Source organism: Streptomyces niveiscabiei (assembly GCF_033794345.1).
Lineage (GTDB): Bacteria > Actinomycetota > Actinomycetes > Streptomycetales > Streptomycetaceae > Streptomyces > Streptomyces niveiscabiei.
Genome location: NZ_JARAYJ010000001.1, coordinates 189153 through 419838, shown reverse-complemented (window position 1 = coordinate 419838; position 230686 = coordinate 189153). Strand labels below are relative to the sequence as shown.

Here is a 230686-nt window from a genome sequence, read left to right as displayed (position 1 = left end):
CTTTGAACAGGGAGAGTTTCGCCTTCACCGTCGAGCGTGCATCGGCCCAGGGCAGGCCGGACGGTGACACCGGCACCACAGCAGGATCCTGAACGGCGGACGGCACCTGCTGCGGGGGTGACGGCTCGTCCCAGCAGGGGACCGCCTGCGCGGCCGGTCCCAGCAGGTCGCGTAGGTGCCGGTTCTCCTCGCGCAGCGCCGCGTTCTCCTCCACCGCCACGTCCAGCCGGATGCGCAGCTCGGAGGGGTCTTCCCAGACATCCACGTCCGCCATGATGTCCGATTCCCGCCCTGAGTATGCGTGTGCCGCGGCCAGCGCCAGTGTGTGCACGGCGACCGGCCCTTGCTCATGGACGTCGCGCCATGGGAAGTTGCGTCGTGGAACAGGCATGAACGTCGTTGGCACGCAGATCGTGCACTTCGTCGCAGCCGTCAACTGGGCTCCATCAGCGGCTGGATGACCGTAGCCGCCGTCCGTGTCCCGCTCAAGGGCGTTCGGCTCAACGAGCAGCAGCACCGGGACACCGAGATCAGACTGGCCCGGCTGGTCACCGTCCTTGCCCTCGGTGAAGTCCGCCACCGGACCTTCAGCGGCCGGCTGGCGCCAGGCCCACGCGACGTATTCCGCCCCAGGGGCTCTCCCGCAGCGGCGGTCATGTCCGCCATCCTGCGAGCAATCGGGATGTCAAGGGCCTTCCGCCATCCGGGTGCGGGAACCTTCCGTAACGCTAGGGTTTTCGGAAGATCCGGGACGGCACGCCGCCGAGTAGAGGGACGAACGCGTCATGGGGCAAGGGGCACGGGAGCGACTGGCGGAGCTGTTGGACAGCTCGGAGCGGCGCGGGGACTTCAGTACCCGTATCGAGATGCCCGCCCGCGCGCTGCGTATCACGGTCGACGGCGTCGGTGACCTATTGCTCCCCGTACGCGCCCCAGTCACCAGGAAGCTGATCGCCCAGGCCCGGCAGGCCCGCTTTGGGCGCGGGGAGCAGACCCTGTCCGACACCGGCGTCCGCGACACCTGGGAGATCACTCCGGACCGGTTCACCCTGGGTGGCCCCGACTGGCAGCCCACGCTGAGCGGTGTCCTCGACGGGGTCCGCACCGCGCTGGGCCTTCCGCCCACCACCATCCTGCGGGCCGAACCGCACGCGCTCCTCGTCTACGGCAAAGGCCAGTTCTTCCTGCCGCACCAGGACTCCGAGAAAGAGGACTCCATGGTGGGCAGCCTCGTCGTCTCGCTGCCCTCGCACCACACCGGCGGCGAACTCGTCGTCGAACACGCCGGCCGCTCCGTCACGTACAAGGCGTCGAGGGAACGGCTGACCTTTACCGCCTTCTACGCGGACTGCCGCCACGAGGTCAAGCCCGTCACCTCCGGTTACCGCATCACCCTCACCATGAACCTGCTCGCCGAGCCCGTTCGTCCGGTCGGCGAACCTGGCGGCAGCCCGGTGGCGGACCTGGCCCAGTGCCTGACCGAGCATTTCACCCAGCCCGCCGAGGACCGCTACGGCTACGGCCGCACCAAGCCCGAGCCGCCGGGCCGGCTCGTCTACCTCCTCGACCACGAGTACACCCAGCGAGGCCTGGACTGGGACCGTCTCAAGGGCGTCGACGCCACCCGCGCCGACCTGCTCCGCCAGGCCGCCGGACAGGCCGACTGCGAAGCGGTCCTCGCCCTCGCGGAGGTGAAGGAGACCTGGGACGCCCAACCCCCCTACGACCGTTACGACTACTACGGCGAGGTCGAGCACTTCGACGACTGCGAGGACGATGAGTGTGAAGGCGAGTGCCTTCTCGACCCCGACGGCGAGCCCGGCGCCGAGCGCCGCCGCAGCGGCGACTTCTCCGACTACGAGCTCACCGACCTGATCGACGACGAGATCACCCTGGGCTGGTGGACCCGCCCCGAGCACGCCGGCGGTGAGCAGATCTCGCTGCCCGTTCCGTACGCCGAGGTGTGCGCCACCACCGCGACCAAGGACCTCACGCCCTACCAGTCCGAGTACGAGGGCTACATGGGCAACTACGGCAACACCCTGGACCGCTGGTACCGGCGGGCCGCGGTGGTGCTCTGGCCCCGGCAGCGCTCGTTCGTGGCACGTGCCGAAGCAGGCTCCGCGCAAGCCGTGCGGGAACTCCAGGGCCGCCTGGACGCCGGGGAGCTGGAGTTGGCGCGTACGCTCGCCCGGTCGCTCGCGCCGATCTGGAACCACCACGGTTCGGGCCCGGCGGCAGCCCCGCTCTTCGCCGCGGCTCTGGGCGTCGCGGTGGGAGTGGAGGAAGCGGACACCGCCGCGATGCTCCTCGCGCCTTTCGGGGTGGAGACCCTGGACGAGCGGCACGCCCCCGATCTCGCGAAAGCGGCCGCACGGTACGGACGGACGTGGGCACGCGGAGTCGTCGACAGCTGGTTCGACCCGGCCGGTGCCTACACCGGGGCCGACCGGGGCGCCTGGCTCGAAACCCTGCCTGGCCTCGGCGCCGCGCTGCGGAGTGTGGACGGTGACGGAGACGGGGTGGCCACACCACTGGCCGAGGGGGTCTGGCGCGCGTTCGAGCAGCAGCTCACCGGCTGGCTCGGCATCGGTCGGGAGAAGGAGCGCCAGGCGGCCCTGGAGCGGCTCGGCACCCCGCTCGCCCACATCCTGCGGGTGGCCGGTCCCGAGACCGCCGAAATGATCACCACCGCTCTACGCAGCCGCCCGGACACCGTACTGGAATGCCTGCTCCCGTCCCTGCGTACCGCGGCCCGCCGACGGGCCGGCGTCCGCGACGGCACCCCGGCGGCCCGCGCTTTCCAGTCCCTCGCCGACCACTGCGAGACCCGGCTGACCGCAGCCCTGGCCCGCCCCGTCCGGGCGGCGGACGACTGGTCCCTCACCCCGGATCGCGGCTGCCCATCCGACTGCGACCTCTGCCCCGGCCTGGACAACTTCCTCACCTCCCGTACCCGCAGGACCATGGAGTGGCCGCTCGCCAAGGACAAGCGCCGCCACATCCACAGCCGCATCGACCTCGCCGGCCTGCCCGTCTCCCACACCACCCGGCGCCAGGGACGCCCCTACACCCTGGTCCTGGCCAAGACGGACGCGGTGTTCACCCGCGAGCGGGCGGCCCGTTCCCGCGCCGAGACCGACCTGACCTGGCTCCAGGAGAAGTGGCCCAGGCCACGCGGCTGAGGGCTGACCGGCGCCCGTGGGACGAACCCGATCTCCTCATCGTGCCGATAAGGCACGGCGGCGGTGCATTTCGCTCCTGGGCGTGGTCTCGCTCTGGCCGCCCAGGCAAGCCCATATGGTGGTGGTGTCGAAGAGCCCGGTGGCGTCCGGTGCGGTGTCGTTGTGCCTGTCGCCCTCGCTCACCGCGGCGCGGGTGAGTTGTCCGAGAAGGCTCCGTTGCGCGTCGCCGCGTCGAGCATGGCCAGCAGCTGTCGGGTCTCATCGAGGAGGACTTGGCCGCGCTGGGGCGCGGTGACCGGACGCTCGCGGTGATCGAACAGAGCGAAGCCGGCGGCATCCTCCAGCATCCGGAGGTGCCCGGTGAGCGAGGTTCGGGGGAGGCCCAGGGCGAGGGCCGCCGCGCGAAGTGAGGGGTGTCCCGCCACCAACAGGGCCCTTCAGGCTTGCGGTCGCCGGCCAGACGACGCTCGGCGATGGCCATCTCCTCGCCGTCGATGACCTGCCGCCAGGCCCGCTCGACCTCGTCTTCAGGCACGACTCGGGGATGCCGGTACCCGGCTAGGAACCGATGTTCTCCAGGAGCGTCCGCTCCGCCCCGGACCAGATCTCGTACTCCCAGCCGTGCCGCTCGATCAGCTGCCCCCGGCCAGGCCAGCGCCTGCACGACCTTGGGGTCATCCGGCCGCGAGGCCGGTTTGACGTCGACGACTCGCACCGTTCCCGAACGCATCTCCAGGAGGAAGTCCGGGACGTGACTGCGCACCCTGCCGTCGACCCGCGCCACCATGCGGCAGGGTTGGGCATAGATCCCGCACACCGCCGGATCGAAGTCGGCGAGCAGCGGACGGGCCAGCTCCAGACGGCTCTCGTAGACGACCTGACCACCCGTCGTCGCACAGGCGTAGTCGCCCGAGTAGTGCGCCATGCCATGGACCGAACGCACCCGACGCCACGGCTCGGACTCGGTGAAATGCTTCAGCCGGAGTTGAGAGACGGGGACCTCACGTGTCGTTCCGTCCACGTACCGGATTGATGCCATCGGGATCGCGTGCTTGCTGCGGGCCCTGCGCGGGCGTTTCGTCGCCATGCTTGAACGGTGCGAAGCGCTCACTCCACGCAAACCGCAAGATCGTAAGTGATCGACACCGAGAACCACTGAACGTGATCAGTGCTCATGATCACGCGGAATTGCTCACGAAACCGCGGATCCTAGAGCCTGCCATGACCGGCGAAGGGAGTGTTTATCGTCAGGGAGACGACTAAGATCGCCGCATGCCCTACGACCCGTCAGCCTTCCCGCCCTTCGCCGTCACCGTGGACCTGGTCGTGCTGACCGTGCGGCGCCACGCCCTGTGCGCGCTGGCGGTCCGCCGGGGTGAACCGCCGTTCCAGGGGAGATGGGCGCTCCCCGGCGGCTTCGTACGGGCCGACGAGGACCTGTCGCAGGCCGCGGCGCGCGAACTCGCCGAGGAGACCGGGCTGCACGCCCACGAACCCGCCGTCCCCGCCCAGGACAACGGCGCCCACCTCGAACAGCTCGCCACCTACGGCGACCCCAAGCGCGACCCGCGCATGCGCGTCGTCAGCGTCGCCCACCTCGCGCTCGCCCCCGACCTGCCCGCCCCGCGCGCGGGAGGCGACGCCAGCAACGCCCGCTGGGCGCCGGTCGAGGAACTCCTCCAGCAGGGCGGCTACGGCCGGGACGGCGACCCCGTCGCGCCGCTCGCCTTCGACCACGCGCAGATCCTCGCCGACGGCGTCGAGCGCGCCCGCTCCAAGATCGAGTACTCCTCCCTGGCCACCGCGTTCTGCCCCACCGAGTTCACCGTCGGCGAGCTGCGCCGGGTCTACGAGGCGGTGTGGGGCGTCGCCCTCGACCCGCGCAACTTCCACCGCAAGGTGACCGGGACACCGGGCTTCCTCGTCCCCACGGGCGGCACCACCACCCGCCAGGGCGGCCGGCCCGCCCAGCTCTTCCGCGCGGGCGGCGCGACGCTGCTCAACCCGCCGATGCTGCGCCCCGAGGTGTGAGGAGTACCCCGAAGAGCGCCGCCTCGCCGTCAACCGGCCTGCCCTGAGCCCCACTGTGCCCCCGGGCTCGGTGCGCCCGGCCGTGCGCTGCCTGAAAAACCCCAAATAGGGCGCTATCTTGCTGCGGGTGATCCAGGCCTTCGGACTGACCAGTATCCCCCGCAAGGATCTCCCTCCCGCCGTCGACGACGTCTCCTTCGAGGCGCGCGTCGGGCATGTCACGGTGCTCCTCGGGGCCCCGGAGGCGGGCAAGAGTACGGTGCTCAGACTCATGCTCGAACTCCAGCAGGGCCGTGGCGTCACGTACTTCAGAGGCCGCCCCCTGCACCGCATCGCCCACCCCGCGCGCGAGGTCGGCGTGCTCCTCGGCGACGTACCGGGGCACCCGGGCCGCACGGTCCGAGGCCACCTGCGGATGCTGTGCGCGGCGACCGGCGTCCCGGCCGGGCGGGCCGACGAGGTCCTCGAAGCGGTCGGCCTCGTGAGCCTGCGCGAGGAGCGCCTGGCCGCCCTCTCCCGGGGCATGGACCGCCGCCTCGGCCTCGCCTGCGCCCTCCTCGCCGACCCCCACACCCTCGTCCTCGACGACCCCGCCGACGGCCTCTGCGCGCGCGAGAGCCGCTGGCTGTACGACATGCTCACGGCCCACGCCCGCCACGGCGGAACCGTTCTGCTGGCCATGACCGACCCCAAGGAGGCCGCCCGCACCGCCGACCGCGTCGTCACCCTGGACCGGGGCCGCGTCGCCGCCGACCAGGACGCGCCCGCCTTCGCGCGCACCCGCCTGCGCCCCCGCGTCGCCGTCCGCACCCCGCACGCCGCCCGCCTCGCCGCCGAACTCACCAAGGACGCCCGCACCACCCGCCGCTCCGTCGAGGTCGTCCAGGAGGACGGCAACCATCTCTCCGTGTACGGCAGTTCGTGCGCCGACATCGGGGACGTCGCCTTCCGTACCGGCATCCTCGTCCACCAACTCGCCGACGAGGTGGGGGACATGGGGCCCGGGGTGCGCGAGGACGCCGACGCGGAGCCGGCTGACGGCGCCGTCGGAAGCGCCGAGCCCGAACCGCGCGCGCACGACGCCTCCCCCCTCCCGCCCCCCATCTCCGTCCGCTCCGCGCCGACGCCCCTGCGCCCCCTGCGCTACGAACTGCGGCGGGCCTGCGGGATCAGCACGGGGTTCCTCGTCGGCGCGGGGACGCTGGTCGTCTCCGTGGTCACCGCGCTGCTGCTGGCCCGGCTCGGACACACCCCGCAGGCGCGGCTGTTCGCGGCGTGGCCCGCGCAGTCGCCGCTGCCTCCGGCGGCCCTCGGGGCGGGGCTGCTGGGGGCGCTGGCCTTCGGGGACGAGTTCCGGCACCCCGCGCTGGCCGCGGACCGCGGCACCGTGCCCCGGCGGCTGGGGCTGCTGGCCGCGAAGCTCCTCGTCGCCGCCCTCACCGCGCTGCTGCTGGCCTTCCTCACCGTGGGCTGCGACGCCGAGGCGCTCTACCTGGTCTACGGACGGGAGGTCGCGGAAGTTCCCGCGGACTGGCCGGCTCTCGGCGCGAGTTGGGCCGGCCTCGTGGTCGGGTGCGCCTGGGCCGGGGTGCTGGCGGCCGGCGTGTTCCGGTCCACGACCGCCGGACTCGCGGCCGTGCTCGCCGTACCCGTCGCCGTCGTACCGCTGCTGCACCGGCTGTCGGCCGGCACGTCCGTGCGTACGGCGGCCGGGATGCTCGCGCGGGCGCGCGAGCTGTTCCTGCTGCGCTGGCCCTTCGGCGGCGAGCGCTACCTCGACGCCGTCGCGCGCGTGGTGGCCCAACCCGTGGGCGGCGCACTGGCGTTGTCGCTCACCACCCTGCTGTGCGCGTACCTGCTCACCACCCTGCGCGGCCGGGTCCGATGACGGCCCTCCGCGCGTGCGGTGCGCACAACTCCCCCCAGAAAGCCCATTTCTTTCCGATAAGGCGTCAATTCCGACGGGGTGAGCGATCACCCTTTCGTGTGCTTTTCACCAAAGCCCTCAAGGGAGTTGGGGCCGACGCCGACAAAAGATCCGTGAGTACCCTTGCGCACACCATGATGACCGCCGCCCGCTCCGCCGACTCCGGTCTGGCCGCCCCGGGCGAACTCGACCGTTACCCCTACGCCGAGCCCCCCGCCGACCGCTCTCCCGTCTGGGACGGCGTCGATTCCGACCTCGGCCGCGTGGGCCGTCGCGCCACCGGCAGCCGCGGGCGCGGGCTGCACGGCCAACTCGTCCAGCAGCTCGGGCAGATGATCGTCTCCGGCGACCTCGGCGCCGACCGCCCCCTGGTGCCCGAGGAGATCGGACAGCGCTTCGAGGTCTCCCGCACCGTCGTCCGCGAGTCGCTGCGTGTCCTGGAGGCCAAGGGCCTGGTGAGCGCCCGGCCGAACGTCGGCACGCGCGTGCGCCCCGTCAGCGACTGGAACCTGCTCGACCCCGACATCATCGAGTGGCGCGCCTTCGGCCCGCAGCGCGACGACCAGCGCCGTGAGCTGACCGAACTGCGCTGGACCATCGAGCCGCTCGCCGCCCGCCTGGCCGCCGGGCACGGCCGGGAGGACGTCCAGCAGCGGCTGTCCGACATGGTCGAGATCATGGGGCACGCCATGGCGCAGGGCGACGCGCTGACGTACTCGCGCGCGGACGCCGAGTTCCACACCCTGCTCATCCAGGTCGCCGGCAACCGCATGCTGGAGCACCTCTCCGGGATCGTCTCCTCCGCCCTCCAGGTCTCCGGCGGCCCGGCCACCGGCTGCGACCGGCCGAACGAGGCGTCCCTCGCGCACCACGCGCGCATGGTCGACGCGCTCGCCGCGGGCGACGCCGCGGGCGCGGAGGCGGCGATGCGGCAGCTGCTCACCGTCCACCCCGAGGTGGAGCGCGTGGTCCCGGCGCCGCGCGAGCACTGACCGCGCCCTCGCGGGCGGTGCGGCCCGGGACGCTCTTCCCCCCTCCGGCGTCCCTCCGGGCCGGTGCCCCGCCCTCCGGTCGGACTCCGCAGGACCCCTCGCGGGCCCTGCGGAGTCCGACGGTGCGGCATGGTGGGAGAGCGCTTCGATCATGAAGCGATCACGGATGCGGCCTCCTCTGACCATGTCTGACCGTTTTTGAGCGCTTACGGGGTGTGACTCGGGCCACGTAGATTGGGCGTAACGCTCGTGGGAACAGCGCGATGACCTAAGAGGTGACAGCCGAGGAGGGAATACGGACGCCGTTCACGGCGCTGTGCATTCTCCCGGCCCCCCGCCCGCCCGTCGGCCCATCCCCAAGGCCGGTGGTCGGCTCCTGTCCGCAGTGGACGGGGCCGGAAGCCGTTTTCCAACGTTCCGAGAGGTTGTTCGTGTCGGCCAGCACATCCCGTACGCTCCCGCCGGAGATCGCCGAGTCCGTCTCTGTCATGGCGCTCATTGAGCGGGGAAAGGCTGAGGGGCAGATCGCCGGCGACGATGTGCGTCGGGCCTTCGAAGCTGACCAGATTCCGGCCACTCAGTGGAAGAACGTACTGCGCAGCCTCAACCAGATCCTTGAGGAAGAGGGTGTGACGCTGATGGTCAGTGCCGCAGAGCCCAAGCGCACCCGAAAGAGCGTCGCAGCGAAGAGTCCGGCCAAGCGCACCGCCACCAAGACGGTCGCGGCGAAGACCGTGACCACCAGGAAGGCCACCGCCACCACGGCCGCTCCGGCCGCCGCGGTGGCCGGCGACGCCGAGGACTCGCCCGCGAAGAAGGCCGCAGCCAAGAAGGCCGCGCCCGCCGCGAAGAAGGCGGTCGCGAAGAAGGCGGCCCCCGCCAAGAAGACCGCGGCGAAGAAGACCGCGGCCAAGAAGGACGACGTCGAGCTCCTCGAGGACGAGGTCCTCGAAGAGGCGCCCGGCGCCGGCAAGACCGGTGACGAGCCCGAGGGCACCGAGAGCGCCGGCTTCGTCCTCTCCGACGAGGACGAGGACGACGCGCCGGCCCAGCAGGTCGCCGCCGCCGGTGCCACCGCCGACCCGGTCAAGGACTACCTCAAGCAGATCGGCAAGGTCCCCCTCCTCAACGCCGAGCAGGAGGTCGAGCTCGCCAAGCGCATCGAGGCGGGCCTGTTCGCCGAGGACAAGCTGTCCAACGCCGACAAGCTGGCCCCCAAGCTCAAGCGCGAGCTGGAGATCATCGCCGAGGACGGCCGCCGCGCCAAGAACCACCTGCTGGAGGCCAACCTCCGCCTCGTGGTCTCGCTGGCCAAGCGCTACACCGGCCGCGGCATGCTCTTCCTGGACCTCATCCAGGAGGGCAACCTCGGTCTGATCCGCGCGGTCGAGAAGTTCGACTACACCAAGGGCTACAAGTTCTCCACGTACGCCACCTGGTGGATCCGTCAGGCGATCACCCGCGCGATGGCCGACCAGGCCCGCACCATCCGTATCCCGGTGCACATGGTCGAGGTCATCAACAAGCTCGCGCGCGTGCAGCGCCAGATGCTCCAGGACCTGGGCCGCGAGCCCACCCCGGAGGAACTGGCCAAGGAACTCGACATGACCCCCGAGAAGGTCATCGAGGTCCAGAAGTACGGCCGCGAGCCCATCTCCCTGCACACCCCTCTGGGTGAGGACGGCGACAGCGAGTTCGGTGACCTCATCGAGGACTCCGAGGCCGTCGTCCCGGCCGACGCGGTCAGCTTCACGCTCCTCCAGGAGCAGCTGCACTCGGTCCTCGACACCCTGTCCGAGCGCGAGGCGGGCGTCGTCTCCATGCGCTTCGGTCTCACCGACGGTCAGCCGAAGACCCTCGACGAGATCGGCAAGGTCTACGGCGTGACCCGCGAGCGCATCCGCCAGATCGAGTCCAAGACCATGTCCAAGCTGCGCCACCCGTCCCGCTCCCAGGTGCTGCGCGACTACCTCGACTAGACAGGTCCGTACGACGACGGAGGCCCGGTTCCCCTGGAAGGAACCGGGCCTCCGTCGTCGTACGCGCGCGTGCGCGCTCCCGCGCGGTCGCTCACTCTGGGTTTCCGGTACCCATCCCAGAGTAAGGATCCTGCATGCGTCTTCCCCTGGTCCGGGCGCTCGCCCGGCCGCTGGTCCTGGCTACCGCGGCCGTCGCCATACCGCTGGTGAACGCCGCCCCGGCGGCCTCCGACGGCATCGTCGTGGGCGGGTTCCCGGTCGACGTCTCCCAGAGCCCCTGGACGGTCGCGCTGTCCAGCCGTGACCGGTTCGGCCGTACCCGGTCGGGGCAGTTCTGCGGCGGCGCCGCGGTCGCGCCGACCCTGGTCCTGACGGCGGCCCACTGCGTCGGCGAGGACGTGCTCGGCGCGCCCCCGGACCGGGTGCGGGACTTCAAGGTCGTCACCGGCCGCACCGACCTGTACACGGACGCGGGCCGGGAGATCGCCGTCCAGAGCACCTGGGTGAACCCGGAGTACGACCGCTCCAGCAACTCCGGCGACTTCGCCGTGCTCACCCTCGCCGAGCCGCTGCCCGAGACGTCGCTCATCGGGGCGGCCCCGGCGGGGGACCCGGCGTACGAGGCGGGGACGGAGGCCACGGTCTACGGCTGGGGCGACGTCTCCGGGTACGGCGAGTACGCGCACAGCCTGCGGGCCGCGCGGGTGCACGTCATGGCCGACGCGCGCTGCGAGCGGGCCTACCCCGGCGGGTCCGAGGGTGCCTACATCGCGCGGACGATGCTGTGCGCCGGGGAGGTCAGGGGCGGCCGGGACGCCTGCCAGGGAGACAGCGGCGGGCCGCTGGTGGCGCGGGGCAGACTGGTCGGCCTGGTGTCCTGGGGGAGCGGCTGCGGACGCCCGGGCAGTCCGGGGGTCTACACGCGCGTCTCCGACGTCCTGAGAGTCCTCAACGGTCCAGCGGGGTCGGGAGGGCCCGCCGGGCCGTCAGGCGGGCGCTGAGCGGCTTCGGCGGGTACGCGTACGGGCGGCGGTCCCTGTCTCCAGGGGCCGCCGCCCGTACGCCGGCCTATGCCGGTTCTGGCTCGTCGTGAACGCCGAAGGTCAGCGCTCGTCCTCGGAGGCGGTCGCGGGAACGGCCGTCAGCCGCTCCGTCTCATCCTGTATCTCGGCGGCGATCTTCTTGAGCTCCGGCTCGAACTTGCGGCCGTGGTGGGCGCAGAAGAGCAGTTCTCCGCCGCTCGCCAGGACAACGCGAAGGTAGGCCTGGGCGCCGCAGCGGTCGCAGCGATCGCCGGCCGTCAGCGGGCTCGCGGGGGTCAGAACAGTAGTCACGTCGCCTCTTCTCTAGCTCGACGAGCTGTCGTACCAGGGTCAACATCCAACCAGCCTCAAACGTTCCCGCTTGCGGCTTTCCCTCGAAAAAATCTTTCGAGGCGGCTGTCTGCTGCCGGTTTGGCGGCGAATGTGCCGTATTGCGCTTCTTGTGTGCTTACGGTTTCGCGCTGTCGATCATGTGGTCGGTCCTCCCGGCGGGATTGCCGGTTCGTTCTTGAGGACGTGCCCGGAGCCTAAATGGTTCATGCCTCGAAGGGAACGTGATATGTACTTCACTCCATCGGGCGATCGAACACGCATGCGACTCTGGACTAGTCTGACTCCAGACGAGGGTGGCGTGACAACGGCTCTACCTGGCCTCGGTACCCTCTTGACGGCGACCGAAGCCGTGCCCTTACCCAGAAGGGCCCCACCTGAAATTCAGCGAGGAGCGAACCGCGTGACCGCCGATACGTCCGTGCCGTCCACTGCGCTGCTGGCAGGAGCAGACCGGGACGGCTCCAACTACACCGCGCGGCACCTGCTCGTCCTCGAAGGACTTGAAGCCGTACGCAAGCGCCCGGGCATGTACATCGGATCGACCGACAGCCGCGGTCTGATGCACTGCCTGTGGGAGATCATCGACAACTCCGTCGACGAGGCGCTGGGCGGTTTCTGCGACCACATCGACGTGGTGCTGCACGACGACGGCTCCGTGGAGGTCCGCGACAACGGCCGCGGCATCCCGGTCGACGTCGAGCCCAAGACCGGCCTGTCCGGCGTCGAGGTCGTGATGACCAAGCTCCATGCGGGCGGCAAGTTCGGCGGTGGCTCCTACGCCGCCTCCGGCGGTCTGCACGGCGTGGGCGCCTCCGTCGTCAACGCCCTCTCCGCCCGGCTCGACGTCGAGGTCGACCGCAGCGGCAGCACCCACGCGATCAGCTTCCGCCGAGGCGTCCCCGGCGCCTTCGCGGCGGCCGGACCCGACGCCGGGTTCGAGGCGCAGAGCGGACTGCGCAGGACCAAGAAGGTCGCCAAGGCCCGCACCGGCACGCGCGTGCGCTACTGGGCCGACCGCCAGATCTTCCTCAAGGACGCCAAGCTCTCCCTGGAGCACCTCCACCAGCGCGCGCGCCAGACCGCGTTCCTGGTGCCCGGCCTGACCATCGTCGTCCGCGACGAACTCGGGCTCGGCGAGGGCGGCAGCAAGGGCGAGGAATCCTTCCGCTTCGACGGCGGGATCAGCGAGTTCTGCGAGTACCTGGCCACCGACAAGCCGGTCTGCGACATCCTCCGCTTCACCGGCCAGGGCACCTTCCGCGAGACCGTCCCCGTCCTCGACGAGCACGGCCAGATGACCCCCACCCAGGTCACTCGCGAACTCGGGGTGGACGTCGCGATGCGCTGGGGGACCGGCTACGACACGACCCTCAAGTCGTTCGTGAACATCATCGCCACGCCCAAGGGCGGCACCCACGTCGCCGGCTTCGAGCAGGCTGTCACGACCACGATGAACGAGGTGCTGCGCGCCAAGAAGCTCCTGCGCGTCGCCGAGGACGGCGTCCTCAAGGACGACGCTCTGGAGGGCCTCACCGCCGTCGTCACCGTCCGGCTCGCCGAACCGCAGTTCGAGGGCCAGACCAAGGAGGTTCTCGGCACCTCTGCGGCCCGCCGGATCGTCACCCAGGTCATCTCCAAGGAGCTCAAGGCGTTCCTGACCTCCACCAAGCGGGACGCCGCCGCGCAGGCGCGGGTCGTCATGGAGAAGGTCGTCGCCGCCGCGCGCACACGCGTGGCCGCCCGCCAGCACAAGGACGCCCAGCGCAGGAAGACCGCCCTGGAGTCGTCCTCCCTGCCGGCCAAGCTGGCCGACTGCCGCAGCGACGACGTCGACCGCAGCGAACTGTTCATCGTCGAGGGCGACTCCGCGCTCGGCACCGCCAAGCTCGCCCGCAACTCCGAGTTCCAGGCGCTGCTGCCGATCCGCGGCAAGATCCTCAACGTCCAGAAGTCGTCCGTCACGGACATGCTGAAGAACGCCGAGTGCGGCGCGATCATCCAGGTCATAGGAGCGGGGTCCGGCCGGACCTTCGACCTCGAAACCGCCCGCTACGGCAAGATCATCATGATGACCGACGCCGATGTGGACGGCTCCCACATCCGCTGCCTGCTGTTGACCCTGTTCCAGCGGTACATGCGGCCCATGGTCGAGGCCGGGCGCGTCTTCGCCGCGGTGCCGCCGCTGCACCGCATCGAACTCGTCCAGCCCAAGAAGGGCCAGGACAAGTACGTCTACACGTACTCGGACCGCGAACTGCGCGACAAGCTCATGGAGTTCCAGACCAAGGGCGTGCGGTACAAGGACTCCATCCAGCGGTACAAGGGCCTCGGCGAGATGGACGCGGACCAGCTGGCGGAGACGACGATGGACCCGCGGCACAGGACGCTGCGGCGGATCAACCTGTCCGACCTGGAGGCGGCGGAGCAGGTCTTCGACCTCCTGATGGGCAACGACGTGGCGCCGCGCAAGGAGTTCATCTCCAGCTCGGCGGCTACGTTGGACCGGTCGCGGATCGACGCGTAGCCGCTGCGCTCGGCTGGGGCCGGCGCGGTTCGTTCGTGCCGGGTTCGGATGTCGTCGGGGTGCAGGTCGGCGGGGGTGGCTCTCCACCCAGGGGTGGAGAGGGCGGGGGTGGATAAGTCCACCCTTGATCCACCCTGGCTCCGATCTCCTGGGCCTTCCGTTTCCGTAGCTTCGATGGTGTCGGCGGCAGTCGTCGCCGGCGTCCTCGTTCCGCTCACGGAGGCAGTGATGGCCGGGCTCGTCAACGCGTTGGTGATCGTGGTGGTGGTCGCCCTGGTGCTGGCGCGGCAGTTCCGCGCGGCGCCGGTCGACGGGGAGCGGCGCTGGTGGCTGGTGCCCGGGATCCTCGCCGTCGTGGCGCTGCGCGACCCGGGGTTGCTGGACGCCGGTCACCGCGTCTCCTCGGGTGTGCTGCTCGCCGTGGAGGTGCTGATCGGGCTCGTGTCGGGCGCCGGCTGGGCCTGGACGACCCGGATGTGGGTCGAGGAGGACGGCGTCGTCTGGAGCAGGAGCACCAGGGCGAGCCTGGGTGTGTGGGTCGGCGGTGTCGTCCTCAGGGTGGGCCTGTTCGGACTCGGCGCGGCCCTCGGCGTCCACCTGCACAGCGCGGCCCTGCTGCTGTCCCTCGCGGCGATGCTGCTGGTGCGCGCCGGGTTCGTCACCCACCGCGCGCGGACGCTCGCCCGTATCCACGTCCCCTCGCCGTCGTACGGTGACCAGGGGTCCTGGAAGACGAGGGAGCGGGTGTGACGGAGAACCCATGGATGCGCTGGCCGTCCCCGGAGGCGCTCGCCCGCAAGGGGAACTCCCCGGTCAGGAACTCGCTGGGCTGGGCCCTGCGGCTGCTGTTGATCGGCGTCATGCTGTGGAGCGCCTTCGACGGCGACTCCCGTGCCCACGGCTGGAACCTGGCCGCGGGCGTGGGGATGGCTCTCGTCGCCGCCGGCGCCGCGAGGGCCTTCTTCGCGACGACGCTCGCGCACCGTCTGTGGCCGTCGATGCTGCTCCTGGCGCTGCTGCTGGCCATCGCGGTCGCGGCTGAGGCGATGGGGTTCGGATCCCCGGCGCTCGTCCTGTGGTGCGGCTGCGCCGTCGTCGGGCTCCAGCGGCTTCCCCTGGGTGCCGCGCTTCCGTTCGCCTCCGTCTCCCTGAGCGCGTTCGCCGTGGTCAACGAGGACATGTGGCTGACCACGGCCGCCACGCTCGGCGCGCTGGCCCTGGTCGGCTACACCCTGCGGCTGGACGCCGAGGCGCGCGGCAACGCCGCGCGGCTGCTGGCCCAGGAGCGGGCCGCGCGGGCGGCCGAGGCGGAGTCTGCCGCGCTGACGGAGCGGGCCCGGATCGCCCGGGAGATCCACGACGTGCTGGCGCACAGCCTCTCGGCTCAGCTCGTGCACCTGGAGGCGGCCCGCCTGCTGATCGAGCGCGGCGCCGACCGGCAGCAGATCCTGGAGCGGGTGGTGGCGGCGCGGGGGATGGCCAGGGACGGCCTGGACGAGACCCGCCAGGCCCTGTCCGCGCTGCGCGGCGACCTGACCCCGCTGGAGGACTTCCTGACCGGCCTGGTGCGCGCGACGGACGGTGCGAGGGTCACCGTGGAGGGTGAACGCAGACCGCTGTCGGTCGAGGCGTCCCAGACCGTGCGCAGGGTCGCGCAGGAGGCCCTGACGAACGTCCGCAAGCACGCCCCGGGCGCCAAAGTCAGCCTCCGGCTCGCGTACGGCCCGGGCGAAGTGGCCCTGGACGTGCGGGACTCGGGCGGCTCGCCGGGCGAACTGGCGGGCGCGGGGGGCGGATACGGTCTCCTCGGCATGCGGGAGCGTGCCGAACTGCTGGGCGGCTCGCTGGAGGCGGGGCCGGACGAGGAAGGGTTCGCGGTGAGGCTGAGGGTGCCGGTATGACGGATACGACGGACATGATGGAAGGGGAGCGGGTCAGGCCCGCGCGGGTGCTGGTGGCGGACGATCAGACGGTCGTCCGGGAGGGCATCGTGACGCTGCTCGGGCTGCTGCCCGAGGTGGAGGTGGTGGGCGCGGCGGTCGACGGCGAGGACGCGGTGCGGCTGGTCGCCGAACTCGCCCCGGACGTCGTGCTGATGGACCTGCGCATGCCTCGCTGCGACGGGGTCGAGGCGACCCGCAGGATCAGGGACGAGCACCCCGGGACGCAGGTCGTGGTGCTCACGACGTTCGCGGACGACGAGTCGCTGTTCCCGGCGCTCAAGGCGGGCGCCCGGGGCTACCTGACGAAGGACGCGGGCGGCGACGAGATCGTCCGGGCCGTGCACAGCGTCCTGTCCGGGGACGCGGGACTGTCGCCGAGCATCCAACGGCGGCTGCTGGAGCGGCTGTCGGAGCCCGAACCGGAGCCGGTGGAGCCGGCCGGGCCGCCCGACGGGTTGACGCTCAGAGAGACCGAGGTCTTGATCCTCATCGCCGACGGCCTCAGCAACCAGGAGATCTCCCGCAGGCTGCACGTCTCGACGACGACGGTGAAGACCCACATCAACAACCTGTTCGCCAAGACGGGCCTCAAGGACCGCGCGCAGGCGGTGAGTTACGCATACAGAAAGGGGTTGGTAAAACCACCAAAATCGGAAATGGGATAAGTCGGCCCATTGTCGCTTGATGGGGTGAAGAAAGCGGGAAAGAGAGTAGGGGATCTTCCCGTTCTGTCCATCATTGGGTATGCAGTTGAGCAACGACCGAGCCCGCAGTGGCGGGGGCGGTCCCGAGAGAGCACGCGAGCACCGCGAGGTGCGGCCCCCGGTCCCCGAAGAGCCGGCAGGCGTGCGGTACGACGATCCCTGGTACGACGCCCTGGCCCCCGACTGGCCGGGAGCGCAGCCGGCGAGCGACCCCGTGCCGGCGGTCCCGGCCCCCCGTGACGAGGAGGCCGGCCGCGACGCGATGGCGGAGGTCTACCTCGCCGTCCAGCGCAGCGCCGCCTTCCAGGAAGTACGCAGCCGCTACCGGCGGTTCGTGGTTCCGGCGGGCATTGGCTTCTTCCTCTGGTACGTGGCGTACGTCATCGCGGCGACGACCGCGCCCGGATTCATGGCCCGGCCCGTCGTGGGCGCCGTCAACGTGGCACTGGTCGCCGGTCTCGGCCAGTTCCTCACCACCTTCCTGCTGGCCTGGGCCTACGCCAGGCACGCCCGGCTGCGCAGGGACCGAGCCGCCCTCGACCTGCGCTGGGACACCCAGGAACTGACCCGCGGTGTGAAGGGAGGCAAGCCGTGAGCGGTACTCATCAGACCCTGGCCCTCGTGCTGTTCAGCGTGTTCATCGCGGTCACGCTGGGCATCACGACCTGGGTCAGCCGCAACCGCCACGGTTCGGCCGAGGAGTTCTACGCCGGCGGGCGGCTCTTCTCCCCGATGGAGAACGGCTTCGCCATCGCGGGCGACTACATGTCGGCCGCCTCCTTCCTCGGCATCTCCGGCCTGATCGCGCTGTTCGGCTACGACGGCCTGCTCTACTCGGTCGGCTTCCTCGTCGCCTGGCTGGTCGTCCTGCTCCTCGTCGCCGAACTCGTGCGCAACTGCGGGCGGTTCACGCTCGCGGACGTCGTCGCGGCGCGGATGAGCGAACGGCCGGTACGGATCGCGGCGGGCGCCTCCTCTGTCATCGTGTCCATCTTCTACCTGGTGGCTCAGATGGTCGGCGCGGGCAGCCTCGTCGCCCTGCTGCTGGGGAGCAGCGGCGCCGCGACCCAGGTGTGGACCGTCATCGGGGTCGGCGCGCTCATGATCATCTACGTGTCGCTGGGCGGCATGCGGGCCACCACCTGGATCCAGATCGTCAAGGCGGTCCTGCTGCTGGGCGGCACGATCGCGCTGACCGTGCTCGTCCTGGTCCGCTTCCACGGCGACTTCGACCGGCTGCTGCTCACCGCGGCCGAGCGCAGCGGACACGGCATCGACTTCCTGGCCCCCGGCCTGAAGTACGGCGCGGACTGGACGTCGCGCTTCGACTTCATCAGCCTCGGCCTTGCGCTCGTGCTGGGCACGGCCGGCCTGCCGCACATCCTGTCCCGCTTCTACACCGTGCCGACCGCGCGTGCGGCACGCCGCTCGGTGGTCTGGTCGATCGGCCTGATCGGCAGCTTCTACCTGATGACGATCGTGCTGGGCTTCGGCGCGGCGGCGATCGTCGGACCGGACACCGTGCGCCAGTCCAACGCGGCCGGCAACACGGCCGTCCCGCTGCTCGCCCTCGATCTCGGCGGCGGGGACCAGTCCATGGGCGGCGCGGTGCTGTTCGCGGTCGTCGGCGCGGTCGCCTTCGCGACGATCCTCGCGGTGGTCGCCGGCATCACCCTCGCCTCCTCGGCGTCCGTGGCCCACGACCTGTACGCCTCGCTGCGCCGCAAGCACGCCAAGCAGCGCAGTGAGGTCGCGGTCGCCCGGGTCGCGGCGGTCGGCATCGGCATCGTGGCGATCGCGCTCGGCATCCTGGCACGTGAGCTCAACGTCGCGTTCCTGGTCGGCCTCGCCTTCGCCGTCGCCGCGTCCGCGAACCTGCCGGTGCTGCTCTACTCGCTGTTCTGGCGCAACTTCACCACGCGCGGCGCGGTGTGGGCCGTCTACGGCGGGCTGGTCCCGGCGCTCGTCCTCGTCGTGCTGTCGCCGGTCGTCTCGGGCAGCCCCGAATCGCTCGTCCCCGGCGTCGACTTCCAGTTCTTCCCGCTCCAGAACCCCGGCATCGTCTCGATCCCGATGGGCTTCCTCGCGGGCTGGCTGGGCACGGTCACCTCGTCCGAGGAGCCCGACGAGGCGCGGCACGCGGAGACGGAGGTGCGTTCGCTGACCGGAGCGGGAGCCGTCTAGCCACGGCGCCTTCACCGTCGTACGGCGCGGGACCGGTCGTACGGCGGGCCGCGGGGCTTGGGTCATGGCGCGGCCCAGGCACGCGGTCCCGGTGGGCGAGTCGTCTGTACAGATGGACGATGTTGATGACCCGTCGGGAAGTTGGTCCATGCATCCATCAAGGGTGCACGGTACTCATCACGACATGCGGTACTCGTCAAGACGCTCAACGAAACCGTGCTCTCAGGCGCGGGTCGCCCACACGTAACGGTGTTCCGGGCGGCCCGCGTCGCCGTATTTGAGGGTCAGGCGCGCGCGGCCGGTGCGCTCCAGGAGCTTCAGGTAGCGCTGGGCGGTCTGACGGCTCACGCCCGTGCGGTCGGCGATCTCCTGCGCGGACAGCGGGCCGTCGGCGTGCATCAGGGACTGGCGCACCAGTTCGGCGGTGGTGGGGGAGTGCCCTTTGGGCAGGCCGGGCTCCGAAGGCGCCGACAGCGCGCCGAACATGCGGTCCACGTCGGCCTGTTCGGCCTCGCCGCCGACGTCCAGGGTGCGGCGCAGCTCGCCGTACGCCTCCAGCTTCGCGCGCAGGCCCGCGAAGGCGAACGGCTTGACCAGGTACTGGAGCGCACCGTGCCGCATCGCCGAGCGGACCGTCGATACGTCCCGCGCGGCCGTCACCATGATGACGTCCGCCTGGTGGCCGCGGCGGCGCATCTCCTGGACGGTGCCGATGCCGGTCCCGTCGGGCAGGTAGTGGTCCATCAGGACGAGGTCCACGCGGGGCAGCAGCTCCAGCAGGCGCAGCGCCTCGGCCGCGCTGTGCGCCTGTCCGGCGACCCGGAAGCCCGGCACCTTCTCGACGTAGGCGGCGTTGACCCGGGCGACCCGGGTGTCGTCGTCCACGACCAGGACCTCGATCATCGCGAACCCTCCTCGGCCTCGGCGCGACGCGTGGCGGCGGCCGGCACGGCCTTCGGGGCGCCCTCGGAGAGCGCGTCGGGCAGGACCACGGTGAACTCCGCGCCACCGCCCTGCGCCTCGCCCACAGAAGCCCTGCCGCCCTGCCGCTCGGCGAGCCTGCGCACCAGCGAGAGCCCGATGCCGCGGCGTCCGTGCGCGGGGGGCTGCTTGGTGGACCAGCCCTCCGTGAACACCACCTCGCGCTTGTCCGCCGGGATCCCCGGACCGGTGTCCCGCACGCGCAGCACCGCTGTACGCCCCTCCGCACGCAACTCGACCTCCACGCGCGCGTGCATGGTGCCCGCGACGGCGTCCAGCGCGTTGTCGACCAGGTTGCCCACGATCGTCACCAGCCCTCTGGGATCGACCAGCAGGTCCGGGAGCCGGGTCGCGTCGGACACCTTCAGGGCGACGCCGCGCTCCGCCGCGACCGTCGCCTTGCCGACCAGCAGCGCCGCCAGCAAGGGGTCGTGGATCCGTTCGGCGACCTCCTCGGCGGTGGCCCGGTGGTCGCCGACCACCTCGCCGACGAACTCCACCGCCTCCTCGTACATCTCCAGCTCCAGCAGTCCCAGCAGGGTGTGCATCCGGTTGGCGTGCTCGTGGTCCAGCGCGCGCAGGGCGTCGATCAGCCCGCGCGTGGAGTCGAGCTCCCGGCCGAGCTGCTCCAGCTCGGTGCGGTCGCGCAGGGTGGCGACGGCGCCGCCGTCGTCCGTCGGCATCCGGTTGGCGACCAGCACGCGCGGGCCGCGCACGGTGAGCAGGTCCGTGCCGGTCACCCGGCCGGCCAGGACGTCCGCCGTACGGCCCGCGCCGAGCGCGTCGTCCGGGGAGCGGCCCACGGCCTCCTCGCCGATGCCCAGCAGGCGCTGCGCCTCGTCGTTGAGGAGCCGCACCCGGCCCGCGCGGTCCAGCGCCACGACACCCTCCCGGATGCCGTGCAGCATCGCCTCACGCTCCGACAGCAGCGCCGAGATGTCCGAGAAGGCCAGGTCACGAGTCTGCCGGTGGACCCGGCGCGAGATCAGCCAGGCCGCCAGCGCGCCCACCGCGAGGGCGCCGCCCGCGTACGCGAACAGGCCCGGGATCGCGTGGATCAGGCGCGCGCGGACACTGTCGTACTCGATGCCGACCGACACCGCCCCGACGATGTGCCCCTCCGCGTCCCTCAAGGGCACCTTCCCGCGCGCGGAGCGGCCCAGCGTGCCCTCGTCGATCTCCATCACCGCCCGGCCCGCCAGCGCCTTGTGCGGGTCCGTGGAGACGACGCCGCCGATCTGGTCCGGGTCCCGGTGCGACCAGCGGACGCCGGCCCTGTTCATCACGACGACGTACTCGGCTCCGCTCGCCCTGCGGATCCGCTCCGCCTCCCGCTGCACCGGGCCGTCCACCGACGGCCTGCTGCTCCTCAGGTCCTCCGCGAACTGCGGCATCGCCGCCGTCGTCTGCGCGATCGCCAGCGCGCGGCGCATCGCCTGGTCGTCGAGCTGGTCGCTGAGCGGCGCGAGGAACAGGCCCGTCGCGAGCACCACCACGCCTGCCGCGATCGACAGCTGCATCAGCAGGATCTGCGAGAAGGCGCGCCGGGGGAGGCCGAGGCGCAGGCGGCGGGCGGGGGGAGCGGGGCTCATGCATTGACGGTACGTGGACGGGGTGGGGGTGCCGTAGGGGTGTGGCGGGGATCTCTTGATCGGGGATGGGCGGGGTTGATCGAGGGGGGAGGGGAGGGGAGATGGGTGGACTGAATGTATCGGATGTATCAACGGGTCAAGTGTTGACGGAAACCTTGATCATCTCGGTGACCTTGATCAGGTTGATCGATACCTTGCCCGACCTTGCTCGCTGCGTCAGCTGGCCAGCGCCGCCCCGGCTGTCGCCAGCTCGCGTACCTCCACGACGTCCATCCGCGCCGGAGTGCCCAGAACGGACGCCCCGCAGCTCTCCGGCCGGGGCGGCAGCGGGTTGCTCTGCGCGACGACGACCTGCCAGCGCCGGCCGTCGGTGTGGGCGACGGTGACCTCCCAGTACGGCGCCTCGCCCGCCGTACGGACGACGCCCAGCGCCTCGGCGGCGTACTCGCCGACGGCCGTACGGACGGCGAGCTCGGCCGCCTGGCCGGGCCGCTCCCAGGCCGAGCAGCCGCGGCACCCGTCGACCACGATCCGGCCCTCCCGCGCGGCGTGGAGGACGTTCTTGACGGTGTGGGCCTCCGCGCGCCCGTACGCGTAGCCGTAGGGCAGGACGAGCACCGTGGGGGAGAAGCGATGTCCACCCAGATGGGTGACCTCCCAGACGCCCGGTACGTCGGAGGCGGTCAGTTCGGCGGCGAGAGGACGGCCGAGGAGGGCGCAGCAGCGGTCGCGCTTGCCGTTCGTGCACACCAGGGCGAGCGGGTCGCCCGTGTGGGGGCGGCTGTCGAGGGCGGTGTCGAACGTGCGGTGGTCGCCCCGGCCGAGGGCGGCGAGGTCGAGGCCCAGGAGCTGCCGCGGGTCCTGGATCGTGGCGGTGCGCAGCCACACCCCGCCGGGCACGGTGTGGGCCGCGAAGACCCGGCGCGGGGGCGGGGTGCCGACGTCGGCGTGGCGCCCGGGGCGGCGGATGAGCGCGACGCGGACGCCGGTGCCCTTGGCGGCCCTCTCCAGGGCGCGGCCGAGTTGCCGGTCCAGGTGGCTCTCGGTGAGCGCCTTGGCGCCCCAGGGGCCCGGCTGTTCCAGCAGGAGCCAGGTCGTCGCCGTGACCGCGGTCCCGGAGAAGGGCTCGTCGAGATCCCGCGCGACAGTCGTGCACGTACTCACAGAGGTGAGCCTAACCTGACTTGGCGCAGGGTGACTTGTCGACGGCGGTGTGTCCTGATCCGTGCGGGTTCTCGGGGACGCCCGGATGCGCTATTTCACGAAGAGTGATCGCCTGGTGCGTGTCCGTGGTCCACGGGGAGCGGCTGGGGCGGCCTCGGGCCCACGTAGAGGCCGCTCGGGCGCATCCGGAGAGGGCGTTCGCCGTACTCCTCCAGTGCGTGCGCGATCCAGCCCGCCGTACGGGCCACGGCGAAGATCGCCTCGCCGGCGGTCGCGGGCATGCCGAAGGAGTGCGTCAGGACGGCCAGGGCGAGATCGACGTTGGCATGCAGAGGGGCGTGGCGCGCGGTGGTGGCCACGATGTCCCGGGCCGCCGCGAGGGCGGGGTACGCGTCCGGGATGTCCGCCAGGAGTGCGAACAGAGCACTCGCGCGCGGGTCCTCGCCGAGATAGAGGCGGTGGCCCAGGCCCGGGATGCGTCGGCCCGCGCGCAGTTCCTCGGCGATCGCCGGTCCCGCGTCGCCCTGTTCGATGACCTCGTCCAGCAGCCGGTGGGCGAGACCGCTGGCCGCCCCGTGCAACGGGCCCTCGACGACGCCCAGGCCCGCCGAGACGGCCGCGTACGCGTGCGCGCGGGCCGACGCGGCGACCCGGACGGCGAGGGTCGAAGCGGCCAGGTCGTGGTCGGCGAGGAGGCCGAGTGCCGTGTCCAGGGCGTTCAGTGACGCCTCGTCGGGTGTCTGCACGGTCAGCCGCGCCCACAGGCGCCGCGCCAGAGATCCCTCGTCCCGGTGGCCCGGGTGACGTGGGGGCAGGGCCGCGACCAGGGTCGGGATCAGGGTCCGGCCGGTGCCGACGACCGCCTGCGCGGACAGGTCGAAGCGCAAGGGGTCCACGACGGCCGCCGCGACGGCCGCGGCCCGCAACCGGTCGGCGGGGCCGGTGTGTTCGGGCAGCGCACGGGCCGCCCGGCGGGCCGCCTTCAGGGACTCCTCCGGCGCTGTGAACGTCGCTCCCGCGCGCAGTTCCCCGGTCCACAGCCACTCCGCGACCTCCTCGTAGGAGTGCGCGCGCGCCAGTTCGACCGCGTCCACGCCCCGGAAGAAGTACCGGTCGCCGTCGATGTACGTGAGCCGCGTGCGGACGGCCGGTTCGCTCCCCGCGCCCGGGCTTGCGGCGCTCTCGCGTCTGTTGCGGCGCGCCAGAGCCTCCACCTCGACGGGGTCGAAGGTGCTGCTCCGGCTGCCGGGGACGCGTCGGCTGCTGAGCTGGCCGCGGCTGACGTACGCGTACACCGTCTCGGGCTTCACGCCCAGCAGTTCGGATGCCTCCTTCGTGCTCAGACGGCGTTCGGGGTGGCCGGGGGTGGGTTCCTGGTCGCGCATGGGGGTCACCGTATCCGGATGAAGGATATGTTGATTCAATCAATATTGACAGTTATTTAGTCAATGATGGACAGTCCAATCAAGTTCATCAAGTTCAAGGAGGGAAATCATGTCGGTCAACAGGTCCACCGCGTCCTTCGTCGACGTCCCGCGCGGACTCGCCGGCGTCGTGGTCACCGACACCCGGGTCGGCGACGTGCGCGGCATCGAGGGCTTCTATCACTACCGCCAGTACTCCGCCGTCGACCTCGCGCAGACCCGTTCCTTCGAGGACGTCTGGCACCTCCTGGTCCACGGCGAACTCCCCGATCCCGCGCGGGCGTCCGCGTTCGCCGCCGAGACGGCCGCGCTGCGGGTGCTGCCGGCTGAGGTGAGCGCGGTCCTGCCCGCCGTCGCCGCGTCGGGCGCAGGCGGTGCAGGGCCGCTCGCCGGGATGCGGACGGCGCTGTCGCTGCTGGGCGCGGTCAAGGGGTTCCGGCCGGTGTACGACATCGATGCCGGGCAGCGGCGCAGGGACACGCTCGTGGCAGCCGCCGCCGTGCCCACGCTGCTCACCGCGCTGTACCGGCTGGGGAAGGGGCTCGAACCGGTCGAGCCGCGGCAGGACCTGTCGTACGCGGCGAACTACCTGTACATGTTGACCGGCGTCGAGCCCGATCAACATAAAGCGCGGGCCGTCGAGCAATACTTGATCTCCACCATTGATCACGGCTTCAACGCGTCAACGTTCACGGCACGCGTCATCGCATCAACAGGTGCGGACGTCGCCGCCTGTCTCGTCGGAGCCGTCGGCGCGCTCTCCGGCCCCCTGCACGGCGGAGCGCCCAGCCGGGCCCTCGACACCCTGGACGCGATCGGCACCCCCGATCGCATTGATCCCTGGATCCGGGAACATGTACTGGCCGGCGACCGGATCATGGGATTCGGTCACGCCGTCTACCGCACCGAGGACCCCCGCTCCCGGATGCTCCGCGAGATCGCCCAGCGCTTCGGCGGCCCGCGCGTGGCCTTCGCGGTCGAGGTCGAACGCCAGGTCGAGGCGATCCTGGCCGAACTGAAGCCCGGCCGCGAACTCCACACCAACGTCGAGTTCTACGCGGGCGTCGTCATGGAACTCTGCGGTCTCCCCCGAGAGATGTTCACCCCGACCTTCGCCGCGGCCCGCGCCATCGGCTGGAGCGCCAACATCCTGGAACAGTCCCAGGACTCGAAGATCATCCGTCCGGCGGCACGGTATGTTGGCCCCGAGGCGCCGGTCGCGGTGCCCCTCGCGAGCTGATAGAGGATCAAGTCCCCTTCGTCGCAAGGAACTTCGAGTTTCCGGTGTCGGCCGGACGGATCCGGTGAATTTCCCGGGCCCTGCGGAGTAGCCTGCGCGGCGGGGGCGAGCGGAGTGGGTATCTTGTCCTGGCCCAACCGCTTCGGCGCTCACGCCTGCGCTCGGAGGGGCCATTCCAACCGCTACCGCGGCCGTTTCGGAGGGCACAGTCATCCCTCCAACAGGTCATGAGAAGGCGGTACGTTTTCGTGAAGATCGTGCGACGTGTCGGGGCGTCCCCCAGGGAACGCGGCAGCACCACAGGGCAGACCTGCCCCGACATCTTCGAGCTCAGCAACGGCGACTTCGCCGTGATCGGGCGCGAAGCGACCGAGGAACTCGACCGTGAGCTGCCCTCGGACGCCGCACGAGCCGACTACGAGCGGATCGTCGTCATCACGCGCGAGACGCTCGTCCGCGCCAAGCACGACATCCCCGACGCCTGAAGGGCGCCGCTTCGCCGAGTCCGAGTGCCCGGGGCCCGGAGCCGATGCGGCCGGGCCCTGAGGCGCCTCTCAGGCGGCCTCACGCCGCGTCCTCCGGAGGCGGCTCGCCGACGACCCACCACTCGTCCGTGTCGGCGTCGTCGAGATCGTGGATGAGGTCGTCCATCATCCGCCCGAGGATGTACTCCTCGGACGAGTCCGGGAGGCTCTTGCGGTGGTGGCGGGTGGCCTCCCAGTACTCGCGGAAGACCTTGTTGCGGCACATCACCCGGAGGTGTCCGTACAGCTCCGCACGGGTGAGTGCGCCGATCCGGTAGAAGTACAGATTGTTGACGTACAGGGCGTTGGCGAAGAGGAACTGCCGCTGTTTGTCGAGCGGGACGTCGGATTCGTAGGTGTCCAGGACGGCCGCGAGGGCGGGGTCGTCCATGGCTTTGCAGAGCAGGTCGAAGGAGAGTCGGTGCTGTTCGGTGAGGGCGGCTCGCCTGCGATGGCCGGCACCCGGCACACCGAGGGAGTCGAGGGTGACCGAGAATTTCTGCTTCGCGGCCGAAACGATCCTGTGTATCCCTGCACTCTGTGTGGCCATGTCAACCCCCGGTCCAGGCGGCCGTGCGCCGGTCGTCGGGGTGCGGGTGTGGTGACGGGGACCGGCGAGCGGTGGGCGGCGCTTGCCGTCTCCCAGGGTGCCGAGCGGCTCTGATCGGCGGGGAGGCGGAGAGGAGGCGCACGGAAGGAAGCGAGGGTCGCACACCCCGGCGCCTTGCCTCACGTCTGCCCCGGACAGGGAGCTAACAATCGTTCACTTCGCGGTGATTCTTCCGGCTCGTATCCTGAGGCAGCAGTGATTCCCCGGCCGTGCTCCGGAGTGTGAACCGGCGCACGCACAGGCGCGAAAGAGGTCGTACGTGGCGCAGGGCGGCACCCCGCAGCAGATCCCGGTCGTCGTGCTCGCCGGATTCCTCGGCTCCGGCAAGACGACGCTGCTCAACCACCTGCTGCACCGCAGCAAGGGCAGCCGGATCGGCGCGATCGTCAACGACTTCGGGGCGATCGAGATCGACGCCATGGCCGTCGCGGGCGCCCTCGGCGACTCCACCGTCTCCCTCGGCAACGGCTGCCTGTGCTGCGCGGTCGACGCGAGCGAACTGGACTCCTACCTGGAGCGCCTGGCCGCGCCCGCCGTCGGTGTCGACGTCATCGTCATCGAGGCGAGCGGCCTCGCCGAACCGGGTGAACTCGTCCGGATGGTCCTCGCGAGCGAGCACCCCGCGATCGAGTACGGCGGACTCGTCGAGGTCGTCGACGCCGCCGAGTTCGACGACACGCGCGTGAAGCACCCCGAGATCGACCGGCACATCGGCCTCGCCGACCTCGTCGTCGTCAACAAGCTGGACCGCGCGGACGACGGGGAACGTGTGCTCGGCCTCGTTCGTTCACTGGCCGGGAGCGCGGCCGTCGTACCCGCGCGCTACGGCCGTGTCGACCCGGAGTTCCTCTTCGACTGCCGGCCCAGCGAGGAGCGGATCGGCCAGCTCTCCTTCGACGACCTGCACCGGCACGAGGACCACGAGAGCGGCGACGGCGCCGACCACGCGGAGCACCTGCACGCGGCGTACGACAGCCTCTCCTTCACCGCGGACGCGCCGCTGGACCCGCGGCGCCTGATGGCGTTCCTGGACGGCCGCTCCGAGGGCCTGTACCGGATCAAGGGGTACGTCGACTTCGGGCCGAGCGACCCCCTCAACCGGTATGCCGTGCACGCGGTCGGACGGTTCCTCAGGTTCGTCCCGGAGCCCTGGGGCGAGCGCGAGGAGCGCCGTACGCGGCTCGTCCTGATCGGTGCGGGCATCGACCGGGAGGGGCTCGGGAAAGAGCTGCACGCGTGCGTGCAGGACGCCCCACAGGCCGACGAGCGCGGCATGTGGGGCGTCCTGAGGTACGTACGGGACCCGGAGGCCGAGCGGGAGGCCCCCGAGGACGTCGTCGAGGACGCTCCCGAGGACCTGCCCGACGAGGGCTAGAACGGCCCCGCGACCACCGCCACCGTCTTCGGCAGCGACACGCCCGAACCGTCCCGGCGCGGATCGATCTCCGGCAGATCCGCGGGCATGCCGTTCTTCTGCGCGGCCCGCGCGGGGACGGCGCCCGCCCAGGCGACCGAGAGGCAGTCCTCGCCCTTCAGGAACCGCTGGCAGCGCACGCCGCCGGTCGCGCGCCCCTTGCGCGGGTACTGGTCGAACGGGGTCAGCTTGGCCGTCGTCTGGACGGAGTCGTCCAGCGTGCCGCGCGAGCCCGCGACGGTGAACACCATGGCGTCCGCCGCGGGGTCGACCGCGGTGAACGAGATGACCTTCGCGCCGTCCGTCAGCTTGATGCCCGCCATGCCGCCGGCCGGCCGGCCCTGCGGGCGCACCTGGGACGCCTGGTAGCGCAGCAACTGGGCGTCGTCCGTGATGAAGACGAGGTCCTCCTCGCCCGTGCGCAGTTCGACCGCGCCGACGATCCGGTCGCCCTCCTTGAGGGTGATGACCTCCAGCTCCTCCTTGTTGGACGGGTAGTCCGGCACCACGCGCTTGACGACGCCCTGTTCGGTGCCGAGCGCGAGGCCCGGCGACGACTCGTCCAGCGTGATCAGGCACACGAGCGTCTCGCTGTCCGTCAGCGACACGAACTCCGACACCGGCGCGCCGCCCGACAGGCTGGGCGCGGCGGCCGTGTCCGGGAGCTGCGGCAGGTCGACGACGTTGATCCGCAGCAGCCGGCCCCCGGAGGTCACCGCGCCGATCTCGCCGCGGGCCGTCGCGGGCACCGCCGAGACGATCACGTCGTGCTTCACGCGCGCGGCGCCCTCCTCGGCCACGAACGGCTCGCCGTTCGCCGTACGCGCGAGCAGCCCCGTCGACGACAGCAGCACCCGGCACGGGTCGTCGGCCACCTGGAGCGGCACGGCGGACGCGGTCGCGCCGGACGACTCCAGCAGGACCGTACGCCGCTCCGTGCCGAACTTCTTGGCGACCGCGGCCAGTTCGCCCGAGACCAGCTTGCGCAGCTCGGCGTCCGACTCCAGGATCCGGGTCAGTTCGGCGATCTCCGCGTTGAGCCGGTCCTTCTCGGACTCCAGCTCGATCCGGTCGAACCGGGTGAGCCGGCGCAGCGGCGTGTCGAGGATGTACTGCGTCTGGATCTCCGACAGCGAGAAGCGCTCCATGAGGCGCTCCTTCGCCTGCGCGCTGTTGTCGCTGGAGCGGATCAGCCGGATGACCTCGTCGATGTCGACGAGCGCCGTCAGCAGGCCCTCCACCAGGTGCAGGCGGTCGCGGCGCTTGCCGCGCCGGAACTCGCTGCGGCGCCGTACGACGGTGAACCGGTGGTCCAGGTAGACCTCGAGGAGCTCCTTGAGGCCCAGCGTCAGCGGCTGGCCGTCGACCAGGGCGACATTGTTGATACCGAATGATTCTTCCATCGGAGTCAGCTTGTAGAGCTGCTCCAGGACGGCCTCCGGGACGAAGCCGTTCTTGATCTCGATGACCAGCCGCAGCCCGTGCGCACGGTCGGTGAGGTCCTTGACGTCGGCGATGCCCTGGATCTTCTTCGAGCCGACCAGGTCCTTGATCTTGGCGATGACCTTCTCGGGGCCGACGGTGAAGGGCAGTTCGGTGATGACCAGGCCCTTGCGGCGCGCCGTCACGGTCTCCACGGCGACCGTCGCCCGGATCTTGAACGTGCCCCGGCCCGATTCGTACGCGTCCCGGATGCCGTCCAGGCCGACGATCCGCCCGCCCGTCGGCAGGTCGGGGCCCGGGACGTACTTCATCAGCGCGTCCAGGTCCGCGTTCGGGTAGCGGATCAGGTGGCGGGCGGCGGCCACGACCTCGCCCAGGTTGTGCGGCGGCATGTTCGTCGCCATGCCGACCGCGATCCCGGACGAGCCGTTGACCAGGAGGTTCGGGAAGGCGGCGGGCAGCGCCACCGGCTCCTGCTCCTGGCCGTCGTAGTTGGGCGCGAAGTCGACCGTGTCCTCGTCGATCGACTCGGTCATCAGGCTCGTCGCCTCGGCCTGCCGGCACTCCGTGTACCGCATCGCGGCCGGCGGGTCGTCGTTGCCCAGGGAGCCGAAGTTGCCGTGCCCGTCCACCAGGGGCACGCGCATGGAGAACGGCTGCGCCATGCGCACCAGCGCGTCGTAGATCGACGCGTCGCCGTGCGGGTGCAGCTTGCCCATCACCTCGCCGACCACGCGCGCGCACTTGACGTAGCCGCGGTCGGGGCGCAGGCCCATCTCGTTCATCTGGTAGACGATGCGCCGGTGGACCGGCTTCAGGCCGTCGCGGGCGTCGGGCAGGGCGCGGGAGTAGATGACCGAGTAGGCGTATTCGAGGAAGGAGCCCTGCATCTCGTCGACGACGTCGATGTCGAGGATCCGCTCCTCGAACGAGTCGTCGGGCGGTGGGGTCTTCGTGCTGCGGCGGGCCATCGCTGCCGGCTCCTCATTTCTGGTCGCTTGCCGTGGCGTTCAGGACGCCGACAAAACTGCGGTCTGACGGCCCATTGTGGACTGTGGCACTGACAACCCGGCCCAGGACCCGGTGTCGTGGGCCCGGCCGGGCGAGCGCGGGCCGTTCCCCCGCAGCCGCCCGCAGGCTAACCGATCCGCTCTCGGCGTACGTCCGCCGGGAACTTCGCCGACCGTCCGCACGCTTGCATACAGTGACAGGACCGGCAGGAAAGTCCGCGGTCCCACGACCGCGTCCGCCATCGAAGGGACGTACATGCCCATGGGTCACACGGCCACAGCCCAGGCAGGCTCCGGGGGCCTGACAGCGACCGAGCACCGCCTGGCCAACGGCCTGCGCGTGGTGCTCTCCGAGGACCATCTGACCCCCGTCGCGGCGGTGTGTCTCTGGTACGACGTCGGCTCGCGCCACGAGGTCAAGGGCCGCACCGGCCTCGCCCACCTCTTCGAGCACCTGATGTTCCAGGGCTCCGCCCAGGTGAAGGGCAACGGCCACTTCGAACTGGTGCAGGGCGCCGGCGGCTCCCTCAACGGCACCACCAGTTTCGAGCGCACCAACTACTTCGAGACCATGCCCGCGCACCAGCTGGAGCTCGCGCTCTGGCTGGAGGCCGACCGCATGGGCTCCCTGCTGGCCGCCCTGGACGACGAGTCGATGGAGAACCAGCGCGACGTCGTCAAGAACGAGCGCCGCCAGCGCTACGACAACGTCCCCTACGGGACGGCGTTCGAGAAGCTGACCGCCCTCGTCTACCCGGACGGCCACCCCTACCACCACACGCCCATCGGGTCGATGGCCGACCTGGACGCGGCGACCCTGGAGGACGCGCGCGCGTTCTTCCGGACGTACTACGCGCCGAACAACGCGGTCCTGTCGGTGGTCGGCGACATCGACCCGGAGCAGACGCTCGCCTGGGTCGAGAAGTACTTCGGCTCCATCGCCTCCCACGACGGCAAGCCCGAGCCGCGTGACGGCTCCCTGCCGGACGTCATCGGCGAGCAGCTGCGCGAGGTCGTCGTCGAGGAGGTCCCTGCGCGCGCGCTGATGGCCGCCTACCGCCTCCCCGAGGACGGCACGCGCGCGGGGGACGCCGCCGACCTGGCGCTCACCGTCCTGGGCGGCGGCGAGTCCTCCCGCCTGTACAACCGGCTCGTACGGCGCGACCGCAGCGCCGTCTCGGCCGGCTTCGGCCTGCTGCGGCTGGCCGGGGCGCCCTCCCTGGGCTGGCTGGACGTCAAGACGTCCGGGGACGTCGAGGTGCCCGTCATCGAGGCCGCCATCGACGAGGAGCTCGCCCGGTTCGCCGAGGAGGGCCCGACGGCCGAGGAGATGGAGCGCGCGCAGGCGCAGCTGGAGCGCGAGTGGCTGGACCGGCTCGGCACGGTCGCCGGGCGCGCGGACGAACTGTGCCGGTTCGCCGTCCTGTTCGGCGACGCGCAGCTCGCCCTCACCGCCGTACAGCGCGTGCTGGAGATCACGCCGGAGGAGGTCCGGGAGGTCGCCAAGGCGCGGCTGCGGCCCGACAACCGCGCGGTGCTCGTCTACGAGCCCAAGCACCCGGACAGCGCCGAGGACGCGGATGTTCCCGAGGACCCCGAGCGTGAAGCGACCGTAGAGGCCGACGACAACGAGGAGACGGCCAAGTGACCGAGCTCGCCACGATGGACTTCCACCCGCAGCCCCAGGCGGGCGAGGCCAGGCCCTGGGCGTTCCCCGCGCCCGAGCGCGCCGCCCTCGGCAACGGCCTGACCGTCCTGCGCTGCCACCGCCCCGGCCAGCAGGTCGTCGCCGTCGAGGTCCTCCTCGACGCGCCCCTGGAGGCCGAGCCGACCGGCCTGGACGGCGTCGCCACGATCATGGCGCGCGCCTTCTCCGAGGGCACCGACCGGCACTCCGCCGAGGAGTTCGCCGCCGAACTGGAGCGCGCGGGCGCCACGCTCGACGCGCACGCCGACCACCCCGGCGTCCGGCTCAGCCTGGAGGTCCCCGCCTCCCGGCTCGCCAAGGGGCTCGGGCTGCTCGCCGACGCCCTGCGCGCGCCCGCGTTCGACGAGGGCGAGATCGACCGGCTGGTGCGCAACCGGCTCGACGAGATCCCGCACGAGCTGGCCAACCCGTCCCGGCGGGCCGCCAAGGAGCTGTCCAAGGAGTTGTTCCCGGCGACCGCGCGCATGTCGCGCCCGCGCCAGGGCACCGAGGACACCGTCGAGAAGATCGACGCCGCCGCCGTGCGCGCCTTCTACGAGCGGCACGTGCGCCCCGCGACGGCCACCGCGGTCGTCGTCGGCGACCTGAACGGCATCGACCTCGACGCGCTGCTCGGCGAGACGCTGGGCGCCTGGACGGGGTCCACCGCGCAGCCCTGGCCCATCCCGCCGGTCACCGCCGATGACACCGGGCGCGTCGTCATCGTCGACCGGCCCGGTGCCGTGCAGACGCAGCTGCTGCTCGGGCGCGTGGGCCCCGACCGGCACGACCGCGTGTGGGCCGCGCAGGTGCTCGGCACGTACTGCCTGGGCGGCACCCTGACGTCCCGTCTGGACGCCGTCCTGCGCGAGGAGAAGGGCTACACCTACGGCGTGCGCGCCTTCGGGCAGGTCCTGCGCTCCGCACCCGACGGCTCGGGCGCCTCGATGCTCGCCATCAGCGGCTCCGTCGACACGCCCAACACCGGGCCCGCCCTCGCGGACCTGTGGACCGTCCTGCGCACCCTCGCCGCCGAAGGGCTCACGGACGCCGAGCGCGACTTCGCCGTGCAGAACCTCGTCGGCGTGGCGCCCCTCAAGTACGAGACCGCCGCAGCGGTCGCCGGGACCCTCGCCGACCAGGTCGAGCAGCACCTCCCCGACGACTTCCAGGCGACCCTCTACCGGCGGCTGGCGGCCACCGGCACCGTCGAGGCCACCGCCGCGGTCGTCAACGCCTTCCCCGTCGACCGCCTCGTCACCGTCCTCGTCGGCGACGCGAAGGAGATCCGCGAGCCGGTCGAGGCCCTCGGGATCGGCCCCGTACGGGTCGTGACGGCGGAGTAGGAGAGCAGGAGCACAGGCACGCGCGCGTGGGGTGGATGGCGAGCCGCACGCGCGCGTGCGCGCCACCGCGAACGACACCCCCCGCGCGCGTTCGCTGTTCGCAGCGTTGCGCCCTGCCCGAAACACACCCCTCAGTGGTGACCGTTTTGGCCCGGAGGGTTCACCTCTGCCCTGTGGTGTGCGCTACAAAAACCGCTGTGCGTTTGGGAATCGACGGCACGCCCTCTAGCGTCGTCCGGGCTGTTCGTCGGGCAGTGCGCCGCACACCGCGGCACCGGACAGCGATCGCCGAGTCCCCGTACGGCGCGAGCCAGGGGAGCCGGGGACCCACAGTCCCTGGGGTGAATCGGGCGCCCGCGCCCGTAGGAGACCTTCCTGCTCCGAACCCGTCAGCTAACCCGGTAGGCGAGAGGGAAGGAAAGGACGAACTCGACCTCATGGCGTTCACCTGCGCCACCGGCAGGCGCCGCAAGGCGACCCGGATGCAGCGTACGACCGCCCGCGCGGCGGGCATAGCGGCGCTCACGACCTCGGCGCTGGCCGCCGGATCACCCCCCGAACCGACCGCGGCGAACGCGATGACCCTCGCGGACGACACGGTCACCATGCGCCTCGACGTCACCGAGCACGTCGACGACCGCGCGCACGCGCAGGAGCACGCCGTCCAGCAGGCGGCCGTCCGCGCGCGTACGGAGGCCCTGCGCGTCCAGGCCGCCGAGGAGGCGAAGGCCGCGCGCGCCGCGGAGGCCCGCGCAGCGCGGGAGGCCGAACGCGCCCGCCTGAACGCCTTCGTCGCGCCGATCACCGGCTCGTACGTGTCCACGGGCTACCGCAGCGGCGGCTCCCTGTGGTCCTCCGGCAGCCACACGGGCATCGACTTCCACGCCGCCACCGGCACCCCCGTGCACGCCGTCGGCCTCGGCACGGTCGTGGAGGCCGGCTGGGGCGGCGCCTACGGCAACCAGATCGTCGTCCGGATGAACGACGGCACGTACACCCAGTACGGCCACCTGTCGTCGATCTCCGTCGCGGTGGGCCAGACGGTCACCCCGGGGGAGCGGATCGGCTACTCGGGCGCGACGGGCAACGTGACCGGCCCGCATCTGCACTTCGAGGCGCGCACGACACCGGAGTACGGCTCCGACATCGACCCCGTCGCCTACCTGCGCGCGCACGGCGTCGACGTCTGACCCGCGCGAGATCGTCCAGCCCCGGCCCCCTCGGCCGGGGCTTTCGACGTTTCGGACGGCCCCTTGTCCAAAAAATATCCCTGGATTCCGGCCTGCCATCGGAAATTCCCGCTCATTGCAATAGAGTCACGGAACACACGTCAATCGTCGACGTTTCACGGGGATTAAGGCGGAGGTCCGTCATGCGTATTCCGGCGCACTCGGTGTGCACGGCCGTCCGGGACGACATCGTCGCGGGTGTCTACGAGCGCGGCAGCCGCCTCACCGAGGAACTCCTCGCGCGCCGGTACGGCGTCAGCCGCGTCCCCGTCCGTGAGGCGCTGCGCACGCTGGAGGCCGAGGGCTTCGTCGTGACCCGCCGCCACGCGGGCGCGTGCGTGGCCGAGCCGACCGAGCAGGAGGCCGCCGACCTGCTGGAGATGCGCCTGCTCCTGGAGCCGCTCGGCGCCGCCCGGGCCGCCCAGCGGCGCACCGACGCCCACCTGAAGGTGCTGCGCGGACTCGTCAGGCTGGGCCAGGAGCGCGCCAGGCGGGGCAGCAGCGACGATCTGCGCTCCTTGGGCGGCTGGTTCCACGAGACGCTCGCCCAGGCCTGCGGAAGCCAGGCTCTGACCTCGACGCTGACCCAGCTGCGCCACAAGATCGCCTGGATGTACGCGGTGGAGCCGTCGGCCAGCCCTGTCGACTCCTGGACCGAGCACGGCGCGATCGTCGACGCTGTCGCGCGCGGGGACGCCGAGCGCGCGCGGGCGCTGACCACCCTGCACACCGAGCGCTCCACCGCCGCCCACCGGCTGCGCTTCGCCGGCGCCGACCGTGTGAGGACTTCGCAACACGCCGTAAACATGACCGGCCTGCGGCATTAACACGGGCGCCGTATACAAAGAAGAGATATTCGGCGGAGGTGTATTTCCGCTGCCCATTTCACGAGCGCGTCGTGAATTTCTCGGCGCGCTCCTTCCGTATGCCTTCGAGTGTCTCGCGATCCTGCGCGGGGAAAAGCATTCCGGTATGCCCGGACAACGACGGAGCCGCGCCGCCCGGGAAAGGGCGGCGCGGCTCCGTACGCGCGCGTGGGTGGCGTCAGACGGTCTCGGGGAGCTCGTCGAGCCCCTCGGAGACCAGCTTCGCCAGCCGGTCGAGGGCCGCGTCCGCGCCCTCGGCGTCGGAGGCCAGGACGACCTCCTCGCCGCCCTGGGCGCCGAGGCCGAGGACGGCCAGCATGGAGGCCGCGTTGACGGGGTTGCCGTCCGCCTTGGCGATCGTGACCGGGACGCCGGTGGCCGTGGCGGCTCGGACGAAGAGGGAGGCGGGGCGGGCGTGAAGGCCCTCCGCCCAGCCGATGGTGACGCGGCGCTCAGCCATGTTGTTGCTGCCCTTCGGTGTTCAGGGTTGTCTAGACCAGTTTTCCACACGTGAAGCGTCCCGGGAGAAGGCACGGCGGCCTCTCCCCGGCGGCTGTCCGGACCGCGGCCTCGGTCCGGTTCGTGCCGTCTTCCGTCCCCCAGACTGCCTCGCGCCGTTGTCGGACGCGAGCCGTACGCTGGGCCCCATGCAGAGCGCGCAGGAGCGGCACGAGTACCCCGCCCACTGGGAAGCCGACGTGGTGCTGCGCGACGGCGGCACCGCGCGCGTGCGGCCCATCACCGCCGACGACGCCGAGCGCCTGGTCAGCTTCTACGAGCAGGTGTCGGACGAGTCGAAGTACTACCGCTTCTTCGCGCCCTACCCGCGCCTGTCCGCGAAGGACGTCCACCGCTTCACGCACCACGACTTCGTGGACCGGGTGGGACTCGCCGCCACTGTCGGAGGCGAGTTCATCGCCACCGTACGCTATGACCGCATCGGCCCCGACGGCCTGCCCGCCACCGTGCCCGCCGACGAGGCGGAGGTCGCCTTCCTCGTCCAGGACGCGCACCAGGGCCGCGGCGTCGCCTCCGCCCTCCTGGAGCACATCGGTGCCGTCGCGCGCGAGCGCGGGATCCGCCGCTTCGCCGCCGAGGTGCTCCCCGCCAACTCCAAGATGATCAAGGTCTTCACCGACGCCGGCTACACGCAGAAGCGCAGCTTCGAGGACGGCGTCGTCCGCCTGGAGTTCGGCCTCGAACCCACCGAACGCTCCCTCGCCGTCCAGCGCGCCCGCGAACAGCGCGCCGAGGCCCGCTCCGTCCGGCGGCTGCTGGCGCCCGGCTCCGTCGCCGTCGTCGGCGCCGGGCGCGCGCCCGGGGGCGTCGGCCGCGCGGTCCTCGCCAACCTCCGCGCAGCGGGCTTCACAGGCACCCTGCACGCCGTCAACAAGGCCCTCCCGGACGGCGTCGAGGAGCTGGACGGCGTCCCGGCCCACCGCTCCGTGCGCGACATCGAGGGCCCCGTCGACCTCGCGGTCGTCGCCGTCCCCGCCGGCGCCGTCCCCGAAGTCGTCGCCGAGTGCGGGGAACACGGCGTCCAGGGGCTGGTCGTCGTCTCCGCCGGGTACGCCGAGAGCGGCCCCGACGGGCGCGAGCGCCAGCGCGAACTCGTACGCCTCGCGCGCGCGTACGGGATGCGCATCGTCGGCCCCAACGCGTTCGGCGTCATCAACACCGCGCCGGACGTACGGCTCAACGCCTCCCTCGCGCCCGAGACGCCCCGCCCCGGCCGCATCGGGCTGTTCGCGCAGTCCGGCGCGATCGGCGTCGCCCTGCTGTCCCGGCTGCACCGCCGGGGAGGAGGGGTGACCGGCGTGACGGGCGTCTCCACGTTCGTCTCCTCCGGCAACCGCGCGGACGTCTCCGGCAACGACGTCCTCCAGTACTGGTACGACGACCCCGACACCGACGTCGTGCTCATGTACCTGGAGTCCATAGGCAACCCCCGCAAGTTCACGCGCCTCGCGCGGCGCACGGCCGCCGCCAAGCCCCTCGTCGTCGTCCAGGGCGCCGGATCGGCGCCCCAGGGGCACGCGGTCCGCGCGACACGGCTGCCCCACGCGACGGTCTCCGCGCTCCTGCGCCAGGCCGGTGTGATCCGCGTCGCCACCATCACCGAACTCGTCGACGCGGGCCTCCTGCTCGCCCGCCAGCCCCTCCCTGCAGGCCCGCGCGTGGCGATCCTCGGCAACTCCGAGTCCCTCGGACTGCTCACCTACGACGCCTGCCTCTCCGAGGGACTGCGCCCCCTCCCGCCCCTCGACCTCACGACCGGCGCCTCCGCCGAGGACTTCCGCCACGCCCTCACGCGCGCGCTGGCCGACGACACGTGCGACGCCGTCGTCGTCACCGCCATCCCCGCCATCGGCGAGAGCTCCCCCGACGACGCCGACCTCGCGGAGGCCCTGCGCACGGCCGCCGCCGAGGTGCCGGCCAAGCCGGTCCTCGTCGTCCACGTCGAACTCGGCGGACTGGCCGAGGCGTTGTCGGCGGCGATGAGCACGGCGCCCCAGGCGGGTACGGCGGCCGGAGCGCCCGCAGCGGGCGGCACCCGGACCGGCACGGCCACAGGGGGAGCGGGAGGTGCGGCCGGAGGTGCCGCGTCGCCGGGCAACGGCGGGAGCGCGCGGCCGGGAGAGACGTCCGGGGCGTCCCCCGCGCCGTCCTCCGCCCCCGGTCCCTCCCCGGCGTACGCGCGCGCAGGTGCCCCCGTACCCCCGCCCGCCGCCCCTCCCGCACAAGCCCCCGCGACGCGCCCGGGCAACGCCTTCGCCGCCGCCACGACCCCGCACCCCGCCCTCGCCGCATCCCCCGGCAAAGCCGCACAGGACCCCCTCGCGTCCCCGAGCGGTCCCCGCCTCATCCCGGCCTACCCGGCTGCCGAACGGGCCGTGCGGGCCCTCGCGGAGGCCGTGAAGTACGCGCAGTGGCGGCGCGAGGCGGCCGATCCCGGCAAGGTGCCCGAGTACGAGGACATCGACGAGAAGGGCGCCGCGCGGCTGATCGACGGCCTCCTCGCGCGCGGGCAGGGACTCACCCTCGGCACCGAGGAGACGTGCGAACTCCTCGGCCGGTACGGCATCGGCGTACGGCGGGCCATCCCCGCGCCCACGCCCGAGGACGCCGTCCGGGCCGCGCGCGCTCTGGGCTACCCCGTCGCCCTGAAGGCGACCGCCCCGCACCTGCGCCACCGCGCGGACCTCGGCGGCGTCCGCCTCGACCTCGCGGACGAGGAGCAACTGAGGCGGTCGTACGGCGAGTTGACGGAGCTGTTCGGAACGCCCCGGGAACTGCGGCCCGTCGTCCAGGCGATGGCCCCGCGCGGGGTCGACACGGTCGTCCGCGCGGTGATCGACCCGGCCGCCGGCGCGGTGCTGTCGTTCGGACTCGCGGGCGCCGCCTCGCAGTTGCTCGGCGACATGGCGCACCGCCTGGTGCCGGTCACCGACCGGGACGCGACCTCCCTGGTGCGCTCGATCCGCACGGCACCCCTGCTGTTCGGCTGGCGCGGCTCCACCCCCGTCGACACCCCGGCCCTGGAGGAACTCCTCCTGCGCGTCTCGCGCCTGGTCGACGACCACCCCGAGGTCGTCGCCGTCACCCTGGAACCCGTCGTCGTCGCCCCGCACGGCGTGAGCGTCCTCGGCGCGTCCGTACGCCTCGCCCCGCCACCCGCCCGCGACGACCTCGGCCCGCGCACCCTGCCCGCGTACTGAGCCCCCCGACGCCCTGTGCGGGGTCCCTCGCAGTCAGTGGGTCCCCGTAGGATGGAGGACATGGCCAAGACCAGTACGACGACCCAGGGGCTGCGCGCGGCGATCGAGCGCAGCGGCTACTACCCGGCCCTCGTGGCCGAGGCGGTGGAGGCCGCCGTGGGCGGCGAGCCGATCCGGTCGTACCTGGTGCACCAGGAGACCACGTTCGACCAGAACGAGGTCCGCAGGCATGTGACCGTGCTCGTCCTCACCGGCAACCGCTTCATCGTCAGCCACACCGACGAGCAGGCCGCCGACACGACGTCGCCGACGCCGTACGCGACCACCTCCACGGAGTCCGTGAAGCTCGGCCGGATCTCCTCCGTCGTAGTCAGCCGGGTCGTCGCCAACCCCGAGTCGTACGCGCCGGGCACGCTCCCGCGCGAGGTGATGCTCACGATCGGCTGGGGCGCCGTCTCCCGCATCGACCTGGAGCCCGCCGCCTGCGGCGACCCCAACTGCGACGCGGACCACGGCTACACGGGCAACTCGACGGCGGACGACCTCAGCCTGCGCGTCAGCGAGGCGGGCGACGGCCCGGAGACGGTGCGCCAGGCACTCGCCTTCGCGCAGGCGCTCTCCGAGGCGACCGCGGCCCTCTGATGTCCCAGCTCGCCCCCTGGGACCACCCCGAACCCCTCCGCGTCGACTCCGCGCCCGTCCCGCGCTACGGCACCGGCTCCCTCGCCGACCTGCTGCCCACCGTGGCCGCCGGGCTCGGCGTTCCCGGCCTCACCGCCGCGATCCCCTCGCTGGAGCCCGCCGACCGCGTGTGCGTCTTCCTCGTCGACGGTCTCGGCCTGGAGCAGATCACGGCCCACCCGGACGAGGCGCCGTACCTCAGCAGCCTCCTGAGGCCCTCCGGAGGGCATCTCACGGCCGGCTTCCCGGCCACCACCGCGACCTCCCTCGCCTCCGTCGGCACCGGCCTCCCGCCGGGCGCGCACGGACTGCCCGGCTACACCGTCCGCGACCCCGCGACCGGCGCGCTGATGAACCAGCTCCGCTGGCACCCCTGGACCCCGCCGGAGGTCTGGCAGCCGTACCCGACGGTCTTCCAGCTCGCCGACGCCGCGGGCGTGCACACCGCGCAGGTCTCCTCGCCCGCCTTCCAGAACACCCCGCTGACCAAGATCGCGCTCAGTGGAGGAACGTTCCATGGGCGGCTCACCGGCGAGGAACGCATGGACCTCGCCGCCGCCCAGCTCGCCGCCGGCGACCGGGCCCTGGTCTACACGTACTACGCCGAACTCGACGGCGCCGGGCACCGCTACGGCATCGCCTCCGACACCTGGCGCGGCCAGCTCATGTACGTCGACCGGCTCGTCCAGCGGCTCGCCGAGCAACTCCCCCCGCGCAGCGCGCTGTACGTCACCGCCGACCACGGCATGGTCGACATCCCCTTCGACGAGGAGCACCGCATCGACTTCGACGCGGACTGGGAACTGCGCGCGGGCGTCGCCCTCCTCGGCGGCGAGGGGCGCGCCCGGCACGTGTACGCCGTCCCCGGTGCCGCCGCCGACGTCCTGACCTGCTGGCGCGAGGTCCTCGGCGAACAGTTCTGGGTCGCCTCGCGCGAGGAGGCCATCGCCGCCGGGTGGTTCGGGCCGCACGTCGACGAGCGGGTGTACGACCGGCTCGGTGACGTCATCGCCGCCGCGCGGGACGACGTTCTGATCATCGCGTCCGAGCGGGAGCCGAAGGAGTCCGCGATGGTCGGCAACCACGGGTCGATGACTCCTGCTGAGCAGTTCGTGCCCCTCCTCGAAGTACGCTCCTGATCGATTCCGACCGTTTCTCCGGCCCCCAGGGGTTGGCGTTCCTGCCGAAAGGTGCTCACCTCGCCATGCCCGAGTTGGTGTTCTTCTCCGGAACCATGGACTGCGGGAAGTCGACCCTGGCGCTCCAGATAGAGCACAACCGATCGGCTCGCGGACTCAAAGGGATGATCTTCAGCCGGGACGACCGGGCCGGGCGCGGAAAGCTTTCCTCCCGCCTCGGACTCGTCACCGACGCCGTCGAGATCCACGACGGGCAGGATCTGTACGCCTACCTCGTCGACCACCTCTCCCACGGGGGCCGCGCGGACTACGTCATCGCCGACGAGGCGCAGTTCCTCGCGGAGGAACAGATCGACCAGCTCGCGCGCGTGGTCGACGATCTCGGGCTCGACGTCTACGCGTTCGGCATCACGACCGACTTCCGCTCCAAGCTCTTCCCCGGCTCCCAGCGCCTCGTCGAACTCGCCGACCGCGTCGAGGTCCTCCAGGTCGAGGCCCTCTGCTGGTGCGGCGCCCGCGCGACCCACAACGCCCGCACGGTCGGCGGCGTCATGGTCGTCGAGGGCGCGCAGGTCGTCGTCGGCGACGTCAACCAGGCGGACACGATCGGGTACGAGGTGCTGTGCCGGCGCCACCATCGCCGGCGGATGACAGCGGCATCGGCGAAGGCGGCGACACTGTCGCCGGACGTGCTGCCGGTTCAGGCGGTGTAGGACACCGCCCACTCGCCGACGTCGTCGGAGAAACCGCTGTTCATCGAGTACTGGACAGTGACCACGCGGGAGTTGTCGGGCACCTCGAAGCAGAGGTAGCCGAGCGCCGTTGCTCCAGGGCGAAGGGTGATGCTGCCGGGGAGCTCCACACCCGCCGTGGTGGGAGTGAGCATTGACGTGTTGAACCGTTGATTGCTTGCGTCTACCACCGATGCGCCGATCCAGGGGGCGTCGTCATAGACGCCTGTCCCAGTGTTCTTCAGGCGGAGCTGGACCGCGACGAGATGGTTCTCGGGACGGATCTTGAAGAACGACGGCTCCACACCGGCCGGTTCCACGACCTTGATCACCGTCACGTCGAGTTGCGTGTCGTTCAACCCTGTGAGACTCAGCGTGTCCCCGACCTTCCCGTCGGACGACAGAGGTGCCAGCGCCAGCGTGAACACCGCCGGCAGACAGATCAGCAAGGGCGCGGTACGACGTCGCATCGCTCCTCCCGGTGCAGCGGAGCGGCAGATGACACCATCGTCCGCCCGTGTCGCGAAGTCGGCGAGCCGAGGGTCAGGTGGGGCGTTGGAGGAGGGCGAAGCGGGCGCCTTCGGGGTCGGAGACGGTGGTGGTGCGGCCCAGGGGGGTGTTCGCGGGGGGAGTGATGATGTGGCCGCCCAGGGAGGTGACGCGGGAGAGGGCGGTGTCCGTGTCGGTGACCTCGAAGTAGGTGAGCCAGTGGGGGCCCCGGTCGCGGGGGAGGGACGGGCCCAGGGCGTGGAGGGCGGCTGCCGGGTGGCCGTCGAGGAGGAGGGTCACCGTGTCGGGGGTGCGGTCGGAGTCGTAGCCGAAGAGGGTCTCGTAGAACTTGGTGACGGTCTCCGTGTCGTACGTGAGGAGTTCGTTCCAGGCGGGGGTGCCGTGGACGCCGGTCACGCCCGTGCCGAGGTGCGCCGCCGCCTGCCAGAGCCCGAAGACCGCGCCCGCGGGGTCGGAGCAGATGGCGAGGCGGCCGGCGTCGCCCGCGTCGAGGGGGCCCACGCCGACGGTCCCGCCGCACAGACGGACCCGCTCGGCGTCCCGGTCGATGTCGTCGGTGGCGAGGTAGGGCGTCCAGGCGACCGGCAGATGGCGGTCCGCGGGGAGCTGGCCGATGCCGGCGACGTGGCGTCCGTCGAGCAGTGCGCGCGCGTAGGAGCCCAGTTGGCGCGGCCCGGGCTGGAACTCCCAGCCGAACAGCTCGCCGTAGAACTCCTTCGTCGCCGTCAGCCCGTGCACCATCAGGCTGACCCAGCAAGGCGTACCGGGGGTGTACCGGCCGTGTGCCTCGCCGTGCCGGTCCGGATCCCGTGCCTCGGTCATCGTCACTCTCTCCTCGGCCCCTCGCGGTGGCCGTGTCGCTGCGCCCTGGAACCCCCGTGCCGATGCTCGCACCCCCCGCGCGGCCCCGCGTCCCGGAGCACGCCGCCACGCGCGGGCGGTGATGACGCGCCCGTTTCACATTGATTGCCGTCAATTGTTGATCGGCTGTACTCGGTGTGCCCGATCCCGTACACCTGGTGATCGAGGCTGTCCGGCGGGCAGAGTAACCGGACACGGGCGGCGGGGCCACCCCGTGCGCGAGGATGGGCGCCATGAACGCCATCATTTCCGCATCCGAGCTGGCGGCCGAACTGGCCGGAAACCACCCGCCCGTGGTCCTCGACGTCCGCTGGCAGCTCAGCGTGCCGACGGCGGGTCAGCCCCCCTTCGACGGCCACGCCGCGTACGCCACGGGACACGTCCCCGGCGCCGTCTTCGTCGACCTGGACCGCGAACTCGCGGGCACCGCGGGCGCTTCGGGCCGCCATCCGCTGCCCGACCTCGACGCCTTCGGCGCCGCGATGCGTCGCGCGGGTGTCTCGGCGTCGACGCCGGTGGTCGTGTACGACGGAGGGCAGGGCTGGGCCGCCGCGCGCGCGTGGTGGCTGCTGAGCTGGACGGGTCACCCGGACGTGCGGGTCCTCGACGGCGGGTTGCCGGCCTGGGAGGGGGAGATCTCGGCCGACCTGCCCGCGCCTGCGGAAGGCGACTTCACGCCGGTCCCCGGCGCGACGGGGCTCCTGGACGCGGACGGCGCCGCCGCGCTGGCCCGCTCCGGGGTCCTGTTCGACGCGCGCGCGGGGGAACGGTACCGGGGCGAGGTCGAGCCCATCGACCGGGTCGGCGGCCACATCCCGGGCGCGGTCTCGGCGCCCACCACCGAGACGGTCGGCCCCGACGGCCGCTTCCTGCCCGCGCAGCAGCTGAAGGACCGCTTCCAGGGCCTGGGAGCCGCCGACGGCACCGAGGTCGGCGTGTACTGCGGCTCGGGCGTCTCGGGGGCGCACGAGGTCCTCGCGCTGGCGGTCGCGGGCATCCCGGCGGCCCTGTACGTCGGTTCCTGGTCCGAGTGGTCCTCCGACCCGTCCCGCCCGGTCGCGGTGGGTCCGGACCCGCAGTAGGACACCGGCAGGGGCCGCGTCAGGCAGGGCGCGGCCCCGAAGAGCCGGTGAGCACAGCAGTCGGCCGCGGGGTGGCCCCGTACGCGGGCGGAGGCGACGGCAGCGGCAGACCGACCCCGCTCGCGGCACCTTGGACGGCGGCTCCTGGACGCCCGCGCGCGGGAGCCCTGGTCGCCGTCGATGCCGTAGCCCCCTGCGCGCATCCGCCCGAGACGGACGCGGACCCCGGCAACCCGCCGGCGAGTGCTCCGAGCTGTGGACCGACCCCTTGGACCGCCGACAACCCGTGCGCGCGAGCGGGACCCCCGGCCCGCCGGAACAAGCGCTTCGGCGCCGACCTCCCTGCGCAGGCACTGCCGCCCGCGCGAGCGTGAGCAGTCCGAAGAAGCCCGGCACATGCACCCCCGCGCGCGGGCGCTACTCCTGCTTCTTGCGCCGTGTCCCGAAGACGATCTCGTCCCAGCTCGGGACGGCCGCGCGGCGGCCGGGGCGGACGCCGTCGGCCTCGGCCTGGCGGTCGGTGGCGCCGATGAGGCGGTCGCGGTGGCTGCCGACGGAGCGCGGCATGAGGACGTCCGCGTAGGCGGAGCCGGCGGACGCGGCGGGTGCCGGGGGCTCCTCGACCTCGGCCTCCTGCTCGCTCTCCTCGGCGTCCTCCGAGGGGCGCTCGGGTACGACCATGTCGCCACGGAAGCTCGGCACGGCCTCCAGGAGGCTGGTCAGCGAGTCCCGCTCGGCCACCGCCTCGTCGGCCGGTTCGGGCGCCGGCGCGGGCAGCGCGGGGCGCTCCCGGTCCAGCGGGCGGTCCCGGGGCAGCCGGGCGATACGCGGCACGAACGGAAAGCTGGGCTCCGGCGCGGCAAGGTCGTCGGACTCGCCGATCAGGGACCGAGCCTCGTTGTCGACGGCCTGGACGAGCCTGCGGGGCGGGTCGTACGTCCAGCTCGCGGAGTGGTGCTCACCGGCGACCCGGTAGACCAGCATGACCTCCCAGGTGCCGTCGTCGCGGCGCCAGGAGTCCCACTGGACGGTGTCCTTCTCGGCGCCGCGCAGCAGCAGCCGCTCCTGGACGGCCTCGCCGAGCTGGGGACCGGCGTTCTCGCCGGGGCGGCGTACGGGCGTCTTGCGGGCGCGTTCGGCCATGAAGGCGCGCTCGGCGAGGACGGGGCCCTCGAAGCGGCGTACGCGGTCGACGGGGATGCCGGCGAGCTGCGCGACCTCTTCCGCGGTGGCGCCCGCGCGTATGCGCGCCTGGATGTCGCGGGGGCGGAGGTGGCTCTCCACCTCGATCTCGATCTGACCGAGCCGGGGCCGGTCGCCGCGCACGGCAGCACGCAGGCGCTCGTCGATGGGGAGTGTGTACTCCGTCGCGTCGGCAGCTTTGAGCACCAGCCGTGTTCCGTCATTCGAGACGGCCACGACCCGCAGTTCGGGCATGGGGACCTCCCGGGTGGTGCCTGCCGACGTCACGTGCGTCGCTGCTTCCGCTAGTCGAGTGTGGCCTGCCCGGGTGCAGCCTGCCACAACCTTGCCGAGTTGCCCGGCGTGTCGGGCACGGGCCCTGGATCGCCGTTATGGCACGGTTACCGATTCGCCACGCTAAGTGACTGACGCCGTCACCCTGTGCAACTGGTTCCCCTCCTGGCGGTCCAGCAAGGCCCCGGACACCCTGTAGGGAGGCCGGGCCCAGGGCTCGCAACAGTACTCCATTTGGGCCACGTGCGTGGATTGCCGCGCCCCTCAACTTCTCGCAAGAGGTGCGACTTGGCCGCGGATTCCCCTGTTCTCGGGATCTTGAACGTGGCGTAGTTCACGGATCATCCGGAATCGGAACTTTCGGTTACGTCATGACGTCACCTTCTTGCGTGGATAGTCGATCAACTGTTGATCAAGTAGGGGAAAGGAGGGTTCGGTCCCGGCATGCGCGAAAGGCCCGATCTCAGTGTTCCGCAGGTCGCCGGAAGCGCGTTGGCCGCGGTGCTCGCCGCGAAACTCGCCTCGTCCTTCGGCGTGTACGGCACGATCCTCGGGGCCGGTGTCGTCAGCGTGATCGCCACCTGCGGCGGCTCGCTCTTCCAGCACTTCTTCAAGCGCACCGGCGAGCAACTGCGCGAGGCGACCACGACGGCCGGCTCCCCCGAACCGGCCCCGGCCTCCGCACCGGGCGAGTACTCGGCGGGAACGGTGCACCGAGCGCGGGGGCGAGGTCTGCGGCGCCCCGTTCTCGCGGCCGTCCTCGTCTTCGGCGTCACCATGACCGGGATCACCGCCTACGAGCTGGCGTCCGGCAGCAGTTTCAGCGGCGGCGGGGGAACGACCGTCAGCGACGCGGTCTCGGGCCACGGTTCGTCGGCCGGGAACTCCGGTGCCCCCACGGACTCCACGAGCCCTTCGCGCTCTGCGGACCCCTCGCCGGACCCCGGGAACACGCCGTCACCCGGCCCCTCCGGCGCAGCCGACGGCGGCGCGCAGGCCCCTTCGCCGTCCCCGGGGGAGCCCTCGGGCGAGCCCCGGGACCCGGCCCCGAGCGCGACCCCCTCGCCGGCCACCGGCGCCGCCGGGGCGACCCCCGCGCCGAGCCTGTCCGCTACTGCCCCAGCACCCGCCGCAGATAGTCGTTCTGGAACAGCCGATCAGGATCCAGCCGATCCCGCAGCGCGGTGAACTCGCCGAACCGCGGGTACACGCGCGAGAAGTACTCCGCGTCCCGGGTGTGCACCTTCCCCCAGTGCGGGCGCCCCTCGTGCGCCGTGAAGATGCGCTCGGCGATCGTGAAGTACGCCTGGTAGGCCGTCCCCCGGACCATGTGGACGGCGACGTACGCGCTGTCGCGGCCGGACGCCGTGGACAGCGCGATGTCGTCGGCCGGCGCGGTGCGCACCTCGACGGGGAAGCTGACCCGCAGCCCCGAGCGCTCCACGGCCGTCCGCAGCTCGCGCAGCACCTCGGTGACCGCCTCGCGCGGGACGGCGTACTCCATCTCCACGAACCGCACCCGGCGCGGCGAGGTGAACACCTTGAACGGGATGTCGGTGTACGTGCGCGCGGAGAGCGCCTTGCTGGAGACCTGGGCGATCGTGGGGACCGTCGCGGGCACCGCCCTGCCGACCCACTGGGCGACCTGGAAGACGCCGTTGGACAGCAGTTCGTCCTCGACCCAGCCCTTGACCCGGCTCACCGGCCGGCGCGGGCCCGCGCTGCGGTTGTTGCGCTTGGTGTTGGTGCTGCCGGTGTGCGGGAACCAGTAGAACTCGAAGTGCTCGTTCTCGGCCCACAGGTCGTCGAACTCGGCGAGGACCCGCTCGAACGGCATCGGCTCCTCGCGCGCGGTGAGCAGGAAGAGCGGCTCCACGCCGAACGTGATCGCGGTGACGATCCCCAGCGCGCCCAGGCCGATCCGGGCGGCGGCGAAGACCTCGGGATTCTCTTTCTCGGAGCAGGTGAGGACGGAGCCGTCCGCCGTCACCAGCTCAAGTCCCTTGATCTGCGCGGCGATCGAGGCGGACTCCCGGCCCGTGCCGTGCGTGCCGGTGGAGGCGGCGCCGGAGACGGTCTGCTCCATGATGTCGCCCATGTTGGTGAGTGACAGGCCCTCGCGCGCGAGAGCCATGTTGAGTCTCTTGAGCGGGGTACCCGCCTCCACCGTGACAGTCATGGTGTCGCGATCAATGTTGCGGATACCGGTCAACAGTTGAGGGCGGATCAACACACCGTCGGTCGCGGCGATCGACGTGAAGGAGTGACCCGTACCGACGGCCTTCACCTTCAGGCCGTCCTCGGCGGCCTGCCGCACGGCGGCGGCCAGCTCCTCCACGGAGGCGGGTTCCACCTCCCGCGCGGGACGGGCGACGACATTCCCTCCCCAGTTATGCCACGTGCCGCTCTTCCCGCTCGCTGTGCTGCTCAACGGTGCCTCCCCGACCCGTAGCCGGCCTGCTGAGCCGGCGGTACCCCAGGAAACCGACCACGACCGCGACGGCCCCGGACACCGCCGGAACCCCGTACCCCGCGCGCGCACCGGCCGCGTCGATCACCCAGCCGGCCACCGAGGAGCCGAGCGCGACTCCGACCGCGAGCCCGGTGCTGATCCAGGTCATGCCCTCGGTGAGCTGCGCGCGTGGTACGTGCTCTTCGATGAGGGACATCGTCGTGATCATCGTGGGAGCGATGGACAGGCCCGCGACGAAGAGCGCCACGGCCAGAAACGGCAAGTTTCCGACCAGTAGGAGGGGGATCATACTCACGGCCATCGCCAGCACGCCCAGCAGCCAGCGCCGCTGCGGGGCCCCCGAGAAGCGCAGCAGACCGAAGACGATCCCCGCCACGCAGGATCCGGCCGCGTAGACCGCGAGGACCAGGCTCGCGGCGGCCTTGTGGCCCCGCTCGTCCGCGAACGCGACGGTCACCACGTCGACCGCCCCGAAGATCGCCCCCGTCGCCACGAACGTGGCCACCAGCACCTGGAGCCCCCGGGAGCGCAGCGCGGAACCGCCGCCCGTACGCGCGCGGGGGTGCGGCTTCGGCTCGGTGGACCGCTGGGCGGTCAGCCAGAAGACGCCCACCGCGAGGAAGCACGCCGCCAGCAGCGGCCCCGCCTCCGGGAACCAGGCGGTGGACAGCCCGATGGAGATGATCGGCCCGAAGATGAAGCACACCTCGTCGACCACCGACTCGAACGAGTACGCCGTGTGCAGCTGCGGCGTCCCCCGGTACAGGGCGGCCCACCGCGCGCGGACCATCGCCCCGAGACTCGGCACGGACCCGATGCCCGCCGCGAACACGAACAGCGACCAGTCCGGCCACGACCAGTGCGCCGCCACCAGCATCCCCGCCGCCGCGGCCAGCGCGACCAGCGTCGCCGGGCGCAGCACCCGGCGCTGGCCGTGCTGGTCCACCAGCCGGGAGATCTGCGGCCCGACCAGTGCGGCGGCCAGCGCGATCGTCGCCGACAGCGCGCCCGCGAGGCCGTAGCGGCCGGTGAGCTGGGAGATCATCGTGACCACGCCGATGCCCATCATCGACAGCGGCATCCGCCCGACGAACCCCGCGGCGGCGAAGCCCTTCGTGCCGGGTGCGGCGAACAGGGCGCGATAAGGGCTGGCCAAGGCGGTCTCCGGTCGTACGGGGTGGCCGCACCCGGCCGGCGGCTCGGCGTGGTGCGGGTGGTGGGGCTCTGCGGCACGGAGCGTCGTAAGGTGCCAACGCGGCCCGTACAGCTTACGGGGCGGGTCACCCGTACGCATCACCCTTACCGGCCGTGAACGCGCCGGCCGGACACCCCGCCGTTTCCCGGTTGTCAGTGCCGGGTGGCAGGATCGACCCATGTCAGACGCGCTCGATGCCACCCCCTACGACGCCCTGCTCCTGCTGTCCTTCGGCGGCCCCGAAGGTCCGGACGACGTGGTCCCGTTCCTGGAGAACGTGACGCGTGGGCGCGGCATCCCCACCGAACGTCTCAAGGAAGTCGGGCAGCACTACTTCCTCTTCGGCGGGGTCAGCCCGATCAACGACCAGAACCGCGCCCTGCTGGACGCCCTGCGCAAGGACTTCGCCGAGCACGGCCTGGACCTGCCGGTCTACTGGGGCAACCGCAACTGGGCCCCGTACCTGACGGACACCCTGCGCGAGATGGTCGCCGACGGGCACCGCCGCATCCTCGTCCTCGCCACCAGCGCGTACGCCTCGTACTCGGGCTGCCGCCAGTACCGCGAGAACCTCGCCGACTCCCTCGCCGCCCTCCAGGCCGAGGGCCTCGACCTGCCGAAGGTCGACAAACTGCGCCACTACTTCAACCACCCGGGCTTCCTGGAGCCCATGGTCGACGGCATCGTGGAGTCCCTCGCCGCCCTCCCCGAGGACGTCAGGAGCGGCGCCCGCATCGCCTTCTCGACGCACTCCATCCCCACCGCCTCCGCCGACACCTCCGGCCCCGTCGAGTCCCACGGCGACGGCGGCGCGTACGTCGCACAGCACCTGGAGACGGCCCGGCTGATCGCCGACGCCGTGCGCGAGCGCACCGGCGTCGACCACCCCTGGCAGCTCGTCTACCAGTCCCGCTCCGGCGCCCCGCACATCCCGTGGCTGGAGCCCGACATCTGCGACCACCTCGAAGAGCTGCACGAGGCGGGCGCCCCCTCGGTGGTCATCGCCCCCATCGGGTTCGTCTCCGACCACATGGAGGTCCTCTACGACCTCGACACCGAGGCCAAGGCCAAGGCGGAGGAGCTGGGCCTGCCCATGCGCCGCTCGGCCACGGTCGGCGCGGACCCGCGCTTCGCCGCCGCCGTCCGCGACCTCGTCCTGGAGCGCGCGGCCACGGAGTCCGGCCGCGAGGTCACCCCCTGCGTGCTGGGCGCCCTAGGCGCGACCGCGGACCTCTGCCCGGTCGGCTGCTGCCCCGCCCGCGCCCCCAAGCCCGCCGCCGCGGGCGCCGACAGCCCCTACGCGTGAGGAGCCCCATGCCCGACGAGACGCTGTACGACGAACTCCTCCGCCTCGCCCAGGAGGCGGCCGACCAGGCGGGCACCCTCCTGCGCGACGGCCGGCCCACCGACCTCGCGGTCGCGCACACCAAGTCGAGCCCCATCGACGTCGTCACCGAGATGGACATCGCGGCCGAGAAGCTCATCACCGGCCTGATAGGCGGGCACCGCCCCGACGACGGCTTCCTCGGTGAGGAGGGCGCCTCCGAGGAGGGCACCTCGGGCGTCCGCTGGATCATCGACCCCCTCGACGGCACGGTCAACTACCTCTACGGCCTGCCCAGTTGGGCCGTCTCCATCGCCGCCCAACACAACGGCGAGACGGTCGTGGGCGTCGTCCACGCACCCCTGCGGGGCGAGACCTACCAGGCCGTACGCGGCAAGGGCGCCTGGGTCACCGGCGACCCGCAGGGCCCGCGCCCCCTGACGGTCCGCGAGGCGCCGCCCCTGGAACGGGCCCTGATCTCCACCGGCTTCGGCTACACCACCGAACGCCGCACCTCCCAGGCCGCGGTGGCCGCCGCGCTCATCCCGCAGGTCCGCGACATCCGCCGGGGCGGCTCGGCCGCCATCGACCTCTGCGACGTCGCCGCGGGCCGCCTCGACGGCTACTACGAACGCGGCCTGAACCCCTGGGACTACGCGGCGGGCGACCTCATCGCCCGGGAGGCCGGCGCGCTGACCGGAGGCCGCCCGGGAGACCCCCTCTCGACGGCTCTGACGATCGCGGCCCCGCCCGGGGTCTTCGAGCCCCTCCAGGCGCTCCTGGAGGACCTGGGAGCCTGGCAGGGCTAGAACCCGGCGGGCCCCCGAGAACACCCCGCGAGAACGCGAAGAACCCCCGGCGCTGGATTCACCGGGGGTTCTTCACGTCAGGCCGACGACATCAGCCCTTGGGTACCGCTCAGGCACCGACCTCGACGCCGTGCTCCGCGGCCAGCCGCCGCAGATCGTCGAGTTCCGCCTGTTCCACCTCCACGAGGAAGTCGTCCCCCTCGTCGAGAGCCCGGCTCAGGTCCGTTTCGGTCGCCCTTATGCGCTGGAGGAGTCCTGCGGTGAATGCGTCCATGCTGCGCCCCCTCGTCCTGGGTCGTGGGTCGATGGCACGGGGGTGTGCCAGTCGGAAGGGGCGATCACGTCTGCGGCAGATGCCCAGCACACCGGACGCGCTGGGCGGCGACGGTGCCGAGCACCCACGTCCGCTCTGCGAGACGAAACGAAAGCGGCCGTACCGCACGGGGGTGCGGCACAAGCAGAGTGTGATCGCGGGGTGTAACGCTTCCTCCCCCCGCTCCCTTCCACGGAAACCTCAACCCGGCGAGAAAATCTGGCATTCCCGGGCTTCACACCTTCATTTCATCCGGCGCTCACCGGACCTCCCCCTGCCGCCCGCTCCCGCCTTACAGCCGACTTATGGCCGAAAAGGGCAGGATGGGGTCCACACACCATGCGGACCCCTGCCCGCGCGCTCCAGGGCGACACCGGAGCGCTACGCGGGTGGACACAGGAAGGACAAGCGACGTGCGCGTACTCGTCGTCGAGGACGAGCAGCTGCTCGCCGATGCGGTGGCCACCGGACTGCGCCGGGAGGCCATGGCCGTCGACGTCGTGTACGACGGCGCGGCGGCCCTTGAGCGCATCGGCGTCAACGACTACGACGTGGTCGTCCTGGACCGCGACCTCCCGCTCGTCCACGGCGACGACGTCTGCCGCAAGATCGTCGAACTCGGCATGCCCACGCGCGTGCTGATGCTCACGGCGTCCGGCGACGTCAGCGACCGCGTCGAGGGCCTGGAGATCGGCGCCGACGACTACCTGCCGAAGCCCTTCGCGTTCAGCGAGCTCATCGCGCGCGTACGCGCGCTGGGACGGCGTACGAGCGTGCCGCTGCCGCCGGTCCTGGAGCGCGCGGGCATCAAGCTCGACCCGAACCGCCGGGAGGTGTTCCGGGACGGCCGCGAGGTGCAGCTGGCGCCGAAGGAGTTCGCGGTGCTGGAGGTGCTGATGCGCTCCGAGGGCGCCGTGGTCTCGGCGGAGCAGCTGCTGGAGAAGGCCTGGGACGAGAACACGGACCCGTTCACCAACGTCGTACGCGTCACCGTGATGACGCTGCGCCGCAAGCTCGGTGAGCCGCCCGTCATCGTCACCGTGCCCGGTTCCGGCTACCGGATCTGATCCACCGTGGCCGCGACACCCGCGCCCCCGAAGGCGCCCCCGAAGCCCACCTGGGACCCCCGCCGTCCCGAGATGCCGTTCCCGTGGCTGCGTCCGACGATCCGGATACGGCTCACGCTGCTGTACGGCGGCATGTTCCTGATCGCCGGCATCCTGCTGCTGTCGATCATCTACCTGCTGGCCGCGCAGGCGATCAACACGGGCAACGAACTGCCGTTCAAGATCGTCACCGGCAACGCGGTGAAGGTGACGAGTTCGTCCTGCCCGGCCGTCAACGCCGCGACCAACGCGGACGGCGAGGTGTACCTGTCGACGTTCAACGCGGCGATCAACGCCTGCGTCGACCAGCGCCGCCAGGACTCCCTGGACAACCTCCTCAGCCGCTCCCTGCTGGCCCTCCTGGGGCTCGCGGTGATCGCGTTCGCCTTCGGGTACGCGATGGCGGGCCGGGTGCTCACGCCGCTCGGCCGCATCACGCGCACCGCGCGCGCGGTCGCCGGTTCGGACCTGTCCCGCCGTATCGAGCTGGACGGCCCGGACGACGAGCTGAAGGAACTGGCGGACACGCTGGACGACATGCTGGCGCGCCTGCAACGGGCGTTCACGGCGCAGCAGCGGTTCGTCGGGAACGCGTCGCACGAGCTGCGCACGCCGCTCGCGATCAACCGGACGCTCCTGGAGGTGCACCTCTCCGACCCGAACGCGCCGGTGGAGCTCCAGCAGCTCGGCAAGACGCTGCTGGCGACCAACGAGCGCAGCGAGCAGCTCGTGGAGGGCCTGCTCCTGCTCGCGCGCAGCGACAACCAGATCGTCGAGCGCAAGCCGGTGGACCTCGCGGAGGTGGCCGGGCAGGCGATCGACCAGGTGCACGGCGAGGCCGAGGCCAAGGGTGTCGCGATCCGGGGCGAGCGGCAGAAGGCCGTCGTCCAGGGCAACGGCGTGCTGCTGGAGCGGATCGCGCTGAACCTGGTGCAGAACGCGGTGCGCTACAACGTGCCCGAGGACGGCTGGGTGGAGGTCACCACCGAGGTGCAGCACGGGCAGGCGCTGCTGGTGGTGTCGAACACCGGTCCCGTGGTCCCGGCGTACGAGATCGACAACCTTTTCGAGCCGTTCCGGCGGCTGCGTACGGAGCGCACGGGCAGCGACAAGGGGGTGGGGCTCGGGCTGTCGATCGTGAGGTCGGTGGCGCGGGCGCACGGCGGGCACATCACGGCCCAGCCGAGGGAGGGAGGGGGACTGGTGATGCGTGTCACCCTGCCTCTCTGAGATCATGGGGCCGACACACGCGGGGGCGTTCGCTTTGCGCGGAATTTTCGGGGCTTCTCCCCCGTGCTCATGTGTGTGATCGATCACAAGGGCGAATTTCCGGCCATCTACTCACCGTGATCATGGAGGCTGCCGTAAGGCCCGGAAAATCCGGGTTTTCGGGGGTCCTGATGACGGGAAGTACACGGTGGGACGCCTTTGAAGTGCGACATTCGGACCGTGTACGGTCCCGATCGCCATCCAAGCCGATCGCCCGTGAGGGGGCCGGTTGGGTGTCGATTGAGTAACAGACCTTGATGTGAGGCAAAATCTCCCGCTCAAGGCGGGCACAAGTCCGGCCTCTCACGCGTTACGTGCGCTGAAGACACCGCATTCACCCAGAGGGGGAGAGCGACCATGGCAACCGATTACGACACCCCACGCAAGACCGACGACGACGTCGATTCCGACAGCCTGGAAGAGCTGAAGGCCCGGCGGAACGACAAGTCGGCATCCGCTGTAGACGTCGACGAGTTCGAGGCCGCCGAGGGCCTGGAACTGCCCGGCGCCGACCTCTCCAACGAGGAGTTGGCCGTCCGGGTGCTGCCCAAGCAGCAGGACGAGTTCACCTGCATGAGCTGCTTCCTGGTGCACCACCGCAGCCAGCTGGCCCGCGAGAAGAACGGTCAGCCGATCTGCCGCGACTGCGACTGAGGGCGGGTCGGCCGTGACTGGCTCGACCCCTCCTCGGAAGCGCCGCTTCCCCCTGAGGAGAGCGGACCAAGGGTCGTACGACCCTCTCGGCGTGCGTGACGACGAGCGAGGTTCATCCGACGCAGGATCGGCCTCGCTCGAACCGGCGGCAGGAGGAACCGACCTCCCGGCGCCGGACAACAGCACCGCGGCCGTCGCCAGGCGGTCGGCCGCGGTGATCAGGGACAGGGCCCGCGATCTGGCCCGGGACAGCGTCCACAAGGGCCGCGGCCGGGCCAAGGCGGGCCTGGCGTACCTCGCGGACCGGGTCATCGAGAACGCCCCCAGAATCCCCGTACGCGACCTCAGGACGCTCCGCGGCCAGTTCCCCGGCCTCGGGCCCGAGGAGCTCGCGGACAAGCTCGTGGCGGGCGCCGCGAACGCGTCCGCGACCGTCGGCGCGGGCGTCGGCGCCGCGGCCATGCTCCCCGTCCCGCCGGCGATGCCCGCGGAACTCGCGGCGGAGATCACCGGCGTCGCCGCGATCGAGCTGAAACTCATCGCCGAACTGCACGAGGTGTACGGCCTGCGCCCGCCCGGCGGCCTCAAGGACCGCAGCACCGCCTACCTGCGCTCCTGGTCCGGCGAACGCGGCATCGAGGTCCTCAAGCCGTCCTCCGTGAACTCCGCGCTCGGCAGCCAGATGAAGCGCGAACTGCGCCAGCAGATCATGAAGCGCATGGTGCGCAACCTGCCGAACCTGGTCCCCTTCATGGTCGGCGCCGCCGTCGGGGCCGTCATGAACCGCAGGGACACCAGGAAACTCGCCGCGAAACTCCGCGCGGACCTCAGACGGCACCAGATCCCGTGGGACGACCTCCCCGCGCTCCCGCCCCTGGAGAAGCCGGACGACCCGCTCGTGATCGACGAACGGGCCGGACGCACAGACCGCGGCGAACTCGGGCGCTGACGCCCTAGACGGTGGCCTCCCGGGCCTCCTTGAGGGCCTGCGCCAGGCGCTCCGGCTCCCGGGTCGACAGATACAGGTACGGCGTCGGGTCCTCGGGGTCCGTCACGAGGACGCGCAGCGCGCCCGGGATGTACGCCCGCAGCAGCAGGTACGCGCGCGTGTCCGCCTTGTACGTCCGCCAGGCGCGCGCCTCCTCCTGGTCCAGGACCTCCGCCTCGCCGAGCGCCGTGACCGGGATCTTCGCGTCCCCCGCGATCAGGAAACCGCCCACCACACGGATCCGCGGCGAACCGTACGCACTGGCCACGACGGCCGCCGCAGCCGTACCCCCGACCAGGCCCCCGAGCAGCGGCAGAGTGCCGAACGGCAGCAGGATCAGGGCCATCGAGACACCCACGAGGAACGACAGGAACCACCACGAGCGGGGGGCGGTCAGGCGTTCTTCGTACGGGGGGGTGGAGAGCTGCATGGGCCAAGCTTGGCACGGGGATACGACAGGGCCGGGTCCGGGGCGGGGCGCGCGGAGGTGACCGGTGGGTAAGAGCGGTGAGCACAGGGTGGCCGAGGGTGAGGGGCGGGCGGGTAAGGTCTGCGGCTGTGAGTGGTACTTCCGCAGCTCTTCAGCCTCCGGTCGGCGCCCTGGGACCGGTGCGGCACCCCTACGCTCCCGCGCGCGGCGAGCTTCCGGGTCCCCACTACGAACAGTGTTTCGGATGCGGCGAGGGCCATTCCCGTGAACCGCTCAGCTCGCCGAACCGGCCGCTGCGCACCGTCGCCGTCCGCGCGTACGCGCCTTCGAGGTGAACCCGTGAGCCGTGAACCCCTCAACGTCCGGATCCGGCGCGTCGACCCCGACGTACCGCTTCCGGCGTACGAACAGCCCGGCGACGCGGGAGCCGACCTGCGGACCACCGAGGACTGCGAGCTGAAGCCCGGCGAGCGGGCCGTCCTGCCCACCGGGGTCGCCATCGCCCTCCCCGAGGGGTACGCGGCCTTCGTGCACCCCCGGTCCGGGCTGGCCGCCCGGTGCGGAGTGGCTCTCGTGAATGCCCCGGGGACGGTTGATGCCGGGTACCGTGGGGAGATCAAGGTGATCGTGGTGAATCTCGATCCGCGCGAGGCGGTGCGGTTCGAGCGCTTCGACCGGATTGCCCAACTGGTCGTCCAGCAGGTCGAGAGGGTCCGCTTCCAGGAGGTCGCGGAACTTCCCGGCTCGGCTCGGGGCGAGGGGGGCTTCGGGTCCACCGGCGGCCACGCCGCGGTGGGGACGGACAGCACGGGCGCAGACGCCGCCGCAGGCGGCACAACGGGTGGGAATCGATACGCTTCGGTCGTATCCGACCGGGAAGGACAGTGACGTGTTCGGACGTCGCAAGAAGAAGGATGCCGCCGAGGGCGCGGCCGGCGAGGCCGAGCAGGTCGTCGACAGCGTCGACACTGAGGCGGACGAGACGGACGGCCCGCGCGAGCGCGTACGGCTCGAACCCGAGCCCCGGCCCGACGGGCCCTGGGACGACACCGAGGTGAGCGACCCCGCCGAGGGCCGCGTCGACCTCGGCGGGCTCTTCGTGCCCGGTGTCGACGGGATGGAGCTGCGGGTCGAGGTCGCGGGCGACGCGATCGTCGCGGCGACCGTCGTGCTGCGCGACAGCGCCGTCCAGCTCCAGGCCTTCGCCGCACCCAAGCGCGAGGGCATCTGGGGCGAGGTGCGCGAGGAGATCGCCTCCGGCATCACCCAGCAGGGCGGCATCATCGACGAGGTCGAGGGTCCGCTGGGCTGGGAGCTGCGCGCGCAGGTGCCGGTGCAGCTGCCGGACGGGCAGAGCGGATTCCACGTCGTGCGGTTCGTCGGCGTGGACGGGCCGCGGTGGTTCCTGCGCGGGGTGATCTCCGGGCAGGGTGCCGTGCAGCCGCAGGCCGCCGGTCTCCTGGAGCAGATCTTCCGGGACACGGTCGTCGTGCGCGGCGAGGGGCCGATGGCTCCCCGCGACCCGATCGTCCTCAAGCTGCCGAACGACGCCCAGATGGTGCCCGAAGGGGTCCAGCAGCAGGACGAGGGCTCCCGGTTCTCCGGGGGCATGGGGCAGTTGCAGCGCGGACCGGAGATCACCGAGGTGCGCTGAGGCTTTTCCGCGAGATCGCAAAAGGGCCGGGTCCCCTGGAACCCGGCCCTTTTCGTATCCGGTTCTCGTGGGGCCGGAAAAAAATCTCGCGGAGCGTGAACCGATCGGCCCGGAACTTTCGATGAAGGGGCAAGAAGGGCCTGACCGACCCGGCCGGACCGGCGGGAGAGGCGGTGGGGTGTCAGGGTTTTGTCAAAGGTGGGGTGGTGGCGGAGGGAGTGTCTGATTTGTCTGATGAAAGGGTCGTAGCGTCTTCGCTGCACACGTGGCGGTCGGCGGAAGACAATGAGGGTATGGCGCGCGGAAAGCTTCGGATCTATCTCGGTGCGGCGCCGGGCGTCGGGAAGACGTACGCGATGCTGTCGGAGGCGCACCGCAGGGTCGAGCGCGGTACGGACTGCGTCGTGGCGTTCGTGGAGCACCACGGCCGGCCGCGCACCGAGGTGATGCTGCACGGCCTGGAGGAGATCGCGCGCCGGGAGATCGACTACCGGGGCGGCGTCTTCACCGAGATGGACGTGGACGCGGTACTGCGCAGGGCCCCCGCGGTCGCCCTGGTGGACGAACTGGCGCACACGAACGTGCCGGGCTCGCGCAACGCCAAGCGGTGGCAGGACGTCGAGGAACTCCTCGCCGCCGGGATCGACGTCGTGTCGACGGTGAACATCCAGCACCTGGAGTCGCTCGGCGACGTCGTCGAGTCGATCACCGGGGTCCGGCAGCGCGAGACCGTGCCGGACGAGGTGGTGCGGCGGGCCGACCAGGTCGAACTGGTCGACATGTCGCCGCAGGCCCTGCGCCGCCGCATGGCCCACGGCAACATCTACAAACCGGACAAGGTCGACGCGGCGCTGTCCAACTACTTCCGGCCAGGGAACCTCACCGCGCTGCGCGAACTGGCGCTGCTGTGGGTGGCCGACCGGGTCGACGAGTACCTGAACCAGTACCGCAGCGAACACCGGGTCTCGGCGATCTGGGGCTCCCGCGAGCGGATCGTCGTCGGGCTGACCGGCGGCCCCGAGGGGCGCACGCTGATCAGGCGGGCCGCGCGGCTTGCGGAGAAGGGCGCGGGCGGCGAGGTCCTCGCCGTGTACATCTCCCGCAGCGACGGGCTCACCTCGGCCTCGCCGAAGGAACTCGCCGTGCAGCGGACGCTCGTCGAGGACCTCGGCGGCACCTTCCACCACGTCGTCGGGGACGACATCCCCGCCGCCCTCCTCGACTTCGCGCGGGGCGCGAACGCGACGCAGATCGTGCTCGGATCCTCGCGGCGCAAGGCGTGGCAGTACATGTTCGGGCCCGGCGTCGGGGCGACGGTCGCCCGGGAGTCGGGGCCCGACCTGGACGTCCACATCGTCACCCACGAGGAGGCCGCCAAGGGGCGCGGACTGCCCGTCGCCCGGGGCGCCCGGCTCGGGCGGGCCCGCATCCTGTGGGGCTGGCTGGTCGGCGTCGGCGGGCCGGTGGGGCTCGCGCTGCTGCTGAACACCGTCCACCTCGGGCTCGCCAACGACATGCTGCTGTTCCTGGCGCTGACCGTCGCCGCCGCACTGCTCGGCGGGCTGCTGCCGGCACTGGCCTCGGCGGCGCTGGGCTCGCTGCTGCTGAACTACTTCTACACACCCCCGCTGCACCGGTTCACGATCGCCGACCCCAAGAACATCGTCGCCATCGTGATCTTCGTCGGGGTGGCGATATCGGTCGCCTCCGTCGTCGACCTCGCCGCGCGGCGCACGCACCAGGCGGCCCGGCTGCGGGCCGAGTCGGAGATCCTGTCGTTCCTCGCGGGGAACGTGCTGCGCGGGGAGACCAGCCTGGAGGCGCTCCTGGAGCGGGTGCGGGAGACCTTCGGGATGGAGTCGGCGGCACTGCTCGAACGGGAGGCCGACGTCGCGCCGTGGACCTGCGCCGGGCGCTCCGGGCCCGGGCGGGCGGTGGAGCGGCCCGAGGACGCCGACGTGGACGTGCCCGTCGGGGACCACATGGCGCTCGCGCTGACCGGGCGGGTGCTGCCGGCCGAGGACCGGCGGGTGCTCGCCGCGTTCGGGGCGCAGGCCGCCGTCGTGCTCGACCGGCGCCGGCTCCAGGAGGAGGCCGACCAGGCGCGGGCCCTCGCCGAGGGCAACCGGATCCGGACGGCGCTGCTCGCCGCCGTCAGCCATGACCTGCGCACCCCGCTCGCCGGGATCAAGGCGGCGGTGTCGAGTCTGCGGTCGGACGACGTCGCCTGGTCCGAGGAGGATCAGGCGGAGCTGCTGGCGGGGATCGAGGAGGGCGCGGACCGGCTCGACCACCTCGTCGGGAACCTGCTGGACATGTCGCGGCTCCAGACCGGGACGGTCACGCCGATCGTGCGGGAGATCGACCTCGACGAGGTCGTGCCGATGGCGCTCGGCGGGGTGCCCGAGGACAGCGTCGAGCTGGACATCCCCGAGACGCTGCCCATGGTGTCCGTCGACGCCGGGCTGCTGGAGCGGGCCGTCGCCAACCTCGTGGAGAACGGGGTCAAGTACAGCCCGCCGGGGCAGACCGTGCTGGTCGCCGCGAGCGCGCTGTCCGAGCGGGTCGAGGTGCGCGTCGTCGACCGGGGGCCCGGGGTGCCCGACGAGGCGAAGGAGCGGATCTTCGCACCGTTCCAGCGTTACGGAGACGCCCCGCGAGGCGCCGGGGTGGGGCTCGGGCTCGCCGTGGCGCGGGGGTTCGTGGAGGCCATGGGCGGGACGCTGGCCGCGGAGGACACACCGGGGGGCGGCCTCACGATGGTGCTGACGCTGCGGGCGGCGGGCGGGGTGGGCGATACGAGGATGCAGGCGGCGAGCGGGGTGGGCGATGTGGGGGCGGCGGCGCTGGGTGGGGCTTCGAGCGTGGGTGAGGTGGCGAGGGCTGGGCTGTCCGGCGCGGGCGGCTCGGCGGAGGGGGCGTCCGACGGGGGTGGGGCGTCGGTGTCCGGGGCCGGTGGGGTGTCGGGGGAATCCCGCGCGGGCGCAGCGGTGCCGGGCCGTGCGGCCGGAGCGGGGGGCGTGTCCGCCGAGAGCGCGGCGTCGTCCGGGGCGTCTGTCCTCGGGCGGACGGTGCCGGGCGGGGCCGCTGGTGAGGTGGCGGGCCGGGGGCCCGGTGGAGGCGGGGCGGTGGCCCGAAGGGCCGGTGAGGGGGAGGTGGCGGCCGGTGTGGGTGAGGTGGCTTCCGGTGTTCGCCGGGGCGCACCGGCAGAATCGTCCCGTGTCGACGGGGCCGTGGAAGCAGAGCCGTTGGGAACGTCCGAGAGGCAGGACACATGGTGAGCGCCGCCGGGGGGAATCCCCAGGGACCCACGAGGGTGCTCGTGGTCGACGACGAGCCGCAGATCGTGCGGGCGCTGGTGATCAACCTCAAGGCGCGCAAGTACGAGGTGGACGCGGCGCACGACGGGGCGAGCGCGTTGCAGCTGGCGGCGGCGCGGCATCCCGACGTCGTCGTGCTCGACCTGGGGCTGCCGGACATGGACGGCGTCGAGGTGATCAAGGGGCTGCGGGGGTGGACGCGCGTGCCGATCCTCGTGCTGTCCGCGCGGCACTCCTCCGACGAGAAGGTGCAGGCGCTGGACGCGGGCGCGGACGACTACGTCACCAAGCCGTTCGGGATGGACGAGCTGCTGGCGCGGCTGCGGGCGGCCGTGCGCAGGGCCGAGCCGGTGGGGCCGGGGGAGGGGGAGGTGCTGGTCGAGACCGAGGGGTTCACCGTGGACCTCGCGGCGAAGAAGGTCAACCGGGGCGGGAAGGACGTCCGGCTCACGCCCACCGAGTGGCATCTGCTGGAGGTGCTCGTGCGCAACACCGGGCGGCTGGTCAGCCAGCGGCAGCTGTTGCAGGAGGTGTGGGGGCCGTCGTACGGGACGGAGACGAACTATCTGCGGGTGTACATGGCGCAGCTGCGCCGGAAGCTGGAGGCGGATCCGGCGCATCCTCGGCACTTCATCACCGAGCCGGGGATGGGGTACCGGTTCGAGAAGTGAGGCGGAGAGGTGGGCCGGGGGTCCGGGGGGCGCCCCTCCGGGGGACGCAGTCGAGGAGTGAGGTGCGGGGTGGGGGCTTCTGTGAGGCCGGTACGCTTCTTGTATGAGTGCTGTGCCGCATTCCGAGAAGCCCGTGGGCCGGTTCCGGCGTATGCTCGGCCGGCTCTCCTCCTCGCAGGAGGACCTCGAGTCCGAGGAGCTGCGGGAGGACGCCGAGACCGCCGGGTGTACGCGGATCGAGGACTGCCGGGATCGGCAGATAGTGACCGTTACTGGTACGTTGCGCACGGTCACTCTGCGACCGCGGGCCGGGGTTCCGGCGCTGGAGGCGGAACTGTTCGACGGGTCCGCCGCGTTGGACGTGGTGTGGCTGGGGCGGCGCTCCATCGTCGGCATAGAGCCGGGGCGGCGGCTGATCGCCTCCGGCCGGATCTCGATGAGCAGAGGTCGGCGTGTGCTGTTCAATCCTAAGTACGAACTGAGACCTCTCGGTAGGGAGTAGCCGGTGACGTCGCTCGACAAGCCGACCGGAGAAGAGCAGGCGCGGGATGCTCGGGCGGTGACCGAGGCCGCGTTGTTCGAGGCGTTCGGTGGTGTGCGGGGCATGGTCGAGACGGTCGTGCCCGGGCTGCTGTTCGTCTCGATCTACACGGTCAATCAGGACCTGCACATGTCGGCGATCGCCGCGCTTGCCGTGTCCATCGTGCTGGTCGTGGTGCGGCTGGTGCGGAAGGGGACCGTCAAGCACGCGTTCAGCGGGGTGTTCGGGGTCGCCTTCGGGGTCGTCTTCGCGATGATGACCGGCAACGCCAAGGACTTCTATCTGCCGGGGATGCTGTACACGCTGGGGCTGGCCCTCGCGTACATCGTCACCACGCTGTGCGGGGTTCCGCTCATCGGGCTCATGCTCGGGCCCGTCTTCAAGGAGAACCTGTCCTGGCGGACCCGGAATCCTGGGCGCAAGAAGGCGTACTCCAAGGCCAGTTGGGCCTGGGGGCTCATTCTTCTCGCCAAGTGCGCGATTCTGTTTCCGCTGTACTGGTGGGCCGATACCACTCAGCTCGGGTGGGTGCTCATCGCGTTGAAGATTCCGCCGTTCCTGTTGGCCGTGTGGCTGACGTGGGTGTTTCTTGCCAAGGCTCCGGCTCCTATCGACGTGTTCGCCGAGATGGAGGCGGAGGAGGAGCGGAAGGCTGCGGCTGCTCGGGGCGCCGAATAGTTTTTCGCCCCCGCCGCCCCTACCCTTCCCATCCCGAAGGGGCTTTGCCCCTTCGACCCCGGGTTCGTTTTCGGGTGCGGCGCCGTTGGGGCTTGTCGCGCAGTTCCCCGCGCCCCTGAAAGGGGAGGGTCCCGCCGCGAAGCGGCGGGACCCTCCCCTTTCATCCCTTTACGCTTCCGTCTCTTCCCTCCGCACCGACAGCAGGTCCTCCAGCTGTTCCTCCCTCGCCTGGGCCGCCACGAACAGGAGTTCGTCGCCCGGTTCCAGGGAGTCCTCCGCTGTGGGGGTGAGGACTCGGGTGCCTCGGATGATGGTGACCAGGGACGTGTCCTCGGGCCATTCGACGTCGCCCACCTGGGTGCCGGCCAGGGCCGATTCCTCGGGGAGGGTCAGTTCGACGAGGTTCGCGTCGCCGTGGCTGAAGCGGAGCAGGCGGACCAGGTCGCCGACCGAGACCGCCTCCTCCACCAGCGCCGACATCAGGCGAGGCGTCGAGACCGCCACGTCGACGCCCCAGGACTCGTTGAAGAGCCACTCGTTCTTGGGGTTGTTGACGCGGGCGACGACCCGGGGGACGCCGTACTCCGTCTTCGCCAGGAGGGAGACGACGAGGTTGACCTTGTCGTCGCCGGTCGCGGCGATGACGACGTTGCAGCGCTGGAGGGCCGCCTCGTCCAGGGACGTGATCTCGCAGGCGTCGGCGAGGAGCCACTCCGCCTGGGGGACACGTTCGACGGAGATGGCCGTGGGGGCCTTGTCGACGAGGAGGACCTCGTGGCCGTTCTCCAGGAGCTCGCCCGCGATCGAGCGGCCGACGGCGCCGGCTCCGGCGATGGCGACCCTCATCGGTGACCGCCTTCCTGGGGGCCCTCGGCGAAGACCGCCTCGACCTTCTCGACCTCGTCGGTCCGCATCATCACGTGCACGAGGTCGCCTTCCTGGAGGACCGTCTGCGAGGTCGGGAGGATCGCCTCGCCCAGCCGGGTGAGGAACGCCACACGGACCCCGGTCTCCTCCTGGAGCGTGCTGATCTTGTGGCCGATCCACGACGGCGACGTGTGCACCTCGGCGAGCTGGACGCCCCCGGTGGGATCGCGCCACAGCGGCTCGGCGCCGGACGGCAGGAGCCGGCGCAGCATCTGGTCGGCGGTCCAGCGGACCGTGGCGACCGTCGGGATGCCCAGGCGCTGGTAGACCTCGGCGCGCCGCGGGTCGTAGATCCTGGCCGCGACGTTCTCCACGCCGAACATCTCGCGCGCCACCCGGGCCGCGATGATGTTGGAGTTGTCGCCGCTGGAGACGGCCGCGAAGGCGCCCGCCTCCTCGATGCCGGCCTCGCGCAGGGTGTCCTGGTCGAAGCCGATGCCGGTGACCCGGCGACCGCCGAAGGAGGAACCCAGGCGCCGGAAGGCGGTCGGGTCCTGGTCGATCACCGCGACCGTGTGCCCCTGCCGCTCCAGGGTCTGCGCGAGGGCTGAGCCCACTCGGCCGCAGCCCATGATGACGATGTGCATGGTCTTACACCACGCTCCCCACAGGTCCGCTGACCTGCTTCGCTGTCGTTCTCATGTTCCTCTCTCGGCTCTTCGGGCAAATCTCGGCTCTTCGGCCACAGCATCGCGGCCGGATGGCGACCGCCAGGCAGACATCATGCCCGGGGGAGTGCCGGTCCGGGGACCCGGGGACCGCCGTCGACAGCCCACCTCCAACGTAACGGTTCTCCCCGACAACCTCGCGGGCGGACGACGGAGCGGCTCCTTCCGTGTGGCCGGGCGGTGAAGGTCGTCTCCGGGTGTGGGCGGCCGGGTGTTCGAAGGCTTACGATTCTCTGTTGTGTCCAAACTGACCGACGTGCCCAAACGGATCCTGATCGGGCGCGCTCTGCGCAGTGATCGGCTTGGGGAAACGCTCCTGCCGAAGCGCATCGCCCTCCCTGTCTTCGCCTCCGACCCGCTGTCCTCCGTGGCCTACGCGCCCGGGGAGGTGCTGCTGGTCCTGTCCATCGCGGGCGTGTCGGCGTACCACTTCTCTCCCTGGATCGCCGTCGCGGTGGTCGTCCTGATGTTCACGGTGGTCGCCTCCTACCGGCAGAACGTCCACGCGTACCCGAGCGGCGGCGGCGACTACGAGGTGGCGACCACCAACCTCGGCCCCAAGGCGGGTCTGACCGTCGCGAGCGCGCTGCTCGTCGACTACGTCCTGACCGTCGCCGTGTCCATCGCCTCCGGCATCGAGAACCTCGGCTCCGCGATCCCCTTCGTCGTCGAGCACAAGACGGCGTGCGCGGTCGCGGTGATCGTCCTGCTGACGCTGATGAACCTGCGCGGCGTGAAGGAGTCCGGGAAGCTCTTCGCGATCCCGACGTACGTGTTCGTCGCGGGCGTCTTCATCATGATCGCGTGGGGCGCCTGGCGGGGCCTCGTCCTGGACGACTCGATGCGGGCGCCGACCGCGCAGTACGAGATCAAGGCCGAGCACCAGGGGCTCGCCGGGTTCGCGCTGGTCTTCCTGCTGCTGCGGGCCTTCTCCTCCGGCTGCGCCGCGCTCACCGGCGTCGAGGCGATCTCCAACGGCGTCCCCGCCTTCCGCAAGCCCAAGTCGAGGAACGCGGCCACCACGCTCGCCGCGATGGGGCTGCTGGCGGTGACGATGTTCTGCGGGATCATCGTCCTCGCGCTCGTCACGGACGTACGGATGGCGGAGAACCCGGCGACGGACCTGCTGAAGAACGGGGTCGAGGTCGGGTCCGGGTATGTCCAGAACCCGGTGATCACGCAGGTCGCCGAGGCCGTGTTCGGCAAGGGCAGCTTCCTGTTCGTGGTGCTCGCCGCGGCGACCGCGCTCGTGCTGTTCCTCGCCGCGAACACCGCCTACAACGGGTTCCCGGTGCTCGGGTCGATCCTCGCGCAGGACCGCTACCTGCCGCGCCAGCTGCACACCCGCGGCGACCGGCTCGCCTTCTCCAACGGCATCGTGCTGCTCGCCGGCGCCGCGATCCTCCTCGTGTGGATCTACGGCGCCGACTCGACGCGGCTCATCCAGCTGTACATCGTCGGCGTGTTCGTCTCCTTCACGCTGAGCCAGACCGGCATGGTCCGGCACTGGAACCGGCACCTCGCCACCGAGACCGACCCCGCCAAGCGGCGGCACATGGTCCGCTCGCGGGCCATCAACGCGTTCGGCGCGTTCTTCACCGGGCTCGTCCTCGTCGTCGTCCTCGTCACGAAGTTCACGCACGGCGCGTGGGTCGCGCTGCTCGGGATGGTCATCTTCTTCGCGACGATGACCGCGATCCGCAAGCACTACGACGGGGTCGCGGCGGAGCTCGCGGCGACCGAGGGGCCCAGCGACGACAGCGTCCGGCCCTCCCGCGTCCACTCCGTACTGCTCATCTCCAAGATCCACCGGCCGACGCTGCGCGCGCTGGCCTTCGCCAAGCTGATGCGGTCCGACTCGCTGGAGGCGCTCACCGTCAACGTCGACCCCGTCGAGACGAAGGCGCTGCGCGAGGAGTGGGAACGGCGCGGGATCGACGTACCCCTCAAGGTCCTCGACTCGCCCTACCGGGAGGTCACGCGGCCGGTCATCGAGTACGTCAAGAGCCTGCGGCGGGAGTCGCCGCGCGACGCGGTGTCGGTGATCATCCCCGAGTACGTCGTCGGGCACTGGTACGAGCATCTGCTGCACAACCAGAGCGCCCTGCGGCTCAAGGGACGCCTCCTGTTCACGCCGGGGATCATGGTGACGTCCGTCCCCTACCAGCTCCAGTCCTCCGAGGCGGCCAAGCAGCGCGCCCGGCGCCGCCAGGAGTGGAACGCGCCGGGGGCTGTGCGGCGGGGCCCGGCGGGGGCACCCGAGCGCGAACGGGCCCGGGAGAGCGAGTAGGAGCGCGGTACGGGGGTTCGGCGGCGGGCGTCGCTCTGCGGGGGCCGTGCGGGGGTTCGGCGGCCGGTGTCAGGGCGGGCCCGCGCGGGGTTTTGGCGGCGGTCGTCGGGGGCGTGCGCAGGGCCTAGACTGGACGGCTGTCGTCGTACGGCGGTCCTGAGGCTGCCGCCTCCGCCGCGCACCCCCCGTCGCCTTTCCGATCTGGAGTCACCCCGCCATGCAGGCAGAACCGAAGAAACAGCAGGCGGGGAAGGCTCGCGAGGGGCGAGGCGGGGAGGAGTCCCGCGCCGGGTCCCGCGCCGGGTCTCTCGTCGGACGGGAGTACGAGGTCGAGGTCGGGGCCGTCGCCCACGGCGGGCACTGCATCGCGCGGACCGACGAGGGGCAGGTGCTGTTCGTGCGGCACGCCCTGCCCGGGGAGCGGGTGCTCGCGCGGGTCACCGAGGGCGAGGAGGGGGCGCGGTTCCTGCGGGCCGACGCCGTCGAGGTGCTCACCGCGTCCAAGGACCGCGTCGAGGCGCCGTGCCCCTTCGCCGGGCCCGGCAGGTGCGGCGGCTGCGACTGGCAGCACGCCAAGCCCGGGGCCCAGCGGCGGATGAAGGGCGAGGTCCTCGCCGAGCAGCTCCTGCGGCTCGCCGGGCTCACCCCCGAGGAGGCCGGCTGGGACGGCACCGTCATGCCCGCCGAGGGCGACAAGCTGCCCGCCGGTGAGGTGCCGCAGTGGCGTACGCGGGTGCAGTACGCCGTCGACGCGGACGGCAACGCGGGGCTTCGCCGGCACCGCTCGCACGAGGTCGAGGTCATCGACCACTGCATGATCGCGGCGCCGGGTGTCTCCGAACTCGGCATCGAGAAGCGGGACTGGATCGGGATGGACTCCGTCGAGGCGATCGCCGCGACCGGGTCCCAGGACCGGCAGGTCATCCTCACGCCCCGGCCCGGCGCCCGCCTTCCCCTCGTCGAGCTCGACAAACCCGTCTCCGTCATGCGCGTCGAGGAGAAGGACGGCGGCGTCCACCGCGTCCACGGCCGGCCCTTCGTCCGCGAGCGCGCCGACGGGCGTACGCACCGGGTCGGCAGCGGCGGTTTCTGGCAGGTCCACCCCAAGGCGGCCGACACCCTGGTCCTCGCCGTCATGCAGGGCCTCCTGCCCCGCAAGGGCGAGATGGCCCTCGACCTCTACTGCGGCGTCGGCCTCTTCGCCGGCGCCCTCGCCGACCGCCTCGGCGAGAAGGGCGCCGTCCTCGGCATCGAGTCCGGCAAGCGCGCCGTCGAGGACGCGCGGCACAACCTCGCCGAGTTCCCGCGCGTCCGCATCGAGCAGGGCAAGGTGGACGCCGTCCTGCCCCGCACCGGCATCACCGAGGTCGACCTGATCGTCCTCGACCCGCCTCGCGCGGGGGCCGGCCGGTCCACCGTCCAGCACCTCGCGTCCCTCGGCGCCCGGCGGATCGCGTACGTGGCGTGCGATCCGGCCGCGCTCGCCCGGGATCTGGGGTACTTCCGGGACGGGGGGTACCGGGTGCGGACGCTTCGGGCGTTCGATCTGTTTCCGATGACGCATCACCTGGAGTGCGTGGCGATCCTTGAGCCTGCTGCCAAGGGGGCCTGACCTGCTGGTTCGCCATCCCGGGTGTTTCCCTCGACCTGTTTCCCTCCGCACAACACATCAGGCAGGGAGCCATCCGCTTTGAGCCTCTGAACTGCGGTTTCAGGCACGGACGATGTGCCGCGGTGGCGTGCTCCCGACGCTGCTCTTGGCACGATTGACGCTCAGGTGACGCTCGTGATGAGACTTCGTCATGGCTTCCGCGAGTGGTGCTGATTCCCAGCGGCCAGTCTGACGTACTGGTCGTGTTGCGCGTGCGCAGCAACTGGGAGTGGCGCGCCGAGCGCTGCTCCCGGCCTGAGGGATCAGTGTGAGTGTGAAGGCCCACCTTTTCGGCGATGGCAATACTGTCGCGTCCCGAGAGTACTTTTGTGACGGCGCGTCGCACGGCTAAGTCGGCTAATGCGATTCCTTCCTGACCAACACCAGCATCTGATTTCCCAGCAGTCACCGAACGCGCCGTTCGTGCCTCGCGCGCGCCCCCCGTGCGCACTGAGCCGACCCCTTCGCCTCCAACAAGCTGTGTCTGTGGTGATCCACCGCTCGCGTCCACGGCTTGAAGGGGGACAAGATGCCGGAGGAGTGGATACGGGCTCTTGTGGCGGACTTTGGATCCGAGTGCAGGGAGCGGCTGCGGGTCAGCGACACGGAGGCGTCCATCAGCTTGCCGGTGGCGAAGCTGGTGGAGGCTTTCGGGGCACGCCGGAAGTTGAGTCCTCGCCTTCATCCCGAGTACCCCTTGCCTGAGGCCCGGGTGCGTCCTGACTACGCCGTGGAGACCTCGGGGCGCATCACTGGCTTCCTGGAGCTGAAGGCACCGGGGCACGACGTCACGCCCGACGGCTTCACGAAGCGTGACCGGGAGCAGTGGGAGCTGATGCGCCGGCTGCCCAACGTGCTGTACAGCAACGGTCACACCTGGTGCCTGTACCGAGGAGGTTCGCGGCCTCACCGCACGGTTCGGCTCGAAGGTGATCTGTACCGGTCCGGTAGCCGGTTGCGTACCGGCGATGCCGACGGAGCGGCGTTTCGGGATCTGCTGCGGGAATTTCTCGGGTGGCAGCCCCAACGCATCACCACCGTCAGCCAGTTGGTGTCGTCCATCGCTCCGCTGTGCCAGTACCTGCGAGAGGAGGTGCTGGAGCAACTCGCCCTGGAACGCAGAACACCGGATGGTCCTCGCAGTCGACGGCGTGCCCCCAAGCCGTTCACCGCGCTGGCGCACCACTGGAGCAAGGTGTTGTTCCCCTCCACCGACGGACAAGACCCCGACCACCTCTTCGCCGACCGTTACACCCAGACGATCGCCTTTGCCATGTTGCTGGCCCGGATCGAGAACGTACCGCTCACCGGCCGTAACTTCGCTGACGTCGCACGTGAGTTGAAGGCCGAGAACACGGTCATGGGCCGAGCCATGCAGCTGCTGACGGAAACGGTGGACGCCGAGTTCGCCCGCCGCATCGACACGCTCGTGCAGGTCATCGACGCTGTCGACTGGGAGGTGATCCAGGCCCGCACGCCCGACGCCCACGTTCATCTCTACGAGGACTTCCTCCAGGAGTACGACCGCGGGCTGCGTCGACGCTCTGGTACGTACTACACCCCGCCCCGTCTCGTGAAGGAGATGGTCCGCTTCACCGACGCCGTCCTGCGCACCCGCCTCGGCTGCGTCGAGGGCTTCGCGGACAGGCAGGTGACGATCGTCGACCCTGCCATGGGCACGGGCACATTCCTCAGCGAGATCATCGACAGGGTCGCCGAAGAACGCTCCCGTCGCGGGGAAGGCTTCCGCGGCGAAGCGGTGGAACAGCTGGCGGGTCGGCTGATCGGCTTCGAGCGTCAGATGGCCGCCTACGCCGTCGCCCAGATGAGGATCACCCAGACCCTCCGCAGGCAGGACACAGACACCCAACTCGGCGATCTGCGACTCCATCTCGCCGACACCCTCGCAGATCCCTACGAGAGGGCCACGCTCTTCACGTTCCTGCCCGACGGCGATCCTCTGGTCGAGAACACCCGCAAGGCGGACTGGATCAAGCGCGAGCAGAAGGTCACCGTCATGATCAGCAACCCGCCGGACCGGGAGAGAGCCGAGGGGGAGGGCGGCTGGGTGGAGAAAGGCCGCGAGGGGGATGACAAAGCGCCTCTGCTCGATGCCTTCCGCCTCGGCGGCAGAAACGGAGTGCACGAGAACAAGCTCAAGAACCTGTACGTCTACTTCTGGCGCTGGGCCACCTTCAAGGTATTCGAACAGCACCGTTCCGAATCGGACCGCGGAATTGTCGCCTTCATCAGTACCGCCGGCTTCCTCAGCGGGCCTGGTTTCCGAGGGATGAGGAAGTATCTGCGTGAGACTTGTTCCGAGGGCTGGATCATCGACCTCAGCCCGGAGGGTATCCAGCCACCGTTGCGGACACGCCTCTTCGAAGGCGTTCAGCAGCAACTGACGATCGCCGTGTTCGTCCGCAGCAGGGCCGACACCGAGCCTGCCCACATCAGGTATGTCGCCCTGGACGGAAGCACTCGTGAGGAGAAGTATGCGCAGCTTGAGGCTCTCGGGCCGGACAGTGACCAGTGGCGCCCCGTGCGCCAGGACGCCCACGCCCCGTTCACTCCCGCGGCCCTCGGAGCATGGGACACGTATCCCGCATTGGATGATCTGCTGCCATGGACAGTGCCCGGCATCTTGCCCAAGCGGACGTGGGTCTACGCCTCGGACCCCGACACGCTGCGTTCCCGGTGGCGGAGGTTGACCGCCGAGACGGACCTGGCCGAGAAGCGTGCCTTGTTCAGGGAGACCAAGGGCGGCCGCACCGTCGACCGGCCGGTCAAGCCGCTCCCGGGCTCCGCACAGCGAAGGCGGTCGATGCTGGAGGCAGGTCCCGAGTGTCCGGAACCGGTACCTGTGGCCTTCCGCCCTTTCGATCGGCAGTGGATCATCCCGGACAATAGGGTCCTCGACAGATGCTCGCCGGAGCTGTGGGAGAACCGGGCCGAGGGCCAGATACACATGGTGGAGCTGCACTCCGAACGGTTCGGTGACGGCCCGGCCACTCTGTTCACCGCGCTGATGCCGGACATGCATCACTTCGCCGGCTGGGGTGGTGGCAGGGTGCTCCCCTTCCTACAGAAGGATGGCACCCCCAATGTGACCCCCGGCCTTCTCCAGCACCTTAGTAATTCCTTCGGTGGTCTGGCTGTCGCCGCCGAGGACTTGCTCGCTTACATCGCCGCGATCACGGCTCACCCCGGTTTCCGGTCCCGCTTCGACGACGAACTCACGACCAACGGCGTCCGCGTACCCCTCACCGGTGATGCCACGCTGTGGTCGGAGGCTCTGCATATCGGGCGGAAGGTGATCTGGGCGTCCACCTTCGGAGAGAGACTCATGGACCCGGTGGCGGGGAGGCCCGGAGGGCCTCAGGAGGTCTGGACGACTGCACGGCCAGCGATCACGTACCGGAGACAGGTCGGCAGGGACGAACTGCCAGAGAGCTTCATCTACGATCCCGACCGCCTCGAACTCCACTTCGGCCAAGGCGTTTTCGGGCCGGTAACTAAAGAGATGCGGGATTACCATGTCAGCGGACAGAACGTTCTCGACGGCTGGCTGAAACGCAGGACGGGACCGCCGTCTCGCAGAGCCGTCAGCGAGCTGGACCGTATCCGGCCCGAGGGGTGGTTACCTGCCTGGAGTGAGGAACTCCAGTACATGCTGGCCGTCCTGTGGCATCTGGTCGAGCTGCAGTCGGTTCAGAATGAGCTGCTCGACGGTGTTCTCATGGCACCGCTGGTCAGCGTCGCCGAGTTGCAGCGTCGGAACGTCCTGCCCGTTCCGGACACCGCCCGTCGTTCTGCTCCCGCACCGCTACAGACTGACACCATCCCCGGGACCGAGGGAATCGACGCGCGCGAGCCGCACGCCGTAAGGCCACTCACCGCGGAGAGGGGCTCTCCCTCCACCGCTCCGATGACGCGGTCACGAAGGCGCCGGGAAGCCAGCGCTACGCAGGAAGCCCGCAGGAAGCGACAAGATCCGTAGAGCTGCCGCCTGACCCGATGTCACGGGTGGGCCGCCGGGGGAAGCCGTCCGGGAGTGGGCCTGTCCTGAAAACATCTCGTGTACATCTCTTGGCGCTTGCCCTGATCGCCTTTAGATGCAATCTCATCCGGCCGCGATCAGCCGATGGTTGGATCATCGGTCTCTCCGAGGAGGCGGGCCGCAAGGTCGTCGGCCCACTCCACGGCCCAAGTGCGCAAGGCTGTGATGGTGGCGTCATCGAGTCCATACGCGGCGAATGCTTCGTCGTCGGTCCACTCGGCGCCTGTGAGGTTCGCCTGGAGGTCTTCGCGCTCGAAGCGGCCACGCGCGTGACGTCGGCCGAACTCTTCGAGCTCGGTATTGGTCCATCGCCGGGAGGCTGCGAACACGTCGATCAGGTCGCGGGGCGCTCCGCGGTCGGCGAGGGCGCGGACCTTGGTCCCGATCACGTCCTCCTCCGCGAGGACGGGCCCGTACGGGCTCTGGGTGACCGGTCGCCAGAAGATCTCCTTGAGGATGTCGACCTCGCACTCCTGGCCGGTGACCGGGTCGGTCACGGTGAATCGGGCGGACAGAGGGGCGGTCTCCAGCGCGTGCACCTTCCAGCCGCGGGCTTCCAGGCCGGTGCGGAGCGTGGCGGCGATGTCGGCCATGGGCGCCGGGTTCTCGGTGGCGACGTCGAGGTCCTGGCTGGGGCGGTTCACGAGGCGGTGCGCCCGCACGGCGTACCCGCCGGTGAGGACCAGGGGATAGGGAGAGCCGAGGGCGATAACATCTGCGAGGAGCCGCGTGTGCAGCTCCGGCATGTCCGTCACGCGGCTGCGCGGGTGCGTGAGGCGAGCTCGGGGAAGGCGTCCTCCCACACGGTGCGCACGGTGCGACCGGCGAGGGCGCGCAGAACGGGCCACATCTGCAGGAGCAGATCCTGGTTGAGGTAGTGGGGCAGATCGTCGCGCAGGCCCTCGTGTAGGACAGTGCGGTACAGGCCCATGCGCTGGCGAGGCTTGCCCAGGTCGTATGAGGTCATCCCAGACCAGGCCATGTGCAGCGGTAGCTCCACGACCCCATGGGTCGGGCCGCGCAACTCGTCCAGTGACTCCGGCAGACGCCGCCGGAACTTCTCCCGGTACAGCGCCAGGTCCTCGGCGACCGCACCCGAGAGGTCGCTCGGCGTGGGTGCGGGGTGCTGTGGGCTGGAGGGCATGACTCCATTATGGCGATCGGAGAAGTAGTGCGGGGCATGATGTGCGAGCTGGTGTCCGGAGTGAGCCGCGGCGGATCCTGCCGGTGAGCTGATTGCGCAGTCTCTTCTGTCTTGAACAGCAGGGACGGGCTGTCGGCGTGACGCTCGTTTGACGCTCTGGACGCCCGCATGCATGGCAATGAGGCGAGAAGGGGCCTCTGACCTGGAGTTTTCCGTGAATCGCTCAGCCCGACATCTTTCCGATGACGCATCACCTGGAGTGCGTGGCGATCCTGGAGCCGGCGGGCAAGGGCAACTGACGTGCGGAGTGGGCCGCGCTCCGACGTCTGCTCAGTGCAGTACGCCAGCGCATCAAGTCGCTGGCGCGCCTTCCTGGAAGAGGATTCACCCGGTCGTGAAAGAGCCGGCCGCCGATGGGGTGCCGCCGGTGCGATCGGCCGGTGCCCTTACCGCACGGCGAGCACCATCGAGGCCCTGCGCTGCGGCGTGTCCACGTGGTGGAAACCTGATGCTGACCGCTTCTGCGGACCAGTTGCCCTCGGACGTCAGGAGTTTGCCGCTGTGCCACCCACTCTGTATCGAGACGCGAGTTACACGCTCCGGCTCCTGATCGAGAACATCGAGGGCGGCCGTATCGGACTCCCCGACATTCAACGCGGGGTTACCCGACCGGCACCCTGATGTTCTGGGGGACCGGCGCTGAGGTGGGTACGCGGCAGTTCGGGACGGAAGCCGGTGCTCGAACACCTCAACTGCTGGTCGTCGACGGACAGCAGCGGCTCACCGTGCGGCCGTACCGGCGTCGTCGTCACCAACGGTCCCGGCGCCGGGGCGGAGAAGCTGCGCCGTGCTGTCCAGGAGGGGGTTCCCCGTGTGGACGAGCCGAGCTGTCTGCGGCTGCTGGAGGACGTGCGGCCCTGGCCGAGGGGGTGTGGCCCGGCCGCGGTCGGTGAAGCCGCGGGCCGAGCTCGCGCCGAGCGTCCCGGTGCCGCGCACCCCCGCTGGTCTGCCGCTCGCCGGTCGCAGGGGCCTGGTCCTGGGCGGCTCCCACGAGACAGCCGCCGAAGCCCGCGCCCGCGCCGTCGGGGCGCGGAGGTGGCGGTCGGCGGCGTGGTCGTCGGTGCCACCGTGCCGGAACAGGGCGTCGGGCTGGTCCATGCCGCGGTCGTCGGTACGGGCCTGCCCGGGGACATGGCCCATGTACTGGTCCGAGGTGCCGTCATCGACCTCCCCGGCACCGGTACGCCCGGGACCGGGTCCGCTGCCTGGAGCCGGCAGGCCGTCCGTGACGTGGACGTCGTCACCGCCGACCTGGAGCGGCGGCTGCCGCTGGAGATCCAGCGGATCATGGTCCTCGCCGGGATCTGCCGGCGTGGGGAGGGGGCGGCTGCGGGCCGTCGGGTAAGGGGTACGGCCATGGGGCGGCCGACCTCGCACGTGGGTACTGCGTCGATGTCGCCGGGTGAGGGATGGGTGTGGCGGGGCCTCGGGGGTCAGACGCCGAGGCGGCGGCCCAGGGGGGCGCGGGTGAGGATCAGGGTGAGGCCGACGGCCAGGGTGATCAGGCCCAGGGTCAGGAAGTAGGCCGGGGACGGGGTCTCGTCGCCGGAGGCCTTGAGGGCGTTGCCGCCGAGGCCGCCGCCCAGGGCGCCGGCCAGCCAGAAGAGGCCGACCATCTGGCTCACGAAGGTCGCGGGGGCGATGGCTGTCGTGGCGCTCATGCCGACCGGGGCGAAGGCGACCTCGCCGGCTGCCAGGAGGAGGAAGGCCGTGATCAGCCACCACGGGGAGACCGGGCCCGACGCCGACTGCCAGGCGGCCAGGGACATCACCGCGTACGACAGGGCCGTGCAGATCATGCCGATGCCGAATTTGACGGCCGTGTTCAGGCGGTCGCCCGCGTGTTTCCAGAGGGCGGCGAACAGGGGGGCCGTCAGGAGGACGAAGAGGGGGGTCGCCGACTGGAACCAGCTCGTGGGGATCGTGAAGCCGCCGACCGTGCGGTCCGTGGACTCCTTGGCGAAGAGGGAGAAGACCGAGCCGCCCTGGAGGAACATCGCCCAGAAGAGGGCGGAGGCGAGGAAGAGCCAGATGTAGGTCTTCACGCGGATGCGTTCGGCGGGGGTCAGCAGGGGGTTGCGCAGGAGGCGCCAGAAGAAGACGGCCGGGACCACGACCGTCAGCAGGCCGATCAGGGCCATGACATGGACGATGCGGAAGGTGCCGAGCGCCGCGTCCGTGCCGTACAGGACGGTCACCGCGGCCAGGCAGGCCAGTGTGCGGCGCAGGACGCGGGTGCGCTGGGCCGGGGTCGCCGCGCGGGACGGGGCGGCGCCCGTGTCGCCGAAGTGCCGGGTGCCCCGGACGTACTGGAGGAGGCCCAGGGCCATGCCGACGGCCGCCAGGCCGAAGCCCAGGTGCCAGTCGACGGTCTCGCCCACCGCGCCGACCAGGACCGGGGCGGCGAGGGCGCTGACCTGGACGCTCATGTAGAAGACCGCGAACCCGGCGTCGCGGGCCGCGCGGTCGCCGGGGGCGTAGAACGCGCTCAGCAGGTTCGCCATGTTCGGCTTCAGGAGGCCGGTGCCCGCGGCGATCAGGAGGAGGCCGGGGTAGAAGAGGACATGGCCCGGTACCGCCATCGACACGTGGCCGCAGGCGATCAGGACACCGCCGTACAGGACCGCCCTCGACGCGCCGAACAGGCGGTCGCCCAGCCAGCCGCCCGGGACCGAGCACAGGAACACGGACGCCATGTACAGGCCGAACAGCAGGGCCGCGTCGCTGTCCGAGAGGCCCAGGCCGCCGGCCGCGGTCTCCTCCGTCGCGTACAGGACGAGGATCGCCGTCATGCCGTAGAAACTGAACCGCTCCCAGATGTCCGTGCCGAACAGCGTCGTGAACCAGCGGGGCCAGCCGAGCGGGCCCGGTCTGCCGGTCGGTCGCTGGAGGGCGGTCGGTTTCGCCGGGGCGGTCATGGCTCCTCCAAGGAGACGGGGAGGAGAGGCTGACGCCGAGGGGTCCAAGGGCGGTGGAGGACGGCTCGAAGGGTGCGCTTCGAGCGGGTGTCGAGGCGCGGTGCCCAGACTTGGCGCCCCCGATCAGGAGGTGGCCCCGATGCCGGATTCCCTTCCCTTCCGCGTGATGCTCCGCATGGAGACCGTGCCAGGACTCGGCGCCGAGTTCGAGAAGGTCTGGGAGGAGGTGGGCGCCGGGATCGCCCGGTGGCCGGGCAACCTGGCGCAGTCGCTGGCGCGGTCCGTGGACGAGGAGGACGTGTACTACGTCGTCACCGACTGGGCGGACGCGGCGAGCTTCCACCGGTTCGAGCACAGCGCGGAACACGTCGACAACCGCCGCCGCCTCCAGCCGTACCGGCGGGGCGGGGAGATGCGGCTCACCCAGACGGTGTGCGCGCTGCGGGGGAGCGGGGCGTAGGGCGTCCGCCGGGTACGGCGGTGAGGTGCGCGGCCCTCACCGGCCGGCACCCGGCGCCCGCGCTGACGCCGGGGTGGGCGCCGGGGGCGCAGTCCAGCGGGGGGTGGTTGTGTGGGTGTGGGACAGGGCGAGTTCGCACCGGCCGGTACCCGGCGCCCTCGCCGATGCCGGGGTGGGCGCCGGGGTCGCAGTTCAGCGGGGGATGGCCGCGTGGGCCTGGGACAGGGCGAGGCCGAGGGCGCGGCGTTCCCGGAGGGCGAAGCTGGGCGGGGGAGCCGGGTGGGGGCCGACCGCGACGTGGTGGCACGTGACGGGCCCGGGCCGGTGGACAGCGCGCGGCGGCGTTCCGCGCCTCGCGGTTCGGGTACGTGGCGGATGCCGGTGGGACCGCTCCGGACCGGCGAACGGCGGCGGGCCCCCGGCCGCTTGCCGGGGTGGGACCCAGCTCATGAGACGCCCGGCACCACGCTGATGGCATGGCGCTGATGGATTCGGTCCGGAGCCGTCCGGCGTGGGGCTGATGCACTCGGCACCGGCGAACGGCGGCGGGCCCCCGGCCGCTTGCCGCGGTGGGACCCAGCTCATGAGACGCCCGGCACCACGCTGATGGCATGGCGCTGATGGATTCGGTCCGGAGCCGTCCGGCGTGGGGTTGATGGACTCGGCACCGGCGAATGGTGGCGGGCCGCCGGCCGCGTGCCGCGGTGGGGGCTCGCTCATGAGCCGTCCGGCGCGACGCTGATGGCGTGGGGTTGATGGATTCGGCTCCGAGCCGTCCGCCCTCCGGCCCGCCGTGACCTCGGCGTACCCGGCGTACCCGGCGTGCCCGGCGGAAGCCTCGGGGCTCCGCCGGGCGTTGGTGGTGTACGTGGCTAGTGCTGCTCCACCCGTACCTCCGGCAGCACCTTCGCCACCGGGCTCGGCAGCCACCAGGCGCGCTCCCCGAGGAGGCGCATCGCGGCCGGGACGATCAGGCAGCGGATGATGACCGCGTCGATGAGGATCGCGACCGCGAGGCCGAAGCCGAACTGGCGGAGCATGCGGTCGGGGCTGAGCATGAAGCCGCCGAAGACGACGATCATGACGGCGCCGGCGGCGGTGACGACGGCGCCGGTGTGGGCGAGGCCCTCGCGAACGGCGCGGGCCGCGTCCCCGGTGCGGAGCCACTCCTCGCGCATGCGGGAGACGAGGAAGATCTCGTAGTCCATGGAGAGGCCGAAGACGATCGCGAAGATCATCGTCGGGATGAACGCCTCGATCGGTCCGGGCTCCGCGCCGAACCAGCCGTGCTGGAAGACGAGCGAGACCGCGCCGAGCGCGGCGCCGACGCTGAGGAGGTTGAGGACGGCCGCCTTGAGGGGGATCAGGACGGAGCGGAAGACCATCATCAGCAGCAGCACCGACAGGCCGATGACGATCGTCACGAACAGCGGCAGCTTGCCCCCGATGGTGTCGGAGAAGTCGATGACGGCCCCGGTCGCGCCGCCCACCAGGTACTCGGCCTTGGTCTGCGCGCTCACCTTAGGCAGCACGTCGTCCCGCAGATGGTGGACGAGTGCCGTGGTCGCCTCGTCCTGCGGGGACGTCTTCGGGACGGCCAGCAGCATCGCGGCCTTCCCGTCGCCGGTCGGGATGGGCCCGTTGACCAGCGCGATCCCGGGCGTCTCGCGCAGCGTCCCGGCGGCGGCCCCGGCGGCCCGCACCGCGTCGTCCCCCTCGGTGACGATGACGAGCGGCCCGTTGAACCCGGGCCCGAACCCCTTGGCGAGGAGGTCGTAGGCGACCCGGCTGGTCGTGCCGTCGGGGTCGTTCCCGGCGTCGGCGAGCCCGAGCCGCAGATCCGTGGCGGGCGCGGCGAGGGCGCCCAGCGCGACGACGGGCAGCAGCAGAGCGGCCCAGGGCCGCCGCTGGACGGCCTGCCCCCAGGCCCGCCACCGCGCGCCCTCCTCGGCCTTGCCCTTCTCCATTCTCTTGCGGTGCCGCGCGGTGAACTGCCGGGCGAACCGCTTCCCGAAGATCGCGAGCAGCGACGGCAGCAGGGTCAGCGAGGCCAGCATGGTGAGCAGCACGGTCAGCGCGACGGCGAGGGCCATCCCGCGCAGCGACCCGAGGCCGAGCGCGACGAGCCCGAGCAGCGCGATGATGACGGTGCACCCCGCGAACAGCACGGTCCGCCCGGCTCCTTCGAGGGCGCGGCGCTCGGCCTCGTCGGGCGCGACGTCCTTGACCAGCTCGGCCCGGTAGCGCGCGAAGATCAGCAGCGCGTAGTCGATCCCCACGCCCAGACCGACCAGGGACATGACATACGGCGAGTAGCTGGCGATCGTGAACTCGTGCGAGGCCAGCACGATGACGCCCAGCGTCGCGCCGACCGCGAACACGGCCGTGATGACGGGCAGGCTCGCGGCGATCACCGTGCCGAACATGAACAGCAGGATCAGCAGCGCGGCGAAGATCCCCGCGCCCTCGGCCCCGCTGCCCTGGTTCTGCCCCAGCTTGCGCGCGGCCTCGCCGCCCAGCTCGACCTGGAGGCCGTCCTTCTTCTCGATCTCCCGCGCGGTGTCGAGGATCTTCTTGCTCTGCGCGACGGGTACGTCCTCGGCGGGCCGGTCCAGCTCGACGGTGGCGTAGCCGATCGTCCCGTCGGCCGACACCGCGGACTTGTCCTCGTACGGACTGGTGACCCCGACGACGCCCGGCAGCCCGGAGACCTGCTTCAGCATCCCCGCGACCGCGCTCTCGGTGCCGGAGTTGCGCACGCCGTCCTTGTCGTGCAGGACGATGCTGACGGTGTTCCAGGCGTTGCCCGCGCCGTGGTCCTTGAGGATCTCCAGCGCGTTCTGGGTCTCGGTGCCGGGCAGCGAGTAGTCGTCCCGGTAGCGGTCGCCCGCCTGCGAGGCGCCGGCCCAGACGCCGACGAGCACGACGAGCCACAGGACCAGCGCGGTCCACCGGTGCCGGTTGGCGAAGACCGCGATCCGGGAGAAGACACCGGGCTCGGGTGGGCGAGTAGACATGGTGGTCGTGATTCCCCTTGTGGAAGAGATGGGGAGACATCCACCCACACACCGCTAGTGTCCGAGTACAGTCACGCTGGACTCACCACGGCATCGTGCCCCCGGCGCGCAGGAACACCCCCGAAGGGCCGCCCTCGGGGAGCGCCGCGGCGTCCGCGACGGTGACCGCGGCCTCCTCGGCCGTCCGTTCCGCGTCGGGCCGCATCCGGGTCCTGACCAGCCCCGGGTTCACCGAGTTGACCAGGACGCCCGTCCCCTCCGTCTCCTTGGCCAGCATCACGGTCAGCGCGTTCAGCGCCGCCTTGGACGCGGAGTACGCCGGGCACTGCGCCGCCGGCCCGTACGCGAAGGAGGCCGCGCCGCTGGACACGTTGACGACCCTTCCCCACCCGCGCCCGACCATGCCCGGCACCAGCGCCCGCACCATCCGCCAGGCGCCCAGCAGGTTGACGTCCAGGGTGTGCCGTACGGCGTCGAGGCCGATGGCCGAGGGGGTCTCGCCCCAGTCCAGTTGCACGCCCGCGTTGTTGACGAGGATGTCGACGGCGCCCGCGTGGCCGGCCGCGCGGTCCACGGACGCCTGGTCGGTGACGTCGAGGACGAGGGGGACGGCGTACGGGCCCAGCCGCTCGGCGGCCTCGGTCGCGGCGTCCTTGTCGCGGGCGGCGAGCAGGACCCGGTGGCCGCGGGAGTACAGTTCGGCGGCCACGGCGAGACCGAGCCCGCGGTTCGCCCCGGTCACGAGGGCGGTGCGAGCCTGCTCTCTCAGGGAAGGGGACATGTCGACTCCTGGACCGGACGCGGGCGCGGACGGCTCCGAGCATGCGGGCGGCGGCTGGAGAACCGCTCGAACCGTGTGACATGCGGCTTCGCCACCCGATCGAGCAGGAATCGAGCAAGACTCCCCCGCCGCTCCGGAGGGCGAGCCCATAATTCCCCAATGACTGGTAAAAAAAGCTCCACGACCGACCCCCACCGGGGGAGCGGTCAGGCCGTGGAGCCGGGCGGTGGGGCGCCCGCGAAGCGCCCCAGGACCATCCGCCGCAGGATTCTGCTCATCACCGGCGGGGTGCTCGGCGTCGGGGTGCTCGGCGCGGGCGCGTACGCCGCGAACTTCGCCGTCGCCTACCGGGGCCGCAAGCTCAGCAACGTCGGCGACCTCTCCTTCGGGAACAAGGTGCGCATCCCCCCTCTCCTGGAGGGGAAGGACGACGGCTCCGGGCGGCGCGTCTTCGAACTCACCGCGCAGAAGGGCAGGAGCGAGCTGCTGCCCGGCAAGCAGACCTCGACCTGGGGCATCAACGGGGCGTTCCTCGGGCCCACCCTGAGAGTGCGCAAGGGCCAGAAGATCGCGGTCTCCCTGACCAACGACCTCCCCGAGTCGACCACCCTGCACTGGCACGGCATGCACCTGCCCGCCGAGATGGACGGCGGCCCGCACCAGATGGTCCGCCCCGGCGAGACCTGGAAGCCCGAGTGGGAGATCGCCCAGCCCGCCGCGACCCTCTGGTACCACCCGCACCCGCACCAGAGCACCGCCGACCACGTGTCCCGGGGCATCGCGGGCCTGTTCATCGTCGAGGACGACGAGGCGGACAAGGCGGGCCTGCCCAACTCCTATGGCGTGGACGACATTCCGCTGATCCTCCAGGACCGCGCCTTCAATGACGACGGCTCCATCGACCTGCGCGGCGCCTCCTTCCTCCAGAGCCTCGCCGGGGTCGGCAGCCCGGGTGTGCTCGGCGACAAGATCCTCGTCAACGGCACGTACGACCCGCACGTCGAGGTGTCCACCACCCTCGTCCGGTTCCGGCTGCTCAACGGCTCCAACGCCCGTTCCTACAACCTGGCGTTCACCGACAGCCGCGAGTTCCACCTCGTCGGGCAGGAGAACGGGCTCCTCGAACAGCCCCTGCCGCTGCGGCGGTTGCAGCTGTCGCCGGGTGAACGCGCCGAGATCGTCGTCAAGTTCAAGCCCGGCGAGAAGGTCGTGCTGCGCAGTTATCCGCCGGAGCTCGGGCTGTCGTTCCCGACCAAGCGGTTCGGGGGCGGTGAGGACACCTTCGACATGATCGAGGTGCGCGCCAAGGCCCGGCTCGCCGAGTCGCGCCCGCTGCCCGGGAGGTTACGCGGGGCGCAGGCCGCGATCACGGTGCCGGCGGACGCGAAGGTGCGGACGTTCGACTTCAACAGCACCGTGATCAACGGCAAGGGCATGGACATGAGCCGGATCGACGAGGTCTGCCCGGCCGGGAAGGTCGAGATCTGGGAGGTGAGCGGGGACGCGGAGGTCGTCCACAACTTCCACGTCCACGGCCTCACCTTCAACGTCATCGACTACGGCGGCAAGAAGCCGGACGCCTGGCTCAAGGGGCCCAAGGACACCGTGCGGGTGCCGCCGGGCGGCACGATGCGGCTCGCGGTCGCGCTGCCGCCGTACACCGACCCGAAGACGCCGTACATGTTCCACTGCCACATCCTGCGGCACGAAGACGTCGGAATGATGGGCCAGTTCACGGTCGTGAAGCCCGGTACGGAGGGCAGCGCGCCGCGCAGCGTAGAGGCGTCGCACCACTGACCGCCGGGAGAGGGAGCGCCGTAGCCGGGACGCCGGGTGCGGCGCTTCTTCGCGTCCGGACATGTACGGGCTCCGGCCGACGGCCTTCACTTGACATTCAAGTATCTCGACCCTCAAGATAAAGGAGTGCCTTGAAGGTCAAGAAGATCGGCCTTCAAGAGGAATCGACGTGCGCCAAGAGCGGAATGTTGCCCAGGTTCCAGGAGGAACACTGTGATGAACACAAGGAGCGCGGCCCTCATCGGCTGCGGTATCGCCGGACCGGTCCTGGCCCTGTTCCTGCAGAAGGCGGGGATCGAGGCGGTCATCTACGAGGGCCGCGAGGAGCCCCGCGACGAAGCGGGCGCCTTCCTCAACCTGGCCCCCAATGGACTCGCCGTCCTCGACACCCTGGGCATCCGCAAGGACGTCGAGCAGTACGGCTCCGCCACCACCAGCACCGCCTTCCTCAACCACCACGGCAAGAAGCTCGGCGAGAACCCCGCCGAGACGCTCCTGCTCAAGCGCGGCCTCCTCAACAAGGGCCTGCGCGAGGCGGCCGTACGGCGTGGCATCCGGATCGAGTACGGCAAGTTCTTCGAGACCGTCGCCGAGACCGACGACGGCGTGCTGATCCGCTTCGCCGACGGCTCCACCGCCGAGGCGGACATCCTCATCGGCTGCGACGGCATCCACTCCAAGACCCGCTACACCGTCATGCCCGACGCCCCCCACCCCGAGTACACCGGAGTGATCGGCACCGCCGGCTACACCCGCTCCCGGGACGCCGCGCCCGCCGACGGCGTCATGCGGATGTCCTTCTGCTACAAGGGCTTCTTCGGCTACCAGACCATCCCCGGCGGCGAGGTCTACTGGTTCGAGAACTACCACGAGCCCGTCGAGCCCGGCCGCGGCGAGACCGAGCGCACCCCGCACGAGGTGTGGAAGAAGCGCCTCCTGGAGCGCCACCGCAAGGACCACCACCCGGTCTCGGCGATCATCGACTCCACGCCGGACGGCATCCTCGGCTACCCCATCTACGACATGCTGACGCTGCCCCTGTGGCACCGCGGCAAGGTCTGCCTCGTCGGCGACGCCGCGCACGCCACCTCGCCGCACGTCGGACAGGGCGCGTCGATGGCGATGGAGGACGCGATCGTGCTGGCCAAGTGCCTGCGCGATCTGCCCACCCCGCAGCGGGCGTTCGCCGCGTTCCAGGCGATCCGTCAGGACCGCGTGGAGAAGATCATCAAGGAAGGGCGCCGGACCGGCAACCAGAAGGCGGCACCCAACGGCCTCGCCCGTGCGGTCCGCGACCTGGTCCTGCCGTTCTTCCTGAAGCTCGGCGTCAAGGCGACCGTCCCCGTGTACTCCTACCGGGTCTCCTGGGAGGAGAAGGTGGCCGAGAACGCCGTGGCCGCCGCCCGCTGACGACGGACGGCGGCCTCGGGAACCGGCAGGGACCGTGCCCTGCCGGTTCCCTCTTCGGTATGGCTCGGTGAGCTCAGTGGGCTCAGTGAGCTCAGTGGTCGGAGTGCGTGGAGATCTGCACGTAGTTGCCCTCAGGATCGGCCACGTACGCCTGACGCTCCCCCCACGGCTGGTTCTTCGGCGCCATCAGGACCTTCGCCCCGGCGTTCTTCGCCTTCGTGAACGCGGCGTCCACGTCCGCGGTCAGCACGGCGATGTCCGACTGCTTCTGCGTCGACTTGCCGATGTGCTTCAGCGGAGTGTTCTGCTTGATCGTGTCGAACGACGTGAAAGTGATGTAGTAGGCGTCCCCCTTGGACACGGTTCCGAAGGCCGCGGTCCCCACCGCCGGGAATCGGAAGTCCACCTGGAATCCCAGGGCGTTCTTGTAGAAGTCGAGCATCTTGTCGACGTCGCTGGTGTACAGGTTCGGCTGGCCGAGACGGGCCGGGGCCGCCGCGGCGACCGCCGCGGTGCGCTGCGCCTCGGGCTCGGCGACGGCGTTGCCGACACTGTTCAGACCCACCAGCAGCAGCGCGGTCACGCCCGTGCTCGCGGCCCATCTTCGCGCGTTCGACGACGTCCTCATCAGGTCACTCCTCGTGCTATGTGATGTACAGAGCACGATTGAGTCAGACGGTGGCCGATTCCTGCTTGCGGGAGGCTCGCACACCACTCGAACGAGTGCATCGAGCCCCCTTCAACTCCCTTTCCAGCGTGGGCCTTCACGGTGGCGACGGCATTCCGCCCCGCTACCGCGTCCCGGGGGGACGCAGAGATTGGAGATCTCATGCGCGACTCCACGCAGATCCTCGTCATCGGGGGAGGCCCCGCCGGCTCGACGGCGGCCGGTCTGCTGGCCAAGGAGGGCTTCGAGGTCACCCTGCTGGAACGGGAGAAGTTCCCCCGCTACCACATCGGCGAGTCCATCCTCCCCTCGTGCCGCCCGATCCTCGAACACCTCGGCGTCTGGGACAAGGTCAACAGCCACGGCTTCCAGCCCAAGGGCGGCGCCTACTTCTTCTGGGGCCCCGAGGAGTGGGAGGTCAACTTCGGAGGCCTCGGCGCGGACGGCACCAACGCCTGGCAGGTCGTGCGCTCCGAGTTCGACGAGATCCTCCTGCGCCACGCCGCCGAACTCGGGGTGACCGTCGTCGAGGAGACCACCGTCAAGGAGGTCCACTTCGACAACGGCCGCCCCGTCGCCGCGAGCTGGGCCGGCACCAAGGACCCGTCCCGGTCCGGGCGGATCTCCTTCGACTACGTCATCGACGCGTCCGGGCGCACCGGCCTCATCGCCGCCCGGCAGCACAAGAACCGCCAGTACCACGAGGTGTTCCAGAACGTGGCCGCCTGGACCTACTGGAAGGGCGTCAAACGCCTCGACCGGGGGCCCGACGGCGCCATCGCCGTGTGCTCCGCGCCCGACGGCTGGTTCTGGGTGATCCCCCTGCACGACGGGACGACCAGCGTCGGCCTCGTCACCGGCCGGGACATCTTCAACGAGAAGAAGCGCCGGATGGGCGGCATCCAGGAGGTGTACGACCAGGTCGTCACCGAGTGCCCGCAGGTCGCCGGGCTGCTGGAGGGCGCCGAGCAGGTCGCCGGGATGAAGGTCGAGCAGGACTACTCGTACACCGCCGAGAAGTTCTGCGGCCCCGGCTACCTCCTCAGCGGCGACGCCGCCTGCTTCCTCGACCCGCTGCTGTCCACCGGCGTCCACCTCGCCACGTACAGCGGCATGCTCAGTGCCGCGAGCCTCGGCAGCGTGCTGCGCGGGGAGGTCGGCGAGGACGAGGCGTGGGACTTCTACCAGACCGTCTACCGGCACGCCTACGAACGCCTCCTGGTCCTCGTCTCCGTCTTCTACGAGAGCTACCGGGGCAAGGAGCACCACTTCTACAACGCCCAGCGCCTCACCCAGTCCCAGCGCGACGGCCTCGACCTCCAGGAGGCGTTCAACCGCATCGTCACCGGCATCGCCGACATGGACGACGCGCAGGACGTCTACGCCAGCGTCCACGCCCACCTCAACGGCGCCACCAGCGGCGACCCCAACCCGCTCGCCAACCTCAACAAGGTGCACGAGCAGAAGCAGGCGCCGATGAACCCGGCCAACGCCGTCGGCGGCCTGTACCTCACCTTCGGGCCCAGGCTGGGGCTGCGCCGCGCCGAAGGGAACCAGGGCCGATGATCCCCGACGACATCACCAAGATCAGCGGGCTCGCGCACAGCTTCACCGTCTCCAAGCTGCTCCTGAGCGCCGTCGAGATCGACCTGTTCACCGTCCTCGCCGCCACCGTCGAGGGCAGCGCCGAGACCGAGGAGCTGCGGGCCGCGACCGGGCTGCACGCGCGGGCCGCCACCGACTTCTTCGACGCGCTCGTCGCCCTCGGGCTGCTGGAGAAGGAGGAGGGGCGCTACCGCAACAGCCCCCTCGCGCAGGCCTGCCTCGTGCGCGGCGACGCCTACAAGGGCGGGTTCCTCGACGGGGCCAACCACGTCCTCTACCCCGCCTGGGGGCGGCTCACCGAGGCGCTGCGCACCGGGAAGCCGCAGGCCGAGGGCGACTTCGAGGCGATGCTCGACGACCCCCGGGCCCGCCGGACGTTCCTCGCCATGCAGGACGCCCTGAGCGCCCCGCTGGTGCCGCAGCTGCTCGACGCCGTCGACTTCGGGGCGTTCTCGACCCTCGTCGACGTCGGTGGCGCCCGGGGCAATCTCGCCGGCCTCATCCTCCAGGCCCGGCCCGGCCTCACCGCCCGCGTCTTCGACCGGCCCCAGAACGCCGGGCCCTGCGCCGAACACGCCAAGACCCTCGGCGTCGAGGGGCGGCTCGGCTTCACCGGCGGCGACTTCTTCGCCGATCCGCTGCCCGGCGCCGACGCCGTGATCATCGGGCACGTCCTCGCCGACTTCTCCGTCGACGAGCGCAAGACGCTGGTGCGCAAGGCGTACGACGCCGTCTCGCCCGGCGGCGCGCTGCTCGTGTACGACCCGATGCCGGGGGACGAGCCGCACCTCCCCGCGCTCGTGTCCAGCCTGCACATGCTCGTCATGACGCCCGCCGGGGCCGGTTATCACCCCGGCGACTGCGAACAGTGGATGCGGGTCGCCGGGTTCGGCGACGTCACGCGGCATCCGCTGCTCCTCGGCAACACGTTGCTCGTCGCCCGCAAGCCCGGCTGAGAGGGGGGTGTTCCATGGAGATCGGAGTGGGGCTTCCCACGACCGTGCCGGACGTCGACGGGGCTCGCCTCACGGGGTGGGCCCGGGAGGCCGAGAACCTCGGGTTCGCGAGCCTCGGTGTCCTCGACCGGCTGGTGTACGACAACTACGAGTCGCTGACGTCGCTGGCCGCGGCGGCTGCCGTGACCGAGCGGATCCGGCTCACGTCCAGCATCCTCATCGCCGCGTACCGGCCGGGGACCGCCGTGCTGGCCAAGCAGGCGGCCACCGTCCACGCGTTGTCCGGCGGACGGCTCACGCTCGGGGTCGCCGCGGGCGGGCGGGACGACGATTTCCGGGCCACCGGGGCGGCGTACGGGGACCGGGGGCGGCGGCTCGACGCGATGATCGCCGAGATGCGGGAGATCTGGGCCGGGCGCGGGCCCGTTCCCGGGATCGGGCCGGCGTTCCCCGCTGGGGGCGGGCCCGGGCTGATCGTGGGCGGTCATACGCCGGCCGCGATGGCTCGTGCCGCTCGGCATGCGGACGGGTGGATCGCGGGGGGTTCCTCCGCGACCGGGTACGCGGATCTCGCGGGCCGTGCGCGGGACGCTTGGCGGGGGGCCGGTCGTACGGAGAAACCCCGGCTGGTCGCCCTCGTGTACGCCTGCCTCGGGCCCGGGGCTCGGGATGTCGCCGAGAGCTATCTCCGGTCCTACTACGCGTTCATCGGGCCCAAGGCCGAGATGGCCGCGAAGGCGGTGGTCATCGGGGCGGAGGCGCTTCGGGAGACGGTTTCGGCGTATGAGGGGGCGGGCTGTGACGAGTTGCTCGTGTTTCCCTGTACGGCGGAGCTGGGGCAACTGGAGTTGTTGGCGAAAGCTGCGTTGAGCTGAGGCGGAGTTGAAAAGGGCGGGGCGGCTTTCGTAGCCGTCCCGCCCCTTGTTTGTCAGAGCGTGCGTTGAGTTGGTTTTGGTGATTCGTTGGCCTTCTGGTCTTGGCGAACCCGATCCTCCGGGTACACGAACGGGAGGACTATGCCCGCCATCGCCGTTGTCACCAGGGCCATGACCACCATCAGGGAGTACAGCTGCTGGTCCAGGATGCCCAGTTGGAGGCCCACCGTGAGGACTATCAGTTCGGTCAGGCCCCTGGTGTTGATGAGGAGGGCCAGGACGGTCGCGTGGCGGGGGCGGATGCCGTTGAACCTCGCTCCCGCGTAGGCGCCGAGGGATTTGCCGCCGATCGCCACCAGGAGGATCAGGGACAGTTCACCGAAGGCTGTCGCGTTCATCGTGGAGAGGTTCACCTTCAGGCCCGCGACCATGAAGAAGACCGGGAGCAGGAGGAGGGAGGAGACGCGTTCGATCCAGGGCAGGGCCCGGCGGCGCAGACGGGACGCTCCTTCCCGGGGGAGGACCATGCCGAGGAGGAAGGCGCCGAAGATCAGGTGCAGGCCCATCCAGTCGGTGGCCTCGGCGGAGAGGAGGACGCCGGCCGCCACGGCCAGGAGGACCGCCGCGTCGATGGGCCAGCTGGTCCGGCCCTTGTCCCTGCGGGCCAGTCTCGCCAGCAGGGGGCGGACTATCCAGAGCATCGCCGCCGCGTACGGAATCACCAGCGCCAGGTGCCAGGGCGTGCCGGCGGCTCCCGCCAGGGCGGCCACCGCGGCCAGGAGGGACCAGGCCAGGACGTCGTCCACGGCGGCGGAGGCGAGGGCCAGGCCGCCGATGGGGGTGGAGATGAGGCCCTTGTCCGTGAGGATGCGGGCCAGGACCGGGAAGGCCGTCACCGACATGGCCGTACCGAGGAAGAGGACGAAGGCGAGCCTGTCGTCCGTGGGGTGGTCGGCGGCGAGGTGGAGGGCCAGGAGGGCGCCCAGGGAGAAGGGGAGGACGATCGCGCTCAGGGAGACGCTCGCCGCTATGCGGCCCTGGCCCCGCAGGAGGTCGCGGTTGAACTCCAGGCCGACCAGGAACATGAAGACGCAGACGCCGATGTCCGCGAGGTCGGTGAGGGAGGGGCGGACGGCCGCGGGGAAGAGGGCGGACGTGATGGCGCCGTCGAAGAGGGTGGGGCCGAGGAGGATGCCGCCGATGATCTCGCCGATCACGGGCGGCTGGTGGAGGCGTTTCGCCAGGGCGCCCAGGAGGCGGGCGACGGTGACGACGACCGCCAGGGCCAGCAGCAGTCTGCCGAGGGTGGTCAGTTCCATCGCCGGTCCCCTGGGCCGGGGTTGTGGGTACGCATGAGCGGCTCTCCTTGCCGTCTCGGGGCCAGTGCAGGCCGCGAAGGTAAGGGGAGCCGCTCAAGGTCCTGTCGAAGGTGTCACACGTCGTCGCTCTTCGGCCGGGGGCCCGGCAGAGAGGGGTCGGGGAGGGAGGGGTGGTCGCCGTCGCGGTGCGCCCTGCGGGCCTCCTCGACGAACTCCCGGCTGAACAGGGAGCTGAGGTTGGCCATGCCGCCCCGGGAGATCCGGACCTCGCTGTGCTGGAGGCGGCCGGTCAGCCGGACGCGCCGGCCGCCGCTGCCCGGCGCGTGCCGCTGGGCGTCCTTGACCTTGGAGTTGTCGGGGAGTTCGAGCTCGCGCTCGTCGACCGTCGAGCCGTCCGGGACGAGGAGCTTGACCGTGGAGCGCTCGGCCTGGAGGTGGACGGTGATCTCGCCCTCCGGGATGCGGTGGGAGCGCAGGTCGAGGTGGAGGGAGGAGCGGCGGGCGCGGACCTCGATCCGGCGGGCCTCCGTCCAGTGCCCCAGCTTCTTCTCCGAGGTGTAGTACACCTCCACCAGAACGGTGTCCTCGGTGTTGTTACTGTCCTTGTTCATGTCGTGCGGGGTGCTCATCGCAGTGTTCCTCCTGGAACCCGGGCAACATTCCCGATGTCATTCAGCCTGTGCGCGCGGCTTGATTTTCCTTGCCGGTCAACTATCTTGACTGTCAAGGCGTACTTCTATCTTGAAGGTCGAGATACTTGAATGTCAAGTGAAGCTGTGACCGGCCTGGACAAAGAGGCGCTGTCCTGGGAACTCGCGGGCGAGGTCCGGGCCCTCCAGAGCGCCGTGGAGGCCGTCGACGCCGCCGCCGCCGCGCGGCTCGGCATCAACCAGACCGACCTGCGCTGTCTGGACGTACTCCTGCAACGCGAGAGCGCCGCACCCGGGGAACTGGGTGCGGCGCTCGGACTCACCACCGGCAGCGTCACGGCCATGCTGGACCGGCTCGACAAGCTCGGCTATCTCACGCGCGAACCGGACCCGGGGGACCGGCGGCGCTCCGTCGTCCGGGCCAGCGAGCGGACCCGGAAGGCCGCCGAGGAGATCTACCGGCCGCTCGCGGAGGAGGCGCACGCCGGGCTCCAGCGGTACTCGGCAGAGGAGCTGGGACTGCTGCTGGACTTCGTGCGCGGCAGCCGCGAGGTCCAGGAGAAGCACGTCTCCCGGATCCGCGGCTGAGGGATCACTCCTTCCTGGCCACGACCAGCGTCACGTCGTGGCCCAGCGCGGTGTGGCCGACGGACGCGAAGCCCGCCGCCCGCATCCAGCCCGCGCACTGCTCCAGGTCGTAGCCCGTGCCGTGCGGGGTCATCAGCTGGAGGTTGAGACTGCGGACCAGGTTGCGCAGATAGCTGTCCGCGCCGGCCACGATCACCGGGTCCCAGACGAGGAACGCCCCGCCCGGCCGGACCGCCTCGAACGCCGTCCGCACCAGCCGCTGCCGCTGCTCGTCGTTCCAGTCGATCAGGGAGTGGCCGATCATCACCACGTCGGCCTCCGGGAGCGGCCCCGCGAAGAAGTCGCCGCCGTGGAAGCCGACCCGCCCGGTCATCCCGATCGCCGCCATGTGCGCGGTGAAGTCGGGCTCCATCTGCGGCAGGTCGAAGACCCGGGCGTCCAGGTGCGGGTGCGCCCGGACGAGCCCGGCCAGCACGTTCCCCCGGCAGCCGCCCAGCTCCAGCACCGACCGGTGCGGCGCCCAGTCGAAGCGGGACGCCAGCGCCGGGATCAGCGGACGGCTCGCGTCCTCCGCCATGCCGACGAGGCCGCCCTTCTTCTCCTCGCTGTCGTACAGCTCCCCGAACATGTCCTCGCCGGTGAACGTCGCCGCCTGCGGGGCACCCGTGCGCAGGGACTCCGCGAGGCGGCCCCACGCCGCGTACATCACCTGGTCGGCCGCCCGCAGGAAGCCGCCGAGATAGCCGTCGCCGCCCGGCACCAGGCAGTCCCTGGCCATCGGCGTGTTGCGGTACGTGCCGTTCCCGTCCCGCTCCAGGAAGCCCAGTTCGGCCAGGGCCGCCAGGAAGTGGGCGGTGCCCCGCGCGTGCAGGCCGAGCCGCCCGCGCAGCTCGTCCGCCGTACCCGGCTCCTTCGCCAGCGCCTCGAACAGGCCCACCTCCATGCCCGTCAGCACCAGCTTCGCCGACTGGAACGCCATGGCCTGGCCGAGGACGGCACCCGCCGTGCTGTCAGTCATCGCGGGTGCCCCCCTCAGACCGACGCCGGCGTGTGGCCGGCCGAGCGGGCGATCACGTCCGACAGCACCGCCAGCGGGTCGCCGGCCGCGGCCCGCGAGCGCCACGACACGAACGCGTCCGGGCGCACCAGCACCGCGCCCTGGGGGCCGACGCCGTAGACGTCCGTCCACGCGCGGTCCTCCGCCGGCTTCAGGGCCTCCGCCTCGCCGATCGCGTGCGTGCGCAGCGGGACGCCGAGCTTCTCCGCGACCTTCGTCGCCGCCTGCGCCCACGCCGTGCCCTCCGGGCCGTGCAGCAGGACGTACGCGTCCCAGAACAGGTCGATCGTGGAGATCTTCTCGTCGCCCTTGCGCAGCCACAGGTGCGGGGCCCGCGTGCCGGGCTCGCCCGCCAGCTCCAGGTCGGGGGAGAGGACCTTCGCGCCCGGCGCGGCGATCACCGACGAGGAGCGGTAGCGGTAGCCCAGGGTGATGATCACGTCGTCCACGAAGTCCGCGCGGTCCTGCTGCGTGGCGTACCCGTGGCGGATGCGGTTGCGGACCAGGGCCTGTTCCGACATCGCCGTGCCCAGCGGGCGGCGCTCCGCGTCGTACGTGTCCAGCAGGGCGTCCGAGCCCCAGCCCTGGAGGGTCGCGGCGAGCTTCCACGACAGGTTGTGGGCGTCGTGGATGCCCGTGTTCGCGCCGAAGCCGCCCGCCGGGGGGTGGACGTGCGCGGCGTCGCCCGCGAGGAAGACGCGGCCCTTGCGGAACGTCTCCGACACGAGCTGGGCGCCCCGCCACGGGACCTTCGCGACGACCTCGACGTCGATGTTCTTGCCCGCCGCCTTGCGGACGATGTCCGTGCAGCGGGCGTCGTCGAAGTCCTCCGGCTTCTCGCCCTTGTCCGGGTAGTACAAGGGGGTCGCCAGCCACGGGTCGCAGCCGTGCAGCCGGGACAGGCCCATCAGGGTGCCGCCCGCGCTCGCGTAGCAGAGGATGAACTTGCGGTCCTTCAGGAGGACTTCGAGCTCGGGGGCGCGGAAGTAGATGCTCAGGGCGTCGAAGACCGTGCCCCGGCCGGAGCGGGGGATGCCCAGGGCCTCCCGGGTGCGGCTGCCCGCGCCGTCCGCGCCGACCAGGTAGTCGGCACGGATCGTGAACCGCTTGCCGCCGGACTCCTCGGCGATCGCGGTGACGCCCTCCTCGTCCTGTTCGAACGAGATCAGGCGGGTGCCGAAGCGGACGTCCGCGCCGGCCTCCATCGCCTTCTCCGCGAGCACCTTCTCGTAGCGGTCCTGGCCGCAGCCCATCACCCGCTCCGGGCTCACCGTCGGGCCGTCCAGGGACGGGGCCTCCAGCAGGAGCGCGTCGTCGATCTCGGCGAAGGTGTGGACCTTGATGATGCCGCCCTCGAAATAGGCGTGCGAGTCGCCCATCTCCAGGGCCCTGATCTCCGGGCCCAGACCTGCCGCCCGGAACAATTCCATGGTGCGGGCCTGTAGGCCCGGGGCGCGCGGGAGGGTGGAGGTGGTGTCCCGCTTCTCCAGCAGCATCGTGCGCACACCGCGCCGGCCGCTGAACAGCGCGGTCGAGAGCCCCACCGGGCCCCCGCCGATGATCAGCACCGGGATCCTCACGTCGTACATGCGTGTCCCCTCTGGACGAGTCGGACGGTTTCGGACGGACGCGGAATGAATAGCCGCGGAGGCTCAAGGGGTGGTGGAGAGGGGCGGGGCCGCTCCGGTGGGCGGTCGCGTGCACCGGCCGGGTTCGAGGGGCTCTCGACCTGGGGGTGCGACGGTCCCCTGGCCGCGTGGCAAATCGGTCGCCGCGGCTGCTGGAAGGAGCGCACGAGCATGACGCACACCACTCCGGACGTCAGTACTCCCGCCGGGATCATCCGGCTGGGGAACATGTTCTGTGACGCCAAGGCGTTGCTCACCGCTGTCGAGCTGCGGTTGTTCACGGTGCTGCATGAGAAGGGGGAGGCCAGTGAGGAGGAGATCAAGGGGGCCCTGGAACTGCACGGGCGGGGGCTCGGGGACTTCCTGAGCCTGCTCACCGCGCTGGGGCTGCTGGAGAGGAGTGGGGGGAAGTACCGCAACTCCCAGGGGGCCGACACCTACCTCGTGCAGGGCGAGAAGACGTACGTCGGAGGGTTCCTGGAGCGGTCCAACCGGAACCTCTACCCGGCGTGGGGGCGGCTCGCCGAGGGACTGCGGACCGGGCAGCAGCAGTCCGGCAGCGACTTCGACGCCGTCACCAGGAACCCGCACATCCTGCGGCAGTTCGTCGGGATGATGGACGCGCTCACCCACGTCGTGGGGCCCGAACTGGCGCAGAAGTACGACTGGTCGGCGCACGCCTCCGTGCTCGACGTCGGCGGCGCGCGGGGCAACCTGTGCTCCATCATCACCAAGCACCACCCCCACCTCACCGGACACGTCTTCGACCTGCCCGCCATGGAGCCGCTCTTCGACGAGCGGGTCGCCCAGGACGGGCTCACCGAACGGGTCACCTTCCACGGCGGAAGCTTCTTCACCGACCCGCTGCCCACCGCCGACGTCGTGATCCTCGGCCACGTCCTGCACGACTGGGACAAGTCCCAGCGCGCCGCCCTCATCGCGAAGGCGTACGACGCCGTCAACCCCGGCGGGACGCTGCTGATCTACGACCGGATGCTGGAGGACGAGTCCACGCACATCGAGAACCTCGTCATCAGCCTCGACATGCTCCTCGTCACCGACGGCGGTGAGGAGTACCCGATCTCCGAGGCCGTCGCCGTCGCCCGCGAGGTCGGCTTCGCTGACGTCGAGGTCTCCCCGCTCAGCGAGTACGACACGCTCGTCGTGTGCCGCAAGAAGTCCTGAACCCCCCGCCCGCAGAGAGGAGTTCGTCCATGAGCACGGCGCCTACCGAGGTACAGGTGCTGGTCGTCGGGGGCGCGGTCACCGGCCTGTCGACCGCCGCCTTCCTCGCCCGGCACGGGGTCAGCACCCTCGTCGTCGAACGGCACCCCGACACCCTGAGCCACCCCCGCTCGCGGGGCATCAACCCCCGCACCGTCGAGGTCTACCGGCAGGCGGGCCTGGAGTCCCGGATCTGGGACGAGGCCAGCCTCGCCACGGACTTCAGCAAGCTCCAGATGATCCGGGCGCGGACGCTGGCCGCCGAGGAGCACTTCGCGGGGCCGACCGACAGTCCCGACCCGTCCGGGGAGGTCAGCCCCTGCGAGTGGGCGCCGATCGACCAGGACCGGCTGGAGCACGTGCTGCGCGCGCACGCCGTCGAACTCGGCGCCGAGCTCGCCTTCTCCACCGAGCTGGTCTCCTTCGAGCAGGACGACTCCGGGGTCACCGCCGTGCTGCGGGACCGGGACAGCGGGAGTGAACGGACCGTCCGCGCGCAGTACCTGATCGCCGCGGACGGGGGGCGCAGTCCCGTCCGCACCGAGCTGGGCATCCAGCTCGACGGGCCCGGCGAGTTCGCCACCACCGTGTCCGTGCTGTTCGAGGCGGATCTCAGCGAGGCCGCCCGGGGCAGGCCCGTCGGGGTCTGCTACCTCGACGAGCCGGCGCCGTCCACGATCCTGTTCGCGCACGACGGGGACAAGCGGTGGATCTTCGCGACGCCGATGCCCGCGGACACCACGCTGGAGACGGTCACCGAGGAGCAGGCCATCGGGCTCGTCCGGGCCGCGATCGGGGTGGACGGGCTCGCCGTGCGGATCGTTCCCCAGCTGCCCGCCGGGGGCGCGAAGTGGCTCAGCTTCGTCATCGGGGCGCAGGTCGCGCGCGAGTACCGGCGGGGGCGGGTGTTCCTCGTCGGGGACGCCGCCCATCTCGTGCCGCCCACCGGGGGGTTCGGGGCCAGCCTCGCCATCCAGGACGCGCACAACCTCGCGTGGAAGCTGGTCGCCGTGCTCGACGGGAGCGCGGGGGACGGGCTGCTCGACACGTACCAGGCCGAGCGGCAGCCCGTCGCCTGGATGACGCTTCAGCAGACCATGGCGATGATGCAGGACCGTACGGGGGCCGAGGGGGGTGAGGACGGGGGGCTCAGTCCCGCGGACAGCTACAGCACGACGGTGTTCGGGTACCGGTACTCCGAGGGGCCGCCGGTCCTTCCCCGCCTCCTCTCCGGTGAACCGGGTACGCGGGCGCCGCACGTTCCCCTGGAGCGGGACGGGGCTTCCCTCTCCTCCCTCGACCTCTACGGCTCCGGTCCGACGCTCGTCACCGGGGCGGGGGGCGGTGCGTGGGAGGCGGCGGCCTCCGCGGTGGCGGAGTCCCTGGGGGTCTCCCTGACGGTCCACCGCCTCGGCACGGCCGGCCTCACCGACCCCTCCGGCACGTTCCCGTCCCGCCACGGCATCGGCTCCGACGGGGCCGTCCTCGTCCGCGCCGACGGGTTCGTCTCGTGGCGGGCGGACTCCGCCGGGGAGAAGCCGGAGGAGGCCCTCACGGACGCGGTCCAGCGACTCCTGGGCCGGGCCTGACCCTTCACGCGGAACGCCGGACCAGCTGACATCCAGCTGGTCCGGCGTTCTCGTGTGGAGCCGGGGACCGGGTGAGTGCGCGCGTACGGCTCGGCCCGGGAACCTGGTGTCGGTTCCCGGGCCGGGGCGTTGTGCGGTCAGTTGTCCTCGACGACCCTGATCGAGTTCGTCGGGCAGGCGCGGACCGCCCGGTGGACCTCCTCGTACAGGTCCGGGGAAGGGTCCGCGTCCAGGACGAGGACCAGGCCCTCCTCGTCCTGGTCGAAGACGGTGGGGAGGCGGTAGACGCAGAGGCTGCTCACCGCGCAGGTGGACGGGGTGGCTACTACGCGCATCCGGGTCACCAGGCCACGGGGATCTCGGTGAAGCCCTCCATGAAGCCGCCCAGGGCGCGGGGGAGTTCGGCGGCGGGCTTGGCGAGGCGGATGCCGGGGAAGCGGCGCAGGAGGCTCTCCGTGGCGATCTGGAGTTCCATGCGGGCCAGCGCCGCGCCCACGCAGTAGTGGATGCCGGCGCCGAAGGTCATGTGGTGGTTCTCCTCGCGGCGGATGTTCAGCTCGAAGGGGTTCTCGAAGACCTCCGCGTCGCAGTTGGCGCCCTCTTCGGAGAGGAGGACGCTGGTGCCCTTCTTGATCACGCTGCCGTCGGAGAGCGGGATGTCCTCGATCGCGTACCGCATCGTGCCGACCGACGAGCCCATGATCTGCGTGCGGAGGAGTTCCTCGACCGCGGAGGGGACCAGGGACCAGTCCGCCTGGATCTCGCGGACCAGGTCGGGGCGGTTGAGCAGGACGGCCGTACCCGTGCCGATCTGGCTCGCGGTGGTGACGTAGCCGGCGATGAGGAGGCCCTGGCACCAGAAGTGGAGCTCGTGCTCGTTCATCCGGTTGTCGTCCTCGTCGCGGACGCGGATGAACTCGCTGATGAGGTCGTCGGCGGGGTTGGCGCGCTTCGCCTCGATGAGGTCGCCCAGGTACTTCCACAGGTTCTGCCGGGCCCTGCCGATCTCCTCCGGGGGCAGCTTCGTGACGGCGAGGAAGCCGTCGACGTACCCCCGGAACTGGTCCCGGTCCTCGGCCGGGACGCCGAGCAGCTTGCAGATGACCTTGATGGGCAGCGGGAAGGCGAACGCCTCGTTCAGCTCGGCGGGCTGGGGGCCCGCGGCCATCTCGTCGAGGAGTTCGTCGGCGACCTCCTGGACGTACGGCCGCAGCGACTCGATCCGGCGCGCGGTGAACGCCTTGGTGACCAGCGACCTGACCTGCGTGTGCTTCGGCGGGTCGGGGTCGATGTGCGGGTCCATGAACAGGTCGTTGTCCTTGGAGATCCGCGCGCAGTCGGGCCGCGCGATGTTCCGCGACAGCCGCTTGTCGGCGAAGAGGGCGCGCACGTCCTGGTAGCGGGTGACGAGGGTCGCCGTGTCCCCGCTGGGGAGGGTCACCTCCATCGCGGAGGAGCCGTGGACGTCCTTGAGGGCCTCGGGCATCTGCATGGGGGGTTCCCAGGCGAACGGGTACCTCGGCGGGGTGGAGGCGTGGGGGCACACTTCGGGGCTCACGTCGGCGGTCACATCGATCCCTTCACAGCGGTCGTCGAAACGGTCGTCGGATTCACAGCGGCCACCCCGACCTGGACCAGGCGGCCTCGGCGAACGCCCACTCGAAGCGGACGCTCGTCGCGAAGTACTCCAGGAGCTCGGCGCGGCCCGGCACGGCCATGCGCTCGCCGAGCTCGTCGTAGGCGGTCATGAAGGCCCGGACGGCGAACCGGTACCCCTCGCCGGGGTGGTACGCCTGGATCCACTCGGCGTACCGGGAGCCCGGCGTGTGGCGCTCCAGCAGGTCGTCGGAGATCCGGTGGTTGAACCAGACCATCGGCAGCAGCGCCCCCATCCCCGCGGCGACCGTGGACGCGGTCGCCGCGTGCAGGAACGTGCAGTGGGCGTGGGTCGCCGCCGACACCTCGGGCTTCCCGTCGGCGGGCGGCGCCTGGAGCCGGGGCGCGAGCTCGGCGTACGAGGTGCGCAGCCGGTCGCGGGCCTCCAGGGTCCCGGTGACCGAGCGGGCGAGCAGCGCGGCGTGCTCGTCCCAGCGGGTCGCGGCGGCGGTGCGGGCCAGCGCCCGCGCGTAGGCGGGCAGCAGATGGCCGGTGTCCTGCTCGACGAAGTGGGCGAGGGACTCGGGCGGCAGCGAGCCGTCCCGCAGTCCCGCCCAGAACGGGTGCTCCTTGACCTTGGCGAGCACGGGCTCGGCCAGCTCCTGGAGTTCCTTGCTCAGCACGGCATCCTCCTTCTTCGGTGCGGTGGACGGGTCAGAGATCGAGGCGCACCCGCTGCCGGCGCAGCCAGGTGTCGAGCTGGAGGACCATCTCCACGTCACGCCGCTCGCCCCACCCGCTGACCTCGATGGGCCGGTCCTGCGCGGCCAGCCGGGCACACGCCTCCCGGTCGAGCAGTGAAGCGACGGGCCCGGAGGGGTCGCCCACGACGGCGTCGAACCGTTCCTTCAACACCCGCCCGTAGCCCGGGTCCTGAGTGATCGGGAACGGGCTCTTGCGGCGCTCGGTGACCGACGCGGGCAGCAGGTCGGCGACGGCGGACCGCAGGACGCTCTTCTCCCGCCCGTCGGCGGTCTTCATCTCCCACGGGATGTTGTAGACGTACTCGACGAGCCGGTGGTCGCAGTACGGCACGCGCAGTTCGAGCCCGACGGCCATGCTGAGCCGGTCGTCGCGGGTCAGCAGCAGCGGCATCCAGCGCGTCAGGTGGACGTGGCTGACCCGCCGCATCCGGTGTTCGAGCTCCGACTCGCCCGCCACGCGCGGGACTTCGGCGACCGCCTCGGCGTACCGCTGGGCGGCGTGCCCGGGAACGTCGATCTTCTTCAGCAGCCCGGGGTCGAGCAGGCCCGTGCTCATCCCGTGCGGCGCGACCTTCAACCCCATCGTCACCCAGGGGAAGTTGCCGGTGTCGACCAGCGACGGGTCCTGGAACGACCGGTAGCCGCCGAAGAGTTCGTCGGCCGCCTCGCCCATCAGGGCCACGGTCGAGCGGCGGCGCACGGCCCGCAGCAGCAGGTACAGCGAGCGGTCCATGTCGGGGATCGGGCGCGGCAGGTCCTGCGAGAGGAGCGCCGCCGCGTCGACGACCGGGTCGACGAGGTCGGCGGTCCGCAGCACCACCGGCTCGTGGTCGGTGCCGACGTGCCGGGCGACCTCGGCGGCGTACGGGGCGTCCGGGTCCTCGTGCCAGAAGTCCTTCCGGAAGCGCTCGGTGTGCCCCTCGAAGTCCACGGCGAACGTCCGCGGCCGGCCCCCGGCGCGGGCCGCGAGGGCCACGATCGCGCTGGAGTCGACACCGCCCGACAGCAGCGTGCACAGCGGCACGTCGGAGACGAGGTGCGCCTCGACGGACTCCGCGAGCAGACCGCGCACCGTGTCGATCGTGGTGGCCGCGTCGTCGGTGTGGGCGCGGTGGGGGAGTGTCCAGTACGCCGACTCGGCGACCCCGGCGTGGGTGACGACGGCCGTGTGTCCGGCGGGGAGTTCGCGCACCCCCCGGTAGATCGCGTGCCCCGGCGTCGCGATGTACGCCAGCAGCTCCGCGAACCCCTCCGCGTCGACCGCGCACTCCAGCGCCGGGTGCGCGAACAGCGCCTTGGGCTCCGAGCCGAACAGGACGCCCTGGGGAGTCCTGGCGTAGAACAGCGGCTTGATGCCGAGCCGGTCGCGGGCCAGCAGCAGCCGCTCCCGGCCCGGGTCCCACACGGCGAACGCGAACATGCCGTCCAGGTGCTCGGCGCACCGCTCGCCCCACTCCAGGTACGCCCGCAGCACGACCTCGGTGTCACCGGCCGTCCGGAACCGGTGCCCCCGCGCCTCCAGCTCCCGGCGCAGCGCACGGAAGTTGTAGATCTCGCCGTTGTGCACGACGACCGCGAGCGTGCGCCCGTCCGCCTCGGCCACCATCGGCTGGGTGGAGCGCTCCAGGTCGATCACCGAGAGCCTGCGGTGCCCGAGCGCCGCGCGCCGGTCGGTCCACACGGCCTCGTCGTCGGGGCCCCGGTTGGCGATGGCCGCGACCATCGTCCGGACGGTCGCGCCCTCCTCGGTCAGGTCACGCCGGAAGTCGATCCAGCCCGCTATGCCGCACACGTGATCACCTTCGTCCGCAGTTCGTTCACGATGTCGGCGGGCGAGGGCCGCTCCAGCATCCCCGCCCGCAGCGCCCGCGCCGCCTCCCGTACGGCGGCCCCCGCCTCCGGGTCCAGCAGCCGGCCCGCCTCCTCGCGCAGCCGGCGCGCCGTCGCCTCGTCCCGCGACAGCACCTCACCGGCCCCGGCGGCGAACACCCGCCCCGCGTGCCCGGTGTGGTCCGGCAGCTGCGGTACGAGGAGCAGCGGGACCCCGGCCCGCAGCGAGGTCAGGACGGTCCCCGCCCCGCCGTGCGCCACGACCAGGTCGGCGCCCGGCATCAGGGTGTGCAGCGGTACGTCCGTCACGATCCGCGCCCGCGACTCCAACCCCGGGTCCAGCAGCGCGCGTTGGGACGCCGACACGGCGAGCACGACCTCGGTGCCCTCCGCGCACAGCGCCGCCGCGACGTCCCCGGCGAGGAACAGGCCCGGGCTGAGCTTCGCCATGGTGTGCCCCCACGTCACCACCACCCGCCGGACGCCCGGCGCGGGCGCCGGCAGCGGGCCCGGGGAGACGCCGACACCGTTGTAGGGGACGTGCCGGACCGGGAGGCGCGGATAGTCGGTGGGGACCTGGAAGGTGTCCGGGCACGGGTCGACGGTGACCGTGCCCAGCGGGTCGAAGCCGGTGACGCCGTGCCGCTCCAGGAGCGGCGCGAGGACCTCGGGGAGCAGGGCGCGGGCCCGCAGCATCAGGTCGGTGCCGAACAGCACCCGGATCGCCGGGATGTCCAGTGCCGCCGCCGCGATCGGGCCGGCCAGCGCGGTCGGCTCGTACACGATCGCGTCCGCCCGCCAGTCGCGGGCCAGCTCCACCAGGCCGTCCGTCATCGACTCGGCGTGCGCCGAGAACATCCGCAGGGCGCGGGGGCCCTTGCCCTCGCGGGGGGCCTGCGGGCCGCCGAAGTCGCCGGCCGAGGACCTGAGGACGTAGCCGCGGACCATCCCGACCGCGTCCACGTCGTCGCCGACCACCGCCGCAGGCAGGCCGGTCCGCTCGATCTCCCGCTCCAGCTCCGGCTGGCTCGCGATCAGCACCTCGTGGCCCGCCGCCCGGAACGCCGAGGCCAGCGGGACCAGGGCGTACAGGTGGGAAGGCCACGCCCAGGTCGTGAACAGTACGCGCATGGAATCCGTCAGCCCCTTCGTGACGTCGAGGGCCCCGGCAGCCCCGGGGCTCCGATGCGCAACCGACGGTGGGCCACGGGGCTAGGCATCCGCTCGGGATCGGCTCGATACGGGAGAGCCGGGCGCGGGCAGCCGAACGCCCTCCCCCGGAAACTCCGGGAGAGGGCGTCGGCCGGTCCTCACGCCTGGTGCTCGACGATCACCGCCGCGTCCTTCGCCCCGTCCCCGGCCGCCACGACCGCCGAGAACCGCTCCAGGACCGTGTCCAGGACCGGCACGGCCAGGCCCGACGCGTGGGCCGCCTCCGTGGCGATCCGGACGTCCTTGGCCATCAGATCGGCGCGGAAGAAGGCCGGTTCGTACCGGCCGCCCTTCATCAGCGCCGCCCGGAACTTCATCACCACGGAGCTGAACCCGCTCTCCGCGATCGACGTGACGAGCTGATCCCGGTCCAGGCCCGAGGCGACGCCGTACGCGACCGCCTCCGCCATCGACGCGACCTGCGCGCCCAGCAGGAGGTTCAGGACCAGCTTCATGCTGGTCGCCGTCCCCGGCGGGCCCAGGTGCAGGACCTGGGAGCCGAGCGCGTCCAGGACCGGGCGGACCTCCGCGAAGTCCTCCTCGGCGCCGGAGACGTACACGCGCAGCGCGCCTTCGCGGGCTTGCAGCGGGTTCCCCACCACGCACGCCTCGACCCGGCGCAGCCCCTTCGCGGCGAGCCGCTCCGCCGCGTCCCGGGCGTACCCGGGGGACACCGTCGACGTGTCGACGACCAGCGCCCCCGGCTCCAGGACGGGCACGACCCGGCCGAACAGCACCTCGTCCACGGCCCGTTCGTCACTGAGGCTCAGCAGGACGACCCGGTGCCCCTCGGCGGCGCCCTCCGGGGACCCCGCGAGGACCGCGCCGCCCGCCACCAGCGCCTCGGCCTTCGCGGCGGTCCGGTTGAACACCGTGAGCCGGTGGCCCCGCTCCAGCAGCCGGTGCGCCATCCCGCCGCCCATGTTGCCGAGGCCGATGAACGCGAGCTGAGGATGGTTCATGACCGTCACCTCTCCTTCGTGGCTAGTACGCGGCGTCGACCTCGTACACCGCGAACGGCGACGACGTCCGGGTGTCGCGGAACGGGCGCAGTGGGGCCGTGTCGTCGCGGTGCTCGGCGCCCTGCTCCCACTTCGCGAAGGCCGCCATGGACTCCCAGCGGCTCACGACGGCCAGCGCGGTGGGGTCGGCCGGGCTGCGCAGCAGTTCGTTGCCGAGCATCCCGGGGACCTTCGCGAGGCGCTCGCTCACCAGGTGGTAGGCCGCGCGGACCTCCGCGAGCTGCTGCTCGTCGTACGCGGCCTGGTACACCAGCACCCGGACCTCAGCCGGCACCGCCCGACGCCTTTCCGGACAGGTGCGTGACCAGCTCCATCGTGTGGAAGGAGCCGCCCTTGCGGTACGGGTGGAGGGTCGCCCGGTGCCTCAGGTGCTCGGGGCTGTCCTCGAAGGCGCGGAACCTCGGCTCGTCGAGCCAGTCGCTGACGATGTAGTACGTGCTGTCCTCGGCGGTCGAGCGGGACAGCGACTGGCCGAGGTTGGCGGGATGGCCGGTGACCGCGTCCGTGCCCTCGTGCCAGGCGCGTTCGAAGTCGGCCTCCTTGCCCGGCTCGATCTCCATGCGCAGCATCACCCGGAACATCAGGAGATCCCCCCGTCGACGCCGATCACGTTGCCCGTGACGTACCGGGACAGGTCGCTGGCCAGCCACAGGACCGCGCCCGCGACCTCGTCCGGCGTGCCGAGGCGGCCGAGCGCGGTCTTCGCGCTGTAGCGCTGGGTCATGAGCGTGCGCTGCTCCTCGGGCATCGCGTGGAAGTTCTCCGTCTCGATGACGCCGAGCGCGAGGACGTTGAAGCGGATGCCCTGCGGGCCGAACTCCTTGGCCAGCGAGCGGTTCAGACCGACCAGCGCCGCCTTCGTCATCGTGTAGTGGGCGCGCAGCGGGATGCCCGCGTCGATCGAGCGGGAGCCGATGCTGACGACCGAGGAGCCCTCGGCGAGCAGCGGCAGCGCGTGCTGGATCACCAGGTGGGCGCCGGTCACGTTGGTGTTCAGGATGCGCTGCCACTCCTCCAACGGCAGCTCCTTGTACGGGACATGGCTGATCGTGCCCGCGTTGTTGACGACCAGGTCGAGGCGGCCGTACCGCTCCCTCACCTGCTCCAGCAGGGCGGCGATCTCGGCCGGCTGGGCCAGGTCGGCGCGCAGGACGTGGTGGTCGCCGCCGGTCTCCTTCAGCTCGGCCTCCAGGGAGGCGACGTGGTCGCTGTCGGTGCGGTAGCAGGTGATGACGTCGACGCCGGCGCGGGCCAGCGCGAGGACGATGCCCCGGCCGACACCGCGCGTGCCGCCGGTGACGAGGGCCTTCTTGCCGTTGAGCGCGAGATCCATGGTTTCTCCCGAGAGGGTTACAACAGGACGCCGAGACCGGCGCAGTTGAGGAACAGGGCGGCGATCGTGAGGAGGCTGCGCCTGCGGTTCCAGGCGCCCCAGTCGGCGCGGGGGTCGCGGTCCGCGAAGTCGGCGGGCAGGTCGTCCGGGTCGAGCGTGCGCATCCACCGGTTGACCGGCACGTTCTTCGCGACCGAGATGACGGAGGTCGCCGCGGCGAGCACGGCGGCCACCGCGAACGCGGCCCGCGCGAGCGGCTCCGGCGCGAGGAACGCCAGCGCCGTGTCGCCCGCGAGCGTGCCGACCAGGCACAGCGGCATCGCCGGGTCGTAGCGGGTCCCGAAGAACGCGTGCGCCTGCACGTACCGGTCGGCGGGCAGCGAGGCCAGGTAGGGGAACCCGCCGAGCTGTGTGCCGAACAGGACGCCCGCCGCGAGGCCGTTGAGCAGCACGACCAGGGGGACCAGGAGCGTCAGCACGACCGCCCCGCGGCCTCGACCTTCTCCTTGATCAGCTCCATCTGCACCTTCGTGTTGCGGTTCAGGTGCTCGGTCATCTGCTCGTCCGTCGCCGGGGCCTGCGGCTTCATGTGGAAGTCCTGCACCCAGCGCATCCGCACCCCGCCGCCGGGCTCCTGCGTGTACTCCCAGTAGATCTTCATGAAGTCGAACGGGCCCGTCTCCACGCGCTCGGCGTGCACGGTCCGGGTCTTCGGGTCGCTGGTGCGGCGCGAGACCCACGACCAGACGTTGCCGTCCTCGTCCGGGTGCATCGTGAGCCGGAACAGGACGGTGTCGCCGTCGCGCTCCAGGATCTCCGCCTTCGCGTACTCGCTGAACAGGTCGGGCCAGTTGGGGACGTCGTCGGTCATCCGCCACACCAGGTCCATCGGTGCGTCGATGACGATGTGGTTGTCGGTGTGTCCGGCCATCGCCGTGCTCCTTACGTGTTTAGCGGCCCAGGACCAGGGCCGAGGTGAATCCCCCGTGGCCGCGCGCCAGCACCAGCGCGTGCCGCAGGGGGAGCTGCCGGGGGCCGTCGGTGACCAGGTCGATCCCCAGGCCGGGGGCCGGGCGCCGGGTCCCGGCGGTCGGGGGGACCACGCCGTCGCGCAGGGCGAGCAGCGCCGTCGCCACGTCCAGCGGGGCCCCGCCGCCGTACAGCCGCCCGGTGAGGGTCTTCGGCGCGGTCACCGGTACGCCCGACGCGCCGAACAGGGACGCCAGGGCCTCCGCCTCGGCGCGGTCGTCCTCCGGGACCCCGGCGGCGTCCGCGAACACCACGTCGACGTCGGCCGGGGTCAGCCGGGCGTCGTCCAGGGCCTGCCGGATCACCCGGCGCAGCACCCGGGGCCTGCCCGTCTCCGGCGGCGGGTCGAAGCCGGCGGCGTGGCCGAGGACCCGGCCGTAGCCGGGGCCCGCCCCGCGCGCGCCGGCCGACTCCGCGCTCTCCAGCACCAGGATCGCGCCGCCCTCGCCGGGGACGTAGCCACGGGCCTCGGCGTCGAAGGGGGCGTACGCGGTCGCCGGGTCCTGCGAGGTGGAGAGCTTGCCGGTGGACAGCTGGGCCGTCAGGCCGTACGGGCACAGGGACGCGTCCGTGCCGCCGGTCAGCACCAGCCGCGCGCCCTTGCCGGTCAGCCGCTTCGCCTGCGCGACCGCGTCGAGGCCGCCCGCCTGCTCGCAGGCCAGCACCCCGCAGGGGCCGCGCATCTGGTGCCGGATGGAGAGCTGGCCCGTCGTCGCCGCGTAGAACCACGCGATCGACTGGTAGGCGCCCACCCACGACGGCTCGTGCTGGTACAGCGCCGTCATCTCCCGCTGCCCGAACTCCGTCCCGCCCGACGAGGACGAGGTGACGACGGCCATCTCGAACTCGGGCAGCGCCGCCAGATCGACCTCGGCGTCCGCGAGCGCCTCCTCGGCGGCGGCGAGCGCGAGGTGCGTCCAGTGGTCGGTCTGAGAGATGAGCCGCCGGGGCCGTACGGCGCTCTCCGCGTCGAACCCCGGCACCTCACCGGCCAGCCGTACCGGGTACCCGGCCGCGTCGAACCGCTCGATCCGCCCGATCGCCGACTTCCCGGCGAGCACGGCGGCCCAGTGCGCCTCGACGCCGATACCGGTGGGGGCGGTGACGCCGAGGCCGGTGATGACCGGCGCCCCCCTCATGCCCCGCCCCTTCCCGCCGCCGCTGCCGCTGTGCCCGGGCGGGCCAGCAGCATCGCCGTCTGGAAGCCGCCGAAGCCGCTGCCGACGCTCAGGACCACGTCCAGGGGGTGGTCGCGGGCCGTGAGCGGGACGTAGTCCAGGTCGCACTGGGGGTCCGAGTGGTGCAGGTTCGCCGTGGGCGGGACCACCTGGCGCTGGAGGGCCAGCGCGCAGGCCGCGACCTCGATCGAGCCGATCGCGCCCAGCGAGTGGCCCACCATCGACTTGATGGAGCTGACCGGGATGTCGTAGGCGTGCGCGCCCAGGCTGCGCTTGAAGGCGGCCGTCTCGTGGCGGTCGTTCTGTTTCGTGCCCGAGCCGTGGGCGTTGATGTAGTCGACCGCCGTCGGGTCGAGTTTCGCCTGGTCCAGGGAGACGCGGATCGCCTCGGCCATCTCGCGGCCGTCCGGTTTGAGGCCGGTCATGTGGTAGCCGTTGCTGCGGCCCGCGAAGCCGACGATCTCGCCGTAGATCCGGGCCCCCCGCGCCTCGGCGGCCTCCCGCTCCTCCAGGACCAGGACCGCCGAGCCCTCCGCGAGGACGAACCCGTCGCGGTCCCGGTCGAAGGGGCGCGAGGCGTGCGCCGGGTCGCTGTTGTTCGGGGTGGTCGCCTTGATCGCGTCGAAGCACGCCGAGGTGATCGGCGAGAGGGGGGCGTCGGTGGCGCCCGCGATGGCGACGTCCGCCGAGCCCTCCTCGATCAGCTGCGCGGCGTGCGCGATGGAGTCCAGGCCCGAGGTGCAGCCCGTCGAGATCAGCGCGACCGGCCCCTCGGCGCCCACCTCCCAGGCGACCTCGGCGGCCAGGGTGCTCGGCACCATGTAGCCGTACAGGTGGGGGACGCCGTACTCGTGGTCGACGAGCCACTTGCGGCCCCGGTCGCTGAGCACGACGTACTCCTCCTCCAGGCCCATCGTGCAGCCGACCGCGCTGCCGATGCTCACCGTCAGGCGCTCCGGCGCCAGCGCCGCGAGGTCGATGCCGCTGTCCGCGACGGCCTCCCGCGCGGAGACCACCGCGAACTGCGCGGCCCGGTCCATGCGGCGGATCTGCTGGGCGCCGAGCCCCGCCGCGGCCGGGTCGAAGTCGACCTCGGCGGCGACCTGGGAGCGGAAGGGTGCCGGGTCGAAGAGGCTGATCCTGCGGGTCGCGGTACGGCCCTCGGAGAGCAGCTCCCAGAACGCCTCGCGGCCCACCCCGCCGGGGACGACCGCGCCGACGCCCGTGATGACGGCCCGTCGGCTCACGGCGTACCGCCCACGGACGGGTTCGCCTGCTCGGGATGCTGGGCCGGCTCGGTGTCCACGTGGCCCAGCTCCGGGCGCGGGGCCAGCGGGGAGAGGTGGAAGGCGCACTTCGCGGTCGTGTCGCCGGTGTTCACCAGGCGGTGGCGCACCCCGATCGGAACGAGCAGCGAGTCGCCGGGGGCGAGGTCGATCTGCTCGCCGTCCATCGCCATCCGCAGCTCGCCCTCGATGACGTGGAGGAACTCCTCCGAGTACGGGTGGTAGTGCTCGGTGACGTGGTCGCCGGGGGCCAGCGTCATCGTGCCGCCGAAGCCGGACGTGCAGCCGACCGTCTTCGGGCTGAGGGTGACCCGGATGTCGCCGCCCCGGCGGGTGTTGGGCACGGCCTCGTCGACGGAGACCTTCACGGTGCGGGTGATGGACGTGGTCACTGGATCCGCCCCCCGTCCTTCGTCCAGACGTAGAAGGGCTCGGCCATCGCGTCCTTCGGTTCCTTCCAGTCCGGGTCGTACGGCTCCACGCACTGCGCGAGCCGCGTGTTGATGTCGTCGTAGAGGGGGTGGCTGCGGGCCCGGTAGAGGTTGGGGGAGATGTCCTCGTCGGCCTCGACGAGGTGGAAGTACAGCCCGTGGAAACGGAACAGGGTGCGCCGGGAGACGCCGATCATGCCCGGCAGGTCCGTGGCGTCGGAGTCGGCGAAGATCCCGGCGATGTCGTCGGTGTTTCCCGGCTTGTCCGGCTTCAGTCGGGCGACGATCAGAGTGCGGTGCACGGCGTACCTCCAGGGAAACGGCGTCCGGCATCAGGTCGGTCCGGACCGTCGCACCGGGGTCTGGAGAGCGGCTCGAAACACCGTCCATTCCGGGGGTGCAGGGCGCTTCGAGCGGGGCGCGAGGCGGCTCGGGTGCGGTGGGGGCCCGACCGAAGGAGGCGTCCCATGCCGTTCGCGGCGATCACCTACGACATCAAGCCCGGCTGCGAGAAGGAACTCACCGAGATCTTCGGCAACTTCAGGCGGGTACGCGGCAGCAGCGTCACCGACACCGAGGGCCGCGAGGCCGGCACGATCCTGGCGACGGCCGTCTTCCTGCGCGACGACACCCTCGTGCGGGTCATCGAGTACACCGGCGACCTCGACGCGGTGGCCCGGCACATGGCCTCGCAGCCCGGCGTCCGGGAGGTCGAGCGCAAGCTGAAGCCCTACCTGACCCGGCCCCGGGACACGGACACGCCGGAGGGGTTCGTGGCGACGTTCCGGCGCAGCCTGCTGACGACGGTCGCGGAGATCTCCGTACGCGACGCGTGAAGGCGAAGAACGCCGTGCGCTCTGTCCCGCCGACCGGGACAGGGCGCACGGCGTTCGTCTACAGGGCGGTCACCGCCGTCGCCGTGACGGCGAGGGCCAGGACCGCGAGGGCGGTGCGCAGGAGGTGCCAGCGGCGCCACAGGGGGCGCGGGTCCTGCCAGTCCGCGGGGAGGTCGGCCGGGTCGGCGACGGCCTTGACCCGGCGGTTGATGGGGACGTTGCACAGGTGGGAGACGGCCGAGACGCCCAGCAGCAGGACGACGGCCACGGTGAACAGGGCGCTGGCCGCGCCGGACGCCAGCACCGCCAGGGCCCCGTTCGCCAGCGCGCTGCCCAGCACGATCACCGGCATCGTGGGATCCCAGTTCCGGCCCAGGAGACGGTGGGCGTACACGTACGTCCCCGTCTCCATCGCGAACAGCGCGGGGACGACGCTCAGCGCGACGGCGAACAGCACGCCCGCCGTGATCCCGCCGCCGAGCAGCGCGACGACGCCGAGCAGGCCCGTCATGACGCCGGGGACGCCGCGGGGTGGGTGTCGATGGTCAGCTGGGACACCGTCCGCATGGTCGCGTCGCGGAAGTACGCCGCGAACCCCTGGTCGGACGCCGTCTCGCGCTGCTCGGCGAGGTACGGCGCGAGCTTCTCCTCCAGGACGTGCACCCCCTTCTGCGCGGCCATGTGCCGGGCGACGGCGGAGAAGTCGCCCTCGTAGTGGATGACCCGGACCAGGACGTCGTCCTTGAGGAACACGGCCGTCCCCAGCAGCCGCCCGGCCGCCTTCCGCTCGGCGTCCGTGAAGTCCGGGGTGTCGACCCGCTGGAACCCGGCGAAGATCGCGGCGATCTCCTCGTCGTGCCCGGGTTTCACCCGGTAGGTGATGGCTGCGTACGGCATCAGATACCTCCGTCTACGTCGAGAGTGACGCCGGTGACGTACGAGGCGGACGCCCCGGCGAGATAGAGGACCGCACCGGCGACGTCCTCGGGACGTCCCAGGCGGCCGAGCGCGGTCATCGAGGCGAGCCGGCCGGCCAGCGCGGGCGGCAGACCCGCGCCGGGTTCGGTCTCCGTGACGCCCGGGGCGACCGTGTTGACGCGCACGCCCCGGCCGCCGAGCTCCTTCGCCAGCGCCCTGGTGAAACCGACCAGGGCCGCCTTCGAGGCGCTGTAGTGCACGCCGAGCGGCCGGCCGCGCAGCGCCACGGACGCGCCGACGTTGACCACCGACGCGCCGTCCGGCAGCAGACCGGCCAGGGCGTGGGTGACGAGGTACGCGGAGGTCGCGTTGTGGTTCATCACGCGGTGCCACTCGTCCTCGGCGAGGTCCTCGAACTTGGCGTGGCCGTCCACGCCGACGTTGTTGACGAGGACGTCGACGCCGCCGAACCGTTCGCGGACGGTGTCCGCGAGCCGCCGGGCGCCCTCGCCGGTGGTCAGGTCGGCCCGCACGAAGGTGTGCTCGGCCTTCATGCCGGTCAGCTCAGCGTCGAGCGTGCGCACCGGCTCCCCGTCGGTGCGGTGGACGACGACCAGGCGGGCGCCGGCCGCCGCGAAGGCCAGGGTGACGGCGCGGCCGATGCCACGGGTGCCGCCCGTGACCACGACCCGGGTGCCGGCGAAGCCGGTCACCGGACCGCTCCGGCGCCGGGCGCCTCCTTGATCATGTTCAGCAGCAGGCGGGGCGTCTCCGCCTCCATCACGGCGTCGTCCGACAGCACGATGCCGTGCCGGCGGGTGATCAGGCCGGTCACCTGGAGCAGGGCCAGCGAGTCGTAGCCGAAGTCCAGGAACGGCGTGTCCAGGGCCTCCTCGCTGTCGAGGCTCGTGCCCTCCTCGGGCGCTCCCACGCATTCGAGCAGCAGCTCGCTCAGCTCGGCCAGGGTGATCTCGCTCATCGGCGTACTTCCTTCCACGAGTCGGTGGGTTCGGGGATTCTTCGGGGACGGGGAAGATCCGGGTGGGGAGAGGCGGACCCGGCCGGTGTCAGCCGACCTTCGCGAGGCGGTCCGACGGCATGCCGACCTCCAGGTCGAGCAGCGACGAGCCGAGCACCGCGCGCTGGAGGTGCTCGATGCCGGGCGACGGGTCCAGGCCCAGGTTCTGGCCGAGGGCCGTGCGCAGCTGCCGGTACGTCGTCAGGGCGTCTCCCCGGCGCCCCGCCCGGTACAGGGCGACCATCAGCTGGCCGTGGATGCCCTCGTTCAGCGGATAGCGGGCGGCGAGCCCCGACAGCTCGCCGATCAGCTCATGGTGGCGGCCCAGCCTCAGGTCCGCCTCGATCCGCCCGTGCAGGACGCTCATCCGGGACTCCTCCAGGCGGGTCGCCTCCACGTCCAGGAGCGGACCGCGCTGGACGTCGACCAGGGCCCGGCCCTTCCACAGGGCGAGCGCCCGGCCCAGGTGCGCGGAGGCCGCCGACCAGTCGCCCTGCTCCAGGGCGCGGTGCCCGGCCGAGGCCAGCACCTCGAACTCCTGCATGTCGAACAGGCCGCCCTGGGTGTCGAGCAGATAGCCGCCGGGCTCGGTGATCAGGACGCTCTTCGCGCCGTTGGGCAGCCCCGCGCAGTCCTTGCCGAGGGCCGCCGAGATCAGGGTGCGCAGTTGCAGGATGTAGGTCTGGAGAGTGGTCTGCACGCTGCGCGGCGGAGCCTCCCCCCACACCTCCTCGACCAGCGAGGACACGGACACGAGTTGGTTGGCCTGGAGGGCCAGCAGGGCGAGTACTTTGCGGGGCTTGACGGCGGTCGGCGTCACCGACACACCTGACTGAGTCGCTTTGAACGGGCCGAGTACGCAGATGTCCATCCGCGGATCTCCTTCCACAACGAACACGTCAGCCGACGTGCGGCAGCGGCATCTCTGCGTGCAGCGCCGCACCGACGGCAAGGGGCAACTCACGGCCGCGGACGAAGAAGTGCGCGCCCGGCATCGTCCGGAAACGGAACCGGGACGTGGTGCACCGTTCCCACGCGCGGACCTCCGGTATCCCCACCATCCGGTCGTCCCGGCCCGCGAAGGCCCACAGGGGGCACGGCAGCGGCTCGGCGCGGACCGAGCGCAGGCCACGGGCCAGCCGCAGGTCCGCCCGCAGGGTGGGGAGCGTGGCCCGCAGCCACTCGGGGCGCCCGAGCAGCAGCTCGGGCACGCTGTCCTCGTCGGCCAGCAGGCCGACCAGTTGCTCGTCGGTCACCCCCGGCCGCGCAGCCGCCTCCAGCAGGCGGGACGGCAGGTGCGGGGCCGGGCAGGCGCCGACGAGGACGACCTCGGGAGGGCGGCGGCCCTCCGCGACGAGGTGCAGGGCGAGCCGGTGGGCCACCAGCGCGCCCAGGCTGTGGCCGTAGAAGGCGTACGGCACGTCGAGGAGCGGGCCGAGGTCCTTCGTCAGCTCCTCGATCAGCCGGTCCGCGTCCGTGAACGGGGGCTCCCTCAGGAGGGACTCCCGGCCCGGCAGCCGTACGGGCAGGACCGTGACGCCCGTCCCGATCCGCTGCCGCCAGCCCGCGAACGTCATGGCGCCGGCTCCCGCGTGGTGGAAGCACAGCAGCCTCCGCTCCGGGCCGTCGCCGCCCTCACCCGCTTTCGGCCGGGTCGCAAGATAACGCAGCACCTTCCGGATCCCCCTTCCGCACGATGCCTTCCGGCGAGACGACCCAGAGCCTCACGGCGTCCTCTGGAAACGCGCTCAACGGGTGGTGGAGCGGGGGTCGGGGAGCGGGCCACACCCGCTGGCCGGGCGCTGAAACTCCCAGCTCAACCATGTTTCGGTCACCGGTACACGATGACTGGACGATCACCAGCGCACCGATGCGGACGGTCGCACGTTCGCTGTCGCGATTCGCTCGGGCGCGCGCGGGGCGCATTCAGGGGGCGCGAAAGGCCGGGGCGGGGCCGTCCTCCGCGGCTTCGCCGCCGCCGCGGCCCCGCCGGGCGCCTCCCGCCGGCCCGTTCCCGCGCGGCCGTGGGGCGGGAGCGTTCAGGGGGTTGTCCGGGGTGGGGCGGGGTGGTTTCGTGGAGTGGGGTCACGGGGGTACGGGGGGTCGAAGAGGTCCCCGGGAGGTATCCCGGGGAGCCAGAACCAGCCGTACAGCGCCAGCGCGTGCCAGACGGGGGCCAGCAGGCGCCGGGCCCTGCCCGGGGCGGGGGAGACGGGTGCGGGCATGGGGCTTCCCTCCTGGTGGGGTGCGGAGGGAGCAGCGTGGGGACGCCGGCTCGACGGGGTCTTGAAAGGGGCTCGGGAGCCGGGCGCAGGCCGATTGTGGCGGGAGCTCTAGCCGGGCTCTAGCGTTTCTTGCTCAGGTGTCATCCGCAGGCCGCGCAGCGCACGCCGCGGCGAGCCCTCCGACGACCCCCTCAGGCCCCGAAAGGACGGTGCGCTGTGGCGCGGGACGCGGCGAACGGGGAGACCCCGGCACCCCGTCCGGCCGGACCCGGGTGCGATCCGGGCCGGCTCGTCGCCGCGCTGCGGCGCTACGAGGTGAGCGGCGAGGGCACCCCCGAGAGCCTCGAACGGGAACTGGTGCGCAGCGCCCGGCACCAGGAGGGGCAGCAGGGGATGCGGGGGCAGGTGACGCTCCGTTCGCTCGACCGGCCCGGCAGCTTCCTGCACGTCAGCTGCTGGCGGTCGTTCGGGACACTGCTCGGGGCGATCCACGCGGGCGCGTCCTGCGCGGAACTCGACCGGCTGGGCAGACTCGCCGAGATCGAGCCAGGACAGGCGGTCGGGGTGGGCCTGCTGGGCACTGCGCTCACGGTCGCCGACCAGGCCCACGCGATCCTGATCGAGGCCCGCCTGGACGGCGAGGCGGCCCGCTTCGAACTCGACTTCGGCGCCCTCGCGGGCCCCTTCCTGCACGACACGGGCTTCGGCGGAGTCCTCCTCCTGCGCTCCACCACGGACCCCCGCGCCTACCTGGGCCTCCTGTGGTGGACCACCGCCGAGCGCTGCGACCAGGCCCTCAGCAGCCCCCACTTCGCCGCCCGCCGCCACCGCCTCCACTCCACCACCACCCGCCTCACCGTCGAACGGGCCCAGGCGACGGGCCCCCACCCGCCCGCGTGACCCGGATCCCGCCCACCCCGCCCGCGTGACGCGGATGCCGCTCCACCTCTCCCCGGGCGGCGCGCGACCGGGGTTCGAGGGGGGTGCCTCACAGTGGTCCGCATGTCCGAGATTCCGCTCCTCAAGGTGGTCCGGGGGCAGCCGGACGAGGGTGAGTTGGCTGCGGTGGTCGCCGCGTTGCTGGTGCTGATGCGAGAGGGCGGACCGGCGGCGGAAGCGGGGCCTCGGCGGGCCGAGTGGGGCAGCGAGCGGTTCCGTCACCGCGCCGCCGCCTTCTGGCCGGCCCAGCGAGCCACCTTCCCGTCGGCTCCCTGAGCCGTCGCTTCCGGGCGGCTCTGTGAATCGTCGCGCCCCTGCACGGGGGGACGCGCGCAAGCTAGGGGGACGTGTTGACCTGCCACCGGAACTTCACCGAACTCATGCTGGCCAGGACCGAGCAGGCGCCCGGAAGGGACGCGCTGGTCCTGCTGCCGGACAACGAGGAGAGAGGGCGCCCCAAGTCGATCTCGTACCGAAGCCTGGACGCCGCCGTACGACGCCTGGCCGGCTGGCTCCAGAGCCAGGACGCCGCCGGTGAACGCGTCCTGCTGCTGCACCACTCCCGCCGCCAGTTCGCGGTCAGCTTCCTCGCCTGCCTGTACGCGGGAGCGATCGCCGTACCCTGCCCGCCCGGCGGCGGCCACGCGCACCACGAGGAACGCATCGCGGGCATCGTCAAGGACACCGCGCCCCGCGTGACGCTCACGGACGCGGCACTGGCCCCGGAGGTCTCCCGCCTGCTGGCCCGCTGCGGGTACGGCAACATGCCCTGCCTGCCCGCCGACGCCGTACCGACCGCCCCGCCCTGGACGCCGCGGCCCACGGCCCCGGACACGGTCGCCTACCTCCAGTACACGTCCGGCTCCACGGGCCAGCCGCACGGCGTGGTGATCACCCACGAGAACCTCCTCGCCAACCAGCAGGCGATCCAGCAAGCGCTGGACACCCGGCCCGGCGACCGGATCGGCGGCTGGCTGCCGCTCCACCACGACATGGGCCTGGTCGGCCAGCTGCTGCACCCGCTGTGGCTCGGCGGCACCTCGGTGATGCTCCCGGCGGAGACCTTCGTACGGCACCCGGTGCGCTGGCTTGAGGCCATCGGCCGGCACCGGATCGCCGTCAGCGGCGCCCCGGACTTCGCCTACGACCTGTGCCTGCGCCGCGTCACGGACGACCAGCTCACGGGTCTCGACCTGTCCGGCTGGCGCACGGCCGTGTCCGGCGGCGAACCCGTCCGCCCGGAGACCCTCCGCGACTTCGCCGACCGCTTCACCCGGGCCGGCTTCGACAAGGCGGCCTTCGCCGCCTGCTACGGCCTCGCCGAGGCCACCCTCCTCGTCTCCGGCACCGGCGGCACCCTCCCGCGCCGCGAACGCGCCGTCGACGCCGAGGCCCTGGAACGGCACCTGTGGCGCGCGCCCGAACCGGGGCGTCCGGCCCGCAACCTGCTGTCCTGCGGCCCGGCCGTCGGCTGCGAGACCAGGATCGTCGACCCGGAGACCCGCGCCCCCGTCCCGGACGGCCGCATCGGCGAGATCTGGGTACGCGGCCCCGGCGTCGCCCGCGGCTACTGGCGCGACCTCGGCGAGACGGCCCGCGTCTTCGGCGCGGCCGCCGCCGACGGCGAGGGCGGCTTCCTGCGCACCGGCGACCTCGGCACCCTCGACGACGGCCACCTCTACGTCACCGGCCGCCTCAAGGACGTCATCGTCGTCGCCGGCCGCAACCTCTACCCGCAGGACGTCGAGCGCACCGTCCAGCACGTCAACGCGCTCTTCGGCCCCGGCACCGCCTTCGCCGTCCCCGGCGAGCGCGAACGCGTCGTCGTCGTCCAGGAGTTGCGCGCCCGCAGCGGCTACGATCTCGACCTCGCCGCGCTCGCCGGCCAGGTGGAGCGCTGCCTCACCGAGGAGTTCGACGTACGCGTCGGCGGCGTCCTGCTGGTGCGCCCCGGCACCGTACGCCGTACCACCAGCGGGAAAGTGGAGCGGTCCGCGATGCGCGAGCTCTTCCTGCGCGGCCGGATCCGCCCGCTGCACCAGCGGCTCGACACCGATCTGGTCGTGGGGCCGGCCGCACTGACCGGATGAACCAGGGCGACGGAGGGGGCTGGTGTGATCCACGTACTGAGCGGCGAGCGGCACGAACGGGAGTTCCTCGGCTGGCTGACGGACCGGGTCTCGGACTACGCGCGCCGCGAGGTCGGCCGCGACGCCCTGCTGGTGGAGTGCGGGCTCGACTCGGTGGCCCTGCTGAGCCTGTACGGCGACATCGAGGCGGAGTTCGGCTCCCTGATCGGCCCGGAGGACATGTGGATGTACCCGACGGTCCGGGAACTGGCCCGCCACCTCGCCGTCCGCAGAGCACGCGGGACGCGCGGGGACCACGGGCCGCGCTCCGCCCGCCGGACGGTGCGCCCGGTGTTCGTGTTCAGCGGCCAGGGCAGCCAGCACCCCGGCATGGCCGAGGGCCTGTACCGCCACTCGACCCCGTACCGCTCCAGCCTGACCTGGGCCGACGAGATCCTCTGGCCCTACCTGGGCCGCTCGGTCACCGAGCTGATCCTCGGCCGCGACCCCGGCATCGACCGCACCGCCCTGTCCCAGCCGGCGCTGTTCGCCGTCGAGCACGCGCTCGCCCGGACCCTGCTGGACGCCGGGGTGCGCCCGGTCGCCGTCCTCGGGCACGGCGTCGGCGAGTTCGCGGCGGCGACGGTCGCCGAGGCCCTGACGCTGGGTCACGCGGCCCGGCTGGTCGCGCTGCGCGGCGCGTTCATGCAGCGCCTGACGGGCGGCGGCGGCATGCTCGCGACCTGCGCCGACCCCTACGAGGCCGCCGAGGTCGCCGCCTGGGAGCCCGGCGTGTCCATCGGCGCGGTCAACGCGGCCCGCGCGACCGTCCTCACCGGCGACCTGGCGGGCCTCGCCCGCGCCCGCGCCCGCCTCGCGGACGCCGGCATCTCCAGCCGCCTCCTGCCGGTCGGGCACGCCTTCCACTCGCCGCTCATGGCGGACGCCGTCCCCGGCTTCCAGGCCGCGGCCCGCCGCGCCCCCGGCACCCGCCCGCGCGTCCCGTTCTACTCGACGGTCTACGGCCGCCAGCTCGCCGAACCCCTCGGCGCCGCCTACTGGGCCCGCCAGATCACCTCACCCGTGCGCTTCGCGGAAGCCGTACGCCGGATGCTGGACCGGCACGCGCCCACGCACGTCGTCGAGGTCGGGCCCCGGGCGGTCCTCACACCGCTGCTGCGCAGGATCGGCGGCGCGGACGGGCCCCGGTGCCTCGCGGTGTGCCAGAGCCCGGAGAGCGACGCGGTGGATCTGGCGGGGGTGCTGTCGGCGCTGGACGCGGGACCGCTGGCGGAGGACGTATGAGACCGGCCCTCGGGAAGCCGGCGCCGCTCACGGAATCCAGTCGGCCTCCCGGGCGATGCGGATCGCGTCGATCCGGTTGCGCGCGTTCAGCTTCGCCACGATCGCCGTCAGATAGTTCCGGACCGTCCCCTTGGTCAGGTACAGGGCCTCGGCGATCTCCCCGGTGTCCGCTCCCCGCGCGGCGAGCCGCAGCACCTCCGCCTCGCGCGGCGACAGCGGCGACTCCACCGCCTCCCAGGCGGACAGCGCGAGCCCCGGGTCCACGACCCGCTTGCCCGCGGCCACCGCCCGCACCGAGTGGGCCAGCCGGTAGGGCGGCGCGTCCTTCAGGAGGAACCCGCAGACGTGCGCGGTCAGCGCCCGGCGCACCATGCCGGGCCGGCCGAGGCTGGTGAGGATCAGCACCCGGCACGTCGGCAGCCGCTCGTACAGCTCGGCGGCGGCGGTGATCCCGTCCGTGCCGGGCAGGTCGATGTCGACGACGGCCACGTCCGGGCGGGTGCGCAGAGCGGTCTCCACGATCAGGTCGCCGCGGTCCACGGAGGCGACGACCTGGAGATCGGGCTCCAGTTCCAGCAGGGCGACCAGCGCTCCCCGGACCATGTGGACGTCCTCGGCGAGCAGGATCTTCACCGACAGCATTGACTCCCCCTGATCAAGCGTGTCCGCGTGAGCGGTGACGGCTACGCGCTCTCCCGCACGGCAGTGGTCGCTGCCATGGGGGTGACCGGTCGGACGGGTACTTTGGCCACGAGGCGGAACCGGCCGTCGTCGCGCACCATGGCCGTCAGCCGGCCGCCGACCTCGTCGACGCGGGTGCGGAGGTTGTCCAGGCCGCAGCCGCGCGGGCCGCCGGAGCGGCCCTTGGCGAGCACCCCGTCGTTCACCAGGACGAGCCGTACGGTCTCCCCGTCGCGGACCGCCCTGATGTCGCACGTACGGGCCGTGCTGTGCCGCAGGATGTTGGTGACGCCCTCGCGCAGCGTCGTCGCGAGGACCGTGTCCACCGCCGGGTGCAGCCGGCCGCAGGCGATGTCGACGGTGGTGCGGATGTCGGCCGCGGCCAAGACCTCCGCCGCCGACTCGGCCTCCGCCGCCAGCGACATCTCCCGGTAACCGCTGGCCACCAGCCGCGCGTCCGCGACGGCCTGCCGGGACACCGCGAGGACCGACTCCACCTCGTCCAGCGCCCGCCCCGGCTGCGCCGGCACCAGCCGGTGGATCAGCTCGCACTTCAGGGTGATCGCGGAGAGGCTGTAGCCCAGCAGGTCGTGCACGTCCCGGGAGATCCGGCGCCGCTCCTGGGCCACCGCCGTCCGGGCCAGCTCGGCGCGGGCCGTGTGCACCTCGCGCACCAGGTCCGTCAGCAGCGTCAGACCGTGCAGCACCAGGCCCGTGAGCACCGTGGTCAGCGGTGCGTAGACCTGGGCCCCCAGCGGCAGGCCGAGCAGTGCGGCGTACCCGCCGGTCCCGGCGGCCACCAGCGCGAACAGGGCCCACGCCAGGGGGCGGGGCAGCAGGAGCAGCAGCGAGGCGCCCAGGACCCCGGCGGCGGGGGCCCAGGAGACGCCGAACCACAGGAACGGCACGAAGGCCAGGGCGGCCTGGACGGCGAGCGTCAGCACCCTGTGGTGGAGGGGCCGGTGGCGGGCACGGGGCGACAGGAGCAGGAGCTGCACGCAGAACAGGGCCGTCACACAGGCCACGCACAGGACGAGTCGCGCCGGACCGGGGTCGTCCCACAGGACGTTGAGCACGAGGACCGCCGAGTAGCCGCACATCACGGCGACGGCGATCATCCGCGACACCCGCGTCGGCGGGACGTCCCCGCCCGGACCGCGCCACCTGGTTCCGGTTAAGGCAGCCGACCCTCCCTGACCGGTACCGGGCCCCCCACGGCCGTCGCCGTGCGGGCCGCCGGTATCCGTACGGCGAAACGGGTCGGCCATGCGGTGCCTCCTCCCAAGACCGCTTGAACTGTTCGAAATATACGTTGTCCTGGCCCTGGAGAGGCTGGCCGAACAGGTATTGCTTGCGCGAACCCGCGCGCCCGGTTCGGGCAGTCACCACCGAGTACGCGGGCGGAAAGAACGAGCCGTACGGGGCGCACGGACTCTCCCGTGCGCAATGCCCGGGGCGGCTGATTCCCGACGTTTCCATGAACCGGATCGCGGGCCGCGGCCCGAGCGGCCGAACCGGAACCCGGCATGTCCGCGGGGAGAGAGTTTGAGCCGTGAGGGCCGGATTCGGGAGCCGCGTACGTCATGGGCCGGGCATGAACTTTTCATGATTGCGCTCATGCGTTGCTCACTGGGCGGCCCCCGGCGGGAATGGGAGCATGCGCAGCACGCTCCGAGTGGGGGACACCCGGACCCGGGTCCAGGGGATGCGACTCGAAAGGGGAGAGCACGCTATGGAGATCAAGGTATTGGGGCCGCTCACGGCGGTGGAACAGGGCATGTCGGTGGTGCCCAGCGCGGCCAAGCCCCGGCAGATCCTGGCCCTGCTCGCGCTACAGGCCGACCACGTCGTCACCGTGCCCACACTGATGGCCGAGATCTGGGGGGAGCGGATACCGCGCAGCGCGTCCACGACCCTCCAGACCTACATCCTCCAGCTGCGCCGCCGTATCGCGGCCGGCCTCGTCGGGGACGCCCGGGGCGCGAAGGACGTCCTGGTCACCCAGTTCGGCGGCTACCTGCTGCACGTCCAGCCCGGCCAGGTCGACGTCCAGGAGTTCGAGCAGCTCGTCGCCGACGGCCGGCTCGCCTACGACGCCGGCGACTACCGCACCGCCTCCCGCCTCCTCGGCGCCTCCCTCGCCCTGTGGCACGGCCCCGCCCTGGTGGACGTCCGCGCGGGCAGCGTCCTCGAACTGGAGGTGCTGCGCCTGGAGGAGAACCGGATGGCGGCCCTGGAACGCCGTATCGAGGCGGACCTCCACCTCGGCCGGCACGCGGAAGTCGTCCCGGAACTGCGGGTGCTGACGGCCCGGCACCCCATGAACGAGCGTTTCTGCGCCCAGTTCATGCTGGCCCTGCACCGCTCCGGCGGCGCCTGGCGGGCCCTGGAGGCCTACCAGCGGCTGCGCGGCGCCCTCGTCACGGAACTCGGCCTCGAACCCTCCCCGTCGCTCCAGCAGCTCCACCACGCGGTCCTCTCGGGCGACACGGCCCTCGACCCCCAGCCGGCGGGCGTCTCCAGCCCTCTTCGAGCCCCCCTTCCTACGTTGAGGGAATGACGACCCTCGATGAACTCCTGGCCGCCGCGCCGGCGCCTGATCTGGGGCGGGCCACCGCTGAGCTGAAGCTGCTGAAGGAGGAGGTGAGCCGGGGACCCGACCCGGAGGCCACGCGGCGCCAGCACGGGAAGGGGAAGCTGACCGTCCACGAGCGGCTCGACCTGCTCTTCGACCCGGGGACGTTCACCGAGATCGAGCCCCTGCGCCGGCACCGGGCCACCGGCTTCGGGCTGGAGGAGCGCAAGCCGCACGGGGACGGCGTGGTGATCGGCTGGGGCGAGGTGCACGGGCGGACCGTGTTCGCCTACGCCCACGACTTCCGGGTGTTCGGCGGGGCCCTCGGGGAGGCCCACGCCGCCAAGGTCCACAAGGTGATGGACCTCGCCCTCTCCGCCGGCGCCCCCCTCGTCGGGCTCAACGACGGCGCGGGCGCCCGCATCCAGGAAGGTGTCACCGCGCTCGCCGGGTACGGCGGCATCTTCCGCCGCAACACCCGCGCCTCCGGGATCATCCCGCAGATCAGCGTGATGCTGGGCCCCTGCGCGGGCGGCGCGGCCTACTCCCCGGCGCTCACCGACTTCGTGTTCATGGTCCGCGAGACCTCGCAGATGTTCATCACCGGACCGGACGTCGTCCAGGCGGTGACCGGCGAGGAGATCACCCACAACGGGCTCGGCGGAGCCGACGTGCACGCCGCCACCTCGGGCGTCGCCGGGTTCTGCCACGACGACGAGGCCGAGTGCCTCGAAGACGTCCGGTTCCTGCTGTCGCTGCTGCCGCAGAACAACCGCGAACTCCCCCCGGACGTCCCGGCCGGCGACCCCGCCGACCGCCGCACCGACACCCTGACCTCGCTGGTCCCCGCCGACCCGGCGCAGGCGTACGACATGCGCGCGGTCGTCGAGGAGATCGTGGACGACGGCGAGTTCTTCGAGGTCCACGAGGCGTGGGCGCGCAACGTGGTGTGCGGGTTCGCCCGCCTCGGCGGCCAGGTCGTCGGCATCGTCGCCAACCAGCCCGCCGCCCTCGCCGGGGTCCTGGACATCCACGGCTCGGAGAAGGCCGCCCGGCACGTCTCGATCTGCGACTCCTTCAACATCCCGCTGGTCACCCTCGTCGACGTACCCGGTTTCCTGCCCGGCGTGGACCAGGAGCACGGCGGGATCATCCGGCACGGCGCGAAGCTGCTGTACGCGTATTGCAACGCGTCCGTGCCCCGGATCTCCCTGGTGCTGCGCAAGGCGTACGGCGGCGCGTACATCGTCATGGACTCGCGCTCGATCGGCGCGGACCTCACCTTCGCCTGGCCGACGAACGAGATCGCGGTGATGGGCGCGGACGGCGCCGCGAACGTCGTCTTCCGCCGGGAGATCGCCGCCTCGGACGACCCGGAGGCGACCCGCGCCCGCCTCGTCGAGGACTACCGCGCCGAGCTGATGCACCCCTACTACGCCGCCGAACGCGGCCTCCTCGACGACGTCATCGACCCCGGCGACACCCGCCGCACCCTGATCCGCTCCCTGACGATGCTGCGCGGCAAGAACGCGGTGCTCCCGGACCGCAAGCACGGCAACGTCCCCCTGTGACACAGTGCCCGGGTGACCCACTCCTCCCGGACGGCCTACGACGACATGGGAACCCCGGTCCACCTGCCCCGCCCGCCGCGCCGCGTCGTCTCCCTGGTCCCCTCCCTCACCGAGGCCCTCGCCGCCACGGGCACGCTGGTCGGCGCGACCGACTGGTGCACGCACCCGGCCGGCCTCGACGTCACCCGAGTCCGGGGCACGAAGAACCCGGACCGGGCGGCGATCACCGCGCTCTCGCCGGATCTGGTGATCGCGAACAAGGAGGAGAACCGCGAACTGGACGTGCGGCGGCTGCGGGAGGCCGGGGTGCCGGTGTGGGTGACCGTCGTGGAGACGGTTCCGCAGGCGATCGGGTCGCTGGAGCGGCTGTTCACGCAGGTGCTGCGGACCGGGGAGCCGGGGTGGCTGGGGGAGGCGCGGGAGCTGTGGACGGGGGAGGTGCCGCCGGTCATGGCGAGTGTGGCGGTGCCGGTCTGGCGTGATCCGTGGATGGTCGTCGGGGGGTCCACCTTCACCGGGGATCTGCTGCGGCGGGCCGGGTTCGCCAATGTGTTCGACGGGGACGCGCGGGGGCGGTACCCGGCTGTGGAGGTGGGGGAGATCCGCGCGGACGTGGTGCTGCTGCCGGACGAGCCGTACGCGTTCTCGGCGGCGGACGGTCCGGAGATGTTCCCCGATGTGGAGGTGCGACTGGTCAGCGGACGGCTGCTGACCTGGTACGGACCGTCGCTGGTGGAGGCGCGTGAAGTGTTCGCGGGGAGGTAGGGCACGATGCTTGCCACGAATTCACTTGGACGTCCTACTATCTATTTAGTAGGACGTCCAAGTATCTGGTCGTACGTCGCTGGAAGGTCCCCATGAGCGAACTGCACCGCCCCACGCACCCCGTCCGGCTGGTCACCGCCTCCGCGCTGTTCGACGGCCACGACGCGTCGATCAACATCATGCGGCGGATCTTCCAGGCACAGGGCGCGGAGGTGATCCACCTCGGGCACAACCGCTCCGTGCGCGAGGTCGTGGACGCGGCGCTGGAGGAGGACGCGCACGGCGTGGCCGTCTCCTCCTACCAGGGCGGGCACGTCGAGTACTTCGAGTACCTGGTGGAGTCGCTGCGCGAGCAGGGCGCGGACCACGTCCGGGTGGTCGGCGGCGGGGGCGGCGTCATCGTCCCGGAGGAGATCACCCGGCTGCGCGCGTCCGGCGTGACGATCTTCTCGCCGGAGGACGGCCAGCGGATGGGCCTCGCCGGGATGGTCAACTCGGTCGTGCGGGACTGCGACTTCGACCTCTGGGACGGCCACCCGGCCGATGTGGACGCGGTGTTGGCCGGCGACCGCTTCGCCGTGGCCCGCGCGATCACGGGCGCCGAACTCGGCAAGCTGCCACGGGAGTTCATGGAGGCGCTGCGCGGTACGACGCGCACGGTCCCCGTCCTCGGCATCACCGGCACCGGCGGCTCCGGCAAGTCCTCGCTCACCGACGAACTGGTCCGGCGCTTCCGGGTCGACCAGCAGGACAAGCTCCGCATCGCGGTGATCGCCGTCGACCCGACCCGGCGGCGCGGCGGGGGCGCCCTGCTGGGGGACCGGATCCGGATGAACTCCCTCGACGGCAACCGGGTGTTCTTCCGCAGCCTCGCCACCCGCGGGAGCCGCGAACTCCCCGAGCACCTCGCCGACGTGATCGACGTCGTGAAGGCCGCCGGGTTCGACCTGGTGATCGTCGAGACGCCGGGCATCGGGCAGGGCGACGCGGCGATCGTGCCGTTCGTCGACACCTCGCTGTACGTGATGACACCGGAGTTCGGTGCCGCCTCCCAGCTGGAGAAGATCGACATGCTCGACTTCGCCGACACGGTCGCCATCAACAAGTTCGAACGCCGGGGCGCGAAGGACGCGCTGCGTGACGTAGGGCGCCAACTGGTCCGCAACCGCGAGGAGTTCGGCAAGAAGCCCGAGGACATGCCGGTGTACGGCACTTCGGCGGCGACCTTCAACGACGACGGCGTCACCGCCCTGTACCAGCACCTGCGGGGCGAACTCGCGGACAAGGGGCTGCCGTTGGCGGAGGGCTCGCTCCCGCACGTGGACGTCCGGCACTCCTCCGGCATCCGGCAGGTGGTCCCGGCGGAGCGGGTGCGCTACCTCGCCGAGATCACCGACACGATCCGCGCCTATCACGCGCAGACCCTCCGACTCGCGGACGCGGCACGGCGGTTGCAGCGGCTCACCGAGGTCGAGGGCGAGTTGGCGCGGGCGGGGTCCGACGCGGCGAACCTGGCGCCGTTGATCAAGAATGCCCGTCGTGACCTGCCGGGCGACATCGCCGACGAGATCGCGAGCTGGCCCGCTGTCGTGGCCAGTTACTCCGGCGACGAGCAGATCGTCACCGTACGCGGCAAGGAACTGCGCACCCGGCTCACCCGCGAGTCCCTCTCCGGCAACAAGATCCCGCGCGTCGCCCTGCCCCGGTTCACCGACCACGGCGAGCTGGTGAGCTACTGGCGCCGCGAGAACCTCCCGGGCCGGTTCCCGTTCACCGCGGGCGTGTTCCCCTTCAAGCGGGACGGCGAGGACCCGGCGCGGATGTTCGCGGGCGAGGGCGACCCGTTCCGCACGAACCGGCGCTTCAAGCTGCTCTCCGAGGGCCAGCCCGCGACCCGCCTGTCCACGGCGTTCGACTCGGTCACCCTCTACGGCCGCGACCCCGACGAACGCCCCGACATCTACGGCAAGGTGGGCACGTCCGGCGTCTCCGTCGCGACCCTCGACGACATGAAGGCCCTCTACGACGGCTTCGACCTGGTCGCCCCCACGACCTCCGTGTCGATGACGATCAACGGCCCCGCGCCGACGGTCCTGGCGTTCTTCCTCAACACGGTGATGGACCAGCGCACCGACGCGTTCCGCGAGGCGGAGGGCCGCGAACCGTCCCCCGAGGAGGCCGAGGGACTGCGCGCCGAGGCGCTCGCGAGCGTGCGCGGCACGGTCCAGGCCGACATCCTCAAGGAGGACCAGGGCCAGAACACCTGCCTGTTCTCCACCGAGTTCAGCCTCCGCATGATGGCCGACATCCAGGAGTGGTTCATCGAGCAGAAGGTCCGCAACTTCTACTCCGTCTCCATCTCCGGCTACCACATCGCCGAGGCCGGGGCGAACCCGATCAGCCAGCTCGCCTTCACCCTCGCCAACGGATTCACCTACGTCGAGGCGTACTTGGCGCGCGGCATGCACATCGACGACTTCGCCCCCAACCTCTCCTTCTTCTTCTCCAACGGCATGGACCCCGAGTACGCGGTCCTCGGCCGCGTCGCCCGCCGGATCTGGGCGGTCGCGATGAAGGAGAAGTACGGCGCGAACGAGCGCAGCCAGAAGCTGAAGTACCACGTCCAGACCTCCGGACGCTCCCTGCACGCCCAGGAGATGGACTTCAACGACATCCGCACCACCCTCCAGGCGCTCATCGCCCTCTACGACAACTGCAACAGCCTGCACACCAACGCCTACGACGAGGCGGTGACCACCCCCACCGAGGAGTCGGTGCGCCGGGCGCTCGCGATCCAGCTCATCATCAACCGCGAGTGGGGGCTCGCGATGAACGAGAACCCGCTCCAAGGGTCGTACGTCATCGACGAGTTGACCGACCTCGTCGAGGAGGCGGTGCTCCAGGAGTTCGAGCGGATCAGCGAGCGCGGCGGGGTGCTGGGCGCGATGGAGACCGGCTACCAGCGGGGCCGGATCCAGGACGAGTCGATGCTGTACGAGCAGCGCAAGCACGACGGGACGCTGCCGATCGTCGGCGTCAACACGTTCCGCAACCCGCACGCCGGCACCGCCGCCCCCGGCCCGGTGGAGCTGGCGCGGGCGACCGAGGAGGAGAAGCGGTCGCAGCTGGAGCGGGTCGTGGAGTTCCGTACGCACCACCGGAGCGAGGCCCACGAGGCGCTGGCCGCGCTGAAGGAGGCGGCGGTCGGGGACGGCAACGTGTTCGCGGTGCTGATGGAGGCGGCCCGGGTGTGCACGCTCCAGCAGATCACCGAGGCGTTCTTCGAGGTGGGGGGCCAGTACCGGCGGAACGTCTGAGCGGACGCGGGGCGGCTTCCGGCCGGGGCCTGCTGGAGCCGGCGTGAAAGGTTCGTACAGGAGAAGTACAACTTTAAGTCTCAAGATTCCCTTGGGCGGGTCCGGCTGTGAGGCTGGGGACACGGGGTGATGTCTCAGTCGGATCGAGCGACCAGGAACTGAAGTGACTCACGACCGCAGGCCCCACGGGGCCGGCCCCGCACTGCTGGCCCTCGTGCTCACCGGGCTGCTGGGTCTCGGCTGGGCGGTGTCGGGAATCCGGCCGACCTCCGTCGAGGCCCCCCGCCTCCAGCCCCATCCGGTCTACGGCGACGGCGTGTTCGTGGTGCGGATGGACATGGTGGCGGGGCCGGTGGTCCGGCCCGTGGTCCCGGCCGGGCCCGAGGGGCGCTTCCCGTCCCCCTCGCCACTGCCGCCACCCGTGCCGCCGGGGTGAGGGGACGGGGCGACCGGGTCCCGCAAGACCGCGAAAAGCGCGTGTCGCCCCTCCCGGAACGCCGGTCCCCCTTCCGCCCCGGGGCGTCAATCGCCCTTCAGTGCAGGCGTGTTCGCCGCGAACGCGTCCGCCGCCGCCAGGTCGAAGTCCCCGTGATCGCTGCCCAGCCCCCGCGCCACGAGAGCCGCCGCCGCGCACCCCAGCACCGCGGACTCCACGGCCGTACGCCCGAGCCCGATCCCGCGCAGGAACCCGGCGGAGAAGGCGTCACCGCACCCGGTCGTGTCGACGGCGTCGACCGCGAACGCCGGTACGGTCACGGTCTCTTGAGCCGTCACCACCAGCGCCCCGCGCGCCCCCATCGTCACGGCGACACAGCCCACGCCGCGCTCCAGGAAGACCCGCGCCCCCGCCTCGACGCTCTCCGCGCCGGTGAACCCCACGACCTGGTCCTCGTTGGGCAGCAGGTAGTCGACGTACGGCAGCGCGTCCGCGATCCAGTCGAACAGCCCGCTGTCGCCGCCCGCGAGGATGTCCATCGAGGTGACGGTCCCCGCCTCCTGTGCGGGCCGCAGGATCTTCGCAGCCCCCTCCCCGCCCATCAACTCCGGTGCGCCCAGGTGGAGATGGGTGGACGCGGCGATCTCGGCGTGCGGGGCGTCGTCGGGGCCGTAGGTGATGTTCGCGCCCAGCACGTGGAACGCGGGCCGGCTCCCGTCGGGCCGGATCGGCAGCACCGACGCCGAGGTCTGGGCGTCGTCGCGCCGTACGACGAGGGACGTGTCGACGCCGAACCTGCCGAGCAGGCTCAGCATCAGGTCGCCGATCGGGTCGGTCCCGATCGCGCCGGCCGTCCGGACCGCCGCGCCCAGCTTGGCCAGGGTCACCGCGGTCCCGGCCGCCGTGCCCGCCGGGCCGAACCGGATCTGGTCGACCAGCGTCGCGCCCTGCCCGTCCGGGATGGACTCGACGGGGCGGACCTGGACGTCGAACACGTGGGCGCCGAGCGCTATGACCGACTGACTCACGGGGCTCTCCCTCTTCCTGTTGCCGGACTCGTTACGGCTTCGCCGCGCGCGTACTGCCGTACCCGCTGTTCAACGCGGCGGTGATGACGGCGACTTGCTGCTCCTCGTCGAGCGCGCGCGGGGTGCCGAGGGCGGCGGCGCGGGCGTAGACGTCGCAGGCCCACTCCAGCAGGAGCGCGTTCTCCACGGCCTTCTCCAGCGTCGGACCGTGCACCACCGCGCCGTGGTTGGCCATCAGCGCCGCCGACTTGCCCTCCAGCGCGGCGAACACGTGACCGGCCAGCTCCGGGCTCCCGAACACCGCGAACGGCGCGACCCGTACGGCGCCGCCGAGCAGCAGCATCTGGTAGTGCACGCAGGGGAGTTCGTCGAGGACGAGGGAGAGGGCGGTGGCCCTCGGGGAGTGGGTGTGGACGACCGCGCCCGCGCCGAAGCGCTCGTAGATCCCGAGGTGCAGCTCCAGTTCGGAGGTGGGCGCCAACTCCCCTGCCAGCACCCGGCCTTCGAGGTCCACGACGGTCACCTCGGCGGGCGTCGCCCGGCCGAGCACCGCGCCTGTCGCGGTGACCGCCACGCCGTCGTCGGTCCGTACGCTCACGTTCCCCGCGGTGCCGATCAGCAGGCCCGCGTCCGCGAGCCGCCGACTGGCCTCCGCGACCGCGTGCCGCGCCTGTGCGGCCGGATTCGCCTCCGTCATGACGCGAAAGGTAACCTGAACATGAAACAAAGTCACGTTTGGTTTCGGGATTTTCGGGATCGGAGCGAGAACGCGTGGAACCCCCGGCAGGGCAGGGCGAGTTGACCGGCGTACGGCTCAGGCGTACGCCCCGGCAGGCCCGTTCCGTGGAGAAGGTCGCCCGGGTGCTGGCGGCGGCGGAGCGGCTGCTCGCCGAGGAGGGCGTCGACGTCCTCACCACGACCCGGGTCGCCGCCGAGGCCGGGGTGTCGGTGGGGGCGCTGTACCAGTACCTCCCCGACCGGGACGCGATCGTCGAGGCGCTGGCCGGGCTGTACCTGGGGCGCCTGGAGACGGCGATGGAAACACTGGTGCGGCGCGCCGGGGAGGAGACCTGGCCCGACCCCGTGACCGTCCTCGTCGACGCCTTCGCCGGGCTCTACCGCTCCCAGCCCGGCTTCCGCGCGCTCTGGTTCGGCCGCCACCTCACCGAGGGCACCCGCGAGGCCGACCGCCGCCACAAGTCCGCGATGGCCGAGGGCCTGCACCGCGTCCTCACCGCCCAGCACCTCCTCCCCGCCACCCCGGAGGCGGCGACCGCCTGCCGCACGGCGTTCCTGGCGGCGGACGCGGTGACCCAGGAGGCGTTCCGCCTGGACCCGGAGGGCGATCCGGCACTCCTGAGCCAGCTCAAGACACTGCTGGGGGCGTATCTGGGGCGGCTCGGGGGGTAGGGGGCGGGGCGGGGTGCTGGGTGAGCGGCTGTGGGGGCGCTGATGGGGTGGGGGTGATTGCTTCGCGTGGCGGCTGCGGGCGGGGTGCCGTGCGCGGAGCGGGGTGCGGGGTACGTGGTTGCCGGGCCGTCGATGGGGTGGGGGTGATTGCTTCGCGTGGCGGCTATGGGCGGGGCGTCGTACGCGGAGCGGGGGTGCTGGGCCAGCGGTTGCTGGGTCGGTGAGGAGCGGGGTCGGTCGCTTTGCGTGGTGGCCCGCCGTACGAGGGCGGGGTGTCGGGTCGGCGGTTACTGGGGCGCTGATGGGGTGGGGTGATCGCCTCGCGCGGCGGCTGCGGGCGTGCGCGGCGGGCGCGGGGGTGATTGCCTCGCGCGGTGGCCGTGGGTGGGGGCGGCCCAGTGGTTGTCGGGGCGGTGGCTGTGGGGCCGTCGATGGGGTGGGAGGTGATTGCCGGGGTGTGTGGTGGTGTGGGTTGCGGGTTCCGTGCGGTCGTTCGGTTCCGTCGTCGTGGGTGGCGTGGTGGTGTCCGGGGAGTGGTTAGCGGACGCTCTCCTTGGGCCGGTCCCCCTTCGTCGGCTCCTGCGGGGCCTCCGCCCCTTCGTCCCGTGGCTCGTGGCCCTCGGCCCCCGCCAGGTCCGGCAGGAGTCCGCACAGGGCGTTCACCTGGGTCGGGCCCATCACCTCGCTCAGTGCTTCGCGGACCGTTGCCGCCAGGGTGCATGACGTCTCGCGCAGGAGGTCGCGGGCCTTGTCCGTGAGCATCACGGCGATGCCTCGCTTGTCGCCGCAGACCGAGCCCCGGGTGACCAGGCCGGCGTGCTGGAGGCAGGCGATCTGGTAGGTGAGGCGGGTCTTGGGGCGGCCCAGGAGTTCCGCGACGCGCGTCATGCGCAGGCCCTCGGGGCGGTCAGCGAGCAGGCACAGGACCAGGAACTCGTCGTGCGACACGTCCAGCCGGTCCTTGAGCAGCGTGTGCAGGCGTTGCTCCACCGCGCCGGTCGCGGCCAGCAGCAGCATCCAGCTCCGCAGCTCGCGCGGGAGCTCTCCGCCCTCCGCTTTTCCAGGGCATCCGGGCAGGTCGGTGGGGTGTTCCTCGCTGGCGGCCATGGTCTCGAGTGTATCGGCGGCGCCGATTTCCCCCACCGGGTTGTTCAGATTTGGATAACTGGGTACGCTTCCCTCGTCCAAATTTGGATGACCTTCTCGACCGGGAGTTGTGAACCATGACCGTCGCCGTCGCAACAGGGCTCTGGCAGCTGGACCCGACCACTACCACCGTCGAGCTGAAGCACAAGACGATGTGGGGTCTGGTCACCGTGAAGGGCGTCTTCTCCGGCGTCACCGGCAGCGGTGAGGTCGGCGAGGGGGGCACCGCGACCGGCGTCTTCACCGTGGACGCCGCCTCCATCGACACGAAGAACACGAAACGGGACGTCCACCTGCGCTCCGCGGACTTCCTCGACACCGACAACCACCCGGAGATCACCTACGCCGTGCGGACGGCGGAACCGCGCGGCTCGGACCAGGTGCACATCACCGGCCGGCTCACCGTGCGCGGCGTCAGCCGCCCGCACACCTTCACCGCCGCCCTCGCCGACGTCAGCGCCGACGCGGTCACGCTCAACGCCGAATTCGTCATCGACCGCAAGGACTTCGGGCTCGACTGGAACCAGCTCGGCATGATGAAGGACCGGACGACCATCACCGCCGCCCTGCGTTTCACCCGCCAGGGCTGACGCCGGCGCCGAGCGTGTGAACGGGGTGAGAACCGGCGCGTTGCTGTCGCCGTCCGTGTCGCTGTTGGGCCGAACGGGTGACATGGCGTAAGAATTGGCTGGTGCAGCATGGAACGCGAGTCAGTTCGGGGGGTGCCGGTGAACCGCTACGACGTCACCGATGAGCAGTGGGAAGGGCTCGCCCAGGTCGTGCCGCTCCGGGGGCGCGACGCGTGGCCCTCGGCGGTCGACCACCGCTCCCTCCCGGAGCCCGACACGGAGGCGCGCCGCCGCTTCGTGGTCCTCAGGATCAACGTCTTCGCGGACGCGAGAGAGGTGGCCGAGACCCTCATGGCCGGCATCCCGGTCCTCCTCGACCTCACCGGCGCCGAGACGGAGGTCGCCAAACGCGTCCTCGACTTCTCCACAGGCGTGGTCTTCGGCCTGGCCAGCGGCATGCACCGGGTCGACCGCAACGTGTTCCTGCTCACGCCTCCAGGGACCGAGGTCAGCGGAATCATGGAGGGGGCGGGGGTCTAGGCAAGGGGGCGCCGGGCGCTCCGGCGATGCCGTGAGCGGGCCAGGGCGGGCGGCCTCGGACGGTACCGGGCGCGGGTGAGCCGAACCGGCGAGGCCGGGGTGCTGAGGCAGGCGCTCCGGCGCGGTCGCGTTCACCTTGCCGGACAGGCGGTCTCCCCCGGCGCCGTGCGAGAGCTGGCGCCGGAGCCGGCGCGGCGGAATGCCGGGCACTGCGAGTGGTGCCGGGTGTGCGGGGCTGCGGCTGTCGGGAGGACCTCTTCGCGTGGTGCGCCGGGGCTTCTCGCCGGGTGGCCGCTCAGGTCTCGTCTTCTCAGCCGTGCCGGAGTTCGTACCGGCGTCGGGTTCGATGATGCGTCCGCCCTGTTTCACGCGGCCCGGCAACCTCCGCCTGGCAGACAAACCCGACAGTCCCACCATCGCCGGTTTCGGTCAGTGGCGTTGACCGGATTCCGGTGCGCTGGTCGCTCGTTCGGGGGAATGCGGGGTGGGCGGAACGGTTCGCCCCCTTGGGGAACTCCTACGGTCCCGGCATGGCCGTATCCCGTGTTTCTCGTGCGTCGCAGTCGCAGTCGCAGCCCCAGTCGCAGCAGGCGGTTGCGCGGACCCTGCGTGCGCCGAGGGTGCCGCCGCCTCGTAGCCGGGCCGGGCGGGTGGCGGGCGAATCCGCTATCGCTGCCGTCGTCGCCGCGCTGCCGCCGCATCCCGTTCTTGGCGGGGAGCCGGGCGGGTCGGTTCGGCGGCCCCGGCTCACCGAGTTGCGGCTCTCCGCCTATGCCAACCACCGGCGCGGGGTCTACCGGCTGGGGCCGGTCACGCTGTTCAGCGGGCGTAGTGGGAGCGGGAAGAGCAGTGCGCTGCGCGCGTACGCGGCGTTGTCGCGGCTCGGGGGCGGGAGTGCGGTGCGGGAGGTGTTCACGGACGTGGCGGAGTGCGTGCCGGTGTGGGCGCGCGCGGACGGGGAGGGGCGGAGGGGGTTCCGGATCGGGTGTACGGCGGACGGCCCCGAGGGACCCGTCGCGCTCGACGTCGCCGTACAGGCCGAGCCGCGGATGCGGATCGTGGGGGAGCGGCTCAGCGTGGGCGGCACGGTGCTGCTGGAGACCGCGTTACGGGACCCGGCCCGGCCGTACGTGGACGCCGCCTGGCACACCGGCGGTTCGACGGCGCGGGTGCGCGCCCCCTTCCCGGACGACCAACTCGGCACCGCGATACTGCCGTTACGCGTCTCCGGGCGTACCGACGCGCAGCGCCGCGTGATCGCCGCCGCCGAGCAGATGGTCGTCGCCCTGCGGTCCGTCTTCTTCTGCGACCCCGACCCCGACGCGATGCGCGTCCCCGTCCGCCCCGGCTCCGGGCGGCTCATGACCGGCTGCGACAACTTCGCTGACGTGGTCTTCCGCACCCGCGCCGAGTGCGCCCTGCGCCACGCCGCCCTGGTCGTCGCGGTGGACGCCGGATGCGCGGGTCCGGTCGTGGACCTGCGCGCCGAGGCGCTCACGGACGGCCGCCTGCACGCCGTACTCGACCGCGGCGGCGGGACCACCGCGCTGCCGCGGCTCGGCGATGGCGAACTGCGCCACCTCGGCCTCGCGCTGGCCCTGCTCACCGGGCCCGGCGTCCTGACGGTCGACGCGCCGCGCGAACTCCCCACGCCCTTCAACGCGTTGACGGTCCTCGCCGACAACTTCGACAGCCACCTCGACCTCCGGCAGCGGTACGCGCTCCTCGAACTCGCCGTGCTGATGGCCGAGCGCGGGCACCTCCGGCTGCTCGGCACCTCGCCCGACGCCTCGTGGGCGCACGGGGCGGGCGGGGTCACGGTGGTACACCTTGACGGGTGACAGGAGAGACCACCCCCCTCGACGTGCCGGAACTCCAGCGCAGGCTGGCCGAGTTCGCCGCCGCCCGCGACTGGCAGCCGTTCCACACCCCGAAGAACCTCGTCGCCGCGCTCAGCGTGGAGGCGTCCGAACTCGTGGAGATCTTCCAGTGGCTGACCCCTGAGGAATCGGCCCGGGTGATGTCCGACCCGGACACCGCCCACCGCGTACGGGACGAGGTCGCCGACGTGCTCGCGTATCTGCTCCAGTTCTGCGAGGTCCTCGGCGTCGACCCGCTCGCCGCGCTCGCGGCGAAGATCGAACGCAACGAGAAGCGGTTCCCGGTGGCGGGGGGCGCGGTCGAAGCGGAATGAGGAGGGTCGTGGAATGGGCGCGTCCGATATCGCTGTGAGTAATCGTTCAGCCGTCCGAAACCGATTTGTTGTCCACAGATTTCCGCCTTCCTCTGGCTTTTCGTCTCACGGTCCCTCACTCTGGGTAGTGGACTGGTGAGTTGAGGCGGACGCGTGAGGAACGGGTCCTGGACGGACGGGGGGTGGCCCATGGACGCGGTGCGGCTCATCCTGGCGAGCCGGTGGGCGCTGGCGAGGGGCGGTGACGGCGCCGAGCTCCTCGCGGAGGTGTGGCAGGCGCAGGCCCTCGCGCAGGCGATCGGCAGCCGTCTCGCGGTCTCGGGGCCGCCCGAGCTGCGCGGCGAGGCCCTCGGGCTGACGGAGCTCGCGGGCCGGGGCTGCGGGGTCCTCGACGCCCCCGACCTCGCGCCCGAGGACCTGCGCGCCGCCCAGCTCACCGAGCTCGACGACGCCCGCCAGGCCCTCCTGTGCCTCGGCGGCCTCCTCGGCGAGGTCGGCATCGCCCTCGTCGGCCTCGCCTCCACGGCCCCCGACCAGACGACGTACTGGCAGTGCATGGAGGCCATCGACGCGGCGGACGAGTCCAGGGACCGGGTCCTGGAGATGCTGCGGAAACTCGCGGCGAAGGAGGAGGCGGCGTTACCGGAGAGATCGGGGGACGCGGTGTGAGCCGGGAAGCAGGGGGTGCCGGCCCTTGTGCAGGGCCGGGCGAGAGGCTCGCGGCCTGTGTGGGGCCGGATTCCTACGAGGTGTGCGCCGGGGTCAGCCGGGCTCGACCTCCTCGGACACCGCCCGCGGCGAACTCCCGGTCGACTGAAGGTCCGCGTCCAGTGCGGACAGGTCCGCGTTCAACGACGCCATCAGCTCCTCCATCTGCTGAAGCAACCCCTTCGGCTGCCCGGCGGAGCCCAGTTCCTCGGACATGACGGCCTCCTCGGCCCGCGGCCCCTCCAAGGGGCCGACGCGGGTGACGTCCCGGCGTTGACCTGCCGGGCACGGGTGCCGGGCGGTCCGGCTCCGACGTCCCAACGATCATCACGGGGGCCGGTCACTGCCCGACGCGCCCGGCGCCCGCGAGATTCACCCGGGAGGGGAGCCCGTGGGGCGCCCGTGACCGGCGGGGTTGACGGTCGCAAGGATGTGCGAGGTGCGAGCATGGCCCCATGGATCTCCGTATCTTCACCGAGCCCCAGCAGGGCGCGAGCTACGACACCCTCCTGTCCGTCGCGAAGGCGACCGAGGACCTCGGCTTCGACGCGTTCTTCCGCTCCGACCACTACCTCGCCATGGGCGGCGACGGCCTTCCCGGGCCCACCGACGCCTGGCTCACCCTCGCCGGGCTCGCCCGCGAGACCAAGCGCATCCGCCTCGGCACGCTGATGACCGCCGCGACCTTCCGGCTCCCCGGCGTCCTCGCCATCCAGGTCGCCCAGGTCGACCAGATGTCCGGCGGACGGGTCGAACTCGGCCTGGGCGCGGGCTGGTTCGAGGCGGAGCACACCGCGTACGGCATCCCCTTCCCCGCGGAGAAGTTCGGCCGCCTGGAGGAGCAGCTGGAGATCGTCACCGGGCTGTGGGGCACGCCGGTCGGGGAGACGTACGACTTCAAGGGCACCCACTACACGCTCACCGACTCGCCCGCGCTGCCCAAGCCCGCGCAGGCGAAGATCCCGGTGCTGATCGGCGGCGGCGGCCCCAAGCGCACCCCGCGCCTGACGGCCCGTTACGCCGACGAGTTCAACATGCCGTTCGCCTCCGTCGCGGACACGGAGAAGCAGTTCGGCCGGGTCCGCGCGGCCGTCGAGGAGGCGGGCCGCCCGGCGGACGCGCTCACCTACTCCAACGCGCTGGTCGTCTGCGTCGGCAAGGACGACGCGGAGGTCGCCCGCCGCGCCGCCGCGATCGGCCGCGAGGTCGACGAGCTGAAGGAGAACGGCCTCGCGGGGTCCCCGGCGGAGGTCGTCGAGAAGATCGGCGCGTACGCGGAGGCCGGCTCGACGCGGTTCTACCTCCAGATCCTGGACCTGGCGGACCTGGACCACCTGGAGCTGATCTCTTCGCAGGTGCAGACGCAACTGGGCTGAGACCGGGGGGCGGCCGGCCTGGGACCGGGGAGCGGGTGAGGCCCGGCGGGCGGCTGGGCTGGGAGCGGGTGGGCCGGGGTCGGTGTGGTCTGTGACGCGGTTGTGACCGGAGGTGTGGCTTCCGCCACAGCCCCGTGATCGTGTCGGCTGGTGAGGTGGCCCGATGCGCAGACTCCCGCTCCTCGTCCCGGCCCTCGCCGTCCTGCTCGCCGTCACCGCTTGCGGCGCGGAACGGGCGGGGGACACCGGGGCGGGGAGCGGTACGGGGCGCTCGGTGCCGTCGGCCTCTCCGTCCGCCTCTCCGGTCACCGACCCCGGCATCGACGGCGTGCGCGTCACCTCGGTGACCCTCCCGCCCGCGCCGTCCCCGCGCCCCAGCGGCGACTACGTCGTCCGGCCGGACAGCCTCGCGAGGCTCACGGCCGCGTACGAGGTGGTCAACAAGGGGGCCGAGGCGATGACGTACACCGTCACCGTCTCCTTCCGGTCCGCGTCCGGCGAGGCGATGGACAACCGGACGGTGACCGTGGACGCGGTCGCGCCCGGGAAGACCGTCACCGGGACGACGGAGGTCATCGGGGTCGCCGGAGCGGTCACGGCGAAGGTCGTCGAGGTCGCCAAGGTGCCCACCGCCGAAGCGCCTTCGACGGGCGGCGCCTGTCCCCCCTCGGGGGTACGGGTGTACGCCGACCGGGGTGACGCGGCGATGGGGCTCAGGGTCGTCGGCATCCACCTGGAGAACTGCGGCACGACCCCCTACGTCCTGGACGGCTACCCGGAGCTGACCCTCCTCGACGACCAGCACCGGACCGTCGACGGCATCGAGATCCTCAAGGGCACCGGCGACATCCCCATGGCACCCGACAGCGCCCCGCCCACCCGGATCACCCTGAAACCCGGCGAGCGGGCCCGGTCCGGACTGGCCTGGCGCAACACCACCGGCTTCGGAGACGCGGAGAACGTCCCCTACGTCCGCGTCCGCGCCAAGCCCGGCGCCGCCCCTGTCGTCATCTCCCCGTCCCTGGACCTCGGCACCACCGGCCAGCTCGGCGTCGGCGCCTGGGAGCCGGAGAAGCGCTGAGACCCCCTGCGCACAAGGCCCCCCGCACACCGGCCGCATAAAGCAAAGGCGCCGGTCAAGCGGGGTGTGAGAAAGTCTGTGCGACCGCTTTCACCTACCTTCCACCCGGCCGGAGAGGCCCATGTTCCTGACCATCACCACCACCGGCACGCCCGAACGCCCGGCGACCGACCTCGGCTACCTGCTGCACAAGCACCCCGACAAGGCGCAGACGTTCTCCACCTCCTACGGCACGGCGCACGTCCTCTACCCCGAGGCGGACGCCCATCGCTGCACGGCGGCGCTGTTGCTGGAGGTGGACGCGGTGGCGCTGGTCCGGCGGGGCAAGGGCAAGGGTCGGGGCGGCGCCCCGGACGCGGCGCTCGCGCAGTACGTCAACGACCGCCCGTACGCGGCGAGTTCACTGCTCGCCGTGGCGGTCGGCGCCGTGTTCTCCAGCGCGATGAAGGGGACGTGCCACGCCCGCCCCGAACTCCCGGCGCAGGGGCGCCCGTTGCGCATCGAGGTCCCGGCCCTGCCCGCCCGCGGCGGCGCCGCCCTCGTCCGGAACCTCTTCGAGCCGCTCGGCTGGAGAGTCACCGCCGAACCGGTCGCGCTGGACGCCGAGTTCCCGGAGTGGGGCGACTCGCGGTACGTCCGGCTCGTCCTGGAGTCCGAGGAGCTGACGCTCTCCCAGGCGCTGCGGCACCTGTACGTCCTGCTCCCGGTCCTCGACGACGCCAAGCACTACTGGGTCACCTCCGAGGAGGTCGACAAGCTGCTGCGGGCCGGCGAGGGCTGGCTCGCCGAGCACCCGGAGCACAAGCTCATCACCAGCCGCTACCTGTCCCGCCGCTGGTCCCTGACCCGGGAGGCCCTGGAGCGCCTCGAACTGGTCCGCCTCGCGGAGACCGACGACAGCGAGGTCGAGGAGATCGACAACGCGGTCGAGGCGGAGACGGAGGCGGAGGAGAAGCCGACCCCGCTGGCCGTCCAGCGCCGCGAGGCGATCCTCGCCGCACTGCGCGCCGCGCAGGCGTCCCGCGTCCTCGACCTGGGCTGCGGCCAGGGCGAGTTGGTGAAGGAACTGCTGAAGGACGTCCGGTTCACGGAGATCGTCGGCCTCGACGTGTCCGTGCGCGCCCTCACCGTCGCCGCCCGCCGCCTCAAGCTGGACCGCATGGGCGAACGCCAGGCGTCCCGGGTCACCCTGCGCCAGGGCTCGCTGGCCTACACCGACAAGCGGCTCAAGGGGTACGACGCGGCCGTGCTCAGCGAGGTGATCGAGCACCTCGACCTGCCGCGCCTGCCCGCCCTGGAGTACGCGGTGTTCGGCGCGGCGCGCCCCCGCACGGTCCTCGTGACGACGCCGAACGTCGAGTACAACGTCCGCTGGGAGACGCTCCCCGCCGGGCACGTCCGGCACGGCGACCACCGCTTCGAGTGGACCCGCGAGGAGTTCCGCGCCTGGGCCGGCGCGGTCGCCGAACGGCACGGCTACGACGTCGAGTTCACGCCGATCGGCCCCGACGACCCCGAGGTCGGCCCGCCGACCCAGATGGCGACGTTCACCCAGAAGACCGACAGCCAGAAGACCGAAACCGAGAAGGAGGCGAACGCGGCATGACCGAGCAGCACACCAGGGGACGCGAACTCCCCGTCACCGACCTGTCCCTCGTCGTCCTCGTCGGCGCCTCCGGCTCGGGCAAGTCCACGTTCGCCGCCCGCCACTTCAAGCGCACCGAGATCATCTCCTCCGACTTCTGCCGGGGCCTGGTCTCCGACGACGAGAACGACCAGAGCGCCACCAAGGACGCCTTCGACGTCCTGCACTACATCGCCGGCAAGCGCCTCGCCGCGGGCCGCCGCACGGTCGTCGACGCGACCAGCGTCCAGCCCGACGCCCGCCGCCAACTCGTCGAGCTGGCGCGGAAGTTCGACGTCCTGCCGATCGCGATCGTCCTCGACGTCCCCGAGGAGGTGTGCGCCGAGCGCAACGCGGCCCGCACCGACCGCGCCGACATGCCGCGCCGGGTCATCAAACGGCACATCGGCGAACTGCGGCGCTCGCTGCGGCACTTGGAGCGCGAGGGCTTCCGCAAGGTGCACGTCCTGCGCGGCGTGGAGGAGATCGACGCCGCGACCGTCCGCACCGAGAAGCGGTTCAACGACCTCACGCACCTCACCGGGCCGTTCGACATCGTCGGTGACATCCACGGCTGCGCGAGCGAACTGGACGCGCTGCTCGGCAAGTTGGGGTACGTGGACGGGGTGCACCCGCAGGGCCGTACCGCCGTGTTCGTGGGCGACCTCGTCGACCGGGGCCCGGACAGCCCGGGGGTGCTGCGGCGCGTCATGTCGATGGTGAAGTCCGGGAACGCGCTGTGCGTGCCGGGCAACCACGAGAACAAGTACGGGCGTCACCTCAAGGGCCGCAAGGTCCAGCACACGCACGGGCTCGCCGAGACCATCGAGCAGATGGCGGGCGAGAGCGAGGAATTCGTCGCCGAGGTGCGGAAGTTCATCGACGGGCTCGTCAGCCACTACGTCCTGGACGGCGGGAAGCTCGTCGTCTGCCACGCCGGACTGCCCGAGCGCTACCACGGCCGCACCTCGGGGCGGGTCCGCTCGCACGCGCTGTACGGGGAGACCACCGGGGAGACCGACGAGTTCGGGCTGCCGGTGCGGTATCCGTGGGCCGAGGAGTACCGGGGGAGCGCGGCCGTCGTCTACGGGCACACGCCGGTCCCGGAGGCGACCTGGCTCAACAACACCATCTGCCTGGACACGGGCGCGGTGTTCGGCGGCAAGCTGACCGCGCTGCGCTGGCCGGAGCGCGAACTCGTCGACGTACCAGCCGAGAAGGTCTGGTACGAGCCGGTGAAGCCGCTGCGCTCCGAGGCTCCGGGCGGCCACGACGGCCGTCCGCTGGACCTCGCCGACGTGCACGGGCGGCGGATCGTCACGACCCGGTACGAGGGGTCGACGCGGGTGTCCGTCCGTGAGGAGAACGCGGCGGCGGCCCTTGAGGTGATGAGCCGGTTCGCGATCGACCCGAGGCTGCTGCCGTACCTCCCGCCGACCATGGCGCCGACGGCGACCTCCCGCGCCGAGGGGTACCTGGAGCACCCGGTGGAGGCGTTCGCGCAGTACGCCGAGGGCGGGGTCCAGCGGGTCGTGTGCGAGGAGAAGCACATGGGGTCGCGGGCGGTCGTCCTGGTCTGCCGGGACGCGGAGGCGGCGCGCAAGAGGTTCGGGGTGGACGGGCCCACGGGGTCGCTGTACACCCGTACCGGGCGTCCGTTCTTCGACGACGAGACGGTCACCGAGGAGATCCTCGGCAGGGTCCGGGCGGCGGCCGACGCGGCCGGTCTGTGGGAGTCCCTGGAGACTGAATGGCTGCTGCTGGACGCCGAGTTGATGCCGTGGTCGCTGAAGGCGACCGGGCTGCTGCGGTCCCAGTACGCCGCTGTCGGCGCGGCCTCCGGGGCGGTGTTCCCGGGTGCGCTGGACGCGTTGGCGAAAGCCGCCGGACGCGGCGTGGACGTCGGCGAGTTGCTCACCCGGCAGCGTGAACGCGCCGCCGACGCCTCGGCGTTCACCGACGCGTACCGGCGTTACTGCTGGCCCACCGAGGGCCTGGACGGCGTCCGCCTGGCGCCGTTCCAGTTCCTCGCGGTCCAGGGCCGCAGCCTCGCCGCGCTCCCGCACGACGAGCAACTCGCCCTGCTGGACCGGCTGGTGGAGCACGACCCGACGGGCCTGCTCCAGACCACGCGCCGCCTGTACGTCGACACGGCCGACCCCGAGTCGGTCCGGGCGGGCGTCGACTGGTGGCTGGAGATGACCGGCGCGGGCGGCGAGGGCATGGTCGTCAAGCCCCTCGGAGCGGTGGTCCGCGACGGGGAGGGCCGCCTGGTCCAGCCCGGGATCAAGGTCCGGGGCCGCGAGTACCTCCGCATCATCTACGGCCCGGAGTACACCCGCCCCGACCAGCTCTCCCGCCTCCGGGGCCGCTTCCTGAACCACAAGCGTTCCCTGGCGATCCGCGAGTACGTCCTCGGTCTGGAGGCCCTGGACCGCCTCGCGGACGGCGAGCCCCTGTGGCGCGTCCACGAGCCGGTGTTCGGCGTCCTGGCCCTGGAGTCGGAGCCGGTGGACCCGAGGCTGTGAGCCGAGAGCCCCGGCCCGGAAGGAGTCGTTCCGGGCCGGGGCTTGGGCGAGATGGTTCCGGGACTGGGGCTAGGACTGGAGCGGGGGAGGAGGCTCGGGCTAGATGTTTCCGGAGCCGGGGCTCGGGCACGGAGGCTCAGGTGGGGTGTCTCCCGGGCCAGGCATGAGAAGCAGCCGCGAGGAGAGACCCGCAGGGCCGGGGCCGCCTCGCTCGGGCCGGAGTGCGATTCCGGGTGGGCCGCACCGGGCCGGGCCGGTGGACGGGTTCCGTGGGGATCGGGGCGAGCGGGCGGTGGCGGGCAGGGTCGTCGTACCCAGAAGCCGGAGCCGGGCTCCTGCGGCGGGTCTCGATGACGCCGGGTCCGGACCTCCGGGTGCCTCGATGGCGTCAGCCTCCCCACGCCGGTAGCCCGTCGGCCGTGCTGCCACGGCACCCGTGCCTCCGCCCCGCCGGAACCCGTCCCGTGGAACGGCCTTCCCCCTTCCGGAAGCGCCCCGACCCGTCCCTCCGGAAAACGCCATCCGGCAGAAAGACCCCCGTCGAAACCGGGTGAACCCGCCCCCCGATGGTCAGGATGGAGACATGGCATTCCATGTGGACTCCGAAGCCGGGCGGCTGCGTCGTGTGATCCTGCACCGGCCCGATCTGGAGCTGAAAAGGCTCACCCCCACCAACAAGGACGCCCTTCTCTTCGACGACCTCCTCTGGGTCCGGCGCGCCAGGGCCGAGCACGACGGGTTCGCGGACGTGCTGCGGGACCGGGGTGTCGCCGTGCACCTGTTCGGCGACCTGCTCACCGAGACGCTCGCGATCCCGGCCGCGCGGACCCTCGTACTCGACCGCGTCTTCGACGAGAAGGAGTACGGGCCGCTCGCCACCGACCATCTGAGATCCGCCTTCGAGACGCTGCCGTCCGCCGAGCTGGCCGAGCTGCTGGTGGGCGGGATGACCAAGCGGGAGTTCCTGGAGGCGCACCCCGAGCCGGCCTCCGTGCGGTTCCATGTGATGGAGCTGGATGATTTTCTGCTCGGCCCGCTGCCCAATCACCTCTTCACGCGGGACACGTCCGCCTGGATCTACGACGGCGTCTCCATCAACGCGATGCGGTGGCCGGCGAGGCAGCGGGAGACCGTGCACTTCGAGGCGATCTACCGGCACCATCCGCTGTTCAGGGACGAGAGGTTCCACGTCTGGTCACAGGGGCAGGCCGACTATCCGTCGACCATCGAGGGCGGTGACGTCCTCGTCATCGGCAATGGCGCCGTCCTGATCGGGATGAGCGAGCGGACCACCCCGCAGGCCGTCGAGATGCTCGCGCACAAGCTGTTCGCGGCGGGCTCGGCGGAGACGATCGTGGCGCTGGACATGCCGAAGGGCCGCGCGTTCATGCACCTCGACACGGTGATGACGATGGTCGACGGCGACACGTTCACGCAGTACGCGGGGCTCGGCATGCTCAGGTCGTACACGATCGAACCCGGCGTCGGGGACAAAGAGCTGAAGGTCACCGACCATCCGCCGGAGCACATGCACCGGGCCATCGCGGCGGCGCTCGGCCTGGACGAGATCCGGGTGCTGACGGCGACGCAGGACGTGCACGCGGCGGAGCGCGAGCAGTGGGACGACGGCTGCAACGTGCTGTGCGTGGAGCCGGGGGTCGTCGTCGCGTACGAGAGGAACGCGACGACAAACACCCACCTGCGCAAACAGGGCGTCGAGGTGATCGAGATCCCGGGGAGCGAGCTGGGGCGGGGCAGGGGCGGGCCGCGCTGCATGAGCTGTCCGGTGGAGCGGGACGCCGTATAGGACACGGGATTCTGTATAGAAATGCTGATCGTCGTATAGACTTCCACAGGTCAGTCTGTTCACGTACCTCTGGAGCGCCCCCATGGCGACAGTCCCGACCGCCCTCGCCGGCCGCCACTTCCTCAAGGAGCTGGACTTCACCGCCGAGGAGCTGCGCGGTCTGCTCGCGCTGGCCGCCGAGCTGAAGGCCGCGAAGCGGGCCGGGACCGAGACGCGGCACCTGACCGGCAAGAACATCGCGCTGATCTTCGAGAAGCCGTCGACGCGTACGCGCTGCGCGTTCGAGGTGGCCGCCGCCGACCAGGGCGCCTCGACGACGTACATCGACCCGGCCGGCTCGCACATCGGCAAGAAGGAGTCGACGAAGGACACCGCGCGGGTGCTCGGCCGCTTCTTCGACGCGATCCAGCTCCGCGGCGACGCGCAGGGAGTCGTCGAGGAGCTGGCCGAGCACGCGGGCGTCCCCGTCTACAACGGCCTCACGGACGACTGGCACCCCACGCAGATGCTCGCCGACGTCCTGACGATGACCGAGCACAGCGCGAAGCCGCTCGCGGAGATCTCCTTCGCCTACCTCGGCGACGCCCGCTTCAACATGGGCAACTCGTACCTGATCACCGGCGCCCTGCTCGGCATGGACGTCCGGATCGTCGCGCCGAAGCAGTACTGGCCCGCGCAGGAGATCGTGGACCGCGCGCAGGCGCTGGCCGAGACCAGCGGCGCGCGGATCACGCTGACGGAGACCGTCGCGGAGGGCGTCACCGGCGCCGACTTCGTCGCGACGGACGTGTGGGTCTCGATGGGCGAGCCCCAGGAGGTGTGGGCGGAGCGGATCGCCGCGCTCGCGCCGTACGCCGTGACCATGGACGTCCTGCGCGCCACCGGCAACCCGGACGTCAAGTTCCTGCACTGCCTGCCGGCCTTCCACGACCTGGGCACCAAGGTCGGCCGGGAGATCTTCGAGACGTACGGCCTGGAATCCCTTGAGGTCACCGACGAGGTCTTCGAGTCGGCCCACTCGGTCGTCTTCGACGAGGCGGAGAACCGGATGCACACGATCAAGGCGATCCTGGTGGCGACGCTGGCCTAGTGGCCGACCGGGATCACGGCCAGCCTGAACCAGACCGCCTTCCCCTTCTCCGTCGGCCGGTGGCCGCAGGAGGAGGAGAGGGCGCGGATCAGGAGCAGGCCCCGGCCGTGTTCCTGCCAGGGGTCGGGGTCGCCGCCGGAGGGGCGGGTCAGCTCGCCCGGCGGGGCCGGGTCCTGGTCGTGGACCTCGACCTGGCAGCCGCTCGGCAGCAGATGGACGACCAGTTCTATCGGCTCGCTGCCCGCCGTGTGCTCGACCGCGTTCGCCACCAGCTCGGCCGTCAGCAGCTCCGCCGTGTCGCTGTCCGCGCCGTGCTCGACCTCGGCCAGCGCCGTACGGACCAGGGCGCGCGCGACGGGTACGGCGGCGGCGGTGTGCGGCAGCGCGATGCGCCAGGAGGCCGAGGGCGGTCGTTCAGGCAAGGCGAGTCCGTTCATGGCGCAGGTTCCCGTGTCCGACATCAGGCAGTCCTGCTTTCAACTTTGTGGAATGGTACGGCCGCCTCCGGCCCTGGCGCACCAGGGGAGGCCACCGGCAGCTACCCGTCCCAACGGCCCCGCCCGTCACGCCGATCCCGCTGTTACCGCCTTATCGACGACCGGTGACACTGCTATATCGCCCTCGTGACGACAGTCACGTACGGGTGATAACTTCGAGGGCGTGAGTCCCTTCACCGGATCCGCCGCGCGCACACCCCGTTGGGAACACCTCCGCCTCGACGTCACGGACGCCGTCGCCTCCGTCACGCTCGCCCGCCCCGCCAAACTGAACGCCCTGACCTTCGGCGCCTACGCCGACCTGCGGGATCTGTTCGCCGAGCTGTCCCGGGAGCGGTCCGTGCGGGCGCTCGTGCTCAGAGGCGAGGGGCGCGGCTTCTGCTCCGGCGGCGACGTCGACGAGATCATCGGCGCGACGCTCGCCATGGACACCGCCCAGCTCCTCGACTTCAACCGGATGACCGGCCAGGTCGTCCGGGCCGTGCGCGAGGCGCCGTTCCCGGTGATCGCCGCCGTGCACGGGGTCGCGGCCGGTGCCGGGGCCGTCCTCGCGCTCGCCGCCGACTTCCGGGTCGCCGACCCGAGTGCCCGGTTCTCCTTCCTGTTCACGAAGGTCGGGCTGTCCGGCGGGGACATGGGCGCGGCCTACCTCCTGCCGCGCGTCGTCGGGCTCGGACATGCCACCCGGCTGCTGATGCTGGGCGACCCGGTGCGGGCGCCCGAGGCCGAACGCATCGGCCTGATCAGCCAGTTGGCCGAGGAGGGCGGCGCCGACGAGGCCGCCCTCGCGCTCGCCCGCCGCCTCGCCGAAGGACCCGCCCTCGCCCACGCCCAGACCAAGGCGCTGCTGACGGCCGAGCTGGACATGCCGCTCACGGCGGCCGTCGAACTCGACGCGAACACCCAGGCGTTGCTCATGAACGGCGCCGACTACCGGGAGTTCCACGCCGCGTTCACCGCGAAGCGCCCGCCGAAGTGGCAAGGGCGATGACCGGCCGGATCGCGGTCATCGGCGGCGGACCCGGCGGCCTCTACACGGCGGCCCTCCTCAAACGCCTCGACCCGGCACGGGAGATCACCGTCTGGGAGCGCAACGCACCCGACGACACCTTCGGGTTCGGCGTCGTCCTCTCCGACGAGACCCTCGGCGGCATCGAACACGCCGACCCGGCCGTGTACGCCGCGCTGGAGCGGGAGTTCGTCCGCTGGGACGCGATCGAGATCACCCACCGTGGACGGCGCCACGTCTCCTCGGGCCACGGGTTCGCGGCGCTCGGCAGGAGACGGCTGCTGTCCGTCCTGCACGACCGCTGCCGCGCACTCGGCGTCGACCTCCGCTTCTGCACCGAGGCCCCCTACCCGGCGTGGCTCTCCGAGACGTACGACCTCGTCGTCGCCGCCGACGGCGTGCACAGCGCGACCCGCGAGACCTTCGCCACCGCGTTCCGGCCCCGGCTCTCCCCCCACCGCTGCCGGTACATCTGGCTCGGCACCGACCTCGCCCTCGACGCGTTCCGCTTCGACATCGCCGAGACCGACGCGGGAGTCGTCCAGCTCCACGGCTACCCGTACGCGCGGGACGCCTCGACCGTCATCGTCGAGATGCGCGAAGAGGTGTGGAAAACGGGGGAGTTCACCATCGAGAGGTGCGCCGACCTGTTCCGGGAGACCCTGCGCGGCCGGCCCCTGCGGTCCAACGACTCCGCCTGGACGGTGTTCCGCACGGTCGTCAACGACCGCTGGTCCAGCGGCAACGTCGTCCTCCTCGGGGACGCCGCGCACACCGCCCACTTCTCCATCGGCTCCGGCACGAAACTCGCCGTCGAGGACGCCCTCGCGCTCGCCGCGTGCCTCGACGAACAGCCGGACATACCCAGCGCGTTGGCCGCGTACGAGGCCGAGCGGCGGCCCGTCGTCGCCTCCACGCAGCGCGCCGCCCGGGCCAGCCTGGAGTGGTTCGAGAACCTCCCGCTGTACGTCGGCCAGCCGCCGCGCCGGTTCGCCTTCAACCTCCTCACCCGCAGCCGCCGCGTCACCCACGACAACCTCCGGCTGCGCGACGCCGCCTTCACGGCGTCCGTGGAACGGGAGTTCGGCTGCCCGCCGGGTACGCCGCCCATGTTCACACCCCTCCGGCTACGGGAGCTGACCCTCCGCAACCGGGTCGTCGTCTCCCCGATGGACATGTACTCCGCGACCGACGGCGTCCCCGGCGACTTCCACCTCGTCCACCTCGGCGCCCGCGCGCTGGGCGGGGCCGGGCTGGTGATGACCGAGATGGTGTGCGTCAGCGCCGAGGGGCGGATCACGCCGGGCTGCACGGGCCTCTACGACGACCGGCAGGGGGCCGCCTGGCGCCGGATCACCGACTTCGTCCACGAACAGGCACCCGGTACGGCGATCGGCGTGCAGCTCGGGCACGCGGGCCGCAAGGGGTCGACGAAGCTGATATGGGAGGGCATCGACGAACCCCTCCCGGACGGCAACTGGCCCGTGGTGGCCGCCTCCCCGCTGCCCCACCGCCCGGACAGCCAGGTCCCGAGCGAGCTGACCCGACCCCAACTCGCGCAGATCCGGGGCGAGTTCGTGAAGGCCACGAAACGCGCCGCCCACGCAGGCTTCGACCTCCTCGAACTCCACTGCGCCCACGGCTACTTGCTCTCCGGCTTCCTCTCCCCGCTGACCAACCACCGCACCGACGCCTACGGCGGCTCCCTCGCGGGCCGCCTCCGCTTCCCACTGGAGGTCCTCGACGCGGTACGCGACGCCTGGCCCCCTGAACTCCCCCTGACCGTCCGCATATCCGCCACCGACTGGTCCCCCGGCGGCACCACCCCCGAGGAGGCCGTGGAGATCGCCCGCGCCTTCACCGCCCACGGCGCCGACGCGATCGACGTCTCCACGGGCCAGGTCGTCGCCGACGAACACCCCGACTTCGGCCGCTCCTACCAGACCCCGTACGCGGACCGCATACGGGGCGAGGTGGGCGTCCCGGTGATCGCCGTCGGCGCGATCTCCTCGTGGGACGACGTCAACTCCCTGATATTGGCGGGCCGTACGGACCTCTGCGCCTTGGGGCGGCCCCATCTGTACGACCCGCACTGGACGTTGCACGCGGCGGCCGAGCAAGGCTACGAGGGGCCGGGGGTGGTGTGGCCGCTGCCGTACCGGGCGGGCAGCAGGAAACCGCGAACGGGACGCACGGACGCCCCCAAACCCCGCTTGCGGCTGAGGAGTTGAGGCGCCTCAGCCGGTGCCCTGCGCCGTGCCCGGCCCGGCCGCCAGCACGAACGCCTCGCCCGCGTCCCGCAGGCGCGCGTGCAGGGCGTGGAAGACCTCGGCCGACCGCACTCCCGGCCAGTTCGCCGGCAGCAGGTGTGCGGGCAGGCCCGGGTCGGCGTACGGGAGGCGCCGCCAGGTGTCCAGGGCGAGGAGATAGTCCCGGTACGCCTCCTGCGGGGGCGTGTCGGGGCGCTCCCGCCAGGCCCTCAGCACCGGCTCGTGCGTGTCGAGGAACGCCTCGTGCCCCTTGGCGATCGCCGCGAGGTCCCACCACCGCGACACCGCCTCGACCGTCGCCGTGAACCCCAGGTGCTCGCCCCGGAACAGATCGACGTACGGCCCGAGTCCGAGCCGCTCCAGGGTGCGCCGCGCCTCGTCGTGCAGGCGCGCGGGCGCGATCCACACGCCGGGCGCCGCCGTCCCGAAGCCCAGCCCGGCCAGCCGGGAGCGCAGGACGTGCCGCTTCTGCCGCTCGGACTCCGGCACGGAGAACACCGCGAGCACCCAGCCCTCGTCGCCCGGCGGCCCGTCGGAATAGATCCTGCGGTCCCCGTCGTCCATCAACTGCCGGGCCTCCCACGACAGTTCGTACCCCGCCGCGCCACGCTCGGTGCGCGCGGGCAGCAGCAGCCCGCGGCGTTTCAGCCGGGAGACGGAGGAGCGTACGGAGGGGGCGTCGACCCCCACCGCGGCGAGCAGCCGGATCAGCTCCGCGACGGGAACCGGACCCGGTACGAAGCGGCCGTACGCGCCGTAGAGCGTGACGATCAGAGACCGTGGTGCATGCTGGTCGGACACGTTGATCATCTTAGGTCTTCGGCATCAGTGCTGGTCACCTCCGGTGTGCGCAGCCGGAATCGCTGGAGCTTCCCGGTCGCCGTACGCGGCAGTCCGGCCAGGAAGAGGATCTCGCGCGGGCACTTGTACGGCGCCAGCTCCTCCTTCACGAAAGCCCGCAGAGCCGCCACGTCCCGCCGCGCGCCCTCGCGCAACACCGCGTACGCCACGACGACTTGCCCGCGCTCCTCGTCGGGCCGGCCCACGACCGCCGCCTCCAGCACGTCCGGATGCCGCAGCAGCGCCTCCTCGACCTCCGGCCCCGCGATGTTGTACCCGGCCGACACGATCATGTCGTCCGCGCGGGCCACGTACCTGAAGTACCCGTCCGTCTCCCGGACATAGGTGTCCCCGGTGACGTTCCAGCCGTCCCGCACGTACTCCCGCTGCCGGGGGTCGGCGAGATAGCGGCAGCCGATCGGACCGCGCACCGCGAGCAGGCCCGGCGTGCCGTCGGGCACCGGTCTTCCCCCGGCGTCCTGCACGCGCGCCTCCCAGCCGGGCACGGCGACTCCCGTCGTCCCGGGGCGGATCGACTCGTCGGCCGCCGAGATGAAGATGTGCAGCAGCTCGGTCGCGCCGATGCCGTTGATGATGCGCAGGCCGGTCCGCTCGTGCCAGGCGCGCCAGGTCGCCGCGGGAAGGTTCTCGCCGGCCGACACGCAGCGCCGCAGCGACGAGACGTCGTACCCGCCGAGGTCCGCGAGCATCGCGCGGTACGCGGTCGGCGCGGTGAACAGGACGGACACCCGGTGCTCCGGTACCGCCGCCAACAGGGCCTTCGGGCCCGCCTGTTCGAGCAGCAGCGCACTCGCGCCGACGCGCAGCGGGAAGACGACCAGGCCGCCCAGCCCGAACGTGAACCCGAGCGGCGGACTGCCCGCGAACACGTCGTCCGGCGTCGGACGCAGGACGTGCTTCGCGAACGTGTCCGCGATCGCCAGGACATCGCGGTGGAAGTGCACACAGCCCTTGGGGCGGCCGGTGGTTCCCGAGGTGAACGCGATCAGCGCGACATCGTCGGCCGCCGTGTCGACCGCCTGGTACGGGAGCCGGGGCGCCGGCCTGTTGAGGAGGTCGTCCGGGGTGTCCCCGCCGTACGGGGTGATCCGCAGGCCCGGGACCTCGGCCTTGACCAGGTCGTCCAGCGAGCGCGCGTCGCACAGCGCGTGGCCGACCCGCGCGATCTCGCACATCGTCGCCAGTTCGTGCGCGCGCTGCTGCGCCAGGACCGTGACCGCGACCGCGCCCGCCTTCAGGACGGCCAGCCAGCACGCCGCGAGCCACGGGGTGGTGGGGCCGCGCAGGAGGACGCGGTTGCCGGGGAGCACGTCCAGGTCGTTCGTCAGGATGTGGGCGATGCGGTCGACGTGGGCCCGGAGTTCGCCGTACGACCAGGTCGTGGCCGGGGTGCGGAACGCGGGGGCGCCGTCCGGCTGGCCCGTGAGCAGGTCCGTGGCGCAGTTCAGGCGGGGTGGGTAGGCCAACTCCGGTGTGGTGAAGCGGAGTTCGGGCCAGGTGTCGGGCGGTGGGAGGTGGTCGCGCGCGAAGGTGTCGACGTGGGCCGAGAGCTGCACGGTGGCTCGCCCCCTTGTCGGTTCGGGGTCGTGCGTCGAGCGTAACGTGTTGGTGACGGCGGTCAAGGGAGCGCGATATGGTCGTGGCCGAGGGGGTGTACGCCATGGAGCGTTCCGAGTTGCGCACACTGGCCGCGGAAGTCCTCCGTCCGCTCGCGGAGAAGGGGGAGCCCGGCAGGGTCAACCGCCCCCTGGTCGCCGAGCTCGGTCAACGGGGGCTGCTGGACCGGCTGTTCACATCCGGCGCCGTCGAACTCTGCGAGGTGCGGGAGGCGTTGGCGTACGGCTGCACCGAGGCGGAGACCGCGCTCGCCCTCCAGGGGCTGGGGGCGCATCCCGTGCACGCGTACGGGAGTCCGGGGCAGCGGGAGCGGTGGTTGCCCGGGGTGCGGGCGGGGAGGGCGGTCGCCGCGTTCGCGTTGAGCGAGGCGGGGGCGGGGTCGGACGCGGGGGCGCTGGAGCTGCGGGCGGTGCCTGAGGGCGGTGGCGGTGTGGGGTCGGGGTCGGGGTCGGGCTCAAGCTCAGGCTCGGGTTCGGGTTCGGGGTCAAGCTCGGGGGCGGGCTCGGGTGGTGGTCGTGGTTGGCGGCTCGTGGGGGAGAAGTGCTGGATCTCCAACGCTCCCGAGGCCGACTTCTACACGGTGTTCGCCCGTACCGGGGGCGCGGGCGCGCGGGGCATCACCGCGTTCCTCGTGCCCGCCGACCGGCCCGGGCTCGGCGGTGAGCACCTCGACATGCTGTCCCCGCACCCCATTGGCACGCTCACCTTCGACGGCGTACCCGTCGGGCCCGAGGATGTCATCGGGGAGACCGGCCGGGGGTTCCGGGTCGCGATGGGGACACTCAACCGGTTCCGGCCGAGCGTCGGCGCCTTCGCCGTCGGGATGGCGCAGGCCGCGCTGGACGCCACCCTCGACTGGACGTCCCGACGGGACGCGTTCGGCGGCAAGCTGAGGGACCTCCAGGCCGTGTCCCACCAGGTCGCCGAGATGGCCGTACGGGTCGAGGCGGCCCGCTCGATGGTCCGCGCGGCGGCCCGCGCGTACGACGCGGGCGGCGCGGACGTGCCCCGGCGCGTGGCGATGGGGAAGCTCTTCGCGACCGAGGCCGCGCAGTACGTCGTCGACAGGGCGGTGCAGTTGCACGGGGCGCGGGCGCTGCGGCGGGGGCATCTGCTGGAGCACCTGTACCGGGAGGTGCGGGCGCCCCGGATCTACGAGGGGGCGAGCGAGGTGCAACGGGGCATCGTGGCGCGGGAGTTGTACGCGGAGTGGGACGGGTCGGGGGCGCAGGGGCCGGGGGAGGGGGCAGCGTGAGCGGGACCGGTGACCTGGAAGGACGTACCCCATGAGCCTCGAACGCGTGAACCCCGCCGAGCTGTCGCCCCCCTCCGGCTTCTCCCACGCCGTCGTCGCCACCGGCACCCGCCTCGTCCTCCTCGCCGGGCAGACGGCGCTCGACGGGGACGGGAAGGTCGTCGGGGTGACGCTGGCCGAGCAGTTCGAGACGGCGCTGCGCAACCTGCTGGGCGCGCTCACGGCGGCGGGGGGCTCGGCGGCCGACCTCGCGCGGGTGACGGCGTACGTCACGGACGTCGCCGCTTATCGCGCCGCCGCGCCTCGACTGGGCCGGATCTGGCGGGAGTTGGCGGGCCGGGACTATCCGGCGATGGCGGTCGTCGGCATCGTACGGCTGTGGGACGAGGAGGCGCTGATCGAGCTGGACGGGTTCGCGGTGCTGGAGTGAATCCGGCGTGGGTTCAGGCCGCGACCAGCCGCCTGGCCGGTGCCACGACGCTGCCGTCCGGGAGCAGTTCGCCGGAGTCGTCGAAGACGATCGTGCCGTCGCACAGCAGGGTCCAGCCCTGCTCCGGGTGGGCGGCGACGACGTGTGCGGAACCCTCGGCGGTCCCGGAGACGGTGTGGGAACACATGGCGCACCTCCATGGCTGGGGGGTCGGCCCGAGCGGGCCGTCCCGCATACACAGACCATGCTCCCGCCGCGAACTCATCGGAACGGCTCCACCGCAAGCGTGACAACACCAGGACAACTCCGGGACGGTTCCCCGACGCCGGTCACCGGCCGGTGGAGGCGCCGTCACGGGCGGTCGCGCGGACACCGCCGTACGGTCGTATCCGCGTCGACCGATGGCATGGACTCACCCCGCAACCCCCGCCCCCACCCCGAACCGGGTCGCGCACCCCGGTATCGCTGGTCGGGAACATCCCGAACCAGGAGGTACCCCATGCTCTTCCGCTCCGCACTCGGCACGGCGGCCGGCGCCGCGCTGCTCCTGCTGGCCGTCCCCACCGCGCAGGCGGACCCCGCCGAGACCGTGACCGTCGACCCGGTGGGCCGGATCGCCGCCGACGGCACGGTCACCCTGACCGGCACGTACCGCTGCCTCGGCAGCGAGGGCCCCGTCTTCGTGAGCAGCTCCGTGAACCAGGACTCCGGCGACGTCAGCCACGGCATCGGCGGCACGGCCGCGGTGTGCGACGGCGCCGAGCACGCCTGGCAGAACACCGGCAGACCGTCCCCGTCCGCCCTCACCCCCGGCACCGCGAGAGTCGAGGCGACCCTGATGGAACTCGCCCCGGAGAGTGGCCTTCCGGTGCCGCGCTTCCATGCCCGTGAAACCGGCCCGGTGACGCTCATGGAGGCGTGACCGCAGGACTCTCGGCCACGCCCGCCGACGGGAGGGGCGTGGCCGGCGCAGCTCCCGTCGGCTCCGGTCCGAACAGGGTACGCAGCGCCAGGTCGGCCACTCGGCGCAATTGGCCGCGGGTGTGACCGCTCGCCGCTTGTACGGCGATGCCGTCGGTGACGGTGTGCACGAGGTGGGCAAGGACCTGCGGGTCGGCGCCCGCGGGCAGGTCGGCCGCCTGCTCGAAGCGGCGTCGGAGCGCGGCCTCACCGGCCATCCGCCGTGCGATCACTTCTTGGCGGATCGGTTCGGACTCCGGTCCGCAGGCATGCACACTGTTGACGCTCAGGCACCCGCGAGGCGCGTGCGGTCCGGTGGTCAACTCGACGGCTCCGAGGACCAGAAGCTCGACGACCTCCCGCACGGTGGGCGCCTCCAGAGCCTCGGCGGCGTAGGCCCCGGGGCTGGTGAAGTAGCGGTCGATCACCTTGCGGAACAACTGCTCCTTGTTGCCGAAAGCCGCGTACAGACTGGGCCGGTTGATGTCCATGGCCGCGGTCAGGTCCGACAGGGACGTCCCCTCGTGGCCCTGTCGCCAGAAGACCTCCAGCGCCCGGTCGAGCGCGGTCTCCGGGTCGAAGGCGCGCGGGCGACCGCCTGGCATGCTGAAAGTCGGGATCGTCGGAGCCGGCGGCTGGGCGGACTCGTCGCCCATCCGGACGTGGACCTGGTCGTGGTGTCGGTCAAGCGGCCGGGCACGCGCATGCGGTCAGGGCTGCCCTGGACGCGGGCAAGCACGTCCTGTGCGAGTGGCCGCTGGGCATGGACGCCGCCGAAACGGACGACCTCGCCCGGGCGGCCGGCGCCGCCGGTGTCGTCCACGCCGTGAACCTGCAAGGACACCAGTCCCCGGACGCCCGGTACGTGGCCGACCTGGTCGCCAAAGGCGCGATCGGTCGGCTCGAATCGGCCGTACTGGTCGCCGCGGGCGACCCGCTGGGCGGCGCCCGCATCCCGCCGGAACTGGCCTGGTCAGCCGATCCGGCCGCGGGCACCTCGCTCCTGACCGTCATGGCCGGCCACTTCCTCGCCACGCTGGACCGGATGGTGGGCGGACTGGTCGAGGTCTCCGCGAGGCTGCCCCGCCCGGACCACGTCGAAGGCGCCGGAACCGGCCGGACGGTGCCCAACGGGGTACCCGCACAGGTACTGCTCCACGGTGTCCTGGAGAGTGGCGCGGCTGCCTCCGTCGCCGTGCACGGAGGCAGCGGGACTCCGGACGGATTCTTCGTCAAACTGGTCGGCTCCGACGGCACGTTGACGGTGGTTCCCACCCGGCCGGGCGTGTACATGCACTGGACCGACTGGGACATCCGGGTCGACGGCGAGCGGGTGAAGGTACCTGACGGCTACCGGACCGTCCCCTTCGACCCCGCCGCCGGACCGGTCGCCAACGTCGCGGCCGTCTACCAGGAGATCGCCCGGTCGATCGCCGAAGGCCGCAGTCCTCACCCCGACTTCCACACCGCCGCGGCCCACCACAGGGTGCTCGCCGCCATCGAACGCTCCGCGGAGACCGGCGCCGTGGAAAGTGTCCGCTGACGATCCCGGCTGCCTTTGCCTACTTCACACCGCCATCGCGGGCCCCGCGCTCGTACCCTGCTGTCACCGGTGCCGCGTTGTCACAGAGCGTCCTGCCGTGCCGGGAAGCACTGTCCGGATCGCCGTTTCGTGCTGTGGACAATGTGATAAGGGTAGCGGGCGACGGTTGGCCGAATGGGGGAGTCGGAGACGTGCGAGATCCGTTGGAGAACGTGGAACTCACGGAGGCCGTACAGGGCTTGCGGGATCAGCTGATGGCCTCTGTATACGCTGCGGACGGCCAGCGCATCAGGTTCGAGGTCGACGAGATCACTCTGGATTTCTCGGTCGAGCTGCGGCGCGACGCGACGGCCAAGGCGGGGTTCAAGGCATGGGTGGTCTCCGGCGACGCCCAGGTAGGGGTGGCGCGGAACGCCGTCCACAAGGTGGCCGTGAAGCTGAAGCCGAGGGATTCGGCCAACGGCGGGCCGATCGAGATCGGACATCAGGCCGAGGTCGACATGGGTGACTTCGAGCACCCGTCCGGACTGCGCGGCGGATGAGCGCCCGCTCCGTCGCACGCGTCGCCATCGTCCAGGGAGCGCGGCAGGGCAGCGGCTTCCTGCTGGACTCCCGCCTGGTGCTCACTTCGGCGCACCTGTTCGAAGGAGAGAGCGGGGCTGCTCGCGTCGCCGTCCCCGGAGGGACGGGGATGCGCGGCTGCCGCCTCGTGTGGCGCCGCTACGACGAGTCGTGCGACGCGGCCCTGCTCGAAGCGGATGACGACTTGGTCGGGGAGGCCACGACGTGCCGGATGTCCGACGTCCGGTGGGGTCGGATCTCCGGCCTGGCCGCCTGGGAGAACTGCGAAGCGGCGGGCTACCCGCGGATCTCGCTCCGGGACGGGACGAGGCCGGACACCGAGCAGATCGTGGGCACGCTGAAGCCGGGATCGTCCGTCCTGCGCGGCCGCTATGTCCTGGACAGCTCCCACGCCCCGCCGCCGGCCGGCGCCTCCGGCGCATCGCCGTGGCAGGGCATGTCGGGCGCGGCGCTCTTCGCCGGCGAATACCTGATCGGTGTGGTCTCCGGGGATCCTGCGCAGTGGGGTCACGCGCGGGTGGAAGCCGTTCCCGTCTCCGTCGTGGTGGCAGATGCCGCATTCCGGCGGGCGGTGGAGGCGACTGCGGGGTTCTGTCCCGAGGTGGTGGAGATCGGCAGACCGGCGCCGCAGGTGGTCCACACGGCCTCTTCCTGCGAAGGTGACTGGCTCCCTGTCGCCGACGCCGACCCGGTCTCCTTCGGTGTTCATCGTGTGCCGGATTCCGCCGGCCATCCGGACGTCGTGCAGTACGTGCCACGCTGCGTCGATGCGCAGGTGGACGCCCGGCTCGAAGCCCTGGCGGAGACGGGCGGCATGGTGCTGCTGACAGGGGATTCGGCCGCGGGCAAGTCGAGGACCCTGTTCGAAGGCATGGTCCGCAATCTCGGCGACTGGTCGGTCTGCAAGCCGGACCCCGACGCCGACCTGTCCTTCCTGGACTCTTCCTCCGGAAGTGATCGCGAGAAGGTCGTGTGGCTCGACGACCTGCACAACTACCTGCGGTCGGACGGGTTGACGCCGTCCCTGCTGGACCGGCTCGTCCGCCGCGGCACGGTCGTGCTCGCCACGCTGCGCACCGAGTTCCACGAGCATTACACGGACGCGGAGGACGGCCCGTCGCTCTCGCGGAGGACCGGTCCGCGTCTGCCGTCCTCACCCGGCAGAGTGATCCGGGCAGCACATCACATCACCCTGGACCGGATCTGGACCGACGACGAGCGGCGGGCCGCGTCGTCGCGCGAGGATCCGCGCATCGTTGCCGCGTTGAACGCCGACAAGGCACATGGGGTGGCGGAGTACCTCGCGGCGGGACCGCAGGTCCTCAAGCGGTGGAAGGCCGCTTCCCGGGTGAAGGGCAACCCCCGCGGTGCCGCTCTCGTCGCGGCCGCCGTCGCCCTCGCCCGCACAGGTGTGGACACCGCGCTGGCGCCGGAGTCCCTGGAACGCCTCCACACATACTTCCTCGACCAGGCGGGCGGCCCGGCTCTGCGGCCGGAAGGCATGGAGGAAGCCTGGGACTGGGCGTCCAGGATCGTGCTGGGCGTGACCAGCCCCCTGGTCCCGGGCCGGGGAGGAACGTGGAAGCCGTTCGACTACCTCGTGTCCGATGCCGCCCGCGACTCCCGTCCCGGCGAGCTCCCGGGACAGGTGTGGGACGAGGTCCTGCACATCGTGGACGACACGCGCCGTGTGCTGGTGTCGACCGTCGCCAAGGTGGCGGGCCGGCCGGACGTGGCCAAAGAGGTGCTCCGCCCCCTCGCGGAGGCGGACGATCCCGACGGCCTGATCAACCTGGGGGCGCTGCTGGCCGCGGAGCAGGACTATGACGGTGCCGGCCGCTGCTTCGAGCGTGCTTTCTGCCTGGGCGACTCCACCGGGGCTCACAACATGGGTGCCGTGTTCGCTGTGAGGGGGAATCTGGAAGAGGCACGGAAGTGGTTCGAGCGTGCGATCGAGAGTGGGTATCGGGAGTCGATCGGCGCCCTCGGCCTGGTCCACGAAAAGCTGGGGAACCAGGATGAGGCGATTGCGCTCTGGAAGCGCGGTACCGAGGCCGGCGATCCCGGGAGCGCGCTGCGCTATTCGGAGTGGCTGAGGTCGAAGTGGCAGTCGGATGAGGCCGTCGAGGCCCTGAGAATCGCCGCGGACGGTGAGATCCCGTTCGCCTCGCTCTCGTACGCCGGTGTTCTCCTGCGCAGGGAGGACCACGAGACGGCGAACGCCTACGTCTCGCGTGCCTATGAAGCGGCGGTCAAGCAGGGGAGTCTGGGTGACCCGATCGGCTGCCTGATGGCCGGAGTGACCGCGTACTCCTTCGGCAACGTCGCGATGGGGGAGGAGTGGTGGAGCCGGGCACGGGAGCACGGCCACCCATTGAACTGGGTTGTCCTGGATGCCGCGGACAGCTCGGCCGGACTCTCGCACCTGGCCTTCAGCCAGGATTGCCTGGACAGAATCGGGCACGAGGAAGCCCGTTCCCTCATGCAGTTGCTCTGGGCCGGCGACTGCCAGGACTGCGGATACCCGCTGGGCAACGGCGTTCCGGCACTCTATGTGGACGACCACTACACCTGGGCGGACGCACGGCTCTTCCACTTCGGACTGTGCCGGTATCCGCACTGGAACGATTCGGCGCTGATCAACGTGGCGAAAGAGGCGGGTATCAGCTGGACGGCCTTCGCCGCCGGTGTGCCTGTGGGGGAGCAGAACGACCTGCTCGTTCCCGCTTTCGTGGTCAACCCCTCTCTTGAGGTGGCGCAGTTGGTCCAGAACGGGGACCAGTGGACGGCTACATCTGCTTACGGGCCCCGGTCGGCCCTCGCCGAAGGGCTCGGCCTCCAGCCGCTGTGGTCCGGATTGCCGCCCAGGTCGTCCGACGGGCGTGCTTGGGCATTCGCTGCCCCCAGTGAGGTCGCGGTGGCGACGCTCGGCCAACTCTGGAACGCTCCCGCGACCGAGGAGTTCATCACACTGGTGCGGCGACACGGGGGAACGCTGCTCATCGCGACGAGCGTCGTCGGACCTGATTCCCCGCCCAGCGTGGAAGTCCTGACAGAAGCTCTGGGGGCCTGGGACTCGATGACGAGGTGGGTCCCTCTGAAATCCGATGCCGTGAGTTGAGCCTCCCGAACCACCATGAGGTGCCCGGCGGTTCGGGAGGATGCCCTTCGCGTAGAGGGTCCCTAGATATCCCGGAAGATCTCGATCTGCGCGCCGATCGAGTTGAGGCGTTCCGCGAGGTCCTCGTACCCCCGGTTGATGACGTACACGTTGCGCAGGACGGACGTCCCGTCGGCCGCCATCATCGCGAGGAGTACGACGACGGCGGGGCGCAGCGCGGGCGGGCACATCATCTCGGCGGCGCGCCAGCGGGTCGGGCCCTCCACCAGCACCCGGTGCGGGTCGAGGAGTTGGAGGCGCCCGCCGAGGCGGTTGAGGTCCGTCAGGTAGATCGCGCGGTTGTCGTAGACCCAGTCGTGGATGAGGGTCTTGCCCTGGGCGACGGCCGCGATGGCCGCGAAGAAGGGGACGTTGTCGATGTTGAGGCCGGGGAACGGCATCGGGTGGATCTTGTCGATCGGCGCCTCCAGCTTGGAGGGCCGTACGGTCAGGTCGACCAGGCGGGTACGGCCGTTGTCGGCGACGTACTCGGGCGTGCGGTCGTGGTCGAGGCCCATCTCCTCCAGGACCGCCAGCTCGATCTCCAGGAACTCGATCGGCACGCGGCGCACGGTGAGTTCGGACTCCGTGACGACGGCGGCGGCGAGCAGGCTCATCGCCTCGACCGGGTCCTCGGAGGGGGAGTAGTCGACATCGACATCGATGTCCCGGACGCCGTGCACGGTCAGGGTCGTCGTCCCGATCCCCTCGACCTTGACGCCGAGCGCCTCCAGGAAGAAACACAGGTCCTGGACCATGTAGTTGGACGAGGCGTTGCGGATGACGGTCACCCCGCCGTGGCGCGCGGCGGCCAGCAGCGCGTTCTCGGTGACCGTGTCCCCGCGCTCGGTCAGCACGATCGGGCGGTCCGGGCGGACCGTCGGGTCGACGACCGCGTGGTACTGGCCCTCCGTCGCCGCGATGTCCAGGCCGAAGCGGCGCAGGGCGATCATGTGCGGTTCGATCGTGCGGGTGCCGAGGTCGCAGCCGCCCGCGTACGGGAGCTTGAAGCGGTGCACCTCGTGCAGCAGCGGGCCGAGGAACATGATGATCGAGCGGGTGCGGACGGCCGCTTCCGCGTCGATCGCCGCGAGGTCCAGTTCGGCCGGGGGGACCAGTTCCAGGTCCACGCCGTCGTTGATCCAGCGGGCGCGGACGCCGATCGACTGGAGGACCTCCAGGAGGCGGTACACCTCCTCGATGCGGGCGACCCGGCGCAGGACCGTACGGCCCCGGTTCAGCAGCGAGGCGCACAGCAGGGCCACGCACGCGTTCTTGCTCGTCTTCACGTCGATCGCGCCGGAGAGGCGGCGTCCGCCGACGACCCTCAGGTGCATCGGGCCCGCGTACCCCAGCGACACGATCTCGCTGTCCAGGGCCTCACCGATGCGGGCGATCATCTCAAGGCTGATGTTCTGGTTGCCCCGCTCGATCCGGTTCACGGCACTCTGGCTCGTCCCCAGCGCTTCCGCCAGTTGGCTCTGTGTCCAGCCACGGTGTTGACGGGCGTCGCGGATGAGCTTGCCGATGCGTACGAGGTAATCGTCTGCCATGGGGCTGAGGTTATCTCAGATATGAGATGGCGCCTGCCGGGGGGTCCGTTCGGGTGAACGATGCAGACCGATCTACTTTTATCGGCTTATGCCTGAAATGCTGTTACGGATGTCGCGGTGCCGTAACCGGATACCCCGTTTCCCCGGCCTCTGACATCCTCGGCGGTATGCGTGTACTGGTGATCGGGGCGACGGGGACGATCGGGCGGGCCGTGTCGGAGGCGCTGGCGGCGAGACACGAGGTGCTGCGGGCGTCACGCGGCGGCCCCCTGCGGGCGGACCTCGCGGCCCCGGCGACCCTGTCCCGGCTCTTCGAGGAGGCGGGCCCCCTCGACGCGGTCGTCTGCTGCGCCGCGAGCGGCCCCCTGATCCCCCTCCTGGACCTCCCCGCCTTCCCCGACGCCGCCTTCACCACCGCCCTCCACGGCAAACTCCTCGGCCAGATCGCCCTCACCCGCCGCGCGGCTGCGCACCTGCGCGACGGCGGCTCCATCACCCTCACGTCCGGCACCTTCCCCGCCCCCCTCCCCGACGGCTCCCTCGGCGCCCTCGTCAACTCCGGCCTGGAAGGCTTCGTCACCAACGCGGCACACGAACTCCCGCGCGGGGTACGGCTGAACGCGGTCAGCCCGGGATGGGTCGCCGAGACGCTACGACAACTCGGCGACGAGACGACCCCCGGAACGCCGGTCGCCGAAGTGGCCCAGGCGTACGTGGAGTCGACCGAAGGCGACGTGACGGGGCGGGTGTTGCGGGTATGACCACCGAGGCTTTCCGACGGGGGGCGGCGTGAACGAGGCGGAGGCACACGTCCGGGCCTTCTTCGCCGGGCACACGGTGGAAGCGACGGACCTGGACGTCCGTGTCCTCACCGTGTCTCCCGGCCCCCGCGCGGACAGCTGGTCCTACGTGACGGTGGGTTGCTCCGAGCGGGAACACGGCGGGCTGCGGCGGGAGTTCGTCATGGCGGGGCATGTCCGGGACGAGCGTTTCGTGGACCTGATGACGATGCTCGCCGTCTACCACGGCACCGGCCACCCCCTGGACGTCGGCCACTCCCTCCCCATCGGCGAACCCTGGCTCCCCGGCTCCCGCTGCGACCACCTCCTGATCAGCCTCCCCTACCTCCACGGCCCCGCCCTCGAACACGCTCCCGGCGGGACCCGCGTCCTCTGGGCCCTCCCGGTCACCTCCGAGGAGATCGCGTACCGCCGGGAGCACGGCACGGAGGCGTTGGAGCAACTCTTCGACGAACACGCCCTGTTGCCGACGGATCCGCACCGGGAGTCGGTGGTGTGAGGTGGTGCGGCTGGGGCTGGACGTGCTGTGTGGCGAGGTGGGTGGTGGAGGCGCCTGGTCCTTATGGCCCTTCCAGGGGCGGGGTGAGGCGGGCGAGTGTGCCGGATTCCAGGGCTGTCCAGAGGGAGCCGTCGGGGCCGAGGGTGATGCCGTGGGGTTCGGAGGACGGGGTGGGGAGGGGGTGGGACGTGATCCTGCCGTCGGGGGTGATGCGGCCGATCGCGTTTGCCGACCACTCCGTGAACCAGTACGCCCCGTCCGGGCCGGCGGTGATCGCGTGGGGGCGTGAGGTGGGGTCGGGGAGGGGGAACTCCCTGATCTCGCCGGTGAGTTCGATGCGGCCGACCTGGCCCGCGCCGATCTCCACGAACCACAGCGCGTCGTCCGGGCCCGCCGTGATGCCGACCGGCCCGGCACCCGGCGTGGGCAGCGGGTAGACGGCCACCTCACCCTCGTACGACATGGCCCCGATCGCGTTCGCCTGGTTCAGCGTGAACCAGAGACGGCCGTCACCGCCCGCGGCGATCCCCGACGGGAACGCCCCGGCGTCGGGGAGCGGGAACTCGGTCACCGCCCCCTCGGGGGTGATCCGGGCGATGCGGCCGGCGTTGGCCTCCGTGCACCACAGCGCGCCGTCCGCGCCGGCGACGATGCCGAAGGGGCCCGCGTCCGGGGTGGGGAGCGGGAAGGACGTCACCTCACCGGCGACGGTGATCCGGCCGACCCGGTGTCCCCGGAACTCCGTGAACCACAGCGTGCCGTCCGGCCCCGGCGTGATGACGGTCGGGCCGGTGTCGGGGGAGTCGAGGGGGTACGTGGCGATGTCGCCGCCGGGGGTGAGCCGGCCGATGTGGCCGCTGTGGACCATCGTGAACCAGAGCGCACCGTCGGGGCCGAGGGCGATGCCGTAAGGGCCCGACTTGGGGTCGGGGACGGGGAATTCGGTGATGTCGAGGGGCATGTGGGGTGATCGTAGGGGGAGTTGAGGGCGGGCGCTCGGGGTTATACGCCCCCTCTGCGAACTCACCACCCGCAAGCTTTGCGAACCCCAGCCCGCGCACCCAGAGAACTCGCCGCCGCAAGCCCCGCCCGCGCGCCCCGCGAACCCCCGGCCCCAAGCCCCGCGCCCCCCACCCCCCGAACCCCCTTGACCTCAACCGGAGTTGAGTTCCTAGCGTGCACCCCACCGACGACCAGGGAGATGTACGGCGATGATCCTCGTGACCGGTGCGACCGGGAACATCGGGCGGGCGCTGCTCAAGGAGTTGCGCGGTATGCGGGTGAGGGGCCTCACCCGGGACGCGGCACGCGCGGGGTTTCCCGGAGCGGTGGAGGGCGATCTTGCCCACCCTGAATCCCTCAAGTACGCCCTGGACGGGGTTCGTTCACTCTTCCTCCTGCAAGGGCTCGGCCCCGAGGAGGACATCCTCGGCCGGGCGAAGAAGGCCGGCGTCGAGCACGTCGTCCTCGTCTCCTCGATCACCGTGGAGACGCACCCCCACCTCCCCGCGGCGAAACGCAACTGCGCGGTGGAGGAGGCACTCCGGGGCAGCGGCATGGAGTGGACGATCCTGCGCCCCACCCAGTTCGCGTCGAACACCCTCTGGTGGGCGCCGGCGATCCGCGAACACGGCGAGGTCCGCGCCCCGTACGCCGACACGGGCCTGCCCACGATCCACCCGGCGGACATCGCGGCGGTTGCGCACCGCGCCCTGACGACCCCGGCCCACCGCAACCGCACGTACGCCCTCACGGGCCCGGCCCGGGTGACCGTCCGGGAACAGGTCGAGACCCTCGCCACCACCCTCGGTAGAGACCTCACCCTCACCGAACTCACCCGCGCCGAGGCCCACGACGACATGACGGCGTACCTGGACCCGGAGACGGCGGACGCGGTCCTGGACCTGACCGGCGGGGACGTGAACGACGGCCTCCTGAGGGTCCGCACGACGGTCCCGGAGATCACCGGCGCCCCGGGGCGGACGTACCGGCAGTGGGCGGCGGAGAACACCGACGCGTTCAGGTGAGGGCGAGGGCGGTGACCAGCGAGGCGAACGCCGCGAGGATGACGCCGAGGCGGATGTGGTGGAGCCGGCCCCAGCGGTCGAGCTGCCGTTTCCAGTCGGCGGGTCGGTTCTCCGGCGTCCAGGTCTTGTTCCGGTTGTTGACCGGGACGAGCAGGAGAACCGACATGACGACGCTGACCAGCAGGAGCGTCCCGGCGGCGGCGACGAGCCCCGCGCGGTCGGCGGCGGCCCAGACGCCGACGAGGACCAGCGAACCGACGTACCAGACCGGCATGACGGCGCCGAGCATCCGCCCGCCGTGCGCGTGACCGAGCTGCCCGCTGTCCTCGGGCAGCGCGTCGAGGATCCGGTTCATGACGAAGGCGACGGAGAACTCGACACCCACCATGACGCCGACGACCACGGTGGTGACGATCTCGAGTGCGTTGAGCATGACGACCCTCTCGGAATCTAGTGCTGCTAGCTGTCAGGTCAACGCTAGACCTGCTGCCGCTCGATTGTCTAGCGGTGCTAGCATCGAGGCATGTCGGTACAGGAACGCAAACAGCGCGAGCGGGCGGAGCGCGAACGCCTCATCGTGGCGACGGCCCGCGAACTCGCCGAGCGGCAGGGCTGGGACGCGGTCACCACCCGCCGCCTCGCCGAGAGCATCGAGTACAGCCAGCCGGTCCTCTACAGCCACTTCCGCGGCAAACGCGAGATCATCGGCGCCGTCGCGCTCCAGGGCGCCACGGAGCTGGCGGCGGCGATCCGCGCCGCGACGGCCGCGGCGGACGGCCCGCGCGCCCGCGTGCACGCCCTGGCCCGTGCCTACCTGGACTTCGCGGAGCGCAACCCCGCGGTGTACGACGCGATCTTCCAGCTGGACGGCGGCCTGCCGTACGCCCGCGAGGACACCCCGGAACCCCTCAAGGACGCCTTCGCCGCACTCCTGGAGTCCCTGGGCGAGGTCGCCGGGACCGGCGTCGCCGAGGGCCTGTTCACCGAGACGTTCTGGGCGGCCCTGCACGGCGTCGCGACCCTGACCCGCTCGGGCCGGCTGCCCCCGGAGCACACCGGGGCGCGCCTGGCCCTCCTGGCGGACCGCCTGGCCCTGACATGACGGCGGTCACCGCACCCGGGCATGACCAACCAGCCCCCATGTACTAGAGTTATCTCGACATCGAGATATCTGCCGAGGCGTACCGTAGCCGCCCCCCTCTAGTAAGGGTTACCTAACTTAGCCCTACCTTAGCGGATCGGCCAAGTAGGCATGGCGGCAGGATGCGGTGGTACGCGCACATCAATGAAGGAGACTGTCGTGTCGGCGAACAGCTTCGACGCCCGCGCCACGCTCAGCGTGGGCGACGAGTCGTACGAGATCTTCCGGCTGGACAAGGTGGAAGGCTCGGCTCGCCTTCCGTACAGCCTGAAGGTCCTGCTGGAGAACCTGCTCCGCACGGAGGACGGCGCGAACATCACCGCCGACCACATCCGCGCGCTCGGCAACTGGGACTCGCAGGCCCAGCCCAGCCAGGAGATCCAGTTCACCCCGGCCCGGGTGATCATGCAGGACTTCACCGGCGTCCCCTGTGTCGTCGACCTCGCCACCATGCGTGAGGCCGTCGAGGCGCTCGGCGGCGACCCGGCGAAGATCAACCCGCTCTCCCCGGCCGAGATGGTCATCGACCACTCCGTCATCGCCGACAAGTTCGGCACCAACGACGCGTTCAAGCAGAACGTCGACCTGGAGTACGGCCGCAACAAGGAGCGCTACCAGTTCCTGCGCTGGGGCCAGACCGCGTTCGACGACTTCAAGGTCGTCCCGCCGGGCACCGGCATCGTCCACCAGGTCAACATCGAGCACCTGGCCCGCACGGTGATGGTCCGTAACGGCCAGGCGTACCCGGACACCCTCGTCGGCACCGACTCGCACACCACGATGGTCAACGGCCTCGGTGTGCTCGGCTGGGGCGTCGGCGGCATCGAGGCCGAGGCCGCGATGCTGGGCCAGCCGGTCTCGATGCTCATCCCGCGCGTCGTCGGCTTCAAGCTGACCGGCGAGCTGCCCACCGGCACCACCGCGACCGACCTGGTCCTCACGATCACCGAGATGCTGCGCAAGCACGGCGTCGTCGGCAAGTTCGTCGAGTTCTACGGCGAGGGCGTGGCCGCCACGAGCCTCGCCAACCGCGCCACCATCGGCAACATGTCGCCGGAGTTCGGCTCGACCGCCGCGATCTTCCCCGTAGATGCCGAGACGATCAACTACCTGAAGCTGACCGGCCGTTCGGCCCAGCAGCTCGCGCTCGTCGAGGCGTACGCCAAGGAGCAGGGCCTCTGGCTGGACCCGCAGGCCGAGCCCGACTTCTCCGAGAAGCTGGAGCTGGACCTCTCGACGGTCGTCCCCTCGATCGCCGGCCCGAAGCGCCCGCAGGACCGCATCGTCCTCGCGAACGCCGCCCAGCAGTTCGCCTCCGACGTCCGCAACTACGTCGACACCGCCGACGAGGCGGGCAAGGAGTCCTTCCCGGCCTCCGACTCCCCGGCCGCCACCAACGGCGTCCCGTCCAACCCGGTCACCGTGACCGCCCCCGACGGCTCGACGTACGAGATCGACCACGGCGCCGTCACCGTCGCCGCGATCACCTCCTGCACCAACACCTCGAACCCGTACGTCATGGTCGCCGCCGCGCTCGTCGCGAAGAAGGCCGTGGAGAAGGGCCTGACCCGCAAGCCGTGGGTCAAGACCACGCTCGCGCCGGGCTCGAAGGTCGTCACCGACTACTTCGACAAGGCCGGTCTGACGCCGTACCTCGACAAGGTCGGCTTCAACCTGGTCGGTTACGGCTGCACCACCTGCATCGGCAACTCCGGCCCGCTGCCGGAGGAGGTCTCCAAGGCCGTCAACGACCATGACCTCGCGGTCACTTCGGTCCTCTCCGGCAACCGGAACTTCGAGGGCCGCATCAACCCCGACGTCAAGATGAACTACCTCGCCTCCCCGCCGCTGGTCGTCGCGTACGCCATCGCCGGCTCGATGAAGGTGGACATCACCAAGGACGTCCTCGGCACCGACCAGGACGGCAAGCCGGTCTACCTGGCCGACATCTGGCCGTCCGAGGCCGAGGTCAACGACGTCGTCGCCAACGCGATCGGCGAGGACATGTTCTCCAAGTCCTACTCCGACGTCTTCGCCGGCGACCTCCAGTGGCAGTCGCTGCCCGTCCCGACCGGCAACACCTTCGAGTGGGACCCGCAGTCGACGTACGTCCGCAAGCCCCCGTACTTCGAGGGCATGACGATGGAGACCACGCCGGTCGCCGACATCACCGGCGCCCGCGTCCTCGCCAAGCTGGGCGACTCGGTCACCACCGACCACATCTCCCCGGCCGGCGCCATCAAGGCCGACACCCCGGCCGGCAAGTACCTCACGGAGCACGGCGTCGAGCGCCGCGACTTCAACTCCTACGGCTCCCGCCGAGGCAACCACGAGGTCATGATCCGCGGCACGTTCGCCAACATCCGCCTGCGCAACCAGATCGCGCCGGGCACCGAGGGCGGCTACACCCGCGACTTCACCCAGGCGGACGCGCCGGTGTCGTTCATCTACGACGCCTCGCAGAACTACCAGGCCGCCGGCATCCCGCTGGTCATCCTGGGCGGCAAGGAGTACGGCTCCGGCTCGTCCCGCGACTGGGCCGCCAAGGGCACCGCGCTCCTCGGCGTCAAGGCCGTCATCACCGAGTCGTACGAGCGCATCCACCGCTCGAACCTCATCGGCATGGGCGTCCTCCCGCTCCAGTTCCCGGCCGGCCAGAACGCCGAGTCCCTCGGCCTCACCGGCGAGGAGACCTTCTCCATCACCGGCGTCACCGAGCTGAACAACGGCACGACGCCGAGCACGGTCAAGGTCACCACCGACACCGGCGTGGAGTTCGACGCGGTCGTCCGCATCGACACCCCCGGCGAGGCGGACTACTACCGCAACGGCGGCATCATGCAGTACGTGCTGCGCAGCCTGATCCGCAAGTAAGGCTCGCCGCAAGGCGGTTGCTTGAGGGCCGTGTCCCCGGACGCCGGGGGCGCGGCCCTTCGCCGTACCCGCCGGTAATTGTCTTCATCCCCGTTTACATAACCGCCCGGTGGCGCTACCTTCCGCACAGATGGGGTGGGAGCGCTCCCACCCGTGGACCGGAACCCACCAGGGCCGCCCCCACCCCATACCCGCACAGCCGTACAGAAAGGACGGCTCCCCATCATGTCCCCCACCTCGAAGCATGGCATGATCACGACAAATTTATCGAGGTACCTCCGCACCCGCCCCCTCCTCCTCGTCCTCTTCTCGCTCCTCGCCGTCGTCCCCGCCCTCGGCCTGATCGTCTCGACCGGCGGCAAGGCGGAAGCGCACGGCACCCCGATGAAACCCGGCAGCCGGACGTTCCTGTGCTGGCAGGACGGCCTGACGAACACGGGTGAGATCAAGCCCGTCAACCCGGCGTGCAAGAACGCCCAACAGGTCAGCGGCACGACGCCGTTCTACAACTGGTTCTCGGTGCTGCGCTCGGACGGCGCCGGCAGAACCCGCGGCTTCGTCCCCGACGGCCAGCTCTGTAGCGGCGGCAACACGAACTTCACCGGCTTCAACGCGCCCCGCAACGACTGGCCGCTCACCCACCTGACGTCCGGCGCGACGATGGACTTCTCGTACAACGCCTGGGCCGCGCACCCGGGCTGGTTCTACGTGTACGTCACGAAGGACGGCTTCGACCCCACGAAGACCCTCACGTGGGACGACATGGAGGCGACGCCCTTCCTGAGCGTCGACCACCCGCCGCTGCACGGCTCACCGGGCACGGTCGAGGCCAACTACTCCTGGACCGGGCAGCTTCCGGCGAACAAGTCCGGCCGCCACATCATCTACGTGGTCTGGCAGCGCTCGGACAGCGCGGAGACCTTCTACTCCTGCTCCGACGTCGTCTTCGACGGCGGCAACGGCGAGGTGACCGGTATCCACGAGCCGGGCAACCCGAACGAGCCCGTCCCCGGCACCTGCACCGCCACCCGCCGTACGACCGGCAGTTGGGCGAACGGCTACCAGTCCGAGGTCACCGTCACCAACTCCGGCGACGTCCCGATGCTCGGCTGGATGGTCAACTGGACGCTCGCCGCAGGGCAGAAGGTCGACAGCCTCTGGAACGGCGCGGCCACCTACACCGGCCAGGACGTGATGGTCCACAACGCCGGCTGGAACGGCTCGCTCAGTCCGGGGCAGAGCGCGACCTTCGGGTACGTCGTCACCGGGGCCGGCGGGGACAGTACGGCGTCCCTGCCCTGTCGGGTCGGCTGAGGCCGACCGACCGTCCGACGGCTGGGCCGCTCTGAGCGGACCCGGTGGCATCGAGCCGTGTGCCACCGGGTCCGCGAGCCGGACGGCCCCAGGGGGGGGAGGGGGCCGTCCGGGGTGGTCCCCCGGCGTCCGGACGACGACACGGAGCTGGGGGAGCGCGGGTGACAACGCCGTCGGCGGATAACGTTGTCGGAAGGTCTGTACTTGTACTTTACAGCCTCAACTGCCGTGGCAGTCAAATGAGTTGACGTGTGAGGGGCCGGGCGACGGTGTGTCGGCCGACCCCGGGGGCGTTATTCGGACGCCTGGTTCCTGCGGCGTGCGGCGAAGTAGGTGACCGCCAGGACGCCGGCGATCCCGACGCCGATGATCGACCAAGTCGCCCCGGACATACCGCCCTTGTCCTCCTTCTCGGCGGCCACCGGGGAGGCGGAGGGGGCCGGCTTCGACTCGGGCGCCGGGGTGGTCGCCGGGGCGGTCGGTGTGGGGGTGGGCTGGGGCAGCGCCGCCGCCTTCAACTTCAGTACCGGTGCCGGGTTTCCGCTGTGGGAGTGGCCGGCCTCCTCCTCCGCCTTGCCGGGCTCCTCCAGCTCGATCCAGCGGTCGATCTTGCCGTCGCCGTAGGTCTGGAGCGTCTTGAAGACGAGCTGCTCCGCGTCCGGCAACTGCTTGACGGTGACGGAGACTTCGGCGTCCTCGCCGGTCGGCAGGGGAGCGCCCGTCACCGCGAAGCCGTCCGAAGTCGCCGTCAGGGTCCAGCTCTTGGGGCCGCTCACGTAGGTCACGTCGGCGGGGGCGATGCCCTTCGGGAGGACGACCCGGACTTCCTTGATGCCGGCCGTCGCCGACTCGGACTCGGCGGACCAGGTCAACTCCACGTTCCGGGCGAGGGCCTGGGGGTTGTCGGCGCTCACTTCCACGTGGGCGGCGGCGGATTGGGCGGTGAGGAGGACGAGGGCGGTGGCGGCGAGGGTGGTGAGAGTTTTCTTGAGCATGGTTCGTCGTCTCCAGGCAGGGGTGTAGCGCGGAGCGGCTCAAGGGCCGTCCGTGGAAGGTCAGTTGGGGTGGGCTGACGTGGCTGCTGGAGGGCCTCTTCGGACAACGACGTGCGCGAGTGTCACGCCACCGGCGCATCGAGGGAGGGGGGTGATGCGGGGTGGAAAGACTTGTGCGTTGGGGGAGGCGGGGGTGAATCCCGTCAGTGCCTTGAGAGCGGCGGTGCGGTTCCGGATGCCTTGGGCGAGCCGCCAGATGACGCGGTCCGCGCGTTGGAGCAGGGCGGCGACGAGGAGGGCGGCGAGGGCGTGGGCGGCGGTCATGGTCCAGGAAGCGTGCGCTTCCGGGGCGTGGTGGGAGTGTGCGCCCGTGTGATGGCTCGCCGCGAGCCACTGGTGCAATCCACCTTGTGCGAGGGCGCAGGCGAGTGTCATCACGGGCAGCGAGCGGGGGCGGCGGGCGCCTAGCAGTCCGAGCACGAACAACACGCCCGCACCGACCAACACGCGCTGCCAGTGGGGAGGTTCCTCGGCGACGAGGTGGTGAGCAGTTGACCCCAAGGCGGCGCCAACCGCAGCAAACACACCGGCACGAGCCACAGGTACCGGCGCGTCAGCGCCGTACTTGAGGGGCGCGGGGCTGTATCTGTTTGCAGCTCCGCTGCGGGGCGCGACCAGCCACAACAAAGCCGCACTCGCCCCACAACCCCAGCCCGTTCCACTCATGGTCCGCCCATCATGAAGCACCAGCTCCCCGGACGGATACGAATCACCCCGTCACCCTGCTCAATCCACCCCCTCGAACACCCCCGCCAACCACTCCAGCTGCAACGCGACATGCACCGCGTCCCCACCCTCATGCCCGTTGTACGCGTACGTATGAATCTCCCGCCGAGGCTGCGAACCCCCCACCTCCCCATACCGGTTGAACGCGGCGAACGCCCCGCTCGGCGGACACACCCGGTCCCGCAGCCCCGTCCCGAAGTGCGCGTGGGCCCGAGCCCGCCGGGCGAACGAAACCCCCTCCACATAGGCCAGCGTCCGATACGCGGCCTCCTCGACGCCCCGATGCACGGCCAGATACGCGGCGATCTCCCCATAGGGCCCGGCGTCGGTGAGGTCCAACGCCCGCCGAATCCCGCACAACAACGGCGCGGTCACCAGCGCGGCGACAAGGTCGGGCACCAACCCGGCAACGGCCAGGGCGAGCCCCCCGCCCTGACTGTTCCCGACGACGGCGACCCGGGACGCGTCGACGCCCGGCAACGTCCGCACCGCTTCGACGGCCCGCACCGCGTCGGTGATGAGCCGCCGGTAGTGGTACTGATACGGATCGAGCAGCCCTCGTACGACAACTCCCGGCCCCCCGGCGACAGTTGGTCCAAGATCGAGGGTCCCGCCCCCGCCGCTCCCGTAACTGTCCCCCTGGGCCCGGTTGTCCATGAGCAAGTGCGCGTACCCGGCGTTGACCCAGGTGAGCCGTTCGTGGGACAGCCCCCGCCCGCGCCCGTACCCGGCGTACTCGACGACGGTCGGCAGCGCGTCCGGCACTCCGGCGGGCCGGCTGTACCAGGCCCGCACGGGATGGCCGCCGAACCCGGGGAAGGTGACGTCCCACGTCTCCGTCAGCTTGAGGCCGTTGCTGACCGGCTCGGTCCGCACGCGCAACGGCACCTCGGCGGCGGCCTTGAGCGTCTCGTGCCAGAACGAGTCGAAGTCGGCCGGCTCGTCCAGCGGTGGCCGGAACGACTCCAGCTCGATCAGCGGCAGATCGAACGTACCCACGGCGACACCTCGCAGGATTCGGTAACGGAATGGAAACTTGCGGAGCTGGGCAGGGTCGGACCTCCCTGTTCTACCCCTCTGGCGACGCTTCCAACGCACCACGCCTTCCTGAGGAATCTCCTGCATGACCCATTGACAGCGGTTTCTACGTGCCCATAAGTTGCCGCGAAGTTACCGGTAAGAGCTCGAAAGTTTCGGTTCCGCGTCCCTGCTCCGGGAGGCCCGAGCATGAGCACCTCCACCACGTCGGCGCCCCCGCCGGGCACCCAGGACCCGCCACCCCCGAAGTCCCCGGGTGGCCCGAAGTACCCGTCCGCGCGCCGCAGTTGGCGTCGGGCGTTGCGGCGCGACTGGCAGCTGTACTCGCTGGTGATCCTGCCGCTGCTGTTCTTCCTGGTCTTCCGCTATCTGCCGATGATCGGGAACGTCATCGCGTTCCGCCGGTTCGAGCCGGGCGGTTCGATCCTGGGCGAGCAGTGGGTGGGGCTGCGCTATGTGCGCATGTTCCTCAGCGACCCCACCTTCTGGCAGGTCTTCCGCAACACCCTGTGGCTGGGCCTGCTGACCCTCGTCTTCTGCTTCCCGATCCCGATCGTGCTGGCGCTGCTCCTCAACGAGGTCCGCCGCACCGCGCTGAAACGCTTCGTGCAATCGGTTTCGTATCTGCCGCACTTCCTGTCGATCGTGATCGTCGCCGGGATCACGATGCAGATGCTCGCCACCGACGGTCCGGTCAACCACGTCCTCGGCTGGCTCGGGCACGATCCGATCCGGTTCATCCAGGAACCCGAGTGGTTCCGGACGGTGTACGTCGGCTCCGAGATCTGGCAGACCGCCGGGTGGGGCACGATCCTCTACCTCGCCGCGCTCACCACCATCGACGACGACCTGTACGAGGCCGCCCGCATCGACGGCGCCAACCGCTGGCAGCAGATCTGGCACGTCACCCTGCCCGGCATCCGGCCCACCATGATCACGCTGCTGATCCTCAACATCGGCACGTTCATGGCCGTCGGCTTCGAGAAGATCCTGCTGCTCTACAACCCGCTGACCTATCCGACCGCCGACGTCGTCTCGACCTACCTCTACCGGGCCGGCGTCGAGTCCAACAGCTTCAGCTACGCGGCGGCGATCGGCCTGTTCGAGGCGGTCATCGGGCTCGTCCTCATCACCTCCGCGAACCAGCTCTCGCGCCGCACAGTGGGGACCAGCCTGTGGTGAGCAAGGTCAGGGTACGCACCTCGGTCAACCAGCCGACGCGCGGCTACCGCGTCTTCCAGGGCGTCAACGGCGTGATCCTCACCGGCGTCGTCGTCCTGACGCTGTACCCGTTCCTCAACATCGTCGCCCGCTCCTTCAGCGGCGAGCGCGAGATCCGCTCGGGCCAAGTCACCCTGTGGCCCAAGGGGTTCGACCTCACGACGTACCGCACCGTCATCAACGACTCGGTGTTCTGGCGCAGTTACGGCAACACCGTCCTCTACACGGTCGTGGCCACCGCCGTCGCCATGATTCTGACGACCTGTTACGCCTACGTCCTGTCCAAGAAGAACCTCAAGGGGCGTGGACTCCTCGTCGGTGTCGCCGTGTTCACGATGTTCTTCTCCGGCGGCCTCATCCCGAACTACGTCCTCGTCACCAGCCTCGGCCTGAAGAACTCGGTGTGGGCCATCGCCCTGCCCAACGCCATCAGCGTCTTCAACCTGCTGGTGATGAAGGCGTTCTTCGAGTCCCTGCCGAGCGAGCTGGAGGAGGCCGCCCAGATCGACGGGCTCAGTACGTACGGCATCCTGCTGCGCGTCGTGCTGCCGCTGTCCAAGGCGGTCGTCGCGACGATGATCCTGTTTTACTCGGTGTCCTTCTGGAACTCCTGGTTCCAGGCGTTCCTCTACATGGACCGGACCGACCTCATGCCGGTCACCGTCTATCTGCGCAACCTCATCGCGGGCGCCACCGGGGCCTCCAACGCCGGCGCCACCACCGAGCAGGGCACGCAGGTCGCGGCGTCCATCCAGGCCGTGACGATCGTGCTCACCTCGCTGCCGATCCTGTGCGTGTACCCGTTCGTCCAGCGCTACTTCGTCTCGGGCGTGATGCTCGGCGCGGTCAAGGGCTGACCGCCCCCACCTCCCAAGGAGTACTCCGGTGCAGAAGAACTCCCGCCCCAACGCAGGCCAGTTGTCACGCCGTCAGATCCTGGCCGCCGCCGGGTTCGTCGGCCTCGCCACCCTCACCGGCTGCGGCAGCGGCGACGACGGCGGCGACTCCAAGGACCTCTCGAAGAAGCGGAACGGCGCGATGGAGGACTTCCGCGTCGGCCAGCAGTTCAAGGCGACCAAGCCGCTCTCCTTCGACGTCCTGCACAACGACAACCCGGCCTACCCGATGAAGACGGGCTGGCTGTTCTGGAAGGAGGTGGCCCGGCGCACGGGCGTCACCCTCAAGCCGATCTCGGTGCCGCTCAGCGACTACGAGAAGAAGCGCAGCCTCCTCATCGGCTCCGGCGACGCGCCCTTCCTGATCCCCAAGACCTACCACCCCTCCGAGGCCGCCTTCGTCTCCTCCGGCGCGATCCTCCCGGTCAGCGAGTACCTCCACCTGATGCCCAACTTCCAGGACAAGGTGAAGAGATGGAAGCTGGAGCCGGAACTCGACGCGATCCGCCAGTCCGACGGCAACTACTACCTGCTGCCCGGCCTCCACGAGAAGCTCAAGTCCGGCTACTCCATGGCGTTCCGCACGGACATCCTCCAGAAGCACGGCCTCGCCCTGCCCACCACCTGGGACGAGGTCTACACCGTCTTCAAGGCCCTCAAGTCCGAATACCCCGACCGCTACCCCTTCTCCGACCGCTGGAACGTCAACACCCCGTTCCCGCCAGGGGCGTTCTTCGGCTACCTCGGCCAGGCGTACGGCATCCAGGCCGGCTGGTCCTACGACAACCTCAGCTGGGACGCCGCCAAGAAGGAGTTCGTCTTCACCGGGGCCCGTGACGAGTTCCGGCAGATGGTCGAGTTCGTCGCGAAGCTGGTCGCCGAGAAGCTCATGGACCCCGAGAGCTTCACCCAGACCGACGACAACGCGCAGCAGAAGCTCCTCGCCGAGAAGTCCTTCGCGATCAGCGCCAACCCGCAGGTCCTGGTCCAGGAGTACCGCTACAACCTGAGCAAGCAGGTCAAGGGCGCCACCATCGAGATGGTCCCGGTGCCGCTGGGCCCCGCCGGACCCGTCGTGCTCGGGGGCGGCCGGCTGGAGAACGGCCTCATGATCTCCAGCAAGGCCCTCAAGAGCGACGACTTCGTCGCCATGATGCAGTTCGTCGACTGGCTCTGGTACTCCGACGAGGGCCAGCGGTTCTGCAAGTGGGGCGTCCAGGGCACGACCTACACCTACAGCGGCGGCCAGTACAAGCTGGAGCCCGGCATCTCCCTCATGGGCTCGATCCCGGATGCCCCCAAGGACCTCCAGAAGGACTTCGGCTTCTTCAACGGCGTGTTCACGTACGGCGGCAGCTGGGCGCTGGTCTCCTCGAACTTCAGCCCCGACGAGAAGAAGTTCCAGGACGCGATGGCCCAGCGCAAGGAACTCCCCGTCGCCCCCGCCCACCCCCTCGAATCCTTCGAGCAGGAACAGGCCACCCTCTGGGACACCCCCCTCAAGGACCATGTCGGCCAGAACACCCTCCAGTTCGCCCTCGGCAAGCGTCCGCTGTCCGAATGGGACTCCTACGTCTCGGAGTTGAAGTCCAAGAACATGGACCAGCTCGTCGCCCTGCACAACAAGGCGTACCAGCGCTACCAGAAGGAGCACGCGTGATCCGCGTCCCCGCCGAGCCGACCGGCCCCTTCTCCACCGCCTGGCGCCACTGCGTCGGCACCGGCCGGACCGAACTCGCCCTGCGCCGCGACTACGCCGACTCCCTGAAGCTGGTCCAGCGCGAGATCGGCTTCCGGTACATCCGGGGCCATGGCCTGTTCGGCGACAGCATGGGCGTCGTCCGCCCCTACGAACACCAGGGCACCCGGCGCCTCCACCACAACTTCACCTACGTCGACCAGATCATCGACTCCTACCTGGAGCTCGGCATCCGCCCCTTCCTCGAACTCGGCTTCATGCCCGAGGAGTTGGCCTCCGGCTCGCAGACGGTCTTCTGGTGGAAGGGCAACGTCACCCCGCCCCGCGACCACCGGGAGTGGGCCGACCTGGTCCGCGCCACCCTGACCCACCTCATCGACCGCCACGGCCTCGACGAGGTCCGCACCTGGCCCATCGAGGTGTGGAACGAACCCAACCTCGACCTCTTCTGGGAGAACGCCGACGAAAAGGCGTACCACCAGCTGTACGAGGCAACCGCCCACGCCGTGAAGGAAGTCGACGCCGGTCTTCAGGTAGGCGGCCCCGCGATCTCGCCCGGCGCCGACGAATGGCTGCCCCGCTTCGCCGAGTTCGCCGACCGCAACGACGTACCCCTCGACTTCGTCTCCCGGCACGCCTACACCTCCGGCCCCGCCCAGCGCGTCCCGTTCACCTCGTACCAGACCCTCGGACCGGCGCGCGGCCTCCTCGACCAGTTCGCCACCCCGCGCCGCCAGCTCGAAGGCACCCGGTACGCCGGACTCCCCGTCCACATCACCGAGTTCAACTCCTCCTACTGCCCCGACAACCCGATCCACGACACCGCGTTCAACGCCGCCTACCTGGCGCCGGTCCTCGCGGAGGGCGGCGAGCTGGCCGACTCCTTCTCCTACTGGACGTTCAGCGACATGTTCGAGGAGGCGGGCGTCCCGACGGCCCTGTTCCACGGCGGCTTCGGCCTCTTGACACACCGTCAAGTCAAGAAGCCCACCTTCCACCTGTACGCGTTCATGGCCCGCCTGGGCGAGGACCTCCTGTCGAGGGGCGACCACCACCTGGTCACCCGGCACCGGGACGGCCGGGTGACCGCCCTGTGCTGGGCCCCGGTCGACCCCACGGGAGAGACGCCGGGCCCAGCTCACCACGAGGTCCACCTCTCGATCCCGCTCACCGGGGCAGAGGCGTTCGTACGCCGCTCGACGGTGGACGAGGACCACGGCAACGCGTACACGGCATGGCGCGAGATGGGCAGCCCGCGCTCCCCGAAACAGGGCCAACTGGACATGCTGTACGAGGCGTCGGAGCCGGCCCGCACGCACTGCCGCGTACGGCTGGAGGACGGCCGGGCAGACCTCAAGCTGACGCTGGCCCGCAACGAGATCACGCTCGTGGAGCTGGCGCCCGTGGCGGACGAGACCTTCGCATGGCGGGACGAGAGGCGGCTGCTGGGGAGGGAGGTGTGATGAGCGCCAACAGTGCGATCACTTCTTTCGGTACGGGTCCCCTCTCCCGTACCGCCGTTCTCATCCACACCCTCCTCACCACCGAAGTCCTCCTCCTCGTCACCGCGTCCCCCGGCCTGATCCCCCTCTTCCTCATCGGCCCCACCCCCCTCACCGCCCTCTTCCTCCTCCCCCTCGGCCCCGCCGCCTCCGCGGCCCTCTACGCCCTCCACCACCGCGGCACCGACCTCACCGACCTCCACCCCACCCGCCTCTACCTCCAGGGCCTGCGCCTCAACACCCTCCCCGCGCTGAAACTCTGGACTCCCCTCCTGGTCTGGCTGACGGTGACCGCCTTCACCCTCACCCACTTCCAGGCCACCGGCCTCCCCACCTGGTGGGCCCTGATCATCGCGGCGACCGCCCTCACCACCCTCCTCTGGGGCGCCCACGCCCTCGTCCTCACCTCCCTGTTCACGTTCCGCGCCAGGGACACGGCCCGCCTCGCCGCGTACTTCCTCCTGCGCCACGGCAAGGTCACCCTGGGCGCCCTCTCGCTGCTGATCGTGACCGGCGCGATGACGGCCCTGCTCACGGAAGCGCTCCCGGCGCTCCTGTCGGCCCTCCTGCTCCTCTCCCTGCTGCACACCGCCCGCCCGGTGATCGCCGAGACGAAGGAGAACTTCACCGCATGACCGACACGATCCGGTACGGCGGCGACTACAACCCCGAGCAATGGCCCCGGGAGGTCTGGACGGAGGACCACCGCCTGTTCGACGAGGCCGGCATCGACACCCTGACGGTCGGCGTGTTCATCTGGTCGCTGACCCAACCGGCGGAGGACACCTACGACTTCACGGTCCTGGACGACATCCTGGACCGCGCGGCGGCCCACGGCCGAGGCGTCTGCCTGGCGACCGGAACCGCGGCCCTGCCCCCCTGGCTCGCGAAGAAGTACCCGGAGGTCAACCGCACCGACTTCGAGGGCCGCCGCCACCGCTACGGCCAGCGCCACAACTTCTGCCCCAGCTCCCCGGCCTACCGCCGCCTGTCCACGGCGCTGGCGACCCGCCTCGCCGAACGCTACGCCACCCACCCGGCGTTGCTGGCCTGGCACATCAACAACGAGTACGGCGGCGCCTGTTACTGCGACCTGTGCGCGCAGGCGTTCCGGGACTGGCTGAAGACCCACCACGGCACCCTGGACGCCCTCAACGACGCCTGGTGGACGACGTTCTGGTCCCACCGCTACACGGACTGGGCCGAGATCGAACCCCCGAGCGCGCTCACCGAGCACTGGCGGGGTCCCGACCACACCGCGTTCCAGGGCATCACCCTGGACTACCAGCGGTTCATGACCGACGCCCTCCTCGGCTGCTTCACGGCGGAGAAGGCGGCGATCCGGGAGCACGACCCGGAGACGCCGGTGACGACGAACATGATGGGCACCTACCGCCCCCTGGACTACCACCGCTGGGCCCCGCACCTGGACTTCGCGTCCTGGGACAACTACCCGCCCCTGGACGCCCCGCCGACCCGCCCGGCCCTCGCCCACGACCTGATGCGCGGCCTCAAGGACGGCGCCCCCTTCTGGCTGATGGAGCAGACCCCGTCCACGACGGCGTGCCGCGACGTCAACCCCCTGCGCCGCCCCGGCGAACTGCGCCTCGCCACCTGGCAGGCGGTCGCGCACGGCGCCGACGCGGCCCTGTACTTCCAGCTGCGCGCCTCGCGCGGCGCCTGCGAGAAGTACCACGGCGCGGTCATCGGCCACGCCGGCCGCGCCGACACCCGCACGTTCCGCGAAGTCGCCGCCCTGGGCCGCGAGCTGGCCGACCTCGGCGCCCTCACGCTCGGCGCCCGCACCCCCGCCCGCACCGCGCTCCTCTTCGACTGGGACAGCTGGTGGGCCCTGGAGCTCTCCGACGGCCCCTCCCGCCTCGTCCGCTACCTCGACGTCGTCCACGCCTACTACCGCGCGGCCCGCGAGGCCGGCGCCGACGTGGACGTCGTCCCCGTCACCGCCGACCTCACCCCGTACGACGTCGTCCTCGCCCCCGCCCTCCACCTCGTCAAGGGCGACCTGGCGACCCGCCTCGAAGCGGTCGCGGAGCGCGGCGGCACCGTCCTCGCGACGTTCCTGTCCGCCCGCTCCGACGAACACGACCGCGCCTTCCTCACCGACCTCCCCGGACCCCTCGCCTCCCTCCTGGGTATCAGGATCGACGAGTGGGACTCCCGTCCCCCGGAGGTCGTACAACCCGTGGTACTTCCGGACGGCCCCGCGTCACAGGCCCGGCTGGTCTTCGAGATCGTCCAGCTCAAGGGCGCCCACCCGGTGGCCCCCTACGGCGCGGACTTCTACGCCGGTACGCCCGCCGTCACCCGCAACCGCTACGGCGGCCACGGCGGCGAGGGCTGGTACGTCGCCACGGCCCTCGACCAGCCCGGCGTCGACCACGTCGTGCGCCTCGTCCTCGCCCGCCACGACCTGATCGGCCCCTACGCCGACCACCCCGCGGTCGAGACCGCCACCCGCGTCACCGAGGACGGCACCCCTCTCCTCTTCCTCCTCAACCACGCTGCGGAGACAGCCGAGTTGACCGCCCACACCACGACGACCGACCTCCTCACCGGCAAACGGACCGAGGCCGGAGCCCCCCTCGTCCTCGACCCGCTCGGCGTCGTCGTCCTCAAGACCGACCAGTAGCCGGTCAGTGGACGACCCGCCCCCGCTCGTCCGCGATCCCCGACTTGCGGAAGAAGTACGTGTTCACCTGATCCCGCCACTCCCGGGCGCAGCGCACCTGCTCCTCGAACCGCTCGACCCCCCGCGCGAACCGCTCCGGCTCCACCACCCCCTTGAGGCCCGCCCACACCCGGCGGGCCTCCTCCGCCTCCTCGACCCCCTCGAAGTGCGTGTCGTAGATGTGCTGGATCACCGTCTTCCCGCTCCTGAGCACATGCCCGTACGGCACATGGTGGAAGAACAGCAGCAGTTCGTCGGGGCAGGACTCCACCGACTCGTACACCGACGCCCACGGCTCCCCGTACTGCCCCGCGTACCCGGTCCCCGTCGCCACGCTCCGGTCTACCCCGACCCCGTCCCGGTCGGCGAAGTGGTACGTCCCCCACGGGCTGTACTCGTACCCGTCGACACTCGGCCCGTAGTGATGCCCCGGCTGCACCATGAACCCCACCCCGAGCGGCGCCGTGTACTTCTCGTACGTCGCCCAGGACCCGGCGAGAAGCCGCCGCAGCCCGTCGAACGGGCCCTCGCCGAAGGTCAGCCGGAGCCACTCGTCCAGGATGTCCAGCGGCTCGGCGTCGGGCTGCCACGCCAACCGGCCGAACGTGTACAGGTTCGCCTGCGCGAGCGGGTGCCCCGTCCAGAACGGGTCGTCCCCCACGTTCGACACGGCGACCAGCTCGCCCGCCAACTCCCCGACACACGGCCCCTGTTCACCCCGAGGCCTGAACCGCAGCACCTCGCTCCACATCGGCCCCAGCCAACAGGCGTGCCGCTGCTGCCCGGTGTACTCCTGCGTCGCCTGCACCTCCACCGCGAACCGTGTCCGGGGCAGCGCCCCCAGCACCGGCGACACCGGCTCGCGCGTCTGGAAGTCCATCGGCCCGTGCTTCACCTGGAGCACCGCGTTCGCCGCGAACCGCCCGTCCAGCGGCGCGAAATGGTCGTACGCGGCCCGCGCCCGGTCCGTCGAGCGGTCCCGCCAGTCCTGCCGGTGGTCGTACACGAACGCCCGCCAGTGCACCGTCCCTCCGAACGGCGCGAGCGCGGCGGCCAGCATGTTCGCCCCGTCCGCGTGCGAACGCCCGTACGCGAACGGCCCCGGCTGCCCCTCGGAGTCGGCCTTCACGACGAACCCCCCGAAGTCCGGGATCGCCTCGTACACCCCCCGCACGGCCCCGGCCCACCACTCCCGCACCCCCGCGTCCAGCGGATCGGCGGTCCCCAGCCCGCCCAGCACGATCGGCGCCGCGAACGTCACCGACAGATGCGTACGGATGCCGTAGCCCCTCAACACGTCGGCTATGAAGGCGACTTCACCGATCCGCTCGGTCAGCAACCGCGCCTCCACCGCGTGCACATTGACGTTGTTCACGGCGACGGCGTTCACCCCACAGGCCGCGAGCAGCCGCGCGTACGCCCGCACCCGCGCCGCATCCCCCCGGGCCCGCCCGTCCGCCCAGAACACCGACCCGCCCGCGTACCCCCGCTCCACCTGCCCCATCACCGGGTGCACGGCCACGTTGTCCCAGTGGTCCACCATCCGCAACGGCAGGGCGGGGGAGTGGAGTTCACTGCGCGGCGGTCCACCGAACGCGGCCTCACCGAGGCGGACGACGTGAAAGAGCCCGTAGAGCAGCCCGGCCCCGCCGGACGCGGTGACCGAGGCACGGGTACCGTCGAAGGCGAAGGTGAACTCCTCGCCAGAGCCGGTGAGTTCGCCGGACCTCCCGTCCAGCAGCAGGTCGTACACCCCCGCCGCGCCCCCTTCGGGGACGATCTCCCCACCGAACCGCCCGCACGCCGTCCGTACCTCCTCCCGCACGGTCTCCACCAGCCCCCCGCCCCCGCGCACGCACACCCGCCGGACCCCCACCGCCCGGAACACCTCCGGCGGCAGCCACGCGGCATCGAGGCGGTCGAGACTCTCGGACGACGGCATGAATCCCCCCAACTCGGCGGCTCGCACGGACCACCACGAACGGGTGAAACCGCTTGCCCCACCGGGGCCTCCCCACCGCTCGGACACCCTGGACCGGACAACGTTTTCCACTGGGCGGTACAGGAATCAATAGGTGGCCAAGTGGCCTGTGATGTCAAGGACGTTCACCGGGGAAAGCGTTTGCGGTGGCGCGAATTCGGCAGCGGGGTGCCGTGGCGGCCGTCCGGATTTCCACGAGGTCTCAACTTGGAAAACAGGCTTGGCCAACCTTGCATTCGATCTTGCTCCCTCCCCGGGAAATGGACTATACCTGTCGGCGTTTCCTGCACGACCCTGCTTGACCCGACGCGGCCCCGGAACTGATCCGGCGCCGCCCTGAGTCCTGGAGAAGGCGAGGACTTGAGCATGGGATCCACACCCGCAGAAAGCCGGGGACCGGCAGGCGTCGGCCGCCGGACGATGATCAGAACCACCGCGGCGCTCGGACTGGTCTCCGCGCCCGCGCTGTCGTTCCTCACCTCCTGCGCCAGCAGCGGCGGCGACAGCGAGGAGAAGGCGAAGACCGGCACGAAGACCGCGAAGAACCCGCTCGGCGTCGACGAGTCCGCGAACCTGGAGTTCGTCCTGTTCGACGGCGGCTTCGGCACCCAGTACGCCAAGGACGCGGTCACGTCGTACGAGAAGGCGTTCCCCAAGGCCGAGGTGAAGTTCTCGGCCACCCAGAAGATCCAGTCCGTCCTCCAGCCCCGCTTCAACCAGGGCACCCCGCCCGACCTGATCGACAACTCGGGCGCCGAGCAGATGGACATGGGCATCCTGTCCAGCAAGAAACAGCTCACCGACCTCACCCCCCTGCTCGACGCCCCCTCCTACGACGACCCGGGCAAGAAGGTCCGCGACACCCTGCGCCCCGGCATCGTCGAGATGGGCCAGCTCGACGGGGCCCCGGTGTGGATCCTGTACTACGCCTACACGGTGTACGGCGTCTGGTACTCCCAGAAGGCGCTGGACGCCCTCGACTCGGCGTACCCGGAGACCTGGGACCAGATGCTCGCGGTCTGCGAGAAGGCCAAGAAGAAGGGCATGGCGGGCTGGACGTACGCGGGCAAGTACCCGTACTACCTGCCGTTCTCGCTGTACCCGATGATCGGCAAGGTCGGCGGCCGTGAGGTCCTCGACGCGATCGACAACCTGGAGCCGAACGCCTGGCGCAACCCGGCGGTCAAGACCTGCTTCGAGGCGTACTACGAGCTGTACAGGAAGGGGTACGTCCTCAAGGGCACTCCCGGTCTCGACCACATCCAGTCGCAGACCGCGTGGGCGCAGGGCAAGGCGCTCTTCCTCCCCAACGGCTCCTGGGTCGAGAACGAGTCGGCGAACGTCATCCCCGCCGACTTCGATCTCGCGGTCTCCGCGCCGACCGGCATCGACGCCTCCGACAAGATGCCGTTCGGCACGATCTGGGCCTCGGGCGGCGAGCCGTTCATCGTGCCCTCGAAGGCGGCCAACGCGCTCGGCGGCATGGAGCAGCTGCGGATCATGCTCAGCGAGGCGGCCTCGCGGAACTTCACCTCGAAGGTCAAGTCGCTCAGCGCGTACAACGGCGGCACCGACGGGATCACCCTCACGCCGGGCCTCAAGTCGGGCGTCGCCGCGCTCCAGAAGGCGGGCGACAACGTCCTCAACCCGCGGCTCCAGGACTGGTACGTGAAGCTCCAGAAGGAGCAGATCGGGGTCTCCGGACTCGGCGAGATGATGGCCGGACGGCTCACCCCGGCCGAGGCGATCAAGAAGATCCAGGGATACGCCGACGCCGCCGCGAAGGACACGTCCATCAAGCACTACAAGCACCAGTAAAGGCAGCGGTGGAGCGATGCGGCACGGCCAGTACCGGTTCATCGCGGGGTTCCTCGCCCTGCCCCTGGGGCTGTACGCCCTGTTCGTCCTGTGGCCGTTCGTCCAGTCGATCTACTACTCGTTCACCGACTGGACCGGCCTGAGCCCCGAATTCAAGATGGTCGGATTCGCCAATTACCGGCGGATGTTCCACGACGACGTCTTCTGGAAATCGCTCCAGCACAGCCTGCTCTTCGCGCTCGTGCTGCCGCTGGTGACCATCGGACTCGCCCTCTTCCTCTCCTACATGATCAATGTGGGCGGCCGGCGGAGAAAGGGCGGACCCGCGATCACCGGGGTCCGGGGATCGTCGTTCTACAAGATCGTCTATTTCTTTCCGCAGGTCCTGTCGATCGCCATCGTCGCGCTGCTGTTCGCCTTCGCCTACAACCCGGACAGCGGCGCGATCAACTCGATCCTGCGGGGCGTGGGCCTCGACAACGTGCAGCCCCTGTGGCTGGGCGACCCGGATCTCGCGCTGTGGTGCGTGATGGCGGTGCTCGTCTGGTCGACGGTCGGGTTCTTCGTCGTACTGTTCTCCGCGGGCATGGCGTCGATCCCGGCCGACCTGTACGAGGCGGCGCTCCTCGACGGTGCCGGGCGGGCCGCGACGTTCTTCCGCATCACCCTGCCGCTGCTGTGGGACACCGTGCAGTCCGGCTGGGTCTACATGGGCATCCTCGCCCTCGGCGCCGAGTCCTTCGCGGTCGTCCAGATCATGACGGTCGGCCCCGGCGGGCCCGACTACTCGACGACGGTCATGACGCTGTACGTGTACCAGACGGCGTTCCGGGACGGCCAGGCCGCCTACGCCACCACCATCGGGGTCGCCCTCCTCGTCGTCACGCTCGCGTTCGCCGCGGTCGTGATGCGGCTGGGGCGGCGGGAGCGGCTGGAGTACTGATGAAGACGACCGAGGCTCCTCCCGAGGTGAGAAAAACCGGACCGGTCTCCCACCAGGCCACCGAAAAACGCGACCGGGGCGTACTGAACGTCTTCTCCCACGGCGTGCTCATCATCTGGGCGATCATGGTCGTCCTGCCGCTGGTCTGGGCGGTGATGACGTCCTTCAAGACCGACTCGGCGATCTTCAACTCGCCCTGGGCGCTGCCCGACGGGCTGCACCTCGACAACTGGGGGCGGGCCTGGACCTCGGCCCACATGAGCGACTACTTCCTCAACACCGTGCTGGTGGTGGGAGGTTCGCTCGTCGGGACGCTGGTCCTCGGCTCCATGGCGGCCTATGTGCTGGCCCGCTTCGAGTTCCCGGGAAACCGTTTCATCTACTACCTGTTCATCGGCGGCATGAGCTTCCCGGTGATCCTCGCCCTGGTCCCGCTGTTCTACGTCGTGAACAACCTGGGCCTCCTGAACACCATCCACGGCCTGATCCTCGTCTACATCGCCTACTCGCTGCCGTTCACCGTGTTCTTCCTGACGGCGTTCTTCCGCACCCTGCCCACCTCGGTCGCGGAGGCCGCGTTCGTCGACGGCGCCTCGCACAGCCGGACGTTCTTCCAGATCATGCTGCCGATGGCCCGCCCCGCCCTGGTCAGCGTCGGCATCTTCAACTTCCTCGGCCAGTGGAACCAGTACCTGCTGCCCACGGTCCTGAACACGGACCCCGACAAACGCGTCCTCACCCAGGGCCTGGTCCAGCTCGCCGTCAGCCAGGGCTACAAGGGCGACTGGTCGGGCCTGTTCGCGGGCCTGGTCATGGCGATGCTGCCGGTCCTCGCGGCGTACATCGTCTTCCAGCGCCAGGTGGTCGCCGGCCTCACGGCGGGGGCCCTGAAATGAGCCGTGCGGGGCGCTCGGGCGTCCCGCGCCCGCACCGGCGTACACCTGATGAAAGCGGCAGAAAACGCTTGCACAACGGGCGGCCCCGCGCCGTGCCGTCCATCTCCCCGGAAACTGTTCAACCTCTTGACGGGAGGCGACCGGAACGGCTCAGCTTAGAGTTCACTAGTTGGACATAGTCGGGGCCTCGTCGATGCGGCCTCGCGCGCGGGAGGTCGTCGTGGAGACTCCGGGGTCGCAGTCGTCACTGCACAGAGCCAACCTGGAGCGGGTCGTACGGGCCGTGCGGATGGCCGGATCGCTCACCCAGGCGGAGATCGCCCGTACGACCGGACTGTCCGCCGCGACCGTCTCCAACATCGTCCGGGAGCTGAAGGAAGGCGGGACCGTCGAGGTCACGCCCACCTCGGCCGGTGGCCGCAGGGCGCGCAGCGTCAGCCTCAGCGGGGACGCCGGGATCGTCATAGGCGTCGACTTCGGCCACACGCACCTGCGCGTCGCCGTCGGCAACCTCGCCCACCAGGTCCTCGCCGAGGAGGCCGAGCCCCTCGACGTCGACGCCTCCTCCGCGCAGGGCTTCGACCGGGCGGAACAGCTGGTCAGCCGCCTGATCGAGGCGACCGGCGTGGACCGCGCCAAGATCGCCGGGGTCGGTCTCGGCGTACCGGGCCCGATCGACCTGGAGTCCGGGACGCTCGGCTCCTCCGCGATCCTCCCGGGCTGGATCGGCACCCGCCCCGCCGAGGAGCTGCGCGACAGACTCGGCGTCCCGGTCCACGTCGACAACGACGCCAACCTCGGCGCGCTCGGCGAGATGGTCTGGGGGAGCGGCCGGGGCGTCCGTGATCTTGCTTACATCAAGGTCGCCAGCGGGGTCGGCGCGGGCCTGGTCATCAACGGCCGGATCTACCGGGGTCCGGGCGGCACGGCGGGCGAGATCGGGCACATCACGCTCGACGAGTCGGGCCCCGTCTGCCGGTGCGGGAACCGCGGCTGCCTGGAGACGTTCACCGCCGCGCGGTACGTCCTGCCACTCCTTCAGCCCAGTCACGGCCCGGATCTCACGGTCGAGGGCGTGGTGCGGCTCGCGCGCGACGGAGACCCCGGCTGCCGCCGCGTGATCGCCGACGTGGGGCGGCACATCGGCAGCGGTGTCGCCAACCTGTGCAACCTCCTGAACCCCAGCAGAGTGGTCCTCGGCGGGGACCTCGCGGAGGCCGGGGAACTGGTACTGGGGCCGATCCGGGAGTCCGTCTCGCGGTACGCGATCCCCAGCGCGGCACGTCAACTGACCGTGCTGCCGGGGGCGTTGGGTGGCCGCGCGGAGGTGCTCGGGGCGCTCGCCCTGGCCCTGAGCGAGATGGGCGATTCGACGCTTTTGGACGGCACGCTGACCGCCGCGGCACCCGCGTTCACTTAGAGAACGCATTGCGCCGTTGCCATCTCGTTAAGTATTTACTTCTTGACGCCGAACGTACGGCCGAGTTGACTTCCAGCCACCTCGGCCGCAGCGTTGCGGCCCTGTCAGGGAGGCAACCCCAATGAACGCAACGATGCGTAGAGCCGCCATCGGCGCCACCGCCGTCACCATGGCGATCGCCCTGGCCGCGTGCGGCAAGGCCGGTGACGACAAGGACGGCGGCAGCGACGCGTCCTCCGCCGGCACCAACTCCGGTGGAGGCGGCAAGTCCATCGGTCTGCTCCTTCCCGACACCGTGACCGCGCGGTACGAGAAGTTCGACAAGCCGTACTTCGAGGACAAGGTCAAGGCGCTCTGCGCCGACTGCAAGGTCGAGTACGCGAACGCGGCGGCCAGCGCCGCCACGCAGGCGCAGCAGGTCAGCACCATGATCACCAAGGGCGTCAAGGTGATCGTGATCTCCGCCCAGGACTCTGCCGCGATCAAGTCCTCGATCCAGGCCGCGGTCGACAAGGGCGTCAAGGTCGTCGCGTACGACCGCCTCGCCCAGGGCCCGGTCTCCGGCTACGTCTCCTTCGACAACGTCAAGGTCGGCGAGCTCCAGGGCCAGGCGCTGCTCACCTCGCTCGGCGCGAAGGCCACCAAGGCGTCCAAGATCGTCATGATCAACGGTGACGACGCGGACCCGAACGCCGCCGAGTTCAAGAAGGGCGCCCACCAGGCCCTCGACGGCAAGGTCACCATCGCCTACGAGCAGTCCGGCCTGTGGAAGGACACCGTCGCCGCGGAGAAGGTGTCCGCCGCGATCACGCAGCTCGGCGCGAAGAACATCGCCGGCGTCTACGCCGCCAACGACGGCATGGCCGGCGGCATCGCCAACACCCTCAAGGGCGCGGGCATCAGCGGCATCCCGCTGACCGGCCAGGACGCCGAGCTCGCGGGCATCCAGCGCATCGTCGCCGGGACGCAGTCCTCCACGGTCTACAAGGCGTTCAAGCCCGAGGCCGAGGCCGCCGCGACCATGGCGGTCGACCTGCTGAACGGCAAGGACATCGCCTCCCTCGCCACCACCACCCTGACCAGCGGGTCCGGCAACAAGGTCCCGTCCCAGCTGCTGACCCCGGTCTCCGTGACCAAGGCCAACATCAAGGACACGGTCATCAAGGACGGCCTCTACACCGCCGCGCAGATCTGCACCGGCGAGTTCGCGGCCCCCTGCAAGGCCGCCGGGCTCCAGTAGGCGCCACGGGCGAGGAGAAGGGCGAGAGGGTGCCGCGGCACCGGGCACCCTCGTCCCCCTGAGGCTCCTCACCCGGCCCCTGCTCCCCAAGGCTCGTCCGGTGTCCGTCCCACCTCTACGTCCCGCTACCGGGACGGACGCCGGACGGATCAGGGGTGCGCGCCGCCGTTGCCAAGTGCGGTGGCCGCGCGCATGTTCATCTTGTAAACCCTGTGCGCCCATCCGCGCACACACCTCCGCGTCCGTCAGTGCCGGCGCGGCATCCCGCCGGTCAGGCGGCGAAGGAGATGGTTCACGTGTCCGCTACGCCCGTGCTGGCGTTGCGCGGAGTCTCCAAGCGATTCGGTGCGGTCCAGGCCCTCACCGACGTCGATCTGGAGGTCCACGCCGGAGAAGTGGTCGCCCTGGTCGGCGACAACGGCGCAGGAAAGTCCACGCTGGTCAAGACGATCGCCGGGGTCCACCCGATCGACGAGGGCGTCATCGAGTGGGAGGGCGAAGCGGTCAGCATCAACAAGCCGCACGACGCCCAGGGCCTCGGTGTCGCGACCGTCTACCAGGACCTCGCGCTGTGCGACAACCTCGACGTCGTCGGCAACCTGTACCTCGGCCGTGAGCTGCTGCGCCGCGGCATCATCGACGAGGTCACGATGGAGAAGAACGCGCGCGAGCTGCTCTCGACGCTCTCCATCCGCATCCCGAGCGTCCGCATCCCGATCGCGAGCCTCTCCGGCGGTCAGCGCCAGGTCGTCGCGATCGCCCGCGCCCTCATCGGCGACCCCAAGGTCGTCATCCTGGACGAGCCGACCGCCGCCCTCGGCGTCGAGCAGACCGCGCAGGTCCTCGACCTCGTCGAGCGGCTGCGCGAGCGCGGCCTCGGCGTCATCCTGATCAGCCACAACATGGCGGACGTCAAGGCGGTCGCCGACACCGTCCACGTGCTGCGCCTGGGCAAGAACAACGGCTCCTTCCCGGTGAAGGACACCAGCCACGAAGAGATCATCGCCGCGATCACCGGAGCCACGGACAACGCCGTGACCCGTCGTGCGGGACGTCGCACCACGGAGGCTGCGAAGTGAGCGAGACACCCAAGGACACCAAGGTCGAGAAGACCGAACAGGGCGCCAAGGCCGAGCAGGCCGAGGCCGAGAAGACCGCGAAGGCCGAGGTGACCAAGGCCGCCGAGGCCCAGGACACCGTCGCCCCCGCCGACGACCCGACGGCCGCGCCGGTCACCGTCGTCGACCCCCGCCTCCTCGTGCGCGAGGAGGGCTTCAAGGGCTACTGGACGGAGTTCCTGCGCAAGGTCAAGGGCGGTGAGCTGGGCTCGATCCCGGTCGTCCTCGGCCTGATCGTCATCTGGACGATCTTCCAGGTGAAGAACGACCGCTTCCTGAGCGCCGACAACCTCTCCGACATCAGCTACTTCCTCTCGGCCACCGGCATGCTCTCCATCGGCCTGGTGTTCGTGCTGCTGCTCGGCGAGATCGACCTGTCCGTCGGCTCGGTCAGCGGCCTCGCCTCGACGGTGTTCGCGGTGTTCGTGGTCGACCACTCCATGAACCCGTGGCTGTCGCTGTTCCTGACGGTCCTCACAGGCGCCGCGATCGGCGCGCTGCACGGCTGGTTCTTCGCGAAGATCGGCGTGCCCGCGTTCGTCGTCACCCTGGCCGGCTTCCTCGGCTGGAACGGCCTGATGCTGTGGCTGCTGGGCTCCTCCGGCACGATCAACCTCCCCTCGGACTCCGGCCCCGTGCAGATCCTGGGCAAGAGCTCCTTCTTCATGGACCAGCAGATCATCGGCGCCTACCTGCTCGCCGGTCTCGCCGTCGTCCTCTCCCTGGTCGGCAACTTCGGTGAGCAGCGCCGCCGCAAGGAGGCGGGCGTCCCGTTCCGGCCGACCGCCGAGATCCTGATCCGCGTCGGCCTGCTGGCCGTCGCCGCGTTCGTCGCCGCGGCCGTCCTGAACAGCTCGAACGGCGTCTCCAACGCGCTGGTGATCTTCCTCGCGTCCCTGGTGATCGTGGACTTCGTGCTGCGTCGTACGACGTACGGCCGCAAGGTCTTCGCGGTCGGCGGCGGTATCGAGGCGGCCCGCCGCGCCGGTATCAACGTGTCCATGATCCGCATCACCGTCTTCGCGATCTCCGGCGGCTTCGCGGCGGTCGGCGGCATGTTCTTCGCGGGCCAGACGGCGTCCGCGACGCTGAACGCGGGCGGCGGCAACACGCTGATGCTGGCGATCGCCGCCGCGGTCATCGGCGGTACGTCGCTCTTCGGCGGCCGGGGCACGGTGTGGTCCGCGCTCCTGGGCATGCTGGTCATCCAGTCCATCCAGACCGGTCTGTACCTGCTCAACATGGACACGTCGATCCAGTACATGATCACCGGCGGCGTGCTCCTGGGCGCCGTGGTCATCGACTCGGTGTCGCGCAGGAGCCAGAAGGCGTCCGGCCGCGGCTGACCACCTGCCCGACCTGACAGTGCCCGGCACTCGAATACGAGTGCCGGGCACAGTCATGTCATAGGTTCACCGGATGATGGGTACGGCCGAACGAGTGACGTACGACGCACGGCCCGAAGTCAGGCCGCCGGGACGGAACATTAGACTCGTCAAGCCCGGTAACAGCTCGAACAGCTCTACTGCAAGGAGGCACGGGTGCCGCTGCTGACCCGCATCACGGGACCGCGCGATCTGGACCGGCTCAGCCTGGAGGAGCTGGACCAGCTTGCCGGGGAGATCCGGACCTTCCTCGTCGAAGCCGTCTCCAAGACCGGCGGCCACCTCGGCCCGAACCTCGGCGTGGTCGAGCTGACCATCGCCCTGCACCGCGTGTTCGAGTCCCCCCGGGACAAGGTGCTCTGGGACACCGGCCACCAGTCCTACGTGCACAAGCTCCTCACCGGCCGCCAGGACTTCTCGAAGCTCAAACAGAAGGGCGGCCTCTCCGGCTACCCCGCGCAGTCCGAGTCCGAGCACGACGTCATCGAGAACAGCCACGCCTCCACGGTCCTCGGCTGGGCCGACGGCATCGCCAAGGGCAACGAGATCCTCGGCCGGGACGACCGGGTCGTGGCCGTCATCGGGGACGGCGCCCTCACCGGCGGCATGGCCTGGGAGGCGCTCAACAACATCGCCGACGCGAAGGACCGCCCGCTGGTCATCGTCGTCAACGACAACGAGCGCTCCTACGCGCCCACCATCGGCGGCCTCGCCAACCACCTCGCGACCCTGCGCACCACGGACGGCTACGAGCGCTTCCTCGCGCGCGGCAAGGACCTCCTGGAGCGCACCCCGGTCGTCGGCAAGCCCCTCTTCGACACCCTGCACGGCGCGAAGAAGGGCCTCAAGGACTTCATCGCCCCCCAGGGCATGTTCGAGGACCTCGGCCTGAAGTACCTCGGCCCGATCGACGGCCACGACATCGAGGCCCTGGAGTCGGCCCTCGCGCGCGCCAAGGGCTTCGGCGGGCCCGTCATCGTCCACTGCATCACCGAGAAGGGCCGCGGCTACCGGCCCGCCCTCCAGGACGAGGCGGACCGCTTCCACGGCATCGGCCCGATCCACCCCGACACCGGCCTGCCCGTCAAGGCGTCCGGCGCCGACTGGACGTCCGTGTTCGGCGACGAGATGGTCGCGCTCGGCAAGGAGCGCGAGGACATCGTCGCGATCACCGCCGCGATGCTCCAGCCGGTCGGCCTGAAGCGGTTCGCGGAGGAGTTCCCCGACCGGATCTACGACGTCGGCATCGCCGAGCAGCACGGCGCCGTCTCCGCCGCAGGACTCGCGCACGCGGGCGTGCACCCCGTCTTCGCCGTCTACGCCACGTTCCTGAACCGCGCCTTCGACCAGGTCCTCATGGACGTCGCCCTGCACAAGTGCGGGGTGACGTTCGTCCTGGACCGGGCGGGGATCACCGGCACCGACGGCGCCTCCCACAACGGCATGTGGGACATGTCGATCCTCCAGGTCGTCCCCGGCCTCAGGCTCGCCGCCCCGCGCGACGCCGACCAGGTCCGCGCGCAGCTGCGCGAGGCCGTCGCGGTGGACGACGCGCCGACCGTCGTGCGCTTCTCCAAGGGCGCCGTGGGGCCCGCTGTACCGGCCGTGGGGCGGGTGGGCGGCATGGACGTGCTGCGGGAGCCGGGGACGGACTCCCCGGACGTCCTGCTGGTCTCCGTGGGCGCGCTGGCGCCGATGTGCCTGGAGATCGCCTCGCTGCTGGACAAGCAGGGCATCACCACCACGGTCGTCGACCCGCGCTGGGTCAAGCCGGTCGACGAGGCCATGGCACCGCTCGCCGAGCGGCACCGGGTCGTCGTCACCGTCGAGGACAACTCCCGCGTCGGCGGCGTCGGTTCGGCCGTCGCGCAGGCGCTGCGGGACGCGGGCGTCGACGTACCTCTGCGTGACTTCGGCATCCCGCCGCGCTTCCTCGACCACGCCTCCCGCGCGGAGGTCATGGCGGAGATCGGGCTGACCGCGCCGGACATCGCGCGCCAGGTCACCGGCCTCGTCTCGAAGCTCGACGGCAAGTACGGGACCGCCGCCGAGGTGGGTTCCGTGGAGCCCGCGCGCGACTGACACGCCTGGATGGGCCGGATTCTTCACTACTTAGGGTGATGGATTCGGCCCATTCGCGTTAACGGAGTGAAAGCCGGGAATACGACCTACGCCCCTCTCGATGATCAGGCGTGGGAGGTCAGACCCGTGAGCAGCAGCATCTTCCGGACGAAACAGGTCGAGCAGTCGATCGAGGACACCGAGGAGCCCGAGCACGCCCTCAAGAAGTCCCTGTCGGCCCTCGACCTGACGGTCTTCGGCGTCGGTGTCATCATCGGCACCGGCATCTTCGTCCTGACCGGCACGGTCGCCAAGAACAACGCGGGCCCGGCCACCGCCCTCGCCTTCGTCGTCGCCGGGACCGTCTGCGCGCTCGCCGCGCTGTGCTACGCCGAGTTCGCGTCCACGGTCCCGGTGGCGGGCTCCGCGTACACGTTCAGCTACGCCTCGCTGGGCGAGCTGCCCGCCTGGATCATCGGCTGGGACCTGGTCCTGGAGTTCGCGCTCGGCACGGCGGTGGTGGCCGTCGGCTGGTCCGGGTACATCGCCTCGCTGCTCGACAACGCGGGCTGGCACCTGCCGGCGGCGCTCAGTGGCCGGGACGGCGCCGACGGCTTCGGCTTCGACATCCTCGCCGCCGCCCTCGTCCTCGTCCTCACCGGCATCCTCGTCCTCGGCACGAAGCTCTCCGCGCGCGTGACGTCGCTCGTCGTCGCCATCAAGGTGACCGTCGTCCTCGTCGTCATCATCGCGGGCGCCTTCTTCATCAAGGGCGACAACTACGACCCGTTCATCCCGAAGTCCCAGCCGGTCGAGGCGGGCGGCGACCTCCAGTCCCCCCTGGTCCAGCTCATGTTCGGCTGGGCCCCGTCCAACTTCGGCGTGATGGGCATCTTCACGGCCGCCTCCGTCGTCTTCTTCGCCTTCATCGGCTTCGACGTCGTCGCGACGGCTGCCGAGGAGACCAAGAACCCCCAGCGCGACATGCCCCGCGGCATCCTCGGCTCCCTCCTGATCTGTACGACGCTGTACGTGGCCGTCTCCATCGTCGTCACCGGCATGCAGCGCTACACGGACCTCTCGGTCACCGCGCCGCTCGCGGACGCCTTCAAGGCCACCGGACACCCCTGGTTCGCGGGGTTCATCAGCTTCGGCGCGGCGGTCGGCCTGACCACGGTCTGCATGATCCTGCTCCTGGGCCAGACCCGCGTCTTCTTCGCGATGAGCCGCGACGGGCTCCTGCCGACGTTCTTCTCCCACGTCCACCCCCGCTACCGCACCCCGCACCGCCCCACGATCCTCCTCGGCGTCGTCATCGCGATCGTCGCCGGATTCACCCCGCTCAGCGAACTCGCCGAACTCGTCAACATCGGCACCCTGTTCGCGTTCGTCGTCGTCGCCATCGGCGTCGTCCTCCTGCGCCGCTCCCGCCCCGACCTGCCCCGCGCCTTCCACACCCCCTGGGTCCCCCTGATCCCGATCCTCTCGGTGGCCGCCTCCCTGTGGCTGATGCTGAACCTGCCCGCCGAGACCTGGCTGCGGTTCGGGATCTGGATGGCGATCGGGTTCGCGGTGTACTTCCTGTACGGGAGGCGGAACAGCAAGCTGGAGCAGCGGGGCGGGGGAGTGCCGGCCGGCAAGTAGGCACGGGCGGACGGGCCGGCGCCGACCGCCGACCCTGCGGTCAGGACCGGGCCGCTGGTGCCGCGGCGCGGGCCCGGTGCTCGCGGATCTCGTCGTGGTGGTCGGTGGCCCAGCCGATCAGGGAGGTCACGATCTCGTGGAGGCCGCGGCCCAGCGGGGTGAGGGCGTACTCGACGCGCGGTGGCACCTCCGCGTACGCGGTGCGGGTGATCAGGCCGTCCTCGTGGAGCTGGCGGAGCGTGAGGGTGAGCATCCGCTGGGAGATTCCGGGGACCTGGCGCTGTAGGTCGGTGTAGCGCAGCGGGCCGGCCTCCAGCACCGCGATGAGCAGCAGGCTCCACTTGTCGCCGACGCGGTCGAGGACCTGCCGGATGAACTCCATGTGCTCGGCGGGGATGCGGGCACAGGGCCCCACCGCCGCCGCGCCGCCCGAACTGCCGGTGACCTCCATGACGCACATTCCTCTCCGGCACGAACACCGATGTGCCTTTTGTATCGACTTCCATACTGGCCCATCATGGCGCTACGAACAAAACGTAGGAATCAAGCGCAAGCACGAGAGGCGCGCGTCATGAAGATCGAGATCTGGGCCGAGGTCACCTGCCCCTGGTGCGGACTGGGCAGCCACCGTCTGGACCGGGCCGTGGAGCGGTTCGAGCACGGCGACGAGGTGGAGGTCGTCCACCACTCGTTCCCGCTGAGCGACTCCTTCCCCGTGGGTGAGACGTTCGGCGTCCGTGACGCGCTGCTGCGCCGGCACGGCATGGGCGGCTCCCAGGCCGAGGCGTCCACACGTCGGATCGAGGCGCTGGCCGAGTCCGAGGGGCTCACCCCCTACAGGGTGCTGGACAACCTGGTCGGCAACACCGGCCTGGCGCACGAGTTCCTCGCCCACGCCTCCGCCGAGGGCAGGAACCGCGAAGCCTGGAACGCGATCTTCCGCGCCTACTTCGGCCAGGCCCGCCCCGTCTTCGGCATGGACGACCTGCTCGACCTGGGCCAGGAGATCGGCCTGGACCGCGAGGGCACCCGCCGGGCGCTCACCGCACACCGCTACCGGCGGCAGGTGGCCGACGATGCCGCCCGCGCCCAGCGCCTGGGCGCCACGGGCGCGCCCTTCATCGTCGTCGACGGCAGGTACGGCATCCCCGGGGCCCACGACAGCGACGGCCTTCTCGACGTGCTGCGCACGGCCTGGGACGCGTCCCACCCGCTCACCCCGGCGACCGGCGACGACGCTCCGGTCTGCGGCCCCGACGGCTGCGCCGTACCGGCCCGCGGCTGACCCCCGCCCTTCACCCCACGACACACCCTCGACCATGTCGAAAGGCTGACTTCACCATGCCCTACCTGCTGCACATCGACGCGTCCTCGCTCGGCGAGGCATCCGTCTCCCGTCAGGTCGCCCGGTCCTTCCGTGACGCGTGGCAGGGCCCGGTCGTCCACCGCGACCTGGCCGTCTCGCCCGCCCCGCACCTCAGCGCGGCGGGCATCACCGCCCGCACCACCGACCCCGCCGAGCGCACCCCCGAGCAGGCGAAGGCCCTGGCGGTCCAGGACGAGCTGATCGAGGAGTTCCTCGGCGCCGACGCCTACCTGTTCACCGTGCCGATGTACAACCTCACGATGCCGTCCGTGTTCAAGGCGTGGCTGGACCAGATCATGGTCGCCGGGCGCACCCTGAGCTTCGACGGAACCCCTCCCACCCTCGGCCGCCCCGCCACGGTGATCTCCGCACGCGGCGGCGGCTACGGCCCCGGCGCCCCCAAGCACGGCATGGACCACCTGGTGCCGGCGCTGGAAACCGTCCTGGGCCACCCGGCCAACCTCGGCCTCGACCTGACGACGGTCCTGCCCGAACTGACCATGGCCCCGCACGTGCCGATGATGGCCCCGCTCCTCCCCCTCCACGAGGCGTCCCTGGCCAAGGCGCACGACGAGGCCCGCCGCCTGGGCTCCGCCCCGACCGGCCGGCCGACCGCCTGATCCCCCTGACCTGCCCGAAAGGCGTTTGATCACCATGAGCAACCTCCTGGTCCTCGGCGGCAGTGGCCGCACCGGCGCCCACGTCCTGGAGCACGCGGCCCGGCGCGGCCACCGCGTCCGCGCCCTCGTCCGCGACCCCGCCACGGTGCGGGCACCGGCCGGCGTCGAGCTGATCCAGGGCACCCCCGCCGACATCGACGACCTCCGCAAGGCCGCCGAAGGCACCGACGCGGTGATCAGCGCGCTGAACAACGCCCGCGCCTCCGACAACCCGTGGGCCAAGCCCGTCAGCCCGCCGATGTTCATGACCGACGCCACCCGCAACACGCTCACCGTCATGGGCGAACAGGGCATCCGCCGCATCGTGCTGACCTCCACGCAGAGCGCCGGCGACGACTGGGCCCGGCTCAACCCGCTGGTCAAGGCGTTCATCAACCGGTCGAACATCAAGGCGGGCTTCGAGGACCACACCGGCGTCGACCAGCTCGTCCGCGCCTCGTCCGGCATCGACTGGACCCTGGCCCGCGCCGTCACCCTGACCGACAAGCCCCTCAACGGCCCCGTACGGGCAGCCGAGGCCGGCACCGAGAAACCCGGCGCCCGCATCAACCGCGCCGACCTCGCCCACTTCCTCGTCCGGACGACCGAGGACGACACCTGGATCCGCGAAGCCCCCCTCGTCTGGAACACCCGAGGATGACCCACCCCATGATCCACACCCACCTCATGCACAACGGCTGTCCGGCCTTGGGCGCGCCGTCCGTCGGCGGCGACGCCGGACTGAAGCGACGTCACAACAACTGACACCCCCCACACCGGCATCGTGTTCAACCAGCGCCTGCGCGTCGTGTTCGACGATCTCCGGAAGACGTTCGGGGACGTGGCGCTCAGGCAGGGCAGCACGTACGAGGAGCTGGGCCGGGCCATCACCCACGTGCCCGGTGCACCGCAGATCGGCAACCCCGGCGTGCTGCCGATGGCGCCCGGCGAGACCCTGCTCGTGTCCGGCGGCGCCGCCACCCTCATCTGCTGCCGGCGGCTTACCGGATGAGGGATTTCACGGAAGGCTGAGGTCCGTCGTGGAGCCGGGTTCGAACCGCAGCCCGGGATGGTCACGCCGGGCCGACTCGATCACCCCGTTGTGCGGGCTCGGTGCAAGAAGAGGGCCCCCGCGTTCTGCGGAGGCCCTCTCGTGCGTCAAGCGGTTACGCCGGAACCGACGCCACCCCGGCAGGCAGGAACTTCTTGCCGTTCACCTTCTCGGAGACGCCCTCGCGGTCCAGGTACGGCGTGATGCCGCCCAGGTGGAAGGGCCAGCCGGCGCCGGTGATCAGGCAGAGGTCGATGTCCTGCGCCTCGGCGACGACACCCTCGTCCAGCATGAGCCCGATCTCCTGCGCGACGGCCTCCAGGACGCGGGCGCGGACCTGCTCCCCGGACAGGGCCGTGGAGCCCTGCTTGAGGAGGGCGGCGACCTCGGGGTCCAGCTCCGGCTTGAAGCCGTTCTCCGCGGAGTAGACGTAGAAGCCCCGCTTGCCCGCCTCGACGACCGCCTTGAGGTTGGGCGAGACGGTGAAGCGGTCCGGGAAGGCCCGGTTGAGGGTCTCGGAGACGTGCAGGCCGATCGCGGGACCGACCAGCTCCAGCAGGACCAGCGGCGACATCGGCAGCCCGAGCGGCTCGACGGCCTTCTCCGCGACCTCGACGGACGTGCCCTCGTCGATGACGTTCTGCACCTCGCCCATGAACCGGGTCAGGATGCGGTTGACGACGAACGCCGGGGCGTCCTTCACCAGCACGGCCGTCTTCTTCAGCTTCTTGGCCACCGCGAACGCGGTCGCGAGCGAGGCGTCGTCCGTCTGCTCGCCGCGCACGATCTCCAGGAGCGGCAGGATCGCGACCGGGTTGAAGAAGTGGAAGCCGACGACCCGCTCGGGGTGCTTCAGCTTCGACGCCATCTCGGACACCGACAGCGAGGAGGTGTTCGTCGCGAGGATCGCGTGCGCCGGGGCGACCGCCTCGACCTCGGCGAACACCTGCTGCTTGACGCCGATCTCCTCGAACACGGCCTCGATGACGAAGTCCGCGTCGGAGAAGCCCTCGGCCTTGTCGAGAACCCCGCTGACCAGGGCCTTCAGGCGGTTGGCCTTGTCCTGGTTGATACGGCCCTTGCCGAGCAGCTTGTCGATCTCGGCGTGGACGTAGCCCACACCCTTGTCGACGCGCTCCTGGTCGATGTCGGTCAGCACGACCGGCACCTCAAGGCGGCGCAGGAACAGCAGCGCGAGCTGCGAGGCCATCAGCCCGGCGCCGACGACACCGACCTTGGTGACCGGACGCGCCAGCGACTTGTCCGGCGCGCCGGCGGGCCGCTTGCCGCGCTTCTGCACCAGGTTGAACGCGTAGATCCCGGCGCGCAGTTCGCCGCCCATGATGAGGTCGGCGAGCGCCTTGTCCTCGGCGTCGTACCCGGCCTGGAGGTCGCCGTCCTTCGCGGCGGCGACGATGTCCAGCGCCCGGTAGGCGGCCGGGGCCGCGCCGTGCACCTTGGAGTCGGCGAAGGCCCGGCCCTTGGCGACGGCCTGGTCCCAGGCCTCGCCGCGGTCGACGACGGGACGCTCGACCTTGACGTCACCGTTGAGGACCCGGGCGGTCCAGACCAGCGACTGCTCCAGGAAGTCCGCGCCCTCGAAGAGCGCGTCCGCGATGCCGAGGTCGAAGACCTGCTGGCCCTTGAGCTGCTTGTTCTGGTTGAGGCTGTTCTCGATGATCACCGAGACGGCCTTCTCGGCGCCGATCAGGTTCGGCAGCAGCGTGCAGCCGCCCCAGCCGGGCACGAGGCCGAGGAAGACCTCGGGCAGCGAGAACGCGGGGATCGCCTTGGAGACCGTGCGGTACTCGCAGTGCAGACCGACCTCGACGCCACCGCCCATCGCGGCGCCGTTGTAGTACGCGAACGTCGGCACGGAAAGACCGGCGATCCGCTTGAAGACGTCGTGGCCGCCCTTGCCGATGGCGTGGGCGTGGTCCCACTCCTTCAGCAGCTCGACGCCCTTGAGGTCGGCGCCGACCGCGAAGATGAACGGCTTGCCGGTGATGCCGACGCCGGTGATCTCACCGGCCGCGGCCTCCGCCTCGACCTGGTCGAGGGCCGCGTCCAGCTTCGCCAGCGAGGCCGGGCCGAAGGTGGTCGGCTTGGTGTGGTCCAGGCCGTTGTCCAGCGTGATCAGCGCGAAGCGGCCCGCGCCGAAGGGGAGGTCGAGGTGGCGTACGTGCGCCGACGTGACGACCTCGTCGGGGAACAGCTCGGCCGCGCCCTTCAACAGCTCGGTGGTGGTGCTCACTTGTCCCCCTCGAAGTGCGGGTTCTCCCAGATGACCGTCGCGCCCATGCCGAAGCCGACGCACATCGTGGTCAGGCCGTAGCGGACGTGCGGCTGGTCCTCGAACTGCCGGGCGAGCTGCGTCATCAGACGCACGCCGGAGGAGGCCAGCGGGTGGCCGAAGGCGATGGCGCCGCCGTACTGGTTGACGCGCTCGTCGTCGTCCGCGATGCCGTAGTGGTCGAGGAAGGCGAGGACCTGGACGGCGAACGCCTCGTTGATCTCGAACAGGCCGATGTCCTCGATGGACAGGCCCGCCTGCGCGAGGGCCTTCTCGGTGGCCGGGATCGGGCCGTAGCCCATGACCTCCGGCTCCACACCCGCGAACGAGTAGGAGACGAGGCGCATCTTGACCGGGAGGCCGTTCTCGCGGGCGAAGTCCTCGGACGCGATGAGGGAGGCCGTCGCCCCGTCGTTCAGACCGGCCGCGTTACCGGCGGTGACCCGGCCGTGGACGCGGAAGGGGGTCTTCAGGCCGGAGAGGTTCTCCAGCGTCGTCCCCGGGCGCATCGGCTCGTCGGCGGTGACCAGGCCCCAGCCCGTCTCGCCGGCTTCTGCGTTGGTGCGGCGCACCGAGATCGGGACCAGGTCGGCCTGGATCTTGCCGTCCGCGTAGGCCTTGGCGGCCTTCTCCTGGGAGCGCACCGCGTACTCGTCCGCGCGCAGCTTGGTGATCTGCGGGTAGCGGTCGTGCAGGTTCTCGGCGGTCATGCCCATGAACAGCGCGGACTCGTCGACCAGCTTCTCGCTGACGAACCGCGGGTTCGGGTCGACGCCCTCGCCCATCGGGTGGCGGCCCATGTGCTCGACGCCACCGGCGACGGCGATGTCGTACGCGCCGAACGCGACCGAGCCGGCGACCGTGGTGACGGCCGTCAGGGCGCCCGCGCACATGCGGTCGATGGAGTAGCCGGGGACCGACTGGGGGAGGCCCGCGAGGATGCCGGCCGTGCGGCCGATGGTCAGGCCCTGGTCGCCGATCTGCGTGGTCGCCGCGATGGCGACCTCGTCGATCTTTGCGGGGTCCAGACCGGGGTTGCGGCGCAGCAGCTCCCGGATCGCCTTCACGACCAGGTCGTCGGCCCGGGTCTCGTGGTAGATGCCCTTCGGGCCCGCCTTGCCGAACGGGGTACGGACGCCGTCGACGAAGACGACGTCCCTGACGGTACGAGGCACGATGGCTCCTCCAGGGTGCGGGATGGCACTGCTGCGACGCGCCACCCCCGGCGGATCGCTGAGCGGGCGCTCAGCCCCCATGCTACTTATCAGTAACGTGACTGCCCAGTCCCGGGGGCCCAAGCGGCGAAGGTCACACGATCTCCGCGTCAGCTCCTCGGCGGAGCCGTCGACCCTCTCGGAGCCAGGACCGGTGTGGCCACCGGATGCGACCCCGTCTCCTGCCCCAGGATCACCCCGAACAGCGTCCGCGCCACCTCCGCCCCGAACCCGTGCACATCGTGGCTCATCGCCGACAGCGTCGGATGCGTCAGCCGGCACAGCTGCGAGTCGTCCCACGCCAGCAGCGACACGTCGTCCGGCACCCGCACCCCCATCTCCTGGGCCACCGACAACCCGGCGACGGCCATGATGTCGTTGTCGTAGACGATCGCCGTGGGCCGGTCGGCGGCCGTCAGCATCGCCCGAGTCGCCCGCGCCCCCGCCTCCCCGGAGTAGTCCGTCGCCACCTGCCACGCCCCCGCGAGCCCCAGCTCCCGGGCGGCCGAGGCGAACGCGGTGGTCCGCGTCGCCGTGTGCCCCAGCTCCGCCGCGCCCCCCACCCGCGCGATCCGCCGATGCCCGAGCGCCGCGAGATACCGCACCGCCTCCCGCATCGCCGCCGCGTCGTCGGTCCATACGGCCGTGAGGGATCCGGCCAGCGCGGGATGCCCCACGGCCACCACCGGCATCCCCAGCCGCTCGGCGACGGCGACCCGCGGATCGTCCGCACGGAAGTCGACGAGGATCGACCCCCCGATCTGCCGCCCCCGCCACCACGACTCCAGCAGCCCCGCCTCCTCCTCGGGCGACTTCACGAGCCGCAGCAGCAGCGAGCAGGAGTGCTCGATCAGCACGCTCTCCACCCCGGACACGAACTCCATGTAGAACGGCTCGAGTCCCAGCATCCGCGCGGGCCGGCAGATCGCGAGCCCCACGACGTCCACCCGCGCCCCCGCGAGCGAGCGCGCGGTCGGGCTCGGCGCCCACCCGAGCTCCCGCGCAGCCGCGAAGATCCGGTCCCGCGTCGCCTCGGACAGCCCCGGCTTGTGGTTGAACGCGAGCGACACGGCCCCCTTCGAGACGCCCGCACGCGCGGCGACGTCCTTGATGGTGACGCGGGGACTGGTACTCGTCATCGAGCGGGCTCCTGGCAGTACAGCGCGGTTCGCGCGGCGGCGGCGTCGGGACTCTCCCACCCGCTCACCCCTATCGTCACCCGCTCACCCGGAAGCAGCGTCACCAGCCCCCGGTCGGCGCGCACTTGGGGCCCCAGCCGGTCCGCCTGGAGCAGCAGATCCCGGACGAGGGTGCGCGCGGTCACGGTCACCGAACCCGGCCCGACCTCCACCTCGAACTCGGGCCGGGGGTAGGGGATGTCACGGTCGGCGGCGGGGAACCAGAGTGCGCGCAGGCCGTCCACGTCCGCCACGACGAACTCCTTCACCCCGTCCGGCACCAACTCCCGCTCCACCGCCACCTCCTCAACCGCCCTGCCCCCCACGGCGATCGGCACCTCGGCCCGCGCGACCACCACCCCGTCCACCGTCATCCGCCGCAGCGACACCACCCCGCCCCACTCCCCGCCCCCCTGGTTCACGCACGCCAGCACCAGCCGCCCGCCCCGCGGTTGGAACGTCGGCAACCGGTCCGCGTACAGCCGCCGCAGCTCGTGGTAGAGCGGCTTCTCCCGCCCGTCCCCGTCGATCGCGGCCCAACTCGTCACCGGCCAGCAGTCGTTGAGCTGCCACACGACCGCCCCCGCGCACACCGGCCAGTGCGACCGCCAGTGCTCGACCCCGGCGGCCACCGCCCGCGCCTGGTTGACCTGCGTCAGATAGTGCCACCGGTCGAAGTCCCCGCCGGGCAGCGCGAAATGGTGCGCGAGCCCCCGCTCCAGCTTCCCGTTCCCGTCGTCGGCCTTCTGGTGGTGCAGCACCCCGGGCGAGTCCGGCGCCAGCTCCTCGCCCGGCAGCGCCCGCCGCAGCGTCGCGTACGCGGGAGGCGCCTGCCACCCGAACTCGGCGACGAAACGCGGGACTTCGTCGAGGTACGCCGAGTAGTCCAGCCGGTTCCACACCTCCCACGAGTGATGCGTGCCGTGCGCCGGATCGTTCGGGTGCCGGTCCCAGGACCCGGACCAGGGGCTGCCTGCCGTATAGGGCCGCGTCGGGTCCAACTCCGCGACCACACGCGGCAGTACGCCCAGGTAGTACCCCTCGCCCCAGGAGTCCGAGCCCAGCGCCTCCGCCCACCCCCAGTCCCTGAACCCCCACAGGTTCTCGTTGTTGCCGTTCCACAGCACGAGCGAGGGGTGCGGCATGAGCCGGACGACGTTCTCCCGCGCCTCCGCCTCGACCTCGCCGCGCAGCGGCTGCTCCTCGGGGTAGGCGGCGCACGCGAACGGGAAGTCCTGCCAGACCAGGAGCCCCAACTCGTCGCAGGCGTCGTAGAATTCACGGCTCTCGTAGATCCCGCCGCCCCAGATCCTGACGAGGTCCACGCCCGCGTCGGCGGCCTGCTGAAGGCGCGTCCGGTAGCGCTCGCGGGTGACCCGGGAGGGGAACGCGTCGTCCGGGATCCAGTTCACGCCCCGCGCGAAGAGCCGCTCACCGTTGACGGCCAGCGTGAACCCGGTGCCGTGCTCGTCGGGGGACCTGTCCAGCTCGACCGTGCGGAAACCGACCCGGCGCCGCCACACGTCCAGCGCCTCCGCGCCGTGCAGCAACGTCAACTCCACGTCGTACAGCGGCTGTTCGCCGTACCCGCGAGGCCACCACAGCGCGACGTCCGGCACCCTGAGGCGGACGGTGCCGCTCGTGCCGTCGATCGCGCCGCGCACCCGGACGCCGCCCACCCGGGCCTCGACGGACAGGGCCGCCTCGACGCGGGCGCGCTCGACCTCGACGTGCAACTCCACGACGCCCACGCCCTGTTCGACGGTCACCAGGGGCCGGACCCGGGAGATGCGGGCGGTCGCCCAGCGCTCCAGGCGGGCCGGGCGCCAGATGCCCGCCGTCACCAGCGTCGGACCCCAGTCCCAGCCGAAGGAGCAGGCCATCTTGCGGAGGTACTGGTACGGCTCGGCGTACGCGCCGGGCCGCTCGCCCACCTGCCCCCGCACCGCCTCCGCTTCGGCGTACGCGGAGGCGAACCGGACGGTGAGCCGGCCGCTGAGGCCGGTCACGTCGAAGCGGTACGAGCGGTGCATGTTCCGTACCCGGCCCAGGAGTTGACCGTCGAGACGGATCTCGGCGGCCGTGTCGAGGCCCTCGAAGACGAGGTCGGTCTGCTCGTGCCCGTCCGCCTCCGCGACCAGGTCGCGCTCGTAGGTCCACTCCCGCCGCCCGACCCACGCCACCTCGGTCTCGCCCAGCCCCAGGAACGGGTCCGGGATCACCCCGGCGGCCAGCAGGTCCGTGTGCACGCAGCCCGGCACCACCGCCGGGAGCGCCTCGCCGTCGTGCCGCAGGGTCCAGCCGTCGTGCAGCGGTGCGACCTGAAGCATGCGTTCTCCCTAAACCGGTCCACCTCAAGGGAGGACGACGAGTTTCACATCCTTGGCGGGAATGGGACTTTACCGGTTGAGAAAGCGCTGTCAGAGTGCCGAATCAGCCAACCCGCACGTGCTCTTCCGTCCCACTGAACGGAGTCGATGCACATGAACCGCCGTACCGTCCTGGCCCTGGCCGTGGGAGCCGCTCTCCTCGCCGCGGGCTGCACCTCCACCGGGGGTACCGCCAAGGGCGCCGACGCCGAGGCCCCCGACGACCCCGCCAAGGTCTCCGGCACCATCACCGTCCTCACCCAGCGCACCGACCTCGTGCAGAACGGGAGGATGACGGAGTACGCCGCCGCGTTCAACAAGACGTACCCGAAGGTGAAGGTCGAGTTCCAGGCGCTCACCAACTACGAGTCCGAAGTCAAGATCCGCATGAACACGGAGAACTACGGCGACGTCCTGATGATCCCCGCGGTCATCAAGAAGTCCGACTACCCGAAGTTCTTCGCCTCCCTCGGCACCGTCGAGGACCGCGCCGAAAAGTTCCGCTTCACCGGCTTCACCGCCGTCGACGGCAAGGTCTACGGCCAGACCCCGATCGGGGTGATGCCCGGCTTCGTCTACAACAAGCGGATCTGGCGCGAGGCCGGCGTCACCGACTGGCCCACCACACCCGCCGCGTTCCTCACCGCCCTCAAGGCGATCAAGGACAAGACCGACGCGACGCCGTACTACACGAACTTCGCCGCCCAGTGGACGCTCAGCTCCTGGACGGCCGTCAACGGCCTCGTCCACTGCGACCCCGGAGCCACCACCAAGCTCGCCTCGGGCAACCCCTGGGCCGAGGGCGCCGACCTGCGCGTCGGCGACACCCTGCTCCACGACATCGTCGAACAGGGCCTCGCCGAGAAGGACCCGACGACCACCAACTGGGAACTGTCCAAACCCCAGTTGGCCAAGGGGCAGATCGCCACCCAGTGGCTCGGCACCTGGGCCATCGTCCAGTTCCAGGACGCCGCCAAGAAGGCCGGCGTCAACCCCGACGACATCGGCTTCATGCCGTTCCCCGCGCAGACCGGCGGCACGTTCTGCTCCACCGTCAGCCCCGACTACAACCAGGCCGTCAACGTCCACTCGAAGCACAAGGAAGCCGCCCGCGCCTGGATCGACTGGTTCACCGAGAAGTCCGGCTACGACAAGGACAACCTCGCGATCTCCCCGCTCCAGAACGCCCCCCTGCCCGCCGTCCTCAAGCCGTACGAGGACGCCGGTGTCAAGCTCATCGAACTCGACGACACCCAGGGCGCCAGGGTCAAGCTGATCGACAACGAGTCCGAGGTCGGCATCTACGCGCCCGACTACCGCCTCAACCTCGTCGACCTCGCACGCGGCGCCCGCAAGGGGAACCTCGACGACTTCCTCGGCGACCTCGGCAGGAAGTGGACGGCCGCCGAGAAGAACGTGGGGTCCTGATGGCGGGCACCGCACAGCGGGCGGCGGTGGACCGGCGGGGGGAGAAGGACGCCGTGCCGGTACCGGCGCCGCCCCCGCGCCGCGCCCGCCTCCTGCGCGGGCTCACCCCCTGGCTGTTCCTGCTCGCGCCGCTCGCCCTGCTGATCACCTTCACGTACGTCCCGATCGTCAACATGATCGGCTACAGCTTCACCGACTGGGACGGCGTCAGCCCCGAACTGCACTTCACCGGTACCGAGAACTACCGCGAACTCGCCACCCGGCCCGACCTGTTCGAGGTGTTCTTCGTCAGCGGCTACTACCTCGCCGCGTCCGCCGTCCAGATCGTCGCCGCGCTCTACTTCGCGACGGTCCTCAGCTTCGACGTCCGGTTCCGGAATTTCCTCAAGGGCATCCTCTTCTTCCCCTATCTCATCAACGGCGTCGCCATCGGATTCGTCTTCCTGTACTTCTTCCAGGACGGCGGCACCCTCGACTCCGTCCTCGCCCTGATCGGCGTCCACACGGACCACGCGTGGCTCGGTACGCCGGTCTCCGCGAACGTCTCCCTGGCGGGCGTCTCCGTCTGGCGCTACCTGGGCCTGAATTTCGTCCTGTTCCTGGGCGCGATCCAGTCGATTCCGAGCGAGCTGTACGAGGCTTCGGAACTCGACGGCGCGAATCGCTGGCACCAGTTCCGCTACATCATCGCCCCCGGCATCAAACCTGTTCTGACGCTGACGGTCATTCTCTCCATCTCCGGTTCCCTCGCCGTTTTCGAGGTCCCGTACATCATGACCGGCGGTGCGACCGGCACGGAGACATTCGTCATCCAGACCGTCAAACTGGCCTTCCAGTTCAACAAGACCGGCCTCGCCTCGGCCTGCGCACTGGTCCTTCTGCTGATCGTCCTCGCGGTCACCTGGATCCAGCGCAGACTCGTCCCCGACGACAGGGTGGACCTCACATGACGCGCCGCTCGGTCTCCCGCGCCCTGGTCCACCTCTCCCTGATCCTCGCGACGCTGATCGTCCTGCTCCCGCTCACGGTCGTCTTCCTGACGTCCCTGAAGACGGACGACGAACTCGCGCGCGACGACCAGGCGTTGGCCCTCCCCGACGACTTCCTCAACTTCCACAACTACGTCACGGCGTTCCAGGACGGCCACATGCTGTCCGCCTTCGGCAACACGGCGGTCATCCTGCTCTTCTCGATCACCGGCACGGTCCTGATCGGCTCGATGACGGCCTACGCGATAGACCGCTTCACGTTCCGCTTCAGGAAACTGGTGGTGACCCTCTTCCTCCTGGCGGCCCTGGTCCCCGGCGTCACCACCCAGGTGGCCACCTTTCAGATAGTCAACGGCTTCGGAATGTTCGACACCCTCTGGGCCCCCATCACCCTCTACATGGGCACGGACATCGTCTCGATCTACATCTTCCTGCAATTCGTCCGCTCCATCCCCATCTCCCTGGACGAATCCGCCCGCCTGGACGGAGCGAACGCCTTCACGATCTACCGCCGCATCATCTTCCCCCTCCTCAAACCGGCGATAGCGACAGTGGTGATCGTGAAGGGCATCACCGTCTACAACGACTTCTACATCCCGTTCCTGTACATGCCGTCACAGGACCTGGGAGTGATATCGACATCGTTGTTCCGCTTCAAAGGCCCTTTCAGTGCCCACTGGGAAACAATCTCGGCGGGAGCGATCCTGGTGATCCTCCCGACCCTGATCATCTTCCTGGCGCTCCAGAAGTTCATCTACAACGGCTTCATGAGAGGAGCGACCAGATGATGGGTCAGGCGCCCGGATGCAGGCCGAGCGAGCCCGGGGTCGGGTCTCCCTTGACCTCGCCGAAGTAGAGAGCGAACGTCTGCTTCCAGCGCTCGACCGCGGCGCGGTCGGCCATGAAGCGGGGGAACCCGTCGAGGTTGCCGTTCGGGTACTCCCAGACCGGCTTCAGGCCCGTGGGCGGAGTGACGTCCGTGCGGACCGACCAGCCGTTGGTGGCGGCCTGCTGTTCTGCGGTGGACAACCGCCAGTTGAGGTAGAGCTTGGCGGCAGTGGGGTTCTTGGCCTGCTTCAGGATCGCGGCCCGCTGCCCCCAGGACATGAACGGCGTCGCCCCGTCGGGGAGCACCCACTTGACGGGCCCGGTGGCCAGGGGCGCGCCGGAGCCACCGATGCCGATGGCCTTCTGCCCATTGGTGACGGCATCCCTGGGGCTGAAGCTGCCGCGCGCGAACTGCGGCTCCTGGGCGGCCAGCCGGGCCAGCCAGTCCCAGCCGTACTTCCGCACATAGAGCGTGTAGAGGTAGAGGGCCGCGTCGTCGTCGTGCGGATAGGAGGAGGCGATCCGCCCCTTCCACCGGGCGTCGACGAGGTCGAGCGGGCTCGCGGGCACGTCCGAACCGACCGCCGCCGGACCGTACATGTAGCTGAAGGCGGCCACCTGTACGGCGACCCAGGCGCCCTGCGGGTCCTTGAAGGGGGCGTACACCTTCGAGAACCCGGCCGGCTTGTACGCGAGCAGACGCCCTTGCTCCTTCCAGCGCACGAAGTCCTGGACGGTCTGCAACTGCACGACATCGGGTACGACCGTGTCGGTGGCGAACTGGTTGTCCACCCGGACGTCGTGGTACTTGCTGTAGTCGATGACCACCGTCAGGTCGATGCCGGGAAAGCGGTTCTTGAAACCGGCGCGCACGCCGTCCGCCTGCGTCGTGATGTCGCCGCCCGCGTAGATCACGAGCTTTCCGCCCTCCGCGAGGGCGGCCTGGTAGAGCTCGTCGAGCGACCGGGTCTCCTCGGCGCCGGCGGTGTGCGGGGACGCGGCGGCAGCGGCGGAGGCCGTCGAGGCGCCGAACACTCCGGCGCCGAGAGCGGCACCGGCACCTGTCGCCAGGACGCGTCGCCTGCTGGGGAAGATGGACATGCTGATGAAACCTTCCGTCGTGGGAATGTCCTGCTCGGGCTGGTCAGCCGGTCATCGCGTCGCGCACCAGGGCGGTGTCGACGAACTGTTCGAAGCGGACGATCAGACCGCCGCGGACCACGAAGTGGTGGGCGACGCGGACGTCGATCGCCTTGCCGGTGGCCTTGTTGGCCGCGGTGTAGCGGGCCAGGACGACGACGTTCTCGCCGTCGACGACGTAGGTGTCGTCGTGCGCGGTCCAGCCGTCCCACTCCTTGCCGAGCTGCTCCATGACGTTGGAGGTCACGCCGTCGGGGGTGCGGTAGGTGCCGGCCAGCGGGAAGCCGGCCATCTCCGTCCACTCCACGTCGGGGGCGAGGGTGGCGCGCAGGGCCGCGAGGTCACCGGCGGCGGAGGCCAGGTACTGGCGCCGTACGACATCGGCGGGCGCGGTGGAGGCGGCGAAGTCGCTCATGGTCAGCCCCACGTCATCTCGCCCTTGGCGACCTTCGCGCCGAGCTGCGCGGCGATCAGCATGCCGTGGTCCGGGTAGCGCGCCACCAGCGCCTCGGTCAGCGCGGCGCCGTCGGCCGCCTTGCCCAGCTCCTCCTCGAAGGCGACGAGGTAGTCGCGGGTGGCGGTGATCGCGGAGGCGTCCGCCGCGGTGCCGGGCAGGCGGTGGCCGGGGACGACCAGCCGCGGGTCCAGGGTGGCCATCTCGTCGAGCAGGCCGATCCAGGCGGCGCGGTCGCCGGGGGTCGCGGTGTCGGCGACCCAGACGTGCTCCCGCTGGAAGAGCAGGACCCCGCCGAGCAGCGCGCGGGACTCGGCCTGCCACAGGTAGTGCCGGTCGGGCAGGCCGGCCGGACCGCCCTTGAGCTCGAAGGTGTGGCCCTCCAGGGTGAGGTCGCCGGTCAGTGGCTCCAGGTCGACCAGGCGGGTGGGGAGGTTCGGGCCGAGCGCGGCCCAGGCCTTGAGCTTGCCCTCGTAGGAGTGGGCGATGTGCTCGATGACGATCGGGGTGGCGACGAACTTCGCCTCGGGGAAGGCGTCGGCGATCACCTCGGCGCCGAAGTAGAAGTCGGGGTCGCCGTGGCTGACGAACACGGTGGTGAGGGTCTTGCCGGAGTCGAGGATCTCGGCGGCCAGGCGGTGGCCGTCGGCGCGGGTGAAGGCGGCGTCCACCAGCAGTGCTTCGTTCTCACCGGTGACGAGTGTGGCCGTCTTGTTCTTGCTGCCGGCCGGGAAGTCGAGATCGAGGACCTTGAAGGAGAGAGTGCTCATGCGTGCTTCCTCGGGTGAAGGGTGGCGATCGGGGGGAACGCCTCACGGCGAAGTGTCTGCCGACTCAGACAATATAGCTGCGTAAGCAGATATTGCAACGGCAGTTTCTTCCGTTCATGTCCTTCTGTCACCCTTGAGGAGTGAACGAGCACCTGCTGAACGACGACGACGTGACACTCTTCGGTCTCTTCGTGGAGGCCTACAGCTGCCTCAAGCCCCTGGTGAACCGCGATCTCGACATACCGCAGACCTGGTTCGAGGTACTGCTGCGACTGGGCCGCACCCCCGGCCACCGGCTCCGCATGACGGACCTGGCAGGGGCCGTGTCCTTCAGCTCGGGCGGCTTCACCCGCCTCGCCGACCGCATGGAGAAGGACGGACTCATCCGCCGCGCCCCCGACCCCGCCGACCGGCGAGCCGCACTCGCCGTACTGACCGACAAGGGCGGTCAGGCGCTCGACCGCGCACTGACCGCCCACGTCTCCCACCTGCGCCACCACGTCGCCGGACCGCTCTCGGCAGAGGACCGCCGCCACCTCGAGCGCATCCTGCGCACACTCCGCGACGCGAACGCGTGAGTCCGGCGACGGTCCCTAGAACATGCCGTTGCCGTTGGCCGAGGTCTCCGGGACGTTCTGGATGATGTCCCAGTGCTCGACGATCTTGCCGTTCCGCACCCGGAACAGGTCCAGGATCGCCGCGCCCCGGTCTCCCGGATAGTTGACGTAGTGGCTGTGGACGGCCACCAGGTCGCCCTCGGCGATGATCCGCTTCGGGGTGACCGTCAGTTGCGGCGCCGAGGCGAAGTAACCGCCGAGGCCGGTCTTCGCCGCGGGTACCCCGCTCTGCATCTGCGTGTTGTGCTGGAGGTAGCCGGGGTCCCAGTAGCGGTCGAGGGCGGTCAGGTCCTTGTGGACCATGAGCTCGTCGAACGCCTTGGTGACCAGCGCCTGGTTGGCCTGGGTGAGCCGGTGGTCAAGCGGCTGCGAGACACGCGGTGAACTCAGCGTGGAGAACATGTCGTTGCCGCTGGCCGTGGTGTCCGGCACGTTCTGGACCACGTCCCAGTGCTCGGCCACCTTCCCGCCCTGGAAGCGGAAGATGTCGACGACGGACGCGCCCTTGGTGCCCGGGACCAGCACCACGTTGGAGTGGAGCAGCACGAGGTCGCCCTGGGAGATGGCCCGCTCGACGTCGTACCGGGCGTCGGGGAACTGCTGGTGGATCGAGGCGGCCAGGCCTTTGAGGCCCGCCGCCCCGTCCGCCGCGGTCGGGTTGTGCTGGATGTAGTCCGGCCGTACGAAGCGGTCGACGACCGCGGTGTCCCCGCGCTCGAACACCCCCTTGACGAGGGCGGTGGCGACGGCCTTCTGGTAGCCGAGGCGGGCGGGGTCGCCGTAGCCGCCCCGGCCGTGCGCCGCGTGTCCGGCGGCCGGGCCGTGCGGGGCCGCCGCGGCGGGTACGGCAGCAGCGCCCAGCACCGCGGTGGCGGCGAGGAGGGCGGCGGCGGCCCTGCGGGCGGGGGTGGTGGGGGTGGTGGGGGGCACGGTGCGCTCCAGACGTCTCATGCGTGCGAAACCAGAGGAAGATGAAAGATTCAAACTCTGCTTCGTCAGATAACTACCGCGCAGTGGTCCCTGTCAATTGTCTTTGCCGCCCCTTGGCCGTGCGCGGCCTGACTTCGCCACAAGGTCGCGAAGTCAGGCCGGAGTGCTAGGCGGCATCAGCCCCCAGCGCCTCCACCAGCACCGGCGTCACCAGCTCCACCTGCCACGGCCGGGCCCCGAGGGCGACCAGCGCCTCCGCCACCCCCTCCGCGTCGGCGGAGACCGGCGGCTCCCAGCAGACCCGCCGCACCGTGTCCGGAGTGATCAGGTTCTCCTGAGGCATGTTCAACTGCTCGGCCACCGTGGAGATCCGCGCACGAGCCGCACTCAGCCGCGCCGCGGCGGCGGGGTCCTTGTCGGCCCAGGCGCGGGGCGGCGGCGGCCCGGTGACGGGCTGCCCCGGCATCGGCAGCTGGGCCTCGCTCAGGGCGCGGGCCCGGTCGACGGCGGCCTGCCACTGTTCGAGCTGCCGTCGCCCCATCCGGTGCCCGAACCCGTTCAGGGCCGAGAGGGCGTGCACATTGACCGGCACGGCCAGCGCCGCTTCGACGATCGCCGCGTCCGCCAGCACCTTCCCGGGCGACACGTCCCGCCGCTGGGCGATCCGGTCCCGCGTCTGCCACAGCTCCCGTACGACGGCGAGCTGCCGGCGCCGCCGCACCTTGTGCATCCCGGACGTCCGGCGCCAGGGGTCCTTGCGCGGCTCGGCGGGCGGCGCCGCCGCGATCGCGGCGAACTCCTCCCGGGCCCACTCCAGCTTCCCCTGCCGGTCCAGCTCCTTCTCCAGCGCGTCCCGCAGGTCGACGAGGAGTTCGACGTCGAGCGCGGCGTACCGCAGCCAGGGTTCGGGCAGCGGACGGGTGGACCAGTCGACGGCGGAGTGTCCCTTCTCCAGCACGTACCCGAGGACGCTCTCGACCATGGCGCCGAGCCCGACCCGGGGGAACCCGGCGAGCCGCCCGGCCAGCTCGGTGTCGAAGAGCCGCGTGGGGATCATGCCTATCTCGCGCAGGCAGGGCAGGTCCTGGGTCGCGGCGTGGAGCACCCACTCCGTGTCGGCGAGGACGTCCCCGAGCGCGGAGAGGTCGGGACAGGCGACGGGGTCGATGAGCGCGGTGCCGGCTCCGGCGCGGCGCAGCTGGACGAGGTAGGCCCGCTGTCCGTAGCGGTAACCGGAGGCCCGCTCCGCGTCGACGGCCACGGGCCCGCTGCCGGCGGCGAACGCGGCGATCACCTCCGCGAGGGCTTCCTCGTCGGCGACCACGGGCGGAATCCCCTCGCGGGGGTCCAGCAAGGGAGTCGGCGCCCCCGGAGCAGTTGATCCGCCGTCGTCCGGAGGGGCGCCTCCGGTGGTTCGCAGTGAACTGGCTGCTGCGGTTTCTTGGGCGTCGGTCACCTGTCAAGGGTATCCATGCAAGAAGGCCGCCCGCCGACGGAACGTTCCGTCGACGGGCGGGGGAGGGGCGTAAACCGGTCAGCCGTGCGACCCGTGCGGGGCGCGGTGGAGACGACCGGCAGAAACGGTTCCTGCTGCGGTGCGGACGGCCGTACGCACGGCTCCGGCCGGGTCGGGACGGGGCGTGGACGGACGGTTGCGGAGGGGTGTCCGGAGGGCTTGCTTCCGCCTGAATTCTTTGTGTGAAACCAGCCGGAGTCCCTCGTTCCGCATGGATCGCGGGGGGTCAGGGACGGTGGACGGGAGTCAGTGGATGATTCCGGTCCGCAGCGCGACCGCGACCATCCCGGCGCGGTCGCCCGTGCCGAGCTTGCGGGCGATGCGGGCGAGGTGGCTCTTGACGGTCAGGGCCGACAGGCCCATCGAGACGCCGATCGCCTTGTTCGACTGGCCCTCGGCGACCAGCCGGAGCACCTCCACCTCGCGGCCGGAGAGCTCGCGGTAGCCGCCCGGGTGGCTCGGGGCACCCGGAGGGCGGCGGTGCATGCGCGCGGCCGAGGCGCCCATGGGGGCGGCGCCGGGCCGGCCGGGCAGGCCGACGCCGGCCCGGGTGCCGGTGACGACGTACCCCTTGACGCCGCCGGCGAGTGCGTTGCGGACGGCGCCGATGTCGTCGGCGGCGGACAGGGCGAGCCCGTTGGGCCAGCCCGCGGCGCGGGTCTCGGAGAGCAGGGTGAGACCGGAGCCGTCGGGGAGGTGGACGTCGGCGACGCAGATGTCGCGGGGGTTGCCGATGCGCGGACGAGCCTCCGCGATGGACGAGGCCTCGATCACGTCGCGGACACCGAGCGCCCAGAGGTGACGGGTGACGGTGGAGCGGACGCGCGGGTCGGCCACGACCACCATCGCGGTGGGCTTGTTCGGGCGGTAGGCGACCAGGCTTGCGGGTTGCTCAAGGAGAACGGACACCGGGCCTCCTGAAAGTGGGGCGGAGCTTCAAGGTCACAGTCGTCTTCGGCAGTGAGCCCGGGGTCCTTTAGAAAATGATCACGATCTAGTGAGCAAGAATCCGTGCAATTCGGACATGCGATCGATCATCCGAAGATCGAGTCGGTTCACTCGGGTGCGCTTGGGTGATGGAAAGTGGCCGTATCGACAAAAGGATGACCAAGTTGCGCCCGAACGGGGGAGACGCGGCTGGATCAGCGTGACTGCGGCCCGCGACGCTGGGGCAGCGTGACCACGGACGCGTCCCCCGGACCGGCCGGCGGAAGCCCCGCCACCTGCGCCAGGAGGTCGCACCACGACGCCAGGTGCGCAGCCGCGTCCGGTACCCCGCCCAGGCCCGTACGGGGCGTCCAGGAGGCCCGGATCTCGATCTGCGAGGTCGCCGGACGCTCGGACAGCCCGCCGAAGTAGTGCGACCCCGCGCGCGTGACGGTCCCGCTCGCCTCGCCGTACGTCAGCCCGCGCGCCTGGAGCGCGCCCGTCAGCCACGACCAGCACACGTCCGGCAGCAGCGGATCCACCGCCATCTCCGGCTCCAGCTCCGCCCGCACCAGCGTCACCAGCCGGAACGTTCCGCGCCACGCGTCGTGCCCGTCCGGATCGTGCAGCAGCACCAGGCGCCCGTCCGCGAGATCCTGGTCGCCGTCCACGACGGTCGCCTCCAGCGCGTACGCGTACGGCGCGAGCCGCTGCGGCGCCGGTGTCGGCTCCATCTCGATCTGGGGGCGCACGCGCGCCGCCCGCAATGCCTCCACGGCAGCCAGGAAGGCCGCCGGAGCCTCCCGCCCACCCCCGTTCGCGTCGTCCATCCCCGCGCCGTCCGACAGTCGTCCCTGAGCCGCAGCCATGCGGGGAAGAGTAAGGGGAACGGGACCTTCGCGCAGGGCAAGACACCCGAGCGCACGCCCACGCGCGGGTGCGCGCTCGGCGAACAATCGGCGGACGAGGCGGGGGAGGGACTGTCACAGGGGCGTGCGAGACTTTCCGTCGTGAGTGCGAACGAGAGCCCCGCGGGCCGCCCGCCGACAGCGACGTACGAGAGCCCCTTCCTGAAGGCGTGCAGGCGCGAACCCGTGCCGCACACCCCCGTGTGGTTCATGCGGCAGGCCGGCCGTTCGCTCCCCGAGTACCACAAGGTGCGCGCGGGCATCCCGATGCTGGAGTCCTGCACCCGCCCCGAACTGGTCGCGGAGATCACGCTCCAGCCGGTCCGCAGGCACAACGTGGACGCGGCGATCTACTACAGCGACATCGTCGTCCCCCTCAAGGCCATCGGCGTCGACCTCGACATCAAGCCGGGCGTCGGCCCCGTCGTCGAGCGCCCGATCCGCACCCGCGAGGACCTCGCGCAGCTGCGCGACCTCACCCCCGAGGACGTCTCGTACGTCACCGAGGCGGTCGGCCTGCTCACCGCCGAACTCGGCGCCACACCCCTGATCGGCTTCGCCGGCGCCCCCTTCACGCTCGCCAGCTACCTCGTCGAGGGCGGCCCCTCGCGCACGTACGAGAACGCCAAGGCGATGATGTACGGCGACCCCGAGCTGTGGGCCGACCTCCTCGACCGCCTCGCCGACATCACGGCCGCGTTCCTCAAGGTCCAGATCGAGGCGGGTGCCTCCGCCGTCCAGCTCTTCGACTCCTGGGCGGGCGCGCTCTCCCCGGCCGACTACCGCCGCTCCGTCATGGGGGCCTCGGCGAAGGTCTTCGACGCGGTCGCCGGGTACGGCGTCCCGCGCATCCACTTCGGCGTCGGCACCGGCGAACTCCTCGGCCTCATGGGCGAGGCCGGCGCGGACGTGGTGGGCGTCGACTGGCGCGTCCCGCTCGACGAGGCCGCCCGCCGCATCGGCCCCGGCAAGGCGCTCCAGGGCAACTTCGACCCGACGGTCCTGTTCGCCGGCACCGAGGTCGTCGAGACCAAGGCGCGCGAGGTCCTCGACGCCGCCGCGGGCCTGGAGGGGCACGTCTTCAACCTCGGCCACGGCGTGATGCCGAAGACCGACCCGGACGCGCTCACGCGGCTCGCGGAGTACGTCCACACGCAGACGGCGGCCTAGGCCGTCACCAGGAGTGCCGGGGTCGCGCGCGCCTGCCGAACAGCAGGCCGCGCGGCTCCGGGGGCGGGATCGTGTTCCGCTTGAGCGGCCAGGCCAGCAGCATTCCGGCCACGAAACCGACGACGTGCGCCGCGTAGGCCACCGTCCCCGCCGAGGAGACGCCCTCGCCGGCCGAGTAGAACGCCTGGAGCCCGAACCAGAAGCCCAGCACCAGCCACGCGGGCAGGCGCAGCGGCAGGAACACCAGGAACGGCACCAGCACCCACACGCGCGCCTTCGGATACAGCACCAGATAGGCGCCCAGGACACCCGCGATGGCCCCCGAGGCGCCGATCAGGGGGTCGGTGGAGTCGGCGTTGAGCAGGGCGAAGCCGTAGGACGCCGCGTAGCCGCAGATCACATAGAACAGCGCGAACCGCACGTGCCCCATGCGGTCCTCGATGTTGTTGCCGAAGATCAGCAGGAACAGCATGTTGCCCAGCAGGTGCAGCCACCCGCCGTGCAGGAACATCGCCGTGAACACGCTCAGCACGGGCGACTTGTCGTAGTCCGGCGGACCGGCCAGACAGGCGCCCGCGCGGACGTCGCCGGTCGCCACCAGCGTCGGCATCTGCTGGTGGATCAGCTCGCGCGGGACGGCCGCCCACTGGTCGAGGAAGGCGTGCAGATGGCACGTCTGCACCAGGGTGCTGTCGCCCTTCACCGAGCCCGCCAGGCCCGGCATCCACAGGAAGACGAGCACGTTCGCGGCGATCAGCGCGTACGTCACCACGGGCGTACGGCGCACAGGGTTCACGTCATGGACGGGGATGACCACGAGGGACTACTTCCCGCGATGAGCCGCGCGAACCGGTGAACGCCGCCCGGCGCGCGTGCGTATGAACCGGCAAGCACCCGCGGCGTGGGGAAGGCGCTCGCGGAGACGACGTGAGGAACAGGCGATGAACGACCGAGTCACCCCCATGCACGCCCTGCCCGACGGCGAGGCCGAACTCTCTCTCGTGATCCGGCTCCCCTGGGAGGACGTGGCCCGTCTCGGCCAGGAGGCGGGGCGCCTCGCCGCCCAGACCGGCCGGCCCGTGACCCTCGACGAGGCGGTCGGCCACCGCCTGCGCACCCGCCAGGCCACCGCCACCCACGCGAAGCCCGTCGAGCAGGCGGCGGCCGTCTCCGCCCTGCCGCGCCTCACCGGCACCGCCTAACCGGCCACCTTCTGGGCCGCCTTGCGCGCCGCCACCAGCACCGGATCCCACACCGGGCTGAACGGCGGCGCGTAGCCCAGGTCCAGGGTCGTCATCCGACGCACCGTCATGCCCGCTGTGAGCGCCACAGCGGCGATGTCGACCCGCTTGGCGGCTCCCTCCCCACCGACGATCTGAACGCCCAGCAGACGGCCGCTCAGGCGTTCCGCGAGCATCTTGACCGTCAGGGGTGCAGCGCCCGGGTAGTAGCCCGCCCGGGACGTCGACTCGATCGTGACGGTCTCGTACGACAGCCCCGCGCGCACGGCGTCCTTCTCGCGCAGCCCGGTCCGGGCGATCTCCAGGTCGCACACCTTGCTGACGGCCGTTCCGACGACCCCCGGGAACACCGCGTCGCCACCCGTCACGTTGGTCCCGATGACCTGCCCGTGCTTGTTGGCGTGCGTGCCCAGCGGGACGTACCGCTCCCGCCCCGAGACGAGGTCCCAGACCTCCACGCAGTCGCCGCCCGCCCACACGTCCTCGTGCCCGCGCACCCGCATGTGGTCGTCCGTCAGCAGCCCGCCGTGCTCGCCCAATGGGAGTCCCGCCGCCCGCGCGAGGGACGTCTCCGGGCGGACCCCGATGCCCAGGACGACGACGTCCGCCGGGAACTCGGCGTCCGCCGTGACCACCGCGCTCACCCGCCCCTCCGCGTCCGCGCGCAGAGCGGTCACCTCGGCGTCGTCGACCATCCTGATGCCGAGCCCCTCCATCGCCCGGTGCACCAGCCGGCCCATGTCCGGGTCGAGCGTCGACATCGGCTCGCGGCCCCGGTTGACGACCGTCACTTCGAAACCCCGGTCGACCAGGGCCTCCGCCATCTCGACGCCGATGTACCCGGCGCCGACGACCACCGCGCGCCGCCCCCGCGCGCGGGACAGCGTGTCGATCAGCGCCTGGCCGTCGTCCAGGGTCTGTACCCCGTGCACGCCCCGCGCGCCGATGCCGGGGATGTCCGGCCGCACCGGGCGCGCGCCGGTCGCGATCACCAGCCGGTCGTACGGCGTCCAGGACTCGGCGCCGGAATCGACGTCCCGCGCGCGCACGCGCCGGCCGGAGACGTCGATCTCGGTGACCTCCGTGCGCAGGCGCAGGTCGATGTCCCGCGCGCGGTGCTCCTCGGGGGTACGCGCGATGAGGTCGTCGCGGCCTTGGACGGCGCCGCCGACCCAGTACGGGATGCCGCACGCCGAGTACGAGGTGAAGTGGCCCCGCTCGAAGGCGACGATCTCCAGTTCGCCGGGGGACTTCGCCCGCCGGGCCTGGGACGCCGCGGACATGCCCGCGGCGTCCCCGCCGATCACGACCAGCCGGTGCCGTGCGCTGATGCTCATGCGGCAACGCTACGGGGGTGGTCGGGGGGACGCGTCGGCCCGTGCGCCCGCGCGCAGGACTGCGACGGCTCAGGGGCGCTCGGTCTTCTCGCCCTCGCCGCCCTCCTCGGGCCGCTCCGGGGCGGGAGCGGTGCCGGGGCGTGTCTGCGGGAAGCCGGAGACGAACGCGGGGGTCGTGGCCGCCGGGCGGGGTGTGCGCCGGGGGCGGACCACCCGCCACCACACGATCGCCAGGACCGCAGCCGCCAGCAGGAACGGCAGGATCGCCGCCAGCACCATCACGATCCAGCGCAGCGCCGTCACGAAGGCGTCCCAGCCGCCGGAGAGGGCGTCCAGGACGCCGGGGTCGTCGTCGGCCTTCTCGGGCGCCTTCGGGGGCGTTCGGGACAGCGTCAGGGTGATCGTGGCGAGGCTCGTGCGGTCCTTCAGGGACGCCTGCTGGGCCAGCAGCGACTCCAGGTCGGCCTGGCGGCGGCTCAGCTCGCCCTCCAGGCTGACGACGTCGCTCAGGGACGTCGCCCGGTCCATCAGCTCGCGCACGCGCGCGACGCTCGCCCGCTGCGACTGGACGCGGCTCGCGACGTCCACGACCTGGTCGGTGACGTCCTCGGCCTTCGACGTCCGCTCCAGGAGCTTCCCGGTGCCCTGGAGCGCGCTCAGGACGGCGTCGTAGCGCTCCACGGGGACGCGCAGGACGACCTCCGTGTGCTCGGCGTCCTCCTCGTCGCGTGTGGTGGTCTCGTCACCGACGTAGCCGCCCGCGTCCACGGCGGCCGTGCGGGCGGCGTCCAGGGCCTTGGCGACGTCCTCGACCTGGACGCTGACCGTGGCGGTGCGGATGATGTGGCTCGCGGCGGCCTTGGGCGGCGTGGACGCCTTGGCGCCGGACGGGCCCGAACCGGTGGCCCCGGGCGCGGCGCCGGCGTCCTCCCTGGCGGCGCCTTCCTTGACGGCGGCCTTGTCCTGGGACGTCGAACCGGCTTCGCCGCCGGCACTGCACCCGGCGAGTGCGAGGGCGACGGCCGCGAGGAACGCGGCGAGAGCGTGTGCGGATCTGCGTGCGGGCATGTGGAGATCCCCCCGAGTGGTGTGAAGACGCGGCGCGTCGACGGACGTTCCTTCGACGCGCGGACCCGCTTCGACGTTGGCGTATCCGGGTTCCGAAGAGGTCACGTTCGGGACGCGCCCCGGCCACACCGCGAGGGAAGCGTTGTCAGTCGGGTCTGAGAGGCTGGATCCATGAGCGCAGCAGGTACGGGCGGTACAGGGCAGGTCGTCGTCATCGGAGCCGGGATCGCGGGTCTGGCCGCGGCCCACCGGCTGCTGGAGCGCGGGGCGCGGGTGACCGTGCTCGACGCGGCGGACCGGGTCGGCGGCAAGCTCCTGCCGGGCGAGATCGCCGGTGTGCGCACCGACTTCGGCGCCGAGTCCATGCTGGCCCGCCGCCCCGAGGGCGTCGCCCTCGCGCGCGAGGTGGGCCTCGAAGGCCGCCTCCAGCCGCCCGCCACGGCCACCGCCTCGATCTGGACCCGCGGCGCCCTGCGCCCGATGCCCAAGGGGCACGTGATGGGCGTCCCCGGCGCCGCCGAGGCCCTCGCGGGCGTCCTCTCCGAGGAGGGCCTCGCCCGCATCGGCCGCGACAGCGACCTGCCGCGCACGGAGGTCGGAGAGGACGTCGCGGTCGGCGCGTACGTCGCGGAGCGGCTCGGGCGCGAGGTCGTCGACCGGCTCGTCGAACCCATGCTGGGAGGGGTGTACGCGGGCGACGCGTACCGCATCTCGATGCGCGCGGCCGTCCCGCAGCTCTTCCAGATCGCCAAGGCCCACACCTCGCTCACCGAGGGCGTGCGCGAACTCCAGGCCAAGATGGCCGCCAATCAGCAGACGGGCCCGGTGTTCACGGGCATCGAGGGCGGCATCGGGAGCCTGCCGCTCGCCGTCGCCGACGCCGTCCGCGCGCGCGGGGGCGAGATCCTCACCGGCACGCCCGCGCGGGAGCTGCGCCGGGACGCCGACGGGTGGCGGGTGACCGCGGGGGACCGCGAACTGCGCGCGGACGCCGTCGTCGTCGCCGTACCCGCCCCCGTCGCCGCCGCGCTGCTCGCCGACGAGTCGCCGGGCGCCGCCGCCGAACTGCGCGCGATCGAGTACGCGTCGATGGCCCTGGTCACCCTCGCCTACCGGCGCGCGGACGCCGGGCTCCCGGCGGGCAGCGGGTTCCTCGTCCCGCCGGTCGACGGGCACAGCATCAAGGCGTCCACGTTCTCCTCGCAGAAATGGGCCTGGGTCGCCGACCAGGACCCGGACGTCCTGGTCCTGCGCACCTCGCTCGGCCGCTACGGCGAGACGGAGATCCTCCAGCGCGACGACGCCGCCCTCACCGACCTCTCCCGCCACGACCTGCGCGAGGCGACCGGCCTCGACGCGACCCCGCTGGAGACCCGCGTGATCCGCTGGACCGACGGCCTCCCGCAGTACCCCGTCGGCCACCACGCGCGCGTGGCCCGCATCCGCGAACACGTCGCGAAACTCCCGGGCCTCGCGGTCTGCGGCGCCCAGTACGACGGCGTCGGCATCCCCGCCTGCATCGCCAGCGCCAACGCGGCCGTCGACCAGATCGGCGGCGACCTGAGCGCCGTGCGGGAGCTGGCGGCGAACCCGGTGCAGAGTCTGCACGGGGGAGCGGGAGAATGACGGACATGAGCGAGAACGCCCCCACCACCGAGCCCGGCAGGATCCCCAACAAGGGCAAGCTGGCCAAGGACCTCAACGAGGTCATCCGCTACACCCTGTGGTCCGTCTTCCAGCTGAAGGACGTCCTCCCCGAGGACCGCGCGGGCTACGCCGACGAGGTCCAGGAGCTGTTCGACCAGCTCGCCGCGAAGGACGTCACCGTGCGCGGCACCTACGACGTCTCCGGCCTGCGCGCCGACGCCGACCTGATGATCTGGTGGCACGCGGAGACCAGCGACCAGCTCCAGGAGGCGTACAACCTCTTCCGCCGCACCAAGCTCGGCCGCGCGCTCACGCCGGTCTGGTCGAACATGGCGCTGCACCGCCCCGCCGAGTTCAACCGCTCGCACATCCCCGCGTTCCTCGCCGACGAGACCCCGCGCGAGTACGTCAGCGTGTACCCCTTCGTGCGCTCCTACGACTGGTACCTGCTGCCCGACGAGGACCGCCGCCGCATGCTCGCCGACCACGGCAAGATGGCCCGCGGCTTCCCGGACGTGCGCGCCAACACGGTCGCCTCGTTCTCTCTCGGCGACTACGAGTGGATCCTCGCCTTCGAGGCCGACGAGCTGTACCGCATCGTCGACCTCATGCGCCACCTGCGCGCCTCCGAGGCGCGGATGCACGTGCGCGAGGAGGTGCCGTTCTACACGGGCCGCCGCAAGTCCGTGAGCGAACTGGTCGCGGGTCTCGCGTAAGGCCTCACCGCAGCCGACGGGCCGCCTCGCGCAGGCGGTCCGCCGGCCTCGGCTCGGCGTGCGGCGCGCACGCCGCCCGGCGGCCCGGGAGACGGCCCGTCAGGAGGTACGCCTCCAGGTGCCGGTTGACGCACGCGTTCGAGGCTCCGCCGATGCCGTGGCTGCCCGCGTCCCGCTCCGTCACCAGCACCGACCCCGCGAGCCTGCGCCGCAGCTCCAGCGCACCCTCGTACGGCGTCGCCGCGTCCCGCTCGGCGGCCAGGATGAGGGTCGGCGGCAGCTCGCCGGGGGCCGTACGGACGTCCAGCGGGCGCTGGCGGGGGGCCGTCCAGAACGCGCACGGCAGGTTCGTCCACGCGTTGTCCCACGTCTCGAACGGGGCGACCCGCGCGATGCGCGTGTTGTCCCGGTCCCAGGTCCGCCAACTCGTCGGCCAGGGCGCGTCGTTGCACTCCACGGCCGTGTAGACGGCGTTCGCGTTCTCCGCCTCCGCCGCGAACTCTCGCACCGGGCCCGCCTGCGCGATCAGCTGCTGCGGCCTGCCCTTCAGGTACTCCGACAGCGCCCGCGCGCGGTGCGGCCAGTAGTCGTCGTAGTACGCGGTCTGGAGGAACGCCCGCTGCAACTGGCCGGGGCCCACGACCCCGCCCGCAGGTTCCGCCGCGAGCTGCGCGCGGGCGCGCTCGTAGCTGCGCAGGACGGCTTCCGGGGTGTCGCCGAGGCCGTACACGGCGTCGTGCTTCGCGATCCACTCGCGGACGTCCGTCCAGCGGCTCTCGAACGCCAGGGACTGGGCGAGGTTGTTGCGGTACCAGATCCGGGACGGGTCCGGGTTCACGACCGAGTCGAACACCATGCGGCGGACGTGGCCCGGGAACATCGACGCGTACAGGGCGCCGAAGTACGTGCCGTACGACGCGCCCATGAACGTCAGGCCCTTCTCGCCGAGCGCCGCGCGGACGACCTCCAGGTCGCGGGCGTTGTTCAGCGAGTGGTAGTGGCGCAGGGCGTCGCCGGAGCGGTCGGCGCACCCGCGCGCGTACGCGCGTGCCTGGGCGACGCGTTCACGTTTGTACGACTCCGACGGGTGCGTCGGCGACATCGACGGGGCCTTGACGAAGTTCTTCGGGTCCTGGCAGGACAGCGGCGCGCTGCGGCCCACCCCGCGCGGGTCGTAGCCGACCAGGTCGTACGCGGCGGCGATCCGCTTCCACTCCGGGACCAGGCCGATCAGCGGGAAGTACAGGCCCGAGCCGCCGGGCCCGCCCGGGTTGTAGACCAGGGCACCCTGACGGGGTACACGGCGCTTGCTGTTGCCGGGGTCCCGGTGGGTCGCCTCGACCCGGCTGACCGTGAGCGGGATACGGGCGCCGTCGGGGCGGGCGTAGTCCAGGGGTACCTCCACGGTCGCGCACTTCATGCTGCCGGGGAGGTCCTCCGCGCCCGGACAGGCACCGAAGTCGAGCCCCTTCGCAGCGGCACGGGCCGCGGCGAGGGAGGTGCCGCGTAGCTCTGGAGAGCCAGGGGTGGCGGGGGAGCCGGGGTAGGGGGCCGTGGGGGAGCCGGGGTACACGGGGCGGCCGGGGGCTGGGGAGAGGCCGGGGGTCGTAGGGGAGCCGAGGGCCGTGTCAAGGCCGGGGGTGGTGGGCGAGCCGGGGGGTGTGGTGAGGCTGGGGAGGGTGGAGAGGCCGAGAGGTGTGGGGGAGTTCGGGGTGGTTGCGGGGGTGCCTCCTGCCGGGGTTGCGACGAGGGCGGTCAGGAGCAGGGCTCCTGCGGCCGAGTGGAGGGCGGCGGCTCGCATCGGGGTCCCTTCGGTGCACGGCGGCGACAAAAGGGATGTTTGGGGCCGGGAGTGGCGGAAGGCAAGCACCGGCGGGCGGGTGTCGGCGCCAATGCCCCGATGCGCCCCCGCCGGGGGCATTCGCGCGCCGGGGTCTCTCGGAGGGGAGGGCGCGCCTGGGCGGGAACGCCGCTGCGGTCACTCGTGCCGCAGGCGTGGTCCGCCGCGCCAATGCCATGATGCGCCCCCGCCGGGGGTATTCGCGCGCCGGGGTCTCTCTCGGACGAGGCCGCCTCCCAGGCAGCCCCGCCGCGGGGGCGCTCGCGCGCCGGGGTCTCTCGGAGGGGAGGGCGCGCCTGGGCGGGAATGCCGCTGCGGTCACTTGCGCCGTAGGTGCGGCCCGTGAGGGAGTGCCGCCCTGGTTACTCGTGCCAGGGATGCGTTCCCCGCGTGAACGCCGCCCGCAGGTTCGGTTCGTTCAGGGCGCGGATGCCGTGGACCGCCACCGAGGTGAGGTACGTGCGGTCCTGGGCCAGCGTGTCCAGGAGGCGCAGGCCCGCGGGGGAGGCCCAGCGGGTGTACGGGGGGATCTCCACGCGGGCCATCGCCAGGCAGCTCAGCGTCAGGGCCAGGGGGAGCGCGAACCAGAGGGCGACCAGGGCGTGCGGGACGTTCGGCGCGGGGAGCAGCAGCGCCAGGCCGCCCAGGACGAGGACGGCCGTCGCGGCGGCACGGACTCCGCGCAGGCCCGCCGCCACCGTCGTCCGCGCCCCGTCCGGCATCGCCAGCCCCGCGCTCACCAGACGGTCCGCGAGACCCCGTACCGCGTCGCCGGTCGCCGCGCGGGCGCGGACCGGTGCGATCGGGGACTGGCCCTCCGGGCCGATCGCGCCCAGCACCGACCGCTCCAGCTCGTCCCGGCCGTGCGGGTCGACGACGGTCGCCCAGCCGGTGTGGGCGAGCAGCAGGCGGTGGTCGCTGGCCATCGACACCAGCGTCAGGTCCGCGACCCGGGCGGGGCCGCCGGACAGGAACGCCGCCTCGTACAGCGTCAGGCCGTGTGCCGGGGCGGTGTACTCGGCGGTCTCGGCGGCGCGCGCCGCGGTCGTCCCGACGGCCGCCGCGCGCACGGCGGCCAGGCACAGGCGTGTGCACGCCGCGACCGCGACCGCCCAGGCCAGGACCAGCAGAAGCACCCAGAACATGCCGTGTTTCTATGCCAGATTCCCGTGGTACCGCCATGCTTTGTTCACGATACGGACGGAGCGTTGTGGGTATGTGACGTTCCGCTTACCGGGAGTCGGGGGCGCTGATGCCCAAGAGGCCCCTGAGCGCTACGGGTTGACCGGGACCGTCAGCGGAGGCGGCGAGTTCGTCGCCAGGTCCCGGGCCAGCGCGTCGAAGTCCACGTACCCCGTCGCCTCCAGGATCTTGATGTGGTCCAGGACCGTCGCGTTGGCGTCGTCCGCGAGGTCACGGACCAGGGAGTTGCGGGTGCTCGCGCGGACCTGGGCGACGACCGAGAAGATCCTGCCGTGCGCGAGGCGCAGGACGTTCGCGAACTTCCAGTCGTAGCCCGTGCCCTGGGCCTCGTCCAACTCCCTCAGCCAGCCCTGCTGTTGGTCCGTCGGGCGGTCCGGGAGGGTGAGGTCCAGGCGGGCCGCCACCGTGCGCACCCGCTCGTCCAGGAACGTGTGGCCCTCCACGAGGTGCTCGCCCGCCGTCCGTACGGCCGCCGTCGTGCCCTTCTGCCGCGCCTGTCTGCCCGCCGGGATCTCCCACAGGCCCGCGAGCCGCACCTTCTCGATGAAGTCCCGGTCCAGCGCGGACAGCGGGCCGTACTGCGTCCGCACGGTCTGCGCGTTCAGCAGGCTCGGGCCGTCGCCGCCCGTGTCCTGACGGTCCGCGTACGACCAGAGCGGGAACGCCAGCGCCGCGATCGTCAGGGTGAGGCCGACGATGATGACGCCGGTTCCGCTGAGGAGGTTCCTCCCCCAGCTCTCCTGACGGCGCGCTCGCATGGTGCCTCCCGGGTGTGGCACCGCACTTCGGTGGTTCGTGTGTGTCGGGTGCGGGATCGGCAGTTTACCGGCGGAGTTGTGTGAACGGCCGGACGGGGGTGAATGAGAGGTGCGTCACCGGCCGGTCAGCGCACGCACGGTCCGGGCCAGCCGCGACTGGTTCCTCGGCGCCGGGCCCGACCGGTCCAGCCACCAGCTCCGCAGGGCCCTGCGGGGGCGCGGCGCCAGCGACTCCGGTTCCTGGAGGAGGTGTTCGGCGAACTCCAGCGCGTCCTGGCGGTAACCGCCGCGCAGGGGGCGGGCGCCCGCGTAAGCCAGGAACGCCGGCCGATACCTGTCGCCGAGGATCTTCGGCAGCTCGGGGGCGACCTTCGCCACGACACCGGCCCGCTTCGCCGCCAACGCCCGCGCCTGGACGGCGAGCCGGGCACGGTCGAACCCCTCGGGGGCGGGGGTGCCGGCGACCAGGGCGGAGAGGAGGGAGGCCTGGGCTAGGGCCAGACGCTGGCGGGCGCCCGGGAGGGGCGCCGCCGTCGAGGCTGCCGGGGGTGTCGGGCGCGTGCCGGCCTCCGGCGCCGTCGAGGCCGTCGCACGTACCCCCGTTCCCGTCGCCGCCGTCGGGCGTACCGCCGCCAGTGTCTCCGTCCTCGTCCTCGCCAGCGATCCCCTCGACACCGCCTCCCTGATCGCCTCCAGCTCCCCCGTCAGCTCCGCCGGCTCCGGGAAGTCGTCGTCGCGTTCCAGGAGGACTCCGGGCGGGGACGTGCGGGAGGTGAGGCCGGTGAGGAGGGACAGGACCGCGGGCGGGACGGGGTGGGCGTGGGTGTCGTGCCAGACGCCGTCCTTCTCGACGCCGCCCGCGACGTGGACGTACGCGATGGCCTCGACGGGGAGTTCGGCGAGCGCGCGGAAGGGGTCCTCGCCCCGGTTGACGTGGTTCGTGTGGAGGTTCGCGACGTCGATGAGGAGCCGTACGCCGGTCCGGTCGACGAGGTCGTACAGGAACTGGCCCTCGGTCATCTCCTCGCCGGGCCAGGCCAGCAGCGCGGCGATGTTCTCGACGGCGAGGGGGACGGGGAGGGCGTCCTGGGCGATGCGGATGTTCTCGCACAGCACGTCGAGGGCGTCCCGGGTCCTGGGTACGGGCAGCAGGTGCCCGGCCTCCAGCGCGGCCGTGGCGGTCAGCGCCCCGCCCGCCCGCACGAACGCGATGTGCTCGGTGACCAGCGGCGAGCCGAGCGCCTCGGCCCGCTCGGCCAGTGCCTTCAACCGCCCCTCGTCCGGCCGCTCCGCACCCCCGAGCCCCAGGGACACGCCGTGCGGGACGACGGTGACGCCGCGTGCCCGCAGCCGCTGGAGCGACTCGGGGAGATGCCCGGGGCACAGGTTCTCGGCCACCGCCTCCACCCAGTCGACCCCGGGCATCCGCTCTATCGCATCCGCGATCTCGGGCCGCCAGCCGATACCGGTACCGAGCCGGAACGGGGGGTGGGTGGGGACGGCCGGGGCGGCCCGGAACGCGGCGGAGAGGGCCGGGCGGAGGCCCTCCGGCGCGGCGAACCCCTCAGGCCGAGCCGGGAGTTCGCCGTCCTCGGCACGATCGGCGGACTGGGGCGGGGCGGCGGCCCGCACTGCGGCTCCTGGGCCGGCGGCCGGGCGGGGCGCGGACATGGCCTGCGGCCCGGCGGCGGGGTGGGCCTGAGTGCCGGATCGGCTCTCGGCCCCGGGCCGGAGCGTCGTGGGCGGCGGGGACGAGGGGTGCCCGGCAGCCGGAGCTGTGGGGCTCGGCCCGGGAACGTGGGAGGCGTCCGGGCCGGTGCCGGGGGAGGGGGCCGGTGGTGTGTCGGCGTGGTCGTCCGTGGCGTGGTGCGCCAGGCGGGCGGCGTGGCCCGTTTCCGGTCGTGCCGCTGGCTTCAGGCCCGTGTTCGTGCCCTGTCGCGTCATGCCCCCTCCTTCGACGTGCCGGTCCCGTTGCGGGTGACGGAGGTATGGCCCCCGTCACCCCCGGGCGAACCCTCGGAGGGCGCGTTCAGAGGAACATTTGAGGTTGGGCGGCAGGGGGGGAAGTCAGGGCTTCAGGGCCACGCCTCCGAAGCTGTCGACGTCTCTGCGGTCGGTGTCGTCCGCCGGGGTCCGCCACTCCGCGACCGGCACCAGGCCGGGGTCCAGGAGGTCGAAGCCCTGGAAGAAGCGGGAGAGCTGGTCCGGCGTGCGGTTGACGCGCGGGTTGTCGCCCGCCTCGTTCCAGCGCTCCACCATCGCCCGCATCTCCGCCGCGTGGAACACCTCCGTGCTGTCGCAGAACACCAGGTGACTGCCGGACGGGAGCGCCGACTTGAGCTCGCCGACCAGGTCGTACGCGGAGTCGTCCGGGATGTGCGCGGCGATGCCGAGGAGCATGAGGGCGACCGGGCGGTCGAAGTCGAGGGTGTCGCGGGCGGCGCGCAGGATCGCGGCGGGGTCGCGGAGGTCGGCCTCGATGTAGTCGGTCGCCCCCTCGGGCGTCCCCGCGAGGAGCGTGTGCGCGTGCTGGAGGACGACCGGGTCGTGGTCGACGTACACGATCCGCGCGTCGGGTGCGACGGACTGGGCGACCTCGTGCGTGTTGTCGTGGGACGGCAGCCCGGTGCCGACGTCGAGGAACTGCCGGATGCCCGCCTCACCGGCGAGATAGGTCACCGCCCGCTTCAGGAACGCCCGCTGGGCGCGCGCGATGTCGACGATCTCCGGGTTCAACGACCGTATCTGGTCGCCCACTTGACGGTCGATCTGGTAGCAGTCCTTGCCGCCGAGCCAGTAGTTCCAGATGCGCGCGGAGTGCGGCACCTCGCTGTTGATCGGCGGACGGTCGAGCGACATGACGACTCCCGGTGCGAGCTCTAAGGCCGTTGTGGATCTCACGGTAGCCGCCTGCGCGGCGCGGGACGATCCGCTGGGACCAGACCGTACAACTCCCCGTTCCGGGGCCTTCCGTGAGGGCGCTACCGGTCTGTGGAACCGGACCGCGCGTCCACCCGTCCTGCTGGCTGATCACCTGTCGGCTTCGGGCCGAGGGCGCCCTGGTCCGACCCGGTCACGGAAGGACCGACGATGTCGGACCACCTCAGAACGGCGCTGAGCCGGTGTCGCCGCGAGCCCCGCGCAGGCCGGCGATCAGCCCGGCCAGGTCTGGTACACGGTGCAGATCCAGAGCATGGCGACCTCGGGGTATCTCAGGCCGGTCTGCGCCGATTGCAGCCCCACCTGGCAGCCGGAAGTCATGACGCACGCCCGGCCGTCCCTCGATCCCTGGCTGCTCTTACCGGCCGACGCCGACTGGTCCGCGACACGACGGGCAAGCGCCCCTACCTGTCCTTCACGGACTACCGCCCGAACCCGGACCCGATACTCCCGCCGGACTTCTGCACCTCCACCTTCCAGGACTGGAAACCGGGCTTCTGATCAGGGCAGCCGTCGGCGCAGCGCGGGGTGATCCGACACGACCGTGCAACTGCCCGGCGCGATCTCTGTGAAGCCCGCGTCACGGACCAACGGCAGCCCGCTCGCCGTGAGTTCGGACCAGCGGCCGGAGTCGGCCGTGCGGACGGCGAGCGCGAAACCGGTGTCGCGCCAGGCGGCCCGCTCCTCGTCGCCCAGCTCCCACCAGGCGAGTTGGGCGGCGTGCCCGGTCTGCGCCATGGTCTTCCCGGCGGACATGTCCAGCTCGGGATTGAGCCACAGCACCGGGACGTCCGGGTCGGCCGGTGCCGGGGCCTCGGGGTCGTCCAGGTCCGTGCCGGAGACCTGGAGGCGGGCCAGGTCCTTGGGCCAGCCGTCCAGCGGAACCGGCGGGAAGACCCGCACCTCGGCGGACTTGCCGGTGACCGTGATCCCGTCGAGCGCCTGAGCGCGCCGCCACTCCGCGCCCCGCGCACGCCGGACCACCTTGCGGATGCGGGCGTCCTGCCAGTCCGCCATCGCCCGCGCCCACGCGCCGTCGCCGACCGAGCGCGCGTCGTCCAGGATCCGCAGGACCGCGCGGGCCGAGGTCTCCAGGGCGTCGGTACGGGCCGGAGGCGCGTCGCGTTCGATACGGACGACCAGCGGCAGGACGAACTGCGGCGCCTCGTCGCGCGGGCTCACTTCGGACTGAAACGGACTGTCGCTCACGCCGAGCAGGCTACGTGACCTCGCGGACGGGGCTCGCCCCGGGCAGGCCGGCCTCTCGGTCATGTCCTTCAGCGCACGGCCGCTCTGATCTGGTCGGAGACCTTCACGAAGCGGTAGCCCTTGCGGCGCAGTTCCGGGACGATCGTGCGGAGGGCGCGTTCCGTCGTGGGGGCGGCGCTGCGGGTGCAGTGCATGACGACCACGGAACCGGGCCTGACGCCGTCGAGGACCTGGCGGGCCACCGCGTCCGCGTCTGTCGCGAAGGCGTCGCCGCTGACGACGTCCCACTGGACGGCTGTGACGCCGGTGGCGTTCAGGGCGCGCAGGGCCGTCTTGTCGTAGCAGCCGCCGGGGAAGCGGAAGTAGGGCATCGCGTGCGGGACGCCCGCCGTGCGGAAGGCGGCGTACGCCTTCTCGACGTCGGCGCGCATGGCGGCTTCGGGGACCGTCGGGAGGCCGTAGCAGTCGGCGGTGAAGGCGTGGTGGCTGTACGAGTGGTTGGCGACCTCGAAGAGGGGGTCGCGGCCGATCGAGCGGGCCTGGTCGGGGTACTCCTCGGCCCAGCGGCCCGTCATGAACACGGTCGCGGGGATCTTCAGGGAGCGGAGGGTGGCGATCAGCGCCGGGTTGTCGAAGCGCTCGCCCCGGGCCGCGCGGGGGCCCTGATCGGCGGTCATGTCGGCGTCGAAGGTGAGGGCGACGGTGCGGTCCTTGCCGCGGGGGGCGTGTTCGAAGACGGGGGTCAGGCCCGAGGGGCCGGCGGCGAGGGTGGGGGGCGGGGAGAGCGAGGGGGCCGCGGCGGGGGACGGTGGCGCGGAGGAGGGGGCGCGTTCCGGGGCCGAGGACGGGGGCGTCGCGTTCGTGGTGCCGCAGGAGGTGAGGGCGGCGGCGAGGACGCAGGCGGTGGCGAGGGCGCGTACGGGAGTGATCACCGTAGGACGGTATGACAATCACATCGAACGTCCGGGGTGCCGCTCCGAGGGGTTCACTCAGGTGGGCAGAGGGGGCCGAGGTTCCCCGGCCCCCGTCGTCCCTACCGCCAGGGCCCCGTCACCGCGAACGTCGTTCCGGGCGTGTAGCAGTTGACGTACATCGTCCGCCGGTCCGGCGAGAACGTCACCCCCGCGAACTCACCCCACTCCGGCTTCTCCGGCGTGCCGCCCGCCGCGGTAGCGGCTGATGTAATCGCCTGCCGGCCGCGCGCCATCGCGTACACCTCCCCCTTCCGCGTCACCCCGTACACGTGCTGCGCCCCGTCCCCGTCCTCGCACACCATCAGCCCGCCGCTCGGCGCGAGACAGATGTTGTCGGGGGACTCACCGGGGAGCTGGATGTCCGTGTCCGGGCCGAAGACGAGGACGAGGGTGAGGCGGCGGTCGGCCGGGTCGTACCGCCAGATCTGGCCGAAGTGGTCGGCGG

General features: G+C 71.4%; 204 protein-coding genes, 2 pseudogenes and 1 riboswitch (2 of these 207 only partly in view). Of the genes and pseudogenes, 111 read left to right on the top strand and 95 right to left on the bottom strand.

Features of this window, described 5'->3' with window-relative positions; all coding sequences use genetic code 11:
* A pseudogene (locus tag PV682_RS44250) lies at window positions 1–274 on the bottom strand (TOTE conflict system archaeo-eukaryotic primase domain-containing protein); it reaches 911 nt to the left of the window's first position.
* 511 nt (window positions 275–785) lie between these two features.
* On the opposite strand from PV682_RS44250, the gene PV682_RS01810 reads away from it, so the two are divergent.
* Window positions 786–3185, top strand: a complete 2400-nt coding sequence (locus PV682_RS01810; RefSeq protein ID WP_319723208.1) for a 2OG-Fe(II) oxygenase — start codon at window positions 786–788, stop codon at window positions 3183–3185.
* Window positions 3186–3364: 179 nt separating this feature from the next.
* Here the strand turns inward: PV682_RS01810 and PV682_RS01805 are convergent, their stop codons facing one another.
* Together PV682_RS01805 and PV682_RS44245 are read right to left on the bottom strand one after the other, a co-directional pair.
* Window positions 3365–3610, bottom strand: a complete 246-nt coding sequence (locus tag PV682_RS01805) for a LysR family transcriptional regulator (RefSeq protein WP_319723207.1) — start codon at window positions 3608–3610, stop codon at window positions 3365–3367.
* 32 nt (window positions 3611–3642) lie between these two features.
* Window positions 3643–4224 (bottom strand): annotated as a pseudogene (locus PV682_RS44245) (TnsA-like heteromeric transposase endonuclease subunit); the annotation flags it as partial.
* A 233-nt stretch (window positions 4225–4457) separates the two neighbouring features.
* Here PV682_RS44245 and PV682_RS01800 point away from each other — a divergent pair.
* The 5 genes from PV682_RS01800 (at window position 4458) to PV682_RS01780 (ending at window position 11115) form a co-directional block, all read left to right on the top strand.
* A complete protein-coding gene (locus tag PV682_RS01800) occupies window positions 4458–5216 on the top strand; it encodes an NUDIX hydrolase (protein ID WP_055725355.1) in 759 nt (252 codons plus the stop codon).
* A gap of 127 nt (window positions 5217–5343) precedes the next feature.
* On the top strand, window positions 5344–7104 hold the full coding sequence (locus tag PV682_RS01795; protein ID WP_319723206.1) for an ATP-binding cassette domain-containing protein: 1761 nt from the start codon (window positions 5344–5346) through the stop codon (window positions 7102–7104).
* Between the two features lie 152 nt (window positions 7105–7256).
* Window positions 7257–8135, top strand: coding sequence for a FadR/GntR family transcriptional regulator (locus PV682_RS01790; RefSeq protein WP_055721809.1), 879 nt, complete (start codon window positions 7257–7259; stop codon window positions 8133–8135).
* 431 nt (window positions 8136–8566) lie between these two features.
* Entirely contained in the window at window positions 8567–10114 is a 1548-nt protein-coding gene (locus tag PV682_RS01785; protein WP_055721811.1) for an RNA polymerase sigma factor, read from the top strand.
* 134 nt (window positions 10115–10248) lie between these two features.
* Entirely contained in the window at window positions 10249–11115 is an 867-nt protein-coding gene (locus PV682_RS01780) for a serine protease (RefSeq protein ID WP_319723205.1), read from the top strand.
* A gap of 102 nt (window positions 11116–11217) precedes the next feature.
* On the opposite strand, the gene PV682_RS01775 is transcribed toward PV682_RS01780, so the two are convergent.
* Window positions 11218–11448, bottom strand: a complete 231-nt coding sequence (locus tag PV682_RS01775; RefSeq protein WP_055721807.1) for a DUF7455 domain-containing protein — start codon at window positions 11446–11448, stop codon at window positions 11218–11220.
* A 442-nt stretch (window positions 11449–11890) separates the two neighbouring features.
* Here PV682_RS01775 and PV682_RS01770 point away from each other — a divergent pair, with 442 nt between their 5' ends.
* The 6 genes from PV682_RS01770 to PV682_RS01745 all read left to right on the top strand — a co-directional run bounded on the left by PV682_RS01770 (window position 11891) and on the right by PV682_RS01745 (window position 18845).
* On the top strand, window positions 11891–14014 hold the full coding sequence (locus tag PV682_RS01770; protein ID WP_319723203.1) for a DNA gyrase/topoisomerase IV subunit B: 2124 nt from the start codon (window positions 11891–11893) through the stop codon (window positions 14012–14014).
* A 228-nt stretch (window positions 14015–14242) separates the two neighbouring features.
* On the top strand, window positions 14243–14764 hold the full coding sequence (locus PV682_RS01765; RefSeq protein WP_319723350.1) for a DUF1453 domain-containing protein: 522 nt from the start codon (window positions 14243–14245) through the stop codon (window positions 14762–14764).
* Entirely contained in the window at window positions 14761–15915 is a 1155-nt protein-coding gene (locus tag PV682_RS01760; RefSeq protein ID WP_319723201.1) for a sensor histidine kinase, read from the top strand. Before PV682_RS01765 ends, PV682_RS01760 begins: the two co-directional genes overlap by 4 nt.
* Window positions 15916–15929: 14 nt before the next feature.
* Window positions 15930–16622 (top strand): response regulator, encoded by a 693-nt coding sequence (locus tag PV682_RS01755; protein ID WP_407705581.1) that lies wholly within the window; start codon window positions 15930–15932, stop codon window positions 16620–16622.
* 79 nt (window positions 16623–16701) lie between these two features.
* Window positions 16702–17256, top strand: a complete 555-nt coding sequence (locus PV682_RS01750; protein WP_079056931.1) for a DUF485 domain-containing protein — start codon at window positions 16702–16704, stop codon at window positions 17254–17256.
* Window positions 17253–18845, top strand: a complete 1593-nt coding sequence (locus PV682_RS01745) for a solute symporter family protein (protein ID WP_055721802.1) — start codon at window positions 17253–17255, stop codon at window positions 18843–18845. The genes PV682_RS01750 and PV682_RS01745 overlap by 4 nt, the downstream gene beginning before the upstream one ends.
* Before the next feature lie 222 nt (window positions 18846–19067).
* Here the strand turns inward: PV682_RS01745 and PV682_RS01740 are convergent, their stop codons facing one another.
* From PV682_RS01740 to PV682_RS01725, 4 genes are all read right to left on the bottom strand, one after another.
* Window positions 19068–19748: a response regulator gene (locus tag PV682_RS01740; protein ID WP_050372213.1), complete on the bottom strand. Its 681-nt coding sequence runs from the start codon at window positions 19746–19748 to the stop codon at window positions 19068–19070.
* On the bottom strand, window positions 19745–21418 hold the full coding sequence (locus PV682_RS01735; RefSeq protein WP_319723192.1) for a sensor histidine kinase: 1674 nt from the start codon (window positions 21416–21418) through the stop codon (window positions 19745–19747). Before PV682_RS01735 ends, PV682_RS01740 begins: the two co-directional genes overlap by 4 nt.
* Window positions 21419–21634: 216 nt before the next feature.
* Window positions 21635–22582 (bottom strand): sucrase ferredoxin, encoded by a 948-nt coding sequence (locus PV682_RS01730; RefSeq protein ID WP_319723190.1) that lies wholly within the window; start codon window positions 22580–22582, stop codon window positions 21635–21637.
* 95 nt (window positions 22583–22677) lie between these two features.
* A complete protein-coding gene (locus PV682_RS01725) occupies window positions 22678–23967 on the bottom strand; it encodes a citrate synthase (protein ID WP_319723188.1) in 1290 nt (429 codons plus the stop codon).
* Window positions 23968–24076: 109 nt separating this feature from the next.
* On the opposite strand from PV682_RS01725, the gene PV682_RS01720 reads away from it, so the two are divergent.
* Together PV682_RS01720 and PV682_RS01715 are read left to right on the top strand one after the other, a co-directional pair.
* Window positions 24077–25246 (top strand): citrate synthase/methylcitrate synthase, encoded by a 1170-nt coding sequence (locus tag PV682_RS01720; protein ID WP_319723186.1) that lies wholly within the window; start codon window positions 24077–24079, stop codon window positions 25244–25246.
* 248 nt (window positions 25247–25494) lie between these two features.
* Window positions 25495–25731 carry a hypothetical protein gene (locus tag PV682_RS01715; protein ID WP_010353010.1) on the top strand — a complete coding sequence of 79 codons (237 nt, stop codon included), beginning with the start codon at window positions 25495–25497 and terminating at the stop codon, window positions 25729–25731.
* A gap of 79 nt (window positions 25732–25810) precedes the next feature.
* On the opposite strand, the gene PV682_RS01710 is transcribed toward PV682_RS01715, so the two are convergent.
* Complete coding sequence (locus PV682_RS01710; protein ID WP_055719105.1) at window positions 25811–26320, bottom strand: DUF6082 family protein; 510 nt, start codon at window positions 26318–26320, stop codon at window positions 25811–25813.
* Window positions 26321–26639: 319 nt separating this feature from the next.
* Here PV682_RS01710 and PV682_RS01705 point away from each other — a divergent pair, with 319 nt between their 5' ends.
* Window positions 26640–27755, top strand: a complete 1116-nt coding sequence (locus PV682_RS01705) for a CobW family GTP-binding protein (RefSeq protein WP_319723183.1) — start codon at window positions 26640–26642, stop codon at window positions 27753–27755.
* Here the strand turns inward: PV682_RS01705 and PV682_RS01700 are convergent.
* Window positions 27752–30208 carry a DNA gyrase/topoisomerase IV subunit A gene (locus PV682_RS01700; RefSeq protein ID WP_319723182.1) on the bottom strand — a complete coding sequence of 819 codons (2457 nt, stop codon included), beginning with the start codon at window positions 30206–30208 and terminating at the stop codon, window positions 27752–27754. The two genes, PV682_RS01705 and PV682_RS01700, sit on opposite strands and share 4 nt — an antisense overlap.
* Window positions 30209–30503: 295 nt before the next feature.
* Between PV682_RS01700 and PV682_RS01695 the strand changes: the two genes are divergently transcribed.
* The 4 genes from PV682_RS01695 to PV682_RS01680 all read left to right on the top strand — a co-directional run bounded on the left by PV682_RS01695 (window position 30504) and on the right by PV682_RS01680 (window position 35336).
* Window positions 30504–31895 (top strand): M16 family metallopeptidase, encoded by a 1392-nt coding sequence (locus PV682_RS01695; protein ID WP_319723180.1) that lies wholly within the window; start codon window positions 30504–30506, stop codon window positions 31893–31895.
* Complete coding sequence (locus PV682_RS01690; RefSeq protein ID WP_319723178.1) at window positions 31892–33280, top strand: M16 family metallopeptidase; 1389 nt, start codon at window positions 31892–31894, stop codon at window positions 33278–33280. Before PV682_RS01695 ends, PV682_RS01690 begins: the two co-directional genes overlap by 4 nt.
* A 276-nt stretch (window positions 33281–33556) precedes the next feature.
* A riboswitch (cyclic di-AMP (ydaO/yuaA leader) is annotated at window positions 33557–33703 on the top strand.
* Between the two features lie 14 nt (window positions 33704–33717).
* Window positions 33718–34470 carry a M23 family metallopeptidase gene (locus PV682_RS01685; RefSeq protein ID WP_055719110.1) on the top strand — a complete coding sequence of 251 codons (753 nt, stop codon included), beginning with the start codon at window positions 33718–33720 and terminating at the stop codon, window positions 34468–34470.
* A 182-nt stretch (window positions 34471–34652) separates the two neighbouring features.
* Window positions 34653–35336 (top strand): GntR family transcriptional regulator, encoded by a 684-nt coding sequence (locus PV682_RS01680; protein WP_055719111.1) that lies wholly within the window; start codon window positions 34653–34655, stop codon window positions 35334–35336.
* A 217-nt stretch (window positions 35337–35553) separates the two neighbouring features.
* Here PV682_RS01680 and PV682_RS01675 read toward each other — a convergent pair whose 3' ends face one another.
* Window positions 35554–35835, bottom strand: coding sequence for an HPr family phosphocarrier protein (locus tag PV682_RS01675; RefSeq protein WP_055719112.1), 282 nt, complete (start codon window positions 35833–35835; stop codon window positions 35554–35556).
* A 187-nt stretch (window positions 35836–36022) separates the two neighbouring features.
* Here PV682_RS01675 and PV682_RS01670 point away from each other — a divergent pair, with 187 nt between their 5' ends.
* From PV682_RS01670 to PV682_RS01655, 4 genes are all read left to right on the top strand, one after another.
* Window positions 36023–39094 (top strand): bifunctional acetate--CoA ligase family protein/GNAT family N-acetyltransferase, encoded by a 3072-nt coding sequence (locus tag PV682_RS01670; RefSeq protein WP_319723174.1) that lies wholly within the window; start codon window positions 36023–36025, stop codon window positions 39092–39094.
* 60 nt (window positions 39095–39154) lie between these two features.
* Window positions 39155–39736 (top strand): DUF5998 family protein, encoded by a 582-nt coding sequence (locus tag PV682_RS01665; protein ID WP_055724851.1) that lies wholly within the window; start codon window positions 39155–39157, stop codon window positions 39734–39736.
* Entirely contained in the window at window positions 39736–40914 is a 1179-nt protein-coding gene (locus PV682_RS01660) for an alkaline phosphatase family protein (RefSeq protein WP_319723173.1), read from the top strand. Before PV682_RS01665 ends, PV682_RS01660 begins: the two co-directional genes overlap by 1 nt.
* Window positions 40915–40979: 65 nt before the next feature.
* Entirely contained in the window at window positions 40980–41627 is a 648-nt protein-coding gene (locus PV682_RS01655; RefSeq protein WP_055724849.1) for a thymidine kinase, read from the top strand.
* Here PV682_RS01655 and PV682_RS01650 read toward each other — a convergent pair.
* Together PV682_RS01650 and PV682_RS01645 are read right to left on the bottom strand one after the other, a co-directional pair.
* Entirely contained in the window at window positions 41615–42115 is a 501-nt protein-coding gene (locus PV682_RS01650) for a DUF4352 domain-containing protein (RefSeq protein ID WP_319723171.1), read from the bottom strand. The genes PV682_RS01655 and PV682_RS01650 overlap by 13 nt on opposite strands.
* A gap of 73 nt (window positions 42116–42188) precedes the next feature.
* The gene (locus PV682_RS01645) at window positions 42189–42977 is read right to left on the bottom strand and encodes a VOC family protein (protein WP_319723169.1); all 789 of its coding nucleotides are present in this window, start codon (window positions 42975–42977) and stop codon (window positions 42189–42191) included.
* A 272-nt stretch (window positions 42978–43249) separates the two neighbouring features.
* On the opposite strand from PV682_RS01645, the gene PV682_RS01640 reads away from it, so the two are divergent.
* On the top strand, window positions 43250–44098 hold the full coding sequence (locus tag PV682_RS01640; RefSeq protein ID WP_319723167.1) for a sulfurtransferase: 849 nt from the start codon (window positions 43250–43252) through the stop codon (window positions 44096–44098).
* Between the two features lie 417 nt (window positions 44099–44515).
* Here PV682_RS01640 and sepH read toward each other — a convergent pair whose 3' ends face one another.
* The 5 genes from sepH to PV682_RS01615 all read right to left on the bottom strand — a co-directional run bounded on the left by sepH (window position 44516) and on the right by PV682_RS01615 (window position 49203).
* Complete coding sequence (gene sepH / locus PV682_RS01635) at window positions 44516–45535, bottom strand: septation protein SepH (RefSeq protein WP_055722621.1); 1020 nt, start codon at window positions 45533–45535, stop codon at window positions 44516–44518.
* 408 nt (window positions 45536–45943) lie between these two features.
* Entirely contained in the window at window positions 45944–46204 is a 261-nt protein-coding gene (locus tag PV682_RS01630; protein WP_319723164.1) for a hypothetical protein, read from the bottom strand.
* Between the two features lie 164 nt (window positions 46205–46368).
* Window positions 46369–46527: a hypothetical protein gene (locus PV682_RS01625; protein ID WP_319723162.1), complete on the bottom strand. Its 159-nt coding sequence runs from the start codon at window positions 46525–46527 to the stop codon at window positions 46369–46371.
* A gap of 158 nt (window positions 46528–46685) precedes the next feature.
* Window positions 46686–48005: a D-arabinono-1,4-lactone oxidase gene (locus PV682_RS01620; RefSeq protein WP_319723160.1), complete on the bottom strand. Its 1320-nt coding sequence runs from the start codon at window positions 48003–48005 to the stop codon at window positions 46686–46688.
* Window positions 47965–49203, bottom strand: coding sequence for an MFS transporter (locus PV682_RS01615; protein ID WP_319723158.1), 1239 nt, complete (start codon window positions 49201–49203; stop codon window positions 47965–47967). Before PV682_RS01615 ends, PV682_RS01620 begins: the two co-directional genes overlap by 41 nt.
* Before the next feature lie 217 nt (window positions 49204–49420).
* Between PV682_RS01615 and PV682_RS01610 the strand changes: the two genes are divergently transcribed.
* Together PV682_RS01610 and PV682_RS01605 are read left to right on the top strand one after the other, a co-directional pair.
* A complete protein-coding gene (locus tag PV682_RS01610; RefSeq protein WP_319723156.1) occupies window positions 49421–50548 on the top strand; it encodes a ferrochelatase in 1128 nt (375 codons plus the stop codon).
* An 8-nt stretch (window positions 50549–50556) separates the two neighbouring features.
* Window positions 50557–51375: an inositol monophosphatase family protein gene (locus tag PV682_RS01605; protein ID WP_319723154.1), complete on the top strand. Its 819-nt coding sequence runs from the start codon at window positions 50557–50559 to the stop codon at window positions 51373–51375.
* A 109-nt stretch (window positions 51376–51484) separates the two neighbouring features.
* On the opposite strand, the gene PV682_RS01600 is transcribed toward PV682_RS01605, so the two are convergent.
* Entirely contained in the window at window positions 51485–51649 is a 165-nt protein-coding gene (locus PV682_RS01600) for a hypothetical protein (RefSeq protein WP_165854409.1), read from the bottom strand.
* Between the two features lie 452 nt (window positions 51650–52101).
* Here PV682_RS01600 and PV682_RS01595 point away from each other — a divergent pair, with 452 nt between their 5' ends.
* From PV682_RS01595 to PV682_RS01580, 4 genes are all read left to right on the top strand, one after another.
* Window positions 52102–52755 (top strand): response regulator transcription factor, encoded by a 654-nt coding sequence (locus PV682_RS01595; protein WP_010353034.1) that lies wholly within the window; start codon window positions 52102–52104, stop codon window positions 52753–52755.
* A 6-nt stretch (window positions 52756–52761) separates the two neighbouring features.
* Complete coding sequence (locus tag PV682_RS01590) at window positions 52762–54024, top strand: sensor histidine kinase (RefSeq protein WP_055724809.1); 1263 nt, start codon at window positions 52762–52764, stop codon at window positions 54022–54024.
* Between the two features lie 396 nt (window positions 54025–54420).
* A complete protein-coding gene (locus PV682_RS01585; protein ID WP_003993510.1) occupies window positions 54421–54717 on the top strand; it encodes a DUF4193 domain-containing protein in 297 nt (98 codons plus the stop codon).
* A gap of 13 nt (window positions 54718–54730) precedes the next feature.
* Window positions 54731–55666, top strand: coding sequence for a hypothetical protein (locus PV682_RS01580; protein WP_319723147.1), 936 nt, complete (start codon window positions 54731–54733; stop codon window positions 55664–55666).
* A 4-nt stretch (window positions 55667–55670) separates the two neighbouring features.
* Here PV682_RS01580 and PV682_RS01575 read toward each other — a convergent pair whose 3' ends face one another.
* Complete coding sequence (locus tag PV682_RS01575; protein ID WP_319723145.1) at window positions 55671–56135, bottom strand: DUF3093 domain-containing protein; 465 nt, start codon at window positions 56133–56135, stop codon at window positions 55671–55673.
* 339 nt (window positions 56136–56474) lie between these two features.
* Here PV682_RS01575 and dut point away from each other — a divergent pair, with 339 nt between their 5' ends.
* The 6 genes from dut (at window position 56475) to PV682_RS01540 (ending at window position 62999) form a co-directional block, all read left to right on the top strand.
* Window positions 56475–57023: a dUTP diphosphatase gene (gene dut, locus PV682_RS01565; protein WP_109361135.1), complete on the top strand. Its 549-nt coding sequence runs from the start codon at window positions 56475–56477 to the stop codon at window positions 57021–57023.
* Window position 57024: 1 nt separating this feature from the next.
* Window positions 57025–57789, top strand: coding sequence for a DUF3710 domain-containing protein (locus tag PV682_RS01560; protein WP_109361134.1), 765 nt, complete (start codon window positions 57025–57027; stop codon window positions 57787–57789).
* A gap of 293 nt (window positions 57790–58082) precedes the next feature.
* Window positions 58083–61070, top strand: coding sequence for a sensor histidine kinase KdpD (locus PV682_RS01555; protein ID WP_319723142.1), 2988 nt, complete (start codon window positions 58083–58085; stop codon window positions 61068–61070).
* Complete coding sequence (locus tag PV682_RS01550; protein ID WP_319723140.1) at window positions 61064–61780, top strand: response regulator; 717 nt, start codon at window positions 61064–61066, stop codon at window positions 61778–61780. The genes PV682_RS01555 and PV682_RS01550 overlap by 7 nt, the downstream gene beginning before the upstream one ends.
* Window positions 61781–61883: 103 nt before the next feature.
* Window positions 61884–62282 (top strand): OB-fold nucleic acid binding domain-containing protein, encoded by a 399-nt coding sequence (locus PV682_RS01545; protein ID WP_055722520.1) that lies wholly within the window; start codon window positions 61884–61886, stop codon window positions 62280–62282.
* A gap of 3 nt (window positions 62283–62285) precedes the next feature.
* Window positions 62286–62999 carry a DUF3159 domain-containing protein gene (locus PV682_RS01540; protein WP_319723137.1) on the top strand — a complete coding sequence of 238 codons (714 nt, stop codon included), beginning with the start codon at window positions 62286–62288 and terminating at the stop codon, window positions 62997–62999.
* 168 nt (window positions 63000–63167) lie between these two features.
* Here the strand turns inward: PV682_RS01540 and PV682_RS01535 are convergent, their stop codons facing one another.
* Both PV682_RS01535 and PV682_RS01530 read right to left on the bottom strand, forming a co-directional pair.
* Entirely contained in the window at window positions 63168–63845 is a 678-nt protein-coding gene (locus tag PV682_RS01535) for a potassium channel family protein (RefSeq protein WP_055722518.1), read from the bottom strand.
* Window positions 63842–64513: a potassium channel family protein gene (locus PV682_RS01530; RefSeq protein ID WP_055722519.1), complete on the bottom strand. Its 672-nt coding sequence runs from the start codon at window positions 64511–64513 to the stop codon at window positions 63842–63844. The genes PV682_RS01535 and PV682_RS01530 overlap by 4 nt, the downstream gene beginning before the upstream one ends.
* 319 nt (window positions 64514–64832) lie before the next feature.
* Between PV682_RS01530 and PV682_RS01525 the strand changes: the two genes are divergently transcribed.
* From PV682_RS01525 to PV682_RS01515, 3 genes are all read left to right on the top strand, one after another.
* Window positions 64833–66884, top strand: a complete 2052-nt coding sequence (locus tag PV682_RS01525) for an APC family permease (protein WP_319723132.1) — start codon at window positions 64833–64835, stop codon at window positions 66882–66884.
* Between the two features lie 217 nt (window positions 66885–67101).
* Entirely contained in the window at window positions 67102–68496 is a 1395-nt protein-coding gene (locus tag PV682_RS01520; protein WP_319723130.1) for a class I SAM-dependent RNA methyltransferase, read from the top strand.
* A gap of 568 nt (window positions 68497–69064) precedes the next feature.
* Complete coding sequence (locus PV682_RS01515) at window positions 69065–72535, top strand: type ISP restriction/modification enzyme (protein ID WP_319723128.1); 3471 nt, start codon at window positions 69065–69067, stop codon at window positions 72533–72535.
* Window positions 72536–72672: 137 nt separating this feature from the next.
* On the opposite strand, the gene PV682_RS01510 is transcribed toward PV682_RS01515, so the two are convergent.
* The 4 genes from PV682_RS01510 to PV682_RS01495 form a co-directional block, all read right to left on the bottom strand.
* Window positions 72673–73341, bottom strand: coding sequence for a nucleotidyl transferase AbiEii/AbiGii toxin family protein (locus PV682_RS01510; protein WP_319723126.1), 669 nt, complete (start codon window positions 73339–73341; stop codon window positions 72673–72675).
* 5 nt (window positions 73342–73346) lie between these two features.
* Window positions 73347–73739 carry a hypothetical protein gene (locus PV682_RS01505; protein WP_319723124.1) on the bottom strand — a complete coding sequence of 131 codons (393 nt, stop codon included), beginning with the start codon at window positions 73737–73739 and terminating at the stop codon, window positions 73347–73349.
* Window positions 73740–74519: 780 nt separating this feature from the next.
* Window positions 74520–75176: a hypothetical protein gene (locus PV682_RS01500; protein ID WP_319723122.1), complete on the bottom strand. Its 657-nt coding sequence runs from the start codon at window positions 75174–75176 to the stop codon at window positions 74520–74522.
* A 56-nt stretch (window positions 75177–75232) separates the two neighbouring features.
* The gene (locus PV682_RS01495; RefSeq protein WP_319723120.1) at window positions 75233–76717 is read right to left on the bottom strand and encodes a peptide MFS transporter; all 1485 of its coding nucleotides are present in this window, start codon (window positions 76715–76717) and stop codon (window positions 75233–75235) included.
* Window positions 76718–76856: 139 nt separating this feature from the next.
* Between PV682_RS01495 and PV682_RS01490 the strand changes: the two genes are divergently transcribed.
* Window positions 76857–77177 carry an antibiotic biosynthesis monooxygenase family protein gene (locus PV682_RS01490; RefSeq protein ID WP_319723117.1) on the top strand — a complete coding sequence of 107 codons (321 nt, stop codon included), beginning with the start codon at window positions 76857–76859 and terminating at the stop codon, window positions 77175–77177.
* 872 nt (window positions 77178–78049) lie between these two features.
* On the opposite strand, the gene PV682_RS01485 is transcribed toward PV682_RS01490, so the two are convergent.
* Both PV682_RS01485 and PV682_RS01480 read right to left on the bottom strand, forming a co-directional pair.
* On the bottom strand, window positions 78050–80194 hold the full coding sequence (locus tag PV682_RS01485) for an MMPL family transporter (RefSeq protein WP_319723115.1): 2145 nt from the start codon (window positions 80192–80194) through the stop codon (window positions 78050–78052).
* Between the two features lie 82 nt (window positions 80195–80276).
* Window positions 80277–80975 carry an SDR family NAD(P)-dependent oxidoreductase gene (locus PV682_RS01480; RefSeq protein WP_319723113.1) on the bottom strand — a complete coding sequence of 233 codons (699 nt, stop codon included), beginning with the start codon at window positions 80973–80975 and terminating at the stop codon, window positions 80277–80279.
* 159 nt (window positions 80976–81134) lie between these two features.
* On the opposite strand from PV682_RS01480, the gene PV682_RS01475 reads away from it, so the two are divergent.
* Window positions 81135–82772, top strand: a complete 1638-nt coding sequence (locus PV682_RS01475) for a multicopper oxidase family protein (protein WP_319723111.1) — start codon at window positions 81135–81137, stop codon at window positions 82770–82772.
* A 216-nt stretch (window positions 82773–82988) separates the two neighbouring features.
* Window positions 82989–84182 carry an FAD-dependent monooxygenase gene (locus PV682_RS01470; RefSeq protein WP_319723108.1) on the top strand — a complete coding sequence of 398 codons (1194 nt, stop codon included), beginning with the start codon at window positions 82989–82991 and terminating at the stop codon, window positions 84180–84182.
* A gap of 91 nt (window positions 84183–84273) precedes the next feature.
* Here the strand turns inward: PV682_RS01470 and PV682_RS01465 are convergent, their stop codons facing one another.
* The gene (locus tag PV682_RS01465; protein ID WP_055724520.1) at window positions 84274–84810 is read right to left on the bottom strand and encodes a VOC family protein; all 537 of its coding nucleotides are present in this window, start codon (window positions 84808–84810) and stop codon (window positions 84274–84276) included.
* 201 nt (window positions 84811–85011) lie between these two features.
* Here PV682_RS01465 and PV682_RS01460 point away from each other — a divergent pair, with 201 nt between their 5' ends.
* The 3 genes from PV682_RS01460 to PV682_RS01450 are packed head-to-tail and all read left to right on the top strand — an operon-like array spanning window position 85012 to window position 88285.
* On the top strand, window positions 85012–86415 hold the full coding sequence (locus tag PV682_RS01460; RefSeq protein ID WP_319723105.1) for an NAD(P)/FAD-dependent oxidoreductase: 1404 nt from the start codon (window positions 85012–85014) through the stop codon (window positions 86413–86415).
* Window positions 86412–87410 (top strand): methyltransferase, encoded by a 999-nt coding sequence (locus tag PV682_RS01455; protein ID WP_319723103.1) that lies wholly within the window; start codon window positions 86412–86414, stop codon window positions 87408–87410. Before PV682_RS01460 ends, PV682_RS01455 begins: the two co-directional genes overlap by 4 nt.
* 14 nt (window positions 87411–87424) lie before the next feature.
* A complete protein-coding gene (locus tag PV682_RS01450; RefSeq protein WP_319723101.1) occupies window positions 87425–88285 on the top strand; it encodes an LLM class flavin-dependent oxidoreductase in 861 nt (286 codons plus the stop codon).
* 53 nt (window positions 88286–88338) lie between these two features.
* Here PV682_RS01450 and PV682_RS01445 read toward each other — a convergent pair whose 3' ends face one another.
* A complete protein-coding gene (locus PV682_RS01445) occupies window positions 88339–89604 on the bottom strand; it encodes a cation:proton antiporter (RefSeq protein ID WP_319723099.1) in 1266 nt (421 codons plus the stop codon).
* A 113-nt stretch (window positions 89605–89717) separates the two neighbouring features.
* Entirely contained in the window at window positions 89718–90233 is a 516-nt protein-coding gene (locus PV682_RS01440; protein ID WP_319723097.1) for a hypothetical protein, read from the bottom strand.
* Window positions 90234–90365: 132 nt separating this feature from the next.
* Between PV682_RS01440 and PV682_RS01435 the strand changes: the two genes are divergently transcribed.
* Window positions 90366–90842 (top strand): MarR family transcriptional regulator, encoded by a 477-nt coding sequence (locus PV682_RS01435; RefSeq protein ID WP_055724514.1) that lies wholly within the window; start codon window positions 90366–90368, stop codon window positions 90840–90842.
* Window positions 90843–90846: 4 nt separating this feature from the next.
* On the opposite strand, the gene PV682_RS01430 is transcribed toward PV682_RS01435, so the two are convergent.
* Window positions 90847–91860 carry a methyltransferase gene (locus PV682_RS01430; protein ID WP_055724513.1) on the bottom strand — a complete coding sequence of 338 codons (1014 nt, stop codon included), beginning with the start codon at window positions 91858–91860 and terminating at the stop codon, window positions 90847–90849.
* 14 nt (window positions 91861–91874) lie between these two features.
* Window positions 91875–93488, bottom strand: coding sequence for an FAD-dependent monooxygenase (locus PV682_RS01425; protein ID WP_319723092.1), 1614 nt, complete (start codon window positions 93486–93488; stop codon window positions 91875–91877).
* A gap of 210 nt (window positions 93489–93698) precedes the next feature.
* On the opposite strand from PV682_RS01425, the gene PV682_RS01420 reads away from it, so the two are divergent.
* Together PV682_RS01420 and PV682_RS01415 are read left to right on the top strand one after the other, a co-directional pair.
* Window positions 93699–94712, top strand: coding sequence for a methyltransferase (locus PV682_RS01420; RefSeq protein WP_319723090.1), 1014 nt, complete (start codon window positions 93699–93701; stop codon window positions 94710–94712).
* A gap of 29 nt (window positions 94713–94741) precedes the next feature.
* Complete coding sequence (locus PV682_RS01415; RefSeq protein ID WP_319723088.1) at window positions 94742–96340, top strand: FAD-dependent monooxygenase; 1599 nt, start codon at window positions 94742–94744, stop codon at window positions 96338–96340.
* 137 nt (window positions 96341–96477) lie between these two features.
* On the opposite strand, the gene PV682_RS01410 is transcribed toward PV682_RS01415, so the two are convergent.
* The 15 genes from PV682_RS01410 to PV682_RS01340 form a co-directional block, all read right to left on the bottom strand.
* On the bottom strand, window positions 96478–96675 hold the full coding sequence (locus tag PV682_RS01410) for a ferredoxin (protein ID WP_319723085.1): 198 nt from the start codon (window positions 96673–96675) through the stop codon (window positions 96478–96480).
* A 5-nt stretch (window positions 96676–96680) separates the two neighbouring features.
* Complete coding sequence (locus tag PV682_RS01405; RefSeq protein ID WP_319723083.1) at window positions 96681–97832, bottom strand: cytochrome P450; 1152 nt, start codon at window positions 97830–97832, stop codon at window positions 96681–96683.
* A gap of 118 nt (window positions 97833–97950) precedes the next feature.
* Window positions 97951–98619 (bottom strand): TenA family protein, encoded by a 669-nt coding sequence (locus PV682_RS01400; protein WP_319723081.1) that lies wholly within the window; start codon window positions 98617–98619, stop codon window positions 97951–97953.
* Window positions 98620–98650: 31 nt separating this feature from the next.
* The gene (gene asnB / locus PV682_RS01395) at window positions 98651–100492 is read right to left on the bottom strand and encodes an asparagine synthase (glutamine-hydrolyzing) (protein WP_319723079.1); all 1842 of its coding nucleotides are present in this window, start codon (window positions 100490–100492) and stop codon (window positions 98651–98653) included.
* Window positions 100480–101661, bottom strand: coding sequence for a nucleotide disphospho-sugar-binding domain-containing protein (locus PV682_RS01390; RefSeq protein WP_319723077.1), 1182 nt, complete (start codon window positions 101659–101661; stop codon window positions 100480–100482). The genes asnB and PV682_RS01390 overlap by 13 nt, the downstream gene beginning before the upstream one ends.
* A 179-nt stretch (window positions 101662–101840) precedes the next feature.
* Window positions 101841–102704, bottom strand: a complete 864-nt coding sequence (locus tag PV682_RS01385; protein WP_319723075.1) for an NAD(P)-dependent oxidoreductase — start codon at window positions 102702–102704, stop codon at window positions 101841–101843.
* Between the two features lie 22 nt (window positions 102705–102726).
* Window positions 102727–103038, bottom strand: a complete 312-nt coding sequence (locus tag PV682_RS01380; protein WP_319723073.1) for an antibiotic biosynthesis monooxygenase family protein — start codon at window positions 103036–103038, stop codon at window positions 102727–102729.
* A complete protein-coding gene (locus PV682_RS01375) occupies window positions 103028–103345 on the bottom strand; it encodes an antibiotic biosynthesis monooxygenase family protein (RefSeq protein WP_319723071.1) in 318 nt (105 codons plus the stop codon). The genes PV682_RS01380 and PV682_RS01375 overlap by 11 nt, the downstream gene beginning before the upstream one ends.
* Window positions 103345–104097, bottom strand: coding sequence for an SDR family NAD(P)-dependent oxidoreductase (locus PV682_RS01370; protein ID WP_319723069.1), 753 nt, complete (start codon window positions 104095–104097; stop codon window positions 103345–103347). Before PV682_RS01370 ends, PV682_RS01375 begins: the two co-directional genes overlap by 1 nt.
* 17 nt (window positions 104098–104114) lie before the next feature.
* A complete protein-coding gene (locus PV682_RS01365) occupies window positions 104115–104576 on the bottom strand; it encodes a DUF1772 domain-containing protein (RefSeq protein ID WP_319723068.1) in 462 nt (153 codons plus the stop codon).
* Entirely contained in the window at window positions 104570–105028 is a 459-nt protein-coding gene (locus tag PV682_RS01360; RefSeq protein ID WP_319723066.1) for an SRPBCC family protein, read from the bottom strand. Before PV682_RS01360 ends, PV682_RS01365 begins: the two co-directional genes overlap by 7 nt.
* A gap of 19 nt (window positions 105029–105047) precedes the next feature.
* Window positions 105048–106265: a ketosynthase chain-length factor gene (locus PV682_RS01355; RefSeq protein ID WP_319723065.1), complete on the bottom strand. Its 1218-nt coding sequence runs from the start codon at window positions 106263–106265 to the stop codon at window positions 105048–105050.
* Window positions 106262–107551 carry a beta-ketoacyl-[acyl-carrier-protein] synthase family protein gene (locus PV682_RS01350; protein WP_319723063.1) on the bottom strand — a complete coding sequence of 430 codons (1290 nt, stop codon included), beginning with the start codon at window positions 107549–107551 and terminating at the stop codon, window positions 106262–106264. Before PV682_RS01350 ends, PV682_RS01355 begins: the two co-directional genes overlap by 4 nt.
* Entirely contained in the window at window positions 107548–107982 is a 435-nt protein-coding gene (locus tag PV682_RS01345) for a cupin domain-containing protein (protein ID WP_319723060.1), read from the bottom strand. The genes PV682_RS01350 and PV682_RS01345 overlap by 4 nt, the downstream gene beginning before the upstream one ends.
* Window positions 107979–108323, bottom strand: coding sequence for a TcmI family type II polyketide cyclase (locus tag PV682_RS01340; RefSeq protein WP_055720670.1), 345 nt, complete (start codon window positions 108321–108323; stop codon window positions 107979–107981). Before PV682_RS01340 ends, PV682_RS01345 begins: the two co-directional genes overlap by 4 nt.
* A 165-nt stretch (window positions 108324–108488) precedes the next feature.
* Between PV682_RS01340 and PV682_RS01335 the strand changes: the two genes are divergently transcribed.
* Complete coding sequence (locus tag PV682_RS01335; RefSeq protein ID WP_319723057.1) at window positions 108489–108857, top strand: SchA/CurD-like domain-containing protein; 369 nt, start codon at window positions 108489–108491, stop codon at window positions 108855–108857.
* Window positions 108858–108915: 58 nt separating this feature from the next.
* On the opposite strand, the gene PV682_RS01330 is transcribed toward PV682_RS01335, so the two are convergent.
* The 7 genes from PV682_RS01330 to PV682_RS01300 all read right to left on the bottom strand — a co-directional run bounded on the left by PV682_RS01330 (window position 108916) and on the right by PV682_RS01300 (window position 113018).
* Window positions 108916–109368 carry an anthrone oxygenase family protein gene (locus PV682_RS01330; protein WP_319723056.1) on the bottom strand — a complete coding sequence of 151 codons (453 nt, stop codon included), beginning with the start codon at window positions 109366–109368 and terminating at the stop codon, window positions 108916–108918.
* Window positions 109365–109754 (bottom strand): SchA/CurD-like domain-containing protein, encoded by a 390-nt coding sequence (locus PV682_RS01325; protein ID WP_319723054.1) that lies wholly within the window; start codon window positions 109752–109754, stop codon window positions 109365–109367. Before PV682_RS01325 ends, PV682_RS01330 begins: the two co-directional genes overlap by 4 nt.
* Window positions 109754–110488 carry an SDR family NAD(P)-dependent oxidoreductase gene (locus tag PV682_RS01320; RefSeq protein ID WP_319723052.1) on the bottom strand — a complete coding sequence of 245 codons (735 nt, stop codon included), beginning with the start codon at window positions 110486–110488 and terminating at the stop codon, window positions 109754–109756. The genes PV682_RS01325 and PV682_RS01320 overlap by 1 nt, the downstream gene beginning before the upstream one ends.
* Entirely contained in the window at window positions 110485–110754 is a 270-nt protein-coding gene (locus tag PV682_RS01315) for an acyl carrier protein (protein WP_055720675.1), read from the bottom strand. Before PV682_RS01315 ends, PV682_RS01320 begins: the two co-directional genes overlap by 4 nt.
* Window positions 110755–110842: 88 nt before the next feature.
* Window positions 110843–111664: an AfsR/SARP family transcriptional regulator gene (locus tag PV682_RS01310; protein ID WP_055720676.1), complete on the bottom strand. Its 822-nt coding sequence runs from the start codon at window positions 111662–111664 to the stop codon at window positions 110843–110845.
* 28 nt (window positions 111665–111692) lie between these two features.
* The gene (locus PV682_RS01305; RefSeq protein ID WP_319723045.1) at window positions 111693–112466 is read right to left on the bottom strand and encodes a thioesterase II family protein; all 774 of its coding nucleotides are present in this window, start codon (window positions 112464–112466) and stop codon (window positions 111693–111695) included.
* A 366-nt stretch (window positions 112467–112832) separates the two neighbouring features.
* Window positions 112833–113018, bottom strand: coding sequence for a hypothetical protein (locus PV682_RS01300; RefSeq protein ID WP_162650386.1), 186 nt, complete (start codon window positions 113016–113018; stop codon window positions 112833–112835).
* A 216-nt stretch (window positions 113019–113234) separates the two neighbouring features.
* Here PV682_RS01300 and PV682_RS01295 point away from each other — a divergent pair, with 216 nt between their 5' ends.
* From PV682_RS01295 to PV682_RS01280, 4 genes are all read left to right on the top strand, one after another.
* Window positions 113235–113918 carry an antibiotic biosynthesis monooxygenase gene (locus PV682_RS01295; RefSeq protein ID WP_109361107.1) on the top strand — a complete coding sequence of 228 codons (684 nt, stop codon included), beginning with the start codon at window positions 113235–113237 and terminating at the stop codon, window positions 113916–113918.
* Window positions 113919–114020: 102 nt separating this feature from the next.
* The gene (locus PV682_RS01290) at window positions 114021–114233 is read left to right on the top strand and encodes an acyl-CoA carboxylase epsilon subunit (RefSeq protein WP_107104111.1); all 213 of its coding nucleotides are present in this window, start codon (window positions 114021–114023) and stop codon (window positions 114231–114233) included.
* Between the two features lie 74 nt (window positions 114234–114307).
* Window positions 114308–116047, top strand: coding sequence for a fatty acyl-AMP ligase (locus PV682_RS01285; RefSeq protein ID WP_319723037.1), 1740 nt, complete (start codon window positions 114308–114310; stop codon window positions 116045–116047).
* Window positions 116048–116071: 24 nt separating this feature from the next.
* Window positions 116072–117331: an acyltransferase domain-containing protein gene (locus PV682_RS01280; protein ID WP_319723035.1), complete on the top strand. Its 1260-nt coding sequence runs from the start codon at window positions 116072–116074 to the stop codon at window positions 117329–117331.
* A gap of 27 nt (window positions 117332–117358) precedes the next feature.
* On the opposite strand, the gene PV682_RS01275 is transcribed toward PV682_RS01280, so the two are convergent.
* Window positions 117359–117973, bottom strand: a complete 615-nt coding sequence (locus PV682_RS01275) for a response regulator transcription factor (RefSeq protein WP_055723864.1) — start codon at window positions 117971–117973, stop codon at window positions 117359–117361.
* A gap of 41 nt (window positions 117974–118014) precedes the next feature.
* Entirely contained in the window at window positions 118015–119130 is a 1116-nt protein-coding gene (locus PV682_RS01270; protein ID WP_319723031.1) for a sensor histidine kinase, read from the bottom strand.
* Between the two features lie 614 nt (window positions 119131–119744).
* Here PV682_RS01270 and PV682_RS01265 point away from each other — a divergent pair.
* The 5 genes from PV682_RS01265 (at window position 119745) to PV682_RS01245 (ending at window position 126676) form a co-directional block, all read left to right on the top strand.
* Window positions 119745–120572 (top strand): AfsR/SARP family transcriptional regulator, encoded by an 828-nt coding sequence (locus PV682_RS01265; RefSeq protein ID WP_055723866.1) that lies wholly within the window; start codon window positions 119745–119747, stop codon window positions 120570–120572.
* Complete coding sequence (locus tag PV682_RS01260) at window positions 120569–122158, top strand: acyl-CoA carboxylase subunit beta (protein ID WP_319723028.1); 1590 nt, start codon at window positions 120569–120571, stop codon at window positions 122156–122158. The genes PV682_RS01265 and PV682_RS01260 overlap by 4 nt, the downstream gene beginning before the upstream one ends.
* A gap of 45 nt (window positions 122159–122203) precedes the next feature.
* Window positions 122204–122923 carry a helical backbone metal receptor gene (locus PV682_RS01255; RefSeq protein ID WP_319723348.1) on the top strand — a complete coding sequence of 240 codons (720 nt, stop codon included), beginning with the start codon at window positions 122204–122206 and terminating at the stop codon, window positions 122921–122923.
* Between the two features lie 92 nt (window positions 122924–123015).
* Window positions 123016–126240: a fused isobutyryl-CoA mutase/GTPase IcmF gene (gene icmF / locus PV682_RS01250; protein WP_319723026.1), complete on the top strand. Its 3225-nt coding sequence runs from the start codon at window positions 123016–123018 to the stop codon at window positions 126238–126240.
* A gap of 163 nt (window positions 126241–126403) precedes the next feature.
* Complete coding sequence (locus PV682_RS01245) at window positions 126404–126676, top strand: hypothetical protein (RefSeq protein ID WP_319723024.1); 273 nt, start codon at window positions 126404–126406, stop codon at window positions 126674–126676.
* Window positions 126677–126762: 86 nt separating this feature from the next.
* On the opposite strand, the gene PV682_RS01240 is transcribed toward PV682_RS01245, so the two are convergent.
* Both PV682_RS01240 and PV682_RS01235 read right to left on the bottom strand, forming a co-directional pair.
* Entirely contained in the window at window positions 126763–127704 is a 942-nt protein-coding gene (locus PV682_RS01240) for a carbohydrate kinase family protein (protein ID WP_319723022.1), read from the bottom strand.
* Window positions 127705–127735: 31 nt separating this feature from the next.
* A complete protein-coding gene (locus tag PV682_RS01235) occupies window positions 127736–128401 on the bottom strand; it encodes a class II aldolase/adducin family protein (RefSeq protein WP_319723020.1) in 666 nt (221 codons plus the stop codon).
* 74 nt (window positions 128402–128475) lie between these two features.
* Here PV682_RS01235 and PV682_RS01230 point away from each other — a divergent pair, with 74 nt between their 5' ends.
* Window positions 128476–129114, top strand: a complete 639-nt coding sequence (locus PV682_RS01230) for a TetR/AcrR family transcriptional regulator (protein WP_319723018.1) — start codon at window positions 128476–128478, stop codon at window positions 129112–129114.
* Between the two features lie 537 nt (window positions 129115–129651).
* Here PV682_RS01230 and PV682_RS01225 read toward each other — a convergent pair.
* Complete coding sequence (locus PV682_RS01225; RefSeq protein ID WP_319723016.1) at window positions 129652–130221, bottom strand: MarR family winged helix-turn-helix transcriptional regulator; 570 nt, start codon at window positions 130219–130221, stop codon at window positions 129652–129654.
* Between the two features lie 116 nt (window positions 130222–130337).
* Here PV682_RS01225 and PV682_RS01220 point away from each other — a divergent pair, with 116 nt between their 5' ends.
* From PV682_RS01220 to PV682_RS01200, 5 genes are all read left to right on the top strand, one after another.
* Complete coding sequence (locus PV682_RS01220) at window positions 130338–130850, top strand: YceI family protein (protein WP_319723014.1); 513 nt, start codon at window positions 130338–130340, stop codon at window positions 130848–130850.
* A 108-nt stretch (window positions 130851–130958) separates the two neighbouring features.
* Entirely contained in the window at window positions 130959–131369 is a 411-nt protein-coding gene (locus PV682_RS01215; RefSeq protein ID WP_193555232.1) for a cell division protein SepF, read from the top strand.
* Between the two features lie 530 nt (window positions 131370–131899).
* A complete protein-coding gene (locus tag PV682_RS01210; RefSeq protein ID WP_319723011.1) occupies window positions 131900–133210 on the top strand; it encodes an ATP-binding protein in 1311 nt (436 codons plus the stop codon).
* The gene (locus PV682_RS01205; RefSeq protein WP_319723009.1) at window positions 133207–133563 is read left to right on the top strand and encodes a nucleotide pyrophosphohydrolase; all 357 of its coding nucleotides are present in this window, start codon (window positions 133207–133209) and stop codon (window positions 133561–133563) included. The genes PV682_RS01210 and PV682_RS01205 overlap by 4 nt, the downstream gene beginning before the upstream one ends.
* 189 nt (window positions 133564–133752) lie before the next feature.
* Window positions 133753–134232, top strand: coding sequence for a DUF6099 family protein (locus PV682_RS01200; RefSeq protein ID WP_055723608.1), 480 nt, complete (start codon window positions 133753–133755; stop codon window positions 134230–134232).
* 93 nt (window positions 134233–134325) lie between these two features.
* Here PV682_RS01200 and PV682_RS01195 read toward each other — a convergent pair whose 3' ends face one another.
* Window positions 134326–134487: a hypothetical protein gene (locus PV682_RS01195; RefSeq protein ID WP_165854407.1), complete on the bottom strand. Its 162-nt coding sequence runs from the start codon at window positions 134485–134487 to the stop codon at window positions 134326–134328.
* A 239-nt stretch (window positions 134488–134726) separates the two neighbouring features.
* On the opposite strand from PV682_RS01195, the gene PV682_RS01190 reads away from it, so the two are divergent.
* The 6 genes from PV682_RS01190 (at window position 134727) to argF (ending at window position 143777) form a co-directional block, all read left to right on the top strand.
* Complete coding sequence (locus PV682_RS01190; protein ID WP_319723006.1) at window positions 134727–135647, top strand: LLM class F420-dependent oxidoreductase; 921 nt, start codon at window positions 134727–134729, stop codon at window positions 135645–135647.
* Between the two features lie 163 nt (window positions 135648–135810).
* A complete protein-coding gene (locus PV682_RS01185) occupies window positions 135811–136728 on the top strand; it encodes a DUF4232 domain-containing protein (RefSeq protein ID WP_319723004.1) in 918 nt (305 codons plus the stop codon).
* A 121-nt stretch (window positions 136729–136849) separates the two neighbouring features.
* Complete coding sequence (locus PV682_RS01180; RefSeq protein ID WP_319723003.1) at window positions 136850–138334, top strand: 3' terminal RNA ribose 2'-O-methyltransferase Hen1; 1485 nt, start codon at window positions 136850–136852, stop codon at window positions 138332–138334.
* The gene (locus PV682_RS01175; protein ID WP_319723002.1) at window positions 138331–140880 is read left to right on the top strand and encodes a polynucleotide kinase-phosphatase; all 2550 of its coding nucleotides are present in this window, start codon (window positions 138331–138333) and stop codon (window positions 140878–140880) included. The genes PV682_RS01180 and PV682_RS01175 overlap by 4 nt, the downstream gene beginning before the upstream one ends.
* A gap of 583 nt (window positions 140881–141463) precedes the next feature.
* Entirely contained in the window at window positions 141464–142687 is a 1224-nt protein-coding gene (locus PV682_RS01170; RefSeq protein ID WP_319723001.1) for an arginine deiminase, read from the top strand.
* 82 nt (window positions 142688–142769) lie between these two features.
* Window positions 142770–143777, top strand: a complete 1008-nt coding sequence (gene argF / locus PV682_RS01165) for an ornithine carbamoyltransferase (RefSeq protein WP_319723000.1) — start codon at window positions 142770–142772, stop codon at window positions 143775–143777.
* Here argF and PV682_RS01160 read toward each other — a convergent pair.
* Window positions 143774–144214 (bottom strand): ATP-binding protein, encoded by a 441-nt coding sequence (locus PV682_RS01160; RefSeq protein ID WP_319723344.1) that lies wholly within the window; start codon window positions 144212–144214, stop codon window positions 143774–143776. The two genes, argF and PV682_RS01160, sit on opposite strands and share 4 nt — an antisense overlap.
* Before the next feature lie 223 nt (window positions 144215–144437).
* Here PV682_RS01160 and PV682_RS01155 point away from each other — a divergent pair, with 223 nt between their 5' ends.
* Window positions 144438–145265, top strand: coding sequence for an enoyl-CoA hydratase family protein (locus tag PV682_RS01155; RefSeq protein ID WP_319722999.1), 828 nt, complete (start codon window positions 144438–144440; stop codon window positions 145263–145265).
* Window positions 145262–147514, top strand: a complete 2253-nt coding sequence (locus PV682_RS01150) for a bifunctional salicylyl-CoA 5-hydroxylase/oxidoreductase (RefSeq protein ID WP_319722997.1) — start codon at window positions 145262–145264, stop codon at window positions 147512–147514. The genes PV682_RS01155 and PV682_RS01150 overlap by 4 nt, the downstream gene beginning before the upstream one ends.
* A gap of 6 nt (window positions 147515–147520) precedes the next feature.
* Here PV682_RS01150 and PV682_RS01145 read toward each other — a convergent pair whose 3' ends face one another.
* The gene (locus PV682_RS01145) at window positions 147521–148363 is read right to left on the bottom strand and encodes a PaaX family transcriptional regulator (protein ID WP_319722995.1); all 843 of its coding nucleotides are present in this window, start codon (window positions 148361–148363) and stop codon (window positions 147521–147523) included.
* Entirely contained in the window at window positions 148360–149970 is a 1611-nt protein-coding gene (locus PV682_RS01140; protein WP_319722993.1) for an AMP-binding protein, read from the bottom strand. Before PV682_RS01140 ends, PV682_RS01145 begins: the two co-directional genes overlap by 4 nt.
* Before the next feature lie 77 nt (window positions 149971–150047).
* Between PV682_RS01140 and PV682_RS01135 the strand changes: the two genes are divergently transcribed.
* Both PV682_RS01135 and PV682_RS01130 read left to right on the top strand, forming a co-directional pair.
* Window positions 150048–151286 (top strand): acyl-CoA dehydrogenase family protein, encoded by a 1239-nt coding sequence (locus PV682_RS01135; protein WP_319722990.1) that lies wholly within the window; start codon window positions 150048–150050, stop codon window positions 151284–151286.
* A 31-nt stretch (window positions 151287–151317) separates the two neighbouring features.
* A complete protein-coding gene (locus PV682_RS01130; RefSeq protein ID WP_319722988.1) occupies window positions 151318–151716 on the top strand; it encodes a RidA family protein in 399 nt (132 codons plus the stop codon).
* A gap of 13 nt (window positions 151717–151729) precedes the next feature.
* Here PV682_RS01130 and PV682_RS01125 read toward each other — a convergent pair whose 3' ends face one another.
* Entirely contained in the window at window positions 151730–151903 is a 174-nt protein-coding gene (locus PV682_RS01125; protein ID WP_319722986.1) for a DUF5999 family protein, read from the bottom strand.
* 312 nt (window positions 151904–152215) lie between these two features.
* On the opposite strand from PV682_RS01125, the gene PV682_RS01120 reads away from it, so the two are divergent.
* A complete protein-coding gene (locus PV682_RS01120) occupies window positions 152216–152638 on the top strand; it encodes a DUF6299 family protein (RefSeq protein WP_319722984.1) in 423 nt (140 codons plus the stop codon).
* On the opposite strand, the gene PV682_RS01115 is transcribed toward PV682_RS01120, so the two are convergent.
* Window positions 152625–153281, bottom strand: coding sequence for a TetR/AcrR family transcriptional regulator (locus tag PV682_RS01115; protein WP_319722982.1), 657 nt, complete (start codon window positions 153279–153281; stop codon window positions 152625–152627). The genes PV682_RS01120 and PV682_RS01115 overlap by 14 nt on opposite strands.
* A gap of 116 nt (window positions 153282–153397) precedes the next feature.
* Between PV682_RS01115 and PV682_RS01110 the strand changes: the two genes are divergently transcribed.
* The 3 genes from PV682_RS01110 (at window position 153398) to PV682_RS01100 (ending at window position 157922) form a co-directional block, all read left to right on the top strand.
* On the top strand, window positions 153398–154219 hold the full coding sequence (locus PV682_RS01110; protein WP_319723342.1) for a Gfo/Idh/MocA family protein: 822 nt from the start codon (window positions 153398–153400) through the stop codon (window positions 154217–154219).
* Window positions 154220–154410: 191 nt separating this feature from the next.
* Complete coding sequence (locus PV682_RS01105) at window positions 154411–154761, top strand: trypco2 family protein (protein ID WP_319722980.1); 351 nt, start codon at window positions 154411–154413, stop codon at window positions 154759–154761.
* Window positions 154758–157922 carry a tetratricopeptide repeat protein gene (locus PV682_RS01100; protein WP_319722978.1) on the top strand — a complete coding sequence of 1055 codons (3165 nt, stop codon included), beginning with the start codon at window positions 154758–154760 and terminating at the stop codon, window positions 157920–157922. Before PV682_RS01105 ends, PV682_RS01100 begins: the two co-directional genes overlap by 4 nt.
* A gap of 62 nt (window positions 157923–157984) precedes the next feature.
* Here PV682_RS01100 and PV682_RS01095 read toward each other — a convergent pair whose 3' ends face one another.
* Window positions 157985–159514 (bottom strand): helix-turn-helix domain-containing protein, encoded by a 1530-nt coding sequence (locus PV682_RS01095; RefSeq protein ID WP_055724717.1) that lies wholly within the window; start codon window positions 159512–159514, stop codon window positions 157985–157987.
* 167 nt (window positions 159515–159681) lie between these two features.
* On the opposite strand from PV682_RS01095, the gene PV682_RS01090 reads away from it, so the two are divergent.
* Window positions 159682–160275, top strand: coding sequence for a short chain dehydrogenase (locus PV682_RS01090; RefSeq protein ID WP_319722976.1), 594 nt, complete (start codon window positions 159682–159684; stop codon window positions 160273–160275).
* 28 nt (window positions 160276–160303) lie between these two features.
* Window positions 160304–160813, top strand: a complete 510-nt coding sequence (locus PV682_RS01085) for a suppressor of fused domain protein (RefSeq protein WP_319722974.1) — start codon at window positions 160304–160306, stop codon at window positions 160811–160813.
* Between the two features lie 61 nt (window positions 160814–160874).
* Here PV682_RS01085 and PV682_RS01080 read toward each other — a convergent pair whose 3' ends face one another.
* Window positions 160875–161774, bottom strand: coding sequence for a Vgb family protein (locus tag PV682_RS01080; protein WP_319722972.1), 900 nt, complete (start codon window positions 161772–161774; stop codon window positions 160875–160877).
* Between the two features lie 250 nt (window positions 161775–162024).
* On the opposite strand from PV682_RS01080, the gene PV682_RS01075 reads away from it, so the two are divergent.
* Entirely contained in the window at window positions 162025–162840 is an 816-nt protein-coding gene (locus tag PV682_RS01075; protein WP_319722970.1) for an SDR family oxidoreductase, read from the top strand.
* Here the strand turns inward: PV682_RS01075 and PV682_RS01070 are convergent.
* Entirely contained in the window at window positions 162833–163273 is a 441-nt protein-coding gene (locus PV682_RS01070; protein ID WP_319722968.1) for a DUF1772 domain-containing protein, read from the bottom strand. The genes PV682_RS01075 and PV682_RS01070 overlap by 8 nt on opposite strands.
* Before the next feature lie 90 nt (window positions 163274–163363).
* Between PV682_RS01070 and PV682_RS01065 the strand changes: the two genes are divergently transcribed.
* From PV682_RS01065 to PV682_RS01055, 3 genes are all read left to right on the top strand, one after another.
* The gene (locus tag PV682_RS01065) at window positions 163364–163942 is read left to right on the top strand and encodes a TetR/AcrR family transcriptional regulator (RefSeq protein WP_319722965.1); all 579 of its coding nucleotides are present in this window, start codon (window positions 163364–163366) and stop codon (window positions 163940–163942) included.
* Window positions 163943–164140: 198 nt separating this feature from the next.
* Window positions 164141–166855, top strand: coding sequence for an aconitate hydratase AcnA (acnA, locus tag PV682_RS01060; protein WP_319722963.1), 2715 nt, complete (start codon window positions 164141–164143; stop codon window positions 166853–166855).
* A gap of 225 nt (window positions 166856–167080) precedes the next feature.
* Entirely contained in the window at window positions 167081–168169 is a 1089-nt protein-coding gene (locus tag PV682_RS01055; protein ID WP_407705573.1) for a lytic polysaccharide monooxygenase, read from the top strand.
* Window positions 168170–168462: 293 nt separating this feature from the next.
* Here the strand turns inward: PV682_RS01055 and PV682_RS01050 are convergent, their stop codons facing one another.
* Both PV682_RS01050 and PV682_RS01045 read right to left on the bottom strand, forming a co-directional pair.
* Window positions 168463–169164 carry a DUF1775 domain-containing protein gene (locus PV682_RS01050; RefSeq protein WP_319722961.1) on the bottom strand — a complete coding sequence of 234 codons (702 nt, stop codon included), beginning with the start codon at window positions 169162–169164 and terminating at the stop codon, window positions 168463–168465.
* A 786-nt stretch (window positions 169165–169950) separates the two neighbouring features.
* Window positions 169951–170949 carry an acetylxylan esterase gene (locus PV682_RS01045; RefSeq protein WP_319722959.1) on the bottom strand — a complete coding sequence of 333 codons (999 nt, stop codon included), beginning with the start codon at window positions 170947–170949 and terminating at the stop codon, window positions 169951–169953.
* A 228-nt stretch (window positions 170950–171177) separates the two neighbouring features.
* On the opposite strand from PV682_RS01045, the gene PV682_RS01040 reads away from it, so the two are divergent.
* Genes PV682_RS01040 through PV682_RS01015 form a run of 6 tightly spaced genes read left to right on the top strand, consistent with a single transcriptional unit; the run spans window position 171178 to window position 178956 of the window.
* Window positions 171178–172170, top strand: a complete 993-nt coding sequence (locus PV682_RS01040) for an ABC transporter permease (RefSeq protein WP_319722957.1) — start codon at window positions 171178–171180, stop codon at window positions 172168–172170.
* Window positions 172167–173066: a carbohydrate ABC transporter permease gene (locus PV682_RS01035; protein ID WP_319722955.1), complete on the top strand. Its 900-nt coding sequence runs from the start codon at window positions 172167–172169 to the stop codon at window positions 173064–173066. Before PV682_RS01040 ends, PV682_RS01035 begins: the two co-directional genes overlap by 4 nt.
* 28 nt (window positions 173067–173094) lie before the next feature.
* Window positions 173095–174765, top strand: coding sequence for an ABC transporter substrate-binding protein (locus tag PV682_RS01030; protein WP_319722952.1), 1671 nt, complete (start codon window positions 173095–173097; stop codon window positions 174763–174765).
* Window positions 174762–176267 (top strand): GH39 family glycosyl hydrolase, encoded by a 1506-nt coding sequence (locus tag PV682_RS01025; RefSeq protein WP_319722950.1) that lies wholly within the window; start codon window positions 174762–174764, stop codon window positions 176265–176267. Before PV682_RS01030 ends, PV682_RS01025 begins: the two co-directional genes overlap by 4 nt.
* Window positions 176267–176941, top strand: a complete 675-nt coding sequence (locus PV682_RS01020) for a hypothetical protein (RefSeq protein ID WP_319722948.1) — start codon at window positions 176267–176269, stop codon at window positions 176939–176941. The genes PV682_RS01025 and PV682_RS01020 overlap by 1 nt, the downstream gene beginning before the upstream one ends.
* Window positions 176938–178956: a beta-galactosidase gene (locus tag PV682_RS01015; RefSeq protein ID WP_319722946.1), complete on the top strand. Its 2019-nt coding sequence runs from the start codon at window positions 176938–176940 to the stop codon at window positions 178954–178956. Before PV682_RS01020 ends, PV682_RS01015 begins: the two co-directional genes overlap by 4 nt.
* 4 nt (window positions 178957–178960) lie before the next feature.
* On the opposite strand, the gene PV682_RS01010 is transcribed toward PV682_RS01015, so the two are convergent.
* Window positions 178961–180937 carry an alpha-glucuronidase gene (locus PV682_RS01010; protein WP_319722944.1) on the bottom strand — a complete coding sequence of 659 codons (1977 nt, stop codon included), beginning with the start codon at window positions 180935–180937 and terminating at the stop codon, window positions 178961–178963.
* A 405-nt stretch (window positions 180938–181342) separates the two neighbouring features.
* Between PV682_RS01010 and ngcE the strand changes: the two genes are divergently transcribed.
* The 9 genes from ngcE (at window position 181343) to PV682_RS00965 (ending at window position 193501) form a co-directional block, all read left to right on the top strand.
* Window positions 181343–182794 carry an N-acetylglucosamine/diacetylchitobiose ABC transporter substrate-binding protein gene (gene ngcE / locus PV682_RS01005; RefSeq protein ID WP_319722942.1) on the top strand — a complete coding sequence of 484 codons (1452 nt, stop codon included), beginning with the start codon at window positions 181343–181345 and terminating at the stop codon, window positions 182792–182794.
* Window positions 182795–182810: 16 nt separating this feature from the next.
* On the top strand, window positions 182811–183737 hold the full coding sequence (locus PV682_RS01000; RefSeq protein ID WP_319722940.1) for a carbohydrate ABC transporter permease: 927 nt from the start codon (window positions 182811–182813) through the stop codon (window positions 183735–183737).
* Window positions 183737–184633, top strand: coding sequence for a carbohydrate ABC transporter permease (locus PV682_RS00995; protein ID WP_319722938.1), 897 nt, complete (start codon window positions 183737–183739; stop codon window positions 184631–184633). The genes PV682_RS01000 and PV682_RS00995 overlap by 1 nt, the downstream gene beginning before the upstream one ends.
* 220 nt (window positions 184634–184853) lie before the next feature.
* A complete protein-coding gene (locus tag PV682_RS00990) occupies window positions 184854–186053 on the top strand; it encodes an ROK family transcriptional regulator (protein WP_319723338.1) in 1200 nt (399 codons plus the stop codon).
* 121 nt (window positions 186054–186174) lie between these two features.
* Entirely contained in the window at window positions 186175–187293 is a 1119-nt protein-coding gene (locus PV682_RS00985) for a sugar ABC transporter substrate-binding protein (protein ID WP_319722936.1), read from the top strand.
* A 287-nt stretch (window positions 187294–187580) separates the two neighbouring features.
* A complete protein-coding gene (locus PV682_RS00980) occupies window positions 187581–188372 on the top strand; it encodes an ATP-binding cassette domain-containing protein (protein ID WP_079056669.1) in 792 nt (263 codons plus the stop codon).
* Between the two features lie 89 nt (window positions 188373–188461).
* A complete protein-coding gene (locus PV682_RS00975) occupies window positions 188462–189757 on the top strand; it encodes a sugar ABC transporter permease (protein ID WP_319723336.1) in 1296 nt (431 codons plus the stop codon).
* Between the two features lie 195 nt (window positions 189758–189952).
* Window positions 189953–191878, top strand: coding sequence for a 1-deoxy-D-xylulose-5-phosphate synthase (gene dxs / locus PV682_RS00970; RefSeq protein ID WP_055718643.1), 1926 nt, complete (start codon window positions 189953–189955; stop codon window positions 191876–191878).
* Window positions 191879–192004: 126 nt separating this feature from the next.
* A complete protein-coding gene (locus tag PV682_RS00965; protein ID WP_319722935.1) occupies window positions 192005–193501 on the top strand; it encodes an amino acid permease in 1497 nt (498 codons plus the stop codon).
* 40 nt (window positions 193502–193541) lie between these two features.
* Here the strand turns inward: PV682_RS00965 and PV682_RS00960 are convergent, their stop codons facing one another.
* The gene (locus tag PV682_RS00960; RefSeq protein WP_319722933.1) at window positions 193542–193952 is read right to left on the bottom strand and encodes a winged helix-turn-helix transcriptional regulator; all 411 of its coding nucleotides are present in this window, start codon (window positions 193950–193952) and stop codon (window positions 193542–193544) included.
* A gap of 120 nt (window positions 193953–194072) precedes the next feature.
* Here PV682_RS00960 and PV682_RS00955 point away from each other — a divergent pair, with 120 nt between their 5' ends.
* The 4 genes from PV682_RS00955 (at window position 194073) to PV682_RS00940 (ending at window position 196538) form a co-directional block, all read left to right on the top strand.
* On the top strand, window positions 194073–194786 hold the full coding sequence (locus PV682_RS00955) for a DsbA family oxidoreductase (protein ID WP_319722931.1): 714 nt from the start codon (window positions 194073–194075) through the stop codon (window positions 194784–194786).
* Between the two features lie 56 nt (window positions 194787–194842).
* Window positions 194843–195487 carry an FMN-dependent NADH-azoreductase gene (locus PV682_RS00950; RefSeq protein ID WP_319722929.1) on the top strand — a complete coding sequence of 215 codons (645 nt, stop codon included), beginning with the start codon at window positions 194843–194845 and terminating at the stop codon, window positions 195485–195487.
* A 34-nt stretch (window positions 195488–195521) separates the two neighbouring features.
* Window positions 195522–196187: an NAD(P)-dependent oxidoreductase gene (locus PV682_RS00945; RefSeq protein WP_319722927.1), complete on the top strand. Its 666-nt coding sequence runs from the start codon at window positions 195522–195524 to the stop codon at window positions 196185–196187.
* Window positions 196188–196310: 123 nt separating this feature from the next.
* The gene (locus tag PV682_RS00940; protein WP_319722924.1) at window positions 196311–196538 is read left to right on the top strand and encodes a hypothetical protein; all 228 of its coding nucleotides are present in this window, start codon (window positions 196311–196313) and stop codon (window positions 196536–196538) included.
* Window positions 196539–196692: 154 nt separating this feature from the next.
* Here PV682_RS00940 and PV682_RS00935 read toward each other — a convergent pair whose 3' ends face one another.
* From PV682_RS00935 to PV682_RS00920, 4 genes are all read right to left on the bottom strand, one after another.
* Entirely contained in the window at window positions 196693–198831 is a 2139-nt protein-coding gene (locus PV682_RS00935) for a 3-hydroxyacyl-CoA dehydrogenase NAD-binding domain-containing protein (RefSeq protein WP_319722922.1), read from the bottom strand.
* A complete protein-coding gene (locus PV682_RS00930) occupies window positions 198828–200045 on the bottom strand; it encodes a thiolase family protein (RefSeq protein ID WP_319722920.1) in 1218 nt (405 codons plus the stop codon). The genes PV682_RS00935 and PV682_RS00930 overlap by 4 nt, the downstream gene beginning before the upstream one ends.
* Before the next feature lie 149 nt (window positions 200046–200194).
* Window positions 200195–201223, bottom strand: coding sequence for a LacI family DNA-binding transcriptional regulator (locus PV682_RS00925; RefSeq protein WP_319722918.1), 1029 nt, complete (start codon window positions 201221–201223; stop codon window positions 200195–200197).
* Window positions 201220–203592: a glycoside hydrolase family 2 protein gene (locus PV682_RS00920; protein WP_319722916.1), complete on the bottom strand. Its 2373-nt coding sequence runs from the start codon at window positions 203590–203592 to the stop codon at window positions 201220–201222. Before PV682_RS00920 ends, PV682_RS00925 begins: the two co-directional genes overlap by 4 nt.
* A 153-nt stretch (window positions 203593–203745) precedes the next feature.
* On the opposite strand from PV682_RS00920, the gene PV682_RS00915 reads away from it, so the two are divergent.
* From PV682_RS00915 to PV682_RS00905, 3 genes are read left to right on the top strand one after another with little or no spacing between them, the layout of a single operon-like run.
* Window positions 203746–205059 (top strand): ABC transporter substrate-binding protein, encoded by a 1314-nt coding sequence (locus tag PV682_RS00915; RefSeq protein WP_319722914.1) that lies wholly within the window; start codon window positions 203746–203748, stop codon window positions 205057–205059.
* Window positions 205059–206009 carry a carbohydrate ABC transporter permease gene (locus tag PV682_RS00910; protein WP_319722912.1) on the top strand — a complete coding sequence of 317 codons (951 nt, stop codon included), beginning with the start codon at window positions 205059–205061 and terminating at the stop codon, window positions 206007–206009. Before PV682_RS00915 ends, PV682_RS00910 begins: the two co-directional genes overlap by 1 nt.
* Window positions 206006–206836 (top strand): carbohydrate ABC transporter permease, encoded by an 831-nt coding sequence (locus tag PV682_RS00905; RefSeq protein WP_055724170.1) that lies wholly within the window; start codon window positions 206006–206008, stop codon window positions 206834–206836. The genes PV682_RS00910 and PV682_RS00905 overlap by 4 nt, the downstream gene beginning before the upstream one ends.
* Before the next feature lie 4 nt (window positions 206837–206840).
* On the opposite strand, the gene PV682_RS00900 is transcribed toward PV682_RS00905, so the two are convergent.
* From PV682_RS00900 to PV682_RS00890, 3 genes are read right to left on the bottom strand one after another with little or no spacing between them, the layout of a single operon-like run.
* Entirely contained in the window at window positions 206841–207977 is a 1137-nt protein-coding gene (locus tag PV682_RS00900) for an ABC transporter substrate-binding protein (RefSeq protein ID WP_319722909.1), read from the bottom strand.
* 43 nt (window positions 207978–208020) lie between these two features.
* On the bottom strand, window positions 208021–208431 hold the full coding sequence (locus tag PV682_RS00895) for a nuclear transport factor 2 family protein (protein ID WP_319722907.1): 411 nt from the start codon (window positions 208429–208431) through the stop codon (window positions 208021–208023).
* A gap of 2 nt (window positions 208432–208433) precedes the next feature.
* Complete coding sequence (locus tag PV682_RS00890) at window positions 208434–209240, bottom strand: MBL fold metallo-hydrolase (protein ID WP_319722905.1); 807 nt, start codon at window positions 209238–209240, stop codon at window positions 208434–208436.
* A gap of 140 nt (window positions 209241–209380) precedes the next feature.
* Between PV682_RS00890 and PV682_RS00885 the strand changes: the two genes are divergently transcribed.
* Window positions 209381–209818, top strand: coding sequence for a MarR family winged helix-turn-helix transcriptional regulator (locus PV682_RS00885; protein ID WP_319722903.1), 438 nt, complete (start codon window positions 209381–209383; stop codon window positions 209816–209818).
* Window positions 209819–209833: 15 nt separating this feature from the next.
* Here the strand turns inward: PV682_RS00885 and PV682_RS00880 are convergent, their stop codons facing one another.
* The 4 genes from PV682_RS00880 to PV682_RS00865 all read right to left on the bottom strand — a co-directional run bounded on the left by PV682_RS00880 (window position 209834) and on the right by PV682_RS00865 (window position 214099).
* The gene (locus PV682_RS00880; RefSeq protein WP_319722902.1) at window positions 209834–210808 is read right to left on the bottom strand and encodes a nuclear transport factor 2 family protein; all 975 of its coding nucleotides are present in this window, start codon (window positions 210806–210808) and stop codon (window positions 209834–209836) included.
* Between the two features lie 145 nt (window positions 210809–210953).
* Window positions 210954–212243, bottom strand: a complete 1290-nt coding sequence (locus PV682_RS00875) for a ribonuclease D (RefSeq protein ID WP_319722900.1) — start codon at window positions 212241–212243, stop codon at window positions 210954–210956.
* A gap of 306 nt (window positions 212244–212549) precedes the next feature.
* Window positions 212550–213212, bottom strand: a complete 663-nt coding sequence (locus PV682_RS00870; RefSeq protein ID WP_319722898.1) for a response regulator transcription factor — start codon at window positions 213210–213212, stop codon at window positions 212550–212552.
* A gap of 233 nt (window positions 213213–213445) precedes the next feature.
* Window positions 213446–214099: a DUF3000 domain-containing protein gene (locus PV682_RS00865; protein WP_319722896.1), complete on the bottom strand. Its 654-nt coding sequence runs from the start codon at window positions 214097–214099 to the stop codon at window positions 213446–213448.
* A 141-nt stretch (window positions 214100–214240) separates the two neighbouring features.
* On the opposite strand from PV682_RS00865, the gene hemE reads away from it, so the two are divergent.
* A complete protein-coding gene (hemE, locus tag PV682_RS00860; RefSeq protein ID WP_319722894.1) occupies window positions 214241–215308 on the top strand; it encodes a uroporphyrinogen decarboxylase in 1068 nt (355 codons plus the stop codon).
* Between the two features lie 4 nt (window positions 215309–215312).
* Here the strand turns inward: hemE and PV682_RS00855 are convergent, their stop codons facing one another.
* Entirely contained in the window at window positions 215313–216125 is an 813-nt protein-coding gene (locus PV682_RS00855) for a rhomboid family intramembrane serine protease (protein WP_319722892.1), read from the bottom strand.
* A gap of 124 nt (window positions 216126–216249) precedes the next feature.
* Between PV682_RS00855 and PV682_RS00850 the strand changes: the two genes are divergently transcribed.
* Entirely contained in the window at window positions 216250–216510 is a 261-nt protein-coding gene (locus tag PV682_RS00850; RefSeq protein ID WP_055722640.1) for a hypothetical protein, read from the top strand.
* On the opposite strand, the gene PV682_RS00845 is transcribed toward PV682_RS00850, so the two are convergent.
* Entirely contained in the window at window positions 216507–217886 is a 1380-nt protein-coding gene (locus PV682_RS00845; protein WP_319722888.1) for an FAD-dependent oxidoreductase, read from the bottom strand. The two genes, PV682_RS00850 and PV682_RS00845, sit on opposite strands and share 4 nt — an antisense overlap.
* Before the next feature lie 69 nt (window positions 217887–217955).
* On the bottom strand, window positions 217956–218954 hold the full coding sequence (locus tag PV682_RS00840) for a DUF4349 domain-containing protein (RefSeq protein ID WP_319722887.1): 999 nt from the start codon (window positions 218952–218954) through the stop codon (window positions 217956–217958).
* Between the two features lie 171 nt (window positions 218955–219125).
* On the opposite strand from PV682_RS00840, the gene hemG reads away from it, so the two are divergent.
* Together hemG and hemQ are read left to right on the top strand one after the other, a co-directional pair.
* On the top strand, window positions 219126–220580 hold the full coding sequence (gene hemG / locus PV682_RS00835) for a protoporphyrinogen oxidase (RefSeq protein WP_319722885.1): 1455 nt from the start codon (window positions 219126–219128) through the stop codon (window positions 220578–220580).
* Window positions 220581–220585: 5 nt separating this feature from the next.
* Window positions 220586–221317, top strand: a complete 732-nt coding sequence (gene hemQ / locus PV682_RS00830) for a hydrogen peroxide-dependent heme synthase (protein WP_319722882.1) — start codon at window positions 220586–220588, stop codon at window positions 221315–221317.
* A gap of 4 nt (window positions 221318–221321) precedes the next feature.
* On the opposite strand, the gene PV682_RS00825 is transcribed toward hemQ, so the two are convergent.
* The 8 genes from PV682_RS00825 to PV682_RS00790 all read right to left on the bottom strand — a co-directional run.
* Window positions 221322–223118 carry an alpha/beta hydrolase gene (locus PV682_RS00825; protein ID WP_319722880.1) on the bottom strand — a complete coding sequence of 599 codons (1797 nt, stop codon included), beginning with the start codon at window positions 223116–223118 and terminating at the stop codon, window positions 221322–221324.
* Between the two features lie 401 nt (window positions 223119–223519).
* Window positions 223520–224302, bottom strand: coding sequence for a TIGR04222 domain-containing membrane protein (locus PV682_RS00820; protein ID WP_319722878.1), 783 nt, complete (start codon window positions 224300–224302; stop codon window positions 223520–223522).
* 129 nt (window positions 224303–224431) lie between these two features.
* Window positions 224432–225118: a DUF4142 domain-containing protein gene (locus tag PV682_RS00815; protein WP_319722875.1), complete on the bottom strand. Its 687-nt coding sequence runs from the start codon at window positions 225116–225118 to the stop codon at window positions 224432–224434.
* A 114-nt stretch (window positions 225119–225232) separates the two neighbouring features.
* On the bottom strand, window positions 225233–226543 hold the full coding sequence (locus PV682_RS00810; RefSeq protein WP_407705580.1) for a multinuclear nonheme iron-dependent oxidase: 1311 nt from the start codon (window positions 226541–226543) through the stop codon (window positions 225233–225235).
* A gap of 642 nt (window positions 226544–227185) precedes the next feature.
* On the bottom strand, window positions 227186–227977 hold the full coding sequence (locus PV682_RS00805; protein WP_319722874.1) for an SAM-dependent methyltransferase: 792 nt from the start codon (window positions 227975–227977) through the stop codon (window positions 227186–227188).
* Window positions 227978–228559: 582 nt separating this feature from the next.
* Window positions 228560–229330: an aminoacyl-tRNA hydrolase gene (locus tag PV682_RS00800; protein WP_407705566.1), complete on the bottom strand. Its 771-nt coding sequence runs from the start codon at window positions 229328–229330 to the stop codon at window positions 228560–228562.
* Window positions 229331–229335: 5 nt separating this feature from the next.
* Window positions 229336–230199, bottom strand: coding sequence for a polysaccharide deacetylase family protein (locus PV682_RS00795; RefSeq protein WP_319722870.1), 864 nt, complete (start codon window positions 230197–230199; stop codon window positions 229336–229338).
* A 101-nt stretch (window positions 230200–230300) separates the two neighbouring features.
* Window positions 230301–230686 carry the 3' portion of an alkaline phosphatase PhoX gene (locus PV682_RS00790; RefSeq protein ID WP_319722868.1) on the bottom strand. Its footprint extends 994 nt past the window's final position, so only the last 386 of its 1380 coding nucleotides appear in the window; its start codon lies off the right edge, out of view — the gene reads right to left on this strand; it ends in the stop codon at window positions 230301–230303.

Bases quoted from the DNA above. Each gene is read 5' to 3' on its own strand.
- PV682_RS01810 (WP_319723208.1), top strand. From the start codon at position 786: ATGGGGCAAGGGGCACGGGAGCGACTGGCGGAGCTGTTGGACAGCTCG.
- PV682_RS01800 (WP_055725355.1), top strand. From the start codon at position 4,458: ATGCCCTACGACCCGTCAGCCTTCCCGCCCTTCGCCGTCACCGTGGAC.
- PV682_RS01780 (WP_319723205.1), top strand. From the start codon at position 10,249: ATGCGTCTTCCCCTGGTCCGGGCGCTCGCCCGGCCGCTGGTCCTGGCT.
- PV682_RS01765 (WP_319723350.1), top strand. From the start codon at position 14,243: ATGGCCGGGCTCGTCAACGCGTTGGTGATCGTGGTGGTGGTCGCCCTG.
- PV682_RS01755 (WP_407705581.1), top strand. From the start codon at position 15,930: ATGATGGAAGGGGAGCGGGTCAGGCCCGCGCGGGTGCTGGTGGCGGAC.
- PV682_RS01750 (WP_079056931.1), top strand. From the start codon at position 16,702: ATGCAGTTGAGCAACGACCGAGCCCGCAGTGGCGGGGGCGGTCCCGAG.
- PV682_RS01740 (WP_050372213.1), bottom strand. From the start codon at position 19,748: ATGATCGAGGTCCTGGTCGTGGACGACGACACCCGGGTCGCCCGGGTC.
- PV682_RS01735 (WP_319723192.1), bottom strand. From the start codon at position 21,418: ATGAGCCCCGCTCCCCCCGCCCGCCGCCTGCGCCTCGGCCTCCCCCGG.
- PV682_RS01725 (WP_319723188.1), bottom strand. From the start codon at position 23,967: ATGCGCGACCAGGAACCCACCCCCGGCCACCCCGAACGCCGTCTGAGC.
- PV682_RS01720 (WP_319723186.1), top strand. From the start codon at position 24,077: ATGTCGGTCAACAGGTCCACCGCGTCCTTCGTCGACGTCCCGCGCGGA.
- PV682_RS01710 (WP_055719105.1), bottom strand. From the start codon at position 26,320: ATGGCCACACAGAGTGCAGGGATACACAGGATCGTTTCGGCCGCGAAG.
- PV682_RS01700 (WP_319723182.1), bottom strand. From the start codon at position 30,208: ATGGCCCGCCGCAGCACGAAGACCCCACCGCCCGACGACTCGTTCGAG.
- PV682_RS01695 (WP_319723180.1), top strand. From the start codon at position 30,504: ATGCCCATGGGTCACACGGCCACAGCCCAGGCAGGCTCCGGGGGCCTG.
- PV682_RS01685 (WP_055719110.1), top strand. From the start codon at position 33,718: ATGGCGTTCACCTGCGCCACCGGCAGGCGCCGCAAGGCGACCCGGATG.
- PV682_RS01680 (WP_055719111.1), top strand. From the start codon at position 34,653: ATGCGTATTCCGGCGCACTCGGTGTGCACGGCCGTCCGGGACGACATC.
- PV682_RS01675 (WP_055719112.1), bottom strand. From the start codon at position 35,835: ATGGCTGAGCGCCGCGTCACCATCGGCTGGGCGGAGGGCCTTCACGCC.
- PV682_RS01670 (WP_319723174.1), top strand. From the start codon at position 36,023: ATGCAGAGCGCGCAGGAGCGGCACGAGTACCCCGCCCACTGGGAAGCC.
- PV682_RS01665 (WP_055724851.1), top strand. From the start codon at position 39,155: ATGGCCAAGACCAGTACGACGACCCAGGGGCTGCGCGCGGCGATCGAG.
- PV682_RS01660 (WP_319723173.1), top strand. From the start codon at position 39,736: ATGTCCCAGCTCGCCCCCTGGGACCACCCCGAACCCCTCCGCGTCGAC.
- PV682_RS01655 (WP_055724849.1), top strand. From the start codon at position 40,980: ATGCCCGAGTTGGTGTTCTTCTCCGGAACCATGGACTGCGGGAAGTCG.
- PV682_RS01650 (WP_319723171.1), bottom strand. From the start codon at position 42,115: ATGCGACGTCGTACCGCGCCCTTGCTGATCTGTCTGCCGGCGGTGTTC.
- PV682_RS01645 (WP_319723169.1), bottom strand. From the start codon at position 42,977: ATGACCGAGGCACGGGATCCGGACCGGCACGGCGAGGCACACGGCCGG.
- PV682_RS01640 (WP_319723167.1), top strand. From the start codon at position 43,250: ATGAACGCCATCATTTCCGCATCCGAGCTGGCGGCCGAACTGGCCGGA.
- sepH (WP_055722621.1), bottom strand. From the start codon at position 45,535: ATGCCCGAACTGCGGGTCGTGGCCGTCTCGAATGACGGAACACGGCTG.
- PV682_RS01610 (WP_319723156.1), top strand. From the start codon at position 49,421: ATGTCAGACGCGCTCGATGCCACCCCCTACGACGCCCTGCTCCTGCTG.
- PV682_RS01605 (WP_319723154.1), top strand. From the start codon at position 50,557: ATGCCCGACGAGACGCTGTACGACGAACTCCTCCGCCTCGCCCAGGAG.
- PV682_RS01600 (WP_165854409.1), bottom strand. From the start codon at position 51,649: ATGGACGCATTCACCGCAGGACTCCTCCAGCGCATAAGGGCGACCGAA.
- PV682_RS01585 (WP_003993510.1), top strand. From the start codon at position 54,421: ATGGCAACCGATTACGACACCCCACGCAAGACCGACGACGACGTCGAT.
- PV682_RS01575 (WP_319723145.1), bottom strand. From the start codon at position 56,135: ATGCAGCTCTCCACCCCCCCGTACGAAGAACGCCTGACCGCCCCCCGC.
- PV682_RS01555 (WP_319723142.1), top strand. From the start codon at position 58,083: ATGGCGCGCGGAAAGCTTCGGATCTATCTCGGTGCGGCGCCGGGCGTC.
- PV682_RS01550 (WP_319723140.1), top strand. From the start codon at position 61,064: ATGGTGAGCGCCGCCGGGGGGAATCCCCAGGGACCCACGAGGGTGCTC.
- PV682_RS01545 (WP_055722520.1), top strand. From the start codon at position 61,884: ATGAGTGCTGTGCCGCATTCCGAGAAGCCCGTGGGCCGGTTCCGGCGT.
- PV682_RS01535 (WP_055722518.1), bottom strand. From the start codon at position 63,845: ATGAGGGTCGCCATCGCCGGAGCCGGCGCCGTCGGCCGCTCGATCGCG.
- PV682_RS01530 (WP_055722519.1), bottom strand. From the start codon at position 64,513: ATGCACATCGTCATCATGGGCTGCGGCCGAGTGGGCTCAGCCCTCGCG.
- PV682_RS01520 (WP_319723130.1), top strand. From the start codon at position 67,102: ATGCAGGCAGAACCGAAGAAACAGCAGGCGGGGAAGGCTCGCGAGGGG.
- PV682_RS01515 (WP_319723128.1), top strand. From the start codon at position 69,065: ATGCCGGAGGAGTGGATACGGGCTCTTGTGGCGGACTTTGGATCCGAG.
- PV682_RS01510 (WP_319723126.1), bottom strand. From the start codon at position 73,341: ATGCCGGAGCTGCACACGCGGCTCCTCGCAGATGTTATCGCCCTCGGC.
- PV682_RS01505 (WP_319723124.1), bottom strand. From the start codon at position 73,739: ATGCCCTCCAGCCCACAGCACCCCGCACCCACGCCGAGCGACCTCTCG.
- PV682_RS01495 (WP_319723120.1), bottom strand. From the start codon at position 76,717: ATGACCGCCCCGGCGAAACCGACCGCCCTCCAGCGACCGACCGGCAGA.
- PV682_RS01490 (WP_319723117.1), top strand. From the start codon at position 76,857: ATGCCGGATTCCCTTCCCTTCCGCGTGATGCTCCGCATGGAGACCGTG.
- PV682_RS01485 (WP_319723115.1), bottom strand. From the start codon at position 80,194: ATGTCTACTCGCCCACCCGAGCCCGGTGTCTTCTCCCGGATCGCGGTC.
- PV682_RS01480 (WP_319723113.1), bottom strand. From the start codon at position 80,975: ATGTCCCCTTCCCTGAGAGAGCAGGCTCGCACCGCCCTCGTGACCGGG.
- PV682_RS01475 (WP_319723111.1), top strand. From the start codon at position 81,135: ATGACTGGTAAAAAAAGCTCCACGACCGACCCCCACCGGGGGAGCGGT.
- PV682_RS01470 (WP_319723108.1), top strand. From the start codon at position 82,989: ATGAACACAAGGAGCGCGGCCCTCATCGGCTGCGGTATCGCCGGACCG.
- PV682_RS01465 (WP_055724520.1), bottom strand. From the start codon at position 84,810: ATGAGGACGTCGTCGAACGCGCGAAGATGGGCCGCGAGCACGGGCGTG.
- PV682_RS01460 (WP_319723105.1), top strand. From the start codon at position 85,012: ATGCGCGACTCCACGCAGATCCTCGTCATCGGGGGAGGCCCCGCCGGC.
- PV682_RS01455 (WP_319723103.1), top strand. From the start codon at position 86,412: ATGATCCCCGACGACATCACCAAGATCAGCGGGCTCGCGCACAGCTTC.
- PV682_RS01450 (WP_319723101.1), top strand. From the start codon at position 87,425: ATGGAGATCGGAGTGGGGCTTCCCACGACCGTGCCGGACGTCGACGGG.
- PV682_RS01445 (WP_319723099.1), bottom strand. From the start codon at position 89,604: ATGGAACTGACCACCCTCGGCAGACTGCTGCTGGCCCTGGCGGTCGTC.
- PV682_RS01440 (WP_319723097.1), bottom strand. From the start codon at position 90,233: ATGAGCACCCCGCACGACATGAACAAGGACAGTAACAACACCGAGGAC.
- PV682_RS01435 (WP_055724514.1), top strand. From the start codon at position 90,366: ATGTCAAGTGAAGCTGTGACCGGCCTGGACAAAGAGGCGCTGTCCTGG.
- PV682_RS01430 (WP_055724513.1), bottom strand. From the start codon at position 91,860: ATGACTGACAGCACGGCGGGTGCCGTCCTCGGCCAGGCCATGGCGTTC.
- PV682_RS01425 (WP_319723092.1), bottom strand. From the start codon at position 93,488: ATGTACGACGTGAGGATCCCGGTGCTGATCATCGGCGGGGGCCCGGTG.
- PV682_RS01420 (WP_319723090.1), top strand. From the start codon at position 93,699: ATGACGCACACCACTCCGGACGTCAGTACTCCCGCCGGGATCATCCGG.
- PV682_RS01415 (WP_319723088.1), top strand. From the start codon at position 94,742: ATGAGCACGGCGCCTACCGAGGTACAGGTGCTGGTCGTCGGGGGCGCG.
- PV682_RS01410 (WP_319723085.1), bottom strand. From the start codon at position 96,675: ATGCGCGTAGTAGCCACCCCGTCCACCTGCGCGGTGAGCAGCCTCTGC.
- PV682_RS01405 (WP_319723083.1), bottom strand. From the start codon at position 97,832: ATGCAGATGCCCGAGGCCCTCAAGGACGTCCACGGCTCCTCCGCGATG.
- PV682_RS01390 (WP_319723077.1), bottom strand. From the start codon at position 101,661: ATGCGCGTACTGTTCACGACCTGGGCGTGGCCTTCCCACCTGTACGCC.
- PV682_RS01385 (WP_319723075.1), bottom strand. From the start codon at position 102,704: ATGAACCATCCTCAGCTCGCGTTCATCGGCCTCGGCAACATGGGCGGC.
- PV682_RS01375 (WP_319723071.1), bottom strand. From the start codon at position 103,345: ATGTTCCGGGTGATGCTGCGCATGGAGATCGAGCCGGGCAAGGAGGCC.
- PV682_RS01370 (WP_319723069.1), bottom strand. From the start codon at position 104,097: ATGGATCTCGCGCTCAACGGCAAGAAGGCCCTCGTCACCGGCGGCACG.
- PV682_RS01360 (WP_319723066.1), bottom strand. From the start codon at position 105,028: ATGGCCGGACACACCGACAACCACATCGTCATCGACGCACCGATGGAC.
- PV682_RS01355 (WP_319723065.1), bottom strand. From the start codon at position 106,265: ATGAGGGGGGCGCCGGTCATCACCGGCCTCGGCGTCACCGCCCCCACC.
- PV682_RS01335 (WP_319723057.1), top strand. From the start codon at position 108,489: ATGCCGTTCGCGGCGATCACCTACGACATCAAGCCCGGCTGCGAGAAG.
- PV682_RS01330 (WP_319723056.1), bottom strand. From the start codon at position 109,368: ATGACGGGCCTGCTCGGCGTCGTCGCGCTGCTCGGCGGCGGGATCACG.
- PV682_RS01325 (WP_319723054.1), bottom strand. From the start codon at position 109,754: ATGCCGTACGCAGCCATCACCTACCGGGTGAAACCCGGGCACGACGAG.
- PV682_RS01315 (WP_055720675.1), bottom strand. From the start codon at position 110,754: ATGAGCGAGATCACCCTGGCCGAGCTGAGCGAGCTGCTGCTCGAATGC.
- PV682_RS01310 (WP_055720676.1), bottom strand. From the start codon at position 111,664: ATGGACATCTGCGTACTCGGCCCGTTCAAAGCGACTCAGTCAGGTGTG.
- PV682_RS01300 (WP_162650386.1), bottom strand. From the start codon at position 113,018: ATGCCCGCACCCGTCTCCCCCGCCCCGGGCAGGGCCCGGCGCCTGCTG.
- PV682_RS01290 (WP_107104111.1), top strand. From the start codon at position 114,021: ATGTCCGAGATTCCGCTCCTCAAGGTGGTCCGGGGGCAGCCGGACGAG.
- PV682_RS01275 (WP_055723864.1), bottom strand. From the start codon at position 117,973: ATGCTGTCGGTGAAGATCCTGCTCGCCGAGGACGTCCACATGGTCCGG.
- PV682_RS01270 (WP_319723031.1), bottom strand. From the start codon at position 119,130: ATGATCGCCGTCGCCGTGATGTGCGGCTACTCGGCGGTCCTCGTGCTC.
- PV682_RS01265 (WP_055723866.1), top strand. From the start codon at position 119,745: ATGGAGATCAAGGTATTGGGGCCGCTCACGGCGGTGGAACAGGGCATG.
- PV682_RS01260 (WP_319723028.1), top strand. From the start codon at position 120,569: ATGACGACCCTCGATGAACTCCTGGCCGCCGCGCCGGCGCCTGATCTG.
- PV682_RS01255 (WP_319723348.1), top strand. From the start codon at position 122,204: ATGGGAACCCCGGTCCACCTGCCCCGCCCGCCGCGCCGCGTCGTCTCC.
- icmF (WP_319723026.1), top strand. From the start codon at position 123,016: ATGAGCGAACTGCACCGCCCCACGCACCCCGTCCGGCTGGTCACCGCC.
- PV682_RS01235 (WP_319723020.1), bottom strand. From the start codon at position 128,401: ATGACGGAGGCGAATCCGGCCGCACAGGCGCGGCACGCGGTCGCGGAG.
- PV682_RS01225 (WP_319723016.1), bottom strand. From the start codon at position 130,221: ATGGCCGCCAGCGAGGAACACCCCACCGACCTGCCCGGATGCCCTGGA.
- PV682_RS01220 (WP_319723014.1), top strand. From the start codon at position 130,338: ATGACCGTCGCCGTCGCAACAGGGCTCTGGCAGCTGGACCCGACCACT.
- PV682_RS01215 (WP_193555232.1), top strand. From the start codon at position 130,959: ATGGAACGCGAGTCAGTTCGGGGGGTGCCGGTGAACCGCTACGACGTC.
- PV682_RS01210 (WP_319723011.1), top strand. From the start codon at position 131,900: ATGGCCGTATCCCGTGTTTCTCGTGCGTCGCAGTCGCAGTCGCAGCCC.
- PV682_RS01200 (WP_055723608.1), top strand. From the start codon at position 133,753: ATGGACGCGGTGCGGCTCATCCTGGCGAGCCGGTGGGCGCTGGCGAGG.
- PV682_RS01195 (WP_165854407.1), bottom strand. From the start codon at position 134,487: ATGTCCGAGGAACTGGGCTCCGCCGGGCAGCCGAAGGGGTTGCTTCAG.
- PV682_RS01190 (WP_319723006.1), top strand. From the start codon at position 134,727: ATGGATCTCCGTATCTTCACCGAGCCCCAGCAGGGCGCGAGCTACGAC.
- PV682_RS01185 (WP_319723004.1), top strand. From the start codon at position 135,811: ATGCGCAGACTCCCGCTCCTCGTCCCGGCCCTCGCCGTCCTGCTCGCC.
- PV682_RS01180 (WP_319723003.1), top strand. From the start codon at position 136,850: ATGTTCCTGACCATCACCACCACCGGCACGCCCGAACGCCCGGCGACC.
- PV682_RS01175 (WP_319723002.1), top strand. From the start codon at position 138,331: ATGACCGAGCAGCACACCAGGGGACGCGAACTCCCCGTCACCGACCTG.
- PV682_RS01170 (WP_319723001.1), top strand. From the start codon at position 141,464: ATGGCATTCCATGTGGACTCCGAAGCCGGGCGGCTGCGTCGTGTGATC.
- argF (WP_319723000.1), top strand. From the start codon at position 142,770: ATGGCGACAGTCCCGACCGCCCTCGCCGGCCGCCACTTCCTCAAGGAG.
- PV682_RS01160 (WP_319723344.1), bottom strand. From the start codon at position 144,214: ATGAACGGACTCGCCTTGCCTGAACGACCGCCCTCGGCCTCCTGGCGC.
- PV682_RS01150 (WP_319722997.1), top strand. From the start codon at position 145,262: ATGACCGGCCGGATCGCGGTCATCGGCGGCGGACCCGGCGGCCTCTAC.
- PV682_RS01145 (WP_319722995.1), bottom strand. From the start codon at position 148,363: ATGATCAACGTGTCCGACCAGCATGCACCACGGTCTCTGATCGTCACG.
- PV682_RS01135 (WP_319722990.1), top strand. From the start codon at position 150,048: ATGGTCGTGGCCGAGGGGGTGTACGCCATGGAGCGTTCCGAGTTGCGC.
- PV682_RS01130 (WP_319722988.1), top strand. From the start codon at position 151,318: ATGAGCCTCGAACGCGTGAACCCCGCCGAGCTGTCGCCCCCCTCCGGC.
- PV682_RS01125 (WP_319722986.1), bottom strand. From the start codon at position 151,903: ATGTGTTCCCACACCGTCTCCGGGACCGCCGAGGGTTCCGCACACGTC.
- PV682_RS01120 (WP_319722984.1), top strand. From the start codon at position 152,216: ATGCTCTTCCGCTCCGCACTCGGCACGGCGGCCGGCGCCGCGCTGCTC.
- PV682_RS01115 (WP_319722982.1), bottom strand. From the start codon at position 153,281: ATGCCAGGCGGTCGCCCGCGCGCCTTCGACCCGGAGACCGCGCTCGAC.
- PV682_RS01100 (WP_319722978.1), top strand. From the start codon at position 154,758: ATGAGCGCCCGCTCCGTCGCACGCGTCGCCATCGTCCAGGGAGCGCGG.
- PV682_RS01095 (WP_055724717.1), bottom strand. From the start codon at position 159,514: ATGGCAGACGATTACCTCGTACGCATCGGCAAGCTCATCCGCGACGCC.
- PV682_RS01090 (WP_319722976.1), top strand. From the start codon at position 159,682: ATGCGTGTACTGGTGATCGGGGCGACGGGGACGATCGGGCGGGCCGTG.
- PV682_RS01080 (WP_319722972.1), bottom strand. From the start codon at position 161,774: ATGCCCCTCGACATCACCGAATTCCCCGTCCCCGACCCCAAGTCGGGC.
- PV682_RS01075 (WP_319722970.1), top strand. From the start codon at position 162,025: ATGATCCTCGTGACCGGTGCGACCGGGAACATCGGGCGGGCGCTGCTC.
- PV682_RS01070 (WP_319722968.1), bottom strand. From the start codon at position 163,273: ATGCTCAACGCACTCGAGATCGTCACCACCGTGGTCGTCGGCGTCATG.
- PV682_RS01065 (WP_319722965.1), top strand. From the start codon at position 163,364: ATGTCGGTACAGGAACGCAAACAGCGCGAGCGGGCGGAGCGCGAACGC.
- PV682_RS01055 (WP_407705573.1), top strand. From the start codon at position 167,081: ATGTCCCCCACCTCGAAGCATGGCATGATCACGACAAATTTATCGAGG.
- PV682_RS01050 (WP_319722961.1), bottom strand. From the start codon at position 169,164: ATGCTCAAGAAAACTCTCACCACCCTCGCCGCCACCGCCCTCGTCCTC.
- PV682_RS01040 (WP_319722957.1), top strand. From the start codon at position 171,178: ATGAGCACCTCCACCACGTCGGCGCCCCCGCCGGGCACCCAGGACCCG.
- PV682_RS01020 (WP_319722948.1), top strand. From the start codon at position 176,267: ATGAGCGCCAACAGTGCGATCACTTCTTTCGGTACGGGTCCCCTCTCC.
- PV682_RS01015 (WP_319722946.1), top strand. From the start codon at position 176,938: ATGACCGACACGATCCGGTACGGCGGCGACTACAACCCCGAGCAATGG.
- PV682_RS01010 (WP_319722944.1), bottom strand. From the start codon at position 180,937: ATGCCGTCGTCCGAGAGTCTCGACCGCCTCGATGCCGCGTGGCTGCCG.
- ngcE (WP_319722942.1), top strand. From the start codon at position 181,343: ATGGGATCCACACCCGCAGAAAGCCGGGGACCGGCAGGCGTCGGCCGC.
- PV682_RS01000 (WP_319722940.1), top strand. From the start codon at position 182,811: ATGCGGCACGGCCAGTACCGGTTCATCGCGGGGTTCCTCGCCCTGCCC.
- PV682_RS00995 (WP_319722938.1), top strand. From the start codon at position 183,737: ATGAAGACGACCGAGGCTCCTCCCGAGGTGAGAAAAACCGGACCGGTC.
- PV682_RS00985 (WP_319722936.1), top strand. From the start codon at position 186,175: ATGAACGCAACGATGCGTAGAGCCGCCATCGGCGCCACCGCCGTCACC.
- PV682_RS00980 (WP_079056669.1), top strand. From the start codon at position 187,581: ATGGTTCACGTGTCCGCTACGCCCGTGCTGGCGTTGCGCGGAGTCTCC.
- PV682_RS00960 (WP_319722933.1), bottom strand. From the start codon at position 193,952: ATGGAGGTCACCGGCAGTTCGGGCGGCGCGGCGGCGGTGGGGCCCTGT.
- PV682_RS00955 (WP_319722931.1), top strand. From the start codon at position 194,073: ATGAAGATCGAGATCTGGGCCGAGGTCACCTGCCCCTGGTGCGGACTG.
- PV682_RS00950 (WP_319722929.1), top strand. From the start codon at position 194,843: ATGCCCTACCTGCTGCACATCGACGCGTCCTCGCTCGGCGAGGCATCC.
- PV682_RS00945 (WP_319722927.1), top strand. From the start codon at position 195,522: ATGAGCAACCTCCTGGTCCTCGGCGGCAGTGGCCGCACCGGCGCCCAC.
- PV682_RS00925 (WP_319722918.1), bottom strand. From the start codon at position 201,223: ATGACGAGTACCAGTCCCCGCGTCACCATCAAGGACGTCGCCGCGCGT.
- PV682_RS00920 (WP_319722916.1), bottom strand. From the start codon at position 203,592: ATGCTTCAGGTCGCACCGCTGCACGACGGCTGGACCCTGCGGCACGAC.
- PV682_RS00915 (WP_319722914.1), top strand. From the start codon at position 203,746: ATGAACCGCCGTACCGTCCTGGCCCTGGCCGTGGGAGCCGCTCTCCTC.
- PV682_RS00910 (WP_319722912.1), top strand. From the start codon at position 205,059: ATGGCGGGCACCGCACAGCGGGCGGCGGTGGACCGGCGGGGGGAGAAG.
- PV682_RS00905 (WP_055724170.1), top strand. From the start codon at position 206,006: ATGACGCGCCGCTCGGTCTCCCGCGCCCTGGTCCACCTCTCCCTGATC.
- PV682_RS00900 (WP_319722909.1), bottom strand. From the start codon at position 207,977: ATGTCCATCTTCCCCAGCAGGCGACGCGTCCTGGCGACAGGTGCCGGT.
- PV682_RS00895 (WP_319722907.1), bottom strand. From the start codon at position 208,431: ATGAGCGACTTCGCCGCCTCCACCGCGCCCGCCGATGTCGTACGGCGC.
- PV682_RS00890 (WP_319722905.1), bottom strand. From the start codon at position 209,240: ATGAGCACTCTCTCCTTCAAGGTCCTCGATCTCGACTTCCCGGCCGGC.
- PV682_RS00880 (WP_319722902.1), bottom strand. From the start codon at position 210,808: ATGAGACGTCTGGAGCGCACCGTGCCCCCCACCACCCCCACCACCCCC.
- PV682_RS00865 (WP_319722896.1), bottom strand. From the start codon at position 214,099: ATGGCTGCGGCTCAGGGACGACTGTCGGACGGCGCGGGGATGGACGAC.
- PV682_RS00850 (WP_055722640.1), top strand. From the start codon at position 216,250: ATGAACGACCGAGTCACCCCCATGCACGCCCTGCCCGACGGCGAGGCC.
- PV682_RS00845 (WP_319722888.1), bottom strand. From the start codon at position 217,886: ATGAGCATCAGCGCACGGCACCGGCTGGTCGTGATCGGCGGGGACGCC.
- PV682_RS00840 (WP_319722887.1), bottom strand. From the start codon at position 218,954: ATGCCCGCACGCAGATCCGCACACGCTCTCGCCGCGTTCCTCGCGGCC.
- hemG (WP_319722885.1), top strand. From the start codon at position 219,126: ATGAGCGCAGCAGGTACGGGCGGTACAGGGCAGGTCGTCGTCATCGGA.
- hemQ (WP_319722882.1), top strand. From the start codon at position 220,586: ATGAGCGAGAACGCCCCCACCACCGAGCCCGGCAGGATCCCCAACAAG.
- PV682_RS00825 (WP_319722880.1), bottom strand. From the start codon at position 223,118: ATGCGAGCCGCCGCCCTCCACTCGGCCGCAGGAGCCCTGCTCCTGACC.
- PV682_RS00820 (WP_319722878.1), bottom strand. From the start codon at position 224,302: ATGTTCTGGGTGCTTCTGCTGGTCCTGGCCTGGGCGGTCGCGGTCGCG.
- PV682_RS00815 (WP_319722875.1), bottom strand. From the start codon at position 225,118: ATGCGAGCGCGCCGTCAGGAGAGCTGGGGGAGGAACCTCCTCAGCGGA.
- PV682_RS00810 (WP_407705580.1), bottom strand. From the start codon at position 226,543: ATGCCCGGGGTCGACTGGGTGGAGGCGGTGGCCGAGAACCTGTGCCCC.
- PV682_RS00805 (WP_319722874.1), bottom strand. From the start codon at position 227,977: ATGTCGCTCGACCGTCCGCCGATCAACAGCGAGGTGCCGCACTCCGCG.
- PV682_RS00800 (WP_407705566.1), bottom strand. From the start codon at position 229,330: ATGACCGAGAGGCCGGCCTGCCCGGGGCGAGCCCCGTCCGCGAGGTCA.